The organism is Methylovirgula ligni, from assembly GCF_004135935.1.
GTDB classification, from domain to species: domain Bacteria; phylum Pseudomonadota; class Alphaproteobacteria; order Rhizobiales; family Beijerinckiaceae; genus Methylovirgula; species Methylovirgula ligni.
Genome location: NZ_CP025086.1, coordinates 1,433,051 through 1,663,162, shown reverse-complemented (window position 1 = coordinate 1,663,162; position 230,112 = coordinate 1,433,051). Strand labels below are relative to the sequence as shown.

Annotated in this window: 204 protein-coding genes, 1 tRNA gene and 2 pseudogenes (2 of these 207 only partly in view); 105 read left to right on the top strand and 102 right to left on the bottom strand. The window is 60.7% G+C overall.

Annotation, left to right across the window (positions count from 1 at the left end; translation table 11 throughout):
* From CWB41_RS07965 to CWB41_RS07950, 4 genes are all read right to left on the bottom strand, one after another.
* A protein-coding gene (locus CWB41_RS07965; RefSeq protein ID WP_115834785.1) for a response regulator transcription factor crosses the window boundary here: on the bottom strand, window positions 1–382 show its 5' portion. Its footprint begins 236 nt before the window's first position; the window shows 382 of its 618 coding nt (coding positions 1–382); the start codon lies at window positions 380–382; the stop codon falls past the left edge of the window.
* Window positions 379–1,725, bottom strand: coding sequence for a sensor histidine kinase (locus CWB41_RS07960; RefSeq protein ID WP_115834786.1), 1,347 nt, complete (start codon window positions 1,723–1,725; stop codon window positions 379–381). Before CWB41_RS07960 ends, CWB41_RS07965 begins: the two co-directional genes overlap by 4 nt.
* 335 nt (window positions 1,726–2,060) lie before the next feature.
* On the bottom strand, window positions 2,061–2,402 hold the full coding sequence (hmuQ, locus tag CWB41_RS07955) for a heme-degrading protein HmuQ (RefSeq protein ID WP_115834787.1): 342 nt from the start codon (window positions 2,400–2,402) through the stop codon (window positions 2,061–2,063).
* A gap of 66 nt (window positions 2,403–2,468) precedes the next feature.
* Window positions 2,469–4,709, bottom strand: a complete 2,241-nt coding sequence (locus CWB41_RS07950; RefSeq protein WP_115834788.1) for a TonB-dependent hemoglobin/transferrin/lactoferrin family receptor — start codon at window positions 4,707–4,709, stop codon at window positions 2,469–2,471.
* A 237-nt stretch (window positions 4,710–4,946) separates the two neighbouring features.
* Here CWB41_RS07950 and hemP point away from each other — a divergent pair, with 237 nt between their 5' ends.
* The 4 genes from hemP to CWB41_RS07930 all read left to right on the top strand — a co-directional run bounded on the left by hemP (window position 4,947) and on the right by CWB41_RS07930 (window position 7,972).
* Entirely contained in the window at window positions 4,947–5,117 is a 171-nt protein-coding gene (hemP, locus tag CWB41_RS07945; RefSeq protein WP_115834789.1) for a hemin uptake protein HemP, read from the top strand.
* A gap of 103 nt (window positions 5,118–5,220) precedes the next feature.
* Complete coding sequence (locus tag CWB41_RS07940) at window positions 5,221–6,048, top strand: heme/hemin ABC transporter substrate-binding protein (protein WP_165204162.1); 828 nt, start codon at window positions 5,221–5,223, stop codon at window positions 6,046–6,048.
* Window positions 6,045–7,133, top strand: a complete 1,089-nt coding sequence (locus CWB41_RS07935; RefSeq protein ID WP_115834791.1) for a FecCD family ABC transporter permease — start codon at window positions 6,045–6,047, stop codon at window positions 7,131–7,133. The genes CWB41_RS07940 and CWB41_RS07935 overlap by 4 nt, the downstream gene beginning before the upstream one ends.
* Window positions 7,130–7,972, top strand: a complete 843-nt coding sequence (locus CWB41_RS07930; protein WP_115834792.1) for a heme ABC transporter ATP-binding protein — start codon at window positions 7,130–7,132, stop codon at window positions 7,970–7,972. The genes CWB41_RS07935 and CWB41_RS07930 overlap by 4 nt, the downstream gene beginning before the upstream one ends.
* Before the next feature lie 40 nt (window positions 7,973–8,012).
* On the opposite strand, the gene CWB41_RS07925 is transcribed toward CWB41_RS07930, so the two are convergent.
* The 6 genes from CWB41_RS07925 to CWB41_RS07900 form a co-directional block, all read right to left on the bottom strand.
* A complete protein-coding gene (locus tag CWB41_RS07925; protein ID WP_115834793.1) occupies window positions 8,013–8,573 on the bottom strand; it encodes a DUF4405 domain-containing protein in 561 nt (186 codons plus the stop codon).
* Window positions 8,574–8,623: 50 nt separating this feature from the next.
* Window positions 8,624–9,202, bottom strand: a complete 579-nt coding sequence (locus tag CWB41_RS07920; RefSeq protein WP_115834794.1) for a PadR family transcriptional regulator — start codon at window positions 9,200–9,202, stop codon at window positions 8,624–8,626.
* Window positions 9,203–9,349: 147 nt separating this feature from the next.
* The gene (locus CWB41_RS07915; protein ID WP_129396443.1) at window positions 9,350–10,327 is read right to left on the bottom strand and encodes an alpha/beta fold hydrolase; all 978 of its coding nucleotides are present in this window, start codon (window positions 10,325–10,327) and stop codon (window positions 9,350–9,352) included.
* A 195-nt stretch (window positions 10,328–10,522) separates the two neighbouring features.
* Window positions 10,523–11,431: an NADP-dependent oxidoreductase gene (locus CWB41_RS07910; protein WP_115834796.1), complete on the bottom strand. Its 909-nt coding sequence runs from the start codon at window positions 11,429–11,431 to the stop codon at window positions 10,523–10,525.
* Window positions 11,428–11,571 (bottom strand): hypothetical protein, encoded by a 144-nt coding sequence (locus CWB41_RS16500; RefSeq protein ID WP_115834797.1) that lies wholly within the window; start codon window positions 11,569–11,571, stop codon window positions 11,428–11,430. The genes CWB41_RS07910 and CWB41_RS16500 overlap by 4 nt, the downstream gene beginning before the upstream one ends.
* A gap of 28 nt (window positions 11,572–11,599) precedes the next feature.
* Window positions 11,600–12,748 carry an FAD-dependent monooxygenase gene (locus CWB41_RS07900; protein WP_115834798.1) on the bottom strand — a complete coding sequence of 383 codons (1,149 nt, stop codon included), beginning with the start codon at window positions 12,746–12,748 and terminating at the stop codon, window positions 11,600–11,602.
* Between the two features lie 89 nt (window positions 12,749–12,837).
* Here CWB41_RS07900 and CWB41_RS07895 point away from each other — a divergent pair, with 89 nt between their 5' ends.
* The gene (locus CWB41_RS07895) at window positions 12,838–13,470 is read left to right on the top strand and encodes a TetR/AcrR family transcriptional regulator (protein WP_115834799.1); all 633 of its coding nucleotides are present in this window, start codon (window positions 12,838–12,840) and stop codon (window positions 13,468–13,470) included.
* 30 nt (window positions 13,471–13,500) lie between these two features.
* On the top strand, window positions 13,501–14,703 hold the full coding sequence (locus tag CWB41_RS07890; protein WP_115834800.1) for a TCR/Tet family MFS transporter: 1,203 nt from the start codon (window positions 13,501–13,503) through the stop codon (window positions 14,701–14,703).
* On the opposite strand, the gene CWB41_RS07885 is transcribed toward CWB41_RS07890, so the two are convergent.
* Window positions 14,625–14,819, bottom strand: a complete 195-nt coding sequence (locus CWB41_RS07885) for a hypothetical protein (protein WP_245411159.1) — start codon at window positions 14,817–14,819, stop codon at window positions 14,625–14,627. The two genes, CWB41_RS07890 and CWB41_RS07885, sit on opposite strands and share 79 nt — an antisense overlap.
* A gap of 146 nt (window positions 14,820–14,965) precedes the next feature.
* Between CWB41_RS07885 and CWB41_RS07880 the strand changes: the two genes are divergently transcribed.
* Window positions 14,966–15,205, top strand: a complete 240-nt coding sequence (locus CWB41_RS07880) for a hypothetical protein (RefSeq protein ID WP_115834802.1) — start codon at window positions 14,966–14,968, stop codon at window positions 15,203–15,205.
* 59 nt (window positions 15,206–15,264) lie between these two features.
* Here the strand turns inward: CWB41_RS07880 and fae are convergent, their stop codons facing one another.
* Window positions 15,265–15,756 (bottom strand): formaldehyde-activating enzyme, encoded by a 492-nt coding sequence (gene fae, locus CWB41_RS07875; RefSeq protein WP_115835451.1) that lies wholly within the window; start codon window positions 15,754–15,756, stop codon window positions 15,265–15,267.
* Window positions 15,757–16,090: 334 nt separating this feature from the next.
* Window positions 16,091–16,681 carry an NADPH-dependent FMN reductase gene (locus tag CWB41_RS07870; RefSeq protein WP_115834803.1) on the bottom strand — a complete coding sequence of 197 codons (591 nt, stop codon included), beginning with the start codon at window positions 16,679–16,681 and terminating at the stop codon, window positions 16,091–16,093.
* A 178-nt stretch (window positions 16,682–16,859) separates the two neighbouring features.
* Here CWB41_RS07870 and CWB41_RS07865 point away from each other — a divergent pair, with 178 nt between their 5' ends.
* The 3 genes from CWB41_RS07865 to egtD all read left to right on the top strand — a co-directional run bounded on the left by CWB41_RS07865 (window position 16,860) and on the right by egtD (window position 20,812).
* On the top strand, window positions 16,860–18,098 hold the full coding sequence (locus tag CWB41_RS07865; protein WP_245411099.1) for an MFS transporter: 1,239 nt from the start codon (window positions 16,860–16,862) through the stop codon (window positions 18,096–18,098).
* Between the two features lie 432 nt (window positions 18,099–18,530).
* Window positions 18,531–19,853: an ergothioneine biosynthesis protein EgtB gene (egtB, locus tag CWB41_RS07860; RefSeq protein ID WP_425373909.1), complete on the top strand. Its 1,323-nt coding sequence runs from the start codon at window positions 18,531–18,533 to the stop codon at window positions 19,851–19,853.
* On the top strand, window positions 19,751–20,812 hold the full coding sequence (egtD, locus tag CWB41_RS07855) for an L-histidine N(alpha)-methyltransferase (RefSeq protein ID WP_245411101.1): 1,062 nt from the start codon (window positions 19,751–19,753) through the stop codon (window positions 20,810–20,812). Before egtB ends, egtD begins: the two co-directional genes overlap by 103 nt.
* Window positions 20,813–20,962: 150 nt before the next feature.
* Here the strand turns inward: egtD and CWB41_RS07845 are convergent, their stop codons facing one another.
* Window positions 20,963–21,343: a nuclear transport factor 2 family protein gene (locus CWB41_RS07845; protein ID WP_115834807.1), complete on the bottom strand. Its 381-nt coding sequence runs from the start codon at window positions 21,341–21,343 to the stop codon at window positions 20,963–20,965.
* A 364-nt stretch (window positions 21,344–21,707) separates the two neighbouring features.
* On the bottom strand, window positions 21,708–21,860 hold the full coding sequence (locus tag CWB41_RS16160; protein ID WP_165204159.1) for a hypothetical protein: 153 nt from the start codon (window positions 21,858–21,860) through the stop codon (window positions 21,708–21,710).
* A 934-nt stretch (window positions 21,861–22,794) separates the two neighbouring features.
* Between CWB41_RS16160 and CWB41_RS07840 the strand changes: the two genes are divergently transcribed.
* Window positions 22,795–24,000: a GGDEF domain-containing protein gene (locus CWB41_RS07840; RefSeq protein WP_115834808.1), complete on the top strand. Its 1,206-nt coding sequence runs from the start codon at window positions 22,795–22,797 to the stop codon at window positions 23,998–24,000.
* A 575-nt stretch (window positions 24,001–24,575) separates the two neighbouring features.
* Here the strand turns inward: CWB41_RS07840 and CWB41_RS07835 are convergent.
* The 3 genes from CWB41_RS07835 to CWB41_RS07825 all read right to left on the bottom strand — a co-directional run bounded on the left by CWB41_RS07835 (window position 24,576) and on the right by CWB41_RS07825 (window position 28,879).
* Window positions 24,576–26,702, bottom strand: a complete 2,127-nt coding sequence (locus tag CWB41_RS07835) for a molybdopterin-containing oxidoreductase family protein (protein WP_115834809.1) — start codon at window positions 26,700–26,702, stop codon at window positions 24,576–24,578.
* Between the two features lie 531 nt (window positions 26,703–27,233).
* Complete coding sequence (locus CWB41_RS07830) at window positions 27,234–27,857, bottom strand: nucleotidyltransferase family protein (RefSeq protein WP_115834810.1); 624 nt, start codon at window positions 27,855–27,857, stop codon at window positions 27,234–27,236.
* Window positions 27,854–28,879 (bottom strand): XdhC family protein, encoded by a 1,026-nt coding sequence (locus CWB41_RS07825; protein ID WP_115834811.1) that lies wholly within the window; start codon window positions 28,877–28,879, stop codon window positions 27,854–27,856. Before CWB41_RS07825 ends, CWB41_RS07830 begins: the two co-directional genes overlap by 4 nt.
* Window positions 28,880–29,195: 316 nt before the next feature.
* On the opposite strand from CWB41_RS07825, the gene CWB41_RS07820 reads away from it, so the two are divergent.
* The 4 genes from CWB41_RS07820 (at window position 29,196) to CWB41_RS07805 (ending at window position 33,725) form a co-directional block, all read left to right on the top strand.
* Complete coding sequence (locus CWB41_RS07820; protein WP_342633721.1) at window positions 29,196–29,708, top strand: DUF302 domain-containing protein; 513 nt, start codon at window positions 29,196–29,198, stop codon at window positions 29,706–29,708.
* A gap of 62 nt (window positions 29,709–29,770) precedes the next feature.
* Complete coding sequence (locus tag CWB41_RS07815) at window positions 29,771–30,223, top strand: (2Fe-2S)-binding protein (protein ID WP_115834813.1); 453 nt, start codon at window positions 29,771–29,773, stop codon at window positions 30,221–30,223.
* 10 nt (window positions 30,224–30,233) lie between these two features.
* Window positions 30,234–32,390, top strand: coding sequence for a xanthine dehydrogenase family protein molybdopterin-binding subunit (locus CWB41_RS07810; protein WP_115834814.1), 2,157 nt, complete (start codon window positions 30,234–30,236; stop codon window positions 32,388–32,390).
* A gap of 42 nt (window positions 32,391–32,432) precedes the next feature.
* Entirely contained in the window at window positions 32,433–33,725 is a 1,293-nt protein-coding gene (locus CWB41_RS07805) for a c-type cytochrome (protein WP_115834815.1), read from the top strand.
* Window positions 33,726–33,811: 86 nt separating this feature from the next.
* On the opposite strand, the gene CWB41_RS07800 is transcribed toward CWB41_RS07805, so the two are convergent.
* Both CWB41_RS07800 and CWB41_RS07795 read right to left on the bottom strand, forming a co-directional pair.
* Window positions 33,812–33,888, bottom strand: a tRNA-Arg gene (locus CWB41_RS07800).
* 127 nt (window positions 33,889–34,015) lie between these two features.
* On the bottom strand, window positions 34,016–34,195 hold the full coding sequence (locus tag CWB41_RS07795; RefSeq protein WP_115834816.1) for a YdcH family protein: 180 nt from the start codon (window positions 34,193–34,195) through the stop codon (window positions 34,016–34,018).
* Window positions 34,196–34,531: 336 nt separating this feature from the next.
* Between CWB41_RS07795 and CWB41_RS07790 the strand changes: the two genes are divergently transcribed.
* Both CWB41_RS07790 and CWB41_RS07785 read left to right on the top strand, forming a co-directional pair.
* Window positions 34,532–35,275: a L,D-transpeptidase gene (locus CWB41_RS07790; protein ID WP_115835452.1), complete on the top strand. Its 744-nt coding sequence runs from the start codon at window positions 34,532–34,534 to the stop codon at window positions 35,273–35,275.
* A gap of 179 nt (window positions 35,276–35,454) precedes the next feature.
* Entirely contained in the window at window positions 35,455–36,885 is a 1,431-nt protein-coding gene (locus tag CWB41_RS07785; protein WP_115834817.1) for a homospermidine synthase, read from the top strand.
* A 30-nt stretch (window positions 36,886–36,915) separates the two neighbouring features.
* Here the strand turns inward: CWB41_RS07785 and CWB41_RS07780 are convergent, their stop codons facing one another.
* On the bottom strand, window positions 36,916–40,413 hold the full coding sequence (locus CWB41_RS07780; protein WP_115834818.1) for an indolepyruvate ferredoxin oxidoreductase family protein: 3,498 nt from the start codon (window positions 40,411–40,413) through the stop codon (window positions 36,916–36,918).
* 249 nt (window positions 40,414–40,662) lie between these two features.
* Here CWB41_RS07780 and CWB41_RS07775 point away from each other — a divergent pair, with 249 nt between their 5' ends.
* From CWB41_RS07775 to CWB41_RS07750, 6 genes are all read left to right on the top strand, one after another.
* Window positions 40,663–41,334, top strand: a complete 672-nt coding sequence (locus tag CWB41_RS07775) for a DUF1007 family protein (protein ID WP_245411105.1) — start codon at window positions 40,663–40,665, stop codon at window positions 41,332–41,334.
* A 23-nt stretch (window positions 41,335–41,357) separates the two neighbouring features.
* The gene (locus CWB41_RS07770) at window positions 41,358–42,413 is read left to right on the top strand and encodes a nickel/cobalt transporter (RefSeq protein WP_165204156.1); all 1,056 of its coding nucleotides are present in this window, start codon (window positions 41,358–41,360) and stop codon (window positions 42,411–42,413) included.
* Window positions 42,414–42,490: 77 nt separating this feature from the next.
* Window positions 42,491–43,786, top strand: a complete 1,296-nt coding sequence (locus CWB41_RS07765; protein WP_115834821.1) for an SGNH/GDSL hydrolase family protein — start codon at window positions 42,491–42,493, stop codon at window positions 43,784–43,786.
* A gap of 90 nt (window positions 43,787–43,876) precedes the next feature.
* Window positions 43,877–44,485: a L,D-transpeptidase gene (locus CWB41_RS07760; protein ID WP_115834822.1), complete on the top strand. Its 609-nt coding sequence runs from the start codon at window positions 43,877–43,879 to the stop codon at window positions 44,483–44,485.
* 115 nt (window positions 44,486–44,600) lie between these two features.
* On the top strand, window positions 44,601–44,819 hold the full coding sequence (locus CWB41_RS07755) for a YdcH family protein (RefSeq protein ID WP_115834823.1): 219 nt from the start codon (window positions 44,601–44,603) through the stop codon (window positions 44,817–44,819).
* A 104-nt stretch (window positions 44,820–44,923) separates the two neighbouring features.
* Window positions 44,924–47,953: an O-linked N-acetylglucosamine transferase family protein gene (locus CWB41_RS07750; RefSeq protein WP_115834824.1), complete on the top strand. Its 3,030-nt coding sequence runs from the start codon at window positions 44,924–44,926 to the stop codon at window positions 47,951–47,953.
* 1 nt (window position 47,954) lies between these two features.
* Here CWB41_RS07750 and CWB41_RS07745 read toward each other — a convergent pair whose 3' ends face one another.
* Together CWB41_RS07745 and CWB41_RS07740 are read right to left on the bottom strand one after the other, a co-directional pair.
* A complete protein-coding gene (locus CWB41_RS07745) occupies window positions 47,955–49,634 on the bottom strand; it encodes a Na/Pi cotransporter family protein (RefSeq protein ID WP_115834825.1) in 1,680 nt (559 codons plus the stop codon).
* Window positions 49,635–49,718: 84 nt separating this feature from the next.
* Window positions 49,719–50,591 (bottom strand): aldo/keto reductase, encoded by an 873-nt coding sequence (locus CWB41_RS07740; RefSeq protein ID WP_115834826.1) that lies wholly within the window; start codon window positions 50,589–50,591, stop codon window positions 49,719–49,721.
* Between the two features lie 197 nt (window positions 50,592–50,788).
* Between CWB41_RS07740 and CWB41_RS07735 the strand changes: the two genes are divergently transcribed.
* The 6 genes from CWB41_RS07735 (at window position 50,789) to CWB41_RS07710 (ending at window position 56,716) form a co-directional block, all read left to right on the top strand.
* Complete coding sequence (locus CWB41_RS07735; RefSeq protein WP_115834827.1) at window positions 50,789–51,571, top strand: alpha/beta hydrolase; 783 nt, start codon at window positions 50,789–50,791, stop codon at window positions 51,569–51,571.
* A 94-nt stretch (window positions 51,572–51,665) separates the two neighbouring features.
* Window positions 51,666–52,151, top strand: coding sequence for a 5-(carboxyamino)imidazole ribonucleotide mutase (purE, locus tag CWB41_RS07730; protein WP_115834828.1), 486 nt, complete (start codon window positions 51,666–51,668; stop codon window positions 52,149–52,151).
* A gap of 5 nt (window positions 52,152–52,156) precedes the next feature.
* A complete protein-coding gene (locus CWB41_RS07725) occupies window positions 52,157–53,263 on the top strand; it encodes a 5-(carboxyamino)imidazole ribonucleotide synthase (protein ID WP_115834829.1) in 1,107 nt (368 codons plus the stop codon).
* 149 nt (window positions 53,264–53,412) lie between these two features.
* On the top strand, window positions 53,413–53,652 hold the full coding sequence (gene rpsU / locus CWB41_RS07720) for a 30S ribosomal protein S21 (RefSeq protein ID WP_115834830.1): 240 nt from the start codon (window positions 53,413–53,415) through the stop codon (window positions 53,650–53,652).
* A 306-nt stretch (window positions 53,653–53,958) separates the two neighbouring features.
* Entirely contained in the window at window positions 53,959–54,798 is an 840-nt protein-coding gene (locus CWB41_RS07715; RefSeq protein WP_245441085.1) for a tetratricopeptide repeat protein, read from the top strand.
* Window positions 54,799–55,285: 487 nt separating this feature from the next.
* A complete protein-coding gene (locus CWB41_RS07710) occupies window positions 55,286–56,716 on the top strand; it encodes a multicopper oxidase family protein (RefSeq protein ID WP_115835453.1) in 1,431 nt (476 codons plus the stop codon).
* A 58-nt stretch (window positions 56,717–56,774) separates the two neighbouring features.
* Here CWB41_RS07710 and CWB41_RS07705 read toward each other — a convergent pair whose 3' ends face one another.
* The 4 genes from CWB41_RS07705 to CWB41_RS07690 form a co-directional block, all read right to left on the bottom strand.
* The gene (locus tag CWB41_RS07705) at window positions 56,775–58,172 is read right to left on the bottom strand and encodes an NAD(P)(+) transhydrogenase (Re/Si-specific) subunit beta (protein WP_115835454.1); all 1,398 of its coding nucleotides are present in this window, start codon (window positions 58,170–58,172) and stop codon (window positions 56,775–56,777) included.
* A gap of 5 nt (window positions 58,173–58,177) precedes the next feature.
* Complete coding sequence (locus CWB41_RS07700) at window positions 58,178–58,627, bottom strand: proton-translocating transhydrogenase family protein (protein ID WP_115834833.1); 450 nt, start codon at window positions 58,625–58,627, stop codon at window positions 58,178–58,180.
* Window positions 58,628–58,647: 20 nt separating this feature from the next.
* Window positions 58,648–59,787, bottom strand: a complete 1,140-nt coding sequence (locus CWB41_RS07695) for a Re/Si-specific NAD(P)(+) transhydrogenase subunit alpha (protein ID WP_115834834.1) — start codon at window positions 59,785–59,787, stop codon at window positions 58,648–58,650.
* Window positions 59,788–59,942: 155 nt separating this feature from the next.
* Entirely contained in the window at window positions 59,943–60,089 is a 147-nt protein-coding gene (locus tag CWB41_RS07690; RefSeq protein ID WP_115835455.1) for an aa3-type cytochrome c oxidase subunit IV, read from the bottom strand.
* A gap of 198 nt (window positions 60,090–60,287) precedes the next feature.
* On the opposite strand from CWB41_RS07690, the gene CWB41_RS07685 reads away from it, so the two are divergent.
* From CWB41_RS07685 to CWB41_RS07660, 6 genes are all read left to right on the top strand, one after another.
* Window positions 60,288–60,872, top strand: coding sequence for an HdeD family acid-resistance protein (locus CWB41_RS07685; RefSeq protein WP_115834835.1), 585 nt, complete (start codon window positions 60,288–60,290; stop codon window positions 60,870–60,872).
* Window positions 60,873–60,940: 68 nt separating this feature from the next.
* Window positions 60,941–62,074, top strand: a complete 1,134-nt coding sequence (locus tag CWB41_RS07680; protein WP_165204152.1) for an FUSC family protein — start codon at window positions 60,941–60,943, stop codon at window positions 62,072–62,074.
* 108 nt (window positions 62,075–62,182) lie between these two features.
* The gene (locus tag CWB41_RS07675) at window positions 62,183–62,725 is read left to right on the top strand and encodes a Dps family protein (protein WP_181902929.1); all 543 of its coding nucleotides are present in this window, start codon (window positions 62,183–62,185) and stop codon (window positions 62,723–62,725) included.
* Between the two features lie 584 nt (window positions 62,726–63,309).
* Window positions 63,310–64,458 (top strand): serine hydrolase domain-containing protein, encoded by a 1,149-nt coding sequence (locus CWB41_RS07670; protein WP_165204149.1) that lies wholly within the window; start codon window positions 63,310–63,312, stop codon window positions 64,456–64,458.
* Between the two features lie 120 nt (window positions 64,459–64,578).
* The gene (locus CWB41_RS07665; protein WP_115834839.1) at window positions 64,579–65,937 is read left to right on the top strand and encodes a sensor histidine kinase; all 1,359 of its coding nucleotides are present in this window, start codon (window positions 64,579–64,581) and stop codon (window positions 65,935–65,937) included.
* Window positions 65,934–66,551: a response regulator transcription factor gene (locus CWB41_RS07660; RefSeq protein ID WP_115834840.1), complete on the top strand. Its 618-nt coding sequence runs from the start codon at window positions 65,934–65,936 to the stop codon at window positions 66,549–66,551. Before CWB41_RS07665 ends, CWB41_RS07660 begins: the two co-directional genes overlap by 4 nt.
* A gap of 58 nt (window positions 66,552–66,609) precedes the next feature.
* Here CWB41_RS07660 and CWB41_RS07655 read toward each other — a convergent pair whose 3' ends face one another.
* The gene (locus CWB41_RS07655) at window positions 66,610–66,879 is read right to left on the bottom strand and encodes a hypothetical protein (protein ID WP_115834841.1); all 270 of its coding nucleotides are present in this window, start codon (window positions 66,877–66,879) and stop codon (window positions 66,610–66,612) included.
* 293 nt (window positions 66,880–67,172) lie between these two features.
* Here CWB41_RS07655 and CWB41_RS07650 point away from each other — a divergent pair, with 293 nt between their 5' ends.
* Window positions 67,173–67,604 (top strand): hypothetical protein, encoded by a 432-nt coding sequence (locus tag CWB41_RS07650; RefSeq protein WP_115834842.1) that lies wholly within the window; start codon window positions 67,173–67,175, stop codon window positions 67,602–67,604.
* Here CWB41_RS07650 and CWB41_RS07645 read toward each other — a convergent pair.
* Window positions 67,601–67,816: a hypothetical protein gene (locus CWB41_RS07645; RefSeq protein WP_129396442.1), complete on the bottom strand. Its 216-nt coding sequence runs from the start codon at window positions 67,814–67,816 to the stop codon at window positions 67,601–67,603. The two genes, CWB41_RS07650 and CWB41_RS07645, sit on opposite strands and share 4 nt — an antisense overlap.
* Window positions 67,817–67,839: 23 nt before the next feature.
* Between CWB41_RS07645 and CWB41_RS07640 the strand changes: the two genes are divergently transcribed.
* The 3 genes from CWB41_RS07640 (at window position 67,840) to CWB41_RS07630 (ending at window position 71,427) form a co-directional block, all read left to right on the top strand.
* Window positions 67,840–69,372 carry a carbohydrate porin gene (locus tag CWB41_RS07640; RefSeq protein WP_245441083.1) on the top strand — a complete coding sequence of 511 codons (1,533 nt, stop codon included), beginning with the start codon at window positions 67,840–67,842 and terminating at the stop codon, window positions 69,370–69,372.
* Window positions 69,373–69,559: 187 nt separating this feature from the next.
* A complete protein-coding gene (locus CWB41_RS07635; protein WP_115834843.1) occupies window positions 69,560–70,381 on the top strand; it encodes a UDP-2,3-diacylglucosamine diphosphatase in 822 nt (273 codons plus the stop codon).
* Window positions 70,378–71,427, top strand: a complete 1,050-nt coding sequence (locus CWB41_RS07630) for a glycosyltransferase family 4 protein (RefSeq protein WP_115834844.1) — start codon at window positions 70,378–70,380, stop codon at window positions 71,425–71,427. Before CWB41_RS07635 ends, CWB41_RS07630 begins: the two co-directional genes overlap by 4 nt.
* A 6-nt stretch (window positions 71,428–71,433) precedes the next feature.
* On the opposite strand, the gene CWB41_RS07625 is transcribed toward CWB41_RS07630, so the two are convergent.
* Window positions 71,434–73,245: a chloride channel protein gene (locus tag CWB41_RS07625; RefSeq protein ID WP_115834845.1), complete on the bottom strand. Its 1,812-nt coding sequence runs from the start codon at window positions 73,243–73,245 to the stop codon at window positions 71,434–71,436.
* Window positions 73,246–73,410: 165 nt separating this feature from the next.
* Window positions 73,411–73,875: a chemotaxis protein CheW gene (locus CWB41_RS07620; RefSeq protein WP_115835457.1), complete on the bottom strand. Its 465-nt coding sequence runs from the start codon at window positions 73,873–73,875 to the stop codon at window positions 73,411–73,413.
* 306 nt (window positions 73,876–74,181) lie between these two features.
* Here CWB41_RS07620 and phnN point away from each other — a divergent pair, with 306 nt between their 5' ends.
* From phnN to ppa, 5 genes are all read left to right on the top strand, one after another.
* Window positions 74,182–74,784: a phosphonate metabolism protein/1,5-bisphosphokinase (PRPP-forming) PhnN gene (gene phnN, locus CWB41_RS07615; RefSeq protein ID WP_115834846.1), complete on the top strand. Its 603-nt coding sequence runs from the start codon at window positions 74,182–74,184 to the stop codon at window positions 74,782–74,784.
* Window positions 74,785–74,906: 122 nt separating this feature from the next.
* Window positions 74,907–76,379 carry a putative sulfate exporter family transporter gene (locus CWB41_RS07610; protein ID WP_115835458.1) on the top strand — a complete coding sequence of 491 codons (1,473 nt, stop codon included), beginning with the start codon at window positions 74,907–74,909 and terminating at the stop codon, window positions 76,377–76,379.
* A gap of 26 nt (window positions 76,380–76,405) precedes the next feature.
* Window positions 76,406–76,555 carry a hypothetical protein gene (locus CWB41_RS16155; RefSeq protein WP_165204146.1) on the top strand — a complete coding sequence of 50 codons (150 nt, stop codon included), beginning with the start codon at window positions 76,406–76,408 and terminating at the stop codon, window positions 76,553–76,555.
* A gap of 257 nt (window positions 76,556–76,812) precedes the next feature.
* A complete protein-coding gene (locus CWB41_RS07605; protein WP_115834847.1) occupies window positions 76,813–77,319 on the top strand; it encodes a GNAT family N-acetyltransferase in 507 nt (168 codons plus the stop codon).
* 190 nt (window positions 77,320–77,509) lie between these two features.
* Window positions 77,510–78,046, top strand: a complete 537-nt coding sequence (ppa, locus tag CWB41_RS07600) for an inorganic diphosphatase (RefSeq protein WP_115834848.1) — start codon at window positions 77,510–77,512, stop codon at window positions 78,044–78,046.
* Between the two features lie 83 nt (window positions 78,047–78,129).
* On the opposite strand, the gene metW is transcribed toward ppa, so the two are convergent.
* Both metW and metX read right to left on the bottom strand, forming a co-directional pair.
* Window positions 78,130–78,777 carry a methionine biosynthesis protein MetW gene (gene metW / locus CWB41_RS07595; RefSeq protein ID WP_115834849.1) on the bottom strand — a complete coding sequence of 216 codons (648 nt, stop codon included), beginning with the start codon at window positions 78,775–78,777 and terminating at the stop codon, window positions 78,130–78,132.
* 2 nt (window positions 78,778–78,779) lie between these two features.
* Window positions 78,780–79,877: a homoserine O-acetyltransferase MetX gene (metX, locus tag CWB41_RS07590; RefSeq protein ID WP_245411160.1), complete on the bottom strand. Its 1,098-nt coding sequence runs from the start codon at window positions 79,875–79,877 to the stop codon at window positions 78,780–78,782.
* A 406-nt stretch (window positions 79,878–80,283) separates the two neighbouring features.
* Here metX and CWB41_RS07585 point away from each other — a divergent pair, with 406 nt between their 5' ends.
* The 3 genes from CWB41_RS07585 to CWB41_RS07575 are packed head-to-tail and all read left to right on the top strand — an operon-like array spanning window position 80,284 to window position 83,234.
* Entirely contained in the window at window positions 80,284–81,123 is an 840-nt protein-coding gene (locus CWB41_RS07585; RefSeq protein WP_115835460.1) for a chorismate mutase, read from the top strand.
* A 49-nt stretch (window positions 81,124–81,172) separates the two neighbouring features.
* The gene (locus CWB41_RS07580) at window positions 81,173–82,288 is read left to right on the top strand and encodes a pyridoxal phosphate-dependent aminotransferase (protein ID WP_115834850.1); all 1,116 of its coding nucleotides are present in this window, start codon (window positions 81,173–81,175) and stop codon (window positions 82,286–82,288) included.
* A complete protein-coding gene (locus CWB41_RS07575) occupies window positions 82,281–83,234 on the top strand; it encodes a prephenate/arogenate dehydrogenase family protein (protein WP_115834851.1) in 954 nt (317 codons plus the stop codon). The genes CWB41_RS07580 and CWB41_RS07575 overlap by 8 nt, the downstream gene beginning before the upstream one ends.
* Here CWB41_RS07575 and CWB41_RS07570 read toward each other — a convergent pair.
* Complete coding sequence (locus CWB41_RS07570) at window positions 83,228–84,295, bottom strand: DUF2125 domain-containing protein (RefSeq protein ID WP_165204143.1); 1,068 nt, start codon at window positions 84,293–84,295, stop codon at window positions 83,228–83,230. The two genes, CWB41_RS07575 and CWB41_RS07570, sit on opposite strands and share 7 nt — an antisense overlap.
* Before the next feature lie 242 nt (window positions 84,296–84,537).
* Here CWB41_RS07570 and CWB41_RS07565 point away from each other — a divergent pair, with 242 nt between their 5' ends.
* Window positions 84,538–85,068, top strand: coding sequence for a gamma-glutamylcyclotransferase (locus tag CWB41_RS07565; RefSeq protein WP_115834853.1), 531 nt, complete (start codon window positions 84,538–84,540; stop codon window positions 85,066–85,068).
* Here CWB41_RS07565 and CWB41_RS07560 read toward each other — a convergent pair.
* From CWB41_RS07560 to CWB41_RS07550, 3 genes are all read right to left on the bottom strand, one after another.
* On the bottom strand, window positions 85,065–85,577 hold the full coding sequence (locus CWB41_RS07560; protein ID WP_115834854.1) for a hypothetical protein: 513 nt from the start codon (window positions 85,575–85,577) through the stop codon (window positions 85,065–85,067). The genes CWB41_RS07565 and CWB41_RS07560 overlap by 4 nt on opposite strands.
* A gap of 167 nt (window positions 85,578–85,744) precedes the next feature.
* Complete coding sequence (locus CWB41_RS07555; RefSeq protein WP_115834855.1) at window positions 85,745–86,512, bottom strand: lysophospholipid acyltransferase family protein; 768 nt, start codon at window positions 86,510–86,512, stop codon at window positions 85,745–85,747.
* Window positions 86,513–86,538: 26 nt separating this feature from the next.
* A complete protein-coding gene (locus CWB41_RS07550) occupies window positions 86,539–88,041 on the bottom strand; it encodes a pyridoxal phosphate-dependent decarboxylase family protein (RefSeq protein ID WP_245411107.1) in 1,503 nt (500 codons plus the stop codon).
* Between the two features lie 210 nt (window positions 88,042–88,251).
* Between CWB41_RS07550 and CWB41_RS07545 the strand changes: the two genes are divergently transcribed.
* The 10 genes and pseudogenes from CWB41_RS07545 to CWB41_RS07510 all read left to right on the top strand — a co-directional run bounded on the left by CWB41_RS07545 (window position 88,252) and on the right by CWB41_RS07510 (window position 99,517).
* The gene (locus CWB41_RS07545; RefSeq protein WP_115835462.1) at window positions 88,252–89,130 is read left to right on the top strand and encodes an NAD(P)-dependent oxidoreductase; all 879 of its coding nucleotides are present in this window, start codon (window positions 88,252–88,254) and stop codon (window positions 89,128–89,130) included.
* A 14-nt stretch (window positions 89,131–89,144) separates the two neighbouring features.
* A pseudogene (locus CWB41_RS07540) lies at window positions 89,145–90,137 on the top strand (FAD-dependent oxidoreductase); the annotation flags it as partial.
* 79 nt (window positions 90,138–90,216) lie between these two features.
* Window positions 90,217–90,669: an oxidoreductase C-terminal domain-containing protein gene (locus CWB41_RS16495; protein ID WP_342633299.1), complete on the top strand. Its 453-nt coding sequence runs from the start codon at window positions 90,217–90,219 to the stop codon at window positions 90,667–90,669.
* A 351-nt stretch (window positions 90,670–91,020) separates the two neighbouring features.
* Window positions 91,021–91,896, top strand: a complete 876-nt coding sequence (locus CWB41_RS07535) for a VOC family protein (RefSeq protein WP_245411108.1) — start codon at window positions 91,021–91,023, stop codon at window positions 91,894–91,896.
* Between the two features lie 143 nt (window positions 91,897–92,039).
* Window positions 92,040–93,251 (top strand): glycosyltransferase family 4 protein, encoded by a 1,212-nt coding sequence (locus CWB41_RS07530; RefSeq protein ID WP_115834857.1) that lies wholly within the window; start codon window positions 92,040–92,042, stop codon window positions 93,249–93,251.
* 24 nt (window positions 93,252–93,275) lie between these two features.
* Window positions 93,276–94,385, top strand: a complete 1,110-nt coding sequence (locus CWB41_RS07525; protein WP_129396441.1) for a glycosyltransferase — start codon at window positions 93,276–93,278, stop codon at window positions 94,383–94,385.
* 3 nt (window positions 94,386–94,388) lie between these two features.
* Window positions 94,389–95,510, top strand: a complete 1,122-nt coding sequence (locus CWB41_RS07520; protein ID WP_129396440.1) for a glycosyltransferase — start codon at window positions 94,389–94,391, stop codon at window positions 95,508–95,510.
* Between the two features lie 131 nt (window positions 95,511–95,641).
* Window positions 95,642–97,030 carry a lipopolysaccharide biosynthesis protein gene (locus CWB41_RS16150; protein WP_165204140.1) on the top strand — a complete coding sequence of 463 codons (1,389 nt, stop codon included), beginning with the start codon at window positions 95,642–95,644 and terminating at the stop codon, window positions 97,028–97,030.
* A complete protein-coding gene (locus CWB41_RS07515; protein ID WP_165204137.1) occupies window positions 97,027–98,280 on the top strand; it encodes a glycosyltransferase family 4 protein in 1,254 nt (417 codons plus the stop codon). Before CWB41_RS16150 ends, CWB41_RS07515 begins: the two co-directional genes overlap by 4 nt.
* Window positions 98,281–98,308: 28 nt before the next feature.
* The gene (locus CWB41_RS07510; protein WP_115834862.1) at window positions 98,309–99,517 is read left to right on the top strand and encodes an O-antigen ligase family protein; all 1,209 of its coding nucleotides are present in this window, start codon (window positions 98,309–98,311) and stop codon (window positions 99,515–99,517) included.
* Window positions 99,518–99,535: 18 nt separating this feature from the next.
* Here the strand turns inward: CWB41_RS07510 and CWB41_RS07505 are convergent, their stop codons facing one another.
* Both CWB41_RS07505 and CWB41_RS07500 read right to left on the bottom strand, forming a co-directional pair.
* Window positions 99,536–100,963, bottom strand: a complete 1,428-nt coding sequence (locus CWB41_RS07505; RefSeq protein ID WP_115834863.1) for a glycosyl hydrolase family 28-related protein — start codon at window positions 100,961–100,963, stop codon at window positions 99,536–99,538.
* A 90-nt stretch (window positions 100,964–101,053) separates the two neighbouring features.
* Complete coding sequence (locus CWB41_RS07500; RefSeq protein WP_115834864.1) at window positions 101,054–102,076, bottom strand: hypothetical protein; 1,023 nt, start codon at window positions 102,074–102,076, stop codon at window positions 101,054–101,056.
* An 82-nt stretch (window positions 102,077–102,158) separates the two neighbouring features.
* Between CWB41_RS07500 and CWB41_RS07495 the strand changes: the two genes are divergently transcribed.
* Window positions 102,159–103,316: a glycosyltransferase gene (locus tag CWB41_RS07495; RefSeq protein ID WP_165204134.1), complete on the top strand. Its 1,158-nt coding sequence runs from the start codon at window positions 102,159–102,161 to the stop codon at window positions 103,314–103,316.
* Window positions 103,313–103,873 carry an LbetaH domain-containing protein gene (locus CWB41_RS07490; RefSeq protein ID WP_115834866.1) on the top strand — a complete coding sequence of 187 codons (561 nt, stop codon included), beginning with the start codon at window positions 103,313–103,315 and terminating at the stop codon, window positions 103,871–103,873. The genes CWB41_RS07495 and CWB41_RS07490 overlap by 4 nt, the downstream gene beginning before the upstream one ends.
* Window positions 103,874–103,913: 40 nt before the next feature.
* On the opposite strand, the gene CWB41_RS07485 is transcribed toward CWB41_RS07490, so the two are convergent.
* The 7 genes from CWB41_RS07485 to CWB41_RS07455 form a co-directional block, all read right to left on the bottom strand.
* Complete coding sequence (locus tag CWB41_RS07485; protein WP_165204131.1) at window positions 103,914–105,362, bottom strand: undecaprenyl-phosphate glucose phosphotransferase; 1,449 nt, start codon at window positions 105,360–105,362, stop codon at window positions 103,914–103,916.
* 273 nt (window positions 105,363–105,635) lie between these two features.
* Window positions 105,636–106,511, bottom strand: coding sequence for an aldo/keto reductase (locus tag CWB41_RS07480; RefSeq protein ID WP_115834868.1), 876 nt, complete (start codon window positions 106,509–106,511; stop codon window positions 105,636–105,638).
* A 104-nt stretch (window positions 106,512–106,615) separates the two neighbouring features.
* Window positions 106,616–107,746 carry a YXWGXW repeat-containing protein gene (locus CWB41_RS07475; RefSeq protein WP_115834869.1) on the bottom strand — a complete coding sequence of 377 codons (1,131 nt, stop codon included), beginning with the start codon at window positions 107,744–107,746 and terminating at the stop codon, window positions 106,616–106,618.
* 128 nt (window positions 107,747–107,874) lie between these two features.
* Complete coding sequence (locus CWB41_RS07470) at window positions 107,875–109,032, bottom strand: hypothetical protein (protein WP_115834870.1); 1,158 nt, start codon at window positions 109,030–109,032, stop codon at window positions 107,875–107,877.
* 80 nt (window positions 109,033–109,112) lie between these two features.
* Window positions 109,113–111,818 carry a DUF2610 domain-containing protein gene (locus CWB41_RS07465; RefSeq protein WP_115834871.1) on the bottom strand — a complete coding sequence of 902 codons (2,706 nt, stop codon included), beginning with the start codon at window positions 111,816–111,818 and terminating at the stop codon, window positions 109,113–109,115.
* A 184-nt stretch (window positions 111,819–112,002) separates the two neighbouring features.
* A complete protein-coding gene (locus CWB41_RS07460) occupies window positions 112,003–112,779 on the bottom strand; it encodes a bestrophin-like domain (RefSeq protein WP_115834872.1) in 777 nt (258 codons plus the stop codon).
* Between the two features lie 83 nt (window positions 112,780–112,862).
* Window positions 112,863–114,110, bottom strand: a complete 1,248-nt coding sequence (locus tag CWB41_RS07455) for a flavin monoamine oxidase family protein (protein ID WP_115834873.1) — start codon at window positions 114,108–114,110, stop codon at window positions 112,863–112,865.
* A 367-nt stretch (window positions 114,111–114,477) separates the two neighbouring features.
* On the opposite strand from CWB41_RS07455, the gene CWB41_RS07450 reads away from it, so the two are divergent.
* Both CWB41_RS07450 and CWB41_RS07445 read left to right on the top strand, forming a co-directional pair.
* Window positions 114,478–115,464 (top strand): enoyl-CoA hydratase-related protein, encoded by a 987-nt coding sequence (locus CWB41_RS07450; protein ID WP_115834874.1) that lies wholly within the window; start codon window positions 114,478–114,480, stop codon window positions 115,462–115,464.
* 119 nt (window positions 115,465–115,583) lie between these two features.
* A complete protein-coding gene (locus CWB41_RS07445) occupies window positions 115,584–117,536 on the top strand; it encodes a putative bifunctional diguanylate cyclase/phosphodiesterase (RefSeq protein ID WP_115834875.1) in 1,953 nt (650 codons plus the stop codon).
* A 46-nt stretch (window positions 117,537–117,582) separates the two neighbouring features.
* Here CWB41_RS07445 and CWB41_RS07440 read toward each other — a convergent pair whose 3' ends face one another.
* Window positions 117,583–118,194, bottom strand: a complete 612-nt coding sequence (locus tag CWB41_RS07440; protein ID WP_115834876.1) for a DsbA family protein — start codon at window positions 118,192–118,194, stop codon at window positions 117,583–117,585.
* A 49-nt stretch (window positions 118,195–118,243) separates the two neighbouring features.
* Here CWB41_RS07440 and CWB41_RS07435 point away from each other — a divergent pair, with 49 nt between their 5' ends.
* Window positions 118,244–118,801 carry a flavin reductase family protein gene (locus tag CWB41_RS07435; protein ID WP_115834877.1) on the top strand — a complete coding sequence of 186 codons (558 nt, stop codon included), beginning with the start codon at window positions 118,244–118,246 and terminating at the stop codon, window positions 118,799–118,801.
* Here the strand turns inward: CWB41_RS07435 and CWB41_RS07430 are convergent.
* Entirely contained in the window at window positions 118,764–119,702 is a 939-nt protein-coding gene (locus CWB41_RS07430) for a LysR family transcriptional regulator (RefSeq protein WP_115834878.1), read from the bottom strand. The two genes, CWB41_RS07435 and CWB41_RS07430, sit on opposite strands and share 38 nt — an antisense overlap.
* 155 nt (window positions 119,703–119,857) lie before the next feature.
* Between CWB41_RS07430 and CWB41_RS07425 the strand changes: the two genes are divergently transcribed.
* The 5 genes from CWB41_RS07425 to CWB41_RS07405 are packed head-to-tail and all read left to right on the top strand — an operon-like array spanning window position 119,858 to window position 123,715.
* Window positions 119,858–120,472, top strand: coding sequence for a YceI family protein (locus CWB41_RS07425; protein WP_115835463.1), 615 nt, complete (start codon window positions 119,858–119,860; stop codon window positions 120,470–120,472).
* 2 nt (window positions 120,473–120,474) lie between these two features.
* On the top strand, window positions 120,475–121,077 hold the full coding sequence (locus CWB41_RS07420; RefSeq protein WP_115834879.1) for a cytochrome b: 603 nt from the start codon (window positions 120,475–120,477) through the stop codon (window positions 121,075–121,077).
* On the top strand, window positions 121,074–121,649 hold the full coding sequence (locus CWB41_RS07415) for a YceI family protein (RefSeq protein ID WP_115834880.1): 576 nt from the start codon (window positions 121,074–121,076) through the stop codon (window positions 121,647–121,649). The genes CWB41_RS07420 and CWB41_RS07415 overlap by 4 nt, the downstream gene beginning before the upstream one ends.
* Window positions 121,650–121,677: 28 nt before the next feature.
* On the top strand, window positions 121,678–122,733 hold the full coding sequence (locus CWB41_RS07410; RefSeq protein WP_115834881.1) for an LLM class flavin-dependent oxidoreductase: 1,056 nt from the start codon (window positions 121,678–121,680) through the stop codon (window positions 122,731–122,733).
* Entirely contained in the window at window positions 122,726–123,715 is a 990-nt protein-coding gene (locus CWB41_RS07405) for a glutathione S-transferase family protein (RefSeq protein ID WP_115834882.1), read from the top strand. Before CWB41_RS07410 ends, CWB41_RS07405 begins: the two co-directional genes overlap by 8 nt.
* Here the strand turns inward: CWB41_RS07405 and CWB41_RS07400 are convergent.
* Entirely contained in the window at window positions 123,712–124,140 is a 429-nt protein-coding gene (locus CWB41_RS07400) for a DoxX family protein (RefSeq protein ID WP_115835464.1), read from the bottom strand. The genes CWB41_RS07405 and CWB41_RS07400 overlap by 4 nt on opposite strands.
* Window positions 124,141–124,390: 250 nt before the next feature.
* Here CWB41_RS07400 and CWB41_RS07395 point away from each other — a divergent pair, with 250 nt between their 5' ends.
* Window positions 124,391–126,673: an FdhF/YdeP family oxidoreductase gene (locus CWB41_RS07395; RefSeq protein WP_115834883.1), complete on the top strand. Its 2,283-nt coding sequence runs from the start codon at window positions 124,391–124,393 to the stop codon at window positions 126,671–126,673.
* A gap of 12 nt (window positions 126,674–126,685) precedes the next feature.
* Here CWB41_RS07395 and CWB41_RS16145 read toward each other — a convergent pair whose 3' ends face one another.
* Together CWB41_RS16145 and CWB41_RS07380 are read right to left on the bottom strand one after the other, a co-directional pair.
* Window positions 126,686–127,606 carry a glycosyltransferase family 2 protein gene (locus tag CWB41_RS16145; RefSeq protein ID WP_115834884.1) on the bottom strand — a complete coding sequence of 307 codons (921 nt, stop codon included), beginning with the start codon at window positions 127,604–127,606 and terminating at the stop codon, window positions 126,686–126,688.
* Between the two features lie 167 nt (window positions 127,607–127,773).
* A complete protein-coding gene (locus CWB41_RS07380; protein WP_115834885.1) occupies window positions 127,774–128,958 on the bottom strand; it encodes an MFS transporter in 1,185 nt (394 codons plus the stop codon).
* 239 nt (window positions 128,959–129,197) lie between these two features.
* Between CWB41_RS07380 and CWB41_RS07375 the strand changes: the two genes are divergently transcribed.
* A complete protein-coding gene (locus CWB41_RS07375) occupies window positions 129,198–129,893 on the top strand; it encodes an NADPH-dependent F420 reductase (protein WP_115834886.1) in 696 nt (231 codons plus the stop codon).
* 9 nt (window positions 129,894–129,902) lie between these two features.
* Here the strand turns inward: CWB41_RS07375 and bluB are convergent, their stop codons facing one another.
* The 3 genes from bluB to CWB41_RS07360 form a co-directional block, all read right to left on the bottom strand.
* Window positions 129,903–130,601: a 5,6-dimethylbenzimidazole synthase gene (gene bluB / locus CWB41_RS07370; protein WP_115834887.1), complete on the bottom strand. Its 699-nt coding sequence runs from the start codon at window positions 130,599–130,601 to the stop codon at window positions 129,903–129,905.
* Between the two features lie 62 nt (window positions 130,602–130,663).
* Entirely contained in the window at window positions 130,664–131,452 is a 789-nt protein-coding gene (cobA, locus tag CWB41_RS07365; RefSeq protein ID WP_115834888.1) for a uroporphyrinogen-III C-methyltransferase, read from the bottom strand.
* Between the two features lie 85 nt (window positions 131,453–131,537).
* Window positions 131,538–133,244, bottom strand: coding sequence for an MFS transporter (locus tag CWB41_RS07360; protein WP_115834889.1), 1,707 nt, complete (start codon window positions 133,242–133,244; stop codon window positions 131,538–131,540).
* Between the two features lie 75 nt (window positions 133,245–133,319).
* On the opposite strand from CWB41_RS07360, the gene CWB41_RS07355 reads away from it, so the two are divergent.
* From CWB41_RS07355 to CWB41_RS07345, 3 genes are all read left to right on the top strand, one after another.
* Window positions 133,320–133,946 carry a TetR/AcrR family transcriptional regulator gene (locus tag CWB41_RS07355; protein WP_165204128.1) on the top strand — a complete coding sequence of 209 codons (627 nt, stop codon included), beginning with the start codon at window positions 133,320–133,322 and terminating at the stop codon, window positions 133,944–133,946.
* A 105-nt stretch (window positions 133,947–134,051) separates the two neighbouring features.
* On the top strand, window positions 134,052–134,543 hold the full coding sequence (locus CWB41_RS07350; protein WP_129396438.1) for a hypothetical protein: 492 nt from the start codon (window positions 134,052–134,054) through the stop codon (window positions 134,541–134,543).
* Complete coding sequence (locus tag CWB41_RS07345; RefSeq protein WP_115834892.1) at window positions 134,540–135,070, top strand: flavin reductase family protein; 531 nt, start codon at window positions 134,540–134,542, stop codon at window positions 135,068–135,070. Before CWB41_RS07350 ends, CWB41_RS07345 begins: the two co-directional genes overlap by 4 nt.
* A gap of 4 nt (window positions 135,071–135,074) precedes the next feature.
* On the opposite strand, the gene CWB41_RS07340 is transcribed toward CWB41_RS07345, so the two are convergent.
* Together CWB41_RS07340 and CWB41_RS07335 are read right to left on the bottom strand one after the other, a co-directional pair.
* Window positions 135,075–135,323, bottom strand: a complete 249-nt coding sequence (locus CWB41_RS07340; RefSeq protein WP_129396437.1) for a hypothetical protein — start codon at window positions 135,321–135,323, stop codon at window positions 135,075–135,077.
* Window positions 135,324–135,427: 104 nt separating this feature from the next.
* On the bottom strand, window positions 135,428–136,309 hold the full coding sequence (locus tag CWB41_RS07335) for a glycosyltransferase family 10 domain-containing protein (protein WP_165204125.1): 882 nt from the start codon (window positions 136,307–136,309) through the stop codon (window positions 135,428–135,430).
* Between the two features lie 284 nt (window positions 136,310–136,593).
* Between CWB41_RS07335 and CWB41_RS07330 the strand changes: the two genes are divergently transcribed.
* Window positions 136,594–137,799 carry a glycosyltransferase family 2 protein gene (locus CWB41_RS07330; protein WP_115834895.1) on the top strand — a complete coding sequence of 402 codons (1,206 nt, stop codon included), beginning with the start codon at window positions 136,594–136,596 and terminating at the stop codon, window positions 137,797–137,799.
* 50 nt (window positions 137,800–137,849) lie between these two features.
* Here CWB41_RS07330 and CWB41_RS07325 read toward each other — a convergent pair whose 3' ends face one another.
* On the bottom strand, window positions 137,850–138,452 hold the full coding sequence (locus CWB41_RS07325; protein ID WP_245441081.1) for a TetR/AcrR family transcriptional regulator: 603 nt from the start codon (window positions 138,450–138,452) through the stop codon (window positions 137,850–137,852).
* A 163-nt stretch (window positions 138,453–138,615) separates the two neighbouring features.
* Between CWB41_RS07325 and CWB41_RS07320 the strand changes: the two genes are divergently transcribed.
* The 3 genes from CWB41_RS07320 (at window position 138,616) to CWB41_RS07310 (ending at window position 144,392) form a co-directional block, all read left to right on the top strand.
* The gene (locus CWB41_RS07320) at window positions 138,616–139,947 is read left to right on the top strand and encodes an efflux RND transporter periplasmic adaptor subunit (RefSeq protein ID WP_207206639.1); all 1,332 of its coding nucleotides are present in this window, start codon (window positions 138,616–138,618) and stop codon (window positions 139,945–139,947) included.
* A gap of 5 nt (window positions 139,948–139,952) precedes the next feature.
* The gene (locus CWB41_RS07315; RefSeq protein WP_115834896.1) at window positions 139,953–143,129 is read left to right on the top strand and encodes an efflux RND transporter permease subunit; all 3,177 of its coding nucleotides are present in this window, start codon (window positions 139,953–139,955) and stop codon (window positions 143,127–143,129) included.
* A gap of 243 nt (window positions 143,130–143,372) precedes the next feature.
* Window positions 143,373–144,392 carry an LLM class flavin-dependent oxidoreductase gene (locus CWB41_RS07310; protein ID WP_115834897.1) on the top strand — a complete coding sequence of 340 codons (1,020 nt, stop codon included), beginning with the start codon at window positions 143,373–143,375 and terminating at the stop codon, window positions 144,390–144,392.
* Between the two features lie 320 nt (window positions 144,393–144,712).
* On the opposite strand, the gene CWB41_RS07305 is transcribed toward CWB41_RS07310, so the two are convergent.
* The 11 genes from CWB41_RS07305 to CWB41_RS07255 all read right to left on the bottom strand — a co-directional run bounded on the left by CWB41_RS07305 (window position 144,713) and on the right by CWB41_RS07255 (window position 164,762).
* A complete protein-coding gene (locus tag CWB41_RS07305) occupies window positions 144,713–146,053 on the bottom strand; it encodes a nucleotide sugar dehydrogenase (protein WP_115834898.1) in 1,341 nt (446 codons plus the stop codon).
* A gap of 55 nt (window positions 146,054–146,108) precedes the next feature.
* Entirely contained in the window at window positions 146,109–146,804 is a 696-nt protein-coding gene (locus CWB41_RS07300; RefSeq protein ID WP_115834899.1) for a TylF/MycF/NovP-related O-methyltransferase, read from the bottom strand.
* Between the two features lie 30 nt (window positions 146,805–146,834).
* A complete protein-coding gene (locus CWB41_RS07295) occupies window positions 146,835–148,166 on the bottom strand; it encodes a UDP-glucose dehydrogenase family protein (RefSeq protein WP_115834900.1) in 1,332 nt (443 codons plus the stop codon).
* A 67-nt stretch (window positions 148,167–148,233) separates the two neighbouring features.
* Complete coding sequence (locus tag CWB41_RS07290) at window positions 148,234–149,265, bottom strand: NAD-dependent epimerase/dehydratase family protein (RefSeq protein ID WP_115834901.1); 1,032 nt, start codon at window positions 149,263–149,265, stop codon at window positions 148,234–148,236.
* Between the two features lie 750 nt (window positions 149,266–150,015).
* Window positions 150,016–151,698 carry a tetratricopeptide repeat protein gene (locus tag CWB41_RS16140; protein WP_165204119.1) on the bottom strand — a complete coding sequence of 561 codons (1,683 nt, stop codon included), beginning with the start codon at window positions 151,696–151,698 and terminating at the stop codon, window positions 150,016–150,018.
* Between the two features lie 542 nt (window positions 151,699–152,240).
* Window positions 152,241–155,261, bottom strand: a complete 3,021-nt coding sequence (locus tag CWB41_RS07280) for a glycosyltransferase (RefSeq protein WP_115834903.1) — start codon at window positions 155,259–155,261, stop codon at window positions 152,241–152,243.
* 58 nt (window positions 155,262–155,319) lie between these two features.
* Window positions 155,320–157,644: a tetratricopeptide repeat protein gene (locus tag CWB41_RS07275; protein WP_129396435.1), complete on the bottom strand. Its 2,325-nt coding sequence runs from the start codon at window positions 157,642–157,644 to the stop codon at window positions 155,320–155,322.
* 52 nt (window positions 157,645–157,696) lie between these two features.
* Window positions 157,697–159,424, bottom strand: coding sequence for a GSCFA domain-containing protein (locus CWB41_RS07270; protein ID WP_115834905.1), 1,728 nt, complete (start codon window positions 159,422–159,424; stop codon window positions 157,697–157,699).
* Window positions 159,425–159,457: 33 nt separating this feature from the next.
* The gene (locus tag CWB41_RS07265; RefSeq protein ID WP_165204116.1) at window positions 159,458–161,371 is read right to left on the bottom strand and encodes an HAD-IIIC family phosphatase; all 1,914 of its coding nucleotides are present in this window, start codon (window positions 161,369–161,371) and stop codon (window positions 159,458–159,460) included.
* Window positions 161,372–161,435: 64 nt separating this feature from the next.
* Window positions 161,436–163,460 carry a glycosyltransferase gene (locus CWB41_RS07260; protein WP_115834907.1) on the bottom strand — a complete coding sequence of 675 codons (2,025 nt, stop codon included), beginning with the start codon at window positions 163,458–163,460 and terminating at the stop codon, window positions 161,436–161,438.
* A 96-nt stretch (window positions 163,461–163,556) separates the two neighbouring features.
* Window positions 163,557–164,762 carry a tetratricopeptide repeat protein gene (locus tag CWB41_RS07255; protein WP_129396434.1) on the bottom strand — a complete coding sequence of 402 codons (1,206 nt, stop codon included), beginning with the start codon at window positions 164,760–164,762 and terminating at the stop codon, window positions 163,557–163,559.
* A 575-nt stretch (window positions 164,763–165,337) separates the two neighbouring features.
* On the opposite strand from CWB41_RS07255, the gene CWB41_RS07250 reads away from it, so the two are divergent.
* Window positions 165,338–167,299, top strand: coding sequence for a glycosyltransferase (locus CWB41_RS07250; RefSeq protein ID WP_129396433.1), 1,962 nt, complete (start codon window positions 165,338–165,340; stop codon window positions 167,297–167,299).
* A gap of 40 nt (window positions 167,300–167,339) precedes the next feature.
* Here the strand turns inward: CWB41_RS07250 and CWB41_RS07245 are convergent, their stop codons facing one another.
* The 5 genes from CWB41_RS07245 to CWB41_RS07225 all read right to left on the bottom strand — a co-directional run bounded on the left by CWB41_RS07245 (window position 167,340) and on the right by CWB41_RS07225 (window position 171,902).
* Window positions 167,340–168,536, bottom strand: a complete 1,197-nt coding sequence (locus CWB41_RS07245) for a KpsE/RkpR family capsule polysaccharide export protein (RefSeq protein ID WP_115834910.1) — start codon at window positions 168,534–168,536, stop codon at window positions 167,340–167,342.
* On the bottom strand, window positions 168,526–169,251 hold the full coding sequence (locus CWB41_RS07240; RefSeq protein WP_115834911.1) for a P-loop NTPase family protein: 726 nt from the start codon (window positions 169,249–169,251) through the stop codon (window positions 168,526–168,528). The genes CWB41_RS07245 and CWB41_RS07240 overlap by 11 nt, the downstream gene beginning before the upstream one ends.
* A 6-nt stretch (window positions 169,252–169,257) precedes the next feature.
* Complete coding sequence (locus CWB41_RS07235) at window positions 169,258–170,505, bottom strand: ABC transporter permease (RefSeq protein ID WP_129396432.1); 1,248 nt, start codon at window positions 170,503–170,505, stop codon at window positions 169,258–169,260.
* Window positions 170,506–170,698: 193 nt separating this feature from the next.
* Window positions 170,699–171,415 (bottom strand): hypothetical protein, encoded by a 717-nt coding sequence (locus CWB41_RS07230; protein ID WP_165204113.1) that lies wholly within the window; start codon window positions 171,413–171,415, stop codon window positions 170,699–170,701.
* A 238-nt stretch (window positions 171,416–171,653) separates the two neighbouring features.
* A complete protein-coding gene (locus CWB41_RS07225; protein WP_115834915.1) occupies window positions 171,654–171,902 on the bottom strand; it encodes an acyl carrier protein in 249 nt (82 codons plus the stop codon).
* A 193-nt stretch (window positions 171,903–172,095) separates the two neighbouring features.
* On the opposite strand from CWB41_RS07225, the gene CWB41_RS07220 reads away from it, so the two are divergent.
* The 5 genes from CWB41_RS07220 (at window position 172,096) to CWB41_RS07200 (ending at window position 179,243) form a co-directional block, all read left to right on the top strand.
* Window positions 172,096–173,826 carry a pectate lyase family protein gene (locus CWB41_RS07220; RefSeq protein WP_207206638.1) on the top strand — a complete coding sequence of 577 codons (1,731 nt, stop codon included), beginning with the start codon at window positions 172,096–172,098 and terminating at the stop codon, window positions 173,824–173,826.
* Between the two features lie 270 nt (window positions 173,827–174,096).
* Window positions 174,097–175,692, top strand: a complete 1,596-nt coding sequence (locus CWB41_RS07215) for a hypothetical protein (protein ID WP_115834916.1) — start codon at window positions 174,097–174,099, stop codon at window positions 175,690–175,692.
* 124 nt (window positions 175,693–175,816) lie between these two features.
* The gene (locus CWB41_RS07210) at window positions 175,817–177,586 is read left to right on the top strand and encodes an AMP-binding protein (protein WP_115834917.1); all 1,770 of its coding nucleotides are present in this window, start codon (window positions 175,817–175,819) and stop codon (window positions 177,584–177,586) included.
* On the top strand, window positions 177,583–177,843 hold the full coding sequence (locus tag CWB41_RS07205) for an acyl carrier protein (RefSeq protein ID WP_115834918.1): 261 nt from the start codon (window positions 177,583–177,585) through the stop codon (window positions 177,841–177,843). Before CWB41_RS07210 ends, CWB41_RS07205 begins: the two co-directional genes overlap by 4 nt.
* Before the next feature lie 227 nt (window positions 177,844–178,070).
* Window positions 178,071–179,243: a polysaccharide biosynthesis/export family protein gene (locus CWB41_RS07200; protein ID WP_115834919.1), complete on the top strand. Its 1,173-nt coding sequence runs from the start codon at window positions 178,071–178,073 to the stop codon at window positions 179,241–179,243.
* A 196-nt stretch (window positions 179,244–179,439) separates the two neighbouring features.
* Here the strand turns inward: CWB41_RS07200 and CWB41_RS07195 are convergent, their stop codons facing one another.
* A complete protein-coding gene (locus tag CWB41_RS07195) occupies window positions 179,440–179,943 on the bottom strand; it encodes a YciE/YciF ferroxidase family protein (RefSeq protein ID WP_115834920.1) in 504 nt (167 codons plus the stop codon).
* A gap of 302 nt (window positions 179,944–180,245) precedes the next feature.
* On the opposite strand from CWB41_RS07195, the pseudogene CWB41_RS16550 reads away from it, so the two are divergent.
* The 3 genes and pseudogenes from CWB41_RS16550 to CWB41_RS07180 all read left to right on the top strand — a co-directional run.
* Window positions 180,246–180,536, top strand: a pseudogene (locus CWB41_RS16550) (SDR family oxidoreductase); the annotation flags it as partial.
* 171 nt (window positions 180,537–180,707) lie between these two features.
* Window positions 180,708–181,349: a PRC-barrel domain-containing protein gene (locus CWB41_RS07185; protein ID WP_245441080.1), complete on the top strand. Its 642-nt coding sequence runs from the start codon at window positions 180,708–180,710 to the stop codon at window positions 181,347–181,349.
* A 90-nt stretch (window positions 181,350–181,439) separates the two neighbouring features.
* Complete coding sequence (locus CWB41_RS07180) at window positions 181,440–182,651, top strand: MFS transporter (protein WP_115834922.1); 1,212 nt, start codon at window positions 181,440–181,442, stop codon at window positions 182,649–182,651.
* Here the strand turns inward: CWB41_RS07180 and CWB41_RS07175 are convergent.
* Window positions 182,648–183,709: a glycosyltransferase family 4 protein gene (locus tag CWB41_RS07175; protein WP_115834923.1), complete on the bottom strand. Its 1,062-nt coding sequence runs from the start codon at window positions 183,707–183,709 to the stop codon at window positions 182,648–182,650. The genes CWB41_RS07180 and CWB41_RS07175 overlap by 4 nt on opposite strands.
* A 257-nt stretch (window positions 183,710–183,966) precedes the next feature.
* On the opposite strand from CWB41_RS07175, the gene CWB41_RS07170 reads away from it, so the two are divergent.
* A complete protein-coding gene (locus tag CWB41_RS07170) occupies window positions 183,967–185,736 on the top strand; it encodes an ABC transporter ATP-binding protein (RefSeq protein ID WP_115834924.1) in 1,770 nt (589 codons plus the stop codon).
* A gap of 389 nt (window positions 185,737–186,125) precedes the next feature.
* Here the strand turns inward: CWB41_RS07170 and CWB41_RS07165 are convergent, their stop codons facing one another.
* Both CWB41_RS07165 and CWB41_RS07160 read right to left on the bottom strand, forming a co-directional pair.
* On the bottom strand, window positions 186,126–187,115 hold the full coding sequence (locus CWB41_RS07165) for a glycosyltransferase family protein (protein WP_147301462.1): 990 nt from the start codon (window positions 187,113–187,115) through the stop codon (window positions 186,126–186,128).
* Between the two features lie 117 nt (window positions 187,116–187,232).
* Complete coding sequence (locus CWB41_RS07160) at window positions 187,233–188,624, bottom strand: glycosyltransferase family 4 protein (RefSeq protein ID WP_115834925.1); 1,392 nt, start codon at window positions 188,622–188,624, stop codon at window positions 187,233–187,235.
* 242 nt (window positions 188,625–188,866) lie between these two features.
* On the opposite strand from CWB41_RS07160, the gene CWB41_RS07155 reads away from it, so the two are divergent.
* The 3 genes from CWB41_RS07155 to CWB41_RS07145 all read left to right on the top strand — a co-directional run bounded on the left by CWB41_RS07155 (window position 188,867) and on the right by CWB41_RS07145 (window position 191,257).
* Window positions 188,867–189,742, top strand: a complete 876-nt coding sequence (locus CWB41_RS07155) for a DUF6502 family protein (protein WP_115835468.1) — start codon at window positions 188,867–188,869, stop codon at window positions 189,740–189,742.
* Entirely contained in the window at window positions 189,739–190,911 is a 1,173-nt protein-coding gene (locus CWB41_RS07150) for a DUF5666 domain-containing protein (RefSeq protein WP_245411112.1), read from the top strand. The genes CWB41_RS07155 and CWB41_RS07150 overlap by 4 nt, the downstream gene beginning before the upstream one ends.
* A 91-nt stretch (window positions 190,912–191,002) precedes the next feature.
* Entirely contained in the window at window positions 191,003–191,257 is a 255-nt protein-coding gene (locus tag CWB41_RS07145) for a hypothetical protein (protein WP_115834926.1), read from the top strand.
* A gap of 379 nt (window positions 191,258–191,636) precedes the next feature.
* On the opposite strand, the gene CWB41_RS07140 is transcribed toward CWB41_RS07145, so the two are convergent.
* From CWB41_RS07140 to CWB41_RS07095, 10 genes are all read right to left on the bottom strand, one after another.
* Window positions 191,637–192,830 (bottom strand): HupE/UreJ family protein, encoded by a 1,194-nt coding sequence (locus CWB41_RS07140; RefSeq protein WP_115834927.1) that lies wholly within the window; start codon window positions 192,828–192,830, stop codon window positions 191,637–191,639.
* A complete protein-coding gene (locus CWB41_RS07135; RefSeq protein ID WP_207206637.1) occupies window positions 192,827–193,990 on the bottom strand; it encodes a DUF3500 domain-containing protein in 1,164 nt (387 codons plus the stop codon). Before CWB41_RS07135 ends, CWB41_RS07140 begins: the two co-directional genes overlap by 4 nt.
* 127 nt (window positions 193,991–194,117) lie before the next feature.
* Window positions 194,118–194,618, bottom strand: a complete 501-nt coding sequence (locus tag CWB41_RS07130; RefSeq protein WP_207206636.1) for a DUF4405 domain-containing protein — start codon at window positions 194,616–194,618, stop codon at window positions 194,118–194,120.
* A complete protein-coding gene (locus CWB41_RS07125) occupies window positions 194,582–195,391 on the bottom strand; it encodes a siderophore-interacting protein (RefSeq protein WP_115834930.1) in 810 nt (269 codons plus the stop codon). Before CWB41_RS07125 ends, CWB41_RS07130 begins: the two co-directional genes overlap by 37 nt.
* Before the next feature lie 27 nt (window positions 195,392–195,418).
* Window positions 195,419–196,021, bottom strand: a complete 603-nt coding sequence (locus CWB41_RS07120) for an O-methyltransferase (protein WP_115834931.1) — start codon at window positions 196,019–196,021, stop codon at window positions 195,419–195,421.
* 38 nt (window positions 196,022–196,059) lie between these two features.
* Complete coding sequence (locus tag CWB41_RS07115; RefSeq protein WP_115834932.1) at window positions 196,060–196,629, bottom strand: PadR family transcriptional regulator; 570 nt, start codon at window positions 196,627–196,629, stop codon at window positions 196,060–196,062.
* 447 nt (window positions 196,630–197,076) lie between these two features.
* A complete protein-coding gene (locus tag CWB41_RS07110) occupies window positions 197,077–197,715 on the bottom strand; it encodes a glutathione S-transferase family protein (protein ID WP_115834933.1) in 639 nt (212 codons plus the stop codon).
* A complete protein-coding gene (locus tag CWB41_RS07105; protein WP_115834934.1) occupies window positions 197,712–198,584 on the bottom strand; it encodes an aromatic ring-hydroxylating oxygenase subunit alpha in 873 nt (290 codons plus the stop codon). Before CWB41_RS07105 ends, CWB41_RS07110 begins: the two co-directional genes overlap by 4 nt.
* 15 nt (window positions 198,585–198,599) lie before the next feature.
* Entirely contained in the window at window positions 198,600–199,436 is an 837-nt protein-coding gene (locus CWB41_RS07100) for a Rieske (2Fe-2S) protein (RefSeq protein ID WP_115834935.1), read from the bottom strand.
* Window positions 199,437–199,496: 60 nt separating this feature from the next.
* Window positions 199,497–200,585 carry a hypothetical protein gene (locus CWB41_RS07095; protein ID WP_245411113.1) on the bottom strand — a complete coding sequence of 363 codons (1,089 nt, stop codon included), beginning with the start codon at window positions 200,583–200,585 and terminating at the stop codon, window positions 199,497–199,499.
* Between the two features lie 372 nt (window positions 200,586–200,957).
* Between CWB41_RS07095 and hpxZ the strand changes: the two genes are divergently transcribed.
* Window positions 200,958–201,338 (top strand): oxalurate catabolism protein HpxZ, encoded by a 381-nt coding sequence (gene hpxZ, locus CWB41_RS07090; protein ID WP_115834937.1) that lies wholly within the window; start codon window positions 200,958–200,960, stop codon window positions 201,336–201,338.
* 26 nt (window positions 201,339–201,364) lie between these two features.
* Window positions 201,365–202,276 carry an alpha/beta hydrolase gene (locus CWB41_RS07085; protein ID WP_115834938.1) on the top strand — a complete coding sequence of 304 codons (912 nt, stop codon included), beginning with the start codon at window positions 201,365–201,367 and terminating at the stop codon, window positions 202,274–202,276.
* Window positions 202,277–202,350: 74 nt separating this feature from the next.
* Here the strand turns inward: CWB41_RS07085 and CWB41_RS07080 are convergent, their stop codons facing one another.
* From CWB41_RS07080 to CWB41_RS07040, 9 genes are all read right to left on the bottom strand, one after another.
* The gene (locus tag CWB41_RS07080) at window positions 202,351–203,733 is read right to left on the bottom strand and encodes an AtzE family amidohydrolase (protein ID WP_115834939.1); all 1,383 of its coding nucleotides are present in this window, start codon (window positions 203,731–203,733) and stop codon (window positions 202,351–202,353) included.
* A gap of 3 nt (window positions 203,734–203,736) precedes the next feature.
* Complete coding sequence (locus CWB41_RS07075) at window positions 203,737–203,925, bottom strand: DUF4089 domain-containing protein (protein WP_115834940.1); 189 nt, start codon at window positions 203,923–203,925, stop codon at window positions 203,737–203,739.
* Complete coding sequence (locus tag CWB41_RS07070) at window positions 203,922–205,316, bottom strand: MmgE/PrpD family protein (protein ID WP_165204110.1); 1,395 nt, start codon at window positions 205,314–205,316, stop codon at window positions 203,922–203,924. The genes CWB41_RS07075 and CWB41_RS07070 overlap by 4 nt, the downstream gene beginning before the upstream one ends.
* A gap of 1 nt (window position 205,317) precedes the next feature.
* Complete coding sequence (locus CWB41_RS07065; protein WP_129396430.1) at window positions 205,318–205,851, bottom strand: RidA family protein; 534 nt, start codon at window positions 205,849–205,851, stop codon at window positions 205,318–205,320.
* 111 nt (window positions 205,852–205,962) lie between these two features.
* Window positions 205,963–206,793 carry an MBL fold metallo-hydrolase gene (locus CWB41_RS07060; RefSeq protein ID WP_115834943.1) on the bottom strand — a complete coding sequence of 277 codons (831 nt, stop codon included), beginning with the start codon at window positions 206,791–206,793 and terminating at the stop codon, window positions 205,963–205,965.
* Between the two features lie 24 nt (window positions 206,794–206,817).
* Window positions 206,818–207,087 carry a hypothetical protein gene (locus CWB41_RS07055; protein ID WP_115834944.1) on the bottom strand — a complete coding sequence of 90 codons (270 nt, stop codon included), beginning with the start codon at window positions 207,085–207,087 and terminating at the stop codon, window positions 206,818–206,820.
* Window positions 207,088–207,093: 6 nt separating this feature from the next.
* Window positions 207,094–207,567: an aromatic-ring-hydroxylating dioxygenase subunit beta gene (locus CWB41_RS07050; RefSeq protein ID WP_115834945.1), complete on the bottom strand. Its 474-nt coding sequence runs from the start codon at window positions 207,565–207,567 to the stop codon at window positions 207,094–207,096.
* Complete coding sequence (locus tag CWB41_RS07045) at window positions 207,564–208,733, bottom strand: aromatic ring-hydroxylating oxygenase subunit alpha (protein ID WP_115834946.1); 1,170 nt, start codon at window positions 208,731–208,733, stop codon at window positions 207,564–207,566. The genes CWB41_RS07050 and CWB41_RS07045 overlap by 4 nt, the downstream gene beginning before the upstream one ends.
* A 276-nt stretch (window positions 208,734–209,009) precedes the next feature.
* The gene (locus tag CWB41_RS07040) at window positions 209,010–209,942 is read right to left on the bottom strand and encodes a LysR family transcriptional regulator (protein WP_115834947.1); all 933 of its coding nucleotides are present in this window, start codon (window positions 209,940–209,942) and stop codon (window positions 209,010–209,012) included.
* A 159-nt stretch (window positions 209,943–210,101) separates the two neighbouring features.
* Here CWB41_RS07040 and CWB41_RS07035 point away from each other — a divergent pair, with 159 nt between their 5' ends.
* Entirely contained in the window at window positions 210,102–211,058 is a 957-nt protein-coding gene (locus tag CWB41_RS07035; protein WP_115834948.1) for an acetamidase/formamidase family protein, read from the top strand.
* A 15-nt stretch (window positions 211,059–211,073) separates the two neighbouring features.
* Here the strand turns inward: CWB41_RS07035 and CWB41_RS07030 are convergent, their stop codons facing one another.
* From CWB41_RS07030 to CWB41_RS16135, 5 genes are all read right to left on the bottom strand, one after another.
* Window positions 211,074–211,802, bottom strand: coding sequence for an ABC transporter permease (locus tag CWB41_RS07030; protein ID WP_245441093.1), 729 nt, complete (start codon window positions 211,800–211,802; stop codon window positions 211,074–211,076).
* A 52-nt stretch (window positions 211,803–211,854) separates the two neighbouring features.
* Window positions 211,855–212,676, bottom strand: a complete 822-nt coding sequence (locus tag CWB41_RS07025; protein ID WP_115835470.1) for an ABC transporter ATP-binding protein — start codon at window positions 212,674–212,676, stop codon at window positions 211,855–211,857.
* 89 nt (window positions 212,677–212,765) lie between these two features.
* Complete coding sequence (locus CWB41_RS07020) at window positions 212,766–213,764, bottom strand: ABC transporter substrate-binding protein (RefSeq protein WP_115834950.1); 999 nt, start codon at window positions 213,762–213,764, stop codon at window positions 212,766–212,768.
* Window positions 213,765–214,680: 916 nt separating this feature from the next.
* A complete protein-coding gene (locus CWB41_RS07015) occupies window positions 214,681–214,950 on the bottom strand; it encodes a hypothetical protein (RefSeq protein WP_129396429.1) in 270 nt (89 codons plus the stop codon).
* A gap of 361 nt (window positions 214,951–215,311) precedes the next feature.
* Window positions 215,312–215,497: a hypothetical protein gene (locus tag CWB41_RS16135; protein ID WP_147301463.1), complete on the bottom strand. Its 186-nt coding sequence runs from the start codon at window positions 215,495–215,497 to the stop codon at window positions 215,312–215,314.
* A 486-nt stretch (window positions 215,498–215,983) separates the two neighbouring features.
* On the opposite strand from CWB41_RS16135, the gene CWB41_RS07010 reads away from it, so the two are divergent.
* The 11 genes from CWB41_RS07010 to CWB41_RS06960 all read left to right on the top strand — a co-directional run bounded on the left by CWB41_RS07010 (window position 215,984) and on the right by CWB41_RS06960 (window position 227,010).
* Window positions 215,984–217,177: an MHYT domain-containing protein gene (locus tag CWB41_RS07010; protein ID WP_165204107.1), complete on the top strand. Its 1,194-nt coding sequence runs from the start codon at window positions 215,984–215,986 to the stop codon at window positions 217,175–217,177.
* 215 nt (window positions 217,178–217,392) lie between these two features.
* Window positions 217,393–218,265, top strand: coding sequence for an FAD binding domain-containing protein (locus CWB41_RS07005; RefSeq protein ID WP_115834952.1), 873 nt, complete (start codon window positions 217,393–217,395; stop codon window positions 218,263–218,265).
* A 5-nt stretch (window positions 218,266–218,270) separates the two neighbouring features.
* The gene (locus tag CWB41_RS07000) at window positions 218,271–218,771 is read left to right on the top strand and encodes a (2Fe-2S)-binding protein (protein WP_115834953.1); all 501 of its coding nucleotides are present in this window, start codon (window positions 218,271–218,273) and stop codon (window positions 218,769–218,771) included.
* Window positions 218,768–221,212: an aerobic carbon-monoxide dehydrogenase large subunit gene (locus tag CWB41_RS06995; protein ID WP_115834954.1), complete on the top strand. Its 2,445-nt coding sequence runs from the start codon at window positions 218,768–218,770 to the stop codon at window positions 221,210–221,212. The genes CWB41_RS07000 and CWB41_RS06995 overlap by 4 nt, the downstream gene beginning before the upstream one ends.
* A gap of 19 nt (window positions 221,213–221,231) precedes the next feature.
* Entirely contained in the window at window positions 221,232–222,107 is an 876-nt protein-coding gene (locus tag CWB41_RS06990) for an AAA family ATPase (protein ID WP_115834955.1), read from the top strand.
* A complete protein-coding gene (locus CWB41_RS06985) occupies window positions 222,107–223,291 on the top strand; it encodes a vWA domain-containing protein (protein WP_115834956.1) in 1,185 nt (394 codons plus the stop codon). Before CWB41_RS06990 ends, CWB41_RS06985 begins: the two co-directional genes overlap by 1 nt.
* A 1-nt stretch (window position 223,292) precedes the next feature.
* On the top strand, window positions 223,293–224,123 hold the full coding sequence (locus CWB41_RS06980; RefSeq protein WP_115834957.1) for an XdhC family protein: 831 nt from the start codon (window positions 223,293–223,295) through the stop codon (window positions 224,121–224,123).
* Complete coding sequence (locus CWB41_RS06975) at window positions 224,113–224,754, top strand: SRPBCC family protein (RefSeq protein WP_165204104.1); 642 nt, start codon at window positions 224,113–224,115, stop codon at window positions 224,752–224,754. Before CWB41_RS06980 ends, CWB41_RS06975 begins: the two co-directional genes overlap by 11 nt.
* Window positions 224,751–225,413: a nucleotidyltransferase family protein gene (locus CWB41_RS06970; protein ID WP_165204101.1), complete on the top strand. Its 663-nt coding sequence runs from the start codon at window positions 224,751–224,753 to the stop codon at window positions 225,411–225,413. Before CWB41_RS06975 ends, CWB41_RS06970 begins: the two co-directional genes overlap by 4 nt.
* Window positions 225,410–225,928: a hypothetical protein gene (locus tag CWB41_RS06965; protein WP_115834960.1), complete on the top strand. Its 519-nt coding sequence runs from the start codon at window positions 225,410–225,412 to the stop codon at window positions 225,926–225,928. The genes CWB41_RS06970 and CWB41_RS06965 overlap by 4 nt, the downstream gene beginning before the upstream one ends.
* Window positions 225,929–225,984: 56 nt before the next feature.
* Entirely contained in the window at window positions 225,985–227,010 is a 1,026-nt protein-coding gene (locus CWB41_RS06960; RefSeq protein ID WP_115834961.1) for an XdhC family protein, read from the top strand.
* Between the two features lie 694 nt (window positions 227,011–227,704).
* Here the strand turns inward: CWB41_RS06960 and CWB41_RS06955 are convergent.
* A complete protein-coding gene (locus tag CWB41_RS06955) occupies window positions 227,705–229,180 on the bottom strand; it encodes a carbohydrate porin (RefSeq protein ID WP_115834963.1) in 1,476 nt (491 codons plus the stop codon).
* Between the two features lie 679 nt (window positions 229,181–229,859).
* Between CWB41_RS06955 and CWB41_RS06950 the strand changes: the two genes are divergently transcribed.
* A protein-coding gene (locus CWB41_RS06950) for an MFS transporter (RefSeq protein WP_115834964.1) crosses the window boundary here: on the top strand, window positions 229,860–230,112 show its 5' end (the start). Its footprint extends 1,127 nt past the window's final position; the window shows 253 of its 1,380 coding nt (coding positions 1–253); its start codon is at window positions 229,860–229,862; its stop codon lies off the right edge, out of view.

Sequence of the window (230,112 nt, the reverse complement as noted above, 5' to 3'; positions counted from 1 at the left end):
CGATCTCGCGCTCGACATAACGGCCGCCGGCTGCGACCTCGCGCACGGCGGCGATGAGTTCATCGGCCGAGGCCATCTTGCTGACATAGCCACGCGCGCCGGCGTTCAAGGTCCGCGACACGTAGATCGGCTCGGCGTGCATGCTGAGAACAACAACCTTGACCTGACGGTTTTCAAGAAGAAGCCGCCGCAGAAGCTCGAAGCCGCTCGAATTTGGAAGATTGAGATCGAGCAGCAGAACGTCAGGCGCTTTGGAGCGGTACAATGAAAGCGCCTCACGCGCCGACGAGGCCTCGAACACCTCCGTCTCCGGCAGCGCGGCCAGAAGCCGGCGCACGCCCTCGCGCACCACGACATGATCGTCGATAATCAAAATCCTCATGGCACCGTCTCCGAAGCTGCCAGTTCGAGAGCGTCGATAGGCAATTTTGCAAGGATCTCGGCGCCTTCGCCTTCGGATCGATTGGAAACCGCCAACGACCCACCAAGTGCATCGATACGCTCGCGCATGCCGATGAGGCCATAACCCGCACGACGGTGCCCGGCGGAGAACCCGCTGCCATTATCACTTACCACAACGACAAGCTGATTTTCCTCATCGATATTGGCCCGCAACGCGATCGACGTCGGGTTGCCGTGTCGCAGAGCGTTATTCAATCCCTCCTGGAATATCCGGTAGACCGTCGCATCGAGCCTCTCGCCGAAGCTTTCACAATCGAGATCGACCGTAATATCGACGTCCGGACGCCGCCGGCTCCAGAACTGGACCAGGTTTCCGACGGCTTGATCCAGCCCAAGATCGAGCAGCACCGCGGGACGCAATTTGCCCAGCATCGAGCGCACATGGCGCTGGATTTCGGAGACGGTACTCGCTATCGCTTCGAGCCGTGCGCTCGCCGGCGCCGTGCTTGCGGCGCCCTGGCGCTGCAAGGTCGATACGTCGATGTTGAGCGCAAAGAGCAGCGGACCGATCTCGTCGTGCAGATCGCGCGCGAGATCCGCACGCTCTTCTTCCTGAACATTTGTAAGCTGCTGCTGCAGTTTCGCATTCTGCTGCTCGGTGTCGTCGAGCCGGACGACCATGTCGTTGAAGCAGCGCGAGAGATCGACAATCTCCGGCGCGCCGCGTTCTTCGATGCGCGGGCTATAATCGCCCCGGCCGATCTGACGAAAGGCCGCCGTCATCTTCTGCAAGAGCGCCAGCGGCCGCCCCAGAGTGAAATAAACCAGCAGCAGGACGAGAATGCAAAACAGCGCCAGTATGCCGAGCGTCAGTTGAAAATCGCTCCAGGCCTCGTCGATCTCGTTATGCGAATCGCTCACCAGCAAAATCGTGCCGTACTTGGCGAACGGCGCCGGCAGCGCGAGGCGGACGATATAAGGATCGCGCGCAAGCAGATGATTGAACCAGAACGGCGATGGTTCGGTGGGGATCAGCAATGTCGATTTGGCGATCGGCAAGCCACGCTCGTCCATCAGAAAAGCCTGAAGATGGCGGTTGCCGTCGAAATCCTGAATGAGAAGCTCGAGCTGGCGGAGCGGATTCACCGCCTCCTCGGCGTCGTCCGTCGCATTCTGCACCGTGTGGATGCCGACGCTGACCGCGGCCTGCATTTCGGTGTCGACCTTCTGCACGGCGTCGAAATAGATCAGAAGGCAGCCGACAATCAGCGTGAAAGCGAGGACGCCGGCAATGGAAGCGATCAGGCGCAGCCGAAGCGACAAAACAACCTCATCTCAATTGCCAAGCGCGACCAGCGGTGGCGCGGCGATAACGATATAGGTCGCTTTGGCCTTGCAGACGAAGGAAATGTGCTGATTTCTCCCTTCTTAAACTTCCTCAAAATAGCAAGAATTTTTCTTGGTTCGGCACTACGCAGCGCAGCATGCGATTTCTTGCTGCTGCAAAGCCGACACCCGAACGACGTCGCCTGAGCCGGGGGCTCCTTCAAGTCGCAACCGAAGCTCCCGGCAGACAATCGACCCGCGCCGCATAAGCGGACCGTCTTTAACTCACAGGCCGGATAATCCACGAACGAGACGATCTGGCCGTGTGTGGCTCATTCCGCGGCGTGACGTTTGGGATTATCCAGCGTCTGGATCACGTCGAAGCCTTCGAATTCCGGATGGCCCAGGGTCTTCGGCTTTTCATCGCCGGCGCGGGCATGCGCGACACGAAACTGCTCGGAATTCGTCCAGGCCGTGAAGGTCTCCTTGTTGGCCCAAATGGTATGCGAAGCATAGAGGACGTAGTCCTCATGTTCCGGCCCCTTCAGCAGACGAAACTCGACAAAGCCCGGGACTTCGTCAAGCCGCGAGGTACGTGTGAGCCAGACCTGCTCGAAGGCATGGGCCTGGTCTTTCAGCACCTTGAAGCGGTTCATCGCGATAAAATTCGACATGGGTACATCCCTTTCTGAGCGACAAGCGCGTTAGCACATCACATGGCGGTGCGAACGCTACCCCGCCTATTTCGAAGCGAACCGGACGGTCAGCGAGCCCAGCACCTGGATACCAGGGTTGGCCAGCGTGTCCAGATATTGCGTGTAATCCTTGTTCAGCAGATTCTTGACCGTCAGGTTGGCGCTGATGTCGTCATTATACTTGTACGACGCGAAAAGATCGACCAGGGCATAGGAGGACGTTGGCGCGAATGTAGGGCCGCTGTCGTCGCCCGACGGGAACCATTGGCTGGCATCGACGAGGGTGAGTCGGCCGCCGACGATCAATTTCTGGTCGAGGAAACGGAAGCCCAATGTGCCGCTCACACGATCAGGCGCGATCGTATAGAGCGGCAAGGACGGCGAAGAAAGATCCTTGCCATTGGTATGCGTGCCGGCCAGCGTGAAATAGCCCCCGCCCCAATCGTAGGTGCCTTCGAGTTCGACGCCAGAAATCTGCGCCTCGCCGATGTTGACGTATTGATAGGAGGTGATCGGGAAGCAGAGCCCCTCCTCGATCGCATCCGGTGTGCAGGACGAGGAAGGCACACCGGGAATGACAGATACGTAATAAGGCGCGCCGACCGGCTCGAAATCGATGTAATCGTGGACCTTGTTCAGATAGGCGTCCGCCTTCACGCGAATCTGGTCATCGGGGCGGACAACATTATCGAATTTCAGGTTGACGCCGCCCTCGACGTCATTGGCCACTTCGGGGCGGAGGTTCGGGTTGGGCAGGATGTCGAAGGCGGGATACGGATGCTGGCCGTCGATCAGGGTCTCCGTCACCGACGGCGCGCGATAACCTTCGGCATAGGTTCCGTAGAACTGGACGCCGCGAATCGGCGTGATGCCAACAGTGATCTTCGGAGAGAGATGTGAGCCGCTGGAACCGGTGCCGCCGCCGTTGAGGCTGTAATGATCGAAGCGCAGGGCGCCCAGCACGTCGAGCCAGGTCGAATAGCGTATTTCGTCCTGCACGAAGGCGCCGTTCAATGAGCGTTGGCCACTCGGGGTCGTCGCCGAGATGAAGCCGCCGGCGTTGTCCTGTGTATTGACGAAATCCCAGACCCCATCGCCGCCAAAGGTCACCGCATGATCCAGCATGGCCGTGCTGAAGCGTGCGGTGTCATGCACGTCGAAGCCGTAGGTGTGGATCATGTCATAGAGACCGTCGCCCGGCGCGACGCCAAGCGCCTGGTAGACCGCCGAGTTCTCCGGATCCTGCGCAAAGCTTTCGACCGTTTGATCGTTCCGCGTCATTTGCGCATAGGCCTTGATCGAAAAATCGAGCCACGGAATGTCGGGTCGCTGGACCGTATAACCCAAAGTGAATTGGTTGGTATTGACGTCGTTGTGCCAGAGCGGGCCGGCATCGGCGGTGCTGAGATTGTCGAAGCTATAGTTCTGCACGAGTATCCCGCCGGAAATCTTCTGGCCCTCGGCGGGACGGATGTTCATCTTGAAGAGGCCGCCCAGCAGGCCACTGCCGGTATCGGACACGAGCGCGCCCGAGCCGTCGTGATAAGACGTCGTGTCGCGATAGAGGAACTGACCATAGACATCGGCCGTGGTGCCCATACGGGCCGCGCCGGCAATGCTGTTGACGACGCCAGCACCGTTCGAACCATAGCCGACCGTATCGACTGCTCCGTAGGATTCGTTTGGCAGCAGCACGTCATCGACACCGCGCGTCGAAAACGAGGCGACGCCGCCAATGGCGCCTGAACCATAAATATTCGAGATCGGCCCGCGCACGATGTCGATACCGCTCACGAACATCGGATCGAGATAGAACGTGCCGTTCGCGTTGTGGCCGGAGATTTGATAATCCTGCCGCGCGCCATCGACGAGGATATTGACCCGGCCAAAGTCCTGCATGCCGCGGATATTGATCGACTGACCCGGATCGTTCGGCGAACTCTGCATCGTCACGCCCGGAACATCCTGCAGCACCTCGTTGAAGTTCTGCGCCTGGTAGGTCTTGATCTGATCTTCCGTGACCGAGCTGACACCGCCCATGGCATCGATGACGGCTTCATCCGTCATCGTCGCAGTGACAGAGACCGTATCGAGCGGAATGCTCCCGTCCGCGTTCGTCTGCGCATTTGTATTTGTCTGCGCACTCGCATTCGTCTGCGTGTTTAAGCTCGTCGATTGCGATGTCGAGCCAGAGGATTGCGCCGGTGGCGCGCTCTGCGCGTAGGCCGTGGAAACCGCCAGAAGAGACGCGCTGGCCAGCAGCGCGCGCAAGAATGAATAAGCCATAGAGCCCCCGCCCGTTTGCGATGTGCTGGCTGGCTCTGCGCTTGGCGCGCTCTGGCTGGCTTGCTGATCTTCTCGCCGTTCCCTAACAGCGACTTGACTGCCTGTAATAAATCGGATGGATATCTGTCAAGCAATACGCGGATATATTACATTATTATTGTTATAGAGAACAATAAATGGATTTATTCTTATTCTAAACTAGTAGAGGGCGTCGAAAGGAGAGGCGTGGGGGTAAGTATGGCTGAGGAAAAAAATGCCGCGTCGCCGTCCAGCGGACAAAAGCCGGAGACGCGCGAAGTGGACGTGCGCGAACTGATTGGCGAGACAAAGGAAGTGATCCTGCTTCACGCCGGCGAGCGCTATCGCCTGCGCATCACCGCCAACGACAAGCTCATCCTGACAAAATAATCGGCGGCGAAAGACCATGCACAGCACAGCCAAGGCTCGCATCTCATCCCCTCGCACATCATTCCCTCGCGCGTCATTCGGGCGCTCGACATTTGCATTTTTGATGCTGTCGCTTGCGACAACGCGGCTCGCGGCCACTCCGGCGTCAGCACCCCCACAGCGGATTGTCGCGCTCGGTGGCGCGATCACCGAGACGCTCTATGCGCTTGGGGAGGAGCAGAAGATCGTCGGTGTCGACACGACGAGCCTCTATCCGCCAGATGCGTTGCGCGCCAAGCCGAACGTCGGCTATTTCCGCGCCTTTTCCGCCGAGGGTGTGCTGTCGCTGAAGCCGACGCTGGTCATCGCCGCGTCGGCCGCGGGACCGGAGGATTCCATCAAGCTGCTGGAAGAATCGAAGGTCGCGGTGGCGCGCTTACCGGATAATTTCACCGCCGAAGGCGTGGAGAGCAAGATCACGACGCTCGGCCATCTCACCGGCACGGATGCGAAGGCCGCGACGCTCGCCAAAACCGTCGCTCAGGGTTTCGCGCAATTGGCCACGCTCCGCGCCAAGGTGCATGAACGCGCGCACGTACTCTTCATCATCGCAATGCAAGGCGGCCGTCCACTCGTCGCCGGCACCGGCACGGCGGCCGACGCCGTCATCGCGCTCGCCGGAGGCGTCAATGTTGCGCAGGGCTTTGCCGGCTACAAACAGATGAGCGATGAATCCATCGTCGCCGCGCAGCCCGATGTCGTGGTGATGATGGCCAACGGCAAACCGCCCGCACCCGGCGAGATTTTTTCGCTGCCTGCATTCAAGACGACGCCCGCCGCGGCGCACGGGCGGCTCGTCGCCCTGGATGGCCTTTATCTTCTCGGCTTCGGCCCGCGCACGCCGCAGGCGGCCAAAGATTTGTTCGCCGCTTTCTATCCGGGCCTGAAATGAGCGAGCCCTCCGCCGTGGCGGGCATCACCCCGTCTCTGCGGGGACTCATCGCGCGCCGCCAACGCGCCATTATCCTCCTGCCCGTCTTGGCTCTCTTATTGGTGGGGCTGGCGATCTTCGCGGCCGGCGAGGGACCGCTGGCGATCGCGCCAAGCCATATCATCGATATTATCGGCGCCGCTCTGCGTGGCGTCGATCAATCCTCCTCGCGCGACGCGCTCGTCGTTCTCGACATACGTCTGCCGCGCGTCCTGCTGGCGATCATCATCGGCGCCAATCTCGCCGTCTCCGGCGCACTGATGCAGAGCCTGTTTCGTAATCCCCTCGCCGATCCGGGAATCGTCGGCGTTTCGGCCGGTGCCGCACTGGCGGCGGCGAGCGTCATCGTCCTCGGCGATAGATACATTCCCTCCGGCCTGCCGTTCGGCGGCCTTCCGGTCGCTGCCTTCGCCGGCGCGCTGCTGACGACGATGCTTCTCTATCTCATCGCAACCCGCGATCGGCAAACCTCGGTCGCCACGCTTCTCCTCGCCGGCATTGCACTCGGTGCGCTGGCTGGAGCCGCCACGGGGCTTTTGACCTTCATCGGCGACGATCGCCAATTGCGCGACCTGACGTTCTGGTCGCTCGGCAGCCTGGGCGGCGCGACCTGGGACAAGGTCGCAATATTGGGCCTGCCATTTCTGCTGTTGCTCGCGGCCTTGCCATTTCTGGCGCGCGGATTGAATGCGCTATCAATCGGCGAGGCCGAGGCTTTTTATCTCGGCATTTCCGTCCAAAGATTGAAGATCGCCATTATCGTGCTGGCGGCGCTGGCGACGGGGGTGAGTGTCGCCGCCGCCGGCGTTATCGGCTTTGTCGGAATTGTCGTGCCGCAGTTTCTACGGCTGGTGCAGGGCCCCGACCACCGTCTTTTGCTGCCCGCCTGCGTGCTGCTCGGCGCGGCGCTTCTGCTCGGCGCGGACACCTGCGCGCGCACGCTCGTCGCGCCGGCGGAGCTGCCGATCGGCATTCTCACCGCCGGCATCGGCGCCCCCTTCTTCCTCTGGCTGCTGCTGCGCCGCCGGCAAGGTTTCGAGACATGAGCGCGTCTGTCGTCACCGCGCGAAAGGTCGGCTATGCCACGCGCGGCAAAGTGCTTATCGACGACGTTTCGCTGACGCTGGCGGCAGGGCAACTGACTGCCGTGATCGGACCGAATGGCGCGGGAAAGTCGACGCTCCTGCGCGTCCTCGCTGGCGAACTCGCCTGCAGCGCCGGCACTGTTCACTATGGCGGGGAAGACGCACGAACTTTGCCGCCGTGGCGGCTCGCGGCGCGGCGGGCGGTGATGGCGCAGACGGCGCGTCTCGCCTTTCCGTTCTCCGTGCGTGAGGTTGCCGCGCTTGGGATCGACGGCATCGGCCGCGGCCTGACGCGGGAACGGCGCCGGGCCGTTGTCACGACCGCGCTCGAAAAGGCGGAGGTCGCTCACCTTGCGGACAGAATCTACCAGACGCTTTCCGGCGGCGAGCAGCAGCGGGTTCAATTCGCCCGGGCGCTGGTCCAGCTATCGGCAGGCCGGGAGGCGAGCGCCGATCAGGTCCTCTTCCTAGACGAGCCCACATCGCATCTCGACATGAGCCATCAATTGCAATTGATGGACGAGGTGAGGGGGCTGACCGCAAGCGGGGTCGCGACCTTCGTAACGATCCATGACCTCAACCTTGCGGCGGCTTATGCCGACCGTCTCGTCGTGATGTGCGGCGGCCGGGCGGTCGCGCAAGGTGGACCGCACGAGATTCTGACGACGGCTCTTATTGCCGATGTTTTTGGCCTCGACAGCCGGATCGGCGAACCCGCCCCGCCCGGCTCCGCTTTCATCCTGCCGCACGCGCATGCGGAAAAACGCCGGAGCCTGCGGAATGGCGCCACAGGCGCCTGATCGCATCACCGTGCAGGGCGAGCGGCTCAATTAGGCTCATTCAGCGCCCGGGGATGACAGAGAACAAGACTTCCGGCACTTCTTTGTCGGAATCGATCGCGACCGCTTCGATTGTCTCGTTGGGGGCTCTGACCGTCAAACCGCGTTTCTTCAGCGCGGCTATTAATTCGTCCGGCGTCGTCTTCAGCACGGGCGCAAGATCGGACAGGCGCGCGTGCGTAAGCAGAGGGACAAGCCTGAACGCCGGGTTCCCGCGATTGTGGCCCCCTACGCCGGGAATGACGAAGGGCATCGCCGCGATGAGGCAGACGGCAAGCGGCAAGATGAGCGTGCCGCGCCTGACATAGCCGAGGAGCGGCACCCAGTTCTTGTAAAGATGGAACGCGAAGGCCGCGAGCAGGACGAGGCTGAGCCATTCATGCATTTCGTGGAACGTGCCCGGCGTCCAGTGAAAAAAGAGGGCGGTGCCGGATATTGCGGAAATCAAGAACAGGCCGGCCGTCAGGGGGGTCGCGAATCGGCTGATGAAGCGGCCAAAGGAATTCTCCTGCCCCGGCGCTGGCGGAACTCTCGCCCCGCCCGATATCCCCGACGTCGACATACGATCACCCCTTCGTAAATCCGCGTTAGCTTACTCGAATGAAACGGCCGTCAGCTTCGCTCGACGATCTGTGCCGCGGCATCCAGTGCCGCGGCGATGGCGTCGCCCGCTGCCTGATCGATGGAGCCGCGCCGCAGCCGCAGCCGCAAGGCGACCTTCAGGTTTTCCATCGCGCGCACCACCCCGGCGGGAATGGCGCGTGGGCCTTCGCCGGTGCTGCTGGTCAGGCGTGACAGCAATTCCTCCGCTGCCGCGCGATTGCTCGCAAGAAAAGCCTCGCCCTCGGCGGTGATGCGATAGCGCTTGCGGCCGGAGTCCTCGGCTTCGACGGTGGCATAACCCATATCGTCCAGCCAGGAGAGCGTCGGATAGACCACGCCGGGACTTGGCGAATAGCTGCCGCCGAGGCGCTCCTCGATCGCCTTGATGAGCTCGTAGCCGTGCCGCGGCTGCTCGGCGATCATCGCCAGGATCAGCAGGCGCAGGTCACCGTAATCGAAGAGCCGGCCGCCGCGATGGCGGCCGCCGTGACGCGGGGGCTCGCCGTGATGGTGGGGGTGAATGCGGCCCGAAAAGATGTCGGGCGGTGAATGATGGCGGTCCCAGCCGCCGATATGTCTGTTTCTCATGGAAGCCGATATAACTCTAGATATATCTAGAGTCAAGATATATCTGATCTCTTCTTTCACCCGTTCTGTCCCCCATCACGATTTTTCCAAAATGCGGGAAGCGCGGGAATTCCGCCGCTTTGCGGGCCTGTCACCGGCCGGTCAAACCTACGGCTTTGCAAATGCCCCGACCTTCCGCGCGAGCGCCACAGGATATTGGTACATCATGGCGTGACCGGCCCGCTTGATGATGACCACGCGCGCATTCGGCAGAAGACGTCGCAGCGCCTCGGAATTTTTGGCTGAGACAACGCCATCGTCGGAACCGGAAAGGATCAGAGTTTTAATTCTGATGGCGGGAAGCGATTGCGCGGCGCTTTGGTCGCGGGACCACGCCTTCAATAGCGCCGACTGTCCATTTGTGACCACGTTCGAAATGACTGGAGAGCGATAATCGCCCGGCTCGTACATTTCGTAGCGGAAGCACCGCTCGGCTGCGGAAAGACTCGCACGCGGGAACAGCACACTCATGACATCGTTAAATGTGACCCCCGACGCGCCCGATAGAATTGCCTCGACGCCGGGCGGCACAGCTATGCTTGAATTGCCTGGCGCAAGGGTGCTCATGAGCACCATTCGACCAATGGCCTTCGGATGGCCGATCGCAAGTTGCTGTACGACGACGCCTCCCATCGACCAGCCCACCAAGGTCGGATGCCGCAATTTCAGGGCTTCAATGAGTGCAAAAGTATCGGCTGTCATGTCCCGAAGACTGAAATCGGATGCCTCGGGAATCGATCGGCCTATTCCGCGATTGTCGAAAACAATTACCTCATGGCGCTTCGCCAGCTCAGCCAGGAATTCGGCGTTCCACTCGGATAGAGTCGCACGGAATCCGGTGACGAGCAGTATCGGACTGCCACGGCCAAACCGATAATAGGCGATCGAACCGCGGGATGTCCGCGCGATCCGCTCGTGCGCACCTGCGTATATCGGCGATGCAACGGGTGGCGTGACGCAGCCGGCCGAAATCTGCAGATCCGAAGCGAGCGTCGTTGCGGGATAGCCCGCAAACAGGCCCATGACCCCCAGCACCAGACAGGCGGCCAACAGGGCGATTTTGCGGGGATCAGATGTCGCGTTCACGGAAAATACATGTCGTGCTCGAACCAATAACTGAGTGCCGCGGCGATCGCGATAACCGCAAGCCCGATATACATCGCCATTGCTTTCGCTGCTACGTCCTCTCGCGCGTTGTGGGGCCGCGCCCTCATCTTCGGAATACTGCGATCAGGGCCGCCGACTTGATTTGAAGACGCCTGAGACCGGAACCGGGTGGCTTCAGCCGATAACTAGAACCAGCCTGCCCCGAACATGCCCATGCTCACTGATGCGGTGCGCTTTCGCGATTTCGTCGAGTGGGTAGGTTCGCTCGACCGGAAGCCAAAAGCGCCCGGCTGCGATGAGCGCTCCTATTTCCCCGAGCGCGTGAAAAGCATGGCCCTGAAAGCCGCTGCTGAAGCGCACTCCGTGCTGTTTCGCGCCGTCGAAATCGGCGAGGGTCACCACATTCTCCGGGCCGCCGGCGAGATCGATCAACTCCGCCAGCACGCCGCTTCCGGCGACGTCGAGCGCGGCATCGAGGCCATCGGGCGCGAGAGCGCGGACTCGTTCGGACATGCCTTCGCCGTAGGTCGCGGGCTCCGCGCCGAACAGGCGAAGGTAGCCGTGGTTGGCGACGCTGGCGGTGCCGATGACGCGCGCCCCGCGGGCGATGGCGAGTTGAACAGCGGTGCTGCCGATCCCACCCGCGGCGCCATTGATGAGCAGTCTCGTTCCACGACCGACGCCAAGCTGGTCAAGGCTCCGCGTGGCCGTTTCAAGCGCGACAGGGAGGCCGGCAGCGTCGACGAATCCGAGCGGCGGCGGGATCGGCGCCCGATAGGTCAGCAGCGCCAGTTCGGCCGCTCCGGCGCCATCGTCGGAGACGCCGAATACCCGCTCGCCTATAGCGACATCTGTAACACCCTCCCCGAGTTCATCGACGATGCCCGCCACGTCGCGCCCCGTCGTCTGCGGCAGCCCCGCGCCGAAGCTCAACAGACCGCTGCGCAGCTTGCAATCGGTCGCATTGATGCCGGCCGCGTGCACGACGATGCGGATCTGTCCTGGAGCGGGATGCGGGTCGGGAAGATCCACGATCTCAAGGACCTCGGGACCTCCGAACCGGCTGAATTGCGCTGCTTTCATGAGCTTCTCCTTTCGGTCCTTTGCCGCGCGTGCGCCAGCCGCTCGCACACCAGACCATCTCGTTCGAGGCTGTGTAACGTCAGGGTCAGCATGCAGTGCGAGAGGCCCGCGATGGCTCGCCGCGGCGCGTTGAAGCGCATGGACCCGTCTGACAAATGCCGACGACCCTCATCGAAGCATCCTATCGGGGTTTCGATTTCTTTCGAGAATGCCTTCTTCCGTTTTCGGAATCAGCAGGTCCAAATTATTTACGGCCTTCACTTGCACGTCTTCGATAAATGGACGGAAACTTTCGTTGTAATCCTGGAAGGCCAGTTCGAAGTTGCCGTGGTTTTTTGCAAACGCATCAGCCAACGCGCCGGCGCCAATGATTGCCAGCGACCCGCCCATGCCTGCAGCCGGCGAGGCGCAATAGGCGGCATCGCCCACAAGTGCCACCCTGCTTTTTGTCCATGACGGCATTCTTATCTGATTTATTTTGTCGAAATAGAACGTCTTCGACTTGCTTACTTCTTCCAACAATTCCGGCGTTCTCCAGCCCTGTCCGGTGAACTGCTCGGAAATGATCTTTCGTTGTTGTTCCTCGTCGCGATAGTCGTAGGAAATCTCTTTTTCCGAGGAGAAGCAAAGAATGATGTCCGTCTTGTTATTGTAGGCATTCAGCATCACGGCCTTGCCCGGCAGATTATACATCTGCGTCGTGTTTTCCTTGATCAACAGCTTGTCGACGATCGTTATGGAGAAATATTGACCGAGGAAATGTGTGTATTCGGCTTCTTCGCCAAACTGCAATTTTCGGACAAGCGAATGATTGCCATCGCAGCCGAATACCAAAGCGAATGAGCGCTTCGAGCCATCTTTAAAGGAAACATTGATATTGTTTGGCGTCTCGTCCAAAGCCGCGATGCTATTGTTGAAAACGAACTCGACATCGTCTTTTACGCAACCGAACATAATATCCAGAAGCGTATCGCGTTCGATTTCCCAGTCATCGTCGGCTCGTGCGGCATCCACCTGCTGCCACATTCCCCCCTCCGTGACATCATCGGCGTTCTTGAATTCGATGCCTTCCATCTTCAAGCGGTTTGCCTGAACCTGCTCAAGCAGGCCCATGCGCTTCAGAATGTCCTTGGCTTTCTCACCGATATTAACGGGGGTACCGCCTTTTTTGAGGCCCTTCGCAATCTCAACGACCGTCACTTCATAGCCGAGTCTCTTCAGCCAATAGGCGGTTGTCAGTCCGGCGAAACTTGCCCCGGAAACGAGTGCGCCTTTGTCTGGCGGAGCGAGCGCCGCATCATTGGCTTGCTTTTCCATTTACCCCATCCCATCATGTACGCGCACTGAATATATATCGAATAATATTATATACTCAGTATATTAAATGGGCTTCTGGGAGTTTGTCAATGTCGCCGGATCGCCGATCCCGTAAGCGCCTCGCCACGCGGCAGGCCATCTCCGATGCCGCCACGCTCCTCTTCATCGAGCGGGGCTTCGATCACGTGACGGTGGACGAGATCGCGGAGGCGGCCGACGTCGGGCGAATGACGGTGTTCAATCATTTTCCCCGCAAGGAGGACATGTTCTTCGATCGCGACGAGGAGGGTCGCGAGATCCTGCGCGACGCCTTGCGGCAGCGCGATCCCGGCGTCGCGCCGATCGAAGCCTTGCGCCTGTTCGCGCATCGGCTGGTTGCGGAGCGGAACCCTGCCGTCGAGTTTTCCGCGAGGAGCCAGAGCTTCGTAGAGACGGTCGAGGGCAGCGAAACCCTCAAGGCCCGGGCGCGGGCAATTCGTGACGAACTCGCGCAAGTCATGACGCTGGCCCTCGCCGAATCCGTTGGGCGAGAACCGACCGATTCCGACGCTTATCTCGCGGCCAACCTCCTCCTGGCGACGTGGACCGTCGCTTTCATCCAGGCTCACCGCACCGTTCGGCAGACGCGGAATGCAAAGAAAGCGAAAGCCGCCTTTCTCGCGATTGTCGACAAGGGCTCCATCGGCCTGAAAGCCGCGATGGCGGACACCCCTTATGCCTGAGCAATCCCCTTCCCTTCTTTGAAATCCATTATGAACAGACCCCTTGTCGTTATTTTCGCCACGGTCGGCCTCGACGCCGCAGGCATCGGCCTCATCTTTCCGATTCTCCCGCGGCTTCTTGAGGATGTGACGCACACCCAGAATATCGCCCCCTACATCGGCATAATGACCGCGCTCTATGCGGTCATGCAGTTCATCTTCGCGCCTGTGCTCGGCGCTTTGAGCGACAACCTCGGCAGGCGTCCCGTGCTGCTCCTTTCCCTCGCGGGCGCAGCGATCAATTATCTCGTCATGGCATTCGCGCCGCAGCTTTGGATGCTGATACTCGGCCGCGCAATCGCCGGGCTGACCAGCGCCAATGTCTCCGTGGCGACGGCCTACATCACCGACATTTCGCCCGAGGACACGCGAGCCCGCCGCTTCGGCCTGTTCAACGCCATGTTTGGTGTAGGCTTCATCATCGGCCCGGTTCTCGGTGGACTGCTCGGCGACACCTGGCTGCGGCTTCCGTTCATCGCCGCCGCCGTGCTGAACGCCTGCAATCTTCTGCTGGCTTTGTTCATCCTGCCGGAGTCTCACAAACCGGCCCGCCGCAAGATCGATCTGACTGCGCTCAACCCGCTCCGGCCGCTGCGTTGGGTATTCTCGATGAAAGGGCTTCTGCCCATCGTCCTCGTGTTCTTCCTTCTCAGCGCCACCGGAGAGGCCTACGGCACCTGCTGGGCGTTGTGGGGCTTCGACACGTTCCAGTGGAATGGACTCTGGATCGGCCTTTCGCTTGGCACGTTCGGGGTCTGCCAAACGCTCGTGCAGGCGCTCTTGCCGGGTCCGGCAACCAGACTGCTCGGCGAGCGCGGCGCCGTTCTTGTCGGGATCGCCTTCGCCTGCATCGCCCTCGTCATCCTGGCCTTCGCCAGCCACGGCTGGATCGTGTTCGCTATCATGCCGATCTTCGCTCTTGCCGGCATCGGCACACCGGCGTTTCAGGCCCTGGCCACCCGGCAGGTCGATGTGGGCCGCCAGGGCCAGCTCCAGGGTGTGCTGGCATCGGCTGTCAGCCTGGCGTCGATCTTTGGCCCGCTGGGTTTCTCGATCTTCTACTTTGTCGTCCAGAAGCAATGGCCCGGCGCCATCTGGCTGTCGGTGGCCGTCATCTATGCAATCGCTGTCCCGCTGGTTGTTCTCGGCACTCGGACCGACCGGGCCCGACCGACGGCCTCGCTCAGGCCGTGAACGGCAATGGCGTCCGTACGCGCCAAAACAGTGAAGTCCTGATCCTTGCGGGCGTCGACGCCGGCTTTGATCTTTGCGATGAACTCATCGGCCGGCACCACATGCTTTCCGGACATATGCCCGCAACGTTTCGGCGAAACCTGGTCCTCGAGCATGATAGGGCCTCAAGCTGTAGCTCTTGGGGAATCGCTTTATATCTCGCTATCGATCAGCTTGCGGAGTAACGTTCGTCTATTGGTTTCGATATCACGGAGTATCCTCCATGATGCACGATACTGTGAGCCCGGTCAGAAACGTTGATGGTCTGGTGCGCGTCACCGGCGATGACGGCCAAGTGTTGACCACCTTTGCTGGCCACGATTTGCCATCCTGGCGTCAGTTCCAGCTGGACGTGTTTTCAACATTCAACATTGTGGTCAGCGATGGCTTCATGCCCGTTGAAATATCCAGGTTGATTACAGGGCCGGATAAGCGCGACGATAAGTTTGTCCCGTCCGGTTGATCGCTGATCGCTAACGTCGAAGCTCGTTCGCCGTTCAACGCTGCACCGCTAATGGGAAACTAACTATCCTCTTTGGAAATGATTTCATCGATCGACGGTTCACCCTTTACGGCGCGCTCGATTGCGATTTTGGTCGCTTCGTAGTTCCATTTCTGAATCTTCGCATCGTCTTTTGCGTCCCAGTGAATAAAGACGCCAACGCAGATGAAAATATTAGCGGCCTCATCCCTGGGGATGATTCCCGATTTAACTGAATCTATGACAGCCTTCCCAATCCCCTGCTGAGCCGGCCCGAACATTTTACCGGCCTGGTCGCCATTCTTTATGTCAACCTTATTGAACATCACAGTCGCCGGCTTGGTCATCAGATTTGGCCTGATAAGCGCGAGGAGAGCATTATCTCCCACTTTTTGATTGGTCAGAGTTGTGCAGAAGGCGGTTTCGGCAGCACTTCCCCGCGGCCCCATGATGAGATCGATATGCGCCACTTCGTTGCCATCTCCGACAAGCGCTTCGCCAACGAGAACGCGGTCAATCCTAAGCGTAGCCATGTGATCCTCCCTTTGATCGACTTCAGATGGAGTGTTTGGCCAGGAATGCGAGAATGAGACGAGCAATTTCGTCTTTTTTTCGTTTAAGGCGAAGTGGCCAGCGTCGAGCAAATGGATTTCTGCATCCGGTACATCGCGCTTATAGGCTTCTCCCCCGGGAGCAATGAAGGAAGGGTCGTTTCGTCCCCGAACAACAAAAGTCGGCGGCTTATGCTCACGCAACCAAGCCTGCCACGCGGGATATGAAGCGACGTTCGTTCGATAATCTCGTAGCAGACTTGCCTGAATCTCGTATGCCACGCATTCGGACTATACGCGGCTTAAACGGAGCGTCTCAATAAGGCGGGGCACGTCGCGCGCGTTGTTCGCGCGCGGCCTCCGTCCACCATGCGAGATCATCAGCAAAGCGGCCGAAACTTTGCTCAAGCGCCTTACCGCCGTCTCCGATCGGCAGAGAATTGACGTCAAGCGTCTGTGTGATTGGCCCCACCGCGAGCGTGCTCGAGACAACGATCATTCCCATTTCCGAGAGAATGCCATGCCAGATAGTCCCGGAACGTACGCCCGAAAAGCGTCCTGCCGAATAACTCGCGACAGCGGCCGGCCGCCAGAACCATTCTTCCAGGAAATGATCGGTCAGATTTTTGAGGCCGGGCTGCGGGCCCCAATTGTATTCGCCCGTGACGAAGATGAAGCCATCAGCGCGGCGAATTTTTTCAGCGAGAGTTTCGAGTGCCAGGGGCGCCGTGCCTTTGGGATATTCCTTATACATGCGATCGAGGATTGGCAGACCGATTTCCTTCGCATCAATGAGCTCCGGATTGCGACCGCGTTGGCTCAGACTGCGGACAATGTAATTCGCCAGCCTAATCCCAAGCCGATCACGACGATAGGACCCGTAGAAAACGAGAATATTATCTGTCATGGCTTCTCTCTCGCATCTTCTTTAACGTCATAGGCTCTGTCGGCGATCCTATCATCCATTCTGATTATCGCATTCATAAGATGCTCGGCGGCCATAGATAGGATACTCGACATTGTCCGATTCCCTTCACGCCTCTTTCGTTTACGCGCCGGCGACGCGGCGTCTGCGGACAATTGCAGTGATCTTGCTCGTCGCTGCAGGTTGCGTGAATTACTTGGACCGCGCCGCAGTGGCCGTGGCCGAGCCTCAGATCCATCAGGAATTGAAGCTTTCTTACGATCAACTCGGTCTCCTGCTCTCCGCCTTCGCCTGGAGCTACGGCTTGGCGCAAATTCCTGCCGGAACGTTGATCGATCGGTTCGGGCCCCGCCGGGTTTTGAGTGCCGGATTGATTTTGTGGTCGGTCGCTCAAATGGCCGCAACTTCTGTGCGCTCGCTCGGACAATTCATCGTGGCGCGGATAGCTCTCGGGCTCGGCGAGTCGCCAATGTATATCGGCGGCTCGCGTGTCTGCACGGATTGGTACGCGTTGGACGAGCGTGCGCTGCCAATCGCGATTTTCAATTCCTCCTCCGGGCTGGCGCCGGCGCTTGCACCACCATTGTTGACCTGGCTGATGCTGTCATTCGGTTGGCGGACGATGTTCTTCATCGCCGGCGCGGCGGGGTTTGTGATCGCAATCCTCTGGACTCGGTTTTATCGCGCGCCTCACTCGGCAGGCCTTCCCGCTTCCGACCTTGCTGAAATCCGCCGCAAGGACTCCGCGAACGTTGAACATGTCGGCTTTCAGCAGGCTCTCTGGCTGCTGCGTTTTCCAACGACATGGGGCATGTTTTTCGGGTTCTTTGGCGTCGTCTATATTTCCTGGCTCTATGCCACATGGCTGCCAGCTTATTTGGAAAATGCCCGGCATCAAAGCATCGCGAGCGCTGGATTCTGGGCTGCGATTCCGTTAGGCGCCGGCTTTCTGGGCGCTCTTGGAGGCGGGTTCATCGCGCGCGGGCTCGACAAACGCGGCATGGACGCGGTGACAAGCTGCAGAATGCCAACTATCGTGGGGCTGCTCGCGGCCGGCGCGTTCACGCTCGCCGGGTCCGTCAGCGGCAATGTTTACGTCGCAATTTGCCTGATGGCCTTCGGCCTGTTCGCTGCCAATGTCTCATCGAGCTGCGGATGGGCTTTGGCCGCGGTTATCGCACCGCCAAATACCGTCGCAACTCTCGAAGCAATTCAAAATGTGGGCGGCTCATTGGGCGGCGCGCTTGCACCTTTGGCCACCGGGGTCTTGGTGCAGGCAAGCGGTTCGTTCATGCCCGCCTTCGGCCTTGCTGGAGGAATCTCCGTCGTTTGTGCGCTGATCTATCATTTTGCGACGCATCAGAGGATTTCCGCATCGGTTTCACCGGCTTTAAACTAAGTCCGCGTCCGTCTGTTGCACGATGGTGTCGCCGATGCCGGTGCAGCCGGCCACATGCCGATGCAACCTCATCACCGGGATCAGAAAGTCGAGCAAGAGAGTTTCCGGCCCAACTGCTGCATCACTCGCTTGCGTGCATCGCACATGCCAGGTGCAGAAGCGATTATAATAAGATCGGCCCTCCAGCGAAGGGCGAATAACACCTTGGTATCGCTCAATGAAAAGTGTAGCCTCAGGCGGCCAAGCCTTTTTCGCGATTACTGACGCGGCTCTCTGTCGGCGCCGACACCGGCCGGCAATTTTGGTTGGTGTCCCGGAACCCAACCGCCGACACTTTGGTTTAATAGACCTCCTATTGAATATCGCCCAGGGTCGTGGACGTTGGACGAAATTTGATTAGACTTTTGGTTGATGGAGAGAGACATGAGTGCCGTGCCCCGCTCTGCATCAGCGAAAACGAGACAAAGAGAAACACGCGGATCCACCGCGTCGTTCCACTCCGGTTCGCACCTCTCACAGCTCCTTTCCTTTTATCGCTCGGTGCGCGAGACAAGCGAATATCTCGCTGAAAGCCTCTCCGACGGGGACGCCACCGCGCAATCGATGCCAGACGCCAGCCCCGCGAAATGGCACCTCGCGCACACAACCTGGTTTTTTGAGACGATTGTGTTGAACGCGTTTTCGTCGGCCTATTGCGTCTTCGACGAGAAATTCAACTTCCTTTTCAATTCCTACTACAATTCGATCGGTGCACGTCATCCGCGGCCCAAGCGCGGGCTTTTGACACGACCCAGCCTTGACGAGATTTATGCCTATCGCGCGCATGTGGATGAGGGGATGGCGCGTCTCGTCGAAAGCGGCGTGTCCCCAGCGGCGGTCGAGCTGATTGAACTCGGCTGCCACCACGAGCAACAACATCAGGAATTACTGCTCACCGATATTCTGCACCTTTTTGCGCAAAATCCCCTGCGGCCAGCCTATAAAAGTGCAGCGCCTTTGGTTGTCGAACCGAACGGCGCCAACGAACTCGCCTTTGTGGCTATGCCCGGCGGCTTGATCGACGTCGGGCACGACGGCAAAGGCTTCGCTTTCGATTGCGAAGGCCCGCGTCACAAAACTTTCGTTGAGCCGTTTCGTCTCGCCGACCGATTGGTCACAAATCGAGAATGGATCGAATTCATTGAAGGCGGTGGCTATCAAAACCCGCTGCTCTGGCTTTCGGATGGATGGGCCAAAGTCCTGGCCGAGGCGTGGATGATGCCCCTCTACTGGGACGAGCGCGACAAAGGCAATTATTGGACAATGACGTTGCGCGGAGCGCAGCCCGTCGATCCCGCGGCGCCGGTTTGCCACATTAGCTATTTCGAGGCGGATGCCTATGCGACCTGGGTCGGCCGGCGTCTGCCGACGGAATTCGAGTGGGAATATGCCGCGCGCGACGTCATGCGGGCGGGCAATTTTCTTGATTCGGAGCGCTTGCGGCCAAGGCCCGCGCCAGTGGGCGGCAACGGCGTGCGGCAGATCTACGGCGACGTGTGGGAATGGACGCGCAGCGCCTTCTCGCCTTATCCGCGCTTCAAGCCCGCCGCGGGGGCCGTGGGCGAATACAACGGCAAGTTCATGTGCGGTCAGTTTGTATTACGCGGCGGCTCTTGCGTGACGCCAGCGAGCCACATGCGGCCGACTTATCGCAACTTCTTCCCTCCAGAGGCGCGGTGGCAGTTTTCTGGATTGCGGCTGGCGGAGGACGCGTGATGCTTCAACGCGTCGATGACAAAACACGTCAACATGAAGCGTTCCGGGCCGATGTCATTGCCGGTCTGTCGCAAAGGCAAAAGACTTTGCCGAGCCGTTGGCTTTATGACGACCGCGGTTGCGAACTCTTCGAAGCCATCACGCACCTCGATGAATATTATCCAACGCGAACGGAAACTGCGATCCTGGCCGAAAACGCACGGGAAATTGCCGATTTCTGCGGCGCCCAGGCTGTCGTGCTCGAATACGGTGCCGGAGCCGCGCGCAAAACCGAAATTCTGTTGGAGGCTTTGGCGGCACCACGGCTCTATGTGCCAATCGATATTGCAGCCGACTTTGTCATGGAAACTTCCACGCGGGTTCGCGACCGGTTTCCAGGGTTGAAGGTGCAGCCTATTGCGGCGGATTTCACCTCCGATTTCAACATTCCCGTCACAGTCCCGGCGCGGCAGCGGGTCGCTTTCTTCCCCGGTTCTACGATCGGCAATCTCAATGAGGCGGAGACAAATGGCTTCCTGCGCCGCATGCGCCACCACGTCGGTGCCCTGGGCCGCGCCATCATTGGCGCCGATTTAAAAAAAGATGTAGCGACGCTTATTGCCGCTTATGACGATGGCGCCGGCGTGACAGCTCGATTCAACCTCAACCTGCTTGCGCGGATCAACCGGGAACTGGCTGGCAGCTTCAGACTTGATCAGTTCGTCCATGAAGCGCGATGGAATGACGCCGAATCTGCCATCGAAATGCATTTGGTGAGCCTGAAGCGACAGAGCGCAACGGTCGCAGGCCAGTCGTTCCAATTCCGCGCCGGGGAGACGATTCATACCGAGAGCTCGCGGAAATATACCCTCGACGGCTTCGCAAAGCTCGCGACCAACAACGGTTGGCAGGCGAGCAAAATCTGGGCGGATGCGGAGCGCCGTTTTGCCTTATTCGGGCTCAGTTGCGGCGGCGCGTAGGCGTGGGTCTCGACTACGCGACCACTCGCGATATCTTCGGGCAATTCACGCACCAACAACTCGCCGATGAGGCAGCGGACGAGCGTGCGGTATCGATCGGCAGCACAGAGCGCGCGGGCGGCCCATAGCTCTTCTTGTAGCGGTCAGGCTTCAAGGCATCCGCTCGACCCATTGTGCGCGCGATGGACCCGGCTCGAACGCATCGGCAAAATACTGAGTTTCGTGAGCGACTTTTCCATCGAGGAACTCCATGATGCTCACGGTGTAAGACGGCCGGCCATCGTATGTTAGGATGTATTCAGTGACCCAGAGGTCACCCACGCCGATGATTCGCCGCACCGTGAAGCGTTTGCGGTTCGGCTGCGCGGCGCGAGACAACTGAATATTCTGGCGTCCGCGGATTTGCTCGCCCGATTGCGGATAATCGAGCACCGCGTCCTCTCGGTAGATACGATGCTCTTCCTCAAAGTCGTTTGCGTCGGAAGCAGCCCAGTGGCGATTTAGAGCGGCCCGAATCTCTTCGTCCCCCATAGCAGCTCTCCCGGATCGTCACTGGCTATATCAAGCCGTCCTAGCATGTACCGCCCGATGCCCACACCCCTCTACGCACGGTCTCAAGCGAGATCCGGCCTGATTGGGATCTGAGTGCCCCGGGGCTCCGCGAGGCATGGAAGGCCGGCGATCTATCGGCTTTTCACGGTGGAACAGGCACCCGAAAACCACGCCGAATGAATTAAAGGATCGGGTCTGATCGGGAGCGAGGTCGTCGCTTTGGAAACCCGGACGCCGCAGCGTTGAGAAAGCCGTGGTGAAGACGCGCAGCGCTATCGAGGCGAGCCTGCACAGGGCCTGCAATACAGGACTGGGCGTGAGTTAGAGCGTGATGGCGCCGATGTCACCGAACAAAAAACGACGGCGGCGCAAACATGGCTACTGCGATAATCGCTGTGATCAGCAGAAGGCTGACAACGAAGGCGAGATCATCAGGGGGGACATGCTCGCGCAGGCGTTGCCACGAGACGGTGTGATGGTGCGAAACAACCGACATAGCGGTTCCTCCAGTTCGCCCCCAACCCCACTATATAACAAAAACGTGCATCCGCCAGAAGCAGTTCCAATTTTTCAGTTGGCAGCAAGGAATAGGCAGAACCAGTCCTGTTGCGCTGCAACGCAAATCGCAACGACGTCGTTAGCTTGCGCCGCAAAGAAGGCCGCTGCGGCAAAGGACGGGCAGTATCTGCGCTGATACCCATGTTCACGGCGGCGCGTATAAGGCGTCCGTCAAAAACACGGGCGCTATCGAGGCCAAACTGAACAGGTGGCCGAAAATGGAAGAGGCGTGAACGCGGCGCGGGCTAGGGTCATTGACCTGATGATCCATAACCGCTTCCAGAGCCGCCGCTACCCATCCCATGATGCCGGCGTCCGCTCGATGAACTGGAATTGGATGGTTGATCACCGCTGGTCGTTTGGTTGGTGCATTGCCAACCGGACGGCTCGCGAGATGAGCGCACCGGCCACTTTCCTTCCGGGCACAGTGGCGGCGCCGTTGTCTGTGCCACCGCGCCGAGGGCGGGGCAAATTACCAGAAGAATGACGATCATTGATCGACGCATCTGTTCCTTCCTCCCTTGATTTCCACTCCGTTAGAGATGGCGGCGAATTCAGGCTGCAGCGAGGTAAGAAACCTGCCTCGTCCGTCCTCAAGCGGTTGGTCGGATCAATTTTGTGAGACACAAATCGGATCTGCGCCGCCGCGCTGGTTATGGCGTGGTCCGGGGCCAGCGCCTATAGGGCGGCGGTCGGAAGGCCACCGGTCAGCGGCGGCCGTTGCCCCCAAGCGCGGCGATGGCTGCTGCTGGCATTCTCATACCCTTGGCACCCTTGGCACGGGATCGGCGTCGCGGGCGACGCGCTGTGTGTTCTCGGAAACATCGCCTTGGCCGAAACCGTGATAACCGACCATATCTTCAGGCGATTCTGTGAAATTGGTTTCGCTTTTCGGATCGGACGAAACCTTGATCAATGTACCGACAATCATTGGCTCGAGCGCAACGCTGTTGGGCCTGATTGGAATATTGCTGTTCGTTTTCGGTATCCGCAACGGTCAGTCACGGCGCTATGTCTGGTTCTGCTTGCCGTTCCTCTCAGGCATGTTCGGCGCCGCGGCTCTCATTGATCCAGCAGCCCTGCCGGGCAAATGGGGACTGTGGCTCGGCGGCTGGTTCATACTTCTCGCTTATGGCCTCGGCTGGCAGGCGACGCGCGCACTCTATAACCGTCCATTCCTGCCGCAATATGCGATCCTGGTGCCGACGCTGTGGATCCTGCTTTCGGTCGGGATTTTTCATCCGCTGCACCTTATGGGTCTGAGTGCCGTGACGCGCGCGGTACTGCCCGCGCTTTTCACGGCACTGGCGGCCTTCGAGTTCTGGCGCAGCAAGAACGAAAATCTTCCCGCGCGGGCGGCGCTCTTCTGGATTTTTGCTGTCTATGCAGCGATCGGCACGCTGCGAATTCCGCTCGCGCCCTTCCTGCCGATGCCGCTCGGCGCGACGAAGACGGAGACCTGGGCTGTCGTCGCCTATAATCTGGGGACAGCCACCTTGGCGCTCTTGGCGAGCGCCTTCATCATTGCGCTGCTGTTCGAGCGTGTCTCGGCGAAGAATTATCAATTGGCGATCAGCGATTCGCTGACCGGCGCCTATAACCGACGTGGCTATGAAGAGCAGATGGCCGCCTTCGGCGAGGAGGATGAGACACAATCCCCTTTTGCTCTCCTGCTGTTTGACATCGACCATTTCAAATCGATCAACGACCGCTTCGGCCACGAACTCGGCGACGAGGTGATCATTCTCGCCGCACGAGCCGCCGAAAAAGCGCTGCGGAAAGGCGACCAAGTGTTTCGCATCGGCGGCGATGAATTCGCCTGCCTTTTGCCGCACACCGGCGTGCATCAGGCGCTTGATGCAGGCGAGCGGCTGCGCACGACCTTCGCGACGCTGGCGAAACAGGTCGGCGGCATCAGCGTGAACGCGACGATCAGCGTCGGGGTCGCGGCGACCGAATCGCCCGAACAGACACCGGAACAGATTTTCGAATGGGCTGACAAAGCGCTTTACGAGGCGAAGAGGTCCGGGCGCAACCAGGTCATCGCGGCAGCGAGACAGGCCGCTCAAAAGGAATGAAAGCGACATCAGAGCAAGGCGATGGGTGAATCGGCCGCACAGTCTTCAAAAGCCCCATAAGCTATTTTTGTGAGGACATTTGGCGTCCAGCAACTTCGACTCGTCTGTGTCCTTAAAGGTCATTCCGGACGTGACATTTCCACCGACCACGATGGTTCCGACCTCAACCCATGTACCATCGCTATTGTGCTTCCAGGCATCACATGGAACCTTGTTGAGATCTTGAGGCCAGTTTTGAATGGTGTAAGTGGCGGCGGAAGCCGAGCTAATCGATCCGACAAAAATTAGGGCGGCTACACACGTCCTCATGGCTGCCTCCAAGGTTGTTCGGCCACTTTCAAATCGACTCGATTCTTACCCAAAGGCATAGCATTTTCACCCGAGAACATAGAGTGAACATGTGAGCAGGAAAATGCAAGCGCCACTGGCTGACCAGGCTGCGGCGAACGATGACGGTTTGCTCGCGGCTGGCATCGACGAAATCGTAACCGAGCACGGAGGCGACGCGCGAGCGGCTATTCGGTGCTGCTGGAGCAAATTTCATATTTGGAAATGGCGCGCAACCGGGGCCAACTTTAATTCGCGCGGGTGACCTCCACCAAATTATCGGAAAAGGAGGGTGCGTGACCCATGTCGGTAAATGCGGCCGAGCTGATGCTGTTCACGGTACCATCGTTAAGCTGGCGCCAATAGCCAAGCGTCGCTACGACGACGCCGAATTTAACGTCATCCGTAATGCGCGCGACGGCCTTGAAGGCACCGCGAGAATTCGCGACCTGGACGCGGTCGCCGTTGACGATGCCGCGGACGTCGGCATCACGCTGGTTGATCATAACGAACTGCTCGCCCTGACCCTGCAGCTTCTGCTCCATGTTCGCATAGCAGGAATTCAGAAAGCCGTGGCTCTTCGGAGAGACGATGTTGAGCGGGAACCGCTTGGCGAGCTCAGGATCGTTCGCGTGTGATTCTCTCGGACCGACATAGTTCGGAAGCGGATCGATATCCTCGCCGGGCTGGAAGTCCTCGTACATCTGGCGGAACGGCGGCGCGACGAAGTTCTTCGCGCCCTCGACGAGAAAGTGGCACTTGCCCGTCGGCGTCGGGAAATTGCCTTCCTTATGCGGTGCGCGATCGTCCGGCGTGCCGACCTTCAAACGCGCGTAGCCATGTCGACGAAGGTAGTCGAGATCGATGCCTTCACAGGCCGGCGAGTTCCAGTCGACGTAATGTTCGAGGCATTCCGAGTCGGTCCACTTGAAGTTTTCTTCTTCGAAGCCGAAACGCGCGGCAAGGCGACGGAAAATCTCGTTGTTCGGGATGGCTTCTCCGGGCGAGTCCGCACATTTGGCGTTGTAAGTGAGGTAGAGGTGACCCCAGGAGAGGATCATGTCTTCCATCTCTGCGCCCATCGAAGCCGGTAAGACGATGTCCGCATAGGACGCTGTGTCGGAGATGAAATGCTCGGCCGAGACAAGGAACAAATCCTCGCGCATCAGACCTGCTACGATTTTATCAGTCTCCGGAGCCTGGGTCACCGGGTTCGAATTCCAGCACATCATCGACATGATCGGCGGATCGAGCGGAATTTCGCCCGTAAGCGCGCGACCGATCTGAAGGTTGTTCACGACGCGCGTGCCTTGCGGGATAAGATCCGGGCGGCAGATGACGTCGAATTTATAGGGATGTTCCCAGACCGGGAATTGGGTGACGCCGCCGCCGACGTGGCGCCACGCGCCGGTCAAAGCCGGAATGCAGGTCACGGCACGAATGGTCTGCCCGCCACCATAATGGCGCTCGAGCGCGACGCCCATGCGGATCGCAGCCGGCTGCTCGGTCGCGAGTTCATAGGCGAGCTTGCGGATGTCGGCTGCCGCGACGCCGGTGATCGGTTCCGCCCATTCGGGCGTGCAGGTCCTTGCGCGCTCCCTCAGCTCTTCGAAGCCGACTGTGTATTTCTCGACATAATCCCTGTCGGCCAATCCTTGTTCAATGATCGAATTGATCAACGCCATGGCAAGGGCACCATCGGTGCCGGGCTTGGGGCAAATATGCCAGTCCGCGGCCTTTGCCGTTCGCGATGCATAGGCGTCTATGACCACAACCTTCGCACCATTCTTCTGCGCGTCCCGGACGATCGCCCAATGATGCAGATTGGTGCTGACGCTGTTGCACGCCCAGATCACGATGTACTTCGAATGGATGTAGCTCTCGGGGTCGAGCCCGGCGGTCGGGCCGACCGTGAGCAGCCATGCCGTACATGAGCCCTCGCCGCAGAACGTGCGTTCGCAGACCGTCGCGCCCAGCTTGTTGAAGAAAGCATCGCCCCCATTCAGCCCATGCACGAGGCCCTGGTGGCCGAGATAGCTGTAAGGAATGATCGCCTGAGGACCGTATTCAGCGATGATAGCCTTCCAGCGGGCAACAATTTCGTTGAGGGCCTCGTCCCAGGTGATCCGCTGGAACTGCTTGCTACCTTTCGGCCCGATACGACGCATCGGGTAGAGGATGCGATCGGGATGGTAGTGGCGCTTCTCGTAATCCTTCAGTTTCACGCATAGACCGCCGCGGGTCATAGGGTGGTCGGGGTTGCCGCGCACGCTTTGGAGTACGCCATCCCGCACCTCGAAAAGCATCGAACAGGTGTCGGGACAATCATGAGGACAGCCGCCGAAGAAAACCCCGTCCTGTATTATCTCGTTCATAGCTTCCTCCATGAAAAGTTGGCCTCTGTTGTCGTGCGGGCCTCTTCAATGCATGAGCTACGAACAAGAGCGCATATTTTGATCCGGAGGAAGAGCTAATCTGATCTCCCAAGTCTCAGCTCCGCTGATCGCTTCGACCTGCCTGTCGGCCGAAAGCGGACTGACGGCTCGCGGCCCAGAACTGTCACCCGTCCCCGTTTCAGCAACGGTTGTTGACGGGTTACATTCGAATCGGAATCATTTATCCAGCGCTTGGCGCTGTCAGTGCAGGAAGAAGTGCTTGGTGCGTTTGGCGAAAAGTGTACTCAGCACCTTCTGCGCCAGTACCATCACCCTCGCGAAACGACAGCTTCGCGCCCATCTCGGTCACTTAATATGGAGCCGCCGATTTCTCTAAAGCGGACATGATGCAAGCGAGCCTTTTCGCCGCCAAGCGCTCAATTCCGGTGGGCACGACACGCGTGGAGCCTGGGTTTTCAGAAGCGACACATCATTCTTATCATCTGGACATCGCACATCGCCGTAATTCTGTCAGACGGGACGTGATCGCGGGCCGCTCTCCGCTCGGAGACGCCGTAGGTCTTCCTTCGTATCGACATCGGCGTGAATAGATGCGTTCGCCACGGGATGCTCGATAACGCCTTCGGCGTGCACGAGTAGAGGGCCGGCCCCGCGGTCAGCCTCGAGCCTTGCGACCGCGGGAAAAAGCCGCCGTCCCAGGAGGACCGGGTTGCCGCGACGTCCAGCAAAGGTAGGCACAATTGCAGCGGCGCTGGGTGTTGTTTCGAAAACGTTGATCAAATCATCGATCAACGTCGACGAGATCAGCGGCATATCAGCGAGCAACACGACGACGCCATCAGCGTCACGCGGCAAGGCGGCCACGCCTTTCCGCAGTGAACACGATAGACCTTCGGCATGGTCCTCCGCATGAACGAATTGCAAGTCATAATCTTTGAGCGCAGCCAATATCGAGTCTGCCGCATGTCCTGTGACCACCACGACGGGACGCGCACGCGATTCCAACGCCGCTCCAGCGACGCGGCATACCATTGGCGTCCCCGCAAACGTAGCGACGGCTTTTGTCGTCGCCGCGCCCTGGGCGAAGCGCGTGGACCGGCCTGCCGCCAGAATGAGGGCCGCGATACGGCTCACGCCGCTTCTTCAAAGCGCAAAGGCTTTTGCCGCTTCGATGCGATCACTTCGGCAATGATCGCGATGGCGATTTCGCCCGCGCTGGCGGCACCTATATCGAGCCCTATGGGCGCATGTATACGCGCAAGCGCGGCCTCTGAAATGTTCTGCCCTCGCAGACGATCTAACCGAGCCGCATTGGTTTTGCGTGATCCCAAAGCGCCAATGTAAAAGCAATCCGCAGCCAAGGCTGCGGTGATGCCCGGGTCGTCGATGGCCGGAACGTGCGACAGAACGACCATCGCGGTATAGCGGTCGAGTCTTTGATCGACGAAAACCCGTTCAGGCCATTCGACTATTACATTGACGCCAGCAAATCTTTCCTGCGTAGCGAAAGCGCTGCGCGGATCAATCACCGTGACATCGTAACCCGCAAGCTTTGCAATGGGCGCCAGCGCCTGCGCGATGTGAACGGCACCGAGCACGATCATCCGAAGCCGCGGAACATTCACACGTAGAAAGAGCGACCTGCCGGTTGCTTCGACCAGCCCGCTTTTTCCGCGGCTCAAGTGCGCACGCAATTGTATCCCAAGCGGATCCTGTTCAAGTTCGCTATCGCTCACGATGCGCAGCGCGCCAGTGGCGATATCGGTGACAAGCACAGATGCATGGCGCGCACGCTCAAGGGCGCAGAGTTCAGAGAGCGCGCGTGCGTGTATCAAATCGACCCGCGCAACGAAAATCTTGATCCGGCCACCGCATGACAATCCCGCCCGCCAGGCCGTTTCGTCGCTGACGCCGAACTCGCGCATACACGGCTGGCCGTCAGCAATGACATCCAGCGCGTCAGCAATGACATCTGCCTCCACGCAACCGCCCGAGACGGAACCGACAAAATGGCCATCGGCATCGACTACCAATTGGCTTCCAACGGGGCGCGGTGCCGATCCCCATGTTTCGATGACCGTTGCGATTGCGACTTTGCGGCCGCGCGTATGCCAGTCGAGCGCGGTTTGGAGGATTTCTGCATCGGATACGAGCATGGAAGAGCCTCACGAAAGTAAGCAGCGTTGCAGGCAGGTCTCAGAAGGAGTGCGTGTCACCCTCGCGAACAGATCCGGATTGCATTCGCGTTGCTGCAGTCGGCTTTTGAGCAGACATAAAAGCGGGAATATTCATTTTCTTCAAGCTTTCACTTGAGCGGTGTCGCCCAAGGCGCGTACAAAAATTCGCGCAAATATGGAAAGCTATTCCCTCATCGCTACAGCAATAAATGCTGCGCGTCAGGTTACAAAAAGGAGCGGCATCTGATACCGTTCGTCGGTGTTTAGTAGCTCGCTGAATCTTCTGCCCATCTTGGTGGTCAGCACGACAAACGTCGCGTTGGCAAACCCCAGTCTCACCGTCACGATGGAGCAAGTCGAACACGTTCGGATCGTCTCGACAAAGACATTCGCGCGTGCAAAGGCTACGCTCGAAGCGGAGGTTCCGCAGCTCGACCCGAAGATCGTTGCCGCTCTGACGGCGGGTAATCTGAAGCAGGCCCAAGCGCTGGAACATGGTGCGCCGCTCTTTATCTTCTTGAAGCGCGATCATGGCGCACTCCTGCAGGCGGAGGGCGGTGCACGCAACGCTGTCCAATACGATATTGGCAATCCAATTACCGCATCACTGATGACCCGGCACAGATTGCAGGCTGCGCTCTACGCGCCGCTTCGTTTTGTGCTGTACGAGAATGCTGATGGCGGCGCGACTTTCGAGTACGACAAGCCGTCAACCCTTTTCGGACAATTCGGCGACGCTCAGGTCAACGAGGTGGCCCACAAGCTTGATGACGAACTGAAGCTGGCTTTGGAACATGCCGCCAAATGACACCGCGCTGCAGTCAATGAATCGTATCTGACCCGACACACATAATGCGTGAGGACGGAAGCATGAAAGTTCTATCGATCAACGGTCAATCGCACCAGGTCGACGTGCCAGATGACATGCCTTTGCTCTGGGTTCTGCGCGACGTTCTGGGCATGACAGGCACAAAGTTCGGCTGCGGGATCGCCCAATGCGGCGCCTGCACCGTCCATCTGGCGGGTCAGCCCGTGCGCTCCTGCCTGTTGCCGGTGAGTGCGATCGGTGCGCGGCAGGTGACGACGATCGAAGCGGTGGGGCAGACGCCGAACGGCCACAAAATCCAGCAGGCCTGGCTCGATAAAGAAGTCGTGCAATGCGGCTATTGCCAGTCCGGGCAAATCATGTCGGCCACGGCGCTCTTGAACCAGACTCCGCATCCGACCGACGCCGATATCGATGCCGCAATGTCGGGCAACATCTGCCGTTGCGGGACTTATGTCCGTATTCGCGAGGCCATTCACGCGGCCGCGTCGGTTTAGGGAGGCAGCCATGGGATATGACATGCCCTCACGGCGGTTTGTGCTGAAGGCCGGTGCAGCAGCGGGCGGCGGCCTGTTGCTTGGCCTGCATCTGCCGAGCCTTGCACGCGCTACGGCGGCGCCCGGCGCCATGGATCTCGCACCCAACGCTTTCGTGCGCATCGATACGCATGGAACGATCACCCTCATCCTGCCGCACACCGAGTTCGGGCAGGGAATCTACACGAGTTCTGCCATGCTGATGGGCGAGGAACTCGATGTCGGCTTGGATCAAATTGCGGTCGAGACGGCGCCGCCGGATATCAAACACTACATCGATCCTATTCTCGGCGACGAAGCGACAGGCGGCTCGGTATCAACGCGGGCCGACTGGGTGCGTTTACGCGAGGCTGCGGCGGTCGCGCGCACATTAATGGTGGCCGCGGCGGCCAAGCGCTGGAATGTCGACCCCGCGACATGCCGGGTCGAACGCGGCGTCATTCATGACGCGACCGGCCGATCACTTGCTTACGGCGATGTCGTGAGCGACGCCGCGCAATTGCCGGTGCCGGCGAACGTCAAGCTTAAGGATCCATCGCAATTCAAACTGATCGGCACCAGCGCCAAACGGATTGATACACCGTCCAAGGTCAATGGGACTGCGATCTACGGTATCGACATCATCGTCCCCAACATGCGTTTCGGGACCGTCGCGATCACCCCTGTCAAGGGCGGTAAGCTCGCCAGCATGGACGAGGCGGCGGCGCGTCATGTGCCTGGTGTCCAGGATGTCATCCGCAATGACGAGGGCGATGCGGTCGCCGTGATCGGCGATCACATGTGGGCGGCGAAGCAGGGTCTCGAAGCGCTCAATCTCAAGTGGGACGCCGGAGAGAACGGCGATGTGACGCTCGAAACGATCATATCCACGATGGATCGGGCGTCGCACAACAAAGGCGTCGTGGCCAAGAAGGAAGGCGATGCGGCCGCAGCGATCAGGGGCGCGGCGACGCAGCTTTCGGCAATCTATCAATCGCCGTTTCTGTCGCATTCGCCAATGGAGCCGCTGAATTGCACGCTGCATATCAAGCCGGATAGCGCTGAAATCTGGCTCGGCACCCAAGTTCCGGTGCGGGCGCAAAAGGCGGTCGCCAAGGTCGCCGGCCTGCCGCAAGACAAGGTGACGGTCCACAATCAGCTCATGGGCGGTGCCTTCGGCCGGCGGCTCGACATTGATAGCGTCGAAGTCGCGGCCTCGATCGCCAAACACGTCTCCTATCCGGTCAAGCTCGTGTGGACGCGTGAGGAAGACCTGCGCCACGATTATTATCGGCCCTATTATTACGATCGTGTCGCCGCCGGCCTCGATGCGGACGGGAAACTCGTCGGCCGTACGCATCGCGTCACCGGCCCGTCTATTCTCGCGCGCTGGGCGCCGCCCGCTTTCAAAAACGGCCTCGATGACGATGCCGTCTTATGCGCGGCTGAGACGCCTTACGAAATTCCCAATGAATATGTGGACTATGTCCGCGACGAACCACGGGCGATGAACACAAGCTGGTGGCGTGGCGTTGGCCCGACGCATAATCTCTTCGTCGTTGAAAGCTTCATTGACGAATTGGCCCACGCCGCCAAGCAGGACCCGGTCGAATTTCGGCGCGGCATGCTCAAGACGAATCCGCGGGCCCTCGCGGTCCTCAATCTCGCGGCGGAGAAGTCCGACTGGGGCAGTCCCCTGCCGCGCGGCACCGGACGCGGTGTCGAGTTGCAGTTCGCGTTCGGCAGCTACCTTTGCTGCGTGCTCGAAGTGGAAGTGACGCCGCCCGGCGAGATCAGCGTGCGCCGCGCCGTCGTCGCGATCGATTGCGGCATGACCGTCAATCCCGACACGGTCCAGGCGCAGATTCAGGGCGGTCTCATCCTTGGTCTCGGCACGGCCATGTACAACGAGATCACGCTGACCGGCGGCGCGATCGACCAGAGCAACTTCCACGATTACCGCGCGATGCGCATCAACGAAGCGCCGAAGATCGAAGTCTATCAGATCCGCAACAGCGAAAAGCCCGGCGGCATTGGCGAGACAGGAACGGCGGCCGCGGCGCCAGCCCTGGGCAACGCTATTTTCGCTGCCACGGGTAAAAGATTGCGCCGGCTTCCATTCGGGCGCGGGCAATTGAGCGGAACCTAGCAGACAGCACCATAGTCCCATTGTGAGGATGGACGCTCGCGCATGAAAAAGTGGCTCGCCTTCGCGTTTGGTCTTGTTGCTCTCGCCGTCATCGCCGCGGCGGCGTTCTTCCTCATACCCGCCGGGCTCGAACCCGTGACAGCAAGTGCGGCCGCGCCGACAGGTGCGGCGCTGGTCGCGCGTGGCGAATATCTGACAAGGGCCGCCGATTGCGAAGCCTGCCACACAAATCCCGGCGGCGAGTCTTTCGCAGGCGGCCGTGCGTTCGATCTGCCGTTCGGGACACTTTATGCGCCGAACCTCACGCCGGATCGCGAGCATGGCATCGGCGCATGGAGCAACGCGGAATTCGTGCGCGCCCTGCATCACGGTATCGGACGCAATGGCGAAGACCTTTATCCGGCATTTCCCTATGCGTCTTATGCCTTGCTGACGGACGACGATGCGCTGGCGATCCGGGCCTATCTCGCGACCGTCAAGCCAGTCGCCGCGACGCCACCTGCCAACGACCTGAAATTCCCATTCAACCAGCGCTATCTGATGCGGGCCTGGAAGCTCCTGTTCGTCCCGGGCCATCGCTTCGAGGCGGATGCCTCCAAGGATGCCACCTGGAATCGCGGCGCCTATCTCATCGGGCCTCTGGGCCATTGCGGCGAATGCCACACGCCACGCAATCTGCTGCAAGGTCTGGATGACAGCCGTAAATTTGCCGGTACGAAACAGGTCGGCTGGCTCGCCTATAATCTTACCAGCGATCCCGATCATGGGGTCGGCGGCTGGAGCGACGCGCAATTGGCGCAATATCTCTCGACCGGTCACGCCGAAGGGCGCGGACCGGCGTCGGGGCCGATGGCGGAGGTCATCGGATTTAGTTTGCGCTATCTGAGCGCCGACGACATCCGCGCGATGGTCACCTATTTGCGCAGCATCCCACCGCAGCCCGATGGGCCGCCTGCCGTGGGGCGCGGGGCGCCGGCTGAAGCGGGCAAGAATCCGCTTGGCGCGCACATCTTTGTCGAAGCCTGCGCCGGCTGCCATTTGCCGAGCGGTCACGGGCGCCAGTCGCCCTGGGCGGCGCTAGCCGGCTCGCACACGACCGGCGATCCCGACGCCAACAATCTGCTTCAGGTGCTGGCTCAGGGAACGCAGATCAAGACTTCGCAGGGGCTGATGTTCATGCACGCGTTTACGAGCGCCTATACGGATGAGGAATTGGCGGCGGTCGCCAATTACACCTGCGCGCAATTTGGCCAAACCGCCTGCCATCTCACGGCCGATCAAGTCCATAAGGTGCGCAAGAATGCGCCGACCAAGACTCTCGAGGCCTCGCAGTGAGTGCGATTGTCGTCTCTGTTGCGGCATCAGGCTGCGCCCGCCAGCGCATTCAAAGCCCTGTTTTTGCTGCGAAAGAGCAGTAAAACTGGCGCACCCGACAGGATTCGAACCTGTGACCTCTGCCTTCGGAGGGCAGCGCTCTATCCAGCTGAGCTACGGGTGCCTGGGGCGCACAGCGGCGCGGCAAACTTCTAGCTGATCCGCCGCGCGGCCACAATGCAGCAATTCGCACTCGCCAGACTGGCGGGCGAGCCGAACGTGCGGCCACCTATCGTCGGCAGGTTAGACTTTTAATGCAGCGTCTCGACGCTTCGCAGCTTGGCGATCTCGTCCTTGAGGTGAAGCTTTCGCCGCTTGAGTTGTGCCAGCTTCACCTCGTCAACCGAGGGATGGCACCATTCACGCGCGATGTCGCGATCAAGAGCATCGTGACGGCGTTCAAGCTCTGCGAGATGGCTTTCCAAAGACATGCTTGGCTCCTTGGCAGACGCGTCCACGAAGGTAGTGTGACACAGGATTGGTCGGCGGCAAGGGCCTTGCCCGGGGTGCATCGAAAAAATTCGCGCCTCACCCGCCCCGCGGCGACGCAGCCGCTAAACCTTTGTTAACTCTTGCATCATCAGCTTGAGCACAGCATGATTCAAAGCCGCGTGATCGGGGCAGCGCAAGCCAGAGGCAAGCGCTATTTTGTTGATGATAGCGCGGGTTAGAAACACCATGTGCGGTCCAGCACATTCTGCGTTTCGCCGCTTTTTTACGCTAGCTTCGCTTGAAGGGGCTTGGGGGTCGATTCGATGCATTCGAAGATGAGATTGAGCGTTCTGGCGCTGTCCGCGATCACTGCCGTCGGCTTGCTGTGCGTGCCGGCTCTGGCGCAATGGCATTACAACAACGGCTATCAGGCGAATTCCCCGAATTATGGCTACCCGCCCTATCCGGGCGGCGGCCAGCCGGGCCAGAACTACGGCGAGCCGCAGCCCGAACCGCCGGACGCCTATGTGCCGCCGGACCAGCGCGGCTATGCCAGCCCGCCGCAACGGGTGAGCCCGGACAGCGCGCCCTATAACCCGCCGCCGGACGATGATGCCGCCGCAGTCGGCAAACACACGCGCCAGGAAGTCGACTTCCCCACCAACGAGAAGCCGGGCACGATCATCGTCGACACCAATACGCGCCATCTCTATCTCGTCGAGGGCGACGGCCGGGCCTTGCAATATGGCATCGGTGTCGGCCGCGAAGGCTTCGCCTGGAAGGGCGTCGCCGAGGTCCACAGCAAGCAGGAATGGCCGAAATGGTTCCCGCCCTCTGATATGCTTCAGCGCCGCCCTGACCTGCCGCAAGAGATGGACGGCGGTCTCGGCAATCCGCTCGGCGCCCGCGCGATGTACTTGTGGGAGAACGGCAAGGACACGCTCTATCGCATTCACGGCACCAACGAGCCGGACACGATCGGCCAGGCGGTCTCATCCGGCTGCATCCGCATGATGAATGGTGACGTGATGGACCTTTACAACCGCGTCGCGGTGGGCACCAAAGTCATCGTACTGTAACAAATCTCGTGGCCCTTTACCCATTCCCCGGGTGAAGGGCCTTTTTCTTGCGCTGCGCCGCAGCACATTCTTGACCTTCCCCGTCATCTCGCATTTAAGGCGCGCAACGCGTTTCGCGCCACGCTCTTCCTTTGGAGCAAGCTCTTCCCCTGGAGCAAACTCTTCCCTGGAGATTGACGATGCAGAATTGGCCGATCCACGGCACGATTACCGGCCCTGTTGTCATGATCGGCTTCGGATCGATCGGGCGCGGCACCCTGCCCCTGATCGAGCGTCACTTTCACTTCGACAAGTCGCGCTTCACCGTCATCGACCCCGTCGACACGGACCGGCATCTGCTCGACGAGCGCGGCATCGCCTTCATCCAGAAGGCCGTGACACGCGAGAATTTTGTCGATCTGCTGAAGCCGCTGCTGACCAACGGGTCCGGTCAACCCTTCATCGTCAACCTGTCCGTCGAGGTCTCCTCCGCCGCGATCATGCGTCTCGCGCATGAGGTCGGCGCGCTCTATATCGACACGGTCGCCGAGCCCTGGCCGGGCTTCTACGACGATCCGCGCCTCACCCAGTCGCAGCGTTCGAACTATGCGTTGCGCCAGGAGATACTCGACCAGCGCGACGCGCTCGGCGCCGGGCCGACCGCCATTTCCTGCTGCGGCGCGAATCCGGGCATGGTCTCCTGGTTCGTCAAACAAGCCCTGCTGAATGTCGCCAAGGATCTCGGCATCACGGCGCCGGAGCCCAAGACGCGCGAGGAATGGGCACGACTGGCGAAAGGCGTTGGCGTCAAGGGCATCCACATCGCCGAACGCGACACCCAGCGCGCCAAGACGCCGAAGCCGATGGGTGTCTTCGTCAACACCTGGTCGGTCGAAGGCTTCGTCTCGGAGGGCCTGCAACCCGCCGAGCTCGGCTGGGGCACGCATGAAAAGCATTTGCCGCCAGAGGGCCGCCGTCATGAGTATGGCCCGGACTGCGCGATCTATCTGCTGCGGCCGGGCGCCGGCACGCGGGTGCGCTCCTGGACGCCAACGCCGGGGCCGCAGCACGGCTTTCTCGTCACGCATAATGAATCGATCTCGATCGCCGATTATCTGACGCTGCGCGAGGATGGCGAGGTCGTCTATCGGCCGACGGTGCATTACGCCTATCGCCCCGCCGACGACGCCGTGCTCTCGCTCGACGAAATGGCCGGCGCGCAATGGAAGCAGCAGGACGATTGGCACATTCTCGGCGAGAACGAGATCGTCGATGGTATCGACGAACTCGGCGTGCTGCTCTACGGCCACGCCAAGAACGCCTATTGGTATGGCTCGCAGTTGTCGATCGAGGAGACACGCCGCATCGCGCCCTATCAGAACGCGACTGGCCTGCAAGTCAGCTCCGCCGTGCTCGCCGGCATGGTCTGGGCACTGGAAAATCCGCGCGCCGGAATTGTCGAGGCCGACGAAGTGGATTTCCACCGCTGCCTCGAAGTGCAACTGCCCTATCTCCAGCCGGTGATCGGCACCTATACCGACTGGACGCCGCTCACCGACCGCGCCAGGTACTTCGCCGAAGAGCTCGACAAGGACGATCCCTGGCAGTTCGCCAATGTGATTGTACGTTGAGGACGCGCGAACCGGACAAGCGCAACGGTCCTATTCGGCCGCCAGCTTGACCGGCTGAGGCAGGTTTTCGGCGCGGAACTGCGCAAGCAGAGCTGTCTCTTCCGCTCTCGCGACTTCAACGCTTTGCAATTTCACATGGCCGAAGCCGCGGATTTTTTCCGGCAACGCGGCCAAGGCGACGGCGCTTTCGTAATTCTCCGGCGTCAGTTTCGCGGCGATCTCGTCAAGCAGCTTCTCGTAATCGGCGCGCAGCTCGCGCTCGAGCCGCCGCTCGCTCGACCAGCCGAAGAAATCCAGCGGCGTGCCGCGCAAAACCTTCAGCGGCCTGAGAATCTTGAACAGCCGCATCATCGCGGGGCCGAAAGCCCATTTGCGGACCGTGCCCGGCTTGCGTGCGAAAATCGGCGGCGCGAGATGGAAGGTGATGCGTATATCGCCCTCGAAGGCGGCGGCGATGCTGCGCGTGAACGTGCCGTCGCTGTAGAGCCGCGCGACCTCATATTCGTCCTTCACCGCCATCAGCTTGAAAAGGCTTTTGGCGACCGCGACCGCAAGCCGCATTTCTCCCGGGGCCATGCGCCGCTCGATCTCGGCGATGCGTTCCACCTGCGCCGCGTAATTTTCGGCATAGGCACGGTTCTGATACACGGTCAGGAAAGCCTGCCGCCGCGCGAATTTCTCCGCGAAGGTTTCGGAGATGACGCGCGATGAGGCCGGATCATGCGCCGGCGCCAACAGAGCGGCGACACGATCCGGCGCGAAGGCTTCACGGCGCCCCCAAAGGAACGCGCGCTTGTTCATCTCGACGGATTCGCCGACAATCTCGATTGCCCGCATCAGAGCTTCTTCCGACAGGGGCAGCAGGCCGCGCTGCCAGGCGAAGCCGACGAGGAAGATGTTCGCGGCGACCGATGTGCCGACCAGCGCTGTTGCAAGACTCGTCGCGTCACAGAACGCCGCACGATTGGCCGCCGCCTTCTGGATCGCCTGTTTGATCGCCGCGACCGGCAGCGTAAAATCGGGATCGCGGGTGAAGTCGCCGGGATAGGTCTCGGCGGTGTTGATGACGACGCCGGTTTCGCCGGGCCTTATCGCGGCGAGAGCCTTGGCGGTACCCGAGACAACCAGATCGCAGCCGATGATGAGATCGGCGCCGCCCGCGCCGATACCGATGGCATGGATCTGCTCCGGCCGCGCCGCGATCTTGATATGGCTTTGAACCGCGCCACCCTTCTGCGCCAGCCCCGCCATATCTGTCGAGCCGCAGATTTTGCCTTCAAGATGCGCCGCCATCGCGAGGAAGGCGCCGATGGTCACCACCCCGGTGCCGCCGACGCCGGTGATGAGAATGGCGAAAGGCTTGTCGCCAAGCTGCGGGATCGCCGGTTGCGGCAGCGGCGGAAAATCATCGGCCTCCGGCGATTTCATGCCGGCAACTTTGAGCTTGGCGCCATGCACGGTCACCATCGCCGGGCAGAAGCCTTCGAGGCAGGAGAAATCCTTGTTGCAGCTCGCCTGGTCGATAACGCGCTTGCGGCCGAACTCGGTCTCGAGCGGTTGCAGCGAGACACAGTTCGAGACCTTGCCGCAATCGCCGCAACCCTCGCAGACGAGATCGTTGATGAAGACGCGCTTGTCCGGATCGGGGAATTCGCCGCGCTTGCGGCGGCGGCGCTTCTCCGCGGCACAGGTCTGATCGTAGACGAGGACCGTCGTACCCGCGACCACGGCAAGCTCGCGCTGCACGGCATCGAGTTCGTCGCGCAGCCGGACCTCGACATCCCGCGGCCAGTTCGCGAGATTCTGATATTTCTGCAAATCGTCGGTGACGACGACAATTTGATGGGCGCCTTCGGCCGCCACCTGGCGGACGATTTTGTCGACCGTCAATCCGCCTTCGAGTTGCTGGCCGCCGGTCATCGCGACGGCATCGTTGAAAAGGATCTTGAAGGTGATGTTGGTGCCGGCGGCAATAGCCCAGCGGATCGCCAGAACGCCGGAGTGATTATAGGTGCCGTCACCGAGATTCTGGACGATGTGGCCGCGCGTCGAGAACAGCGCCTCGCCGATCCAGTTGGCGCCCTCGCCGCCCATGTGGGTGTAGCCCTCGGTGGCGCGGTCCATGCCCTGGACCATGTAATGGCAGCCGATGCCGGCGTAGGCGCGCATCCCCTCGGGCACTTTGGTCGAGGTATTGTGCGGGCAGCCCGAGCAGAAATAAGGCGTGCGCACCGCTGCGTCTTTCAGGCTCGTGAGCCCGCGCTGCAAGCTTTCGAGATGGGCGACGCGCGCCTCAAGCTCCGGGCCCGGGTTGAATTCAAGCAGGCGGCGGCCGATGGCGATAGCGATGGGATTGACGTCAAGCGCGCCGGCGACGGGAAAGAGCGTCCGGCCCTTTTCATCCTTCTTGCCAACGCAGACCGGCTGATGCGCGCTGCCGTAAAGCTCGTCGCGCAACTGGTTTTCGATCAGCGACCGCTTTTCCTCGACGACAATGATCTTGTCGAGACCTTGCGCAAATTCGCGCAATCCTTGCGGCTCGAGCGGCCAGGTACAGGCGATCTTGTAGACTCGCAAACCCAGCGCATTGGCGCGCAACTCGTCGATGCCGAGTTCATCGAGTGCCTGGCGTACATCGAGATAGGATTTACCGGCGGCTATGATGCCGAGGCGCGGCTTGGCGCCACCCGATATGACGATGCGATTGAGCTTATTGGCGCGCAGCCAGGCCAGCACGGCGTCGCGCTTGTAATTCTGCAGCCGCTTTTCCTGATCGAGCACCGGATCGCGCGCGCGGATGTTGAGCCCGTCCGGCGGCAGGAAGAAATCCGTCGGCACGACGGGCTGCACTCGATCGGGCGCGGCATCGACCGAGGCCGTCGATTCGACCGTGTCCTTGAGGCATTTAAGGCCGACCCAGCAGCCCGAATAGCGGCTGAGCGCATAGCCATAGAGGCCGTAATCGAGGAGTTCCTGCACCCCGGCGGGGGCGAGGATCGGAATCATCACATCGACGAAGGCAAACTCCGATTGATGTGCGGTGGACGAGGATTCAGCCGTGTGGTCGTCGCCCATCAACGCGAGGACGCCGCCGAAGCGCGAGGTGCCCGCAAGATTGACGTGGCGCAGAACATCGCCGGAGCGATCGACGCCCGGCCCCTTGCCGTACCAGAGGCCGAAGACGCCATCGAAACGCCCTTCGCCGCGCATCTCCGCCTGCTGCGCGCCCCAGATGGCGGTCGCGGCGAGATCTTCATTGAGGCCCGGCTCGAAGCGGATGTCGCGCGCTTCAAGCTGCTTTTTGGCGCGGGCGAGATTGAGGTCGACGCCGCCGAGCGGCGAGCCACGATAGCCGGACACGAAACCGGCGGTTTTGAGCCCGGCGCGGCGGTCGACTTCCGCTTGCATCAGAAGAAGGCGAACGATCGCCTGCGGGCCGGAGACGAAAATGCGGTTTTGCGCGAGATCGAATCTATCCGCGAGTGAAAGCGGTGCCGTCGTCCCTGGCGTTTTGCCCGCGTCCACCATCTGTGCCCTTGTCCCAGGCGAGGAATCCTGGCCGCCCCTACGGGACTTATCGGTATAGAACAGCCGTATTGATCTTCCAAACCCTTTCCCACCTTCGACCCGCATCGCCCACACTTCGCTAAGTAAATGATTGTAACGCAGTTTTGCGGGCCGCGAGCAGCGCGTCCGCATGCCTTTGATGGCCCTGCGCCTCGCTTTGGCCAGAGTTTGGCTGGCAAAGTGCAGTTTCACATCCGCTGTGGCGATTCCGTGGCTAAGCCCTTGACGATTCACATGCACACGGCGCGCGGCCGGATCGGCGGCCTCATCGCCCTCATGCTCGCCTGGGCAACGCCGGCCTGCGCCCATCCGCATGTGTGGGTCACGGCGCACGAAGACGTGATCTTTCAGCCCGATGGCAAGATCACAGCGATCCGCAACTCCTGGATCTTCGATGACATGTATTCGGCCTTCGCGGTTCAGGGCCTTTCCAAGGATGGCCAGCTCGCGACCAAAGAACAGCTCGCGCCTCTCGCCAAGACCAATGTCGAGTCCCTGGCGGAGTTCGGCTATTTCACCTTCGCGAAGAATGCCGGTCAGAAGGTGGATTTCGGGCCGCCGCGCGATTATTCGCTTGAGGAACGGCCGGACAAGCTCGTCGTGCTGACGTTCACCGTGCCGCTGAAGGAGCCGCTCGAGCCCGGCAGGGCCTTCACCTTTTCGATCTACGACCCGACCTTCTTCGTCGACTTCAGCCTGGCGAAGACGGGTCCGGTGGCGCTCGTCAGCGCGCCGAAGGGCTGTTCGATCGGCGTGCTCGGCGCCAATCCGCTCGAAGTGCAGGACGCCAAACAATTGTCCGAAGCCTTCTATCAAAATCTGTCCCCCGGTGCGAACTTCGGCATGAAGCTCGCCGACCGGGTCATCGTCGCCTGTCCGTAGAACAGATGCGCAAAAGGACCGCGATGCGCCCAAACCAAAAGCTCGACATCATCACGCTTGCCGCCCTCATGCTTCTCGCCGGAACATTAGCGGCCGCGGCGCAAGGCTTTCATCATCCCTTTGCCGTCGGCGCCGACGAAGGCGCGGTCGGCAACGCGTCCGGCGTTACCGCCTGGATCATCGAACAGGAGAGCCGATTTTCGCTCGCGCTCGTCGGCGCCATGCGCGCCGTGAAGCAGAGCGACTACGGGTTTCTCGCTCTCGCCGGATTGAGCTTTCTCTACGGCGTCTTCCACGCCGCCGGTCCCGGCCACGGCAAGGCGGTCGTGACCTCCTACATGATCTCCAACGAGAGCGCGCTCAAACGCGGCCTGATCATCTCCTTCCTCGCGGCTGTCCTGCAGGGGATCGTTGCGATCGCGCTCGTCGGCAGCGCGGTGCTGATCTTCAACGCGACGGCGCAGCGGATGAACGCGGCAGCGCGCTGGCTCGAATATGCCGCCTATGCCGGCATCATCCTGCTCGGCATTGTCCTGCTCATCAACAAGACAACGGCGCTGGCGGCGAGCATCCGCCAGGCCACGGCCGCGCGGGCTTTGCCGGTCTTCGCCGGCGCATCGCCGAAGCTCGCTTATGCGCAAACCGGCGGCAACGGCAATTTTCTCGCCGACGACGGAAACGGCCATGTGCATGGGCCCGATTGCGGCCATTTCCATGCGCCGGACCCGCGCCAGCTCGGCGCAGGCTTTTCGTGGAAATCGGCCGCCGTCACCGTCGCGACCGCCGGCGCGCGCCCCTGCTCCGGGGCGATTCTGATTCTGGTCTTCGCGTCGGCACAGGATATTTTCGGCGCCGGAATCTTTTCCGTCTTCGCCATGTCGCTCGGCACCGCGATCACGACCGGCGCGCTGGCGACAATGGCCGTCTATGCCAAGAAACTGGCGGTGCGCTTCTCGGGCAGCGGTTCGCCCCGCGCGGAAATCATCGGGCGGCTGATCGAGGTCGGTGCGGCGCTTGGCGTGCTCGTCTTCGGCTGCCTGCTCCTGCTTGCCAGCGTTTCCGGCCTGACCGTGGCCTAGAGAGTAAGCGCCGGAAAAGTTGCACGGCTTTTCCGATGGGGGCATGCTTTCGAGCCGATAGGAGTTAAGGCGAAGCGATGGCCTTTCGATTGACGCGCGGGCGCAGACTTTGGGACCGAATCCGGCCCTCCGTGCTGGGGCTGGCGGCGCTCGGCCTTTGTCTCGGCGCGTTCGACATGCCCGCCGCGCGCGCGCAGAATTTCAACCCCTTCGGCTGGTTCCAGCAAGTGTTCCGGCCGCAGCGCAATTATGACGAATACCGGCCGCAGCGCCCGCATCCGCATTACACCTACCATCCGCATCCGGTGGCCAAGGTGCAGAAAGCCCCCGCTGTGCCGCCGAGCTTCTTTGTCGCGGTCCTCGGCGACTCGCTCGGCGAGTTGCTCGGCCAGGCGCTGACGACCTCGCTCAGCGACCGGCCCGAAGTCGAGGTTCTGCACGAGGCGAAGGAAGATTCCGGCCTCGTCCGCGACGATTATTACGATTGGCCGAAAACCGCGCATGATCTCGCGACCGGCAGCCAGAAAATCAATGTCGCCGTCATCATGATCGGCAGCAACGACCATCAGACCTTGCACGATTCCACCGGCAGCTACGACCCCGATTCGGAGCAGTACGACCAAATCTATGCCGCGCGGATCGAGGCCGTCGCCAAAGCCTTTCACGATGCGAAAATTCCGCTCATCTGGGTCGGCCTGCCGATCATGAAAAGCGACCGCTATTCGAAAGCCATGACCGCGCTCAACGATATGTATCGCCAATATGCGAGCCAGGACGGCGCGACCTACGTCGACATCTGGGATGACTTCGTCGATGACGGCGGCCAGTTCAGCCCCTACGGGCCGGATGTCGATGGCCAGGTCGTGCGGCTGCGCGCGCTCGACGGCGTCCATTTCACCAAGGCGGGCGCACTCAAGCTCGCGAGCTTCGTCGCCCCGCAGATCCGTCAAATTCTGCAAGGCGAGGCGCCGCAGGACGACGCCGCGCTCGCAAAAATCGAGACGACGGCGCCGTCCGGCACCAATTTGCCCGCGGCAAATGCGGCGGTCCCCCCGATCAAGCCGGCGATCGGCCCGGTGCTTCCCCTGACCGGGCCGGTTATGGCCGCCGGCGGGCAGCTTGCGACGCTGACCCCCGCCAGCGGCGGGGCCAATACGGCAAGCCTCGTCGAGCAGACCTTCGTCGATACCCGGCATCCGCTGCTGCAGGCCGGCCGCGCCGACGATTTCGACTGGCCGCGCCATGAGCTTGCGGCGGCAGAGCCGCCGCCGAAGCCGGCCCCGCTCCCGACGCTGACGGCGCCGGCCGAAGCCCCGCCGCCGGCTTCGCCTGCCAAGAACCCCGCCGCCTCGCCGACCAGCACCGTCCGATGAACAGACGTTCACAACGGAACAAATCGCACATCCGCTGAAACCGACCTGTGGCTTCATCACTGCGCGGCTTTTCTTCGTGGGGGATGTGTCATGCTGACACTTCGCACTGTTGCAGTTTCTGCATTGATTTTATCGTTCGGCGCCACCGGCGCTTTTGCTCAGGATCTGCCTTTTCCGTTCAATCTCTTTTCCGGCCCGCAGGCGACGCAAGCCCCCGCGGCCAATGCCGGCAACGTCGCGATCGCCGTGCAGCCGACGCGGACGCTGGTCGATGACCCGACCGGCGCGCCCAAGGGCGTGGTCACCGTCGATAGCAAGACGAAGTATCTTTATCTCTCGCTCGGCGACGGCAAGGCTCTGCGCTATGGCGTCGGCGTCGGCCGCGAGGGTTTTAGCTGGAGCGGCCATGTCCATATCGCCCGGCGCGCCGAATGGCCGGATTGGACGCCGCCCGAGGTGATGCTGAAGCGCCGGCCCGACCTGCCGCATTATATGGCGGGCGGTATCGGCAACCCGCTCGGCGCCCGCGCGCTGTATCTCTTCAATGGGCAGGGCGACACCGGCTTCCGCATTCACGGGACCAACGAACCCGATACCATCGGCCAGGCGGTTTCCTCCGGCTGCATCCGGATGCTGAATGTCGACGTCGAAGACCTCTACACCCGGGTCAAGGTCGGCACCCAGGTCAACGTCATCTGACGCGGTCCCCGCCTCGACCTTCTGAGGATTTGCAGGCGGACCCGAAAATGCATTATCCCGTGGCGATCGGCAGGGCACCCGCTCTGCCGGTCGCAATGTTTCGGGTGGGCAGCAGATGGCGGACAAATCCAGCGACGAGGAGCGCGCGGCCCTGCACGCGGAACTCGAACGTCTGCGCCAGGAACACCGCGACCTCGATGCGGCGATCACGGCGCTGATCGAGATTTCCGCCGCCGACCAGTTGCAAATCCAGCGGCTGAAGAAGCGCAAGCTGATCCTGCGCGACAAGATCGACCGCATCGAGGATGTGCTGACTCCCGACATCATCGCCTGACCTCTGCGGTTCGCCCGGCAGCCTCGCGCAAGCCCGTCGGTGTAATGAGCGGACGCCACGCTCTGGAATTGCGCCCGGCGTCGCGGGCGCTTTAAGGCCCGCCGATGCACCCGTCCGAAGCCGCCGCGCAACCGTCCGCGGCCGAATTGCTGCAAAGCGCGCTCGAATTCCACGGCGGCAAGCAATACGGCCTCGCACGCCAACTCTATCTGCAAGTTCTCGATCAAAATCCCGATCACGAGGTCGCCTGGCACAATCTCGGCCTTGTCGAACATATGACCGGGCGTCACGCGCAAGCCGCGGAATATATCGGCAAGGCCATCGGCCTTAAGCCCGATTATGCGCGCGCCTATGCCAATCTCGCCGCGGTTCTGCGCGAAACGCGCCAGCTCGAGGCGGCGCGGGAAACCGCTCTGCGCGCCGTGCGCCTCGATCCCGGCTTTGCCCCGGCGCAGGGCAATCTCGGCAACATCCTCGAAGACATCGGCGAACTCGAAGCCGCCGCGATGGCCTATCTCGAGGCTTGCCGGATCGACCCCTTCTTCATCGAGGCCCATACCAACGCCGCCGAAATTCTGCGCCGGCTCGGCCGTCCGGAAGAGGCCCTGAACATCTGCCGCGCGATCGCCGCACGACGCGCCGACGCGGCGGAACCCTATTTCGCGATGGGCAATATTTTGCGCGGGCTTCTGCGGCTCGACGAAGCGGGCGAGGCTTTTCGCCGGGCCATCGCCCTGCGGCCGGACTATGCGGAAGCCTATTGCAATCTTGGCAACATCCTGCAGCACCGCGGCGATGTGCCGGGCGCCATCGCCGCCTACGAAAACGCGCTGGCGCTCAAGCCGGGCATGGCCGAGGCGCATTGCAATCTCGGCGCGGCCTATGAGACACAGCGCCGCCTCGACGACGCGCTGCGCGCCTACCGCCAGGCGATCGCGCTCAACCCGGACCTTGTCGGCGTGCGCATGCAAATGCTGCATCTGCGCCGCGCGATCTGCGACTGGGCGGATATCGAGGCGGAGGAAAAGGCGGCTTTGGCCGCAATAGCCGACCATGACGGTACTATTCCTCCCTTCAGCCTGCTCAGCATGGAGTCGGGCCACGCCCTGCAACTCGAAGCAGCGCGGCGCTGGGCCGGGGCCCTGCACGCCAGGCCCTGTTTCACGCATCAGCCGACCGAGCGCGGCCGGAAATTGCGCATCGGCTATCTCTCGGCGGATTTCTTTCGTCACGCGACTGCGGTGCTCATGGCGGGACTGTTCGAGGCGCACGATCATTCGCGCTTCGAGGTCATCGCCTATTCCTATGGTGCGGACGACCGCAGCGAGTTGCGCCAGAGGCTTGGCAATGCCTTCGACCGCTTCGTCGATCTCAACGGCGTCGGCGACCGCGAAGCGGCGCAACTTATCTTTGACGACAAGATCGATATTCTCGTCGATCTCAAGGGCTATACGATGTTCGCGCGCAGCGAGATCACAGCCTTTCGCCCAGCGCCGATCCAGGTGAATTTCGTCGGCTACCCAGGCACGATGGGCGCCGATTTCATCGACTATGTGATCGCCGATCCGGTCACTTTGCCGATGGATCAGCAGCCTTTCTACGCCGAGAAAATCGTCCAATTGCCGGACTGCTATCAGCCCAACGACGACCGCCGCCGCATCGCCGAACGCACGCCGACGCGGGCCGAATGCGGCTTGCCGGGGACGGGCTTCGTCTTCTGCTGCTTCAACAACAGCTACAAGCTGACGCCGAAATTCTTCGACGTCTGGATGCGGCTGCTCGCGGCTGTACCGGGCAGCGTACTCTGGCTTTACGACTCCAACGCGCGCGTGAAGGACAATCTGCGGCGCGAGGCCGAGGCGCGCGGCATCGATCCCGGCCGTCTCGTCTTCGCGCCGCATATGATGGCGGTGGACCATCTCGCCCGGCAGCGGCTGGCCGATCTCTTCCTCGATACTTTGCCCTACAACGCCCATACGACGACGAGCGACGCGCTCTGGGCCGGCCTGCCCGTGATTACGCTCGCGGGCGATGCCTTCGCCGGCCGGGTGGCGGCGAGCCTGCTTCAGGCGGTCGGTCTGCCGGAACTCGTCACACATTCGCTCGCGGATTATGAGGCACTGGCGCTCGCACTCGCACGCACGCCCGAGCGGCTCGCGGCGATCCGTCAAAGGCTTCTCGCGACACGGCGCACCGCGCCGGCCTTCGACACCGGCCGCTATGCCCGCCATCTCGAAGCCGCCTACACCCGCATGTGGGAAATCCGGGCCGATGGCGCAGCGCCGCAGCCTTTCGCGGTGGCATCCCTATCGACAGCTAGCCAAGCTTCACCTGTCATCGCGCCTGAGCCGCCGCAAATCGCGCGGCACGCCTATGAGGTCTGCCCGCTCTGCGGCAGCGGCGCCCACAAGCCGTTCCTCGCCGCCGATTGCAGCAAGGATCCGGCCTATCGCAGCACGCTCGCGCCGGACGTGCGCTGGCACCTCTGCGAGGACTGCGACCATTTCTTCACCGAAGGCTATTTCGAAGGTGCCGATATTTTCGCGCCACTCGCACGGGAGACGCTCGGACATGCGATGGAGGCCGGACGCCAGGCCGCCGCGCCGCGCGTCGCCGCGATCGCACGGCATGTCGGCCCGTTGAATTGCGATGCGGCCTGGCTCGATGTTGGCTTCGGTAACGCGGCGCTGCTCTTCACCGCCGCCGAATGGGGCTTCGAGGCCGTCGGGCTCGATCCGCGCCCCGGCCATGTCGCGGGACTGCGCCAGCTCGGCCTTGAGGCGCATGAAGGCGCGCTCGAAGACCTCGACGCGCCAGGGCGCTTTGGCATCGTCAGCCTCGACGATCAATTGCCGCGCATGATCGATCCGGTGCGCGCGCTTGCCGCCGCACACCGCCTGTTGCAGCCGGACGGATTGCTGCTGCTCGGCCTGGCGAACATGGACGCGATGGCGTTCAACCTGCTGCACGCGCAGGAGGCCAATCCGCATTGGGGCGAGATCACGCACTATCATATGTTCGGCCGCGCGCGGCTCCATGCGCTGCTGCGCGAGCAGGGCTTTCAGCCGCTCGAATATCAGGTGAATCCGCAAATCCGCATCGGCATGGACGTCATCGCACGCAAGCTCGGCTGATCTACGAGTCGAGATCGCTGTCCTGCTGCGACCGCAGCCGCGAAGAACGCAACTCGCCGCGCTCCTCAAGAACCGGGTAAGCGGCGCCGGCCACAAGGCAATCGTTGACCCCCTTGAGCGCCCGCAGCAGATCGAGATGCAGCGCGTTCGCCTCGATCGCGTCCGGCCGGGATTGGCGCAGACGGCGAAAATAAGCCGCCGTCGCCTTGGACTCGATCTCCCGGAAGAAGGCTTTTTCGTCCGCCAGCGCCCGCGCGGCGCGGAGATCCTGCGTCATGAAGACGGTTGCGGCGAGGCGCAGATTGGCGGAAAGATGCTCCAGCATGAGACGCGCGTCGGCGCGTCCCTCGTCGGCGAGCACGAGGCCGCGTTTCAACTGCCGCGTCAGCGTCGCCAGTGCGCCGCGGTCGATCGTGTCCCCCGCCTGCTCCAGATTGCTGGTGAAGGCGAGGATGGCTGCGGCCCTCTTGTCGTCATCTTCGGTCAGCGACTCGGGATCGAGGCCGACGATATAGGAGCGGATCGCGGTATTCAGGCGATCGAGGATATCGTCGATGCGGCGCGTTTCGACGATCCGCTGCTTGTCGGTCTTCTCATCGAGCGCGCGGCCAAATCCCTGCAGCATCTCGTCGAACACATCGACCATGCGCAGCGCCTCGCGCGTGGCATTGCCGAGCGCCACCGCCGGCGCCTCGGCTGCGGCGGGGTCGAGATAGAGCGGACGCGAGGGATCCTGCGCTTCGACGCGTTGCGGCAGCAGCCGGCGCAGCGCTTTGGCGAAAAGCGGCAACAACGGCAGGAAGACCAGCGCCATGACGACGTTGAAGAACATGTGAAAATTGGCGACGTCGCGGGCGAGGCTCGGATCGAGCCGCACCAGCGCCGGGCCGATCCGCTCGATCAACGGCAGCGCGATCGCCGCGCCGATCAGCCGGTTGAGCAGATTGCCGAGCGCGACCTGCGCGCCGGTGCGGTCGACGCCGCGCGGGGCTTCGAGAAGCGGATTGATCGCCGAGCCGATATTGGCGCCGAGCACGAGCGCGATGCCGGTATCGAGCGACACGGCGCCATTGGCGACGAAGGACATGACAATCAGGACGATGGCGACGCTCGAATGCGCCGCCCAGGTCGCGAGCGCGCCGAGAAGCAGCGCAACGAACGGCTGGGTCGCCACCGCGCCAAGCAACATGCGCAAGCTCGGCACGTCCTCGTAAGGCGTGATGATCTGCACCAATTGGCTGAGCGCCATCAGCAGCAGGCCAAGGCCGATGGCCACGCGGCCAATATCGCGGGTGCGCGACTCGCCGCTGCGGCGGAACATCATCACGCCGATGATGAGGAAGACCGGCGCGGCAAGCGCGATATCGAAGGAGAGAAGCTGGACAATGAGCGTCGTACCGACATTCGCCCCGAGCATCACCGCGAGCGCCGGAACGAGATCGACAAGTCCGGCGGCCGCGAAGCCCGCGACCATGAGGCCCGTCGCTGTACTGCTCTGCAACACCGCCGTGACGCCGATGCCGGCGGCGAAAGCCTTGATGCGGTTGCCGAAGGCGTGCGCGAGCACGCGCCGCAGATCGGCGCCGAAGGCGCGCTGAATCCCGCTCTGGATCATGTGCATGGCCCAGAGCAGCAGCGCCACGGCGCCGGCGAGATCGAGCAGAGAGAGCGTCGCGTCCAACTTTGTTCCTCTTCGACCGCACGATTCGAAACTGCGCGGCGCTTGCTCAAAGTGGTGCAAAACGCGCAGATATCAAGTTTTGATTCAGAGCGCGTTGCGGCCCTGAATGTCGAGCGCGGCGAAGGCCGCATCGCTCAATTCGAGATTAGCGGCGGCGACGTTCTCGACAAGATGTTCGGGATTGGCCGTTCCGGCAACCGGCAGCATGATCTTCGAGCGCTTGAGCAACCAGGCGAGCGCCACCTGACTCGGCGTCGCCTTCAGCTCTGTTGCCGTCTGCAGCAGCGCCGAACCCGGATGCGCCAACGCGCCCGCGGCCAGCGGCGCCCAGGGAATGAAGCCGATGCTGTGCCGCTCGCAATAGGTCAGCACATCTTCGCTGGAGCGGTTGACGAGATTGAACCGGTTCTGCACGGTCGCGACGGGAAAATATTTTCGCGCTGCTTCGATGTCATCGACGCCGACGTCGCAAAGGCCGACATGGCGGATCAGCCCCTCTTTGCGCATCGCCGCGATGACGGAGAATTGCTCGTCGCGCGGCACCGCCGGATCGATACGGTGCAATTGCCACAGATCGATGCGATTGAGCCGCAGCCGCCGCAAGCTCATCATGACGCATTGGCGCAGATATTCCGGCCGCCCGAGCGGACGCCAGATCTCCGGCCCTGGCCGCGTCAGCCCGCCCTTGGTCGCAACGAGGATGTGGTCGTAAGGATGGAGCACCTCACGGATCAGATCCTCGCTTACAAACGGGCCATAGGAATCGGCGGTGTCGATGAAATTGATGCCAAGCTCAGGCAGCCGGGCCAATGTCGCCCGCGCCGCGGCAAGGTCTTGGGGATCGCCCCAGATGCTCTTGCCGGTCAGCCGCATCGCGCCAAAGCCGAAGCGGTTGATGGTGAAATCGCCGCCGACCTTGAATTGGCCCGCTCTCGCGGCGGACAGCGTTGCCGACATTTACAATCCCGGTCTTCGATCGCCGCACCTGCTTATCGCGGCGCTTGCAATGTCTTCATAGTGAATTCTGCGAACTTTAGAAACGGCGCTGCGATGGTGCGGCGCAGGACGGCTTGCCTTCGCGAAGGCATAAGCGCAGCTTCTCTTTGCGGTGATGTGACGGCGCCTTTGGCGCTGCGAACGGAAAGGTCCGGGGAATGGCCGAGAACGCGAGCAAAACCGTCGTCTTCATTCATGGCGCCTGGATGGTTCCCGCGTCATGGGACAATTTTCGCAGATCTTTCGAGGCCGCCGGCTTTACGACCCATGCGCCGGCGTGGCCCTATATCGACAGCGCGCCGCCCGAGGAATTGCGACGCAATCCACCGGCCGGCCTGGGCGCCTTGAGCATCAAGGAGATCGTCGATCATTATCAGAATTTCATCGCGAGCCTGCCGGAAAAGCCGCTCATCGTCGGCCATTCCTTCGGCGGACTGTTCACGCAGCTTTTGCTCGACCGCGGCCTCGGCTGGGCCGGTGTGGCAATCGATCCCGCGCCGATCGCTTTGGTCCCGCCAGGCGCTACCTCTCTCTTCGCGGCTGCGCCAGTGCTGTTACGCTGGCAGGGCTGGGAATTGCCGTTCACGCTATCGCGCGAGGCGTTCGCCAGCTCTTTCGCCAATGCCGCACCGCCGGAAGTTCAAAGCGAGGCCTATGACAAGCTCGTCGTTCCGACCTCTGGCCGCATGTTCTACGAAGGGGCATTCTGGATCGGCACCGGCGTCCATCCGAAGCGGCGGACGCAGCCGCTGCTCATCACCGTCGGCGGGGAAGACAAGACCGTGACGCCCTTCACCGCCATGGGCGCCTTCAACCTGCAAAAGCACGCGCCCGCTGAAACCGATTTCAAATATTTTCCCGGCCATTCGCATTTCCTGATCGCCGAGCCGGGATGGGAAGACGTGGCGAATTACATTCTGCGCTGGGTCGCTCACCTTTGAGAAAAGATTCGGGGAGAAGGCGCGCTACGCTTGCGCGCCCCTGCCCCTTCGTCTAGGACGCTGCCTTCTTTTTCGGCTGCCCCGCAGAGTTTTCATGTCCGCTCCCAAACTCGTCGCCATCGTCATGGGCAGCCAGTCCGATTGGAAGACGATGCATCATGCCGCCGAAACGCTGGAAAAGCTCGGCGTCGGCTATTCCGCCGAAATCGTCTCCGCCCATCGAACGCCCGACCGGCTCGTCAAATTCGCCAAGGGCGCGGAGGCGGCGGGCTTCAAGGTGATCATCGCCGGCGCCGGCGGTGCCGCGCATCTGCCGGGCATGACCGCGGCGATGACGCCGCTACCCGTTCTCGGCGTGCCGGTCGAGACCAAGGCACTCTCGGGCCAGGATTCGCTCTATTCCATCGTCCAGATGCCGGCCGGCGTGCCGGTCGGCTGCCTCGCCATCGGCGAAGCGGGCGCCATCAATGCGGCGCTGCTCGCCGCCGCCATCCTCGCGCTCGACGACAAGGCGCTCGCCACCCGGCTCGCCGACTGGCGTGCGGCGCAGACCGCCGCCGTCGCCAGACATCCCGAGTGAGGCGGATGGCGGAGAGTCTCGCGCCGGGCGATACGATCGGAATTCTGGGCGGCGGCCAATTGGGCCGGATGCTGGCGACGGCGGCCGCACAACTCGGCCTCAAGACGCATATTTTCGCGCCCGAAGCCGATAGCCCCGCTTTCGATGTCTCGGCGGCACGGACGATTGCGGCCTACGAGGATGAGACGGCGCTGAAGGCGTTCGCCGCGGCGGTCGATGTCGTCACCTATGAATTCGAGAACATACCCGCCGCGACGGCGGAACTGCTCGCCGGGCTGCGTCCCGTCCGCCCCGGCCCCGCCGCGCTAGCGGCGAGCCAGGACCGGCTGACGGAAAAGGATTTCCTGACGGGGCTCGGCATCGAGACGGCGCCCTACCTGCCGGTCGAGGACGCGGGCGCGCTGATCCGCGCCGTCGGCAAGCTCGGCCGCCCGGCGATCCTCAAGACCCGGCGTTTCGGCTATGACGGCAAGGGTCAGGTGATGATTCGCGAAGGCTCCGATCTTGGCGCCATCTTCCGCAGCCTCGGCGGCGCGCCGGCCATTCTCGAAGGCGTCGTGCCTTTCATCAAGGAAGTCTCGGTCATCGGCGCGCGCGGCCTCGACGGCAGTTTCGTCGCCTATGACGTGACCGAAAACGTCCATGCCAACCATATTCTGAGCGTCAGCCGCGCCCCGGCGAAGATCGACGCCGAAGCGGCGGAAGTGGCGATCGCCACCGCGCAGAAGATCGCCGATGCGCTGGATTATGTCGGCGTGCTCGGAGTCGAGCTGTTCGTGACCGAGGAGCCCGACGCTGACGGCCGGCCGCGGCAAACGATCCGCGTCAACGAAATCGCCCCCCGCGTCCACAATTCCGGCCATTGGACGCTGGACGGCGCCGTCTGCTCGCAATTCGAGCAGCATATCCGCGCCGTCGCGGGCTGGCCGCTGGGCCTGGCTCGGCGCCACGGGGCCGCCGTCGAGATGCGCAACCTGATCGGCGAGGAAGCGAACGCCTATGCCGAAATCCTGCGCGAGCCGGGCGCTTGCCTGCACCTCTATGGCAAGGCCGAAGCCCGGCCGGGCCGCAAAATGGGCCATGTGACACGAATTCTGGACCGGGACGTCTGATCATCGGGCTTCCGCTGGACAAGAACGGCCGACTCTGCTAACCGAACTCCAAGGGTCGAGGCGCTTCAGCGCCTGCGGGCCTATTCCCGAAAGCTTACGCTTAATCACTGCCGAGGCCAAAGCCGTCGGCGCAAGACAAGGATCGCCGCGTGCAAGTTCTGGTTCGTGACAACAATGTTGACCAGGCCCTGAAGGCGCTGAAAAAGAAGATGCAGCGCGAGGGGATTTTCCGCGAGATGAAGCTTCGCGGCCATTACGAGAAGCCCTCCGAGAAGCGGGCACGCGAAAAGGCCGAGGCCGTGCGCCGGGCGCGCAAGCTGGCGCGGAAGAAGCTGCAGCGTGAAGGGCTCCTGCCCATGAAGCCGAAGCCCGTGGTCGGCGTCCGTTGATCTTGCGCTTGCGCTGATCCTAGCGGCGCCGCTGGCTTCATGCTCCGCGGCTTTCGCTTTTTCTGCACTTTCGCTTTTTCTGCAAAAGACGTTTGTTATGCCAATTGCGGGCAGGATTGCGCTTCGTCGCAATCTTGCCGGATTGCCGGGGCCTAAAGACGTCCCGGGACGGATGCGAGAAGTGGGAACCGGTTTGCAGAAATCCCGCTTAAGGTTCCCGGAATCGATCGTCTGATCGTACCGTTTTTCGAGATTGGCACTCAAACGGACTGATCCAGGACTTGCATTTCGATGACTTGCATTTCGATGATACTGTTTCGACGCCCCGTCCTCCCCGCATTTTTGCTGGCGACTTTGTGCCTCGCCGGGTGCGAAAGCGGCAATTCTCTCGGCCCCACGGGCGCCGGCATTGCCGAGGTGGCGCCGGTTTCGCCGGAAGCGGCGCAGGCGAATATCGCCTCGCTGACCGATGTCATCCAGCGCAATCCGAACAGCGCCGAAGCCTATAATACCCGCGGCGTCGCCTATGCGCGCATCGGCCAATATGACAACGCAATCGCCGATTTCACCCAGGCGGTCCATCTCGATCCCAACGACGCGGCGGCGCTCACCAATCGCGCGCTCGCCTATCGGCAGACCAATCACGACGATCTCGCCCTCGCCGACTTCGATCAGGCGATCACCGCGAATCCGAACCACGCCCCCGCCTATATCGGCCGCGCCAATCTGCTGCGCACCCAGGGCAAGCTCGACCCCGCCCGCGCCGACCTCGACGTCGCGATCCGTCTCAACCCCGAGAGCGCGCAGGCCTATCACGCGCGCGGCCTGATCTTCCAGCGCGAGGGCAACAACCAGGCGGCGATCACCGACTTCGACAATGCCATCGACCGCGACCCCTTCGTTGGCGCGCCCTATGAGGCCCGCGGCGAAAGCCTGATCGCCATCGGCCAGCCGGCCAAGGCGGTCGAGGACTTCAACGCCGCGCTGAACGTCAACAACAAGGACGCCAACGCCTGGGCGGGGCTTGGCCTCGCCTACGAGAAGCTCGGCAATCGCGCCAAAGCCGCCGAATCCTACGACCACGCCCTCGCCTTCGACCCTAACAACAAAGTGGCGCGCGACGGCCAGGCGCGAGTACGCGCTTAACCCCGCCGGCTTAATCGGGCGCAAGGCCGAACGCCGACCATGCTTTAAAGTCCGGCGTCTCGTCGGGAAGCGTCAATGATCGGGTTTTGGCACAGACTGCCGCGCTGGCGCGTTCTGCCTCTCATCCTCATCGCGTGCGGAATCGGCTTTACGCCAGCATCGGCGATGCAAGCGCCACTTTGCACTGCGGGCCCTGCCGCGCAGCTCTCCGCCTCGCCGATAGCCCATTGCCATCACGCCGCACCCCACCACGACGGCCAGCGATCTTGCTGCGGCATCTGCGGGATCGTCCTACTCCGTGCCGAAGAAACGATCGCTTTGCGGCTTCCCGCGGCCGGCCGGCAAAGATATGTCCGGCAGAATTGGGACAGCCACGGCATTGCGCTGCCGCCTGCGCTCGGACCGCCGCGCCACCTCGTCTGATGCTCCGCGCCTTTGGCGCTTCCATCAGTGCGCCGGCCTGCCGGCCCGAAACGAGGACAAAAACATGAATCGTCGTGATTTTCTCAACGGCTTGATGGCCGGCGCTGCGGCGCTCGGCACGTCAGGCTTTGCCCATCCCGCCCGTGCCGACGCACCATCCCGGCGCCTTGCCATCGTCAATCGAACCTTGGAGATCAACGGCAAGGCGGCCCGCGTCTTCGGACTCGCACAGCCGGACGGCATGACCGGCCTGACACTGCAGGCAGGCTCTGCCTTCGACGTGACACTCACCAATGACATCGCCGCGCCGACGCTTGTCCACTGGCACGGCCTGACGCCGCCCTGGAAGATGGACGGTGTGCCCGACAATCCGGCGCCGCCGCTGAAACCGGGTGAACCCCGGCGCTATACCTTCCCCGCCGGCGCCGGCGGCACCCATTGGATGCATGCCCATACGCTGCAGGAGCAGAACCTGCTGGCTGCGCCGCTGATCGTCCGTACCATTGGTGACGTGAAGCAGGACGAGCAGGAGATCGTGATTCTGCTGCACGACTTTTCCTTCACGCCGGCCAAGGAATTGCTCGCCCGGCTGACCGCGGGCAAGGGCGGCGGCAACATGTCCGGCATGGATGTGCAGCAGATGATGAAGGTCAGCCCCAACATGGACATGTCGCACATGGATATGCCGGGCATGGCGATGGACCTCAACGACATCGATTTCGACGCTTATCTCGCCAATGACCGGACCCTTGCCGACCCCGATGTTGTACAGGTCGAGAAAGGTGGCCGGGTGCGCCTGCGCCTCATCAACGGGGCCACCGCGACCAGCTTCATGATCAGCACCGGCGGCCTGCCCGCTGAACTCATCGCCGTCGATGGGCAGGATGTCGCGCCCATTGCCGGCACCGCCTTTCCGATTTCGATGGGACAGCGGCTCGATCTGCGTCTGCACCTGCCGGCGCGAGGCGCCTGGCCAATCCTCGCGCTGCGCGAAGGCGCGCGCGAGCGGGCCGGAATCGTGCTCGCGACGCCGGGCGCAGCCGTCCGCAAGCTTGCCGTGGAAGGCGATCGCGAGACGCCGGCGCTCAACCTCGGCCTTGAACGGCGGCTTCGCGCCCGCGCGCCGCTCACCGCCCGCACAGCAGACCAACGATTCTCGCTCAGCCTGACCGGCGACATGGCCGGCTATCGCTGGGGCCTGTCAGACAGCACTGCGCTGCGCGTGAAACGCGGCCAGCGTGTCGAGATCGCATTGAAGAACAATTCGATGATGGCGCACCCGATGCACCTGCACGGGCACCATTTCCAGGTCGTCGCCATCGACGGAAAGCGGTTCGCCGGCGCCGTGCGCGACACGGTGTTCGTGCCGTCGATGGCGGATGTGACGATTGCCTTCGACGCCGACAATCCTGGCCATTGGCCCCTGCACTGCCATAACCTCTATCACATGGCGGCAGGGATGATGACTTATGTGAGCTATGAAGGGGTCGGCTAGCCGATAGCGCCGGACGCGAAGCAATCCGGATCGTCGCCGGATTGCTTCACCGTCCTGTTTAGCTGAGCGACTTCAAAATGCTCTCGACCATCTTCTTGGCGTCGCCGAAGAGCATCATTGTATTCGGCTTGAAAAACAGTTCGTTCTCGACGCCGGCATAGCCGGAGCCCATGCCGCGTTTGATGAAGAGCACGGTCTTGGCTTTTTCGACATCGAGGATCGGCATGCCATAGATCGGCGAGGTCTTGTCCGTCTTCGCCGCCGGATTGGTCACGTCATTGGCGCCGATGACGAAGGCGACATCGGCCTGGGCGAATTCGGCGTTGATGTCCTCGAGCTCGAAGACTTCGTCGTAGGGCACATTGGCCTCGGCCAGCAGCACGTTCATGTGGCCGGGCATACGGCCGGCGACCGGATGGATCGCATATCTGACGTCAACGCCCTCTTTCTTGAGGCGATCGGCCATCTCGCGCAAAGCGTGCTGCGCCTGTGCCACCGCCATGCCGTAGCCCGGCACGATGATCACCTTGCCGGCATTCTCCAGAATGAAGGCGGCATCCTCCGCCGAGCCCTGCTTCACCGGCCGCGTCTCGACATGGCCCGCGGCGGCCGCTGTCTCGCCGCCGAAACCGCCGAGGATCACCGAGATGAAGGAGCGGTTCATCGCCTTGCACATGATGTAGGAAAGGATCGCGCCCGAGGAGCCGACAAGGGCGCCGGTGATGATGAGCGCCAGATTGCCGAGCGTGAAGCCGATGCCCGCCGCCGCCCAGCCGGAATAGGAATTGAGCATCGAGACGACGACCGGCATGTCGGCGCCGCCGATCGGCACGATGATCAAGAGGCCGATGACGAAGGAGACGATGGCGATCAGCCAGAACAGCAGCGGGTTCTGGCTCGTCACAAACAGTACGATGAGCACGACGAGCAGCACCGCCAGCGCGATATTGATCGCGTGGCGTTGCGGCAGCAGGATCGGCGCGCCGGACATGCGCCCATCGAGCTTGAGGAAGGCGATGACGGAGCCGGTGAAGGTGATGGCGCCGATGGCGAGGCCGATCGACATTTCGATCAGGCTCTGGGTGTGGATGTCACCCGGTGTGCCGATGCCGAAGGCCTGCGGCGCATAGAGCGCGCCCGCCGCGACGAAGACGGCGGCGAGGCCGACCAGCGCGTGAAATGAGGCGACGAGCTGCGGCATGGCCGTCATCGCCACGGTACGCGCCCGCCAGGCGCCGATGCCGCCGCCGATGGCAATGCCGGCGACGACGAAAATCCAGGCCGAGAGCCCCGACGGCAGGCGATAGAGCAGCGTCGTGACGATGGCGATGGCCATGCCGACGATGCCGAAAAGATTGCCGCGCCGCGAGGTCGACGGCGAGGAGAGGCCGCGCAGGGCCAGGATGAAAAGAACGCCCGAGGCGAGATAAAGCAGGGCGGCGAGATTGCCGGACATCTCGATCAACCCTTCTTCTTGTACATCGACAGCATTCGCTCGGTGACGAGGAAGCCGCCAAATATGTTCACCGAGGCGAGGATGAGCGCGATGAAGCCGAAGATGCGCGCAAGAATCGAGCCGTCATCGCCCGGCGTCGAGACGTCGACGCCGACCGAGAGCAGCGCGCCGACGACGATGACCGAGGAGATCGCGTTCGTCACCGACATCAGCGGCGTATGCAGGGCGGGCGTGACCGCCCAGACGACGAAATAGCCGACGAAGACCGCGAGCACGAAGATCGCGAAGCGGAAGACGAAGGGATCGACCGCCCCGCCGGTCGCGGCATGCGCCGTCGCGCCGGCGATATGCGAGAGCTGGTCGGCATAGCCTTGCGCGGCATCTGCTGCGTGCTGCGCGGCCGCCGCCGCGGCCTTCGCGTGGTCGAGAAGCTGCTGCGGAGTTTCATTCGCCATATGTCTACTCCCGAACGCGGTCAGGCGGGCTTTTGGAAATTGGGATGGACGAGCGCGCCGTCCTTGGTCAGCAAGGTCGCCTTGACGATCTCATCGTCCCAATTGACGGCGAGCGTCTTGTTCGTCTTGTCGATGAAGGCGTCGGCAAAGGCGAGCAGATTGCGCGCATAGAGCGAGGAGGCGGTCGCCGCGAGCCGGCCGGCGATATTGAGATAGCCGAGAATGGTAACGCCATTGCCGGTCACGAATTTCTCGCCGGGGCGTGTCAGCGCCGTATTGCCGCCGCGCTCGGCGGCGAGATCGACGATCACCGAGCCCGGCCGCATCGCCGCGATCATGTCCTCGGTGATGAGCTTCGGCGCCGGGCGCCCGGGGATCAGTGCCGTGGTGATGACGATGTCCTGCTTGGCGATATGCGAGGCGGTCAGCGCCTTCTGTTTTTCCTGATAGGCGGCCGACATTTCCTTGGCATAGCCGCCGGCCGTCTCGGCCTGTTTGAATTCCTCGTCCTCGACGGCGATAAATTTGGCGCCGAGCGATTCGACCTGCTCCTTGGTCGCGGGCCGCACGTCGGTCGCGGTGACGATGGCGCCGATCCGCCGCGCGGTCGCGATCGCCTGCAATCCGGCGACGCCGACGCCCATGATGAAGGCCTTGGCCGCCGGCACCGTGCCCGCCGCCGTCATCATCATCGGCACGGCGCGGCCATATTCGGCGGCGGCATCGATGACCGCACGATAGCCGGCGAGATTTGCCTGGCTCGATAGCACGTCCATCACCTGCGCGCGGGTGATGCGCGGCGTCAGCTCCATGGCGAAGGCATCGACACCCGCGTCGGCCAATTGCTGCAGCGCGTCGACATGGCCGTAGGGGTCGAGAATAGCGAGCAGCAGCGCGCCTTTTTTGGCACCGGCGAGTTCCGAACCGGCCGGCCGGCGCACGCGCAGGATGATATCGGCATCCGCGAGGGTCGCCGCCGGGCCTTGCGCGATGGTGGCGCCGGCGGCACTGTAATCGGCGTCGAGAAACGAGGATTTGAGCCCCGCCCCCGATTCGACTGTAACGCTCGCGCCCAGTCCGATGAATTTCTTAACGGTCTCCGGCGTCGCGGCGACCCTGGCTTCGGCGGGGTCGGTTTCGGCAGGCACGGCTATACGCATGGGATGGACTTCCGATCACATGAGTAAAATCAAAAGGACAAAATGCGCGCTTCCGCAGGCCCCGCTATCGCGAATCCGGCGAAGGCATGTTCCTCCCTGCCACAGCCGCGCGGCCACCGGCCGAGATAGGCGGCTGGGCAGAAAATGATGTGATTCTATAGGGTTACGATGGCGAGAACGACCAGGATCAGGGCCACGATAATGGCGCCGTATTTCATTCCGTTGATGAACAGCCGATAGGTATGGAGATGCTCGGCAAAATCGGCGGCATCGGACGGTGCGGCGGTAAGCTGGCTAGCCATGGTTCCTCCCCTTAACGGCTCTTCATACGGGATCATTCATCGCAATCGGTGCGGCGCCGTCAAGGGGCCTTAAAGTCCGGGGCCGCGAAAACGCCCGTAAACCGTCTCCCCGCTTCCCATTTGACCTGCCGCAGAGGCGGGAGGATCGTTATTAGGCTAGAGTGCCAGAGTCGGTCATCGTTAAAGGGGAGATGCATCATGAGCCTTAACTCAACGCTCGATGGCGTGGAGCAACGTGTCGAGTCGACGCTCAAGCGCCATTCGACCTATTTTCTTATTGAAGGGATCGTCTTGATCCTGCTCGGCGTAGCGGCCATCGCCGTCCCGCTGATCGCGACCCTGGCGTTTACGATCTTCTTCGGCTGGCTGCTGCTGATCAGCGGCGTCGTGGGTCTCGTTTCGACCTTTTCCACCCGCCCGGCCCCCGGCTTCTGGTGGTCACTGCTGTCGGCGATCCTGGCCCTTGTGGTCGGCTTCCTGCTGATCGCCAAGCCGGTCAACGGCGCCGTGTCTCTCACGCTGCTGCTGATCGTGTTCTTCGTCATCGAGGGCTTTTCCTCGATCGTCTTCGCCAGCGAAAACCGGCAGAGCCTGCCCGGCCGCTGGGGTTGGCTGGTGACGAGCGGCGTGGTCGATATCATTCTTGCCGCGATGATCTTCCTGCAACTGCCGAGTTCGGCCGTCTGGGCGATCGGTCTGCTCCTCGGCATCAATCTGGTGTTCGGCGGCGCGAGCCTCATCGTCATCGCCCTCGACGCCAAAAAGCTTTTGCCGCCGACCTGACCGGGCAAAGGAAGCGGATGGCATTTTCAACGCGGGCGCACGCTTCTTTGGAGCAGGCGCGCGCTTATTTGGACCGGGCTTGGGCGTCGGCGGGTCTGGCGGGACGGCGGCTGCAAGTGCGCCACAGTCTGCGCATGACCGTCGCCGCCGTCCTCGCCTTCGGCCTTTCGCAATTATTGCATCTGCCCTGGGCGCTCTGGGCCGTGCTGACCTCGGTGATCGTGACGCAGTTGAGCGTCGGCAAATCGCTGATCGCGACGGTCGATTACATGATCGGAACGATCGGCGGCGGCGTTTACAGCGGCATTGTCGGCATGATCATGCCGCATGCCACCAATCTCGAAATCGCCATCACCCTGGCGATCGCGATCGCGCCTCTCTCGTTGCTCGCGAGCGCCAATTCGCGCTTCGCCGCCGCGCCCTTCACCGCCGTGATGGTGCTGCTTCTGCCGACCGTCACGCATGCGAGTTCGGCGCAATCGGCTTTCTTCCGGGTCATCGAAGTGGCGGTCGGCTGCATGGCGGCGCTCGCCGTCTCCTTCTTCGTGCTGCCGCAACGCGCCCATAACCTCCTCTACGAAGCCGTGGCGCGAATTCTCGCCAAAATGTCCGATCTGCTGCCGGTGCTCATCGCGGATATGCACGCCCGCCGTCCCGATACGCCGGCCCGGCGTCTGCAAGGCGAGATCGGCGCCGCGTTCCGGCAATTGGCCGCGGTCAGCACCGAAGCGGCGCGGGAACGATCCGCCTATTTCAATGTAGACCCGGACCCGCAGCCGCTGATCGATCTCGTTCTGCGCCTGCGTCACGATATTGTCATGGTGGGCCGTGCCGCGGCTGAGCCTTTGCCCCCCGACATCCTGCAGCATCTCGACGGGCCGATCGACCAATTCGGCGCCGCCGCGCGGGACTTTCTACAGGGGAGCGCCGCCGCGTTGATGGCACGCCGCGCGCCGCCGCCGCTCGCCGGGATCGAGACGGCTTATGCCGCCTTTTCGGAGACTTTTACCGGCCTTCGCAGCGACGGCCTGTTGCGGAACTTATCAACCGACACGGCCGAGCGCATCTTCGCGCTGGCCTTTTCCTTCGAGCAGATGCGCGCTGATTTTGCCGCGCTCGCCGGCTACATCTGCAAGGCGGCGAACATCCCCCAAACGGATGAGACAAAAAATTCCGACGCGAAAATTGATGAAATCGCTTAGAACCGTCCAGCGGCCGCATTAAATGAGGCTTCGTCAAGCGGCCGCGCCCCCCGTACCACGACGGCCAGTCTTTGTGTGTTGCCGTCTGTGGCGAAAGAGGAGATGGGAATGGCCAATAAATCCGGCTCAAAAAAAAGCGGCGCGAATGCAGTCCCCCCGGCGTTGTCGACGCCCTCCGGCTTCGGCTCCAATGCAGTGCGCGATATAGCCGCCGCGCTCAACCTTGCCCTTGCCGACGTGTTTGCGCTCTATCTCAAGACCAAGAACTTCCATTGGCATATGAGCGGACCGCATTTCCGCGATTATCACCTGCTGCTCGACGAGCAATCCGACCAGATTTTCGCGATGACGGACGTGATCGCCGAACGGGTCCGCAAGGTCGGCGGCCTGACGCTGCATTCGATCGGCGAGATCTCCCGCAACCAGCGCATTCTCGACAATGACGCGCCCTTCGTCGACCCGCAGGATATGCTCGCCGAGTTGCGCGAAGACAATGCCACGCTCGCCAAGAGTCTGCGCGGGGCGCACGAGGTCGCCGAGGAACATGGCGACGTGGCGACGACGAGCCAGCTCGAAATCTATATCGACGAGACCGAGCGGCGGACCTGGTTCCTGGCCGAAGCGAGCCGCATCCCACCGCATTCGGCTTAGTCCCGTAGCCAACTCCAAACAAAGCGGGTGTTTCCCGTCGAACGGGAAACACCCAAAGTAGGGGGCATCCGGATCAGAGATCCGGGCCCTTCAGGACGGCACTGTCGTTGCTGCCCCGAAGTCCTGTAAGCGTGTCGGCTGGCCTCGTCGTCGTGCTCCGGGGGACGTTAACTTTTTCGTGATCGAGGAAAAGTTCTTATTTCGCCAGAGGTTTATGGAATATTTGGCGAAAAAATCCGGGAAGTTTTTACAGCCAAGCTTGGATAATCTTCCAAGTCTCTGAGCCAATCGGGCGAAATGCCCCCAAAGCGTGAGACTCGCGCGGAAATCTTCCTTCGTACTTGATTTACAGCGGAAAAGTCCGGGCTGCACACCGGGTTATGGCTTGCGCAAGCTTGCGCATTCGCTCATCTTTTTGTTTTGCGCGCCGCGGTAGAGGCGTTCCGGCTGGCGTGCATCAAAGGCCTGACGTTTGCTTCTGGAGCGTTATGGACCAGCGGCTGAAATTTCGGGCTCGCTCCCGGGCCCGCGAAATATCGCCCGGCTTCTTGCGCCGGCTTGGCGGCTGCCTCCTGTTTATCTCTGTGACCGCGGCTCCCGTCCACGCCCAATCCTGGTCTGCGGCCAAATCCGCACAGATAGACCAGATCGTCGCCCATTTCCGCGAGCTGAATGGCGCCGACGAGGCGACGCTGCCGAGCCTCAGTCTCTCGATCGGCATCGATGGCCGGCTGGTGGCAGCGAAAGGCTATGGCTCGAGCGACGGCAAGCCCGTCACCGGCAACACGCTCTACGAAATCGGCTCGATCACCAAGCAGTTCACCGCCGCGGCCGCCCTGGAGATGATCCGCAGCGGCGCCGTTGTCGGGCATTCCGGGACGAAGCTTTCGCTCGCGACGCCGCTTTCCGCGGTTTTTGGCGATGGCCAGTATTGGAAGGCGCAACCCTGGCTGACCGTCGGCCGCCTGCTGACGATGCGGTCCAACCTGCCGAATTTCACCCGACGGCCGCCGGATGGCGCAGACCCCTGGCAGCCAATCAGCGACAGCGCGCTGTTTCACGACATCGAAACGCAGCCGCCGTCCGAGCAATCGGACGATTTCGACTACAGCAACACCAATTACTTCCTGCTCGCTGAGTTGATGGAGCAGAGCCTCCAGCCCGGCCAGACACGCCCGCAGACCTATCACGACCTGCTGCGCCGGCGGATCTTCGAGCCTGCAGGCATGGCCAACACACGGTTCATCGACGATCAGCAGGCCACTTTCGACCCCGACGCCTCCACCCTGTCGGCCCCGATCTCGGCGGCGCTGAAGGTGCAGTCGGCGACATTGGCACTGCCGGATTATGGCCGCCGCCTGCGGCCGGCCTTCACTCATCCGGACTGGCTGAAGGGGAGTGCCGATGCCGTCAGCACCGCGCTCGACCTCTTCGCCTGGGACAAGGCGCTGATGGACCCGAAGATCGTGCCGGCCGCCGTCCGCGACGCCATGCTTTCCGGCCAGGCGCGGGTTTCGCCGACCCTCTATTACGGCATGGGCTGGTTTTACGAGGAGAAGGACGACAGCACCGTCTTCAGCCATTCCGGCTCGGTTCCCGGCTATACGTCCTATAACGAGATCGTCCGCCAGAAGGACGGCAGATGGTTCTGCGTCTCGATCCTCAGCAACAGCGACCAGCTCGACGGTCTCGACGACCTCGCCAATAGCATCGGCTACATCATCGGCGAGTAGCGGGTGCCGCCTTCACCTTCCGGTAAAATTGGGGAAGACCCGCGGTGCGCCAACCTGCTATAAGGGGATAATGGAACCATTTGGGTAGACAATTTCCCGACGGTTGCTTGCGAGGGTTCGTTGCCGCTGCGTCTCCTGCTCGTACGCTCTATCGCCGCCATTTTTCTCGCGACTCTGGCGCTGAGCACGCTTCTGGTCTTCTGGCGTACCTACGAGAAGGTCGAGATGGATATGAGTGCCGCGCTCGCCGCCGGGCAGCGAGCCGTCGCCAATGCCGCCGATGAGTCCGACGGCATCACCCAGCCTAGCTGGCGGCTCGAGCATATCGTCGCCAATTTCAACGGCGACCGGAATGTCCGCGCCACCCTGCAGCGCGCCGACGACAGCCAGCTGCATTCGATCCTGACGCCGCCGGCCCATACTGTCCCGCCTTTCCTCTTCAATATTCTCGCCGGGCCGCCGCATGTCGCGACCGTCGATCTGCCGGCAGCCTTGAAAAGCGCCGGCGCGCTGCGGCTCGAGACCGACGCGCACAACGACGTCGCCGGCCTCTGGGACGACGCCAAGAATCTCCTGTTCCTGCTCGCGATCTTTGCCAGCACCTGCCTGCTCGTCCTTTATTTCATGCTCGGCCGCGCGCTGCGCCCGCTCGAGGAACTGACGCATGGCTTCGCGCGGATCGGCAACGGCGATTACCGGGCGCGGGTGCCGATCTTCACGCCGCGCGAATTGGCCAAGCTCAGCGCCGGCTTCAACGATATGGCGGTGCGCCTGACCGAGATGGAGTACCGCAACCACCGCCTGCACGAACAGCTCGAAACCGTGCAAGAGGAGGAGCGCATCGAACTCGCGCGCAATCTGCACGACGACGTGAGTCCGCTTTTGTTTTCCGTCGACGTCGATGCGATGACGATCCGCGAGCTGGCACAGACCAAGGATTATCCCGCCATCGTCGAGCGCGCCCATGCGGTCCGCGGCGCCGTCGCCGAGATGAAACGCAACGTCAAGGCGATCCTCGGCCAGCTTCGCCCCTCCGGCCTGCATGCGCTCGGCCTCGCCAGCGCCATCGACAATCTTGTCTCCTATTGGAAGACGCGGCGTCCGGAGATCGCCTACAAGATCAATACGCCCGACCGGACCTGGGGGCCGCGCGTCGACGGCGCGCTCTACAGCATCGTCCGCGAAAGCCTGAACAATGCGGTGAAACATTCGCGCCCGTCGCGGATCGAGATTTCGATCGAAGAGCTTTATGCGAGCGGCTTTCTCGTCGCGCGCGTAACGGATGACGGGGCCGGTTTCGACGCCAACAATGCTTCGGGGGGATTTGGGTTGATCGGAATGAAGGAGCGCGCCGTTTTGCTCGGCGGCACGTTGACGGTCGAAAACCGCCGCGACGGCCCCGGCGTCGTGGTCACCGCCCGCCTGCCGCTGCCGGGCGAGGAAGAGGCCGAATTCGTGCAAGGGATCGCGGCGCAATGAAGATTCTTGTGATCGACGATCATGGGATCGTGCGCGAAGGCGTGCGCCGGCTGCTCGGCACCATCCCCGGCTCCGAGGTCGTCGAGGCCGGAACCGCCCAGCAGGGCTTGTCGAAACTGCGCAGCGAATCGCCCGACATCATCGTGCTCGATATCAATCTCAACGGCAGCAGCGGGCTTGAGCTTTTGCAGCGGCTGAAGAACGAGAACAAGACGACGCGCATCGTCATGTTCACCATGTACTCGGAAGCGGGATATGTTTCCCGCGCGCTGCGCGGCGGCGCCTCGGGCTATGTCAGCAAGAGCGCGCCGGCCGACGAATTGATCACTGCCGTCAAGCGCGTCGCTGCGGGGCAACGCTACGTCGACCGCGAAGCCGCCAACGAACTTGTCTTCTCCGCCTCGAACGAGGAAGACCCGTTGCAAAAACTCAGCAATCGCGAAATGGAGATTCTACGCCTGCTCGGCGAAGGCAAGAGTCTGCTCGAAATCGCCAATACGTTCGGCATTGCCTACAAGACGGTGGCGAATTCCTGCTCGCGCCTCAAGGAAAAGCTCGGCCTTGAGCGCACCACCGACCTCATCCGCTTTTCGCTGCAGAACCGTCAGGCTTGAGATCGCATCGGACCGAAAGGTGCGCGGCGGTTTTCGGAGAAATCCGATGCAGAGAAATTTAACGCGAGCGGCGCTGCATGCGGACCGGCGCCCGAACGAGCGGCGCGCATACATCGAAAATCAGCGTCCCCGCGAGATAGCCGACCTGCAGGCTTATGGCGAACAAGAGCCCGGCAAGCACGCCGCTCATCGCCGGAAGTGCCGCCACATGGGCGAAGGCCGCGATCGCGACGAGGCCGGCGAAGGTGACCACGCCGAGGATCAGAAACTGGTAGCGCGTTGCGAGCGCGACGCCGAAAGCGAAAGAGATAAGCCCAAGCCCAATCATTGGAGCCTCCACCCCGAGGATGCTCCGCGTCGCGATAACAAAAAGTTAACGCGGGGCCCCTGCCAGGAGAACGGCGCCGCGGCGTTCCCGTTCCCGGCGCCGGCGATTTAAGACCGAAAGGCTGATCCGTACCTTACCGGCCCAAGCTTCACTGGCTGGACTTCCGGGCGAGAAGCGCGATCGGACGGCTTGAAATCCGGCGCCGGATTGGGTGCTCAACTCTTTTTTGGCGCAGTGTTGCAGTTCGGCAGCGCTAAATTAGGTTAAGCAGTCTGACGGCTGGAGTTCTGACCTTGCGCATCCTCACCTTTGCTTCTCTCGTCTTCCTCGGTTTGCTCGCCCCGGCGCTCGCCAGCCGCGCGGCCTATGCGGTCAATCAGGTGCCGGTCCTCGATATCGGGCGAACCTGCCGCGCGGCGCAGGACTACGGCATGAACGATCCCAAGGAGACCTATCGCAACTGTATGCTGGACGAGAAGGAGGCGCGCACGCAGCTCGGCCAGAAATGGTCGAAGTTCAAGGCCACGAGCCGGCGCGGCTGCGTCCCGCCGCATCCCATCCCGAGCTATGTCGAAATGCTGACCTGCCTGGAGATGGATCAGAACACCCTCGTGCCTTACCAGGGCGGCGTTGGCGCGGCCGGCGGAACGAGCAGCTACACACATGATTCGGCGCAGCCGCGCCCCGCGATGTCCCCAGGCCCACGCCCCGCGGGCTCCTTCTAGACGCCCGAAACGGCCGCGTTTTTAAGTTCTTCTTTACGATTTAAGCCTTCCGCGCCCGGCACATAGACGGGATCGTTGATTTTTGCATTGCTGATCCGCCTTTCTGTCGCGGATTTATCACATAGCCCCGCCAAATGCGTTGGATAGACGCAGAGCCTATCGACCGATTTGGGAAAATCTCTAGGATCGGTTTCCGGAATAACGCGACTCAATAATAGTTCTCAGGGGGACATTAATGATAAAAACTCCATCCGAGTCTCGCCGCAGCGGCCGCCTTGCGCGGATGGTCGTGTTTGCAGCGGCGGCGGCGATGGGCATGGCCGCGATCGGCCAGGCTCGCGCGGACGTGACCGATCAATTGCTTGATCAATTGCGCGCCAAAGGCGTGCTGACCCGTGGCGAATACTCCAAGCTGAAGACCCGCCATGCGGCCGAAAAGGCCGAGATGGGCCGGCCGCGCCACTACTCGAAGGACGGCGTCGTCGTCGTTCCGGACGACCGCTATCTCACCCGCCTCGACAAGGGCATCGGCTTCCACATCCCGGGCCTCGTCACCAAGGAAGGTGAAGTCGGCGCGATCGATGTGAAGATCTCCGGCGACCTCGTGTTCGGCGCCGACGAGACCTTCGACGCCTATGCCGGCGGCAATCGAAACGCTACGAGCCACATGACTGGCGGCCTTGTGACGGCCAGCCCGAACCAGCCTTATAACTCCATCCAGGCGGGCCTGCTGCCGAGCGCCATCGTGCTCTCGATCGCGACCAACCAGATGGGCTATGACCTCGGCTTCACGATCGGCGCCTATACCGGCGGCAATAACGTGTATCCGAATTCCGCGAACGCCAACGGCGGCGGCTCGCCGGTCGCCCTCGGCACGCCCGGCATCGATCTCCGCCAGGTCTTCGGCACGGTCGGCACGCCGACCTTCGGCTCGGTCAAGATCGGCCGCGATCTCGGCCTCTTCGGCTCGGACGCGATCCTGAACGACGCGACCCTGCTCGGCCTTGGCTCGCCGCTGACGACTAATGCGCCGAGCAATACGTCGCTCGGCCGTATCGGCGTGGGCTATGTCTATGCGGACTGGATCCCGCAGGTGACCTACACGACGCCGGACTTCAACGGCTTCACGGCGTCGATCGGCGCCTTTACACCGCTGGATTCGACGGGTGGCATTTATACCTCCACCACCTACACCGGCCATGAGCTGCCGCAGGTTCAGGCCCAGATCAAGTGGAAGGGCAATATTGCGCCCGGCGTCGGCCTGACCCTGTCCGGCGACGGTGTGTGGCAGCAACAGAAGAACGACCCAGCTACCGGCTCGGAGATCTTCGGGCCGACGGGTACCAGCGCCAACAGCTGGGGCGTGGACGGCTTCGGCAAGTTGGACGTCGCGGGCTTCAGCTTCGTGGCCTATGGCTATTATGGCGAAGGTCTCGGCACGACCGGTCTCTTCCTGAGCGGCTTCGACAGCTTCGGCGATCCGCGCAAGAGCGAGGGCGGCTACGTCCAGGGTTCGTATACCTGGGATAAGTTCACCTTCGGCGCGAGCTGGGGTGTCAGCCAGCTGAACCCGACAGCCGCCGAATGGAGCATCGGCACGGCAGATGGCTTGGTCAAGGACAACGAGAGCATCATTGGCTTTGCCCGCTATCAGTTGACGCCTTGGATGGCCCTGCAGGCTGAATTCGGCCATACGTGGGCCACCAACTGGGGTGGCTACAAGCTGAGCGAAGACGACATCTGGCTCGGCACGGCCTGGTTCTTCTAAGCCGCTCGCAAGAGCCTGAAATCAGAGCGCCGGAGGGGCAACCCTCCGGCGCTTTTCTTTTGCGTGCACCGTGAGGATCATCCCGCCCCCCGAAAACCACGTAAGTTCATGAGGAGAGAGGGAAAACTGTCATTAAAGTGCAACTCGACTCGGCCAAGGACAAGACGTCTTAACGGGAGTCGGAACCGTGGCGAAAAAGCACCTCGACAGCATCGCGGTCCGGACACTTTTTCTGTCCGATCTACATTTGGGAACAAAAGGTTGCCAGGCGGGTCTCCTGCTCGATTTTCTCAAGCATTGCGAAGTCGATACGATCTATCTCGTCGGTGATGTCATCGACGGCTGGCGCTTGAAATCCGGCTGGTACTGGCCGGAGTCGCACAACAATGTCGTGCGCAAGCTGTTGAAACGCGTCCACAAAGGCGTCAAGATCATCTATATACCCGGCAACCACGACGAGTTCATGCGCGATTACGTCGGGCACAATTTCGGCGGCATCGATGTGATGAATACCGCGATCCACGAAGCGGCCGACGGCAAACGCTATTTTGTCATGCATGGCGACCAGTTCGATCTCGTCGTCCGGCATGCGCCTTGGCTCGCCATGCTCGGCGATGGAGCTTATGATTTGGCGCTGGGGATCAACACTTATCTCAACATGGTCCGCCGCCGGCTCGGCCTCGATTACTGGTCGCTGTCGTCCTGGGCGAAGCTGAAGGTGAAGAGCGCCGTCAACCACATCGGCCGGTTCGAATCCGCGCTTTCGGGCGAGGCGCGCCGGCGCGACGTCTTCGGCATCATCTGCGGCCATATCCACCATGCCGTGATTCACGACGATTTCGGCGTGCGCTACATGAATACCGGCGATTGGGTCGAGAGCTGCACCGCGCTCGTCGAGCATTTCGACGGCCGTTTTGAGATTATCCACTGGGCCGACCGGGTGCGCGAGGCGAAGGAAGCGCTGGCGGCCGCCGCTCAGCAGCCAGAGGTCGAGGCAACCGCGGCGTGACCAAGCTTCTCATTGCCACCGATGCCTGGGGGCCGCAGATCAATGGCGTCGTCCGCTCCCTCGAAAACATCGCTGCGCATGCGTCGGGCTTCGGTGTCGATGTCCGCTTTTTGACTCCGACGGATTTCTGGACCCTGCCGCTGCCGGGCTATCGCGAAATCCGTCTGGCGCTGGCGAACCCGCGCCGGGTCGCGGGCTTCATCGCCGATTTTAATCCCGACTTCATCCATATCGCGACCGAGGGGCCGATCGGCCTCGCCACGCGCCGCGCCTGCCTCGCCGGCAAGCGCACCTTTACCACCAGCTACCACACCCGCTTTCCCGAATATGTGGCCGCGCGGCTGCCGGTGCCGATCCGGATGAGCTATGCCGCCTTGCGCCGCTTCCACAGCGCTGCCGCAGGTACGATGGTGAGCTCGCCGAGCCTCGAAAACGTCCTCGCCGGGCACGGATTCCGCAATCTGATGCGCTGGTCGCGCGGCGTCGACGGCACCCTGTTCCGCCCCCGGCCGGAGAACGCTTTGGCCGACCTGCCCCGCCCCATCTTTCTCTTCGTCGGCCGTCTCGCAATCGAGAAGAACATCGAGGCCTTCCTGAAGCTCGACCTGCCCGGCTCCAAGGTCATCGTCGGCGACGGGCCCTTGCAGACGCGGCTCGCGGCAAACTATCCCAAGGCGCATTTCCTCGGCTCGCGCAGCGGCGAGGCGCTGGCGGAAATCTATTCCTCCGCCGATGTCTTCGTCTTCCCGAGCCGGACGGATACGTTCGGCATCGTCCTGCTGGAGGCTTTGGCCTCGGGCGTGCCGGTCGCCGCCTTCCCTGTCACCGGGCCGCTCGATGTGATCGGCGATTCCGGCGCCGGTGTCCTGAGCCACGATCTGCGCGAGGCGGCGCTGCGCGCGCTCGACATCTCCCGCGAGCATTGCCGCAGATATGCGGCGAAGTTCACCTGGAAGGAAAGCGCGCGGCAGTTCTTCGACAATATAAACGTCGCGCAGAATCGCGGCCTGGCGATCCCGCTCGCTGATCTCGCCGAACCCGCCTAGGCAGGCTCACCCCTCGCCTTGCCACCGCTCGCCGGCGAGATCGCTGCGGGCGCGTTCCAGCTCTTCGGTATAGCGGCGCAGCACATGCGCCTCAGTGAGCAAGCCGATCGGCTTCAGGCTCGCGAGAGCGTCGACGACGACAAGGGCCTCGCTTTCCGTCCGCTCGAAGAGTTCGGCCGCTTCCTTGATGTTCAGTTCCGGCCGCAACACGGTTTTCGACGCGCGGAAGAGCTGCGCGAGCGGCATTGACGCCGAGGCGGTCGCGGCGGTGGCGAGATGTGCGTCGGCGACGGAAATCAGCCCGGCATAACGGCCCTCGGCATCGACGGCGGCAACCCAGCTCGTTGCGCCGAGTGGAAATTCCGCCTTGAAATCGGCAAGGCTGCGGTCGGCGGGCGTCACATGCAGATCGAGGCGCATCAACCGGCCGACCGTCAGCGACCGCATCCAGCCGATATCCTGTGCACTGCGGATCGATTCGCCGCGCAGATGCAGCCGCCAGGTCGCGAAGGAATAGCCGAAGGTCCGGCGCACGATGACGGAGACGAGTGTCGCGGCCATCAGGATGACGAGCGAGAGCGGAAAATCGCCGGTCGTCTCCAACGCCAGAAAGCTCATGGTCAGCGGCGCGCCGATGATCGCGACGGCGAGCGCCGCCATGCCGACGAGAATGTAAAGGGTGACGTCCGGCGCCGCGCCTGCCACCAGCAGCGGCAGAGCCCCGCAGAAGACCTTGCCCATCAGGCCGCCGAGATAGAGCGAAGCGAAAAAAAGACCGCCGCGGAAGCCCGAGCCGATCGAAATCGCCGAGGCGACCGATTTCAGCGCCACGATCGCGACGAAGGCCGCGACGCTGCCGGCCGCTCCGCGAAACAGCAGCGTGAGAGCGCCGTGCCCCGAGGCCAGCACATGCGGCGTCAGCAATGCCAGGCCGCCGACGAGAAGACCGCCGGCGATGGGCTGCAGCGCGACCGGGAGACGGCTGCGTTTGAAGATGGCTTCCACAAAGGTGACGCCGCGCATGATGGCGATGCCGACGGCGGCGCAGGCGAGCGTCAGTAGAAAGAGCGCGGCGAAATCGACCGGCGCGATCCGCCGCGCCAGCGTGAAATGGCCGACGAAACTGGCGTCTATCCCGAGCGCGCGCGAGGTGATGACGGCGCTGATCGCCGCGGCGATGACCGGCGCGAGGCCGAAGGACGTATACGTGCCGATGATGAGTTCGAAAGCATAAAAGGCGCCGGTCAGCGGTGCCTGGAAGGCGGCGGCAATGGCGCCCGCAGCCCCGCAGCCGACGAGCGCGCGCATGTCCGCGCGGCGCATTTTGAAGAGGCTTCCCAGCGTCGAGCCGAAGCCCGCGCCGATCTGCGTATAGCCCGCCTCGAGCCCGACCGAGGCGCCGAAGCCGCAGGAGACGATTGTTTGCAAGGCGATGAGAATGCTGTCGATGAGCGACATGCGGCCGCCCCGCAGCGCATTGGCCTCGATCGCATCCACCGGCCGGCGCGGCCGCCAGCGCTTGATGAAAATCCCGGTGAGGCCGAGGAGCGCGCCGCCGAACGCGGGCACTAAGGCAAAATAGGGCGAACGCAATTCTTCCGCGCCGCTGAGGCGGGAATTGCCGGGAAGGCCGAAACAATACTGATGAATCAGTTGGACGGCATCGGATGTGAGGGCGACGAACACCGCCGCAGCGACGCCGGTCGCGACCGCCAGAAGAATAAGCGCCAGTTCGCTTCGCCGCGCCAGACCGCGCCAGCGCGCGACGGCATTGGCCGGTTCGGCTTTTTCGCCAGAGGCGGTAACGGCAAGGTCCATCGCCTTCCCCGTTAGAGCGAGATGCGAAAAAGTGGATGCCGGTTTTTCAACGCGATCAAGTTTACGCAGGTTGCGCAAACTTATCTGCCAATCCCGCTCTAGCCTATCCGAACCGATCGCGCCATAGGAGGCCGGCGCAGAGGGAAGGCAATTGCTGCTGCGGCTTTACGCGGCTTCGGCTGCCGAGGCCGGCAGGACATGGTCGAGAGCGATCCAGCTGATCATGCGCCCGTCGATGGCCAGAACGCCGCGCGTAAACGATCGCGCCATTTCGGAGGCGACATCCGGCGTCGGCTGGATGTCCGATTCGGCGACCGTCAGAATATCGAGCACGGCATCGACGAGAAGTCCAACGACCTGGCGCTCGACCTGAACGACCATGATGACATGGCGCACGGTCGGGTCCGTAGCCGGAAAGCCAAGCCGCGCCGCGAGATCAACGATCGGCAGAACCGCGCCGCGCAGATTGATGACGCCGCGCACGAAGCTCGGTGCCCGCGGCAGAACGGTCGCCGGCGTAAAGCCGCGGATTTCGCGCACCGACATGATGTCCACGCAGAATTCCTGCGCCCCGATGCGAAAGGCAATCAGTTCGCGCCTTTGGGTCTTGTCTGCCTGCGGCTCGTCCATGGAAATCACCATCGAAATGCGCCCGCCCTCCTGACCGGCACGGGCCTCGGTCTACAAAATTGGCAGAAAGTGATGAACAAGTCGTAGTAGCGGACGGCTTTTGCCGTGCGGCCGCACGGCCGAAGCGGGTGCTGGATTGATCGCGAAAACCGGCGCAAACTCCGGCGGTTTTTCAGCCCAGAGCGGGATGCGAAAAAGTGGATAGCGGTTTTTCGCATAAATCCCACTCTAATATACTGGAATCGATCGCGTTATATCTGTTCAGGCTGAATCAGCCTGAACACATCGCGATCTAGGCGCGCTTTCTTGTCCGCATGGCCCGGCATTTTCGTCTGTCTCGTCGGCCCGAGCGGCGCCGGCAAGGATACGTTGCTGCGGCTCGCCCGCGAAAAGCTGGCGGTGGAACCTGGCTTCAGCTTTCCCCGCCGCGGCGTCACCCGGCCCCCTTCTGCACATGAAGAGCATACCGAACTCGGTGAAGAGACTTTTGCCGAAGGACTCCGCGATGGCCGTTTCGCGCTGGCCTGGCGGGCGCACGGCCTCGGCTATGCGATCGGCCGCGACGTTCTGCCGGCACTCGCCGCCGGCGATGTCGTGATCTGCAATGTCTCACGCGATGTGATCGCGGCGGCCCGGCAGAACTTTCCCCATGTCGCCGCCGTGCTGGTCACGGCATCCGACCATGAACTCGCCCGGCGCCTGATCGCGCGCGGCCGTGAAACGTCCGCCGACATCGACCAGAGGCTGGCGCGCAACCGCGACGTCTTCAAACATTTCGTCGCGGATTTCGTCATCGATAATTCCGGTGCTCTCCCGGAAGCTGCCGAAAAGCTCGCCGCGATTCTCCGCGCGCTGCGCTCTGCGGAAAGGCGCGAGACGGCCGCCGGCAGCATGAATAATCTAATATAAATCAATATTATAGGAGATGTATGCGCGAGCGGCCAGATCCATTTCACAATTAAATCACGTATTTACATATAATTTCTATCGAAATAATGTATTATAATTATCTGGCAGGGGAGCTCGATACAATGACTGATACTACAGCCTCGCATGTTGAAAGCGCGGCGGTACACCTCAACGAAGATTGGGTGTCCGCAATTATTGGCGTCACCATTTTTGTCCTCGCTTTGCTCGGCTTGAGCGGCGTCGACCTGCTTGGGTGGGCCGCGACCACGAAAATCTGGACCGTGCCCAGCGCGGCGCTCGCGCCGATCGGCAAATCCTACGCGGCGCTCGGCGGCTTGCCCGCGCTGGTTTTGACCTATCTGGCCTTTCTCGGCGTCCTGACAGGCGCCGCCGCAGTGCTGGGCGCCAATGTCCGCCGCTTCGCGCTGGCCTTCAGTGCTGTATTCTGGCTCGGCTATATCGCCTGGATCATCGGCAGCTACGCCCATATCGCCGCGGCGACTCCGGCGGATATCGCCAAGACGGGCGTCAGCTGGTCGCTGCACCTGACGCCGGAAGGCGGCCTCATTCTCGCCCTCGTCGCCGGCCTCATCGTCGGCAATTTCTTCCCGAACTTCGCCACCTGGCTGAACGAGGCAATCCGTCCGGAATTCTACGTGAAGACCGCCATTGTCATCCTCGGCGGCGTGATCGCCATCACGGTCGCGGGCAAGCTCAATCTGGCTTCGTCCGTCTTCCTGCGTTCGCTCGCGGCAATCGTCGAGGCCTATCTGATCTATTGGCCTGTCGTCTATTACATCTCGCGCAAATATTTCGGCTTCTCACGCGAGGCGGCGGTGCCGCTCGCCTCGGGCATTTCGATCTGCGGCGTCGCCGCGGCGATCGCCACCGGCAGCGCCATCCGCGCCCGCCCGCAAGTCGCCGTGCTGGTCTCCTCGCTCGTCGTCATCTTCGCGGTGGTCGAGCTTCTGCTGCTGCCGTTCCTCGCCAATACGTTCTTGTCACATGAGCCGCTCGTCGCGGCGAGCTGGCTGGGCCTGGCGGTGAAGACCGACGGCGCGGCGGTGGCCGCAGGCGGCATCGCCGAATCGCTGATCTCGGCGAAAAACGCCGCGGCGGGCATCCACTACGCGCCGGGCTGGATTCTCGGCACGACGACGACGATCAAGGTCTTCATCGATGTCTTCATCGGCATCTGGGCTTTCATTCTCGCCCATATCTGGACGACCTATATCAACCCGACGACACCGGGCGGCAAGGCCAAGCTTTCGGAGATCTGGGAGCGCTTTCCCAAGTTCATCCTCGGGTTCATCCTCACCTTCGCCCTCGGCCTTGTCGTGACGCTCAGCCTCGGCAAGGGGCAGGCGCTGGCGCTGAAAGCCGTCGCTGACGAGGCGAGCGTCTTCCGCGTCCTCTTCTTCGTCCTAACCTTCTTCTCGATCGGTGTGCTGTCCGACTTCCGCCGCCTCTGGGCGGACGGCCTTGGCAAGCTCGCCGCCGTCTATGTCGTCAGCCTGTTCGGCTTCGTCATCTGGGTCGGCCTGCTCATTTCGTGGCTGTTCTTCCACGGTGTGAAGCCGCCGCTGGCCGGCTGATCCCATCAACGTCTCAGGAGAGCACAATGTCCCAACTTGATCTGAAGGCCGAAGTTCAGGGCAGCCAGCCCGAGCCGCTTCTGCCGATCGAAAAAAAGCTCATCGGCATCAGCCTTGGACTCGGAATAGTCCTATTGGCGATTCTGATCGTCGTTAACGCCCTCGGCGTGCTTTAGAAGCGCTGAAAAGAACGGACCCTCAGCGGCCGGAGACGACTCAATCCGTCATCTCCGGCCGTACTGTCATCCGCGCGACACGCAAGCACAAAATCGTCGGCCGCGCGTTTCGGGCAAGTGCGGAAAACCGGCCCGGCGCTCACGTCAAATCCGTGTAAATTCAACTTGACATTTCGCGCTCACGGCACGCGGTGGACGGCGCATACCGACAAGAAGAAGTTCTTGCAGGCGGAGGCGAAGCGGGCCTAACATTGCGTATGGCCGAGACGCTGATCACCATCCGCGACGCGCGCGAAAGAGATGCCGAGGCAATCGCCGAAGTGCATGATGCGGCGTGGCGGCATGCGTATCGCGGCATCATTCCCGGCCGTGAACTTGAGCGGATGATCGCGCGGCGCGGGCCGAGCTGGTGGCGCTCCGCCATCCAGCGGCGTTCGCGCCTTGTCGTGCTCGATTTCGACGATGCGATCGGCGGCTATGCGAGCTATGGCCGCAACCGCGTGCCGGCGATGAATTTCGGCGGCGAGATTTTCGAGCTTTACATTGCGCCGGAGTTTCAGGGCCTCGGCTTCGGCAAACGGCTGTTCGGCGCCGCCCGAAAAGACCTTGCCGAACACGGCTATGCCTCCTTTCTGGTCTGGGCGCTGGCCGATAACGAACCGGCGCTCGATTTCTACACCCGGCTGGGCGGCAAAGTCGTGCGCCGCGCCTATGAGCGCTTTGGCAGCGAGCAACGCGAGCGCGTCGCCTTCGCTTTTCAATAGCGGCGCGATCGGGTACTAGAGCGTCCTCCGGGAAAAGGCGCATGGCTTTTCCCGGAGGACGCGCCCTAACACCATGAGTTGGTGCGGTTTTTTCTCGTCCAGATGGCCATCTGGACGGCAACCCGCCGGCAGCGTCTCATCGCAGACGTACCTTCCAAGATTTTACAGGCAAGACTTACAGGATCGAACAATGAATCTCGATGCCGTTCCTCCCGGCAAGAATCCGCCCGACGATATCAATGTCGTCATCGAAGTCCCGATCGGCGGCGAACCCATCAAATACGAGATGGACAAGGCCTCCGGCGCTCTCTTCGTCGATCGCTTCCTCTATACGGCGATGCGTTATCCCGGCAATTACGGCTTCGTCCCGCATACCTTGTCGGAAGACGGCGATCCCTGCGACGTCGTCGTGGTCAACACCCGCGCCATCGCGCCGGGCGCGGTGATCAATTGCCGGATCGTCGGCGTGTTGCTGATGCAGGACGAGCACGGCGGCGACGAGAAGATCATCGCCGTGCCGTCGCAAAAGCTGACGGCGCGCTATGAGAAGATTCACAATTACACCGATCTGCCGCAGATCACGCTCGATCAGGTCGAGCATTTCTTCCGCCACTACAAGGATCTCGAGCCCGGCAAATGGGTGAAGATCCTGCGCTGGGGCGATGCGGCCGAGGGGCGCTCTCTCGTCCTCGCCGGACTCGAACGGGCAAAGGCGGAAAAGGCGTAACGACCGTCATTGCGAGGAGCGCAAGCGACGAAGCAATCCAGCCATTGCTCTGGATTGCTTCACTTTGTTCGCAATGACGCGCGTTATTTCTTCCGCGACAGTTCGAACACCGCCTGATCGCCGATGAGATTCAGCACCCACCAGGGGGCGCTGAAACTCAGCGGCCGGCCCTGACGATCGAGCGCGATCGAGCGCTCGGTCTTCGCTCCGATCTCATCGACGAGGCCGATGAAGTCGCGGATGGTGCAGAAGTGAATGTTCGGCGTCTCGTACCAGGACGCCGACAGGCTTTTCGTCACTGGCATCCGGCCCTGCACGGCGATCTGCGCGCGGATGCGCCAATGGCCGAAATTGGGAAAGGAGACGATGGCGTGGTGGCCGATGCGCAGCATGTGTTCGAGCACCTGCCGGGGCCGCCGAGTCGCCTGCAAGGTCTGCGACAGAATTACATAATCGAAGGCATCGTCCGGATAATCCGCCAGATCGGCATCGGCGTCGCCCTGGATCACCGACAGGCCCTTGGCGACGCAATCGTTGACGCCGCTCTGCGAAAGCTCGATCCCCCGCGCGTCGACGCCGCGCTCCTCGGCGAGGAGGCGCAGCAATGTCCCGTCGCCGCAGCCGACATCGAGCACGCGCGTTTTCGGCGCGACCATATCCGCAACGACAAGAAGATCGATACGCGCCGTCTGCGACAGCATGACGGCGGTCCGCGCGCCAGTCTCCGCCATGCTCAGCCTCCCTTGCCCGAAGGCATCGGGATGCCGCGGGCCCGCGCGGCCGCCTCGAGGAAGCCGCGCGTGGTGGCGATGAACTCGGGCACGTTCAGCAGAAAAGCGTCGTGGCCGCGATCGGTGTCGATCTCGACGAAAGAAACAGAAGCCGCAGCAGCATTGAGCGCATGGACGATGGCGCGCGAGGCGGACGTCGGATAAAGCCAGTCCGAATCGAACGAGACGACGCAGAAGCGCGTCTTCGAACCCTTGAATGCCGCCGCCAGCGAGCCGCCATAATCCTCGGCGAGATCGAAATAATCGCACGCGCGGGTAACATAAAGATATGAGTTCGCATCGAAGCGATCGACAAAGCTGTTGCCTTGATAGCGCAGATAATTCTCGATCTGGAAGTCCGCGTCGAAGGAGAAGGTCGGCGCGTCGCGGCCCTGAAGCTTGCGGCCGAATTTCCGCTGCAGCGCTTCTTCCGACAGATAGGTGATATGCGCCGCCATGCGCGCGACGGCGAGCCCCTTGGTCGGGCTGACACCGGCATCGAGGTAGCGACCGCCGCGCCATTCCGGGTCTGCCATCACCGATTGGCGGCCGACCTCGTGAAAGGCGATGTTCTGCGAGGAATGTTTGGCGGCGGTGGCGATCGGCATGGCGGTGAAGACGCGCTCGGGATAGCTCGCTGCCCATTGCAACACCTGCATCCCGCCCATCGAGCCGCCGATCACGGCGAAGAGAGTCTCGATGCCGAGGTGGTCGATCAACATGGCCTGGGCGCGAACCATGTCGCGGATCGTGACCAGCGGCAGATCGATGCTCCAGGCGCGGCCCGTCGCCGGATTGGTCGAAGCCGGCCCGGTGGTGCCCATACAGCCGCCGACGACATTCGAGGCGATGACGAAATAGCGGTCGGTATCGATCGGCTTGCCCGGCCCCACCATCACTTCCCACCAACCGGGCTTGCCGGTGATGGGATGGACATTCGCGACATGCTGGTCGCCGGTCAGCGCATGGCAAAGGAGGATGGCATTGGATTTGGCGGCGTTCAGCGTCCCGTAGGTCTGATAGGCGATCTGGAACGGCTTGAGATCGACGCCCGCGTCCATCTTCAGAGGCTGCTCGGCGCCGAAGCGCACGACGAGGCTATGCGGCGCATCCGCCTCAAGCTGGCTGAGAGCTTTCTGGGTGGGAGCAATCGTCACAAGAAAATCCCTGTTCGCTTTGGCGAACGATGCGTCCGGTTTATAGAAGCTTGCGAAAGCAGCTGTCAAGCCGCCCAGTGACGGCGCTTGCCGCCAATCTAGGAAGCACGAGACCTAACCGCCAGCGCATGCCTCGAAAAGCGTTTCGCCTTGGCGAAAGAGTGTTTAAGAGCGTGTTCCGGAAAAGTTGCGCGACTTTCCGGCCAGAACACGCTCCAAGATTTTGAATCGACGCGATTTCTTATCGGCCCGGATGATTTCATCCGGCCGGAAAGCGCGCTAAGAGAAGTCCGCAAGATGCAGTGTCATGATGCTTGAACGACGCCCCAATCCGGAAACTCTGGCTGATCTGCGCGACGAGATCGACCGGATCGACGCTTGCCTGCACGAAATGCTGATGCAGCGCGGTGAGATCATCGACCGGCTCATCGCCGTCAAGGCGCGCGCCGGCGGCAGCAGCGCCTTCCGTCCCGGCCGCGAGGCCGACATGATGCGCCGGCTTGTCGAGCGCCACAAAGGCATTCTGCCGCTCGACACGGTCGAAAGCATCTGGCGCATCATCATCTCGACCTTCACCTTCGTGCAGGCGAATTATAGCGTCCATGCCGATATTTCCGGCGGCGATGCGCAGATGCGCGATTGCTGCCGTTTCCATTTTGGCTTCACGGTTCCCTATGTCACCCACGCGGATGTGGCGGACGTGGTCGCGGCCGTCTCCGCCGCGTCCGGCGACCTCGGTCTCGTCCCCGTCGTGTCCAGCCCTGCATCGGGCGCCTGGTGGCAGCAATTGGCCGCGCCCGCGGCGCCGAAGATCATCGCCCGGCTGCCCTTCGTCGAGCGGCCGGACCATCCGGCGGCGACACCGCTCTTCGTCATCGCCAAGCCGGTCAAGGACGGTGCCGCACGCGACAGCGTGCTTTATGCCGCGACGCTGACGCGATGGCGGGACGGCCTCAATGCGGCGCTCGGCGCCAGCGGCGCGGAACTTGTCGCCAAGGCGCCGGAAGCGCACGCGGCCTTGCTCGCCGTGCCCGGCGCGACGCCGCCGGCCAGCTTGCGCGAGGCGCTCGCTGGACATGGCGTCGAGATTTCGAGCCTCACCGAAGTCGGCAGCCATGCGGCGCGTTTCGATTTCGTCAGGGCAAGCTAGACCGCTATCAAACGCTTTAAAGCGAGCGAAATTTTTGGAGCCTGTACAAATGACCTCTTCCGATTTCGCCGGATCGCCGCAGCCGCGCGCGAGCGTGCTGGCGATCGATCCCTATGTTCCCGGCAAGGCCGCGGCCATCAGCGCCAGCAAAATCTTCAAGCTCTCGTCGAACGAGGCGGCGCTGGGCCCGAGCCCGCAGGCGGTCGAGGCTTTCAAATCCGCTGCCGACAGCCTCCCGATTTATCCCGATGGTTCGGCCGGCGCGCTGCGCGAGGCGCTCGGCGCGCTGCACGGCCTCGACCCGGCGCGGATCGTCTGCGGCGCGGGCTCGGATGAACTGATCTTTCTGCTCGCCTATGCCTTCCTCAACCCGGGCGACGAAGGCATCTACACCCGGCACGGCTTCTCGATCTATCGCATCGCCATTCTTGCGGCGGGCGGCACGCCGGTCATCGCCGACGAGGTCGATCTCACCGCCAGTGTCGATGCGATCCTCGCCAAGGTGACGGCGAAGACGAAGATCGTCTTTCTCGCCAATCCGAACAACCCGACCGGTACCTATCTGCCGGCGACGGAGATCACGCGCCTCGCGGATTCGCTGCCCGGGCATGTCTTGCTGATTCTCGACGCCGCTTATGCCGAATTCGTCACCCACGCCGATTATGAGTCGGGCCTCGAACTTGCCCGCACGCGCAAGAACGTCGTGATGACGCGGACCTTCTCGAAAATCTACGGTCTCGCGGCGCTCCGGCTCGGCTGGTGTACGGGTGCGGCGCCGGTGATCGACGCCATCAACCGGCTGCGCGGCCCGTTCAACATCAATACGCCCGCGCTGCGCGCCGGCATCGCCGCCGTTGGGGATCAGGAGCACATCGAGCTGTCCATCGCGCACAACAGGACGTGGCTGCGCTGGCTGAACGACGAGATCATTGAGCTTGGCATTCCGGTGACGCCAAGCGTCGCCAATTTCGTATTGCTGCATTTCAAAGGTGCGGACGAAGCCCGCGCGGCTGATGCCTTCCTCTCCGGACGCGGCCTCATTCTGCGCGCGGTCGAAACCTATTTCCTGCCGCACTGCCTGCGGCTCACCGTCAGCACGGAGGAAGCCAACCGCCTTGTCGTCGACGTGCTGCGTGATTTCCTGAAGGATCGCCCGCGTGGTTGATGGACTGGGCGCCCCGCTCACGGCGCCGCTCTTTGACCGTGTCGCCCTGATCGGCATCGGCCTGATCGGCTCCTCGCTCGCCCGCGTCGCCAAGCGCAAGAATCTGGCGCGCACGATCGTCGCCAGTGACGCGTCGGCCGAGGTGCGCGCCAGGGTCGCGGAGCTTGGCCTTGCCGACGAAATCGCCGGGAGCGCCGCCAGGGCGGTCGAAGGCGCGGACCTCGTCATTCTCTGCGTGCCGGTCGGCGCGGTGGATGCAGTCGCGCAGGAGATCGCGCCGCATCTGGCGCCGGGCGCCATCGTTTCCGATGTCGGCTCGGTCAAGGGCGCGGTGCTCGCGACGCTGACGAAACATCTGCCGAAGACTGTCGCCATCGTTCCCGCGCATCCGGTCGCCGGCACGGAAGAATCCGGACCCGCCGCAGGTTTCGCGACGCTGTTCGTCAACCGCTGGTGCATTCTGACACCGCCCGAAGGCGCCGACGAAAAGCCGGTGAAGCGTCTGGCAGAGTTCTGGACCGCAGCGGGCGCCAATGTCGAGATCATGACGGCGCAGCATCATGATCTGGTGCTGTCGATCACCAGCCATCTGCCGCATCTCATTGCCTATAACATCGTCGGCACGGCCGCGGACCTCGAAGCCGTCACCCAATCCGAAGTCATCAAATTCTCGGCCGGCGGCTTTCGCGACTTCACCCGCATCGCCGCCTCCGACCCGACGATGTGGCGCGACGTCTTCCTCAACAACAAGGAGGCGGTGCTCGAAACGCTCGGCCGCTTCACCGAGGACTTGACTGCTCTGCAACGCATGATCCGCAATGGCGACGGCGAGGGACTGTTCAAGCTCTTCACCCGCACCCGCGCCATCCGCCGCGGCATTATCGCGGAAGGCCAGGAGACGGCGGCGCCCGACTTCGGCCGCCACCGCGACGACAAGGATCAATAGGCCGGCGGGATGCGGATGCTGGTGCGGATCGGCCCGACCGCAATGGCGCCATCGTCGATGTGGACCGGCAGATGCAGCGCTGTCTCCTGCTGCTGCGGTTGCGACTGGCCTGAGCCGCCACTGAGCAGATTGCCGAGCAGCGCGCCGAAGCTGATGAGGCTGGGATCGATCCCGTAATGCTGCAACACCGGCTCGAAGCCGCTGCTGCGCGTATCGAATTGACCATCGACACGGTGGGCGTCATTGAGCGCGAAGGCACCCTTGGCCGCGAATTTCGTGTCGCCGCGTGTCAGAGTGAACGTGGTGAGATTGACGCGGCCGCCGGCCGCGCGCCAGTGCTCGAGATTCTGCGCAGCGGTCAGCCCCGGATCGAAGGCTGTCTGCGTCGCCGTGCCCTGCGCCGAAATATCGGTCGGGCTGCCGGGGCCGAGAGCCTCATCGATCATCGGCAGGGCCGTGCCGTTAAGGGCGACATCGAAATCGAGCGCATTTCCACCCGTCCCGGCGCGCTGCGCGATTTTGGCCGTGGCATCGCCCACTTTGCCGGCGATGCCGACAGCCCCGGCGGTACCGTGCAACACGAAATTCTTGCCGTCGATCGCAACCTGCCAGAGATCCTGCGGCAAGCCGTTGAGCTGAATGGCGAGAGCATCCCAGGTGATCTGGAAATTGACCTTGCCGTCCTCCGAGGTCGCAACGAAGGGCGAGGCAACTTCGACATCGACATCGCGCGGATGAGCGAGAACGGCTGTGGCGCGAAAGCCTTGCAGGGTGCCACTGTAGTCATGACCGAAGATCAGCCCGTCGAAGCGCGGCGACGCGCAACTGATGGCGATGGCGAAGGGATAGCCTCCGATGTGCCGGTCGGGACAGGACCAAACGCGGCCGAACGTCTTCTCGCGGGCCAGCCAGGCATCGAGCACCTGCCCGGTCTGGCGGGCGCCAAAATACCAGAGGCCCGACCAGCCAACCGCCGCACCGACCAGCGCGAGGAGAAGCCGCGGCTGCCAACTGGGACGCCTTTGCCTGACGCCTGCGGCGCTGACGACCGAACTCTGCAATGCATCCGCTCCAAAAAAGGTTGCGCAAAAGGGTGCCCGAAGATCAAAAGCATAAATCCGGAGGAATTTTGTTGCTCCTTGGGCGACGATGATTTTGAGTCGAATCGATGTAAAATTATGAACCTGATCGATTCTAATGATTTAGAACTGGATTGGCTCGAAAAGCCGGCGTTCGTTTTTTTGCGTCCCCATCCGCCGTACCGCCATTAAAGCGCGCGCATATCGCCTATATTTCACTGACGATGGAAGATCTTTGGGTGTTCGGCTACGGCTCGCTGATGTGGCGGCCGGGCTTTGATTATCGCGAAAGCAGAGTGGCGCGGGTGCGCGGCTATCATCGCGCGCTCTGCGTCTATTCGCATGTCCACCGCGGCACGCCCGAGCGGCCGGGCCTCGTGCTCGGCCTCGATCGTGGCGGCTCCTGCTGCGGCATGGCCTTCCGTGTCGCCGCCAAGGATCGCGACGCGACGATCGCCTATCTGCGCGCCCGCGAGCAAGTCACCTCGGTCTATCGCGAGCTTCATCTTAATGCGCAGCTTGATGACGGCCGGCATGTGACCGCCCTCTCCTATGCGGTCGATCGCGGCCATATCCAATATGCCGGGCGGCTTGCGCGCGAGGATGTTGCGCGCCTTGTGACGCAAGGCCAGGGCATCTCCGGTGCCAATCCGGATTATGTCCGCGCCACGCAAGCCCATCTCACCGAGCTCGGTATTGCCGATGCGATGCTGGATTGGCTCGCGGAACAGTTTTCTCCCGCCGCAGTGGATTAGACCGGCGCGAGCACCGGCACCGCCGGGCGGCAGAGTGCCTCGATATCCTCGATCGCGGCACGCCGCTTCTGCGGATCGGCGGTGAGCAGATGGACATGCCATTGCTGCGCCCCGGCCTTCACCGCCGCCGCGACAAAAGCCTGCCGCGCAAGAGCATTGGCGCCGTACTCGCATTGCAGAAAGGCAACCACACGGCGCTCGCCGCCGATGTCCTGCCCCACGGCGATCACGATCGCCTCGGCAAATTCCGGCAAGCCGGCATCGGCCGCCCGCTGATCGACCGGAAAGACCGAACAGATATAGCGCCGGCCCGAGCGGCCGCGCCAGGCGTGGAAACGTTCCTCGAGATCACCGCCCGCCAGACTCGCCAGAGCGGTGTTGCTGGGCGCATCGGCGGGTTTGAGCCGGGGTGCTGCGACGGTGCGGGCATTGCGCTCGCGCCAGCGCCGCAGCAGGAACAGCAACGACACCGCACGCGCCGAGCCGGCGCAGCCGCCAAAGCCGGTCATGCGCAAGTCTGTCCGTCGCAAGTCTGTCTGTGGCAAGTCTGTCCGCGATTCCTTCGCCATCGTCATAGCCCGAAGCCTTTCACCCCCACAGAGTGATTCGTGAGAACAAAGTTAGAACACGTGTTCCCGAGGGTCAAGCTTTGCGGTCGCAACTGAGGCTGCCGCCGTCAGCTTCGCGATAGCCCGGAGGTCGCGAGCGGCGCAACGAGCGAAGCGTCCTTGCTCAGCGCTTCGGCGATGAGCCGGTCGCTGGCGGCCTCAATCCGCGTCTGCAGCGTCTGCATGAAGACGCTCTTGTCAGCCCCCGCCGTGAGCGGCGGCAGGAATTCCAGCACCATCGTGCCGGGACGGCGGATGAATTGGCGTCGCGGCCAGAACAAGCCAGAATTGAGCGCCGCCGGAACGCAGGTCGCGCCTGTCGCCTCGACGATTCGCGCCACACCCGCCTTATAGAGCGGCGGGGCGCCAACGGGACGGCGCGTGCCTTCCGGGAAGATCACCAGCCGGCGTCCGGCGGCGAAGGCCCGGTCCCCGGCGGCGACGATCTGCGTCAGGACGCCGGCGCGCTTCTTCCGGTCGATGGAAATCTGGCCGCAGGCGCGCAGATAGTTGCCGAAGAGCGGCAGCAAATCGAGCTCATGCTTGTAGACGAAGGAGAAATGCTCGACCACCAGGACCAGAGCCAGCACGTCGAGCGTCGACTGGTGCTTGGCGGCGACAAGGGCGGCGCCGGGGGGCAAATTCTCAAGCCCGCGAAACTCGACTTTGGTGCCGCAGGTGCGCTCCAGCAGCGCGAGCGACAGACGCGCCCAGCGCCGGGCGTGCCATTCTATCGCGTCGCCGCCGCGCGCCAGGGCCGGCAACGCGGCGATCATCAGCACGACGACGAGAAGATAAAAGCCGAGATTGAACAGCGCCGACCGCAGCAATCGCATGGCTCGCCCCGCCTTTCCGTCCCGCGTTAAGGCGCGACAGGCGCGGCGCGCCGGGCGAGGATGCGCACCGCGCAGGCTTCGGCCGCCGCAACGAAAGTCTCCATATCCTTCGTCTGCGTCCGATGATTGACGATGGCGGCGCGGATCACCGGCCGGCCGCCAAGCCGGGTCGTCGAGGGCGCCGCGACACCGGATTCATGCAGGTCCATGACGATCTCGCGGTTGATCTCGCCGGTCGCATCGCCCTTGACGCTGAAGCAGACGATGTTGAGTTTTACTTCCGCGCTGAGTTCGAAAATCGACGAGCGGCGGATCAAGGCTTCGAGATGGCGCGCTACATGGCAGGTCTGCGCCAGCGTCGCGCCGAGCCGCACGGCGCCGAAGGTCTGGAAGGTGAACCAGGTCTTGAGCGCGCGGAAGCCACGCGAGAGGTCGGGGCCCAGATCGCACGGCCAGATGTCGGCCGCCGCGAGCCCGCGCGGCGCGCGCGCCAGATAGGCCGCCGTGCTCATGAAGGTCTGGCGGTGCAGCTCGGGATGCCGGCAGATGAAGAAACCCGCGTCATAGGGCACTTGCAGCCATTTGTGGAAATCGAGCGCGACGGAATCGGCGCGTTCAAGGCCGTTCACCAGCGGCTTCAATTCGGGCGAGAGGACGCAAAGCGCGCCGAAGGCGCCATCGACATGGAACCACAAATCCTCCGCCGCGCAGAGATCGGCCAGCGCGGCCAGATCGTCGATCGCGCCCGTATTCACCGTCCCGGCGGAACCGACGACGAGGAAAGGCTCGAACCCGGCGGCACGATCCTCGGTGATGGCGGCGCGCAGGGCCGCAACATCCATCTGCCGTTTGGCATCGACCGGCAGGCGGCGCAGAAAAGCCGCGCCGACCCCCGCCATTTCGAAGGCGCGCTCGATGCAGGCATGCGCCTCGATCGAGGCATAACCGACGAGCTGGCGTTCCGTCTGGCGCAGGCCGTCCTTGCGCACGCTTTCGCCCAGCGCATCGGTGCGGGCGACGAGCAGCGCGACCATGTTGGCCATCGACGAGCCGGTGACGAAAATGCCGGAGGAATCGCGCGGAAAATCCAGAGCTTCCGCAAGCCAGAGGGTAATCTCGCGCTCGACATCAATAGCGATATGATCGCGGCCGCCGCAATTCGAGTTGAGTCCGGCGGCGAGCATTTCGGCGACCATGCCGACCGGCGTGCCGCCGCCATGCACCCAGCCCATGAACAGCGGATGGGTGTTGCCGTTGGCATAGGGCAGCATCGAATTTGCGAATGTGTCGAGCAATTCGCCGAGCGGCTTGCCTTGCTGCGGCAGAGGCGTGCGAAACTCGGCGCGCACCTCCGCCGGCGCCGGCTGCCAGACCTTGCGCTGGCGCGCGTCGCGCAGATAATCGATCATCATGTCGAGGCCGCGATGCGCCTCGGCGCGAAACGCTTCCCAATCCTTGGGATCGAGGCTTTCCTCGGCCTTCGCCGGGAAGGAATCGAGCGCATCGTCAAAATCAGCGGAGCGGGTCAAATCTTTCCCCTTCCGGCACGCGGCCAAGCGGGCCGGGCCTTCTGAAGCACAAGCAGGCCGTTCAAGCAAATTCAGCCCGGACAAATTCCGCCCCGAGCGGCATCGCGATCTAGCCGAACAGGCGCCCGGAGCGCAAATAAGCATCGGGGCCTCGCAGCGCAATGCGGCGAAAGTCCCGGTGGCTTATAGACTGTTCTGAGGGAGTTGACCGTGGATATTGGTTTTATCGGACTCGGCGGCATGGGCTCGGCCATGGCGTCACGGCTTATCGCGGCGGGCCATCGCGTTCTGGTCTGGAACCGCTCCCAGGCAGCGGTCGAGAGATTGCGCGGCGAAGGGGCGCAGCCGGTCGCCACCCCGGCCGAGGCTTTCCAGGCCGATGCCGTGCTCACCATGCTGGCCTCGGACGAGGTGATCGAGGACGTCATCATCGCGCCCGGCCTGCTGGAGATCGCGCGTCCCGGCCTCATTCATCTCGTCACCGCGACGATCTCGGTCGATTTCGCCAAAAAACTGGAAAAGCTGCATGCCGAAGCCGGGGTCGCCTACATCGGCGCGCCAGTGCTCGGGCGCCCGGATGTCGCCGCCAAGGGCGAACTCAATATTCTCGCCGCCGGCGCGGCGGATGACATCGCCCGCGTCAAGCCGGTGCTCGATGCGATCGGCAAGGCGACCTGGGTCGTCGGCAGCGAGCCGCATCTTGGCAATGTCGCCAAGCTCGCCGCCAATTTCGTCCTCATCTCCGCCATCGAGGCCATGTCCGAGGCCTTTGCCTTCGCCGAGTGCCAGAATGTGCCACAGGAGAAGATCGCCGAAATCCTCACCGGAACTTTGTTCGCCGCTCCGGCTTACAAGACCTACAGCGCCGCCATTGTGGAGCGGAAGTTCGAGGCAGGGTTCAAGCTCGCGCTCGGGCTGAAGGACGTGCGGCTGATGCTTGCCGCGAGCGAAAAGGCCGGCGCGCCGCTGCCCTTCGCCGGGGTCGTGCGCGACAATTTCGTCGATGCGATCGCGCACGGCGATGGCGACAAGGATTGGGCCGCAGTGTCGCGCGTCGCCTTCCGCCGCGCGGCGCTGACCGACGACTGAGAAGGAGGAACGCCATGAGCGACGCGACCGCAGACAAGGGGCCGGACCTTTCGCGCGGCGTGCCGCTCGACGCGCTCGCCGAGGGCAGAATCCTGCTCGGCCATGTCGGCGACGACGCGGTTCTCCTGACCAGGAGCGGCGGCGAGATTTTCGCGCTCGGCGCCACATGCACGCATTACAACGGCCCGCTCGCCGAGGGGCTCATCGTCGGCGATACAGTGCGCTGCCCGTTGCATCACGCCTGTTTCAGCCTGCGCACCGGCGAGGCGCTGCGTGCCCCGGCGCTCGATCCGGTTGCGGCCTGGCAGATCGTGGAACGCGACGGCAACATCCATGTCACCGAAAAGCTGACGCCTCCCCCAAAGCCGGAATTGAAGGGACCTGACGTACCGGCCTCCGTGCTCATCATTGGCGGCGGCGCGGCCGGCAATGCGGCGGCGGAAATGCTGCGCCGGGAGGGGTATGCCGGGCCAGTCACCTTGCTGAGCGCGGATGACTCGGTCCCTGTTGACCGACCGAACCTGTCGAAGGATTACCTCGCCGGCCAAGCGGAGGAATCCTGGATTCCGCTGCGCTCCGCCAAATTCTATGAGAAGCACGGGATCAATCTCGTCCTCAATGCCCGTATCGTCGCCATCGATCCGGCCGCCAAGACGGTTCGGCGCGAAGACGGCACTCTGCATTCCTACGACGGGCTGCTGCTCGCGACCGGCGCGGATCCAGTGCATCTCAATATTCCCGGCGCCGAGCGCGTCCATTATCTGCGCACGCTCGACGACAGCCGGGCGATCATCGCGGCGGCGGAAAAAGCCAAGCGCGCCGTCATCATCGGCGCGAGTTTCATCGGACTTGAGGCGGCCGCCTCTCTGCGCGAGCGCGGCCTCGACGTGCATGTTGTTGGACCCGAGGCACGCCCGCTTGAAAAAATCCTCGGCCCGGAGATCGGCGATTTCGTCCGCGCCCTGCATGAATCGCACGGCGTGACCTTCCATCTGGGCACGAGCGCCACCGCCATCGACGAACGCGGCGTGACGCTCGGCAATGGCGTGACGCTGCCGGCCGATCTTAATCGTCGCCGGGGTCGGCGTGCGGCCCGCGGTCGGGCTCGCGCAGGATGCGGGGCTGAAGATCGATCGCGGCATCGCCGTCAACGAATATCTCGAAACCAGCGCGCCGGGCATTTTCGCGGCCGGCGATCTGGCGCGCTGGCCCGACCCGTTGAGCGGACAGACCATCCGTGTCGAGCATTGGGTCGTGGCGGAGCAGCAGGGCCAGGTCGCGGCGCGCAATATCCTCGGCCAGCGCCGACGCTACGACCTTGTGCCCTTCTTCTGGAGCCAGCACTACGACGTCTCCATCCGCTATGTCGGGCATGCCGAAAAGTGGGATCGGACGACAATAGAGGGCGACCTGGCAGCGAAGAGCTGCCAGGTGAGCTATTTCAGCAATGGGCGGAAGCTGGCGGTCGCGGCGATAGGCCGGGACCATGATGCCCTCGTCGCGGAGGCCGGATTTGAAGCCTTGATCGCCGAGGCCTAGCCTACTTCTTTTTGGCGCCGACGTCCTTGACCGACGGCGCTGCGGCTGTCGTCTTCGGCTTTTCCTTCTTCGGCTTCTTGGCTTCTTTATTGCTGCGCAATTGACCCTTCGCCATAGCCACTCTCCTGTCGTGGGGCGCCCTGCGGGCGCCACCTCTGCGCGGGCCGTGATCGAGAGGCGATCTTCACGACATTGCCACAAGGATCGCACGTCATGATCAGCCGACGCATGACGATCATGCCCAAGGCTGTTGAACCCGGCAAGATTTTTTGTGGTTACAAGCCGCTGAATCTTCGCTAGCCAAATCCCGCGCGGCTCGGCGCGCGAACGGGAACGATGCAAAAGATGCGAATGACTTTGGGTCTTGTTTCGATACTCATGCTTGCTGGCCTTGCGGGCGGAGCGCAGGCCGCACCGGCTCTGGCGGTCGGGCCGCAATATGATACGACCCACGTCTATGTCGCGCCGGAAAAATTCGAGCGCTTCGTCAAAAGTTTCGTCGCGACCTTCGGCGGCATGGCGTCAAAAGAGATCATCGCCAATGTGACGCCGACGCCGAGCACGACCAAATCGCAGCTCGTGCGCACGCCGGTCGGCGTTTTGTCCGTCTTCGGCTTCGTCACGCCGATCCCCGCCCCGTTCGGCGCCGAGCGCAACGGTTTCCTCGTCGCCGATTTCGATGCGGCGGTCGCCGCCGCGCGGGCCGACGGCGCCGGCCTCATCGTCGCGCCGTTCGAGGATGCGATCGGCCGCGACGCGATCATTCAATGGCCGGGCGGCGTCAACATGCAGCTTTATTGGCACACAAAGCCCTCGCACGCCCCCGCGCTCATGCGCGTTCCCGAAAACCGTGTCTATGTCGCGCCGGAACAGGCCGACGCCTTCATCCGCTCCTATCTTGCCTTTTCGCAAGGCAAGGTGGTCGAGGATATTCGCAAGGCGCCGGGTGCCGAGGTTGGTGAACCTTTCAATACCTTTCGGCGCGTGCTGATCGACTCGGCCTTCGGCAAGACGCTGGTCCTGGCGACCGACGGCCAGCTTCCCTTCCCCTGGGGCCGCGAGACGACCGGCTATGAGGTCGCCGATCTGGACGCGACGATCCTCAAGGCCGAAGCGGCTGGCGTTTTCGTCACAGTCGAGCCTTTCGCGGCCGCGGGGCGGCGCACCGCCTTCTTCGAGTTTCCCGGCGGCTATATTGCCGAGGTGCATACCGCCGGAAAGCCCTGACCCGTTTCGCTTACGTTCATTTAGCGCGTGGCACAGCACGGGTTTGCGGCAATGGCGCCGCTGCTTTGAATTGGCCAAATTTTCCATATTGGCTGCGGCGTCTTTAGGCGCCGCGCTGCCTGCGGCGGGAGCACATTGCGCGAATGAGAATTCTGCTCAACGATTATTCGGGCCATGCCTTTACGGTCGAGCTCGCGCGTGAACTCGCCAAACGCGGGCACAATGTGCTGCATCTTTCGCTGGGGGATTTTCAAAGCCCGAAGGGCGACCTCGCGCAGAAGCCGGACGATCCCAAGACATTCGAAGTCGAAGCCATCAGCCTCGGCGTGCCGTTCAAGAAATACGATTTCGTTGCGCGCCGGCAGCAGGAGATCGAATATGGGCGTCGCGTTACGGCGCGCATCGCAAGCTGGCATCCGGATGTCGTCATCGGCTGCAACAACCCGCTCGATCCGCAGCGCGTGATCCAGAATTACTGCCGCGCTTGTAATATTTGTTTCGTATTTTGGCTTCAGGACATTTATTCAAACGCGATAAAAGCCGTATTGAAGAAAAAGATTCCAGTTGTTGGTCACGCCATCGGAGTTTGGTACGAAGAACTGGAAAAGCGTCTTTTGCGACGTGCGGATCTCGTCATTGCCATTACTGAAGATTTCATAACCCCGCTCGTTAATTGGAATGTGTCGCGCGAGCGCATTTTCATTATCGAGAATTGGGCGCCGAAAGACAAAATTCTCATTCTGCCGCGCGACAATGCCTGGAGTCGCGCGCACGATCTTAACCGGAAATTTGTGCTGATGTATTCGGGTACACTCGGGCTGAAGCATAATCCCTCGCTGCTTGTCGCGACGGCCGAGGCTTTCAAGGCCGAGCCAGAGGTCGCCGTCGTTGTCGTGTCGGAAGGCAAATATGCCGATGAAGTGCGCGACACGGCAAAGGCGCGCGGACTTTCAAATCTGACGGTTCTGCCCTTCCAGGATTTTCGTGATTACAGCGGCGTTCTCGCTACCGGCGATGTGATGCTGGCGATGATCGAGCCCGATGCTGCCGTCTACTCTGTTCCTTCGAAAGTTCTGTCCTATCTATGTGCCGGTAAGGCAATCGTGCTCTCAGCCAACGCGGCCAATCTCGCGGCACGAATCTTGATGCGCTCCGGCGCCGGCTACGTTGTGGCGCCCAACGATGAAGCAGGTTTCGTCGCGGCGATCCGGCGGTTCCTGAAGGACCCCGAGGCGCGACACAACGCAGGCGTCAAGGCGCGCGGTTATGCCGACGAGAATTTCGACGTCGGCATGATCGCCGGACGTTTCGAGACGATTTTGGCCGGTCGCGTAAAAAACGCGGCGCCAGCCTGAGATGCAGGCAGATCGAGAAGTACCGTGACTTGCATTATGTTTTTCTGGGAGAATTTCGGGCCGACCCATGTCGACCGCTGCGACGCTGTAGCCCGCGCCATGCCGCGTCAGGAAATCCTCGGGATCGAACTCAATCCGGCAAGTTCCACGTATTCGTGGGAGCCCGAAACCGGCCAGCATTTCGTCAAGCGCACCCTCCTCGACGGCAAGACCCAAAGGGGCGCGCTGCGGACGGCTTTTGAGCTGGTGCGCGTCAGCGTCAGCTCGGGCGCACACCACGTCTTCCTCTGCCACTATAATGAGCCGAGCGTCCAAATCGCGGCCATGCTGATGCGCATGATCGGCAAGCGCGTTTATCTGCTGCTCGATTCCAAGTTCGACGACCGGCCACGCTCGATCTGGCGCGAGGCACTGAAGGCGATCTGGATCTGGCCCTATGTCGGCGCCATCGTCGGCTCGCGGCGCAGCCGCCAATATCTGAGCTTTCTGGGTCTTGGAAACAGCCGGATCGAGAATTATTACGACACGATCTCGGTCGACCGTATCCGCCGCGCCGCAGGCGTTACCCCGGCGCCGGGCGGCGTCGATTTCCAGGACCGCCACTTCACCATAATTTCGCGTCTCGTTGCCAAGAAGAATTTGTTTGTGGCGGTCGACGCCTTCGCGCTGTATGTCTCGCGGACCAACCACCCGCGCCGGTTGCGGATTTTCGGCGATGGCGGACTCGATCAGGAGTTGCGCGAGCATGTGCGCGAGCTGAACCTGAGCGATCTCGTCACCTTCGAGGGCTTCCAGCAGACCGACGCCGTCAGCCAGGCGCTGGGGTCGACTCTCGTGCTGATACAGTCAAGCTCCGAAGAACAGTTCGGCTTCTCGATCATCGAAGCCCTGGCCATGGGCGTGCCCGTCATCGTCTCCGAAAATTGCGGCGCGCGCGACGAATTCGTCCGCTCCGGCGTCAACGGCTTTGCCGTCCAGGCCGACAGTGTCGAAGGGATCGCCTTCTTCCTCGGCAAGCTTGCCTCCGACCAATTGCTTTGGGAGCGTCTTTCCGCCGGCACCTCCGCCTTTGCCGAGGAAGCCGATGCGAAAAGCTTCGCCCAATCCGTTGGGCGGTTGACGGCGAGCGCCTGACACGTGCCAACACGGCTGCGCAGGGTCGTCTTCCTCTGGGAAAATTTCGGGCCGATGCATGTCGACAGGTGCGGCGCGCTGGCCCGTGCGCTCGACGGCCAATGGGAAGTCGTCGGCGTGCAATGGACCGGCAAGAGCACGACCTATGAGTGGGTCTCGCCCGACGCCAAGAATTTCAGCCTCGTCACGCTCTTTCCCGATGCCCGGCCGGGCTCGATCGGCTTTGTGCGCAAGCTGTGGCGGACCCTGTCGTTCTGCCTGCGCTCACACGCCGATGCGTTTTTCTTCAGCCATTACAATGACGCGGCGGTCATCCTCACGTCGATGGTCCTGGCGCTGATGAACAAGCGCGTCTTCGGCATGCTGTTGTCGAAATTCGACGATTACGACCGCAAGATCCGCTGGGAAGTGTTCAAATCGCTGATCCTGCTTCCCTATGCCGGATTTCTGACCAACCGCGGCCGCTCGGAGGAATATATCCGCTTCCTGCGCGGCAGCCGGGTACCGATCGCCTACGGCCATAACACGCTGTCTGTCGGCGAAATCCGCAATCTCGCGGGCGCGGAACCGGCGCCGGGCGGCCTGCCGCACGCCGCGCGGCGCTTTACCGCCGTCACCCGTCTGGTCCCCAAAAAGAACCTCAACGTCCTGATCGACGCCTATGCGCTCTACCGCAAGGCGGTCGCGACACCGCGGCCGCTGCATATCTGCGGCTCGGGCGAACTGGAAACCGAGTTGCGCGCCAAGATCGCCGCCCTCGATCTCGGCGATTTCGTCGTCCTTCGCGGCTTTCTGCAGCGGCCGGAAATCGCCCACGAACTTGCGCAATCGCTCGCGCTCATCCTGCCGAGTATCGAGGAACAGTTCGGCAATGTGATCATCGAGGCGCAGGCGATGGGCGTGCCGACCATCATCTCGCACAATTGCGGTGCGCTCGAAACGCTGGTCCGCAGCGGCGTCAACGGTTTCGTCGTCGAGCCCGACAATCCCGCGGGCCTGGCCTTTTTCATGCAGTGGCTGCACGAGGACGAAGACCTGTGGGAGCGCCTCGCCATCGGCTGCGCCCAATATCTGCCCCGCGCCGATACCCCCGCCTTCGTCGAAGGCGTCATGAAATTGCTATGATTTCACAAGACTTTATGGCATCGCATCGAAACGTGTGGCGGGTTTTCGGACACGTCAGGCACGGTTCATAATACAGTTGATAAAGCTCGCGGAGCCGCCCCGATTTCCGGCGGCGAGGATTTGAGTTACCCATGTTCGCCCGCCTACTCCGCGGCATCGGCGCCAACGCCTTCAGCCAACTGGTCATCATCGGCTTGCAATTGGCGCTCGTCCCGGTGCTTGCGACGCATTGGGGGCTGAAGCTTTACGGCGTCTGGCTGATGCTGTTCACCATCCCGTCCTATCTCGCGCTCGGCGACTTCGGCTTCGCCACCGCCGCAGGCGTCGATATGACGATGAAGGTCGCGCGCGGCGACAAGGCCGGCACGCTCGTGACTTATCACAGCGCGTTCGCCGCCATCACCTTCGTCTCGACCTCCGTCTTTCTCATCGCCGTTCTCGTCTGTGCCCTGCTGCCCAACGATTGGCTGAACTTCGGCATAGGGGTCAGCCCCGGCGCGATCCGCATCACCCTCGTCCTCATCGTCGCCTATGGCCTGATCTGCCTGGCGAGCAGCCTGCTGATGGCGGGCTTCCGCTGCTCCGGCCTCTACGCGACCGGGGTGATGGGCCAATCCGTCACCCAGCTCGCCGAGGGTTTCGCCTGTATCGTCACTGTGCTGCTCGGCGGCTCGCTTCTGGCCGCCGCGACGGCCTATGTCGTGACGCGCACGGTTTGCGTCATCGGCCAAACGCTGATGCTGACCTTCCAGGTGCCGTGGCTTCGCCTCGGCTTTCGCGGCGCCAATCTCGATGAGATCAAGCGGCTGGCTAAGCCTGCGGCGGCGGCGCTGGCGCTGCCCTTCGCCCAGGCCGCCTTTCTGCAAGGCACGCCCGTCGTACTCGGCGTGGCGACCGGCGCCGCCACGGTCCCGGTCTTCACCACGGTGCGCACGCTGATCCGCGCCGGGGTGCAGTTCACGACCTTGCTGAACCATGCGCTGATGCCGGAATTCTCGACGGCCGTGGCGCGCAGCAACGCGCGGCTGCAGCGGTATTTCCTGTTCGCGACACTGGCGACCGATGCGGCGATCCTGCTGCCCGGCGCGTTCGTTCTCCTCGTCTTCGGGCAGAAGATCGTCGTGCTATGGACGCACGGCACCGTGCATCCGTCCTTCGATCTCATCATCGTCATGACCGCGGTGATGCTGGTCAATGGCATGTGGCACCCGGTGTCGAATCTGATCCTCGCTGCCAACCGGCACGCCAGTTATTCCTACACCTATCTCGCCGCGGCGATCGCCAGCGTCGCGCTCACCTATCCGCTGTCGCTATGGCGGCAGGCCACCGGCGCCGGCCTCGCGCTGCTGGCGCTCGATTGCTTCATGTTCATCGTCGTGATGCGCCTCGCCTATGTGCAGATCATCCGGCAAAGCGGCGCCCCCGGCGCACCGCAAGAGTCACTTTTGCAAGACCAAATTCTGCAAGACCAGATTTCGCAAGACCAGATCTCGCAAGACCAAATCTCGGATGTGATATGACTCGCAAGGTTGGGGTCTTTCACCCCGGAACGCAGCATTCCTGGCAGACGGCGCGCGCTCTGCAAGACACCGATCGCCTCGGCTGGTACGCCACCTCGATCTTCTACCGCGGCGACCGCTGGCCCTATCGCGCCCTGCCCTATCTCCCGGCCGAACTGCGCCAAAGGCTCACCGCGGAATTCGGCCGCTTCTATCATCCGTCCCTGTCGCCGGAACTGATCTGGACGTTCGGTTTCCACGAATGGATTGAGCGCGGACTTTCGCGCGCCGGCCTGCGGCGTCTGGCGGCGAAGGTCAACACAGCCGGCAACGAGGCCTTCGCGAAATCGGTCTGCGGGCTCATCGCGCGCGCGCCGGTCGCGGCGGTCTGGGGTTACGATACGTCCTCGGCCGACGTTTTCGCCTACGCCAAGCAGCGCGGCATCGTCCGCATCCTCGACAAGACCATCGGCGATCCGCGCGTCTACAATGCGATGATGCAGGAGATCTACGAGGAGTATAAGCCCTTCTTCTCAAGTCCCCGCTTCGCGGTTCCGCAATCCACCATCGATCTTCAGGACCGCGAATATACGCTCGCCGATGGCATCGTGGTCGGCAGCGACTTCTGCCGCGATACGATCCTCGATCCGCGCGCCCGGCCCGATCTCGCCGGCAAGATCGACGTGCTGCCCTATTGCTACGATGACGTCTTCTTCAAGCCCGGGCCGCCGCCGCTCCGGCCAACCGACCGGCCGGTGCGCTTTCTCTTCCTGGGCCAGGCCGGCCCGCGCAAAGGGATCCACCTGCTGCTCAAGGCTTTCGCCCGCTTGCCGCGCAATGCGGCGACGCTAACCATCGTCGGGCAATTGCAGGTGCCGAGCGCGACCTTCCGCCAATATGCCGATCTTGTGACCTTGATCCCGACCGTGCCGCGCGCCGCCGTCGCCGATTATCTGCGCGAGTCGGACTGCCTCGTCTTCCCGACCTATTTCGAGGGATCGCCGATCACGATCTACGAGGCGCTTGCCTGCGGCTGTGCCGTTATACAATCGAAGAATTCCAACCTCGACGCAATTCCGCACGCCGGCATGGCGCTGGAGCGGCTCGACGAAGATGCCGTTCATGCGGCGCTCATGTACGTGATCGATAATCGCGATGTTTTGCAATCGTGGCAGCAGGCAGCGCCGCCAATTGCCGAAGGTTTTACTATCGCGGCCTATGAGAAAGCGGTATTGACCTATCTCGATAAGATCTTGGGAACGAAGGGATAAATACCCGCCCCTGCGTCCGGAGGATTAGTTGCTCGCGCCGTCGCCAGAATCCGCAGCCGAAGAAAAGACTCAGCGGTACGATGTGCTGGACCCGCCGGTCGCTGTCGCCCTTATTTTCGGTGCGATAGATTCGCTCGTCCCTTTTTCCTACATCTTCAATATCTATCCCTATATCAACTATTGGCACGCGGCGACTCTGGCCGTGAAGCTGCTGATCTGTTGTATCTATTATAAATACATCTCGATAAGCCGCATCGCCGTGCTGTCGGCGCTGGTCCTGACGTCGATTATACTTATCTCGTCGGTGCCCAGCGGTTCACAGTTCGCGGATTACGCCAAAATCTTCGGCTTCGTCACGCATGTGTTCATCACGCTCACGATGATCCGGCGCGACAATCTCCCGAAATATATGCTCGCCAGCGTCGGCGTTATGTTCGCCAGCACGCTCATCTACCTCGTCGCCGCGAAGACGGGGCACATCGATACGACCTTCGGCCGCTATTCCTATTTCCATCACACGCACCCCAACCTCGGCTCCGAGATCATCGCCATGTCGATCGTCCTCGCCGCCTGCGTGCTGGGCTGGGTGCCGTTCCTCATCGTGACGCTGCCGTCGCTCTACGCGATCTATCTGATGGAAGGCCGCGCTGCGCTCGTTGTCGCGCTCATCACCATCGGCGCGAAGCTCGTCTACGACGAATGGCGCAACAAGAAGCGTCTCGCTCTCATCCTCGGCGGTCTGGCCGGCGCGGGCGTGCTGGCGCTGCTCGTCTCCGATAAAGCTGGAACGCTGCTCAATTCGGCTTTTCTCCTGCACGACAAATATCGCGGGATCGGCTCTGGCTTCGTCGGCCGCGATCAGCTCTGGAATGTCGCCTGGCACTGGTTCATGGCGAGCCCGATTATCGGTAATGGCGCCGGCTTCTTCGACCGCTACGGCGTCGAGATCCATAATTTCTTTTTGTTCGGCCTGTCCGAGTTCGGCATCCTGTCGCTGCTCATCTACGGGATGATCTTCTATCTTTTCTACGAGCTTTATCGCACCAACAGGAAGTGGTTCTTCTGCTTCCTCGGCATCCCGGTCTTCTGGATGTTCAACGACCGGTTTTTCAACATCAACCCGTATCCGTTCCTGCTCTATGTCGTCCTCTTCGCCCACGCCAATACGGCGGGCATGGGATTGAAGTCCTTGCTGGTGCCGGTGAAGGCGCGCCCGCCGGCCGGGCCGGCCGAATAGGACCAAGCCCGATCAGTTTCAGTGCGATTCCGTTCCGGTCCGGGTCGCGACGTCCTGGAACGTCAATTCCTTGTTCTTGGCGGTGACGCTGCGCTGCGCGGCAATCTGATGGTTCGAGCTGCGGCAGGCGGCATAGAGCGTGTCGCGTTCGACGTCGCCAATCGGGTTGTGGTCGTCAAATCCATAGAGCTGCAGGGACGGCAGACGATTGCAGGCGGCGATGCAGCTCGCGAGCGTGTTCGACGGGCCGAGGATGAGGAAGCCCGAGGCTTCGGCTTTTGGGTCGTGATTGTTGTCGAGCGCCGTGCAGCTCGAAAACGTCGTCAGCTTGCAATTGATGATGAAGCCTTCGCCGAAATTGCGGTCGCCGCGGGTGCCGGTGAAGCGGTGATAGAGCCCTTCGACGACGAAGCCGACATCTGAAATCTCGCCGACGCAATTGCTGATGAAGTGATTGGCGTCGCGGATGAGGAAGGCGGCGATCGTGCGCTGTGTCGGCGCGCCGCTCAAGGCGTGCAGCGACGTGTTCGCTTCGATGCGGTTGAGATAATGATCGGTGCCGCCGATGGTGATCGCGCCGGCGAGCTTCGGCCGGGCCCGGTTGAGCAGCACGTTGGTCGTCAGAACATCCTCGATGGCGCAGGCCATGCCGCTGGTGATGACAATGGCCTCGTCGGCGAAATTGTCGAATTGCGCGACCTTGATCGCGCACCAGCTCGCCTTCTGCAGCCTGATGCCGCCCGCAGCGAGGTTGGGCCCGCCGCCGCGGAAATTGATGCCCGTCACCGCCGCCGCCGTCACGCCCTTCTCGTCCGTATCGAGGCAGAAGCCGGGATGCGTACAACGCAAGGACGAACCGAGGATCTTGCTCGGCGCATAGCCATAGGCCGCGGCGGTCGAGGAAAGCGTCACGCCGTTCTTCAGCAGCACATTGTTGCTGATGTAGGCGCCGGGCGGAACGCGCACCACGCCGCCGCCGCGCTTCTCGGCCCAATCGATCGCCGCCTGCAACGCAACGCTGTCATCGACTTCGTCATCGCCGCGGGCGCCAAACCAGCACACATTGATGTCGCCCGAGAACACGCGGACGAAACGGCCGGGCTGGCCCTCCGGGACGCTGTCGGGCTTGATGTAAACACCGTTGTCATCGGCAGCCTGCGAATTCGCCGCCCAGCGGAACGTGCCGCCGCCACGATCGTCGTCCGTGTGGTGATTGAGGACGATCACATCGACGTCGGCAAGATCGTGCGGATCTTCGACAGTGCGCAGATCAGAGAGCGTCGCAAAGCGGCTTTGCGAGGCCAGCGGCTGGGAAGCCGGATCGGGATTATCCGCCGCGGCGGCCGTGCGCTGCGTCAACGCCAGGGTGCCCGAACCGACAAACCCACCAAAAATGAATTTGAGGAGGTGGCGCCGCCGCAGGAAACCTGAATCCAAAATACGCATATGAACCCGTTACTCCGAATGTGCCCAGCGTCCGCGCCGCTGCATAAGCCAAAGGCGCGCGCAAGTCACGCCGGACCAGGTCACGCCAAGTCACGTTCGGCGGCGCAACCGCCGCCGCGCCGCCCGCAGGAAATGACCGACGAATTTACGCGGACTTTTGCGCCCGACGCCCATGATCCGCGCGAGCCGTGCCTGCAGCCGCGCGGGATCGGCCGGGATCGCTTTGGGCGCCGCGAGCCGCGCGAAGAGATCGGCGAAGCCATAGGTCTTTTCGGATGGCAGATGCCAGACCGGCAGGCGCAAATCGGCGTCGCGCGTATTGTTCAGCTTCCAGGTCGTCCAGATGCGCCGGGCGATATGGTTGGCGTTCGGCGCTCTCAACCCCAGTTGCCACATCAGGAAGCTGAAGAAATGCGCTTCATCGGAGAAATAGCGATTGCCCGTCGCCGCCAGAGCGTCGTTGCGCAACCGTATCTCGCGCGCGAGCGGCATGAGCCGCGCCAGCAGCGCGCCGCTGATGCCGTAGAATTCACCGCCGAAATATTCGGGCGGCTGCGCCGGGCGCTCGTGACCAATCTCGGCATAGACATCTATCGCCTGCCGGCGGGAAAGGCCGTTGGCATCCTCGTCCTCGCTGACATCGACGGTGATGAGCAGGGCGCCGTCACGGCGCGCGAGATCGAAGGCCGCCGAAAGATCGCCGACGACGAGACAATCATTGTCCATCACGAGCAACGTATCGTCCGCAGCGAGCCGCGCCGCGCCATAGTCGAGAATGTCGAACAGGAAATATTGATTGAACCACGGCCGACGCGAGCCCGCGGGCGCCCAAGTGTAGCGCAGGGTGACAAGCTCGACGCCGAAATCGGCGAGCGCCGTGTTGAGGTCTATGCCGTCGACGACGGGAAGCTGCGCAATATTGGTGAACAGCAGGAATTTCACGCCGTCCTTCTTGAGAAAGGCATGGGCGCTCCAGAAGAAAGTGTAGACGCAGCGCCAATAGATGTTTTGTGTCGCCTGGCTCGTCGTCAGCCCGCCGACTTGCGGATAGAGGCCGCCCTCCTTCGGCGATTCGACATACATCCAGGTTGACACATAATTGGTGGCGCTCATCTTCCGTTCAGCCAATTCGATATTGTTCTAGATTATGCGCTGGCGCGCGCTCTGGGATACACCACGTTGCAGGTATGGTGAAATGACGGGCGACGAAAAGAACCAGCGGGTGCTGCGCCTCGGCCTCCTGACCGCGCGCGCCTCGCGCCTCGGCGGCGGCGTCTTCGAAGCCGTGGTGGCGCAGGCGCAGGCCTTGAAGGCGCATGGCGGCATCACGCCGATCGTCTTCGGCGCCGCGGACGAATTCACCGCCGAGGACAAAAAGCGCCTCGGCACCGTTGAGCTTGTCAGCGTGCCGAGCCGTGGCCCGGCCGCCTTCGATTATGCACCGGGCCTTCTGCCGCTGATCCGCGCCGCGGATCTCGATATCCTGCATCTGCATGGGATTTGGCAATATGTCTCGCTTTGCGGCGCGGGTTGGGCGGAAGCGACCAAGCGGCCCTATCTGATTTCGCCGCACGGCATGCTCGATCCCTGGATCACGGCGCGCGGGCGCTGGAAAAAGGCGCTCGCCCGTGTCGGCTATGAGCGGCGGAGCTGGCGCGACGCCAGCCTCTTCCACGCCCTGACGGAGGCGGAGGCGCGGGATATTGCGCGAGAGACCGGCACGGAGAAGTCGCGCATCGCCGTCGTGCCGAACTATGTCGCCGCCGACACGGCGCCGCCCGCGCCACGCGCGCCGCTCGTGCTCTACATCGGCCGCATTCACCCGAAGAAGAATTTGGAGGCGCTCGTCGAGGCCTGGAGCGCGGCGCAAGCCTCGGAGGCTGGCTACCGGCTTGCCATTGCCGGCTGGGGCGAGCCGGCGCATGTCGCAGCTTTGCAAGCCAGGTTCGCGGCGCTCGCCGATCCCGGCATTGCTTTCCTTGGCCCGGTCTATGGGGAGCAGAAGCAGAAGCTGCTGCGCGAAGCCCGTTTCATGGTTCTGCCCTCCTTGAGCGAGGGGCTGCCTATGGCCGTTCTCGAGGCCTGGGCCGCCGCAACGCCCAGCCTCATGTCGGCGGCCTGTAATCTGCCGGAAGGCTTCGCCCAGGGCGCGGCGTTGGAGACCGGGGTGGATTCCGCGAGCATTGCCGCCACGTTGCGCCGCGCGTTCGCCCTGCCGGCCGCCGATTGGCAGGCGATGTCGGCGGTGGCACACGCGCTGGCGCAGAGCCGGTTTTCGCCGCAAGCCATCGCGGCGCAATGGGCGGCGCTCTATCATCGGCTGGCCGCCGGGGAGTATATGAGCGGGCCATGAGCATTCTCGACGCACGGAAATCCAAGCCACTCGAAGGCGGCGCGAGCTTCAGCCTCGCCAACCGGGCCTCTCGCGCTCTCTGGCAGGTCGCGTGGGCGACGCTCGCGGCCTGGACGCCGCCGCCGCTCTTTGGCTGGCGGACGGCGCTGCTGCGCCTCTTCGGTGCGCAGATCCATCCGACGGCCCGGGTCTATGGCAAGACGCGGGTCTGGTATCCGCCGAACCTCATCATGGACGCGCACGCGCTGCTCGGCCCCGGCGTCAATTGCTACAATCAGGCGCCGATCACGATCGGCGCGAAGGCGGTCGTCTCCCAGGGCGCGCATCTCTGCGCCGGCACGCACGACATCAACGACCCGAATTTCCAATTGATCGCCAAGCCGATCGCGATCGGCGCGCAGGCCTGGGTGGCGGCGGAAGCTTTTGTCGGGCCGGGGGTCAGCATCGGCGAGGGTGCTGTGCTCGGCGCGCGGGGCGTCGCCTTCCGCGATATCGAGCCCTGGGCGGTCTATGCCGGCAACCCTGCAAAAAAGCTGAAGGACCGGCCACGCTTTTAAAGGCGCGCCGGTCCCTCGCGAGATACGAATAGAACGGAACTCAATAAGCCTGCTGGCGAGTGATCTCGAGGCAGGTGCTCAGGATGATCTTGAGGTCCAGAGTCAGCGACCAATTGTTGATGTACCAAAGGTCGAGATCGACGCGCTTGCGCATATCTTCGACCCGCGCCGTCTCGCCGCGCTGGCCATTGACCTGCGCCCAGCCGCTCATGCCCGGCTTGACGTGATGGCGGAAAGCATAGGTGGCGATCAGCCGGCCGTAATGATCGTCATGAGCCAGAGCGTGCGGGCGCGGCCCGATGAGCGACATGTCGCCCTTGATGACGTTGAAGAGCTGCGGCAGCTCGTCGATGCTCGTCCGGCGCAGCAGGGCCCCGACCCGGGTGACGCGGCGGTCGCCGCGCGCCGCCTGAGTGACGACCGGGCCGTCTTCCATCACGTTCATCGTGCGGAACTTGTAGATGTGGAATTTCTCGCCATCGAAGCCGGTCCGCTGCTGGCGGAAGAGCACCGGGCCCTTGCTGTCGAGCTTGATGGCGATGGCGACGATCAGCAGCAGCGGCGCCAGCGCGGCGGCGGCAAGGCTTGCCAACACCGCATCGAAGGCGCGCTTGATGAAGCGCTCGGCCGCGTTGAGCGGGGCACGCTGCAATTCCACCGAGAGCATGGTGTCCGGCGCGAATTCGGGCTGGTCGAGCGTCCCGCGCACGGTCCGGTCCGGCAGCAAGCGCACGGCCAGCGGCGAGGCGCGGAAGCGCTCCTTGATCTTCTCGATCACTTCGGTCCGGCGCCAGTCGACGGCGATGACCAGTTCGTCGGCCCGGTGGCGGCGGGCGACGTCGATGGCGAGATCAAGCGCGGCGGTATCAACCCCGCCGGCTGTCATTTCGCCGGCGCCGGCGATGGTCACCCGCGCCAGTTCCTTGAGGCCGAAGTGATGCAGCAGGTTCTTGGAACTGAGGTGGCCAAGCTCGGCCGGTTCGCCGACGATCACGGCGCGGCGGCCGACGATACCACCCTGGGCGATGACCGAGCGCAGAAGCCGCGCGGAGAAGGGCCGCGAGCCGAGCAGAACGGCGAGTTCCGTCAGAGCGAAGATGATGATCGTGCCGCGGGAGAAGATCGTCCCGACGCGGAGCAGGAAGAGCACCGCGGTCAGTGAGAACAGGACCGTCGCCCAGACGAACACGATCTTGGAGATGTTCTTCTGCGGGTTGAGCGTGACCTGCATGGAGTAGAGGCCGAGCGCCTTGGCGAGGAGGATGTAGCCGAGGCCGCCGCAGAAGCCGATGCCGAGCGCGATATCGACCTGCTCGATATCGTGACGGACGAGGACATTATAGAACCAGTCGGCGAAAATGCTGGATAGGACGATCAAAACGCCATCGATCGCGCCGACAAAAGCGGCAACCGTGTAATAGGAAATGGTCAGACGGCGGGAGACCCAAGAAGTTTTCGCAGGGCTGGCGATGCGTACAATCTGGTCCATGAACTCACACACCACGCATAAATCGTAGGGGAAATTCGGAGAGGAGCGGGAGGTTCCCCTCTGGTGAGAAATGTCTATTCCTTCCTGCATGAACGGCGGCTGTACGGAGCCGTAGCCCAGAGAAATTTCCAAAATTTTGAAAACTAAGAAGCAACGATCAGGCCACGCTCAGGCGCGCCGGAGCGCCCGCCGAAGCGATGGTAAATTCCAACGAAGAAAGCCCGGCTCGCATGGGCAAGCCGGGCGCATCGGCGCAACTGCCAGAGGTAACAGCTAGGCCGCGCTCGCCGCCTTGCCGGCGCGATCGAGCGCCGCGAACTCCGCGTCCGACAGCGTGATGGACGCCGCCGCGACGTTCTCCTCGAGGTGAGCCACCTTCGACGTGCCGGGAATAGGCAGCATGACGGGGCTGCGTTTCAGCAGCCAGGCGAGCGCCACTTGGCTGGGCGCGTGGCCATGCGTCTTGGCGATTTCTTCGAGCACCGAACCGCTTTCGGTGAGTTTGCCGGCCGCGAGGGGAAACCAGGGGATGAAGCCGATCCCCTCGGCCTCGCAATAGTCGAGGACATCCTCGCTGCCGCGCTCGACCAGATTGTAACGGTTCTGAACGGTGGCGACCTTGAAGACTTTCTGCGCCGCCTTGATGTCGGCGACGGAGACTTCACTCAGGCCGGCGTGGGCAATGATGCCTTCGTCGAGCAGCGCCCGGACCAGCGCGAATTGCGCTTCGCGCGGCACTTTCGGGTCGATCCGGTGCAACTGCCAAAGGTCGATCCGCTCGACGCCGAGCTTCTTGAGACTCTTGAGCGCCTGCGCGCGCAGGTAATCGGGCGCGCCATGCGGCGTCCAGCTATTGGGGCCAGAACGTGTGAACCCCGCCTTGGTCGCGATGAACAGGCCCTTGTAGGGATAGAGCGCCTCGTGGATCAGCTCTTCCGAAACATCCGGGCCGTAGGAATCCGCGGTATCGATGAAATTGACGCCGATCTCGGGCAGCCGCCGCAAGGTGCGCAAAGCCTCGGCGCGATCAGCCGGCGGCCCCCAGATCCCCGCGCCGGTGATGCGCATCGCTCCGAATCCGAGCCGGTGAATCTTGACCTCGCCGCCAATGGCGAATGTTCCCGATCTGCCTGCGTCAACGTCTGCCATGTGTGTCTCGCCCTGCTGAAGAATGGTCCGCCCTCTTAGCTAGAGCTGCGGCGCGGGTTTACCAGTCCCGCCGCCAACGCGGCGGGACACGCTTTTGCGAGCCTCTACCGATCGCCGGGGCGTTTGCTGCCCTCATGGCCTTCATGCCCTGGCGGACGGCCGCCGGGCGCTTCATGGCGCGGGGAATCCTCGCGATGTGGCGGCGCTTCAATACGGGTCGGCGCTTCGTGATGCGGCGCCTCGCGATGTACCGGAGCGGCCTCCATGCGCATCGCGCCGGCACCCGGTTCGACGTGCTGGTGCACATGCGGATTGTGGCCGCCAACGGCCGGGGTCTCGAGCCTATGCTCAAGCGGCTTTTCGCGGACGGGTTTGCCGCCTTCGGCGGGCAGATTATGCGCTCCCGGCTCCAGCCTGTCGTGCTTCGGCGGATTGTGCTCGCCCGCGAGCGGCGCGTGCAGTTCATGTGGCGTATGCCCCGGCGTTCCGGCCGGAGCCTCCGGTGCGCCCGGAGCACCCTCATGGCCCGGCTTGCCCTCCAGGCCGATAGGCCGCGCCGTCGCCCCGTGGGCCGGATGGCCGTGATTGGTCGAGGCGAAACCGGTGCTGTCCACGCTGGCGGCGCGGACATGCTGGGTCTGCCACTGCGTCGGCGGGCGATGCGGCTCGCGCGCCGCGGCTTCTTCCTCCGCCGTCGGCCGCAACGTCAGGCCGCCCCGGCCGCCGTTGTAGCTGATCCGATCCCTGTTGCTGATGACGACGTTTTTCTCGTAGACGTTGGTGATGGTCGCGCCGCGGAGGTTCGTCACCGCGCGATTGTAATAGAAGGCGCCATGATCCCAACGGCCGCCCTCGAAGCCGCGGCCGCCATAACCGTAGCCGTAATCGACGCCGCCGTAGAAACCGACGCGCGGGCCCCAATAACCGCGATGGAACACATAAGCGCCGTTGGCGAAGCCCCAGTAGGGCGGCGTCCAGAGAAGCTCCGCCTCCGGCGGCTCCGCCCAGCTACCCGGCACCCAATAATAATCGACGTTGTTCCAGGCCCAATAGCCGGGCGTCCAGATATAGCCGGGGGCGGGAATGGGCGGTTGATCGTATTCGGGCAGCGGCGGCGGCGCCTCTTCGGCACTGATCCCGGTGACGGCGCAATCCGTCGATTGCGCATAGCTCAAATCGAAAGGAGAAACAGTAACCAGAAATGTTGTGGCGAGAGCAAAGGAAACGGCGCGCATCAAAACTCCTCATGCAGGCATTGCCGATCCCGCAGAGATGACAAGTGAGTGCGACGAGAATGCGTCGCCTGCGGCGCGGCCGTGCGGCGCTTGGCAATTGCGTTTTGATGAAAGCTTTGCCTGTCAGCTCAACTCTGATCCGAGGCGTGCCCGTACATGCTCGGGTCTTCCTTCGGGCCATCCGCCGTCCAGATGACGCGGAGCGGCAGCGGCACCTGCGGCCTCACGCCGCCGTCCACGCCGAGCATCTGATTAAGAACCCATTTGGTGCACTGCTTGCGCTCGGTGTCGATGAGCCGCGCCTCGATCGCCGCGATGGAGGAATTGCCGCTCCCCGATCCCGCGATCGATTCCACATTGTCGGACAGGCAATCGAAAATAATGCGCTGCGTGCGATAGATCAGTGTGTAAGGATGATCGGCGCGGCTGAAGACATATTGGAAATGCGCGACGCCTTCCGACGAGGCTTTTTGCAGCAAGTCCTCCGTATCCTCCCGGACATCGCCCTTCACGAGATCGCCGCGCGCCTGATAGAGCCGCTGCATGAACAAGGTCGCGCTGCGGTTGGCGGCGAGCAATTCGGAGGTTTCGAACAGACGCGCGTAGACCTCGCGGGCGGACTTCTTGATCATGGAATTGAGATCGGCCATCGACACCGCGCCGCGATTATTGCCCTCGAACAGGCCGCCGATCTCGTCGGTGACGCGCTTGATGATCATGCCGCGCAGCCGCTCCGCCGACCAATTCTCGCCGATGAACGTTTCGAACCGCTCCAGCTTGGCCTGCAGGATGGCTTCCGTCAGCGCATCGAGCACGGCCGTCTCGGTGACATCGCCCTGGTGGCCGGAATCACTGAGCTTCAACTTGAGCGTCTGCATGAGTTGATCGACCATGGTCGTATAGTCGCGATCGGCCTCGTCAATCGCCGTATTGCCCGAGCCCGCGTCGGACGAGCCGACCGCGCCGAGGGAGTCGCTGGCATTGACATTCTTAAGCAGAGCAAGCTGTTCGCGTGCCGGCGGCGCAAGCTTGGCGAGTTCGCGCGTCTCCTCATCATCCGGAAAATCGGAGAGGGCGCTGTCGTCCTCGTCGCTGTCCGGGCGATGATGATGTGGATGATGCGGCTTGTGGTGGGTGTTGCTATTTCCGAAAAACAATTGATGAAGGAACGTATCCAGCCCGAATTGCGCCCGCGCGGGCGTGACGGCAATGAAGCTGCTCAAGGCAAACGCGCAAACGGTGGCGAGGCGCGAGCTTCGCAACAGATGAGCACGCAGAACGGCCATGCAATTCTCCCCACCCGCGCAAGCGCGCTGATCCATTATCTTGCTCATTATGGCGACAATCGCAACGCCACCCGCCGTCCTCAATCGTGGCGTCCGGCTGCCGTATCGCCATCGACCGTATCGCGCGCTTCCTTGATCTGTTGATAGATGAGATCAGCAAAGGGAACCTTGGTTTTTTTCGCCAGCAGGAAACTGGCGATCAAAGTGCGCCGCAGCGTTGCATTGTCGTAACAGCCCGTCTGCCGCTCGATGCTGCGGAATTGCGGTTCTGTCGGCGAGACGCGGCGGCCCCAGTCCCACACCCAGAGCGTGGCATGACGGCTGTAATAGCCGTTGCAGCCCAGCGGCACCTCCAGCTTGCGGACCTCGACCTTGCCAATATCGGGATTGATCGTGCCGTAGAATTTCTGCAGCCGGTCGACCTCGTCCTCATCCAGCAACGGCCGGCCGTTGATATCGTTCGCCTGCCCGTTGACGGCCATCTCGGCGAGCAGAATGCCGGCGTCGGCCTCGAAGAAGGGATTGCCGTCTTCTGTCGTGGGATCGGCCTCGGCCGAAAGCTTTATCGCCTGATAGGCGTATTGCATCGCCTTCAGCGGGTCTTTCATCACGCCGAATTCGCCGTTGCGGTAAATTTCGGCGAGATACGTGGCGCCGCGGGCCGAACCCTGGCTGAGCGCGCGCCGCAGCAAATCAACGGCTTCGTTCGCGCCGTTTTCCGGACTCGTGAGAATGCGCCCGGAACGCAGCCGTTCGGCGAGGTCGATCTCCGCATCCTCGAAGCCGCCATGTGCGGCAAGACGATAATAGCGCGCCGCGATTTCGGGTTGCGGAATCGGCAAGCCGTCGCCCGCTTCCATCATGATGGCGAGATTGTATTGCGCCCGCGCATTGCTGGCGAGTGCGGCACGGCCGAACCAGAGAAGCGCGCGCGAATCGTCCGAGAGCACGCTCTTGGCATCGTCGATATCGCCGTTGTCGTCGACGATCTTGTAGCCGTAGAAATAAAACAGCCCGAGATCGACCTTCGCATCGACCGAGCCAGCGTCGGCGGCGCGCTCCGCCCATTCGACGGCGCGGCGCGGGTCGGGACTGACGCCCTGCCCGTACCAAAGCGATTCAGCGACATCGACCATCGCCGCAACGGAACCGGCCTCTGCCGCCTTGCCCATCCAATCATAGGCCTCGGCGAAATCGGGCTGGATGCCGAACAGGCCCTTCTTGTAGCGCAGGCCAAGCTCATACATAGCTGCGGGAAAGCCCTGGTCGGCCGCCTTGGTCAGATCCTTGTTCGCCTGATCCTGAGTCTGGTCCGGATTGCGGGCCTCCGCGTAATCGAAGACCGTCGCCAGACTGTAGAGCGACGCGATATAGCCGCGATCGGCAGCGTCCTTGAACGCTGCATATGCTCCCAGCAGCGTCTGCTGGCGCGCCGGATCGTCCGGGCGCATGGAATTGGCCGCCGCCTGTTGCGCGCGCCCGTAATCATAGAGGAAACGCGCGAGCCGTGGATTGCGGGCGATCGACTTCTGGCAGGCCGGAATGGCCGCGTCGAAATCGAGCTTGCCGAGCGACACGCCCGGCACCTCCGGCGGCCGCGCGTTGTCGATATCGGCGGCGGCGAGGCGATCGCAATCATCGATATTGCGGTCGAGCGGCGTCGCGGTGAACGAACTGCCGACCGGCGAACTGATGAGATCGACGAGGGCGCGGCGGGCCAGCTCGGCGGTCGGGCAATCCTGAAACCGGCGCCGATGGCGCTCAAGCGTTTCGCGCGCCGGCTGCTGGCTGATCTGCTCCCAATCCTGCTGCGCGCCTTCGCACTGCTGTTGCGGCAGCGGGAAGCGTTCGGCACCGACAGAGCCGACAAGGGTGAAATCATCCGCCGCCGCGAGATTGTCGAAATATTCCGGATCCTGCTCGAAGCCGCCCTTTGCCGCGTAGGCACGCACGACCAGCCGTGCGCGCTCCGCCAGTTGCGGCAGGGTTTGGCCGGGCCGCTGCATCTCCTGGCGCAAAACCTCGGTGAAGAGCGAGTTTCTGCGCTTGTCGGTCGGGCCGAAGCTCTCGATCGCGGTTTCGCCATATGAGGCGGAATAGAGCGTGAGGAAGCCGGTCGGCAGGTCATCGTTCGGCAAGAGCCGGCTGCCGGAAGTGGCGCTGCGCTTGAGCGTGCGGATATCCGCGGTCGCTGGCGGCAGCGAGCGGCAGGCGTCGAGAACGACGAATGCCGCGGCGGGTTTCCTGCCGGCGATCGCGTGGATGATATCGGCAACGGAAACCCCGTCTTTGGGAATTTCGTCGGCGTCATACTGGCTCTCGAACGCCGGCATCTTCAGCGCGATGATATCGTCGCGGCGGTCGGCATCGAGCAAGCGCGCCCGCGTATAGGTCTTGAGGCTCTTCAAACTTCCCAGCAGTAGATAATTCTTATTGCTTGCCTCGATGCCCGTGCCGTGGCCGGAGAAGAAGAAGAAGACATCGTCGCCTTCGTCGACCGTCTTCAGGAACGCCTGAAACTTCTTGTCGAACTCGTCCCGCGTCCGCACATCGGTCGCGAGCGTGATGTTCTTCTTGTCGAATCCGACCTCCTGAAGATCAGAGGCAATATCGGCGGCGTCATTATCCGCGCGCGTCAGATTCTGGATGTCCGGATCGCCGTAACGTTGAATGCCGAGTACGAAGGCGCGACGCGTTTCCGCCTGCGCGCCCGTTGCCGCAAGCAAAACTAGAGACCCCATAATTGCCAGCGCTGCGAGAACCCCGGCCGTTCGCACTTGCACCATTCAAAACCCCTTACGCCGCGCCGGCAGCAGTTTGCGCGTCGCGCCTCACGGCGCAAGGGTCTGGCGGGCGCTGTGCCAATATATTGCAAGCTATTTTGGCGTAATATCGTCGCCCGGAACTGCAAAGCTTCGCCACGCGCGCGCCGATACGGCAACGCCAGCGCTTTGCTGCCGCGTCGCCCCGTCAGCCGATCGGCGTGATCAGCCGCGTGACTTTACTGACGACGGAGACAAAATCCGTCGCGTGCAAGGCCAAAGCCCCTTCAAACGGATAATCGAGCAGCCGCGCGACGACGAGAATACTTGTCACCGCGGTCGTGAAAATGCCCGCGACCATTGCCGCCGACGCCCGATAGCGCAGGCCGGAAAGGACGACGAAGGCCGCCAGGATCAGTTCAAACCCGATCAGCACCGTCCAAAGCACTCCTGGAATGCCGCTGTCGGCTTGAAAGATCCGCATTTCGCGCTGCGCGTGCGCTTGGGTCAGCAGAGAAAGAATTTCCGTTTTCTTTTCGCGTGCGGTCGAATCGTCTGCGTTGAGGTTGGCGACGGCCTGGATTAACGCCTGCAATTTCCGATCGGTCGCGAGATCCTCGCCGCGCTGCGTCGCCATCACCGGCCATTCGTCTTGCACGACGCTGTCCAGGTAGGCCTTTGTCTTGGTCAGGATGTCTTTCGCCTGCGCCGGTGGCAAAGTCGCCGCGATCATCGCCGCGCCGTGCAGGGCGCCGACCTCGAGATCGATCGCCGCCGAGGCTTCGTTATATTCGGTCCAGGACTCGCTGAAGACGAAGGCCAGAAGAACGGCGAAGATAACCCCGAGCTGCAGGAAGACCGTCGCGCCGACGTCATGGTGCTCGCGCCGCCAGTCGGCCTCGACAAATTTCTGGACGAGCAGCGCCGCCCCGGCGGCCGCGAGGCCGGCTCCGGCAACGATGAGGAATGCGGTGAAGTAATTCATGGTTCAGTCGAGCGCGTTCGTCATGCGAGGTGTTGGGAGAGGCTATCTATCTGAACTTATCCAAGACTGACGCCGGGTATCTGTCAAAGCGCCAGCGAGGGCAGGACGGCCAACGCTTCCTCCGCGGCGCGCAGGCCGGTTTCCCACGCGCCATGCACAGTCGAAAAGAAGGACGGGTGCGTCGCCTCACCGGCGAAGAAAAGCCGCTCCGCCACCGACGCGGCAAGCGCCGCCCGCGCCCCGGCGTGCCCCGGCAGCGCATGCGAATAGGAGCCGAGCACCCAGGGATCGCGCGCCCAGCCGGTCTCGGCGATCGGCGTCGCACGCCGGCGGAAGGCGGAGCCGATGAGCGCGCTCAATTCATCGAGCGCGAAGGCGCCGAGTGCGCCCTCGCCTTCGCGGATTAAATCCTCGGCGTTGCGGCCACCAATAAACGCTTCGACATAGGGACGGCCGAAAGGCCGGGTGTGATAGGAACCCGTCGCGGTCTGATCGATGCGGCCGAAGAGATGACCCTCGACCGGAAATTCCTCCGGCTGCGCCAAGAGGAAGAAGGCTTTCTCCGCCGTCCCAAGCCGCAGGCCCGCCGCGGCCTCGGCCTTGTCCGGCAGAGGCGGCGAGAAGGCTATCCGCTCCTTGGCGAGGAGATTGGTCGGCACGGTGACGATCACCGCGCGCGCCGATACCAGGCCCTGCTGGGTTTCGAGGCGCACCGGCACATGACGATGATCGATCGCCGTCACCGCGCACTCGAAGCGCGGCGCGATGGAGGCAGCCACGGCCGCGATGGCCGCGCCATACCCCTCCCTGACCCGCCAATTCACACCCGTATCGACATAGGCATCATAGTCGAGCACCGAGACCCGATCGAACTCCGCGCCATTATAATAGGAACTGACCGCGTCGATCAGGTTGTTCCAGCGGGTGCCGGGTTCGAAATAATCCGAGGCCGGAGAATCGATTCCCTTCAAGGCGGCGGCGGCAAGCCGCGCATCGAAAGCCTCGAAGGCTTCGGCGAATTCCTTCTGCTCGGTGGCGCTGAACCCCTGGTCGCCGGATTGGCGCCCCCAATTCGCCGAATGCTTTTCGAATACGAAGCCTGCCGCCTCGATGAGCGGCGCCAGCACATTGCGATCTGCGGAATGCACCCAGCCGCAGCCGGCGTCGAGCGGAAAGCCGCCCTGCGCCGCAAAAGTGAAAGCGCGGCCTCCGGGACGTGTGCGAGCTTCCAGCACGACGATGCTCCGGCCGGCGCGTGTCAGTGCAAGCGCTGCCGCCAATCCCGCCGCGCCCGCACCGACGATCGCAACATCAAAACTATCAGGCATCATGAATCCCTCTGCGCCGTCCCGGCTTGGGTTTAGCAGGACGCGCGAATTTGCAAATCAAGCGCCTGATGGCCGAAGCGCGCATGCCGTAGCTCCGCGAAGATCGCATGACAGACCCGCGTCATTTTCCCGCATCGTGGTCGAACCCGACCATGCAAAGTCCGAGCTTTGCGATCTCGCCGCCCTCGCAACTGATCCTTCCGCGGCCTTTACCTCAGCCGAGGCGAGCCCGTTCCTTGGCGTGTTGAAGGAGTCAAAGCTTATCGAAAAACCGATCAAATGATTCCAGTTATGGTTTACAAATCGTTACTTCGAGCCCAACTTATTGGAGTGCCGATGAGTATCGGCGTGGAAGAATCGGATTTGTGCCGTGTTAACGCACTCCGTCCATTCGATTACGCGTCCCAAGGACATCGAGGTTTCCTCAGCTGAGGTGATCGGTGAAATCCGTCACGAGGCGGGGTCCCTTCCGCAGCTCAAGCTCGAGTACGAGCCGCCGATCAAAACCCTCTGGGTGACGATTGCGCCGGAGCCGAAGCCCGTCTTTACCCTCGGCCTCGTCGATAGCGTTTCGCGTCTGCAAAAAGCCATCGTCGCGCTTTGGGGCGGGGAGGATTATGAGCGCTCGCCCATCCGATTCTTCGCCTACCGCGCCAAGGGGCCCATTTTCACCTTTGGCGGCGATCTCGATTTTTACCTCGACTGCATCGGTCGGGGCGACCGCGCCGCCCTGCAGGAACATGCGCGACTCTCGATCGAAGGCGTCCTGGGCAATGCCACCAGCCTCTCGGGAACCGCGATCACGATGGCGACGATCGAGGGCAAGGGCATAGGCGGCGGCATCGACGCGCCGCTGTCTTGCAATCTGGTGATCGCCGAGGAGCAGACCTCGTTCAGCTATCCAGAGGTCAAATTCAACCATTTCCCGGTCGCTTCGGTGGCGGTTCTCTCGCAGCGCATCGGCACAAGGGCCGCGCACAGGCTTCTCTCGACGGGCGCGGAATTTACCGCCGCGGAATTCGAGGCCCTGGGTGCGCTGGATGCCACCGCTGCCTCGGGCCAGGGCGAGGCTTGGCTGCGCAAATATGCGAGCGAGACGATGCCGATGCATGCCGCGCGGCTGGGCCTCTACGAAGCCTTCCATCGCCGCCGGGCCGAAGAGTTTCGCAATGAGCTCGTTGCGCTCGCTGCCGCCTGGACGGACCACATGCTGAGGTTGTCCCCGATGGAGATTTCGCGTCTGCAGCGAATCAGCGTCGGTCAGGACCGGATGCTGCAGCACATCTACGGCATGGCCAAGCAAGGCCGCGTCGAAACAGCCCAGGTCAGAGTTCCCGCCGTTCCTGCCGCTGAGTAGGATTCTCGACCGCTACAACTTGGTCTAAAATTTAAGAATAACGCGCAACATCCGGTCAACGATTCTATGTGCAGGGTGGACTTGAAGGCTTTTACCCTGACTAAGTGCTTGTGGCCGGAATGATTCTCAAGGATATCCGCTGGCGAATTTGGCGACGGGCGCAGATCTGGCGGCACTCGCGGCGCGATGCCGAGCTTTACAACCATCTCGTCGGTTCGCTGTTCACGTCGCAGTCATCGCTCAATTCGGCGAATATCCTCGGCATGGCGGTCGCCGCGGCCGGCTACCTGTTGACCAGAGACAAGCTCTATCTGCTCCTCGCGGCCGCGATGCTCGCCACGGGGATTGGGCGGACGTCGGTCTACCACAGCTTTGTCCGCCATCGGGATAAGCTGGTCACACGCGCCGACGGCGCCTATTACGACCGGCTCTTTTTCATTTATTCCGCGCTCTTCACCACCGCCTTCGGGCTGACCTGCTACGCTCTCATCCGGCACCCCGCTTCGACCGGAACGCATGCCGTCGCCGCCGGCGCGGCGGTCGGCTACGCGATGGGCGTCGTCGCCCGCAATGCCGGCCGCCCGCATATCGTCGTCACGCAAGTCATGTTGACCATCTGCCCGATGATCGTCGGCTATGCACTGATGCGCAGCACCTATGGCAATGTCGCGGTGCTGCTCTTGATCGGGACGATGCTCGCGACCGTCTTCGTGACCTTTTCGCTGCAGCAGAACGTCATCGCCGTCTACAATGCCGACAAGGCGACGCGGCATCTCGCCATGTTCGACAAGCTGACGGGCCTGATGAACCGTCACACGTTCAGCGAGCAGGTTTCGCAAGTTATCGCCACCGACCCGCAGAAGAAATTCGCCATCCTCTATCTCGATCTCGATCGCTTCAAGGAGATCAACGATACGATGGGCCATACCGCGGGCGACGCGGTGATCGTCGAAGTGTCGCGCCGCCTGCGCGCCGTCACCCGCGCCGGCGATCTCATCGCCCGCTTTGGCGGCGACGAATTTCTCATCAAGCTCGGCTGCACGGAGATTGTCGAAATAGAGCACATCGTCCGGCGCATTGCCGCGACCCTGGCGCAGCCGGTGAGCGTCGAGGGCAAGGTTTTCGCGCCGACGGCAAGTATCGGCGCGGCGGTCTTTCCGGACAACGGGCTTCTCGCCGGCGATATCATCAAGAAGGCTGACATCGCGCTCTACGAGGCCAAGCGCGCGGGCGGCAGGACATACCGTATTTTTGCACCGCAGATGGAAAGCGATATCCATGCGCAGCGTACCTTGCGCAACGAGGTTCAGCTCGCGGTCGACCGGCACGAATTCGTTCTCCACTATCAGCCGATCTACGAGCTCGCGTCGAAGAAAGTGGTCGCCGTCGAAGCCTTGCTGCGATGGAATCATCCGACGCGCGGCTTGCTCCCGCCCGGCGCCTTCATCCCCGTCAGCGAAGAGACGATGGCGATTGTCGAGATCGGCGAGCAAATCCTCGAAGCCGCCTGCCAAATTGCTTTGAAGCTGCCGGACGATATCGCCGTGGCGGTCAATCTCTCGCCGGTCCAGTTTAATCAGCCCGAATTGCTGATTGGCGCGGTCCGCTCCGCCTTGCAACGGACCGGGCTGGCGGCGCGGCGGCTGCATCTCGAAATCACCGAGACGCTCCTGCTCGCGAATACGCCTTCGACACACAAGACGCTCGACATTCTGGCGGGCATGGGCACCAAACTGGTGCTCGACGATTTCGGCACCGGCTATTCGTCGCTGTCGTATATCCAGGATTTTCCGTTCTCGACCATCAAGATCGACAAGAAATTCACCGACAGCCTTTACGTCAATACCGCTTCGTCCGCGATCATCAAGGCGATCACCCAGATTGCCAAGGATCTGTCGCTGGAAATCGTTGTCGAGGGGATCGAGACGGCCGAGCAGGAATCCTTCGTCCGCATGCTTGGCCCGACGCAGGGCCAGGGCTATCTCTTCTCTAGGCCGCTCCCCGAGGCCGAACTCCTGCTCAAGCTCTCAAAGCCCGCGAGCGATGCCCGCCGCATGAGTCTCGCAAGCTGAAGTCTTGCAAGCTGCAGTCTTGCGAGTTGATGCCGGCCGCGAAGAGCTATTTTGCGTCACGCAATTTCGTCACGAGCTTCTTCAATCCGGCTTCATCGATCGCGCCGGCGATCAGATAGGGACCGATGAGATAGACCGGCGTGCCCTGCAGATGCAGCGCGTTCGCCTGCTCGATATTCCGTTGCAGCAGGGCGCTGATCTCCGCGTTATGCGCCGCGAGATCCTTGTTCAATTGCGTAAGATCAATCCCCGCCGTCTCCATCGCCTGCTTGATCGAGGCCTGGGTCGCGGGACTGAGCTTGATCGCCATCAACGCATCATGCGCGATCTGATATTTGCCTTGATAATTCGCCGCCAGCGCCACCTTCGCCGCGACGATGGACGATGGCGCGAGGATCGGCCAATCCTTATAGATGAGCTTGACATGCCGGTCGCTGGCGACGAACCGGTCGAGCATCGGCGTCGCGCGGCGGCAATAGGGGCAATTGTAGTCGAGAAAGGCGACGATGGTGACATCGCCATGCGGATCGCCGGCGACCGGCGCGGCCGGATCGCCCAGAATGCTTTCGACGAGGTTCGCCTGCGCGCCGGCGGATGAAGCCGCCGCAACGAGAAATGCGATAACGAGCAGCGTCAGTCTGACTGAATTTCGTGACATGATTTTCCGTAGCAGATTCGCGCGTCAAGACGTCAGTGAAGATTAAGGCATGGATCGAATTGCACCCACCAAGGCCTATCGTCTGCTCGAAGCCGGACCGATCGTTCTGGTGACGACGCGGCATGACTCTATACCGAACATCATGACGATGGGCTTTCATATGATGATCCAGCATGCGCCGCCGCTGATCGGCTGCATCATCGGCCCGTGGGACCACAGCTATAAGGCGCTCCGCGAGACCGGCGAATGCGTCATCGCCGTGCCGACGGTCGATCTCGCCCGCAAGGTGGTCAAGATCGGCAATTGTTCCGGCGCCGAAACCGACAAATTCAAGAAATTCAGGCTGACGCCCCTGCCCGCCGCCGAAGTCGGCGCGCCTCTGGTTGCCGAATGCCTCGCCAATATCGAATGCCGCGTCGCCGACACGTCGCTTGTCGGCAAATACAATCTCTTCGTTCTTGAAGCGGTGGCGATCTGGATCGACCGCACGCGCAAGGAACGCCGCACCCTGCATCACAATGGCGATGGCACGTTTACTGCCGATGGCCGCGTGCTCGATCTCAAGGACCTCATGGTCCAGTGGAAGCAGTTTCAGGTTCCGCTTTGAGGAGCGCACTTGGACAGAGCTTCAGCCGCTCGATCAGCCAGCGCCCGGCGGGGCCCGGCGGCGCGGCGGTAAGATAGACGGCATACATCGGCAACATCAGGCCGCCGGCCGGCATATCCTCGATTTTCAGCACGACGAGCTTGCCGCTGTCGATGTCGGGTTTCACCGTATGCAGCGGCATGCCGCCAAAGCCGAGGCCGTTGAGGAGAAAGGCGTGTTTGGCGAAAAGATCCGAGAGCCGCCAGGTCGCGGGCGAGACGACGCCGTATTCGCGGCCGGCGGAAAGCTCCGAGCGGTCGGTCAGGACAAGCTGGACGTGCCGCGCCAGCTCCGATTTCGGAATCGGCCCCTCAAACGCCGCCAGCGGATGCTCGCGCGCCGCGACCATGACGAGGCCGACGTCCGACAGACGCTCCGGCGTAACCGCGGCCGGTATCTGCGGCAGCGGCCCGGCGATGCCGAGGCTGGCGCGGCCATCGAGCAGCGGCTGGAATACGCCGCCGAGCGCCTCGACATAAAGCCGCAGCGGCGTGCCGGGAAATCGCTCGCGAAACTCCTTCGCCGCCGAGGTCAGTGCCTCCATCGGGAAGAAGACATCGACCACGGCCGAAAGCTCCGGCTCCAGGCCCGCCGACATGCCCTTGGCGCGCGCCTTCATGAAATCGACGCCGGAGACGATGCCGCGCGCATCGGCAAGCAGAACCGCACCGGCGCCGGTGAGCTTGGGATAACGGCCGCCGCGATCGAAGAGCGGGACGCCGATCTGCGCTTCCAGCGCGCTCACCATTTCGCTGACAGCCGATTGCGCCCGGCGCAGCTTGCGCGCCGCGGCGGAGAAACTGCCTTCCTCCACGGCGCAGATAAAGACCCTGAGTTGATCGAGCGATACGGCGTCCAGCATATAACTATCGTAGATTGCGATGGATAAGATCGAAATATAGCGTCTATTCAAATGGACAGCAATTTGTGAGGAGGGGGCTGGCGGCTCCGGCGGATATGCTCCGGCGGCGCGGCATGCCGCCCTTTTATTCCCGCGGGGCCTTCAGGAGTCACTCAATGAATTCGCATTTTCTCACCGCGTCCGCGCTGAGCGCGGCGCTGGTCTTCGCCGGCGCAGCCTCGGCGCAGGCGCCCTCGCGCGACCCGGCGACGGTCAAGGCCGGCACTTATAAGGTCGAGCCCTATCACACCCAGGTCACCTTCACGCTCTCACATTTCGGGCTGAGCGAATTTTCCGGCTTCTTCTCCGGCGCCTCCGGGGCGCTGAAGCTCGATCCCGCCAATCCGGCCGCAGATCAACTCGACGTGACGATCCCGGTCGATTCCGTGCTGACGACCGTGCCGAAGCTTACCGGCGAGCTGAAGGGCGCAAAGTGGTTCGACGCGGCCAAATATCCGACGGCGGAGTTCAAATCGACCAAGATCACGCTCGCCGGCACCGCCAGCGCCCTCATCTCCGGCACCTTGACGCTGCACGGCGTGACGAAGCCGATCACATTGAAGGCGCATCTCGTCGGCGCGGGCATCAACCCGATCGACAAAGCCTATACAGTGGGCTTTGCAGCGAGCGGCACGATCAAGCGCAGCCAGTTCGGCGTCAGCGCCTATGTGCCCTATATCGGCGATGATGTTCATCTGACGATCGCGGGGGCATTCGAGCTTCAGCAATAATCATGGCATCTGCGCAACCCGGCAACCGCTATACGGCGGTTGCCGTCTTCCTTCACTGGATCATGGCGCTGGGCATTCTTGCCCTCGTCGTGATCGGCCTGACCATGGCGCATGTGAAGCTGCAGCCTCTCGCGCTCTTCAAGCTCTACCAGCTCCATAAATCGATCGGCATCACCATCCTGCTCGCGGCTTTTCTGCGGCTGGCCTGGCGGCTCGCGCATCCGCCGCCCGCCTTACCCGCTTCAATGCCGCCAGTCGAGCGCAAGGCGGCGGAAGCAACCCATCTGTTGCTTTACGCCGCGCTGTTCGTTCTGCCTCTCACCGGCTGGGCGCTGGTCTCGGCCGCCGTGCTCAATATCCCGACCGTGCTTTATGGAATCATCCCCTGGCCGCATCTGCCGATCCTTTCGACGCTGCATAACAAGGCGCCGGTCGAGCACGTTCTGACGCGCACCCATGCCTATCTCGCCTGGGCGCTGATCGCGCTCGTCACGCTCCACGCCGCGGCGGCGCTGCGGCATCACTTCCTTCTCCACGACGATATCTTGACGCGCATCCTGCCCGGGCGAAGCCCGCGCGGCGCGAACAGGAAACCTTCGCAATGATAAAGCCGGTATGGGCGGCCACTCTCGCCGCGATACTCCTTGCCACCGCCACCTGCGCTTGCGCCGCTGACGTTCCCAATTGGACGGTCGATTTCACCAAGAGCCGGCTCGGCTTTTCCGGCACGCAAACCGGCCAGCCCTTCCAGGGCGCTTTCGCACGTTACAACGCGGCAATCGCCTTCGATCCCGCGCACCCCGAAGCCTCGCATATCAAGGTGACGGTCGACCTTTCGAGCGCCACGACCGGCGACACCCAGCGCGACACGGCGCTGCCCGGCGACGACTGGTTCGACATCGCCCATTTTCCGCAGGCGAGCTTCGCCTCGGATAGTATCCGCAAGAAGCCCGACGGCAGTTATGAGGCCATCGGCACGCTTACCATGCGCGGCATCAGCCATCCGTTGACGCTTCCCTTCACGCTTGATGTGAATGGTACAAGCGCGCACGCGAAGGGCCACGCGACACTCATCCGCACCGCCTTCGGCATCGGCCAGGGCCAATGGGCCACGGCCGATTATGTCGCGCTGGAGGTCGGCATCGATATCGATATCGTCGCCGCGCGCGCCAAATGACCGGCTTCATCTAAGGCAGGAGACAGGCGTGGACATCGGCATCGACAGTTTTGCGGCCAATCTTCCGGACCCCGCAACGGGCAAGCCCGCGTCGGCTGCCGCCCGCATGGCCGATCTCATTGACGAGATCGAGGTGGCGGACCGCGTCGGCCTCGACGTGTTCGGCATCGGCGAACACCATCGGCCGGAATTTCTCGATTCGGCGCCGGCCGTGATTCTCGCCGCAGCCGCGGCGCGCACGAAAAGCATCCGCCTCGGCAGCGCGGTGACGGTTCTCAGCGCCGCCGATCCCGTGCGCGTCTTCCAGGAATTCGCCACCCTCGATCTGATCTCGCAGGGGCGAGCCGAGATCATCGTCGGGCGCGGCTCATTCGGCGAAGCCTATCCTCTCTTCGGGTATAAGTTCGAGGATTACGACGATCTGTTCGTCGAAAAGCTCGATCTCTTGCTGAAGCTGCGCGAATCCACCGACGTCACATGGTCGGGCCGCTTCCGGCCATCGCTTAATGGTCAGGGAATTTATCCGCGCCCCGTGCAGGAAAAGCTGCCGATCTGGGTCGGCGTCGGCGGCACGCCGGAATCCTTCGCCCGCGCCGGGACTCTTGGCCTGCCCTTGATGGTCGCGATCATCGGCGGCGAGTTCCGCCGCTTCCGTCCGCTGGTCGATCTCTATCGCGAGGCGGGGCGCCGCGCTGGCCATGCGCCAGAGACGCTGCAAGTCGGCCTTCACGCGATCGGCTTCGTCGCCGAGACAGCACAGCAGGCCAAAGACGTGTTCTTTCCCGGCTGGCTGACCATGTTCGGCACTATCGGCCGCGAGCGCGGCTGGTCGCCCCCCTCCCGCGCGCAATTCGAGGCGATGACCGGCCCGCACGGAGCTTATCTGATCGGCGATCCGGCCTCTGTCGCGGAGAAAATATTGAAAGCGAGCGCGGTGCTCGGCGGCATCGCGCGCGTCACGTTCCAGATGAGCGTCGCGGCGCTCGATCATAAAGTGATGACGCGCTCGATCGAATTGCTCGGCACCGAGGTCGCGCCGCGCGTGCGGGCCGCCGCTGCGCAGAGCGAGGACGCGCATGGGTGAATTGATCGACGGCATCTGGGTGACGAACGCAATGGAGAGCGTTCTCAAGGATGGCGTCCTGCACCGGCCGCCCTCCATTTTTCGCGATTGGGTGACGGCTGATGGCACGGCCCCGCCGGGCAAACGCGGCTTCAAGGCCGAGGCCGGACGCTATCATCTTTACGTCTCGCTCGCCTGCCCCTGGGCGCACCGCACGCTCATCCTGCGCAATCTGAAGGCGCTCGCGGGCATGATCTCCGTCTCTGTCGTCAACTGGCTGATGGCCGACGACGGCTGGACCTTCGTGCCGGGCGAAAGCGTCATCCCCGACAGCGTCAACGGCTGCGACAGGCTGCGTGACATCTATCTCCTCGCCGATCCGCATTGCACGAGCCGCGTGACCGTGCCGGTGCTCTGGGACAGAGCAACGAAGACGATCGTCTCGAACGAATCCGCCGAGATCATCCGGATGTTCAATTCGGCCTTCGATCATCTGGGCGCGCGACCCGGCGACTATTATCCCGAACCGCTCCGTGCCGAGATCGACGCAGTCAACGCGCGCGTTTATCCCGGCCTCAACAACGGCGTCTATATGGCGGGCTTCGCCCAGCGGCAGGAGGCCTACGAAGACGCCGCGGAGCGGGTGTTCGCGACGCTCGACTGGCTCGAACGGCGCCTTGCGCGTCACGATTATCTCGTCGGCGATCAATTGACCGAGGCCGACATCCGCACCTTCACGACGCTCGTGCGTTTCGACGCGGTCTATTTCGGCCATTTCAAATGCAACCGCCGCGCCTTGATCGACTATCCGGCGCTCTGGGCTTTTACGCGGCGGCTTTACCAGCACCCCGACATAAAGCCGACGGTCGATTTTCTGCACATCAAGCGGCACTATTACATGAGCCATCGCTGGATCAACCCGAGCGGCATCGTGCCGATCGGTCCCGACCGCGACTTCGACGCGCCGGTCACGTTTCGCGATGCGCGTCGTGAGGCGGGTTAGAAGACGTTGATCTTGTCGTCGACGGAATATCGGCCGGCGCCGGTGAGATAGAGAAGCAAAAACCCGCCGATGAGTCCGATGTTTTTGAGGAAGTTGATCTCGTTCTCCATCCGCGCCGCGCCGGACATATTCCAGAAATGATGGCCGAGGATCGCCGTGCCGAGCGTGTAAAGGGCGAGCAAAAGCGCGACCGGCCTCGTGAATAGACCAATGGCGATGGCGAGGCCGCCGAAAAATTCCGCCACGACCGCGATGACGGCGGCAAGAAACGGCAGCGGAACGCCGCCGTGCGAGAAATAAGCGACCGTTCCGGCGAAGCCGGTTAGCTTTTCCCAGCCGAACACCACGAACAGCAGCGCCAGGAAAATCCGCGCGACAAGCAAAACCCCGTCTCTCACAGTCTCGGCGCCGAACGTCCCGCGCATGATCTCGCCTTCCCTGTTGACCGCCCCCAAAGCAGGGCCATCCTCTTAATCTTGCCCGGATAGCACGGTTCTGGCATTCCGGGCCGAGGCGAGTTCATAAATATTATCTATAACTACTTTGGAGACTTTCATTGGATTTCGGGGTTTTACGGCCCTAAATGTGCATTGCAACGTAAGGGTGATTAGCATCGCGACCCGTGCGACGCGCCAAATTTCCCCGCGAAAAACATCCATAGACGGAGACTATGCAATGACCCGCCAACGCCCTGTGCCTGGGATCAAACGCTACAATGCCCCGGCGGGTGGTTGGGGGGCGCTCAAGGCCACGGCCAAGGCGGTCCGCGAGCAGATGGACGCCAGCGAAGCCGCCGTCACGCTCTTCCGCACCAATAAGCCCGACGGGTTCGATTGCCCCGGCTGCGCCTGGCCGGACAAGGAGCACACGTCGACTTTCCAGTTCTGCGAGAACGGCGCCAAGGCGGTGACCTGGGAAGCGACCAAGAAGCGCGTCACGCCCGAGTTTTTCGCTGAGCATGCTGTCTCTGAACTCTGGAACTGGACGGATTACGAGCTGGAGAGCGCCGGCCGGCTCACCCATCCCGTGGCCTATGACCGTGCCAGCGACCGCTACAAGGCGATCTCATGGGAGGATGCGTTCCAGCGTATCGGCGCGGTGCTGCGGGCCCAGCAAGATCCCAATCACGTCGAATTCTATACGTCAGGCCGCGCCTCGAATGAGGCCGCTTTCCTCTACCAGCTTTTCGCCCGCGAATACGGCACCAACAATTTCCCCGATTGCTCCAACATGTGCCACGAGGCGACAAGCGTCGGCCTGCCGCAATCCATCGGCCTCGGCAAGGGCACTGTCTCGCTCGAGGATTTCGATCATTGCGATCTGATCCTCTCGTTCGGCCACAATCCCGGCACCAACCATCCGCGCATGATGGGTACCTTGCACGAATGCGCCAAGCGCGGCGTGCCGATCATCGTCTTCAATCCCTTGCGGGAGCGCGCGCTCGAGCGCTTCGCCGATCCGCAAAATGCCATCGAAATGTCGACCTTCGGCTATGCGAACATCGCCTCGTCCTATTACCAGGTGAAGGTCGGCGGTGACGCTGCGGCGCTGAAGGGCATCATGAAAGCGCTTCTCGCGCTCGACCGCACACCGGGACGCAACGCGCCCGTTATCGACCATGCCTTCATCGCCGAACATACCCGTGGCTTCGAAGCTCTCGTCGCCGATCTCGACGCGACGGCATGGGCGGACATCGAAGCCGCCAGCGGACTTGAGCGCGGCGCGCTCGAGGCTGTCGCCAGCGCCTATGCCCAGGCCAATGCGACGATCATTCCCTATGGCATGGGAATCACCCAGCACACGAAAGGCACCGACAACGTCCAGCAGCTCGCCAATCTGCTGCTGATGCGCGGTCAGATCGGCAAGCCCGGCGCCGGCATTTGCCCGCTGCGTGGCCATTCCAATGTGCAAGGCGACCGCACGGTCGGCATCACTGAAAAGCCGGGCGCCGATATGCTCGCCCGCATCGAGGCGACCTTTGGCTTCACGCCACCGGCGGAGCACGGCCACGATGCCGTCGCCGGCATGCAGGCGATCATCGCCGGTCAATCGAAAGTGTTGGTCTGCCTCGGCGGCAATCTCGCCGTCGCGCTGCCGGACCCGGAGCAATGTTTTCCGGCGATGGCGGAGCTTGATCTCGCCGTGCATATCGCGACCAAGCTCAATCGCTCGCATCTGCTCGTCAGCAAGGAAGCGATCATCCTGCCCTGCCTCGGCCGCACCGAGCACGACATCCAGCCGAGCGGGCCGCAGATCGTCACCGTCGAGGATTCGATGTCGATGGTCCATTCCTCGCGCGGCAAGCTGCCGCCGGTTTCCGAATATCTGCGCTCAGAGCCCGCGATCATCGCCGGCATGGCCGCCGCCACGCTGCCGCATAGCAAGGTGCCGTGGCTGGAACTCGTCGAGGATTACGACCGCATCCGCGACATGATCGAGGCCGTCTTCCCCGACTTCCAAGATTTCAACACGCGCGTGCGCGTGCCCGGCGGTTTCCGCCTGCCGCTGCCTGCGACCCAGAGAATATGGAAGACGCCCTCGGGCAAGGCCGAATTCATCATCTTCAAGGGGCTGAACGAAGACCCGATCGTCGCCGACGGCGCGGTTCTGCGCCTGACGACGATCCGCAGCCACGACCAGTACAATACAACGATCTATGGACTCGACGATCGCTATCGGGGCGTCTTCGGCCGTCGCGACGTCGTCTTCATCCATATGGATGACCTTGCCGCGCTCAACATCCAGCACGGCGATGCGATCGACATCGAAACCGCGCTGCCCGCGCAGACTCCCCTGCGCCTCAGCGGTTTCACCGCCATCGCGCATAATATCGCGCGCGGTTCGATCGCCGCCTATTATCCCGAGGCCAATGGGCTTGTCCCGCTCACCTATCATGATCCGCAAAGCGGCACGCCGTCCTACAAATCCGTCCCCGTCAGGATCATGCGTCACGCCTGAGCCGGTATGGCGTCAACTGCCGCGGCACAGGAGGATGAGGATCGCGTGATAGATACGATCGAGATCGATCGACGTGATATTCTCGCGGCGGCGGAGCAGGTTGGCGAAGAAAATAGCGCGACCAAGCCGCGAATATCTGCGGAAGCGATAGGAAGCGATCTCCGCCCGCCGCAGAGATTCCTGCGGCCGCGAGAGGACATCTGAAACCGCTTGCCACGCCATGCGGCGTTTGAGCCAATCGGCGCTCGTCCGGCTCGGGTCGATGTAATGTTTCACGCTGGCGGCCGGCACATAGACGACTTTTCCGCCTCTTGCGCGGACGGATTCGCTCACCAACGTTTCTTCGTTCGAGAGAAGCGAAAGCGCGCCCTTGCGGCCAAGCTCCGTGGAAAAGCCGCCGGCGGCAAAAAGCCAGTCCCGCCGGATCGAATAATTGCAGCCGGCAAGCCATTCGTGCGGCAAGAGCTCGCGGATCTCGCCGCCATGATCGACGATGGAGAAGAAGCCCTCCAGGTCGCTCGTGAGCCAGTTTGGCCGCGGCGTTACCCAGACCGGCTCCACGGGACCGCCGACGATCGCGGCCCTGTCGCCGAATTTCTGGTAGCCGAGGCTAAGCTCCCGCAACCATTGTGGCGGCGCGACCGCATCATCGTCGAGATAGGCGACGATTGGCGCCAAAGCCAAATGCGCCCCGACATTGCGGGCATTGGAAAGCCCCGGGACCGGTTCGTGGACGTAGCGGAAATTCTCGATCCCGTCGTATTGCCCGCCGAATTGCCGCGCCTGCCCGGCATCTGTCGAATTATCGACGACGATGATCTCGAAATCCTGACGATCGATGTCCTGTGCCAGCACCGAGTTGATCGTGGCGGAAACCGATTTATGGCGATTGTGCGTGCAAATGACCGCCGAAAGCGCAGGATTGTTTGCCAAGAGCCCCTCGTCAGCGAAAATCGATTCTGCGGAAAGGTGTTATAAAAACCGCCGCCACCACGCTAGGTTCTGCAGGGCGTTACGTGCGCGCAATGTAAATCTTCGCACTCTGCGGAAGCTCAAGTTCTATTTAACAACAATTTGAACGGGCGGGAAACCTGCCCGCCTCATCTGCGCGATCGTTCGAGAACATTGAGCGCGAGCGCTAACGCACCAATCGCGCCACCGGTCGCGGCTGTCGCGGTCCAGCCGCCGGCATGATAGGTCAAGGTTCCGAGGACCGATCCGAGTGCTCCGCCGGCAAAGACGAGAGTCATGTAGATCGCGTTGACCCGGCCGCGAATCTCGCCCGGAACGTTGAAGATGACGTGCTGGCCGACGACTTGATTGATTTGCACCGCCGCATCGATGAAAACCGCCAGGAGCGTCAGCCAGACGAGTCCGATTGGTCCGTGCACGCCGATCGCGGCGAAGAACGCAAGGCCAAGCACAGCAATCGCGCCGGTCGTCGCAATGGCAATATGGCCGCGGTCGGCGATATGCCCGGCAACCGGTGCGGCCAGCGCGCCGCCGCTGCCGGCAAGGGCGAAAAGCCCGATCGCGTGCTGGCTTAAGCCGAATTTTTGCGCGAGCAGGATCGGCACGACGGTCCAGAAAAGATTGAACGCGCAGAACATCAGGCCCTGATATGCCGCGCGCCAGCGGACCTGCGGACGCTCCCGCAAAATGCCGAGCATCGACGCTAGAACCTGCCCGTAATGCAGGCCCGGACGCGGCTGATAGGACGGCATTATCCGCGCCAACGCCAAACCGACCGCAAGCATCAGCACAGCCGCGCTGAAGAAGACCGCACGCCAGCCGAAGCTTCCGGCGATGAAGAGCGCGGCCGGCCGCGCCAGCATGATGCCCGTCAGCAAGCCGCCCATGACGATGCCGACAACGCGTCCGCGCCGCGCCAAAGGCGCGAGATGTGCGACGAACGGCACAAGAATTTGGGCGCAGGACGAAAAGAAGCCGACGACGAGAGAGGCAAGCAGAAACGGCGTTGCGCTGCGCGCGAACGCAAGCGATGCCAAAGCGGCGGCGGCCGCCAATATCGCCATCAGGACAAGCCGGCGGTTCTCGACAAGATCGCCCAGCGACACGAGCAGAAACAGCCCGACTCCGTAGCCGATCTGCACCATGCTGACCAGGGAGCCGGAAAGCGCCGGGCCGACACCCACCGCGCCGCCAATCGCGACAATGAGCGGCTGCGCATAATAGATGTTCGCGACCAGCGCGCCGACCGCGACCGCGGCCACGGCGATGAGCGTCTGTGGCAGAGTGTCCGCCTGTTTCAACGATTGTTCCATCGGGTCCGCAAATGTTCGGCCCGGCCTTGCGCGTCCCTGCCAGCTCATTATCTTTGTGGTCGTCACATATGCACGCGGCGGCCTGCTGTCGAGGTTGCGGTCGCGTAAGCCGATTTCACATTTGTGCTAGCCGTTGTTTGGCGCAACGTGAGAGACTGCCTGCCAAGGTGGTCGCAATTATGAGAGCAGGCGAACCTGCCGGACAATCACTGATGGACAATCAGCGAGGGGAGCGAATCATGAGGGTGGGCATCATTGGCGCGGGCCAGATCGGCGGTACTTTGGCACGCCGCCTCACCGAACTCGGTCATAAGATCGTTATCGCAAATTCACGCGGCCCCGCGACCCTCGGCGATGTCGCGGCTGCCACCGGTGCCACACCTGTCGAGGTTCAGGACGCTGTCCGCGGCGTCGATCTCATCGTCCTGACGATTCCGATGAAGAATGTACCCAAGCTTGCCGCAGGGCTTTTCGCGAATGTGCCGGCATCGGTGCCGGTCATCGACACGTGCAATTACTACCCGCGCCAGCGCGACGGGCGAATTGCCGGGATCGAGTCCGGCGTGCCGGAAAGCCGCTGGGTCGAACAGCAGATCGGCCATCGCGTCGTGAAAGTCTTCAACAGCATATATGCGCGCCATCTCGGCGAGTTCGGCCGCGAGGCCGGCGCGCCCGATCGCATCGCCCTGCCCGTCGCCGGCGACGATCCCGCAATAAAGGCGATTGTTCTGGCTCTCGTCGAGAATCTGGGCTTCGATGCACTCGACGCAGGCACCATCGCAGACTCTTGGCGGCAGCAGCCGGGAACGCCGGCTTATTGTACGGACCTTGGCGCCGCGGCGCTGCGCCGTGCGCTCGCCGATGCGCCGCACGAGCGCACAGCGGCCTGGCGCGGCACCGACAAAAGCCCGGGCACCTTCGCCGCGCCAGCATAGCTTTCGATCTCAGCGGCGATCGCCCCAGCGTTCTTCGTAGATCAGCGGCTCCAGCGGCAGGCGTTCGGCCCATTGGCGTGCCTCGAGTTCCGGCCGGGTGAAGAGCTGATCGACAAAGCCGACGCAGAGATAGGCGACGATGACGATCTCCGGCGGAATGCCGAGGAGCGGGCGCAAATCCTCCTGCTCGAAAATGCTCACCCAGCCGACGCCGATCCCCTCGGCGCGCGCCGCGAGCCAGAGGTTCTGAATCGCGCAGACCGTACTGTAGAGATCGGTGTCGCGCTGATGCGTGCGGCCGAGAACCACGGGGCCGCCGCGGGCGCGGTCGCAGGTCACGCAAATGTTCAGCGGCGCCTTGAGGATTCCCTCGAGCTTCAATCCTCTGTAGCTGGCGCTGCGCTCGTCGGCGAACATCTGCGCCGCCTCGCCGTTGCAGCGCGTGAAGACATCATGCACCGCCGCCTTCATGGCGGGATCGCGGATCAGGATGAAATTCCACGGCTGACTGAGGCCGACGGAGGGCGCGTGATGCGCCGCCTGCAAGATGCGTTCGAGCGTCGAGTCCGGGAGGGGCTCCGGCAGGAATTCATCGCGGACGTCGCGCCGGGCGTAGATCGTACGATAGACCGCCTCGCGCTCTTGCGGCGAGAAGGCGCCTGCGGGCGCGAACTCCGCTTCCGGCACGCCCTTGTCGGCAAGCGCCATTCCGAACTCCTCCCACGCTCCGCTTATCGTCGGCGAGCCTTAGCACAACTCGCGCGCCGGCGTCAGGGCGCGATCAGATGCGCCAGAAGAGCGTGGCGCAGATCGATGACCGCGCCAATGACGATCAAGGTCGGCGCCGTCGCCGGGCTTTCCGGGTGGTCGGCAATCGCCTCGCCAAGCGTCGTCTCGACGATGCTCTGGCTCGCCAGGGTTGCCTGCGTCAGGATGGCGAGCTTGGTCGCGGGCGAAAGACCGCCGGCGATCAGCCGGCCGCCGATCTCGGGCAGGCGCGACAGGCCCATATAGATGACCAGCGGCTCGCCCAGGGCGCCAAGCGCCTCCCAATCGATCCGGTCTTCGCCATCTCCCGCCGGATGTCCGGCGACGAGGACAAGCGCCTGATTGGTCTCGCGCGAAGTGGCCGGAATGCCCGCATAAGCGAGGCCGCCGATGCCCGCCGTAATGCCCGGCACGACGCGGAAGCACACCCCCGCCTCCGCCAGAGCCTTGGCCTCCTCGCCGCCGCGTCCGAAGATGAAGGGATCACCGCCCTTGAGCCGCAGCACGCGCAGATTCTGCCTGGCCAAGGCGACAAGACGCTCGGAAATATCATGCTGGCTATGCGACGGCCGCCCACCCCGCTTGCCGGCATATTCACGCCGCGCAGTGGTGGACGCCAAGGCCATGACGCGATCCGACACGAGAGCATCGTGGACGATGACATCGGCCCGCCGCAGCGCGCTCAACGCATGCAGGGTGAGCAACCCCGGATCGCCGGGACCGGCGCCAACAAGCCAGACGGTGCCCGGCTCGAACGGCAATTCCTCGAAAGCTGCGGGTTCCACGTCCATGTCCGTTCTTCGCGCCTGCTTTAAGCAATACCGGCGTGCGGCAAGTCAAGCGCACCGGCGGAAGCAGGATCGGACGGGCAGTCCGTCAGTTGCGGGATTCTGCGGGCTCCGCCCCGCCCAGAGCCTCAGCCGAGGCCGGGCCGCCGCGCCAGGTCGCCAGAGCCGCGGCGAGGTAGAGCAAGGCGGAGAAGCTGAAGGCGAAGACGAGGCCCTGCTTGAATGGGCCGGCCATGAGTCCGGGGAAGAAGGTGTGGCCCGTGAGTGTTGCGGCGTTCGCCGGTGGCAGCGCCGCCAGCACATTGGCGGGGATCAGTTCGACCATCGGGTTGTAGCCGAGGAAAGCCGCAAACAGGCTCGAAACCGGCGGCAGGCTCGCGACATGATGCGCCACCGCCGCCGGGACATGCTGAGCCAGCAGCCCTGCCTCCATCGCCTGCGGCAGATTGGCCGCAAGGCCGACAAGCATCAGGCCGAAGAACAAGCCGATCGACAGAACCTGACCGGCGTTGGTCGTCGTCGCCCGCACGCCGGAGGCCTGACCGCGCTCGCGCGCCGGCACTGCATTCATGATCTGCGTCGAATTCGGCGCGACGAAAATGCCGGAGGCAAGACCGTTGAGAAACAGCAGCGCCGCGAAAACGGGATAGGAGAAATCCGCCGGCAACAGCATGAGCGCGATGAAGCTTGCCGCGCCGATGACCATGCCGCCGACGGCGAAGGGCACGCCGCCGAACTTGTCCGACAGATGGCCCGAGATGGGCGGCGCGAGCAGAAAGCCCGCCGTCAGCGGCAGCATGAAGATGGCCGACCACAGCGGCGTCGCCTCGAAGGCATAGCCATGCAACGGCAGCCAGATGCCCTGCAGCCAGATGATGAGCATGAATTGCAGGCCGCCGCGGGCAATGCCGGAGAGGAGATTGGCGAGGTTGCCATAGGCGAAGGGCGCGAGCTTGAACAGCCGCAGATCGAGCATCGGACGCGCCACGCGCTGCTCGATCAGGACGAAAGCGGCAAGACTCAGCACGCCGACGGCAAACAGCGTCAGCACTTTCGGGCTGCTCCAGGCCATCACCTGATCGCCATAGGGCTGCAAACCATAAGTGATGCCGGCGAGAATCGCGACGAGGCCGAGGCCGAACGTGAGATTGCCGCCCCAATCGATCTTGTGGCTCGCGCGATTTGGTGCGTCGTGGAGCTGCCAATAGGACCAGGCCGTGCCGACGAAGCCGACCGGCACGTTGATCCAGAAGACGAGACGCCAATTGCCGTCGGCCAACAGGCCGCCGACAATGAGGCCGAGGAACTGGCCGGCGATGATGGCGACGACATTGATGCCGAGCGCGAAGCCGCGCTCATGTTCGGGAAAGGCATCGGTAAGAAGCGCGGTGGCGTTGGCCATCATCAGCGCGCCGCCGACGCCCTGCACGATGCGCACGCCGATCAGATAAAGGGCGGCCGCATCGCCGTGCCCCGGCAGAAGGCCGAGCGCGACCGAAGCCACGGTGAACAATGCGAAGCCGAGATTATACATCCGGGCACGGCCGAACTGATCGCCGAGCCGCCCGAAGGAAACGACAAGAACGGCGGTCGCGACCATGTAGCCGATGATCGTCCACAGCAGATAATTGATATTGCCGGGATCGAGCGCCTTGAGACCAATGCCGCGAAAGACCGCCGGCAGGCTGATGAGCAGGATCGAGGAATTGATCGCCGCAGCGAGCATGCCGAGCGTCGTATTGCTCAGCACCATCCATTTGTGGGGTACGGCCGCAGCGGACTTGCGCGACATCATGTTTCTCAGCCTCGTGCCTGCCGCGCGGCAGGAAAAATGCTATATGAGGATCACCTCGCATTTCGATATATGAGGATGGCCTCAGGAAACGCAAGAGCCCAGGCGTCAGGTCAGGCGTCACGTCCGCGCGCGCCCCAGCGTGAGCGCGGCCGCGTCCGCGTCTCGGCCTTGCTCGCGGCCGCCGCGGCTCTTTTCGCCGAAAAGGGCTATGAGGCGACGACGATGACCGAGATCGCTGCCCGCGCCGGCGCCTCCATCGGCACGCTCTATCTGTTCTTCCCCAGCAAGGACGTGCTGGCGCAGACGATTCTCTCGGAGACGGCGGAGGATCTTTCAGCACAGCTCGACGCCCTGCACGCGCGCACAGCGGGTCTGAGCGCCGTCGCGATCGCGGACGCGCTTTTCGCCGAGATCGGCAGCTTCCTGGCGAAGAACCCCGTCTATTCGATATTGCTCGACTTACCGGGCCACGAGCGCTGGCGGCGGCCGGTGCGGGCACGGCGGCGCCAGCAGATCGCCGCGCTGTTCGCCGAGGCCCGGCCGGCGCTGGCAGCGGAAAAGGCCGAGCGGCTCGCGGTGATCGTGCCGCAACTCATGCGCATCGCGCTCACGCTCGACGCCAGGGACAAATTACGCGACGGCATTCTGGAAGAACTCCGCCTCATGCTGCGACACCATCTCACCGCGGCAAGTGCGGAGTGACGCCGCTCACGGTGGCGTGAAGCGCCAAGCCTTTCCGATCTCTCTTGATCAAAGTCAAAGCGCCGTAGTCTTCTCACTCTACCTTTGCGCTACAGGAGTTGAGACATGCCCCGGATTTTCGCGCCTCTTCTTATGCTTGGTGTTCTTATGCTTTGCGTCACGCTGCCGGCGCGCGGCGACGATGTCCCATTCGCCCAGACCGCGCCTTCGGCCAACCCGCATGGCGAATCGGACACCCTCGCGTTAAGCGATGTGATGCAATTGACGCAATTGCGCCATATGAAACTCTGGTATGCAGGCAAGGCGAAAAACTGGCCTCTGACGAATTATGAACTCGCCCAACTCAGGGACACATTCAGCAAAGCCGCGATGCTCTATCTGAACATTCCGGTGCAATATATCGCCGCCGTGTCCGACCCTCTCACCGCGCTGGGCGATGCCGTCACGGCAAAGGACCCGCACAAATTCGAGAAGGGCTATAAGGCGCTGGAGACTGCCTGCAACGGCTGTCATCAGGCCGCCGGTGTCGACTTTATCGTCATCCAGACGCCCGCCGCGTCCGTCTTTCCCGATCAGAAATTCGTTCCGTCCAAATGAGGGAGCTTGCCCTCGCAGAAGTCTACAAGCTTCTGGAGCCGGGGCCGGTCGTTCTCCTTACGACGGCGCAGCGCGGCCGGGTCAATGTCATGACGATGTCGTGGCATATGATGGTCGACTTCAACCCGCCGCTGGTCGCCTGCGTTGTCAGCAACGGCGATTATAGTTTCACGGCGCTGCGGGCGCGCAAGGAATGCGTCATTGCCATCCCCGACGTTACCCTGGCGGAAACTATCGTCGGGATCGGCAATTGCTCGGGACGCGACACCGACAAATTCACGAAATTCGCGCTGACTGCGCTGCCCGCCGCCAGTGTCGGCGCGCCCTTGATCGGCGAGTGTTTCGCCAATCTTGAATGCAAAGTGCGCGATACGCGGTTCGTCAACAAATATTGTATCTTCATCCTTGAGGTCATGAAGGCGTGGGAGACGCCGGCCAAAGCCCGGCCGAAGACGCTGCACCATCGCGGCTACGGCACTTTCGCCGTCGACGGCGACATCATCCATCTGGCGTCGGACAAGCCCTAGCGTTTCAAAAATTCTCGTCGCTGGCGCCGCCGCATTGCCGCCGCAGGAGACAGACGCAGCGGCCCGTGCTCTGCTCGCAAACCGGCTTCCGGTTCGCCTCGCAGGTATATTGCCGGCGGTCATAGCCGGTCATCACCCCGCCGCACGGGCCTTCCGAGAACTGATCGTTGGAGGGATATTGCGCCTCGGCGGGCGACAGCGGCAAAAGGCTCAGGATCGCAAAGGCCGCAAAGGCGAGCAGCTTGAGACTCATCGCGCTTTTCCCTTCAAGACGCATCGACCGGGACAATGGACCATGCGGCGATCATAAAAATACATCCACGGCGTTGGCCAGCAACATTTTTGCGAATTTCCCGATCAGCCGCCGATATCGCGGCCGGTAATGGCTTTCGCCGCACCGCGAAGGAAGGCAGTCACCGAGTCGAGATTCGGCCGGCTCGTCAGCAACGGCTCGCGGTGGAACTGGGCCATCAGATCCGGCGAATCATTGACCCTTCGTACCGCCTCCACAAATTCCGCGAGCTCGCGGAAGTCGATTCGATTGATTATCGCCTTCGGATTGAAATCGGCGCTGAAATAAGGATCGGAAAAATAGAGCGGGATGCAGCCTGCGGCCCAGGCCTGGAGCGCCTTCTCTGTATAATAGCCGGGAAAGATGGAATTCTCGAAGCACAAGTTGAAACGATAGTCGCGGAGCGCTTCATATTTGGACTGAAGCAGCGGCGCGCCGGCGACATTGCCGAAGATATCGACCGGGCCAATTTGCGACAACGCCTCCACGGCCAAAGCGCGATACGGCTCGCGATAGCTTGTCACGAGGCAGCAGAATTTTGACCGCACGACCGGTTCGGCCTCTCCCGGCGCCAACAGACGCTCGATTTCGACGCGCTCCTCGTGACCATGTCCGTGCATTGCCCCCGCGAAAGCCGCCTTCGGCCCGCGGAAGCTCTCGTTCCACACCAGTTCCTCATACCAGTTGGGCACGCGGCAGTTGCGGCCCTGATAGGCATCGAAGTCCGAGGAAATCGAGAACCGGTAGAATTCGTAATTGGGGCGGATATTCTCCCAGATGATGGCGATCGTCTTTTCTGGAAACTGCGCCTTTTCGTGCGGAAAGACGCTCGCCAGTACGATGTCGGCGTCGGCAGCCTCGTCCACTACGCGAAACTGGCCGAAGCTTTCCGTAAGCACGAAATTCCAGAAGCCCCCGGAAAGGCTGAAGGCCGGCCAGAAGTCCACCGCGCAGATTGCAAGTGCCTCGCTCGCAATCTGGCGGTCTGTCGCCGGCGTCCGCGCGCCTGGGCTTCGCCGCGTGAAAAACTCTAACGCCTTAAAAATCATTTGCCTGCCTGTCCTGGGCGATCTTAGCCGAGCCTCGCGCAAAGGTGATCGCGCGGCGCGATTTTGGCTCATCCGCCGCTGGAAAGGCTTAAAATTTGAATGGCGCGATAAGTCCGGAAATGCTCTTTTTCACAGATCGACTGCCGATGACATGAACACGATTGCGAAACACGGATTTAAAAATGTCGTTTGGAAAAATCCAGGCTCCGCTCGTCAGCATCATTGTCATCAATCATAATTACGGGCGGTTTCTTGACGAATGCCTGATGTCGATCGCGCATCAAACCTACCCATACATCGAGTGCATCGTTTTCGACAACGCCTCGAGCGACAACAGCCGCAGCGTGCTCGCGGCGGCCGAACGCAAATATGCTGAGGAAGACGGGCGATCCTTGTTCGTCATCTTCTCCGAGACAAATCTCGATCAAACGCCGGGCGCGGTCGAGGCCTTCAAATATGCCAATGGCAGCTACATCATTTTTTTCGACGCGGACGATTACATGCTGCCGACCTGCGTGGAAGCGCATATCCGCACCATGCTCTCCCTGCGCATCCCTGTCGGCGCCACCTGTGTTGATTATTTCATGAGCCGCGACGACGAGCTCGTGACCTCGACGTCCACCGCGGGGTTTTCTCAGGCCGCCACCGACCCGGGCGGAGGCGAACCCCTCATCCGCAGCACTATTGCGTTGCCGCAAACGAGCAAAACAGGCGCGGAGTTGAACCTTCAACCCTCGGAACTGCACGCTATCGCGCGCACGAGGCGCGACTGGCCATGGTCGGGCACCTGCGGTCTCTGCTTCCGGCGCGAGACGATCGAGATTCTTTTCCGGCGCACGCCACAGATCAAACAGCAATTGGACGCTTATCTGATCGGCGGCGTCAATTGTCTGACCGGCAGCGTGCTGATTGATCGTCCGCTCGTCGTCTACCGGCACCATGGCGCGAATGCCTTTGCCCAACATCCTTATCTCGCCAATTTCCGCATGTACGACCCCAAAGCGCAGCGTGTGGCCGCCTCGATTACCGCCGACGAGATCGTCAAGACATTCGTTGCCGTCTCGGATGAACTCGCCAAAAGGCTCGAATGGGCCGGATTGTTCGTCGAGGCCATCGAAACACTCTCAGCGGTCTGGTCACCTGCGCCGCGCAGGTCCGCCACAGTCGCCTACATGCGCGAATTTCTCAAAACAAACGAGGCGGCGCTGGTTGCGGCCTTTGGGCCGCGCGAATATGCAAATTGGGTGGCGCGATATTCCTCGCACCGGATCGCGTGGTCTGTCGTCGCGGACTTTTCCCGGTCGCTCATTCACGCCGCCACGGCACTGATCCCTGGAGAGGGACACAGCGTGGAAAAGCAGACGGATCGGCCGGTCGGCACCGCATAGTGCCGGCCTTGTCGTCGTAAGGTTTCGGCAAAGCCGATGTTGCGCGCGTTCTAGTCCGAAGCGTCGGTCGGCCAAGCCGCCATGGCCACCTCGACTATGCCTTTCAAGTCTACCGGGGTCGCGCCGTCACGAGCCTGGACGGCCATCCCCTGAAAAATGCCGATAAAAAACCGGCTCAGCTGATCAATATCTGTCGACGCGGGCAATTCGCCTTCGATCACGGCGACTTCCAGCCGCGACCGAAACCTCCGCAGACTTTCGAGCCGGGAGTTTCTGACATCCTCGGCGATCGCGACCGGCCATTCGTCGCAAAGCGCGCCGAGCACCGCCATACAGCCCGCCGGCGTCGCTTCGGATTCAGGAAAGATTTCAGCCGCCGCCAACAGAAAGCTTCGCACCCCGGCGCGAGCGGTGGCGGCCTGGGTGAGCTTGTTCCAGAGCGGCGGCCCACGGGTGCAGAGATATCGCGCAACGGCTTCCCGATACAGCGTCTCCTTGCAACCGAAGGCCGCGTAGAGACTCGGCGAAGCAATGCCCATTGCGTCACACAAGTCCTTTATGGATGTCGTCGCAAATCCCTTGCGCCAAAACAGGCGCATGGCCGCGTCCAGCGCCGCCTCGCGATCAAACTCCCGCGGCCGACCGATAATCACGATCGCCTCCTTTTCTGTAACGCAGAACACATAATTCGATTGACGGCCTTGTTCAAACAACGAGACAGTTATATATCGATCGATACAAAAATGGAATTAAAATGACGTTCACGGGGAAAACAAGCTCCGGTGGGCGCGCCAAGGGGATAGCGGGGGGATTTGCTTGAATTGCAAAAACACCGGCGCTCCGAAGCGTCCGGCCGTGTTCCTGCGGCGGATACGCCGCGATGAAGATGAGAGAAATGCCGTGGACGAAATGAGCAGCCAAGCAGAGATTCGAAAGTCGGCCAATCCAGCGTCACGGCGGAGAAGAAAGAGAATATGGATTGCTGCAGGCGTGGCGCTTCTGCTCATTTTGGCTGTCGGATCCAGCCGTTTCTTCCTGCTCGACGATCGGGCTGGCGCGCAGGCTGCTACAGGTCCATCACTCCCGCAAGTCATCGTCAGCGACCCCCTCGAACGGCAAGTCGATAAAAAGCTGACCTTCCTCGGACAATTCTCGGCCGTCGATCGTGTCGAACTTCGCGCGCAGGTCGGCGGTATATTGACCGGAATTTATTTCAAGGATGGCGCCATAGTTCGTAAAGGCGATCTGCTCTTCACCATAGATACGGAGCCTTACGCGATTAAGCTCGCGCAGGCGCAGGCGCAGCTGAAAAGCGCAAATGCACAATTGGTACTGGCGGATCAAGAGCTGGCGCGCGCACAAGCGCTCGCCACCCGATCATTTGGTACCGTCGAGAGCGTCGATCAACGCACCTCGGACCGGCAAGGCGCAGTGGCGGCGATCGATGCCGCTAAAGCTGCCGTCCGCGACGCCCAATTTGATTTTGATCATTGCCGCATTACGGCGCCGTTCACGGGGCGCATCGGCACACATCTCGTTTCGATTGGAAATCTTGTCGCCGGCAGCCGCGCCGCGACGAGCCCGACTACACTCCTTGCCACGCTCGTCTCTCTCGATCCGATCCACCTGGACTTCGATATGAGTGAATCGGATTACGAGACATTTTCTCGTTATCGCGCGCAGGCCGGCGGCGCCCTGGGAAACCGGATAGAGCTCGCCCTCAATGACGACGACCATTTCAGCCGAGAAGGCGTTCTCGATTTCGTGGATAATGAGCTTGACCACTCAAGCGGAACAATTCACGCGCGAGCGACCATCCAGGACCCCAAATTCGACTTGACGCCCGGCGCGTTCGCTCGGGTGCGGGTCGCCGCATCGCCCCCGGGGCCGGTTTTGATGCTGCCGGATGCGGCGGTCCTGCCTGATCAATCGAGTTACGTTGTCCTGACGGTCAGCGCAGACGGCACAGTCGTTCCGAAAGCGGTACAGGTGGGCGATTTACGCGGCGGTCTTCGTGTCATTTCCTCGGGTCTATCGCCAGACACAAAGGTGATCATCGACGGCCTTCTCTACGCGGCGCCAGGAAGCAAGGTCAGCCCAAAGAACGGCACGATTCGATATTCATCAACCAGCCAAGACGCGGACTGACGCCAATGCGATTGAGCCATTTCTTCATCGATCGTCCGCGATTTGCAATTGTTCTCAGCATTTTCATAACGCTTCTCGGCCTTGGCGCTCTCGCTGTTTTGCCGGTGGCGCAATATCCTGAGGTCGTGCCGCCGACGGTGCAGGTCACCGCCTCGTTGCCGGGTGCGTCCGCGGATACGGTGGCGCGCACGGTCGCGACGCCTCTCGAACAAGAGATAAACGGCGTCGAAAACATGCTCTATATGAGCAGCCAGTCCACCGGAGATGGCAATCTCACCATCACCGTGACTTTCCGGATCGGAACAGACCTCAACGTCGCGCAAATGCTCACGCAAAACCGTGTGCAGGACGCGTTGCCGCGCCTCCCGGCCGATGTGCAGAGCCTTGGCGTGCAAGTCCGAAAATCTACGCCCAGTATTCTTCTCGCGGTTCACCTGTTTTCGCCGGACAGGTCGCGAGACACGCTCTACCTTTCGAATTACCTGACCCTTCACGTGAAGGACGAACTGGCACGTCTTCAGGGCGTGGGTGACGTCCAGTTTCAAGGCGGGCGTGAATATGCAATGCGGATCTGGCTGGATCCCGACAAGGTCGCCGCGCACGACTTGAGCGCCGCCCAGGTTCTGGACGCACTCCGGGCGCAAAATCTGCAAGTTGCAGCCGGCGTCCTAAATCGGCCGCCGGTTCCCAGCGCCGCAGCCTACCAGGTCGGCGTGGAAGCGCGCGGAAGGCTGGCGACGCCGGAGGAGTTCGGCGACATCGTTATAAAGTCAGATGGTGCGGGCCGTGTGACTCGCGTGCGCGACGTCGGGCGCGTCGAGGTAGGTGCCGCGGACTACGGGAGCAGCGCGTTCGTCGATCATTACTACGGACTTCCCTTGCTCATTTTTGCGGAGCCAGGCGCAAACTCACTCGCGGTCGACAAAGAAGTCGTTTCGACGATGCGCGAGTTGAGTAAAGCGTTTCCCCCGGGCGTCGCCTACACCATTGTCTACGATCCGACTATTTTCATCTCGAAGTCCATACACGAAGTCATCGTTACGATCTTTGTCGCGATCCTGCTGGTCGTCGGCGTCGTCTTTGTTTTCCTTCAAACCTGGCGGGCGACGATCATTCCAGTGATCGCCATTCCGGTCTCCTTGTTGGGGGCGTTCGGCGTATTGTTGCTGTTCGGAATATCGATCAACAACCTATCCTTATTTGGCCTCGTGCTTGCCGTTGGTATTGTTGTCGACGATGCGATCGTCGTCGTGGAGAATGTCGAGCGGAACCTCGAATTGGGCATGGCGCCGTCGGCGGCGGCGCACCGCACAATGGACGAAGTCGGCGGCGCGCTTATTGCCATTGCGCTCACTTTATGCGCCGTCTTTGTGCCGGCTGCCTTTCTATCGGGAATTACCGGTCTTTTCTTTCGCCAATTCGCCGTGACGATCGCCGCCTCGACGGTGATTTCCTGCTTTGTCTCCCTCACCTTGAGCCCGGCGCTTTGCGCAATTCTGCTTAAAGCACATAGCGCTGACACTTCCCGCGGAGCACTGGGAAACGTTATTTCCAAGGGCTTCGGATTGTTTAACCGTGGATTCGAGACACTTTCAGCATCTTACGGCCGCCTCACAGCCCGACTTGTTCGAACTCTGGGTGTGGTTCTGATTGTGTATGTCGGTCTGATTGGCCTTGCCGCTCTTGAGTTCGCACGAACACCGACGGGATTCATTCCGGAACAGGACCAGGGCTATCTGATCACGATCATACAACTTCCGCCTGGCGCAGCCCTGTCTCGAACCGAGGCAGTCGTCCGGCAGGCCAACGACATCATCCTGTCGACGAAAGGCGTCGAGCACGACGCGCCGTTTGTGGGACTCGACGCCACGACATCAACGGACGCGCCAAATACCGCAACGATTTTTTCGGGGCTGCCCTCGCTTTATAATCACGAACTGGAAGGTGTTACCGCCGAATCCGTGCTGGCGGATCTTCGCAGACGACTTTCCGTCATCAAAGATGCGTATGTGCTGACCATATCGCCGCCGCCGGTTCAGGGTCTCGGGAGCTCTGGCGGCTTCAAGCTTATGTTGGAGGACAGGGCGGGCCTTGGCCCTCAAGCCTTGGTGGGCGCGGCAAAAGCTCTCGTCGCAGCGGCCAACAAAGACCCTGATTTTGCCGGCGTCTTCACGCTGTTTAACGCCGCGTCTCCGTCCACGTTCGCCGATATCGATCGGGAAAAGGCTGAGAAACTCAGCCTGACTCCGACCGATATTTTCTCCACGCTTCAGGTTTATCTCGGCTCCCAATACGTCAACGACTTCAATTATCTCGGTCGTACTTACGAGGTCATTGCCCAGGCCGATGGACGCTATCGGCGGACGTCGGAAGATCTTGCGAATCTCAAGGCCCGCAATTCTCTTGGGCAGATGGTGCCGATCGGCAGCGTTGCGCAGCTGAAACACACGACGATCCCCTACCGGGTTCCGCGCTACAATCTATATCCCGCAGCCGAGGTCCAAGGCGTCGGCGCCCCGGGCGTCGCCTCCGGCACGGCTTTGCTGCGCATGGAAGAATTGGCGCGCAAAGTTCTTCCCAACGGCATCGACTTTGAGTGGACTGAGCTGGCGTTTCAACAGGAAGAGCGGGGAACGCCGACCTTGTTGGTGTTTGGCGCTGCCGCGCTGTTCGTTTTTCTGGTCCTTGTTGCACAATACGAAAGCTGGAAGCTGCCTATGGCTGTCGTCCTCATCGTGCCGATGTGCCTCCTCGCGTCGGTCACGGGGCTTCTCGCGCGTGGATTGCCGATCGATATCCTAGCGCAGATCGGATTTGTGGTTTTGGTGGGCCTGGCGGCTAAAAACGCAATCCTGATCGTCGAGTTCGCCCGCCAAAAGGAACACGAGGGTGCGAGCGCCGGCAATGCCGCCGTGCATGCGGCGCGCACGCGGTTGCGACCCATCCTGATGACGTCATTCGCGTTCATACTTGGTGTCGCGCCGCTCGCTGTCGCCACCGGGGCTGGCGCGGAGATGCGTCGCTCGCTCGGAACGGCAGTTCTCTTCGGCATGTTAGGCGTGACCGGATTCGGCCTGCTGTTCACGCCCGCGTTTTACACTTTCATTCGTAACCTCGGTCGAGGCCGGTCGACAATCTCGAGCGCCGCCGTCATGGGACGTGAGCAGCCAGAGACATTATGATCGCAGACGGAGCACCCGTTCGCGGCAGGAATTGAGGATCGTCCAACCTCTTGGTCTCGTCAGCTTGATGACCGGTCAGCTCGACTATCGTCGCAACGCCGCGGTCCTTCCCCCTTGCGCCGGTTCACATGGCTAACGAAATAGTCATGAGCAGGAATTTCGCGCAGCAGCGCACGAAGGACCGCAGCATCGTGCGGTGAGCATACAGCGGCTCGCTACCACGCGGTCTTCCAGGAGCAGTCCATGACGGCCTTGTCCATCCTCGACTTTGTCCGCGTCACCGAGGACACCGACGCACGCGGCGCGCTCGACAATGCCCGCGATCTCGCGGCCCATGCGGAAAAATGGGGCTATCGCCGCATCTGGGTGGCGGAGCACCACAACATGCCGGGCGTTGCCAGCGCCGCGACGTCAATCGTGATTGCCCATATCGCTGCGGGGACGAAGACGATCCGGGTCGGCGCCGGGGGAATCATGCTGCCAAACCATGCTCCTTACGTCATCGCGGAACAGTTCGGGACATTGGCGCGCTTGTTCCCGGGCCGCATCGACCTTGGCCTCGGCCGTGCGCCGGGCACCGACCAGATCACCCTGCGGGCGTTGCGCCGATCGCCTGAGGCGGCCGACCATTTCCCGCAGGACGTGCTTGAATTACAGGCCTTCTTTGCGCCCGCCAGTCCGAACCAGCGGATCGTCGCGGTACCGGCGGCGGGGACGGAGGTGCCGCTATGGATTCTCGGATCGAGCCATTTCGGCGCAATGCTGGCGGCGGAACTCGGTCTGCCCTACGCCTTTGCCTCGCATTTTGCGCCCGAACTACTGATCTCTGCGCTGGAAATCTACCGCAGCTGCTTCAAACCCTCTGAACAACTTGCCCGGCCCTATGTGATGGTCGGCGTCAACATTATCGCCGCGGAGAGTGACACGGCGGCGCGCCGGTTGGCCACAACGCAGCAGATGTCTTTCACGAATATCTTCCGCGGCGCGCGCGGCCTGAGCCAGCCACCAATCGACGACATCGAGACTTATTGGTCACCCTTGGAAAAGGCGCAGGCGATGAAGATGCTGGCCCGTTCGATCATCGGGTCGCCTGATACGGTGCGTTCGGGCATCGCCGCGCTCGTTGCGGAGACCGGCGCCGACGAACTCATGATCGTCTCCGATGTCTACGATCATGCCACGCGGTTGCGTTCCTTCGAACTCATCGCGGATGCCGGCCGCCTTGCTGCCGAACAGCCGGCCTTCTCTAGCGAGACCATCTGAGCAAGCACCTCGGCAAGCAGCCATTTTGCCCGAAGACCTCACCGTCAGCGCTCTCGCAAAAGCGCTACCGCCTTTGTGAGCGGAGCAAGAGATGGCATTCCGAGCGTCATCCGATGGTTTAAGATCCGCGCTGCGCCAATAATCGGGCATCTTCCGCGGACGCATGTCGGCTAGCATTATCCGCAAATGAACTTCGCCAGGCGCCACGTTGGTTACGATGGGGACATTTGCGCTCGCGCGGGCCCGAGGCAATCGTCATCCCAATTAGGGCCCGTAAAGCGTCGGCCGATCAGCTCTAGGGCGGATTCGCCGCTCCCATGTCACGCGATGACTATCTTCTCTTCCTCGAATCCGAGCCGCTTCAGGACGTTCCTCGTATCGACGATTGCCGGTGCAGATTTCACAAGCATATGCCAATCGACATTGTCATGGTCTGCGATGATTACCGCAATATCATAGGCCGCGATTATCGAAGGCGTCAGATGAATTGACCTTAGCCCGGCAAGGCGGCTGTGGTCCCGCGTTGGAGGGATCGCAAGCACATGCGGGTCATGAAATTCGACTTCCGCACCGCGCTCCTTTAACAGCTGCATGATGGTGAGCGCAGGACTCTCGCGCACATCGCCAATGTTCTTTTTATACGCCACACCCACAATCAATATGCGCGCGCATGACAGGGATTTTCGAGTGCGGCCATTGAGAACGTTGGCAATGCGGTCGATCACCCACCGCGGCATATCGGCATTGATCTCTCCAGCCAATTCGATGAACTTCGTATTGACGCCATAAGCGCGGGCTTTCCAAGAGAGATAAAATGGGTCGATTGGAATGCAATGGCCGCCAAGGCCCGGGCCAGGATAGAAGGGCATGAAACCGAACGGCTTTGTCTTCGCCGCTTCTATGACTTCAAAAATATCAACGCCCATCCGGAAGTAGACCATCTTCAACTCGTTGACGAGCGCGATATTGACGGCACGAAATACATTTTCGGAGATCTTCACGGCTTCAGCCGTCTCGAGCGACGAGACGGGAACGACGCGATCGGCAATTGAACCGTAAAGGGCGAGCGCGAGCCGAAGTGCTTCCGGCCCATCGGCGCCAACAACCTTCGGAATGGAATGGGTCGTGAAATCGAGATTGCCTGGGTCTTCGCGTTCCGGCGAATATGCGAGATAAAAGTCCCGTACCGATCGCAGGCCGCTTTTCTCGAGAATTGGGCGGCAGATCTTCGACGTGGTTCCCGGATAGGTCGTCGATTCGAGCGAGATCAATTGCCCCGGGCGAAGCGCTTTGGCGATCGCTTCCATTGTGCCTTCGACAAAAGTGAGGTCGGGCTCGCGATGTTGGCCGAGCGGCGTCGGGACACAGACGATGATCGCATCGGGCTCCGAAAGCCGCGAAAATTCATCCGTCGCTTCAAATAATCTGGCACGGATCGCCGCTTTGATTTCATCCGCCGGTATGTGTTTTAACGGCGTCTTCCCAGCGTTCAGTTCAACCACACACCCGGAATTGATATCAAAGCCTACGACGCGAAATCCCTTCTTCGCTGCCGCCAGGGCCAGCGGCAGACCGACATAACCCAATCCGACAATCCCGATCACAGCGTCCCGGGAGCGGATCTTCTCCAATAAGCCTGCCAGATTCGGTCCTTCGGCCAACAAGTCTGCCCTCCTTCTGGCCCGTCACGATCATCGACCAAGCCACGTCACCGCGTCACTGAAGAATCCTGATGCAGACTTGTGCGCCATTGGTCCGCCAGAGATATTCGAACCTCCGATCATATCGGCGCGTCCAGTCAATCAATGCGCGATGTTCCTCATCCGACTCCTGCATCACATATTCGTCGAACATTATGATCGTCTCGGGCACGATGAGCGCATTGATATTGTCGAACACATCCATGGTCGATGTGTAGAGATCGGCATCCATGTGAATGAAGGCGAGCGGCTTCGGATAGTCAGCTACGAACGGCGGCGCTGTATCCTTGAACCAGCCGCGATGCACGACGCAGGTTTCGGGGTCGAACCGCGGTATATCGGCCTCACGGAGTCTAAACGCGCCCGCTGGCAGGACACCTGTCCACTCGGTCGGTAGACCTTCGAAACTGTCGAAGAGATGAAGCTTCCGTCCGCTCGTCAAAAACGATTCCAGGAAACGCGCGGAGCGGCCGCGGTAGACGCCAAATTGCGCAAAATCGCCGGGCAACCTGATTTCCGCAACCGCATAATAGAGGCCGATGATACATCGAGCGTAGGATCGATCATTCGCGTCCCATAGGGCGGGTAAGTGAACGCGCCTGAGACCTTGCCAGATGGCATGGCCCGACTGCGCGTCTTTTCCGGCAACCTCCGCGCGCGCACTGCAAACGGCCGGGATGCCATTTAAATCACGAGTGATATCGGTATCCATTCGGATGTCCTCCGCAAGCGAGCCAAGCCTTTACACTTGCGCCACAACGACGCCGTTCGCCTCATATCGTCCTATGGACAGATATTTGAATCCCTGCCGGCGGACTTCGTCCGGGGCGTAGATGTTGCGCAGATCGACGAGGACCGGCTCGCTCAGCAGCGATTTGACGCGGCCGAGATCGAGCGCGCGGAACTCGTCCCATTCGGTGACGATGACCAGCGCCGCGGCATCCTTGCAGCAGGCATAGGGGTCGCTGCAGTAATTGAGATTATCGAGATAATGGCGCGCCTGCTCCATGCCCTCGGGATCGAAGGCGTTGACCTTGGCGCCGGCGTCCTGCAGCGCGGTGATGACCGAGATGGCCGGCGAATCGCGCATGTCGTCGGTGTTCGGCTTGAAGGTCAGCCCCAGCACCGCGATCGCCTTGTTGCGCACCGAGCCGCCGCAGGCGGAGAGCACCTTGCGGGCCATGGCGCGCTTGCGCTGATCGTTGACCGCGGCGACCGTCTCGACGATGCGGACCGGCGTGCCGTAATCCTGCGCCGTCTTGATCAGCGCCTGGGTGTCCTTGGGGAAGCACGAACCGCCGTAGCCGGGCCCCGCATGCAGGAATTTCGCGCCGATGCGGTTGTCGAGGCCGATGCCGCGAGCGATATCCTGGACATTGGCGCCGACCTCTTCGCACAGGCTCGCGATCTCGTTGATGAAGGTGATCTTGGTGGCGAGAAAGGCATTGGCCGCGTATTTGGTGAGTTCCGAGGTGCGCCGGTTGGTGATGAGAATCGGCGCCTGATTGAGATAGAGCGGCCGGTAGACTTCGCGCATCACCGCCTCGGCGCGCTGATCCTCCAGGCCGAGGACGATGCGGTCCGGCCGCTTGAAATCGGAGATTGCCGCGCCCTCGCGCAGGAATTCGGGGTTGGAGACGACGGCGAAATCGGCGTCCGGCCGCGCCTCGCGGATGATCCGCTCGACTTCGTCGCCGGTGCCGACCGGCACGGTGGATTTGGTCACGATCACCGTGAAACCCTCGATCGCCGCGGCGATCTCGCGCGCCGCCTGATAGACATAGGTGAGGTCGGCATGGCCATCGCCGCGCCGCGACGGCGTGCCGACGGCGATGAAGACCGCCTGCGCGCCGCGCACCGCCGAGAGATCGTCGGCAAAGGTCAGCCGGTTCTGCCGCACATTGGTCATCACCAGTTCGGCAAGGCCCGGCTCGTAGATCGGCATCTTGCCGGCCTTCAGCGCCTCGATCTTCCCGGCATCCTTGTCGATGCAGCAGACCTTGTGCCCGAAGTCCGCAAAACAGGCGCCCGAAACGAGGCCCACATAACCAGAGCCAACCATCGCGATCTGCATTTTCCGCTCCTAAAGCGTCAAACTGACAAAAGTTGACATCGCCGGCTTGCTTTCGACTGCGATGCCCTCATTCGCCTGCGGCACGCATTTCCTCGGGCTCGCGATAATAGTCTCGATACCATTCGACGAATGTCGCGACGCCGTCGCGCAGCTTGACAGACGGCGTAAAGCCGGTGAGCTCCTGCAACAATGCCGGCGATGCCCAAGTCGCGGGAACGTCGCCAGGCTGCATGTCGAGCATTTTTCTTTCGACCGGAATCCCGACACTCGACTCGACCGCGTCGATGAGGTCAGTCAGCTCGACCGACGTTCCACCACCGATATTGACGACCCTGTAAGGCGCAACCGGCGACAGAGAATCCTGCGCGTCGATGGGCTCGCCCTCCACAGGAATGCACGGCAAGAGACGCACGATGGATTCGACGATGTCCCCAACATAGGTGAAGTCGCGCTTCATGAAGCCATGATTGAAAACCTCGATTGGCTTTCGTTCGATCGTATTCTTGACGAATTTAAACAAGGCCATGTCTGGACGGCCCCATGGACCATAGACCGTAAAAAAGCGCATCGCGGTGATCGGAACGCGCCAGATATGCGCCGAAGAATGCGCCATATCCTCAGTCGCTTTTTTCGTGGCAGCATAAAGAGTAAGTGGATGATCCGTACGATCGGTCTCGGAAAAGGGCATCTTAAAGTTGGCCCCATAGACCGAACTCGTCGAGGCCAGAAGTACGTGCTTTGGCTGAAGCTTGCGCGCCAACTCCAATATGTTGAAGGTGCCGACGAGATTTGCGTCAACATAGGCGCGGGGGTTCTCAAGACTGTAACGTACGCCTGCCTGCGCAGCGAGGTGAATGATCACATCGAACTTGTCGTCTCCAATGGCTCTTTCGAGCGCATTCGCATCTTCGAGCATCACAATATGAGCGGTAAAGCGTGAGCTTTCCGACAACAGGATATTATGACGCTTGCGCTTCAGCGATACGTCGTAATAAGGCGTGAGGCCATCGATCCCAACGACGACATGCTTCTCTGAAAGCAGACGGCGCGCCAGGTGAAAACCGATGAAACCTGCCGTTCCGGTGATCAATATGCGCACAGGCCACCTCGCCGCGTAACGATGGCGCGCAAGCACATCAGACGAACGCACTGGACGGCGTGGTATTTGGCTCTAGGATATGCGAAGGCAAGCGAGTTTCGTTGCCGCATTCCAATATAGGTGGCGGAATGTCGCGCGCGGAGGCCAAAGCTCACCAATAAGGATGATACAATGCCCGGGAAATTATCGACCCTGATTGGAGCACTGCTTCTTGGCATCGTTACTCCAGCGGTCGCGCTGGCCCAAGAAGTCAACTCGCCAGCGGCACGACACAACCAGAACACCGGAATTACCCCCCTCTCCGGAGCCACCGCGCCGCTTGCGGCTTTTCCTGGCGGCGCGCCGCCCCAGCAAGGGCCCGTCTCCAACATGGGATCGACGATTGGATCGACGATCGGGCAGCCGATAGGAAACGCGCCTAGCACGAACGACTCCAATAGCAATTGATTGAGTTGCAGACTGCGCGTCCATTGATTGGAAGCCTGCGCAACACACCGGGGCACGCTCTTTCGTGACGCGACCTCTTTCCTCGATCGGCGCGCTTCGCTGTCGAGAGGAGAGCGAAATATAGATTTCGCTGACGAAAAACTGTTTGTTTGCCGCACTATTCTGCCCCGCTGTAAACAATCTTTGCAGAGGCCGCGCGCATGGTGGTCACACCAAGTAACGCGCGTCTGCCTTCGCCGAACACGTCGCAACAACAGCCGCGACATGTCGGGCGTTAAATTCTATCAACCTCCCTGGTCGTGTTTATTTCTGGATGCCGAAGTGATGCAGAGTTTCGCGCGCCTGGTCACGAAAGCGCATGGCAATGACGTGATCTGGAATCCGTGCGAGAACCTCATCCGCAACTTTGACGACTTGCTCCCGACCGTCGGCGTTGTGGCCCGCATAGCGCGCCAGACGCTTCCATGTCGCTTCGCTGTCCGGCTGCAACGCAGCTAACCTTCCGTAATACTCCGCCGCGGTCGAAAAGTTCCGCTTGTCGGCTTGGTATCGTCCGAGAAGTTTCAGAGCACGTTTGTTGGCCGGCTCGAGATCATGGAGGATCTTCGCGAATGCCGCTGAACGCTCATCGACATGAAGGCCTGCATCGTCGCGAATTTTCTCCCGTAAACTGCGACGTATCCGCGCTTCGATCGCGTGAAGTGCGTCTGGATCGAAGTTCCACTTTCGCAGTCCTTGCGCGATAGGGGCTGCTTGTTCGATCTGACCGGCATCGACGAGTTCGCGCGCCTGTCTGACCAGTTTACGGCTGATCGATTTTCCGGCGCTCTTGAGAACCTCGTCCTCACCGACATATTCGATAGCATCATGGAGTGTCCCAAGTTGGGACGTCTGCGGCGGCATTTTCTTCACGAGACGCACAACGCGGAACCACGCGTCGGGGTCGCGCGTCAATCGACCGATCAGCACCCAGCAACTCGCGGCCTTGTCAATGTCATCGCTCTTCTCGTAGGCGATCGCCAATTTGCGCAGCAGCCCCGGATGCACCGGATCGATATTGCGGGCTGTTTCCAGAAGCGCTATTCCCGCAGCGGCGTCGCCGGCGACCATTATGTTTCCACCTTGCTTGATCAGGGCAGATGTCACCTTTTGAAGCTTTGCCTTGGCGCGCTCGTTATCTTTTTCCAGCGATATCAGCGCGGCCCATGCACGGCCTTCGCGCTCCAATTCATTTTGCTCATGGGCTGTCTTGATATTACGGTTAAGGCCGTGGACAATCGTGGAAACGAGTTCCGGCTCGAGGTCGCCCTCGCTTCTACTGACGACGCGCGCGGCAGTTTCCCATTTTTTGCTCGAGACAAGAAAAGGGACAAACCGCGACGCGGCGGATGGATCGATATCGCTTAAACGGCCGATCGCCGCCTCCGCCTCATCGGTAATCTTCAGCTTGGAAAGCGCTTCGGCACGGATGAATAATGCCTGCGCATTCGTTCCGTCGTGCCCGATCGCCTTAGCGGCGCAATTCGACGCATCGGCATAGAGCCTTAACTTTAAAGAGATCGCTGCAGCGCCAAGGAGCGCGTCAAGGTCGTTCGGCCGAAGGACGAGCGCTTTGCGCCAGGCGGCGAGCGCATCGTCAAGCTGCTTGAAACGGCGAAAAGTGTCTGCGGCCCAGGCGACGTTTTCGTAAGACTCGGGTTCAGTCAGCAGATGACGCGCGAGAGCAAGTCGATCGGCTTCGTCGAGTCGCGAGCCGAGCTTGAGCCGAAGCTGATGCGCCTCGGTCAGCGCCGGATTGGATGCGATGGCAAGCGCGACTTCGTCGAGTGCGACGCGGAGATCGCCCTTACCGAACGCGGACCTTGCATTTGCCAAGCTTTGCAATGCCTCGGACCGCGGATCTATCTGGCTCGCGCCAACAGGCCGCGTTTCCTTGGCCTTGGCGCTACGTTCTTTGAGAGGGGTGCTCAATCTTTTCCGTGCCACCAATAAACTCCTGACGACGACACATCAACGGATGTCGTGGGCTAAGGGATCGCAGAGTGAAGTTGTCGACGAAGCAGCTCCGTGAGCGCTCGTCGATATAAGAAGAGCGATGTTTCGGGCATTTTCCGGTCGCCTTGACCTAAACGAGACGCATCTTTCGAACGACTCAAAACACGCACATGAATCATTTTGCTTCATCAATACAAACTTCCGATGTCGCTCGTTGCGATTTTAATTTTCGCAGATGCAAGTTCCAGACTAGACAGGTGTGGATTCGCGTTCATCGCGGCGCTGCGCGCTTGATTCTATTTTTCACGCATTTTCCTGCAGCACATCAAACATCCGATTCGCAATTTTACCGATCCGTCTCGTCACGCTGTCAAAGCCAATACGTTGCATTGCTCAGCTAAAGATCGCGATGCGTTAGCAAGCAGTACGAATCAAATTCTATGCGTCATGCCGGTGGCACGAAAATGAACGCCAGCCGATCTATTCACATGCACGCTGCTCAATTGCACAGCGAACGAAACAGCGCGGACACATCACACGTCGGCGTTTACTGTTTGGTGTTCCACCAAAGGGGATAAGCGATAAAGGCTTAGAGTCCGCTTGATCATCGAATCAACACTGAACGATCCTCTGACGAGTTCGCTGCCAGCGTGCCGCGCATGATGTAGCCATTCCGGATGGTCGAGACACCAGTTCACGCGCTCTGCAAGCGACAAGGCATCGGCATCAGGAATTGCCCATCCGGTTACGCCCTGCTCCAGGACTTCACGAACGCCGCCGACATCCGCGGAAACGACGGGAATCCCAAGGCATTGAGCTTCAAGCAGCACATTGGGCATGCCCTCCTTACGTGAGGCCAGGAGGAAAAGATCCATCGCCCGATACCAGGGCGCAATAGGCGATTGCACGCCGGCAAGGTGAACGCGCCCCTCAATGCCGAGATCCGTGGCCCGTTCGATAACTTCCCTGCGCATTGTGCCATCGCCGCAGATCACAAAATGCGCGTTGGAGAATCGCTTCGCGATCAGGGCGGCCGCCTCCACCCAAAGAATGGGGCGTTTTTCTCCCGACAGACGGAATACCCCGCCGATGATGATTGCATTGGACGGAATTTTAAGGCGTTTGCGGATTTCTTCGGGAGCCAGGAGATCCCTGTCATGATCGAGACGCGCAACGTCGAGTCCGTTGCGAACAACCTCTATGTTTCCGGGCGCAAGGCCAAGCCACTGCTCGTAATCCGTCGCTCCCGTTTGGCTGTTGTTCGAAAGAACAATTCCTTCCGTGTTGAGGAAGCAGCTATAAGCCCGGTGCATGTACCGCTTGAGCCGGCGATAGGGATTGTCTGGTCGCGTATTGCGCGTGGAAATGACGATTCGCGGGACCCCCGCGAGTATTGCGGCAAGAGTTCCCCCCATGGATGCAAAATCCTGCCACGTATGCACAACCTCGGGACGGCGTTCTTCGAAATCGATCAGCCAAGTTGCCGTAGCGACCGCTAAATCCTCCGGGAGGAGACGCAATAGCCTGATATGAGGCTCTATGCGTGGATGCGAGGCGAAATAACCCAGCTCTGCCGCGGGGCTCCGTGTGACAACGATCCCCGAATCCCGCAGCGTGCTGAGATAAAAATCATTACGGGCACCGCGCCTCAGAGATAAAGTATGAAAGGAGACGCTTTCCACCTCCGCATCGAGCCGCGAAAGACAACTCGCCGTTAATGTCGCCTGACGCTCGGCGCCGCCGGCCGCGAGATTGGTCGAAACAATCGCGACCCGGCCGGGAACGCAGGGCGTCTGCCGGTAAAACCGACGCCGCTGCGTGATATGCGAGATTCCATCCTCCGGAATTTTTATTTCGCATGTCTCGCCAGCATCCCCGATCTCGAGGACTTCGCGGATTTGATCAATCTGCCGGAATTCCTCATCGAGCGAGTTTTGGCACGACGCCTTGCCAGCAAGAGCGCGAAGAACACTATCGGCATCGCTTACGCGTCCCTGCCGCAGATAGAAACGGCCGAGCTCGCGCCGTGCCTCAAGCCGCCCGTCGGTATCAAGGCGCGTGTCGCTCAACATGGATTCGGCTTCGTCGTCAAGCAATGCGCGCTCCGCAGCGCGAGCAAGGACAGAAAGCGACTTCGGTTCGCTGCCGTAGCGATCGCGCGCGGCGGCCAGGGTCTCGCGCGCGTCCCCGATCTGCTCCAGGCGGGCGAGGCAATAGATCAGCTCCCCCCAAGCCGCGAGACTATGCGGCGAGACGCGAATCGCCTCCCGCAGCGTCGCTACAGCTTCGTCGCCGCGGCCGCTTTGCCGAAGTGCGACCGAAAGCCCACGGTAAAGCTTCTCATTTGTCGCATCTTCCCGGAGCGCGCCTCGATATTCGAAGATCGCTCGCTCGTAATTCCCGGCCTTGCGATAGCAGCCGGCAATTTCCTGAAACGCTTGCCGTCGATCATTATTGGCGTAAACCACTTCCCGCCAGATGTTTATCGCCTCATCCCACTTTCGTTCATTGGCCAAAAGGCGCGCCAAGCGCGATAGCAATCGCGGCTCTTCCGGCAGATTTTTTAAGCCGGCACGCAAAGCGCCCTCCGCGGCCTTGATTTTCCGCACGCCCACGAAAAAATCCGCCAGCAGCACATAAATCCAATATTGGGCGGGGTAAGCGTTTTGTATCTCTCTGAGGAAACGAAGCGCTTCGATCGGGCGCCCTTGCTCCGACAGGAAGGATACTAGGCGGCGGCAAAAATCCCTGTTCCTCGTCAAAAGGAACAATGCGCGATATAAAACCGCTGCTTCCGCGATTTTTCCTTTTTCCGCCAAGTGGTCCGCGAACCCGAGATGCTGCTCGGTATCAAGCTCGCCGAGTGACGCGCGTGCTTCGGCCGCAGACGCAAGCACCGCATCCAGCAGCTCGTGCGCATAAATCCCAAGCGCATTGATCGACGGCTTTTTCTTGCGCGCCGACGCGGCGAAGCGAGCCAGATCGCCAACCGCTCTTCTTTTCTTCGGTTCGCCCGGCCTTTTCTTCTCTTCCTGAACCTTGGCAGAAACGCCAATCTGGCGCTTGGGGAGTCGCTGCCTCGCTTTTTTCGGAGGAGCTTCTTTGATCTCGGGCGACGCTATCTCTGATAGATCCCGCGCGATCTTATAACGTGCGGTCATATCCAATTCCGCGACATCCGTAAGCGTGCTTTGTGCAAGCGTGCGGATTTCGGCGGGGATCGCGTCGACCGAAGGCGAGAGACCTGCATGCGCCGCACGCATTTCGGCGCGCGCGAGCCAGTTTGATGCGTTTGGATTGTCCGGCGAGAAGATCGCCGCCTTCCGAAATGCAAAAATTGCGGTTCCTATATCGCGCTGCTCGAAATGGATGCGGCCAAGATAGTACCAGGCGCCGCCGTTATGCGGCGCTGTTCGCAGAAGTTCTCGAAATTCGCGCCCAGCCTGGGAGTAAAGTCCTTTTTGATAGGCGTCCTTTCCGCGTCGATAAAGCAACGACACATCCGCGCCGGATCTCTCGTGTTTCGGGGCGTCGCGAACACGTGGATTGCCCATATTTCCCTCAAAAAATCCGCAGGATATCTTCTCATTGATGCGCGCTCCGTCAGATCGTTCAGTTCACGTAGCGCCACACACCTTCCGCAAGCCTGAGATTCTCCGCGCCGTATTTGAAATAGGCGCTCAGTTCCGCGAAATAGGCATCGCGCCACCGCGCAAGGAAGCTTTCCTGCGTCTCGTCCTCTCCTGGCGAAGGCAGATGCGAGTGGCCGAAATGGATGGTTCCGTCCTTCCAATAGGAACAGGCGAAAATCGAAGGAACACGTTTGCGATAGACAAGCGCGGGAGCAAAATCCGAATAGCCCACCGAGACACCTTCCCAGGAGACGCGGGGAGACGCGGGGCTCATGGCCGCATCGACCGTCATCAGCACCGCCATGCCCTTGTTGAGCGCCGAGACGATCTCCTTGGCGACATCGAGTTCCGTCTTGTCGCAGGTGGAAATAAGCCGCGATGAATAGGCTGCTGCGGAGATCCGCGGCATCTGCGCAACAACCTTGAACGGCACGCCACCGGCGTACATCATGATCGGACCCGCATACATCGGGCCGATATGCGCGCCCGCGACCAGCGCGCCTTTTTTCGCATCGAGCAATTGCAGAAGCGGCTTAACTTCCTCGCGCGTGTTGGGGAGGAAGTCGAGTATTTCTCCGACCCGCTCCGGCCGGCACTCCAGCCAATCGAGGATCGCGCGATCGGCCCGGAAGCCCCAGCGCGCCTTCTCTTCCCACGCAGCCTGGCCCTCCGCGGGTGGCGCACCGGCCAGACGACAGGTCGTATTCCAAGCCCAATCGATGCGGGCTTCCGGGATCTTGTCCTCCTCCTGAAGTTCAGGAAGATTCTGGAGATGCGAACGGAAATCCGTCGCGAGTCGCGCGCTGCGCAATTCGATCAGGTCGGAATAAAGCGATGCGGCTTCGTCTTCGCGCCCTGCGTGCAGCAAAGCTGCGGTCGCCTGCCGACGCCAGTTCTTCGTGACGCCAAGATCATCGTTCCGACTTAACAGGACGTCTGCCGCTTCCTGATAGCGGCGCGAAAACCTAAGCGCACGCGCCAGAAGAAAAATGTTGCGGCCTCCGGGCGCGAGATCGACCACCTCCTTCAATATTTCGGCCGCATCCTCGAAGCGCCCCAAGCCGAGCTTGAGCCTTCCGAGGATTTTCAACACCGCCGGATCGTCAGGCTCCAAATCGCGCGCGGCTTCAAGCTGCTCAACGGCGCGCTCAAACGATTCGCCTGACAAGATAAGCGCTTGCGCCAAAGCCAAATGTAACCGGGCGGAGACGTGACCGGCGTCAATCGTCTGACGACAAATCGTGATCGCATCCTGAAATCGCTTCAGCCGGATAAAATAGCGCGCCGCGAGCAGAGCGCGTGATGCGGTCAGCGTACCCGAGCCGGCCATATGAAAAATGATCTCTGCCGCCGCCGCATCGCCGGCCCGCGCCAGCGCCAGCATGCTCAACTCCAACAGCCGCGGATTCTCATAACAGCGTTTTACATAACGCCGCGCCAAGGCCGCCGCTTCGTCGGCCATGCCCGCCCGCAAGCACAGGCTGATGCATTCCGCAGCGAGCTTCAAATCCTCTGGCTTGAGGCGCACCACAGCTTCGATCTGGTCACGCGCCGATAGGGCCTCGTGCAGTGAAAGATGCGCCTGCGCTTTGATCAGATGGAGATCTGACGAAAGCTCGCCAAGTCCCGTTGCCTTTTCCGCGAAAATGATCGCCAGTCGCGGAAGCGAAAACTCCATCGCAGATTTTGCTGCCGTAACGGCCAGGTCTGACGGAAGCGTCGCCCATTGCTCCATTTCACTCAAAAGATCGCTGACGAGAGGATCTTTCTCGCGAGTCAGTGCTAGCAAGCATTGTTTTGCAAGCTGCGGCATACGCGGTGCGTGACTGACATATTGGCGCGCAAGTTGAGCCGCCTGTGCGAAGGCAGCGATCCCGATCTGAGCGCGGATGCGCCGGCAGGCAATATCCACGTCGTCCGGACGTAACCGGCCGGCGGTTTCAAGCTCGAGCGCTCCTTCCTGCGGGCGACCGCTACGAATAAGAAAATTCCCGAACAGGGCGATATCCTCCGCCGACTTCGGTTCCGCTCCGGCGAGAAACCCAGCGAGGCGGACAGCGTCGCCGAGACGCCCGCCACGTGCCGCGGCTTGGACAGCAAGCTGGCGAAAGAGCTTGCGCTGCGCGGGATCTACCAAAACATCGTGCGATAAATCCTCCAAGGCTTCGTCGACCCGCCCCAGATTGGCCAAAGCGATCGCCCGGTGCAGCCGTTTGAGCGCAGTGCTTTCGGACCCGCGACCGCGACCGACATGAGTCAACAGCTCGGTCCACATGCCGGCCCGCAAAAGCTCGGCTTGTGTCAACGGTTGCTCCGCCTGCTTCCGGTATGGTCCCACCGCCAGTTGTTCCACGTCATCACCGCACTAAAATTTCGGAAGGCTGACGCTCCAGTACCTTATTGCCATCCGCGAGGGCGCCCGCGGCACCGTTTCCGGCCACGCCAAACCGGCGCTGCAAACGCTCAAACAAGATGATTTCATTCGGTGTTGTCGGCCGCACGAGCGCAAAATTTGCCTCGGCATCTCCGACTCGACCCAAAGCATCAAGCGTTTGAATATAAAAAATACGCGCAGTCGCATCTTCGGGCGTCAGCTTCACCGCCTGCTGAAGATAGACAAGCGCGGTCGCGAAATCCCTGTGCATATGAAACCAGCGGCCAGTCAGCGTGCGCGTGCGGCCTGCCTTTTTAGGCACCGCGGCGCACCAGCGTTCGGTCACATCCTTCAGCAATTCGCCGTCTCCGGCCGCTTTCGCGGCGCCTACGAGATTGTCCCAAACGCCGTGCAAACGTTGCTCTGGCGTAGCGAAAGAATCGAGTCGTTCATAGGCTCCGCGCGCTTTGCCGAGCTTCAGCATAAGCTTCGCCCCCGCAATAACCACTTGCAGATCCTCATCCGCATTCGGCGCGCGATCGAGCACGGCGAGCGCGCCGGCATAATCGTCCTTGGACGTCAGATAATCCGCATATTCAAACGCGAACTCGACGGACTCCTCCGCGAGCTTTCCATATCGTCTGAAAAAAGCTTCGGCCTCACCGGAGTCCGATTCGCGAATTTTGCGAGCCCATTCGACGGCCATCAGGACGCCGCCCTCGCTGATCTCGCGCTGATAACGCGCCCCGATGGCGTCATCGTCGACAAAAGCCTCAAACAGGCGGCTCACATTGAGGGCAACGATCGCATCCGTGACATGAACCATGTCGTCGCGCCACGCGACGGCTCGAGCGGACAACGTCACCGATTCATAACTTGGGAAATAAGTGACGAAATCGCTTCGCGCGGCAGCAGCTTCGGCGGCAGCGCGAAGCACCGATTTGGAATAGGTATTCGCCACCATCACATCCTGCTCGCGGTGCGTCGCGGTGAGCGGGACCGGCGAGATCGTCAGAAGAACCGCGACGTCCTTGTGACCATGCGCCTTGATGAGCCGCAGCGCTCCTTCGAGATAATGATAAACTTCCTCGTAGGATAGAACATGCAGACGGAACCGCTCAGGCTCGCGCTTCACGACGCTGGGCCTCGGCGGGGCATTCAAATAATAAGATGACTTGGTATCGAACCAGACTTCGATCAGGCCGAGAGTCATGATGACGACCCGACAACCGCGAACGGTGCGATAAGCTTCCGTAATCGCCCGGCGCCGCGCAAGCACCCAATCCCAATTTTCCGCGCGAATCGACGGGACGATATGCATGTCGGCGAATTTGCCTGGCAGCACTTCGACGAAATGCTCCTCCGGCACGAAAGGCCTTTCGCCCAGCGCCCACGCAAACTCATTATAGATAGAGGGGGTCCCGAAATTGTTGACGATCCCCGATTCCATGTTGCGGAACTCGGGCTTCTTCAACAAGTGCCGCATCGGCACTTCGAAGCCGCACTTCATCAATTCGACTTCGACATTCCGGGCGAAGCAGGATCCGACGGTGAAGATCGCTTCGCCGCGCCGCAGACGGAAGGGCGCCTTGAAAAACGGCTTCGCAACGGGCTCGACGCGGTTGGCCCTGGATCGCTCCGGCCAAGTCGCGAAGGGGTTTGCCTTCCTCGTCTCGACAGCTTCCGCAGCTGAAATGTCAAATAGCGGCATTGCCCTTCCCCGCTTATCCGGCCCTGCTTCCAATCATTCCGCCGCCTCGGCTTGCCGCGGTCGATTTATCTCGAACGGCAGAGCCTGGATCTGATAACTTTCGATATCCAGCGCGAACGCTTGCACGCCGCCGTCTCTCTCGCCGGCCGCGGCAAAGCCAAGTCGCGGATATAGATCGGCAACCATTCCATTTTTGGGCGAACGGCGATAAAGACCGATCAAGGTCTTTGCCCCACGATCGCGGACCGCGCGGACGATCTCCGCTACAATCGCCTCCTCGACCTTACGTCCGAGGACTCGGCAGCTCATCGCCCAAAGATCGATTTGCCAGGTCGCCGCTTCGATTTCGCGGCAGATCAGCACCGCGATCATGCCGAAATCCCCGAACTTGTCGGCGATCCGAACCTGCAAGCCGTAAACCTTCGGATCGGACTCCAAGGCCGCGACCTCATCCGAGGTATAACGCAAGCCTGTCAGGTTGAATTGATTGGTCTTGTTGATCAGCTGGGTTGTCCGCTCGCGACCTTGCCTGTCAATCTGAGCAAACGAAATCACCATTTCCAACGCGGTGAGATATTCCCCGATATTGCGCGATTTCGCCATGACTTCCTCGCGCTTGGCGTTCGATTCCATCGACGCAACGCGCAGGCGATCCTCGGCGGAGAAACTCGTGGTCTCAAAATAGCCGGCGGCCAGCAGGTAACGAGGAAACCAGCCGGGATCATCGGGCAACTCGGGTACGGCAACATCCGGCAGAGCGGCACGCATCCCTGCCCGTTCGGCAGGATTATCATCCAGGAGCACCAGCGCATCGATGCCGATATTCAGCGCCTTGGCGATTGCTTCGAGATTGCTTGCCTTATCGATCCAATTCGCCTGAAAGACCGAAATATCGGATTCCTTCAGCAGCATATCCTTATGTTCGTTGAACGGACGCCGAGCGACGATGTCATCGTTCTTCGATGCTATTGCCAGGAAAACCCCGCGCGCACGCAAGTCGAGCGCCATCTGCTGCACAGCGAGGAATGCTTCGCCCTTTGCGCTTCCCTGGCCGAGGTGAATGCCATCCAGCCCGTCGTCACCGATGACGCCGCCCCATAGCGTGTTATCGAGATCGAGAACCAGACATTTGCGCGAACGTCCGCGGATTGCGCCCAGCAGGCGCCCGAGCATGTCAGAATAGATCGGGTGAACATCAGCGTGGAAGGGCAGCTTGTAAGCACCCCATTGCACCGGATCGAACCAATAATCCGTGCCTACACGCTCTGCCAAAGCGCTGGTATCGAGCAGGTAGATGCTCGAGTCCGAGGCAATATCGATAAGCCCGTCGTTATAGGCATTTATCATGCTTCTAATCGTGCCCGACTGGCGCCGGTCGAAATTGCCAAAGAGCGGGTCGGGCGGAATGGGAATCGTCTCAATGATCGCCGCCGCATGGCCGTTCTCGCGGATTGCGAGAACGATGTTGCGTATCTGGGCAAGAGCGAGATCGACACGCTCCTTTGGTGATTCGGAGAAAAGCGGCTTGTCGAGATTAAGCCAGCGGTGATCGACGCGTACGAGGACAGCGTCCAGACGTTGCTTATTAAGTGCGGAGGACGGATCCAACGCGTCCTGGACAACCTGCCCATAAGCACCATGCGAAATTGCCAAGGATATGCCATGGCGCACGGCGGCGGCCGGCAGACAATCGCAGAGGATGTCGATCGTGGCGCTGCTGAGAATGCCGAGATGAAACGGCATCAATGGCGTGAGATCATCACCGGCGTCCCGCCGGCTTCCAAGCACGCGCGTGAAGTTGGCGGATTGCGCAGTGTCCAAGGCATGTGCCGCAAGAAATTTTATCTCCGCAGGCGCAGCGCCTTCCTTACGCATGGACTTACACCGCGCGGCGAAATCCGTGGGCGCTGTCGGCAGCCAAGGCATACGCACCAAAAATGGCGTCATCGTCATCTCCGAGGCACACTTGCTCATCAAGAGCGCAGAGTCATTTGCCCGCGATGCGGCGCTTTCACGCAGCCGACGCTTCCTCAGTTAGGCCGAGATAAGCAGCGAGCGTCAGACGAATCATCTCGTCGTAAGAAAATTTTTGACGCGCCCAAGCGGCGCATTTGCGCGAGCGCTCCTGCCGCGCAACGCCCTCTCCGAGCCACGCAAGGACCGCATCAGCCGCAGCCTTGACGTCGACCGGATCGCTGGAGCCAAGCAAAGTGCCCGTGACCCCTTCGTCGATCGCTTCGGCCACGCCGCCTGCGGGCGTCGCGACCACGGGAACGCCTGCAAGCTGCGCTTCGATCAATGCATTCGGTAAACCCTCATGGCGTGATAACAGCAGGAATACATCCATGTGCGAAAGCCAGAAACCGACATCTCCCGAGCTTCCGGTAAAGATCACACGATCGGCTAAACCCAGCGCGCGCGCGTGACGAACTGCCGCGTCCAGTAAGGGTCCATCGCCGACGAGCACAAATCGAACGGCATCGTTCCGCGCAGCAATCTCGCGCGCGACATCCAGCCACAGCAATGGCCGCTTGTTCTCATCGAACCGAAACACGGAGCCGATGAGCGATGCCCGCTCTCCGTCGCCACCCAAAGACCGCGACAATGCGGAAGTCGTCGGCTCTGTCGCGGCAACGCTCAGGTCACGCACTCCGTTCTTGACAATATGAACGGAACCTCGCTCAAGCCCGAGCCATTCCTCATATCGTGATGCGACTACATGAGAATTTGAGAGAAGTGACGTATTTGGCTGCTGAAGCAGCGCGCGATAGACTTCTGCGTATTCCGGCTTCGCGCGATGCGGCCGGTCGCAGGGGGGAACGCTCCGCACACTGACGACTATGCGCGGAACACCGGCGGCCACGGCCGCCAGGCTTGTTGCTAAGGCAGAACCATCCTGCCAGATGTGAACGACATCCGGTTTTGTCCGCGCGAGGACATCTGTAAGGCGCACCACCCCCTCCTGCATTCGTGAGGGCAAATGCGTAAGGAGCGGAAGAAGTTCCCGCACATGCGAATTAGCGAGACCGTGACTTTCGTCAAATTTGAAATATTCGTCGACAGCGACTCCAGAGCCGATCAAATCCCGAAGAAAAAAATCTGCACCGGCACGACTAGAAATCGACCGGCAGATGACCGACACAGGGCCAACAATTTTCCGGCCGCCGAACATCACACCTAGAGATGCGGCTTCGTGCAACCCGATCGCGGTATAGACAAGCTGTCGCTCAGAACCGCCAGCGCCGAGACTTCCGTTGACGAGGACAATGCCGCCTAATGTGCGATTGCCGTCCCGCAGATCCGGCGCACGCATTACGGCGGCACTGGCAAAGGCTAATTCTATCAGCTCTGCGCGACTCAAGACCACGACGGCTGTGTCACCCGACAAGAGCCTCGCGGCGCTCTGACTTTCATCGATTCTATCGAGAAGACTACCGATTTTCCGGCTCATGCCGAAACGATCGCGTGCCGACTGCAACACAACGGCGGCGCGAGATAATTGTGCTTTGGATATGTAAAGCCGTCCGAGTTCGACCAATACTTCTTCCGTCGCGTTCGGGTGCTCAGCTACCATTCTGAACGCATTTTCCGCGCCATCATGATCCTTCAATTCCAGCAGGCAGCGTCCAAAATGCAGCAGCGCTGAGGGTTGCGGCGGCGGATATGGAAACTTTAATTCAAAAAACTCTCTGCCTGCTTCCAATCCTTCCAGCCGAATCTTCCACCGTAGAACCCGCACGAATGCTATCTCGGATTGCGGGAATCGCGCGGCGATGCCCTTCCAGATCACATAGGCATCCGGATTCTGGACGCGGTCGAACACCCGTGCAACGTAATGCTGAAAAGGCTCGTCCTCCGGATTTGCTGCGACCATAGGAAGCAGCTTTTCGAGCGCCCCGGCGACATCTTTCGTGCCTTGGACTGCATTGGCGATAGCGCGGGCTTCGCCAATTTCTTGAGCATGTGATTTGCGCGAGATACTTATAATCGTTCCCACGCCATTTATTGTACGCGTAACGATGTCATCGCTCTCCATTGCAGCGCTCGCGCCAGGCAATTGCGTGACTGGATGGGACAGGCGCCGTCTTCTGACGGCGCCGTTCGAGACAGCAAAGATGCGCGAAGGCGCGGCTCACGCGGCCGACCTGCTGGAGGCCGATACGACCTTGGCGATATGCGCCAACTGGATGTGCGCCTTCGCGCGCTCAAGTAACTGCGCGGCTTTTGGAAAATCAGGCTTTTTGGCGAGAAGCCGCTCATAGAGCTTTGCCGCATCCTCGAACCTCCGGCTTTGCAGAGACAGACGCGCGGCGGTCGAAAGGGCGAGAGCGTTGCTCTCATCGATCTGCAGCAGCAAATTGGCGAGATATGAAGCTGTAGTGTCATCGCCAGCTTTGCGGGCATCTCGCAACTTTCGCGTCAGACGCACGACTATGGAGGCAGGAAGGCGCCCGATATCTTCTTCACTTGTCTGAGCTTTTGCGAGCGCGTTAAACTTCTCGGCCGCGGCTGCGGGATCGTCATCTATGAGATCTTGCTTGATCTTCGCGATAACGCGACGTCGCAGCACTTTCACGGCATTATCGTCAGACCCGTCAAGGCCTGCGACGTGCAGGCGGACGAGCGCTTTAGCTTCATCGCCGGCTTGAACCGCAGCTTTGGTGAGTCTCAACGGGATCGCTTTGTTTGCCGGCTCCATATTCAAAAGGCGCGCCCAGAGTGCGAACGCCCGGCTCGCATTGCTCTTTTGCTCGGCCACTACGACAAGCCGTTTTGCTGCGGCGATATTCTCTGGGTCGATCGATAGCACTGTCTCCCAGGCATCGACATAGGCATCGAGGCCGCGCACAGTGGTCAAGGACTTTGCACGTTGCACAGCGGCGGCAAGCGCTTCCGAAAGCTTCCTTTTGAGCGCGACGTTTTCCGGCGAAAGCTTCGCCCCAAGGCACCAGAGTTCGGCAGCCTTCCTTGCATCGCCCTTTTGGCTTGCCAACGCACCCGACTTCAACAGAACAGTTGCCGTTTGTTCCGCAACTTCATGGCGTTCGGGCGTGTGTTCTTTCAACTGGAGGAGCAGAAGTGCAGCGTCGGATGCTTTATCCTTGCGCAGCAGAGTCTTCGCTGCTGTCAAGACGAGTCCAGGCTCTTCGGATACGAGATGCAGAGCGGCATCGGAGACAACTGCCCAGTCTTCGGTCTTCAGAGCTGCCTTCAGGCGAAGCTTTTGTACGCCGGAGAGATCGGTTGGCAGGCTGTCGGCAAGTTTTAGCACGGCTTTCAAATCGCCTTCGCGCCACGCGCTCTTGAGCTTGCGCAATGATTCAACAAGGTTTGTCATCGTCACTCCTGAGCGTAGAGGTCATAGCACGACGCCCGAAAGGTGATGAAAACGACTCGCGCATATCACCTCGCTCGTGCTGATCATCAATGATCATACGCCACAAAATAATTATTTGAAGCGCGTTCAATGATCGATGTCGTTTCTCGCGCGAACATCGGGTCTAACAAATTTCATATTCCTTCCTTAACTCAATATTCCTAACTTCGATTCATCGTTCAGACATCGCTGCATGCAACATCGGTATTCGATCGCGCGCTATTGCCGCGCTTATGACGACCTGCATGCTTCGTGAACGCCGATCGCGCTAGCACATTTTTTGCTCCCTCGATTTGTGACTCGCAATTTGCGAATCGAAAGCGAAGGACGATCATCGTGAGGGTGAGCATTTGAACGAAACTCAAGCGTGGCCAAGCGAGGCGTCCCTTCTTTCAGCTAAGCCAAACCTTGAGATCTCATGGCGAGAAGAATGTTCGTATCTTCTTGCGCAAGCGCGCACAGCTTCCGACGCCCGCGCTCTGCTACGACGGGCGCACAACATTTCTCAGACTTATCCGGACGAGTTGGAAGCACAGGTGTTCTACGGGACCTTGCTCAACATTTCCGGTCTTCGCGCCGAAGTTTTTGAAACCTGGGTCCGAATTCACGAACGTTTTCCTGATTCGTCCGTAGCTCTCGAGAATAGAATTCTCTGGCTCGCCAGACGCCAAGGCTTCGATGAAGCGCGCGGCTTGATAGAGACGCATCGGCCGCTCGGAGCCCTGTCGCTTGACCATCTTCTGGAACGCGCGAACCTCCTATTCAGAATTCGCGACTTTGCGCAGGCCAACGCAACTTTTGAGGAAGCGGCCCGACGATTTCCCGACGAAGCGCGCGTGAGGCTTCTCTTCGCGACGAGATTGAAACAGCAAGGCCGGGCGGTGCAGGCCCGCGAATGCCTTGAGCCAATGCTCGCGCTGCCGTCGCCGCACAAGACCGCGGCGGCTGTAGCCGAGCAATTGGACATCGCCCTTTCCACCATGAAGAGCCTTGCGCCACGCCGGCTGGAGAACGGGGAAAATTCGCTCGCGGTTGCCGTTGCGTGCCTGCTGTCGAAGTTCCAGCACCGAAAGCCGCGCGCGCTCCCGGGTAATCGTGTCGGCGCAACCGCCCTCATCACCGGAAGCCTTGCGCCCGGCGGCGCGGAACGCCAGCTCGTGAAAACCGCAAAATTGCTTTCAGAGGCGATGACCACGGGAACTGAGGTCCGCGGTATAACGATCAGCGGCCCCATACATGTTGTCGTCAGGTCTCTGGCGCGGGAGGAGGATCGCGATTTCTTCCTCCATGAATTCGGAGACCAGCCGGTTCGTGTTTGGGAAGCGGATGAAATGACAGCCGCCCGGCTCACGCTGGACGATGTGCCAGATCCTGACGTGCTCAGTCTCCTGCCGCTTGTCAGCGCTCCCATCGGGTACGGGATCGCCCGTCTCGTCGCCTGGTTTCGCCGCGAGAAGATCGACGTCGCCTACATTTGGCAGGACGGGGCCATACTCTTGGCCGCGGTCGCGGCTCTACTCGCCGGCGTGCCGCGCATCGTCCTCGGCCTGCGGGGGATGCCGCCGAATTTGCGCGTCCATCGTCTGCGTCCGGAATATCAGGATCTTTATAAGGGGCTTATCTCTATTCCCGGCGTGACCCTGGTCAGCAATACCGAGGCGGCGGCGACAGCCTATTGCGACTGGCTGGGATACTCGCCAGCTCGCTTCCAGGTCGTTCACAACGGCTTGTCTCTGTTAGACAGCGAGCCCGGCCCTGGTGAGTTCGAACAATGGGAGGCTTTTGACCGCCGCACCGCCGGCGCTGCCCAAACAATCGGCGGCGTATTCCGAATGGACAGCGACAAGCGCCCGCTTATGTGGATCGATTTCGCGCGCGAATATCTCAAATCTCACCCAACCGCGCGATTTATAGTCATCGGTAAAGGCTTGCTCTGGGCGCAGGTCAAGCAACGCGCGTCGGAATATGGCCTCGCCGACCGCATCCTTTTCGTCGGGCGCTCCGGCGCGATCGGCTTTTGGCTCAGCCACATGGATTCGTTTCTTTTGTTGTCTCGCTTCGAGGGTGTCCCAAATGTGCTCATAGAAGCACAGCTCGCCGGTCTCGGCGTCGTGTCGACGCCGGCAGGCGGATCAAGCGAGACCTTCGTGGAAGGCGTAACGGGTTTGTCGACCGGCACGGTCGAGCATCTCGATATGCAGGCCGTCGGTGCCAAGGTCGACAATGTCATCGCGATGTCCCGCGCGCGGCCGGATTTCTCCGCTATGACCCGCCGCATAGCGGAAAGAAATTTTTCTCCGGCAGCTATGCTGGAACGGACGGCCGTGATTCTCGCCGGAGCCGATCCTGCGGTTCTGCAAGCGCCAATCCGAAATATATCTTTCCGGTCCGCATGGAACGACAGCGTCCCGCTTGCGAAAAAATTCGTTCGTTTCGTGCAATCCGGCGCGCGTTCGCGCTTTGAACGTCAAAGATCGGCGCAAGGCAGCCAGAACTGAGGTCGCATAGACGCCGTAGCAGCAGGCGTTCGCTTTGCCGTTAAAATTGCATAAAGCCGCGCGCCAGACCAAATGCGATTGAGCCAAGGAAGACGAGCGCGATGCTGGCAGCCAGGGATTCCGCAATTAGAATGGCGACGTTCGGATAGGTGACGGTTTCATCAATCGTCGGCTGCGCGATAATGGCCAGATAACGCTGCTGAGACAGGGCCGCCAACCGTGCTTGTTCATAGGTCTGGCGGGCGAGCGTCACATTGGAATCGGCAAAACTCTCCGTGGTCTTCAGAGCATCGTAAGTTGCAAGATGGGTGGCCTCGCTCGGACCGGCCCCGCCAAGGCGCGAACGCGCATCGTCGATGGAATGCTTGAGACTGGCGACGAGCAATTCAGCGGGCTCGAGCTGAGGATGGTGCGGGTTATGAAAGGCTTTGATCTGGGCGAGATTGGCTTGCGCCGACGCGAGCTGACTCTCGAGCTGACCGATCAAGGTGATGAGCATCGTCGTGTCGGCGGTCGGGTCGACATTACGGGTGGAGTTTCGCCATTTTGCGAGAGCCGTGTGGGCCGTAAGCGACTCGCGCTCAGCCTGATCGAGCCCCATCCGGGCGGTCTTCACCGCTTCGTCGACTCCGCGTTGATTCAAGTTGTTGACAAATTGATCGGTGATTTTGAGCACACCGTCTGAGATCGCCACGGCTCCAGCTGCGCTGAAAGCCTGTACATCGACGACAACGATCTGCTCGATCATATCGAACCGCACTTTGACGTCGGCGGTATAGGCGTTGAAAAGCTGATCGTCGCTCGCGTCTTTGGGCAGCCGCTCGAACGGGTCCAGCCCAGGCTGCGTCAGATATTTCCTGAGATTTATCGCAGCGTCCAGGCGATGCATCGCATCGCGCGACGAAAGAAAGTCATGCACCGCGAATCCATCTACGAATCCGCCAATCAGGCCGCCGCTCATTCCCGATGAAAGGATGCTTGTCGGAGGAGAGCTCGAAGCTGTCGACGTCATGCCGCCGCGCACGGCGAAACGAGCCTCGGCCGTATACATCGGCTTGGCGATGAAAAAGGCATATAAAATTGTTGCCAGTACAGGCGCAAAAAGAATGAACAATATCAGCAGGCGCTTGCGGCGGGAACGCGAGCGTATCGAACGCTCAAGTTCCGCATAACGCGAAACAGGCGCCGGGCTGAAGCTTTGCGGAGCGAGCTGCGCGATCGCCTCCTCAGAGGCCAAGGCCGTCGTCGAGCCCTCCGTCGAGAGAAGACTGGAACTCTCCGACGTCCGAAGCGAACTCGTCTCCAACTCGGGTCGTGGGATATTTCCTAATGGCTTGTTCAAGGTCGTTCTCAATCCAGAGCGCGCCGTTATCCAGGATCAACGCCGAGAGGCAGTAATCGCTTATCTGCCCTTCGCGAATGCCCGAAAATATGAGCGTCTTCCCTGCGGTTCTTTCTTCGAATAGCGCCTGCCAAAGGCGCGAGAACCGTGTCGCATTACGCGGCATGAAGCCATCTATCAGATAAATATCAAAGCTCGGCAAGATTGCCAAGGCGTAAGAAAACTCCTGCGTTGCTATAACCGGCCAATGGTCGAGTCGTTCCCGCAGCAATGATGGATCATCCAAAATATCGATGATGAATTCCTCAGCCAGCCCAACGTCGAGATGATACAGCGAAGCTATCAGGCGGATCATCTGATACCCCGTGACCCGCGCGCGCAGGAATCCCTTCCGTCCAAGCGGCCAGGATGATCTTCCAACCGTCGTGACCGTGCCCCGGAGCGGAGGCCGCGTCCCGCCAAGAAGATCGATGACGGGTTTACGAAATTGCGGCGTCGACGACAGAAGCGCGTAGCGCCCGGTCGGCACGAAAAGGTTAACGTCGGAAAGCAACTTGCGCCGCTGTCCCGAAACAAAGGGGCAATCCGTGAGATGCTCGATTCGGATCATGCCAGCCTATATCGCCTGTATCCGGCTTCGGACCAATCGCTCCGCACAAAGCCCGACCGCGGCAAGAACCATTGTCCAGACCGCGAAATACATCGGATTTGCATCTGTAGACGGATAGACCGGGAAATAAGCCGCGCGCAAAAGCTGAAACCCATGCGCCAGCGGGCACCAGAGCACGAGCGGCTTGTATTGGCTCGGCAGTTGCTCCGAAATAAAATAAACGGACGAGAACAACTGCAAAGCTCGCTCAATCGAACTCGCGAAGCGAAGAAAGAATGGCCATATTACGCCGACGCTTCCCAGAATGAGTCCGATGCTGAACGCGCAGAAAGACACCGACAGAATCATAAAGATGACCGGAATCCAGTGCGTGGTCAGCGTGATCATACCTAAGGCATGGCCGCCAAAGATCAGGACCGAAAAAACGACGCCGTAAATCAATACATAGAGAATTCCGAGCGTCATCGCGGCCGCGAGCGGCGTCACGCCGTCGAGATTGAACATAGGCCCGAATATGATGAAGCTCGTGCTTACCCGGAAGATGATCTGCCTGCACATGATCCAGGCCGTGCATCCAAGCAGCGCGAACGTCGGCACATCCATATTGTAGACGAATTGCGCACCCGTCAGGAAATAAGTCAGGGATATGATCGTGATGAGAACCGCGGGTGCGATCGATGTCCAGATGAGTGCGATTCGGCTCTCGGCCTGTATGATCTGCATTTGATAAATCAACAGAGAGCGGACGACCGCAACGGTACTGAGCTTTCGTGTGGGCCGTTTGACTTCGGCATGGAGCGCGTCCATGCGTAGAAGCCGCTCGCGCAAATGTCCGAACGCCGCCCGCTCAACCGGCGCGAGCACACCGTGGAACGCGACCTCATCCTGCCTGGCGGCGCGGCGTGCTTCCGATATTTCGGCCGCCTTCACCCGCGCCGCTCTTCGCGCGGCGGCGCTCCGGTATTTATCGAGCGCGGCGTCTATTTCTGCAGGGCGATAGGCGGCATCGAAAATGTCGACCTGGGCGCGTATGTCGCGCTCCAATATCCTGACGGCTAGACGTAAAAGACGACGATGCGCCTCACGATCATCTCCATGAACATTTTGGGATTCGACGCTCTCAATGATTCCTTCAAACCCCTCGACGACGCGGTCGTAGATCGCGCGCCGGCGTTTCGGGTCGGTGAGATCAATACGCGACAGGCTCTCGCGTAAAATTCCGATATAGTCGACCGCCCGAAAAGTGCCGTCCATGCCCGAGCCGCGCAAATATGTGCTCCACGAATTTCTTATCTAGGCTGTGACCCAGTCGAACGCTGCTCATTGACCGTCTGCCGCCCGCTGCCGATCGAAGGCCACGCTCGAGCCCTTCACATTCGAGAAGGTCTTATCTCGTGCATTTGCTCCGCGCTGCCGCAACGCGGTGCTTCTGCGCACCGCGCTTTATCTATGCCGGAACGGAGGTCGCAACACCCCGTTCTGCCGCGGAGACGGGCCAAGCCGCACCACCACGATCGCTCACGGTGCGTACAAAATTGCAAATTTCGCGTGCGATGACGGGAAGAAACTCTTCCTGGTAATGCCGCAGGTCTGGCTTCATGGCTTTGGATACGCCATGCGCCTGCACCACACGCCAAGGCTCGAAGACCGGAAGATTGAGCGCCTGGGCTGCCGCGACAACTTCCTCATGGAAACCGGCTGGCCAACTCACCGGGCGGCCATCGGGCATAAATTGAAACATGTATGTCAGGACGCCGACAGGCCGGCCAATTTTGTTCACCAATTCACGCAATTCGGATTCGATGGGCTTTCTCTCGGGATAGGCCTCGCGCAGCACGGCGCGGAATGTCTCGACCATCGGCGCGTCGTCATCCAGCTGGTCCGCGATCTCGGCGCCGACACGCTTGCGATATTCGTCGTCCAGAAGCATGAAACCCTTGTTCAGCCAGCGATCCGCAGCCTTCGTGAGTTTCTCATCCCCTTTCAGGGTGCTGGATATGGCATTCTTGATAGCGGCACGATGCAGCGAATATTCGCGAAACCGAATGTCGATCGGACTTTGCGGTTCAAGTATGGCAACGTCCACGCCGAAGAGCTCGCCAGCGCGCGGGAGCGGCGCGAACTCGGCTTTGACGCCGCACAGGACGCGGATATCCGGCGTCATCTCAATTTCGTTCCGATACAGTGCGAGCGTCTGAAGCATTTCGCCTATTGTATAGGTCGGCGGCGTCCCACCGCCGCGACTTAGCTTGGCGATTGCAACATCGCTCGCGCCGGCGCTGACGACCTTGCTGATCGGGCCATGGAGAAGACAGCCCCCAAAACTTAGGACACGAACCGGTGTTGTCATTTCGCTGCCACCCCGAAGGACGAATGTCGGTTTGAGTTTTGACGCAGGCGCGTCACGCCAGCTTTTTATGAATCAAGTCCACGAGCTGCCCTACCGTTTCCGGAGAGGTAATCTCTTGCGTTTGAAATTGAATCCCAAGTCGGGATTCTAATGCGATGATCAGCCGCACATGATTGGTGCTGTCCCAATCTTCGACATCGTCAGCCGTCGTATCATCGCCCAACGAAATCTCGTCATCGCCGAGAATTTCGCCTAGCGTCTCGCCGACGATATTTTTGATTTCCGTTCGTGTCAAAGTCATTCGCCGTCCTTATCCAACTGCCAAGTTTACACTCGGCTTCTCAACGAGCATTCGCGCCTTGCGAGGTCATCGTCGATTGCACTTTGTATAACGCGCCGTCTATAAATTTCGTAACGCCATCGCGGCGAATTTTTGTCGTCTTGCTCTGGCAGACATAGTCGCGTCGTCCACCGAAGTGCTTCAGGTACGCCTCATGAAGATCGATGTTATGATCGTTTTCATCAACGCGTGGCTGATACTTTGCTGTGTCGGAAGCGATGGCGTTGCCGGAAATATCTGCGACACTCCCGCCGACGTCTGCCCCCTTACCCAATCCTTGCTCAGCCAGCGCGAAGGCTACGGTCGCTTCGCGAATGGCGGCCTTAACGGAAAATTCGTAACGGTGACTTCGTCTGCAGATTCCGGGCCAGGAACATTGCGTGATGCGCTCTCTGGCGCGGGTTCACGATGGGTGCGCTTCGCAAAGGACATGACGATTGACTTGAAATCGAAAATCAGAGTGCCGTCGAATACGACGATTGACGGACGCGACCGTACTATCGTTATCCATGATTATGGTCTCGGCATATACGACCAAACCCGCGACGTGATCGTCACGCACTTGACGATCGACGGTCGGTTCAAGACGCTCTCTCAAGCGATCAATATCGCCAATTTCTCGCATGATGTCTGGATCGATCACCTCGATCTGTCACGCTTCAACGACCGTCTTATCAATGTCAAAAACGGCTCTACGGACGTGACAATCTCATGGGTAAAGTTCCACGACCACAACAAGGTTATGCTGATCAATAACATTACCGACAAGGATCTGTTTGCAAATTACGCCCGCGATTCGCAGACGCGCGTAACGCTGCATCATTGTTATTTCCTGAACACGGTTCAACGAAACCCGCGAGCGCAGATCGGCATCCTGCATGCCTACAACAACCTGCTGGAAAACTGGGACTTTTATGGCATGAGCTTCAGCTTGGAAGCGCGCGTTACCTTGGAAGGAAACATTTTCATCAACAGTGCTTCGCGCCATTGTACCGAGCCGCCTTTCTTCATCACGAAAGAGGGACAGGATAAAAATTATTGTCGCGATATCGCAGAGGCTCCCTCAAAAGCTGAGCTTGGCAATGGCGAAGCCGACGACGAAAACTATCTTCGCACCTCGGATCAGTTCAATTATCAGCACGACGTCAAAGCGTTCCTCCGCGTTCGGGACAATTTGTATCTCGGCGACGCCCGCGCCGGAGTTGAGGACTATCATCCCGAGAAGGTTCCCGTGCCCTCTTATTGCTCGTCCTATGAGAAGCCGAGCCTGGATCTTGCGACCCAGATAAGACGCGAGGCGGGGAACACGCGTGACGATACGCCGGACGTCATTGATAAATGCCCGACGACGGTAGAAACGCGCGCCAGCCGGCCAGCGCCGCGCGACGATTGGCGTCTTGAATCGGCATCTGCCGCAACAATGACCGCAGATGCTCAAGCAGGAGATCGGACAATCACCATTAGGGAGATCGCCGACTCGGCCAAGCCGCATGGCATCCTGAAGTTCTTCAATGGGCCCAGCAATGCGCGATGGTTCGTCAACGTCACATTCAAACCGATCGGCAATCGAAGCTTGGCTATTTCAATTATGAGTCCATCAGATCCGCGGGCTCGGATCCTAGCTCTTTGCAGTATGGCGGCGGCGCGCACGCCGCGGCGCAATCCGCTTGCAGAGGCCAAAGCAAGTCTGGACGCTCTCGATGGCGGGTTCTATCGCTGCGAAGCTTCCGGTATCCCGAGCCAGGCGAACGATGGGCAGATCAGAATAGATCTCTTTACTGCCGAAGATCAGGCACTCCGTCCAATCGGAGACGCAAGCAAAGGTATGATAATCAGCAACATCGAAGCTAAATGGACATCACTGCGATCGGCCCCCGCCCCCTAGGAGATTTGTCGGTGCCGCTTGAGCTAGCAGCGCATCGGCGAGAGGGCTCCTCGGTTTTCCGGTCTGCCGTGTGCAACCTTCCAAGGCTCGTGGAGTCTATATGTTTGAACAACCTTCGCAGGATGCATTGATGCCCGCAAAGCCAAATGAGGCGTCGACGCCTGACGAGCTTGGTTTCATAATTTGCAAGACGCGGAACGCCGCCTGGACGAATCGGGCGAACGTCGGCAAACACATGGGCCGATGTGACGCGCGGAGGGACGAGAGCAGATGATTGTTTTCGATTTACCGCATTCGAATAAAACGCATCGCGTTGCAATCATCGGTAGCTGCCGCGTCCGGACACCGATCCTTACACTCAAATCCTTCGGCGAGCTTGAGCTTTCCATTAATCAGCCCGCCTTGACTCATAGCTTCCTCGAAGGCCGGCAGAATATGCGCCACGCTTGGGGTGAAGCGCGCGTGCCGGATATCTTCGCGCCCTACATATTCGAGACCGACACTTCCCCTACCCCGGAAAGATATCCGCGAAAGATTTTGGACGGGATCGATACCGTTTTGGTCGAGATGTGCGACTCGCGCCAGATCCGGAAAGACGAATGGGTTTTCCAGAGCAATTATTTTTCACGGCAATTCGTTCAGAAGCATGCCGCCGAGCTTCTTGAGTGGTACCGGGCGTTTTCCAAGGGCAAGGAGATTTCGAACGAACTCATCGAAACCACCCTGGAGAAGCTGCGTTCATCAGGAGTCGCGACCGGTGCCGCGGAGGACATTCTCTGCAATGCGCGCCTTGAAATGCCGGACCGCAACAAAGTGATTGAAGATGCGAAGAGCCTGGCCGCAGACCGTTCGAAACGCTGGATCTTCCTGTCGCATTTCATCGTCGACGACAATCACGGCGCGATCATGGAAGATCGTCGCCGGCTGGCGACCTACGTTCAAGATGCCGCCGACGCAGTCGGCGCAGAATTCTTCAACCCTTCGCGCCTCCTGGCGCATTATGGACGCGAAAAGGTGCTTCGGGGTGGCGGCACCGATATCTATGAATATGACTGGGATTTTATTCCAATTGTCGGCGAAATCATATTGAACATCGTCCGGCAGGGTGTGGGCGCCGACCTGACGCTCCCCCCCCTGCCGGGCGATTCGCAAACACCAAGGCTGACGTCCCCGCGTGCGCAGCCCGATCCCAAGTCAGGCGGAATCGAACAAGCGGCGGAACGCATCAACAAGCTCCTCGTAAGGCTCCACAATGATCGGCTCAAAAATCTCGGTCTGAAAAACAGCGGCCTGCACGATCATTTCAAGACATTGCTGGAGGCCGGGCAGGTTGTTCGCCCGCGTGATATCGAGGTGGGCCGTCTCCTCGCCGACGAACTGCCTCTTTATGCAAATTATACTGTGCTCAAGGCGGGACTTGGCGTCGTCCCGTTGTTGCTCGCGCTCGAGGGCCTGAAGAGTACCGCGCTTGAAGTGAGCGGACCGCGCGTCGAGGCGATCAACGCGGGCATAAGCGCGATAGCTGTGACACGCAAGAACGTCGTCGGAAAGGTACGCGTCGAGATCGGCCTTCTGCCTGAAACAGCGGGGGATGGACCGACCTTATGCGTCGCCGTCGGCTATGTATCGCGGGGCGCCGAGCTTGAGCGCGAGCGCGTGCTTGATCAACTCGCGCAATTCGATGCGTTGCTGATCGAGCCGCGCACGTTCCTCTGGCATCGAAACGCCGTTGATCAAGCTGACCTGCGTGATGAATTACGGGGCATCGGCTTTGCTCATTTATCGGAAGTCGGCGACGGCCTGTTGTTTGCTTCGAAGAATGCAGTCGCGCTCTCGCGACAAAAAGCTCAGCTTGCGGGCGTCTAGCCTGATCTTGATGTTTGAGTTGTTGCCTATGTCTGCGTTAAGCGAATGTACTCTTTTTTATACGAAATATTTCGTCACCGGCTTCGCAAGACACGGGCGCTTCGCGGCCTGACGAAGCCCCTCGATGACTCTTGCTACGCTTGTTCAGAGCGAAGTCTGCTGGCATCGTCCAATTTCCGTGATGCTTTGTGCTGCGGTGCTATTCGAGATGGTACTGGAGAGTTATGTGGCGATATTTCGTAAGAACCGCTATCTCGCAAATCTTTATCGTAATCTTACGGAATCAGACGACCAAACCTATTGCCGCCTGATCGGAGCCGGGGGCGAAATCCATCTCACCCGCAGAGACGTCGCGCAGGCCGCCGGCGGTTATGGCAAAGCCTATCGCGAGGCGGATTTAAGACAGAACGACCTCGTGCTCATTTTCTTGAAGCATGTGCCGGACCTCTACGGCTCCTTTTTCGGTGCCATGCTGAGCGGCGTCATTCCCTCGTTTATGCCCTGCGTCTCGGCGCGGCAGGATCCAAAACTTTACTGGAGCTCGCACGCCGAACTTCTACGCAGGATTCGTCCTGCTGCGATCGTCGCCGCACGGGACACTTTTGCGGATATGCAGGCGAGCGGTCTGTTATTCGATGACACGGCCCTGATCGAGACGGAGAGCGTTGCTCCCGCCGATCTTGCACTGGTCGTGCGGGACGAAGACAACATTGCCTTGCTCCAGCACAGTTCCGGGACAACCGGGCTCAAGAAGGGCGTCGCCCTTTCATTCCGTGCCGTGGCGGATCAAATCGAGAGATATGCCGCCGCGTTGGAGATCAGCGAAACCGACCGCATCGTGCATTGGCTGCCGCTCTACCATGATATGGGCCTAATCGCCTGCGCGGTTCTTCCCGCCTATCTGGGTGTACCGACCGTCCATATCGATCCGCTGCATTGGGTCAGCCAGCCGGGACTGCTTCTCGAAGCAATTGCGAAGCACCGGGGCACATTGACCTGGATGCCAAATTTCGCATTCGAACATCTCGTCAACATCTGCGGCAGCGCTGCCGCTTCATACGACCTTTCTTCCATGCGCGCTTTCATCAACTGCTCCGAAACATGCAAGCCTCGTGCGTTCCATCGCTTCGAAGACACTTTCGCGCCATCCGGTGTCGCGCCAAGACAGCTTCACTGCTGCTACGCGATGGCCGAGACGGTTTTCGCAGTTTCGCAAACGCCCTTGGTTAGACCTCCCGAGCGCATTCGCGTGGAATCTTCTTCTCTTGAACGAGGCGAAACGATCAGACGCATCGACAACGGCGGCATCGAACTTCTGGAAACCGGCACGCCAATCAGGGACATGGAAGTCTCGATCCTCGATGAGAAAGCGATGCCTTTGCCCGAAGATACGGTCGGTGAGGTCGCATTATCCGCCCCATTTGTCTTTTCGGGCTATTACAAGGATCCCGAGCGAACCGCAAAGCGTCTCCGTGACGGTGTCTATCGAACCGGCGATCTCGGCTTTGTCCATAACGAAAAGCTTTATGTGCTGGGGCGCACGGATGATCTGATCATCGTCAACGGTCGCAATATCTATGCGCATCAGGTTGAGGCCGCGATTTCCGAGGTAGAGGGATTGAAGCCCGGCCGAAGCGTTGCCGTTCCCGTCTTCGACGAGCGGGTCGGCAGCGAAGTTCTGATCGTTATGGCGGAACGCAGGCGCGAGTCAGAGCGTCTGGATTCGGCGATCCAGGCCGACGTCCTGCGTATCGTCCAGTCGGTCTTTAATGTCCTGCCCAGAAAAGTCCGCATCGTCGATGAAGGATGGCTGATCAAGACGACGAGCGGGAAGATCAGCAGGACCGAGAATTTGAAGAAATTCAGGTCTGAAACGAAGGGCGTGCCGGCATGACAAGAGACGAAATCATAGCGGTGATCGCGGATGCGGTGCGTGAGGAAACGGACGAGCCTGGGCTGGACATTGGGCCGAGGACCACAGCGCTGGAAGTGCCCGGCTGGGATTCGCTTGCCCATGTCCGCATCATCTTGAACGTTGGCGTACGCCTTCATGCCAATATCGATATTTCGAAGACCTATCTCGCGGCAAACGTCGGCGACCTCGCGGACATCGTGCAAAGGGAGATCGCCGATCAGGTACACCCTTCCTGAAGATTGCACACCGTACCTGGTCTCAAGATATTCGACCTTCATCCGCCGACGCGAGAGAGATGCGTAACGCTTGACTGGAGACTGCATCAGACAAGACCGCGAATTTTTTTCTGTTGCGGCGTGACAACAACCCGAAAATTTCAATGCGAATACACAACTTCGCCCCAATAACTTTGATGCTCTATGCGATGATGTGTGTGTTAGCCCCTTCGTGATGATTCCATCTCATGCGTTTTGCGTTTTTTCCTTCTGCGTTCGTTCTGCTCCCCCTGCTTACCGGCTGCGCGATGCTGCCCGCTGCGGCACCGACCGACGAGCTCGTAGAGGGCTCTGCGCAGATGTCGTCAGACTTCACCCTCGTTAAGGTCAGCGACGGGGTGATGCCATATCTGGTGCATCCTGCCTATAACGGCTTCCCCGATGTAATGCGGGAAAGTGCATATCGCCCAAATCTCGGGCTTGAGCCAGGCGATGTGATTGTCGTCAGTATCTTTGAAGCGGGTTCGGGCATTTCCTCCTCTGCGCCGGGCTCGCCGCCGGCTCCCGCGAGTCAAATTCCTTCAGCGCTCACGCTTCCGCCTGAAACGATCGAGAGCGACGGTGGAATGATGGTCCCGTTCGTCGGCAAGCTCTATGTACGCGGCCGATCGCCCGTTCAGCTTTCGAAGCTCATTGCGGACAAGCTTGCCGGTCAGATGAACCAGCCGCAAGTTATCGTCTCGGTCCAGACCAAGGCTGCGAGCATGGCGAGCGTAAACGGCGAAGTAAATCATTCTCAGCCGGTTAATCTCACGCTGCGGGGCGAAAGGCTTCTCGACGCCATATCTCTCGCCGGCGGACCCCGCTTTCCGATTTTTGACACAGATGTCCGGATTGTACGCGGCCGCAACAGTTCGACCGTATCGATGCAAAGCATCGTTGATGACCCGAGCCAGAACATTTACGTCCGGCCCGACGATCAGATCATTCTTATTCACGATCCAAAGAGCTTCACGGTTCTGGGTGCGACGACCCGCGTCGCGCAATATGGTTTCGACACGCCGCATGTCACCCTTGCGGAAGCCGTCGCGCGCGCCGGCGGCTCCGTCGATCAGAACGGCGACCCGACCGGCACTTATCTTATTCGTGTGGAGCCCGCGCAAACTGCTCGGGCCGTCGTTGCGGCGTCCAATCCGGCGAATCTGTCGAAGCTCGATCCTTCGGCGCCCTATGAGCGTATTCTATACAAAATCGATCTCGGCGAGCCGGGCGGTTACTTTTACGCGCAGAACATACAGATACGCGACAAGGACATTGTCCTCGTCACCAATGCGACGGGCGCACAGCTCAGCAAATTCTTCCAGATCGCGCGCGGTGCCACGGGTGTTGTTTACGATCTGTCGGCTGCGCGAGGCCAATGAGCCATCTCGCGCCGATAACACCAGCGCCGGCCTACCAGATGTTTTCATCTCACGATTTCGCACGCGATTTCTGACCAGCCAAAGAGGTATGTCTTACCAGGCGGAAGGCGTTTTCTTATTCGCGAGCATGGTCGGCATCTCCGCAAAGCAAGAGCCCGGGCGAGGCCCGGGCTCTTGCGACACTCTTCGGTTCAGCTTACGCCGCCGCGCTATTGATCTCGCTTTCAGCCAATGCTGTCAGCTTGCGATCTGTCTCGCACTCTTCCTCAAGAGTTTTTTGAAGGATCGTTGCACATTCGTCGGCGCCGAGTTCCTTCGCCCAAGCGATGAGAGTGCCGTAGCGCGTGATCTCATAGTGCTCGACGGCTTGAGCGGCGGCGATCAAGGCCGCGTCGAGCACGCTCTTATCATTGATTTCGCCGGCGACCTCGTCCGCTTCCTTGATGATCCCATCGATTGCAGGACATTTGACCGACTCCGGCTCGAGACCGTGAAGCTCGAACACTTTATCGAGTCGCTGAATTTGTACCTTCGTCTCTCCGAGATGCTTCTCAAATCCTTGCTTCAGCTCAGGTGTCGAAGCCTTTTGGATCATCTTCGGCAGCGTCGCCGCGATGCGATTCTCAGCGTAATAGATGTCCTTAAGCTGATGAACGAACAGATCGTTCATATCCTTGATATCTTTCGTGAAGAGACCCATGTCGTTTCTCCTTCATTATGGCTGAGTGATAAACTCCCGGCAGGCTTGCCGCACAACGGATTGTCTCGCGAACCGTTCCCGGCGAAGGAGTAATTAAAGCCGGAACGCGGCGGCGCCTGAGCAATGCGTTAAGCGCTGATGATAGGGGAAGCGGACTCTGCAGCAGTTTTCGCAGGCGGAGGCAGCCTTCCGCCCTTACGTCGATGACGACCTTTGTTGTCGCATGAAAATGGAACAAAGACATTGAGGACGGGTTCGTGCCGGATGCGTCACTCGGATGTTGCGGCCTGGAGGAAGCGTCGATGAACGAGCATACAAATTTGCGAGCGCGGCAAAGCTCGCCCTTGCACGATCCTGATGGCAAATACCCGAGGCCACCCTACAAGAGGCAATCGCAACCTTGGCTCGGCTTGGCGGCCAGGATGGAGCCGCGTCCCGATCATGGTGAGATGAGTTACGTCGGCTCCGGACGACTTTCAGGCCGGAAGACGCTCATTACCGGTGGAGATTCCGGTATGGGCCGCGCCGCAGCGATTGCCTACGCGCGGGGGGGCTGCGATGTGGCGATCAACTATTTTCCGGACGCCGCTCCAAGTTTCCGGTGGCGCAACGATGGATCATCTTGAACAATTTGGCCGCCACACAGCGCTTGGCAGAGCGGGCCAGCCAGCAGAGCTTGCGTCCATTTATGTCCAGCTTGCGGCAGAAGACGCCAGTTACGCAACTGGTCAAGTCTACGGTTCCGCCGGCGGCAATGGACAGCCGTGAATTTCTGGTTCTTGCATTTCGCGCCGGCAACTCGATTATCCTCTTGGCTGAATCAAGGGGCGAGGACCTCCATGGGCTGTTGCGCGCGCGAAATACGGCAGAACGTCGTCGGACTTACCTCACACCTCGTGGCCGTGTTCGGCCTGAGTATTGTTGCAGCTTGCGGATTTGGCGCCCCCGGCTCGGCGGAAGCCGACCAGTCAAAAGCGTCAATTGCCACGCCGGCCAATCCGCCGACGACACAGGCACATCCTGTAGCCAAAGATGCCGTGGCGGCAGTTGTCATCGATGACAAGGATTTGGAAAGCGTTCTGGGCCAGGAGATCTATGGTGGTAACGGCGAGGACATGGGCCGGATCGTTGATATTCTCGTTGATCATAAAGCGAACGTCCGCGCAGCGATCATAGACTTCGGGGGTTTCCTCGGCGTTGGTACTCGCAAAATTGCCGTCGATTGGCACGCGCTTCGATTCGATCAAGACCGCGCGACCACGTCCCTGATCCGTGACCAAGTCCGCGTCGCGCCGGAATACAAGGAGGGAGAACCGATTGTCATTCTGGGTCCGGGATCGTTCGCACCGCCTCACGCAAAGGCGCCTCCGCAGCTAAAGCCTGAAGCATCTCCGCCGGTCAAATAATTCGTCGACTGCATTTTCAACGGGGGACTTCTCACAACGAACGTTGTCGTTGTGTTTCGAGCAGGCAGAGCAGTGAGACCACACCCCCAAATGCAAGCCGACGCGTCCCGCCCTCATCCTTCGCGTCGGAGTTTGGCGGGGCTTGACTGGTTCACCTTCTTCCTCGCTGACGTACAGACGGGTTTTGGTCCCTTTGTCGCGGTCTATCTGACTGCGGCCCATTGGACGCAGGAAGACGTAGGCCTCATTCTCTCCGTTGCCGGCATAATCAATCTGGTAGGACGCGTTCCGGGCGGCGCCATCGTTGATGCCGCGCGCTCGGAGCGCGACGCGGCGATGGCGGCCGTGGTCTGCGTAGGTTTGAGTGCCCTACTTCTGGCGGCTTGGCCCATGTTTGCGGCGGTTCTGCTCGCGACCATTCTCAATGCGGCCGCCGGCTGCGTGCTGACGCCTGCGATCGCGGCCATTAGCCTCGGGCTGGTTGGGCATGCCGCGGTTGGTCCGCGTCTCGGTCGCAACGCCCGCTTCGCGTCACTCGGAACAGGGGTGGCCGCCGCAAGCATGGGTGTTGTCGGCTATTTCTTTTCAAGCCGCGGCGTGTTCGTCATTACGGCCTTACTTCTTTTCCCGACATTGATAGCGCTCGCGCAGATACGTGCGGCGGAAGTAGATCCGGTCCGCGCACACGCGGGCGTCGTGCCCGCTGAGGGGTCGGATCGAAGCATTTTGCAGCTCCTCCTGTACCGCCCCTTGCTGGCCTTCGCAGCCGCCAACGCACTCTTTCAGCTCGCCAATGCCGCCATGCTTCCGTTGATGGGGAGCATCCTGACGATGCGTTCGGCCAACTGGGCGACAGTACTTATCGCCGCGTGCATTATCGTGCCGCAGCTCGTCGTTGCGCTGATCTCGCCGTGGGTTGGCCGCCGCGCGGACTCTTGGGGGCGCCGCCCGCTTCTGCTGCTCGGCTTCGGTGCGCTGCCGCTGCGTTGTCTTTTATTTGCTTATGCTTCAGATCCCGTCCTTGTCGTCTTCGAGCAAATTCTGGACGGACTTTCTGCAGCCGTGCTCGGAGTACTGGTCCCGCTCATTATCTCCGATATTGCGCAGGAAACCGGCCGTTTTAACTTCGCGCAGGGCGTGGTTGGAACGGCCGTTGGAATTGGCGCGGCGCTCAGCACATCCTTCGCCGGATATATCAGCGATCAATATAGTAATCGCGTTGCCTTTCTTGACCTCGCTGCCATCGCGACGTGCGGCGTTTTCTTTGTCCTTATTATTATGCCGGAAACCCGGTCGCGCTAGTCGCGATTGGCAGCCAGCCGTGGCATCGGCGTTACCGCCTTTGTCAGCTCTCGGTAGACATCGAGATAGTCATTGGCCATGCGGCGCGCCACAAACCGCTCCTCGAAATATTTGCGAATTCGCGGGCGTGACAATTGGGAAAGGCGGCGTACGGCGCCGACCGCACCCGTCTCGTCCTCGACGACGAAGCCAGTGACGCCGTCTTCAATCACTTCAGGCACGGAGCCGCGATTGAAGGCGACGACAGGCGTGCCACAGGCCATAGCCTCGATCATGACGATACCAAACGGCTCCGGCCAATCGATTGGGACGATCAGAGCCAGAGCGCCGCTGAGGAACGCTGATTTCTGCGCATCGCCAATCTCACCGATGAATTCGACATATTCGCTCTTGAGAAGAGGCCGGATCTGCTCCTCAAAATAATCGCGATCTGCGGGATCGACTTTGGCAGCGATTTTCAGTGGGATGCCACAGCGCGCCGCGATGGCGATGGCTCGATCGACACGCTTTTCAGGAGAAATTCGTCCAAGAAACGCCAGATAGCTCGGTTCGATCGGTTTGGGCGTCAGAAGGTTCTCCGGCATCCCGTGATGAATCGTTCGAACCCATCTGGCGTTCGGAATGGGTCGGCGCTGTGAATCTGAGATCGATACGAGCGGCAGCGATGCAAACGCCTTGAAGACCGGCTGAAGCTCCGGGAGATCGAGGCGGCCGTGAAGAGTGGTGACGAAGGGCGTCGCCTGTCGAGAGAATAGTGAAAAGGGGAAATAGTCGAGGTGAAAGTGAATGAGATCAAATTCGTGTGAGCGTTTGCAGATTTCTTCCAGCATTGCGATATGAAGAGCGCTGGGTTCGCGGACCGATCCATCGAGGCGCACGGCGCAAGGCCACATCGGGACAAGCTTGGCCGTCGTTCGAGAATCGCCGCTCGCAAACAGCGTGACGTCATGGCCGAGCGCAACCAGCTCCTCCGTCAGCCAGGAAACAATTCGTTCGGTTCCGCCATAAAGGCGCGGCGGAACAGCCTCATACAGCGGTGCGACCTGCGCAATACGCATTGAACAATGTCCTTTTGCCGGTTTCTCCCGACCCGTCTGGGCCGAACTCATTTGCAAATCTGTCGCGGTAAAACGCAAAGGCAAGGCGTCGTTGTTATTGTTGCCAACCTCAAAGGTGCGAGGCCGCGGCAGGCCGCCGCGTCGGAACTCACCGTCTATTTCATCGTTAGGAGTTGTTGACGGCGTGTTTGCGTCAATGAGCTCACGCACGCCGATATCTATCTCGACGAGCATTTCGACTGCGGGGGAAGGTCCGTATGGATGATCTTTGCCGGTGCGCGGAAAGGCCCATTGCCTTTATCGCACGTTACGTCAAGCTTCAGCCTGTCGCGCACTTCGTTATTCTGACGTCCGTACTTGCTGCGGTTGGGTGTTCCGTTGGCACACAATATGGCGTCAAGGTCTTGGTTGACTGTCTTTCGCGCGGCGCGGCCCACGCGAGCCCTTGGGTTGCGTTCGCGCTTTTATGCAGTTTGATCGCGGCAGACAATTTGCTCTGGCGTGTCGCCGGATGGATTGCGGCGCGAGCCTTTGTCACTGTGACGGGCGACATGCGGCGGGAGCTGTTTCGCCAGTTGATGGGGCATTCTCCGAGCTATTTCACCAATCGATTGCCGGGCACGCTCACGAGCCGGGTGACAGCAACATCCAATGCTGCCTTCACGATTGAGAATATGTTCATCTGGAACGTGTTGCCGCCATGCGTTGCAACCCTTGTTTCGATCTGCCTCGTCGCGACGGTCAATCTTGGGATGGCTGCAGTTCTCAGCCTTGTTGCGGCATTCGTCGCGACGATCATCTTCCGTATCGCAGCGAATGGCAGGGCCGTCCACCGGGATTTTGCCGAAAGGGCTGCGGCGGTCGATGGCGAGATGACTGACGTTGTCAGCAATGTTTTACTTGTAAAGGCGTTCGGCGGTTTTGCGCTCGAACGCCGCCGGTTTGCCAGCCAGGTCAAGCAAGAAATGACAGCGCGACAGCGCAGCCTGCGCTATCTCGAAAAGGTGCGGTTGTTTCACGCGGCCACGACAGCGTTGCTTGTAAGCGGCCTTTTAGCCTGGGCGATCTTACTTTGGCAGCACGGCACGGCGAGTACGGGCTCAGTTGTGCTGGTCTGCACGCTCGGCATCTCAGTACTCGCTGCAACGCGCGATCTTGCCGTGGCACTTGTTGATATCACGCAACACATGGCACGCCTGGCCGAGGCGCTGTCCACGCTGCTTGTGCCGAACGAGCTTGCCGATCATCCCAAGGCCGTTCCACTTCACCGGGCGGGAGCCGGCATCGTCTTTCAAAATATCTCTTTTCACTATCCGGGCGGTCAGCAAGTGATCAAGCGTCTCAGCTTACACATCAAACCAGGCGAGCGAGTTGGTCTTGTCGGCCCTTCCGGCGGTGGAAAGTCAACTCTGCTAGCGCTTCTGCAACGAATGTATGACGTCCAGGACGGTCACATATATATAGACTCCCAGGACATATCTCTGATCACGCAGGAGAGCCTGCAAGCCGCCATTGCGATCGTCCCGCAGGACATCAACTTGTTTCATCGTTCGCTGATCGAAAATATTCGCTATGGGCGCCCGGAGGCTTCTGACGAAGAGGTGATGAAAGCTGCGGCGACGGCACATTGCGATTTCATCAAGACGCTGCCGGATGGCTTCGAAACGATTGTCGGAAATCGCGGGCTGAAATTGTCGGGTGGCCAGCGACAACGCATTGCGCTCGCGCGTGCTTTTTTGAAGGACGCACCGATTCTTCTTCTCGACGAGGCAACGTCAGCGCTTGATCATGAATCAGAGGAAGCGATCCGGGAGGCATCTATGCGGTTGATGCGCGGGCGTACCGTTGTAGCAATCGCGCATCGCTTGACAACGCTACGGAGTTTCGACCGCATCCTGGTTCTGAGGGATGGCCGGCTTGCGGAGGAGGGCTCGCCGAGCGAGCTCATTGATGCCAACGGCCGCTATCGGGATCCTCTTCAACGAAAGAGAGACGAGGCACGCTATCCTTATGCCTTGGATGCCTAACCGATTGTCATCGACGAGATGTCTCCTAGGCTCTCGATGACGGATACGCCGCGAGCGAACCGATACAAGCGCGTCTACTATGGTCAGCCGCCGCAGCGTGAAATGCCCCTTGCCTTATGAGGAACGAGCGGCAACCATATATCGAAAATCTACCGAACGCGGCTAATGCCGCACCCTTGGGAGCGCTCGCTGCGCAAGAACGTGCGTCCGGAGTGCCTGAAAGCTCCCATAGTTAGAACGGCGCTTACAAGATCATGAGGTAGTTCGAGCCTACGATAGGAGTACTATTGAGAAGCGTAACTAACCGAGGCGATATCGCGCAGCGCGGCGTAGCCCTCTCACCAAAAGAAGGATAAGAGCGGAAACTCAAAAACTGACGTCAACGTAGATCACGTCTCCAATGGTGCGGGCGGAGGTCGTTTACACCACCCGAGAACCGAGTAACGATTTCGACGTCTCCTGGCCCTCACATCATTATGCCGCAACTCATAAGAATGGCTGTAGCCGCTAATCAGTTGCCTTTTAAATTCATCGCACCATGCCTCCAGTTGCGCCACGGTTGGCATGGTGAGTTTGGGTCGTTTCGGATACCACACCGACTCCGAAAATCGATATTCCTTATATCTTTGTTTCGCTTCATGCTCACCGACCTCACCAATGTATCGCGCGTGGCACGTTCGCGTTGTAAGACGTAACAAATTCTTGTCTGCACAGGCGATCCATCGAGATGCATCTTGGCTGGAATGATGGATGTCGTAACCTAATTCGCGAAAAAGCTCTCGGATCTTATCGTGATCACGGTGCCTATAATCTTGAGATTTGATGAGGAGCCAGTACATCTCTCTAACGGGCCTCTGCTTCAGCCAAGAAGCCCTGGTCAAAGCCGATCCCCAATTTTCATGCATGAGCTGAAGTAGACCTTCTTTCGAAACCTGCTCCTGCAAGGAGGCCCAGAGATCTCCATATGCTGAAACATAACCAATGCACGGCTGCGCGGCGGCGATTTCCAGAAGGTCTGAAGTAACTTCCAGATAATGTGGCGAAAGAACCAGGTCGTCTTCCAAAAACAAAGCTTCTTGCGCCTTGAGTGCCTCAAATACAAACTCTTCTGCGCGTCGATAATTTGCGGCGATCCCGAGATTTACGCTTGAGACAAACGCTCTTCCGTCGGGGATCAATCGCGAGAAAGTGTCCGTGCATTCTAATATCACGCTTTCGGATGCTTTTTGAATTCTGCTGATCGGATTCCAACCGCCGTCTTGGAATAGGTAGCAGGTGTCGGCAGGCAACAATTGGGGCGCGAGTGAATCCAGAACCTGCTTCAAGTAATGAGGACGGTTGAAACTCAGAATTGCAATGACCAATCCCCGCCGATTCATTTCCCCTCTCAACTATCCCACGAAAATGTCCGATAAAGTTTTCTACTCTGCGACGATAATTTCTTAACGCCACCCGAACTCTACGATCCGGGCATGCAGCAATAATTAAGGTTGCGATCAGCGATTCATCGTGGCGGACGGTCCCCGGAATTGTAAAGGACCCCGGTTACAACGTGCGCTGCCGTCGGATACTTGACGACTTTCAGATCTTTGCTGGACGATGACACTTCCAATCTCTGTCACGACATCGGCCCAGGTTCGCAACGGGGCGTGCGCAATTCTCTCGCGATAGATGTCTCGGATGTTTGGTTCCAGCAATGAGCGAATAGCGTCCTTCATGGTAGTGGCGTGAAATGGGGAAAAGTAGGCGCAGAGATCACCGCCAACGTAAGGAATGGAACTCGTATCGGACGCAGCGCAGGGCTTGCCGAACCAGAGGCTTTCGCCAACCGGCAAACCCCATCCTTCGAATTGGCTTGGAAAAACCGTGAATGAACAAGCGGCATAAAGCCAGCGTAGCTCTTCGTCGTTCGGTGCCTCGATGAAGACGATTCGGCCGGACTCGAAAAGTTCGTCGAGCCTATTCAGAGCCGCATCAGCCTTCCATCCCCGACTGCCTGCAACAACGAGCAGCGGCAGATTATCCCCATACTCGGCGACGAGTTCGTCCCATACGGAAAACAGCATCATATGGTTCTTGCGAATCTCAACGGTCCCGACACACAGGGCGAAATCCAAAGCCCCCAAAGGTCGGACACGCTCCGTCGGCGGCTGGGCGGCCGGGGCATTCCGCTCCGTTCCGGAAAATTCGTGAGCCAAGTGCACGACCGACACTTGGGTCTCCCCGCGAACGCCAAGCTCCGCCCTCACCTGTCTGAGTGATTCGGCGTTGTATTCGGTCGTAGCGATGAAGTGTGCCGGCAGACCCAAAATCTGTCGAAATTCGTTTGCGAAGTCGTGTCCTGTGAACTCGGGATGCGTAATCGGAATGAGATCATGAACGAGCACGACAATATTCGCACCGGCTTCAACCGCTCGCGCGCAGAGGTCCATGGCCTGCGAGCTTGTCCAAAAGGCCCCACCGACAAAGAGCGTGCTTTGCGCCGTCATCTTGGGTGTTCGTGAGAAAATCCGTTCGACCAAGATCGCCAGTCGCGCCTTTGCAAGCAGCAGGGTCTGAATCGGTCTACGCCATGATGGATATACGCCGACATAAGGGAACTTGGACCGAAGCCTGTGGAATATTAAATCCCAATTATCATCTGCTTCTTCTATCAGCGGGCGCAGATTGCGCCATATGCCGCCATAGAGACTGAACGGCAGAACATCGATGCTGCTACGTGTAAGCATCGCGGCGACTTCAAGCTGCACACGTGGAATTCCGGCGCAGGACGTGTGCCAAAGGGAATGCGCGACAATATCGGACAAATCGATATAGATTTTGGACGATGCGGACCCCAAGGAAGCGGCTGGACGAAGCTTCAGATCGGTGGAAGACATCTCGAACATCCCTCATGATGCGCTCGATCGAGGCCCCCCAGATCCCCCGCGCCAGCCCCGCGCAGAAGCCCTCTTGGGTGATTAAGGCGCCGACCCATTTCAAATCCGGCCGGTCCCAAACGCCGGGAGACACCTAGTAACTATCTAATTTTTATTATGTGGGTATTTTTCCCACGTCATTTTGTTAGGCCAATCAGGCCTTGCAGTCAAGTGGGATTGTTTCCCACGATAGTTTGGATATGGTGCTGAAAATGCCGAGCCCGCGCGAGCCCACGCCGCCAAATCCCGAACGTCTGCAAGCGCCGGTCGCACGGCTTTTGCGTCCGCTCGTGCGGCTTCTGATCCGAAGCGGAATCACCTTTCCCGCGGTCACGAACATATTGCGCGAGCTTTATGTGAACGTCGCAGAATATGATTTCGCGCTTTCTGGCAAAGAGCAGACGGATAGTCGCGTCAGCCTCCTCACCGGCATCCACCGCAAGGAGGTCCGGCGTTTGCGTGGCGCCGGCGCGCCGGTCAGCACCGTGCCGGCCTCTCTTTCACGCACCAGCCGCATCTTGTCGCGATGGCTGGCGGCGCCGGAATTCACGGATGCAAACGGCCGGCCGCTTCCTTTGCCACGCACGGCAGATCAACCGTCGCTGCCGTCTTTTGAATCGCTTGTAGTCTCGGTGACCCGCGATGTTCGCCCGCGCGCAGTTCTGGACGAATGGCTGGATCGCCGGATTGTGACGATCGACGCCGATGATCGTATCGTGCTGGCGGAAACAGCTGTCATTCCCTCTGGGGGAAGCGAGCAGCAGCTTTATTATTTTGGCCGCAACCTTCACGATCACGCCGCAGCGGCCGTTGCGAACATTCTGAGCGCTGAACCACAATTTATGGAGCGTGCCGTCCACTATGACGGGCTTTCCGAGGAATTAGCGCGGAAACTTGAGCAACGCTCGCGTGAACTCGGCACAGAAGTTCTTCGCGAAGCCAATCGCGAAGCGCATGCTGCATCCGAGACCGATGGCGGTGGTGGCTGGCGCTGGACTTTGGGCATTTACATCTACCGCGAAGCGGCAGCAGACGAAACCGCGCGGCCTTTCTCGGCCGACGATGACGCGCCGGAGGCCGGCTCGTGAGTGATCCGCTACTTCTGGTTCGCCGGACGTTCCTGCGATTGCTCGCCACGAGCGTGAGTGCTTTCGCCTTGTCCGGTCGCGATGCGTTCGGACAGGCCACCGATCGCGGCATTGGCGGGACCGGCACACCCGGCGCCGCCGAACAAGAAAATCCTGATCGCGGAATCGGCGGCACGGGAGTCATCGGCACCGTCCGCAAATTCGGAAGCATCGTGGTCAACGGATTACGGATCACCTATGCGAAGAATATTCCGGTCCGGATCGACGGCCGCGAAGCCTCTACCTCACAATTGCGGATCGGTCAGGTGGTCCGGGTGATCGCGAATCAACGTGGCGGCATTTACTCAACGCATGCCATAGATGTCGTCAGCGAAGTCGTTGGCGACGTGGATGGCGTCTCAGGCAATCATCTGGTCGTGCTCGGCCAGACCGTCTCGACTGCGAATCTCTCGAGAAGTCATCATTGGGCGGCGGGAGACCATATTGCCGTCAGCGGCCTGCGCCGCCCGGATGGCGTAATCGTCGCGAGTCTCATCGAGCCCCGGTCCGACACCCCGGATCAGGTCGCGGGACCGATCGTCCAGGCGTCCGATGGCAGCCTGAGAATCGGTGATCTAAAACTCATGGGCGTTGATGCCGCAATGATCGGACAACGCGCGCTGTTGACTGGCAAGCTCGTCGATGGCGCCTTTGCGGTCGCCGAGAGTCATTCCGAACTTGGCGTCCTGCGTTCGCAAGTGAGCAGGCTCCTCGTCGAGTCCTACATCGAATATAATGAGGGCGGCCTCTACGCGGGTTCTGGATTTGCAATTGCGGGTCTCAGCAGCACGCAGCGGTCGCCGCGCAAAGCCGTGCGCGCGGTGATTTCAGCGACGTTCAAAGATGACGGGACGTTGCATCTCAACTCGCTGCGTATCGAGCCGTCCGGCAACGATCGCGATGACGATATACCCGAACATCCTGCAAATCCCCATGACCGCGGAGATCAGTCCGAGCCGGGCGGAGCCGGCTCTAGGGATGGCATGCCGAGAGCTCCGGATCGTGCCGGTGGAATGGGTGGCCCCGGCGTCCCCAATCTTCCGCCAGAATTTCCCGGGCCGCCGGGTGGGCCCGGCTCGTTCGGCCCCGGTGGGCCCGGTGGAGGTGGTGGAGGTGGTGGCAGGCGGTAACGGGGCTTTGTTGGTACATCCCGCCCTACGACCGATCGATTAAGCAATAAGGATACAGCATCTTTGCGGTCAATTCTGCGACGCAGCCTTGATGACTTTTTCGCTGATGACCACGCCCCTGTCGTCTTCGGTGAGTTGGACTACCGAACCATTCGCCTCGGTCACCGTCACCGTCTTTGTGGATGAACCCGATGAAGAACCACCGCCTCCTGTAGCCGGTGCGCGGGCTGCGTCGCCCGACGTCTTTTCCAAACTTATGCTGTCCGTGCCCGTAGACGTGGATGATGCGGAGGTTGTTGCCCTGGTGGACGTGGGTGCGGCAGATGCTGACGACACTTCCTCCTGATTCAGAAGATAGGTCGTAACGGCTTGGCTCACTCCCGCATATCCCGAAGTGTTCGTGGCAACAGCCCCCGATAAAACATCGGTGCCAGCCGATGAGGTCCCCGAGTTTTGGCTTGCAGTCGGACCTGTATTTTCAGCCATCTGGCGCTGCAATGAGAGAAAGGCCTGCGTAGATACCGAGCCAGTGCCAGGGACAGAGGGCATGAGCAGATTTCCTAAGCCGGAGATTTTAAATCGCTTATACACGGGCGAGAATTGCCCTGAGCTTGCCTTCACGCCTAGAGAACTTCGGAACGCACGACGAAACTTACAAATTCCTCTGGAAATTAATCTTCATAACATTTTCGCACCCGGCTTGTGGTCTGCGGATGCTTGTTCGCTCAGGAATTGGCTGCGAGTGCGATGCAAAGATAGTACATTCCGGCCATCGAGACGCTGGCGGACCCTATCCGCTGGATCGCCAACGAAAGGCGCGTTCGCCCAGCGGCATCCGGTCGTGAGCGGCGAACCGCCGCCAGTAATCCGACCAACGGCAGCAGCACCATCTGATTTCCCGCCTCGATGCCGAAGCTGAAGCCGAGGATCGCCAGAAGGATCGTCTCCCTCGGCATCTGGTGCAGGATGTCCAGCAGGCCGCCGGCGAAGCCTAGCCCGTGGAACAGACCGAAGAAAAACGCCACGGCAAGCCGGCTCCATCCCCGGGAATGGTCCGGCGCCACGATATTCTGCACCGCCACGAAGACGATGCTGGCGGAAATAAGCGGCTCGACGACACCTTCGGGAGCATGGACAAGGTTCAGGGCCGCAAGCGTCAGAGTAATCGAGTGTGCCAGCGTGAAAGCCGTGACGACCTTGACCAGATCCCAGAGCGTGGCCGCCCCAAGCACCAGGGCTGCGATGAACAGCAGGTGGTCGTAGCCGGTAACGATGTGGCGGACGCCGTGCCAGAAAAAGGTGACGATGAGAGGTAGGGCCTCCGGCCGTTCCAGCCCCTGTTGCGCGGCGGATGCTCCGACAGGTGCCTGCGAGGTCGGAGGTGCGCCCAACGCGAAATCCAGTTGATAGGACGATTGATCGTAATTCCGATCCTGGCCGACGATATGAATGGCCGGATCGCGCGGCTGCAGGCAGTTCACCAGATAGACGGCGATGTCGCTGCGGTGATGGTTCTCAAATGTCAGCCTGTGAGTTGTGCTGCCGGGCGGCATGACCGCCTCGAATGCGAGCGCGATATCGCCCATCCCCTGCTTCATCTCCTCGACCGTTGGGAAGAACGAGGATACCAGCCGGAGCCGCGCGGCGTGGCCGTCGATCGCCAGCGATACGTCATCGATGACCTGCTCCGCATAGGCCCGTTGCTCGGCTTTCGAGATGGTCCCGTCGCCGTTGGCATCGATATCGGCGAGTACCTTTTGGGCGACGTCGACGCCGGGGGTCAGACGAAGCCGCAGCTCGACATGGTCCTTTTCGAAAGCAATCGTCGTCGCCTGAAGATATTCGTTCAGCCTATGGGCGGAGACGGGCGGCGCCTGCAACAGAAAAGCGATGATGAGGATGGCCCGTCGCACGCTCATTGGCTGGTGAACGCCCGGCCGTAGTCATTCGTCGGATCGCGGTAGATCGTATGCACGTGCATGGTCGGATCACCGCCCACGCCTTGCGGCGAGAATTCGATGATCAGTTTTGGCCCCTGGATGCGGTAGTAGGACGAGCCGTTCCTGCCCGGCTTATGGGTGGTCGGGCCGCTCCAGGCGAAATAGGTATCGTCCAGCCCGGCCTCGATCTCTTCCATCCGCGGCTTGGCGTAGGCATCGTTGATGATGCCGGCCCATTCCGAAATCAGATCGAGCAGCAGCACCCGCTGCTGTGCGGTCATTGCTGAGGCTTTCAGCCCCTCCGGCACGATCGTCTCCCCGTCGTGGCCGGGCCCGAGGACCAGATCATTCACGCGGTAATTCAGAATGGCCTGCTTGCGCTGGGTATCGTCGAGCGCGTCCAACAAGGCAAAAGCCTTGTCGTTCTCACCCGCGAGCACGCGCACCGTGCTGCCATTCGACGTGTAGACGGAGGGCTGGGCGCCGGTCAGTGTGGGCGCGAGTACGTCGTGATTGCTTGCGATCACGACGTTGAGCCCGAGATGATGGCCGCCGAATTGTACCATCCAGGGGGTGCTGATGCTCGGCGTTCCGAAGATGCCGATGGTATAGACGGCTCTGCCGGAGGCGAAGGGCGTGCCGCGATCCGAAAGAGCCTGATCGGAGCCCATGATGTCGAGCACCTTTTGATAGCCTTCCGGGCTCAGCATCACCCGGAGCACATGCATGGCGGCAGCGCGCTGCACGGCGTTCAGGCCGCCGAGTTGTAGACCGGGGCGCGGCACGTCGCTGACCGGGAAGTTCGACCAGACCGCCGAGCCATATTTCTCGCCGACAAACCCGCCGGGGGGCCCCATGCCAGGACCGCCGCCGGGGCCTTGACGATGATCGCCCGGACCGCCGCTGCCGCTTCTGCGGAACCTGGCCGCCGTGGCCGTCTTCTGAGGTGTGAAGGCGAACAGAACCTTCCCGCGCTGATCGGCATTGAGCGCGTTCAGGAAGTCCGTCGCGGCCGCGACGATCGCCTGCGTCTGGGAATCCGTGGCGGCGTCGGTCCCGATTCCCGGTCGCGTACCCGCCCCGCCGACGCCGCCGCACAACGCCGCGATGGTCAGGGCGGAGCCCAAGGCGAGAAGCATGGGCAGCGTCCTCATTGCTCGGCGTGACAGCATGGCCGCCCACCGCGTCCGGCGCGGCGTTCCATTTATTTCACACATCTCTCTTCCCCGTACGATTGGCAGACCACCGATCTGCGCTTGGCGCCACTCAATGCGCCGGTATCACGGCGAGCAACACTTCGGACGCCGGTTTGCCGGAAGCCGCGGCGATCGCGTCGAGCGTCTCGTCGGCGGATCGGGCCTGGTAGCCGCGTTGCTTGAGGGCGGCGAGCAAAGCATCCGGCGTGGTCTTTAGCACCGGCGCGACTTCAGAGATGCGCGCCTGCGTCATCAGCGCGACGGTCCTGAAGGCGGGATTGCCGCCGCGCCCGCCGCCGCTCAGGCCGGACACGGCGAACGGCACCGCCACCGCCAGGCACGCGAGGAGCGGCACGACGAGAGTTCCCCGCTTGGCGTAGGCCAGCAGTGGTCGCCAGTTCTTCCAGATGTGCAGAAGGAACGGCAGTAGAAGGACCATGCTGAGCCAGACGTGCATCGCGTGGAAAGCGCCCGGAACCCAATGGAAGAACAGGGCGACACCGGAAACCGCGGAGACGACGAAGAACCCGGTTATCAGCGGTGTTGCGAAACGGTTGATGAACTGGCCCAAAAGATTGCCTCCGCCTGAGTTGAACATTCAATCTTCCAGCTTGTCGTGGCGTCGGCGACACCCTTCCGCCAGTAGCCGGCGGCCTTTGTCCAGGCCAACGGATGCCCGCAAGATTTGACGACGTAGTCGCGCAGGGCACGGGCGACGCGCGCCTCGGCCGCGATCCAGACAAAGCCGTCGCCATCCGGAAGCGAGATCGTTTGGAGGGTCGAAAGCAGAGAGGCCGGGTCATCGGCGTGATCCAGCGGCCGATGGACCCAGAGAGCTTCGTGGCGTGCACCGGTAGCGAAGGTCTGCTCCTCCACCTTGGCCCTCACGGAGACGATGCTGACGACGCGCGTCCCGTCCGGCATCTCCTCGATGCGGCGGCCGATCGCGGGAAGCGCCGTTTCGTCGCCGATCATCAGCCACCAGTCGAAGGTCGGTGACACGACGGCCGAGCCGCGCGGACCACCAATGTCGAGCCGATCACCTAGTGCAGCTCCAATCGCCCAACGTGTGGCCGGACCTGCGTCGTGCACTGCGAAATCGATCGCCAGCGTGCGCGCGGCCCGATCGAAACGTCGCGGCGTATAGTCTCGACGTTCGACCTCACCAGTTTGAGTCGGAATGAACAGTTTCACATGGTCGTCGGGCGCCAAACTGACGAAGTCTTCGAGATCGCTTCCCGCGAACAGAATGCGGATCATGCCGGGCGTGATGCGGGTCTTCTCCTTGACCGTCAGGCTTCGATGCCTCGGCTCCAGCCGATGCCGGATGATTTGATGCTCCATGACAAACTCCGAAGAAAATTCTCGATGTCAGACCGGCTCGAAGCGGCTGACCTCGATCCCCGAGCCGACAGGCAGCAGCACACTGGCGATTCCGGGTTTGGCGCGCACGGCCTTCCCGTAGACCTTTACGTTCGGGTCCAGTCCCAGCATGTTGTCGGCGACAAGGATCGCGCCCGGATTGAGCTTGGGATAAAAAGCGTCAAGGCACGGAACGTAGAGATCTTTCCAGAGATCGACGAGCACGAAGTCCACGCCGATCTGCAGCTCGCCAATCATCTGCACGGCGTCGCCAACCCTGAAGTCGATGTAATCGGCAAGCCCGGCCTTGACTGCCATATCGCGCGCGAAGACCGATTTGTAATCGTGCAGCTCCATCGTGATCAGCCGGCCGCCGCTTGTCCGCGCCGCTTCCGCGAGCCAAATACCCGAATAGCCGAAGGAGGTGCCGAGTTCGAGGATGGTCGGCGCCTTAAGACTCTTCGCTAGGATGTTGATGAGCTGCCCCGTGTCCGGCCCGACGGCGCGCAGGCGGCGATCTTGACCGCCCGGCAGTATCTCCCGCGGCTGGCCGCGTTCCTCGCGGATCAATTCGTGATAGGCGTCGAGTACCGCTGTGATCTTCTCGTCCATGCGATGGTTCCTGTCGGATGAAGCGCTGTGGCGGCGCGTCAACTGCGCTCCACGGTATGTGCCGCGGCGTCGAGCGCGGCGGCGATGCTTTCCGCGGCGGCTTGATCGATAGATCCCCGCTTCAGGCGAAGACGCATGGCGAGCTTGAAGTTCTCCATAGCCCGAATGACCGGCGCCGGTACGGACGCCGGACCACCAGCCTCCTGCGGACCGAGGCGCGACAACAGTTCGTCCGCAGCCGCGCGATTGGCGACGAGAAAGGCCTCACCTTCGGCCGTGAGGCGATAACGCTTGCGGCCAGATTCCTCTACGTCGATCGCCGCATAGCCCATGTCGTCGAGCCAGGCGAGCGTCGGATAAATCACGCCAGGGCTTGGGGTGTAGCTGCCGCCAAAACGCTCCTCGATTGCCTTGATGAGTTCGTAGCCATGACGCGGGCGCTCGGCGATCATCGCCAGGAAAAGAAGGCGAAGTTCCCCATAATCGAAAAGCCGGCCACGACGCCCGTGATGGTGCCGGTGATGTCCGCCGCGATGATGATTGTGGTCCGGCGGATCATCCGCGGACGCGAAATGACGGCCCGGATCGTCCCTGTCTCTGTACTTCATGATCTAGATATACGTCCAGATATATCGTAAATCAAGATATAACGGGATGGGCCTCGGCGATCCCGCTGAGCTGGCCCGCAGACCCGCCCCGACCTTCGACAACCGCCCCGCCCCGCGCCCCGCACGCCTTAGTGCGACAGGCCGACCTTGGGCGTTCACGGCTTTGGCCTATGTCAGATCAAATGATGATGTTCTCGGCGGCCGTCGGCCGCCGATGCGGCTCGAATGGGTGGAAGCCATCAGTCTGCTTCTGAGCGCCGAACCTGACTAACCGGACGTTGCTGTCAGCAGGCATTTCGGTAACTGCCGACCCGTCGGGGACCTTCGATGGTTGCCGGAGTGAGGCTCGAACTGGTGGACAGGCGGTTCCTTCTGCACACCGGAACCCCGCTTCGGGCCAGCGCCCGAAGCGGTCCGGTTTGCGCCCAAAAGCGCCATCGGGCTGTTTTAGACAACGCCTACGAGGCTCGGCATAACCCCGGGCATTACAATGAAGCCAGGGAGCGTTTTCACCCGACCTATCCAGCGCCAAATAGCGGGATATGTATCAAGTGGGATTTCGGCGTCGGGGGCGAGCGCTACAGGCGCAAAGACCGCGAGATCCGCAAGCGTGGGCGCATTCCCTACAAGCCAGTCTGCGCCCGTAATTTCGAGAGCTGCTAAGTGATCCTCCAGTACAGCTAGCGCGGCATGAGTTTTCTCGACATCGCCAGCCGGGGCCGGTCCCACGCCAGTGATAGCGTCAAATCGCAGCCGCGACACCGGCTCCAGCTCGCGAGACGCAAACTCGAGCCACAGCACCACTTCGGCATGCCGAGCCGGGTCGTCAGGTAGCCATGTGTTGGGCGGCCCATGACGCAACGATAGGTAGGTCAGGATGGCTCCTGGCTCCCGCAAGACAAGCTCATCATCTTCGAGTACCGGAATACGACCGAGCGGGTTTAGCAGCCGAAATGCGAGCGAGTCCAATTCGTGACCGGGAAACACATTGATCTTCCGAAGCTCGACTTTGAGGCCGAGCATAGCGATCAACAGCCGCACCTTGTAGCAATCAGACGACAGGATGTAATCGTGCAAAATCATCATTCTGCGGTCCTATCGAGACCAAATTCCAGGCCGGACCGATCCAGCCAGCGACGATAGGCGACCGAGCTCGCATCCGAGATCGTCGGAATCTCGCGCCGTGCGTGGACTGGCAGCTTCTTTGGCATCTGTTGAATAAGTATGGCTCGGTCCTGCATGAATATCTCATGATAAAAATGCAGCAGATGCGTGATGCTGTTGCCTGTATCGAAAAGCAAGGCGAAGGATTGAACAGTGCAATGCTCTTCGTCGTGGGGTTGGACGAACAGGCCGATCAAATCCTTTTGGCCAGGCTTTATAAGGCTATCCTTATAAAGAATCGTGATAAATGGGGAGGGGATCCGGTAGTCCGTATAAATCGTAGCGCTGGTGCTCGCGGCTACGGACGGCTTCGGTTGGTAGAAACTACATCCGACAGCCCAGAGTTCGCGACCCTCTTCACGTAGTTGAACGGAGTAACGCTGTACTTCCGCGGATTCGTAGCCGCCGAGTGTGCCGGTATGCACGAACGAGAAGTGAGCGAGGTCGAAGAAATTCTCGATCACTCGCTGCCCTGAACTCGGGACGCCGATACGGCCGCGGTGGAAAAACGTTCTGCCCTCCTCTTTGAATTGCGGAATGTCGATGATGTCGTGAGTTGGGGCACCAAGCGTGATCCAGACGAAACCGTAGCGCCGCTTCAGTTGCGGAACCGGCGTTTTCGAACCGTCTTCCTCGACGAGAAAGCAATGGAACTCTCTCTCTAAGTCTCGGACTACGAGAATATCCTGGCCCAGTAAGCGCGTCGTCTGAGTTGCACCGGGCGCAATCTCGTCTTCAAATGTGACAACATACCAGTCATTCAAGGCTACGGGGTCGGATGTGACAGTCATAAAGGCTCCCGGTATTTAATTGCTAACTTGATCGGGCAGACGTTCGGCCAAGGCGGCACGAACAGCGGACAGCTTTTTGGCGTCGATTTGGTGAAGAAGCGTGTGACGAAACGCTACGAGTGCCCGGTTCATGGCCACCGGATCATTCGCGGAGGCTAAATGCACCACGCACGCGTCATGCGCGGCCGGCTGAAACCGGATTTCATAACGCGCCGTCCCGCGTGGTCCCTGGCAGAATGCGCTCAACGCGCCTGCCTTTGTTAAGGAAGCACTGAAGATTCGTTCATTAGGCAGTATCACCGACATCGCGCCGGCGCCCGACCAGTTGATTGCACTTATATCGATCGGAGCAAAGTCGGCGTCATTTGCGTCGAGGGGAACCATGAAAAGAGCGGCTGTCGCTTCCGGAACGTCAACCGGCAGATGCATGCTTCGAACCGTCGGCCAAGAACTTCCTGCCTCGGGGGTCTCCGACGAAGGCTCTCCTATGCAGACCCATACATAACCGCTCGTTTCGATCGATGGATAAAGCCGCGTCCGAGCAGCACGTGACGGTTCGAAACCGGGGTGTGCTGGGATTCGGATGCAGTGCCCGTCGGTTCCGAACGTCCAACCATGATAGGGGCAGATCAACTCTTCTTTCTGGGTGGCGCCGAAGGAAAGACGCATGCCCCGATGGGGACACCGGTCGCTCCAAGCATTAGCCCGGCCGCTCTCCGAGCGCCAAACAACAAAGTGACCACCATTAAGCACCACCGGTATGACCTTGCCAGCCTTGAGGTCTTTCGACGCAACCACCGGGTACCAGGACCAGGGGTTGCGCGCGCTCAGCCTTGCGATCGGCTCATTCATCTCAAGCTCCTTAGCCAGGACCTCATCTCAAGCCTTGAATTCTTGAGATGCTGGGATTGGTCAGAATTTAACAGTCACGCCAGTGGCGAGCGAGCTTGCAGTACAGCTGTTTGTGCTGACCTTCACGCCGTTGGTGGTCACCGTGCAGTTATACGGAGCGGAGTCCGCGTCCTCGCCGTATTGATTCTGCCAGTAACGATAGGCAGCCCATAAATCGACCTCGTGCGCGCTCGCCTTTCCGAGCAAAGCCTTACCGGCGTCGAACGTTATACGGACCGGTTCGGTATTTATTTCCGTTTTAGTCGACTCTTGCCCACCGATACCTTGGAAAGGACCTTTTGGCCCGTAAATCCCCGCACGCCCGCTGATCGAAAAATATTGTATGGACTGCGGCAGGAAGCCTAGATCCATATAATAATTGATTTCGAGTGCCCACGTATCTTGGTAGTGGGCATTGCCATCGATGTTACAGGCAGGAGCTGGGTGAGCGAAGATACTGCCACACTGCGTGTAGGCATTATGTCCCAACTCGTTCTTCCATAACGGCGCGATATCGAGGTAGCCCCTGTAAGGAAGATCAAACGCGAATTGCAAGCCGGCAACAAATTGACGTTTGGCAGAATCAAAGTAGGTATTGCCTGAATCGGCATCGCCACCTACTTCGAGTGACACGTCATGTAGCGGGCCCCATGTGAACTTGTGCGTATTAAAAATTTCGTTGAAACCGATGGTGCTGCGGATCAAGCCATAGATGTCAGTTGCGCCAGCACAGTCGGCGCTTACCGATCCTTCCCTATCCTGAATTACGCCGGCGTTGGTGCACGGCCCCGCCGGATCGTTAAGACCAGATTTAGAGAGGCCGACCAGCAAGAAGTTAGTTCCGTAAGTCCATGCGTCAAAATGGCTATAGGCAAGCACGTCCATGTCGGTCTTGCCGTTGTAACCACCGCCGGGTTTGGGGCTAAAGAAACCGGCGTCGATGGCGCCGAAAACATGCGCATACGTTAGCCGATTATCAGAATAAGTGAAAGAAGGCAGGACGAGCGTCCCGAAGGAAGGCTGGACGAACGTGGGTTTGGGCTTGTCTTTATCCGTGTCCAGATCAGCTGCCTTCGATACCGTCGATAGCGTCAGCAGCGCTGCGTACATCAGTGCCACCACCCCAAGCAGTCGCTTTAAATTTATCATTGCCGGCACCCCCAAGATTACAGATCTTCCGCACGTGCATCGCAGCAGTTGCAAACACGCGGCTCTGCACACTCCCGGAAATTCGGCATATTGATCAAGGGCTTAGGATGATTAAAAACTTGGCACGTGGTGCCTAATATTATTCATTCACAAGCAAAATCAGCTAGTTGCGAAAGGCTTCTGTTAGCCCCTGCTCAACAGAGCGCAACACAAAAGGCAACACTCCGTCTTTTTCTGCTTGCCATGCATCTGATTCATCTCCGATGTCGAAGTTCGATGATCCACATTTGCGCGTGCAAATGTGCCCATCAGTTATGACGGAGTACTGAAGCGATGGAAATCAATCGTCCCGACGTTGTGGCCGAAGTGACAAAGAAGTTTTTGGAGTACGAGCAAGCCATCAATGACAATGACATCGAGATTCTCGACGCCGCATTCCTCGAAAGCACATATACGGTGCGTTTCGGCATGACCGAAGAATTATGGTCGCATGAAGAGATCAAGGCGTTTCGGCGCAGCAGGAACACCGCAGGCCTTCAGCGTAATCTCGAGCGATACGAGATCACAACCTATGGCGACAATATCGCCGTGGCCAACGCCATTTTCAGTCGCGAGAATGTCAACAAGATCGGTCGCCAGTCACAGACCTGGATTAAATTCGGCGACGGCTGGCGTGTCGTTTCCGCACACGTCAGCCTCGTCGACAAGCGATAGCCTTGTTGAACAGAATATAAGGTAAGATGATGATCTCCCAGTTACCGGAAATTCCACCTGACCTTCGTGCTTTCATGGCCGAGATCGGGCCCCAATGGGTTCCCTCCGTTCATATAAAACAAATGATCGAGCGCTTTAGCGCCGTACTCAAGTATTCGCCCAAAGACGGTGTGACGGTCCGCCGCGATTGTCCCTACGGCGATCACTCCCGGCAGATGGTCGATGTCTATCTTCCCAATGATGGTCAAACGCAACGCGCGGCGGTGCTGTATGTCCATGGCGGCGCCTTCACAGACGGCAATCGCAATCGCAGCGACGAGATGTTCGGGAACGTGCTGACGTACTTCGCACGTCATGGCATTGTTGGCATTAATGTCGGATACCGACTAGCTGGTGATGCGCCCTACCCTGGCGGAACCGAGGACATCGCAGCTGCCGTGAAATGGGCGCGTGATCACGCCGGTGAGATCGGGGTCGATCCGACGCGCATATTTCTGATGGGACATTCGGCGGGCGCCACTCATGCTGGGAGCTATGCCTACGATAAGCGGCTGCAGCCTGCCGGCGGCCCAGGTATCGCGGGACTAATTGTTATCAGTGGTCGTATGCGTGCAGAAACGAGTCCAGAAAATCCGCGCGCCGAAAAGGTCGTCGCTTATTACGGGACGTCAGACGCGGCAAAACTCAACGACCTTTCTCCGGTCAGCCATGTGGATTCCTCCAGCGTTCCGACATTTGTTGCATGGGCCGAGTACGAGAACCCGCTGATAGATGTTCACTGCGCCGAATTGGTGTTCAAACTGTCTGCCGCGAAAAAGAGAACACCGCCCGTCGTCTGGTTGCGCGGCCACAATCATTCATCAATTGTGGCCCATATCAACACGGCCGAAGATACGCTCGGCCACGCTATTCGGCAATTCATTGAGAACCCTCGGTAGAGTTTGGGTCGACCCTCGTTCTCATGATCTGGCAGAGTCGACGATTTAGAGCACGCTTTGCTGAAAGTTATGCTTTACGCCACCGGCGCCCGCGCGACGCCTTTTCTTTCCAGCTCATATGCCACGCGCAGCACAAGGTCCTCGCGCCACGGCGGTCCGATGATCTGAACGCCAATCGGCAACGTCTCGCCCTCAGTCCAGAGCGGCACCGTCACGGCCGGCAGACCGATGAAGGAAATCGGCTGCGTATAAATTCCGAGATTGGCGCGCACCGTAACCTCCGTGCCTTCGATCTCGATCGTCTTCTGCCCCGAAAGCGGCGCCCGGCACGGCGTTGCCGGGGTGAGAATGATATCGACCTCCTCGAACAGCGCGGCGACACGGCGATGAAACCATGCGCGCAATTTCTGCGCCCGTAGCAGGCTTTCAGCCGGGATCATCGCGCCGGCAAAAAGGCGGTCGCGCACCGCCGCGTCGAAATCCTGCGGTCTCTCGCGCAATCGTGGAAGGTGGAAGGCGGCGCCTTCTGCCGCGGTGATAACGAAAGCCGCCGCCCGCGCCGCGGCCGCCGCGGGCAATACAACCTCGCGCGTTGCGCCGAGCGCCGCGGCGACCGCATCGACGGCGGCGAAACATTCAGGCCGCCCGCCGCGGCGAAAATAATCGCCGGCCACGGCGATGCGCAGGCCGGAGGCGCCTTGGCCAAGCAAAGGTAAGACCCGCTCGGCGGCGCGCGGCGCTTGCGCCGGATCGGCCACGTCCCTGCCCTGCATCGCATCGTAGACCGAGGCGAGATCGGCGGCGGCGCGCGCCAACACGCCGACATGATCGAAACTCGCAACGAAAGGGAAAACGCCGCTTCGGGAAAGCCGCCCATAAGTCGGCTTCAGGCCGAAGAGACCGCAGAGCGAGGCCGGCACGCGAATCGAGCCATTGGTATCCGAGCCGAGCGCGAAAGCGACCATGCCCGACGCCACCGCGGCAGCCGAGCCGCCGGACGAACCGCCGGTCATGCGGCTTGGATCGTGCGGGTTCAGCGAATTGCCGTCATGCACATTCTCACCGGTGAAGCCGTAAGCGTATTCGTCCATGTCGAGCGCACCGAGAAGGACAGCGCCCGCGGCATCGAGCTTTTCGACAACCAGGGCATCGTCGCCGGCGGCGGCATTGTCGCGATTGATCTTGGAGCCTGCGCGGGTGACGAGACCGGCGATGTCATAGAGATTTTTCACCGCGAAGGGCACGCCTGCGAGCGGGCCTTTCGCCGCGCCGGCATCGAGCACGGCGGCTTTGGCCAAGGCGCGGTCGCGCGTGACATCGGTGAAGGCGTTGAGCTGCGGATTGCGTGTGGCGATCCGTGCAAGCGCCGCGTCGGTGACGGCACGCGCGGAAACTTGCCCGCTTGAAACAGCGATGGCGATTTCGCCGGCTAAAGCGCGCAAGACGTCAAGCGTCATGGCTCAGGCCCGAAAGACCGGCGCGGGCTCGGCGAGATCGTCGAGCGCGACCTCGAAGACGAGCTCGATCTGCCGCGCGATGAGACGCAGATTGGCGACGATTTCAGCACGGTCGCCGCGCTCGATCGGCAATTCGAGCAACGCCGCCAGTGCATCGCACCAAGCCGCGAGATGGCCATCCAATACAGTCATCGGGTTTCCCAAACGCTCCCAGCTAAAACACGGTTCAATTGCCGGAAGTCTGCTAGCTCGTCCAGACTCTCGATTAGATCGGCGATCTCGTTCGCGCGCTCAATTAAACTTTTATCATGCGCGCGATCGAGACACTGTTTGAACTTGATTCTAGCGCCTTCAGCGTTCAGCCACGGCAACTTCGAATGCGAGGACGCCTCAATATCGCGCTCGATGACAACGCCCTGCGTCGTCGTGACGATTAATTTTGACGATTCGTTCAAGTCACCGTGAAATCGGACTTCAATCCTGCTGGCAATCTGCAGAACTGATGGCTGCATTAAGCCGTCTTGAGTCAAATCGCTAAGCGTAAAATCACCATTGGCCAGAATCGTTGCGATAGTAAAAGGCGCGCTGTTGCCGGCGGCGGCTGCGTTCTGTGGCGCACGGCGTAAGCTGGATGGTTCAAACCAAACGCGCATCGCGGGACTGGTGACAATTTCGATCCGCGCGATATCGTCGGGCCTGAGGCGCGTCATCCTTTTGATGTCGTAGGCGACGGTCATGAGCTCGGAGAATGCGGCGCTACACGGCCATCGCTTGAAGCGCACGCGCCGTAAGAGGTACCGATCAGCGAGTCCCGAGAGAAGTGCGTCATCTGCCATCTGAGTATCGTAAAAGAGCGGGAACAAACCCGCCTTGCCGGAGAACGCATTACATGCCGCTTGCAATTCTCCACGCGCCAGCAAGGCGGACTGCAGGCCGGCCTGATTTGGAAACCCGCCGTAGTACGCCTTAGCTTCAGGATCTCCATCGAGCGTGACTTGCATGGAACCTGCGGCCTGCATGAGCGCCAGCCCGAGCGCATTGTCGATCAAATCGGCCGGTAATCGCATTACCTTGGCCGCGGCAACGGCGCAGCTAAAATAGGTCTGTAACTGCCCATCAATGATTCGGTCGTAGGTCTTAGCAATATGCGACACCGCATCCTGTATGCGGGCGCCGAGTTCAATGCCTACTGCCAAGGCGGTCACCACATCACGTCCTGACGTGGGTTCGTTTGCGCAATCGGCTGCCGCGAGAACGGCCGATGGAATAAGCCCGGCATAGCCGGCGCCAAGAACATCGTAGTTGAGCGCATGCGCCAGCGCGCCATTTGCAAAGGCGGCGGCCATCGGACTAACCAAATCTGAATATCCCCATAGGGCACTTTCGCCAGCGCCAAGCGCATGGCCCGCATAGGACACGATCTTGTTGCTTCGACTAATTACGCCGCTAGCGGCAGCAGCCGTGCCGATGCTGTCTAATAGAATTAATTTGCAGAACTCGACCACGTCCGATGGAAGATCGGAAAACTGCAGCCCTGCCGCATATTCAGCATAGGCTCGCGATGGGAATAATGCCGTACCCATGCTAGCCGTTCGGCACATAGCCGATTGCTTCGATCTCGACGTCGCAATCCATTGGCAGTCGGCCCGCCTGCAAACGCGTACGCGTCGGCAGCGCTTCGCGACCGGAGAAAAAGTCGCGGTAAATCCGGTCGAACAGCTCCTGCCGGCTTTGGTCCTTCAGCCAGACCTTAATGCTCAATAGGCAATCGACATTGGAGTCAGCTGCTTCCACAAGCGCTTTTAGATTGGCCAACACGATCTCGACCTGACGCTCAAAGGATAAGTTCGGAAATGGCGGCGTGGGCGTGCCGTTGGCGCGCGCTTCGCGGAGCTTGGTACTAAATTCCTCATCGAACGGCGGCAGGCCGGAGATGAAGAGAAGATTTCCGAAGCGCACACAAAGATTATAGGGCGCGCCGGTCTCGAGCGCAGCCACCGAGATAATTTTTTTTTTTGTATGTGACGGCTGGCCTGTGATTTCCAAAGACATTGTTGATCGGACCCATAACTCGGAAGGCGATTGAGCGAACAGCATCAGTTCGACAGTGGCCGTCAAAGCCTTTTCTGCGGCGCGCGGCAGCGCCAGAACCGGGGCCGCGCAGGTCGTAAGCCACTTAGAAACGACGCACCCCGCGCCGCGGCGAACGATGTCGGCAGCACGCGTGTTTCACTGCAATTCATAACTGCCATCGCCGAGAATGATGTTGAGATAACGTTCCGTGGAGCGTTTGACCGCGTCCTGCGCACCTGACCAGATGGTGCGGTCCGTGAAGGCACCATGAATTCGGTCGAACTTATAAGGTTTGATGGCATTGACTACTCCTTCGACACGCGGCGCGGACAGGGGGATGAAGTTCGGGAAGCTCCACATGAAGCTCACGGATTTGCGATCATGGACAACATGGACGATATCGCCTGATAAAAGCGTCCCCCTGCCTTCGGCGCCATCCGCCCAATGCAGTACCGAACCTCCGGGATAGTGGCCACCAGCGCAGATAAGCGTCACACCCGGCAGCAATTCCTTGCTGGACCCACTCCAGAATACGATCGCTGGGCCGTCACGTTGAACCCAGTTACGGTCGGCCTCGTGCAAATAAATGGGCACGCCGTCAAACGCATTGCTCCACTCGAGCATGGTCGTGTAGTAATGTGGATGCGAAATGGCGATGGCCTTGATGCCGCCCATCGCCTTAATCATTTCCACCGTTGCGTTATCGACGAGGGCAATACAATCCCACAGGATGTTGCCGTGCGGGGTCCGCAAAAGATGCGTCCGCTGGTTGATTCCGAAAGCGGGAAATGTCGTGATTGAAATCAAATTTGGCTCAAGCTCGCGAATAGCGTTCATGTGACGATGACGCAAGTTTTCAAGCGTCGTCCAGCCTTGGCCCGCCGCCGTGACGTATTGGCGTTCATCGGAGCAGATGATGCATTCTGTCGGCGGTTTGTCGCTCGGAGGATATTGCGTGCCGCAAGTGGTGCAGACGAATGAGGGCATGGTGCAGTGACTTTCAATCCAAAACTAGTCGGAATCGGCGATATGCGTGGTGAAACCTTTCTGCAGCGCGTCAAAAGGCAGGCGAGGGTCTGAATGTGCGGCGAGCATCTCATCGGAGGCCCAGACAAGGCTCGCAAGCGTCATGGCATCGAGACAGATCGAGAAGCCGCTTTGTAGGTCTTCGATGCACACGCGGGGACTGTTGCCTTTGCGGTCGATTGCGAGGCGAACTTGCGCGAACTCGTTGGCCAGTATCCACTCGCTCGAACCATTCTCGTTACCGGCCGTCGTCATTGGGACCTACAGAAGATACGGTATGTGGTCGAGGGCTTCGTCGTTTCGCAACAATCCGATCTTTTTGCGCGCGATCTTGAAATCGTCGTTATCGCCAGGCTTCAAGACGAATTCGCAGCGCGCCGAATGGATTGTGTATTTGTGTTTCGACAACGCAAACAGCATTAGGACGCTTGAAACAACAATGTCGGGCTCGGTGACATCAATCTCAACGTTCGAGACAGCGCGATGGGTTCGAGCGGGCGGATCTTCGGCATAGGCGAATCCGGACTTCAGGCGCGCAACACGGCGCTCCATCTCCACACGCGTATCGTAAATGATGGAGACATGCTCTTCCGGATCTATGTCGAAATGGCCCGCCGGAATCCAGTAGATCGCATCGGACGAGTACAGATCAAGCCATTCATCAAACCGATGCTCGTCAAGAAAGCGCGCCTCACGATATAGAAGCCTCTCGATCGCGTTGTATTGCTTCATCATGCGGCACTTTCACTCGGCGCCGGCGCGCGCGAGGTCATCATCTCTTTCCAACGGCGATACATCGCGCGGTGCTGTGTTTCGTCCATCATTTCCCCAGAAAGATAGCCATTTTGCATCCGATCGCGATCAATACCGCGCGAAACAAGTAACCATTCGACAGCCGAGCTTTGCAAGCCCGCCTGAGCACGCTCAAAGATTTCGAGGTCGTCGGCGAACACCACGCCTGACGGACCAAACTCGAACTCCTGTGTGCGCAAACGGAATTTGTTGGTGGCCTCATCGAGGCCCGGTAGCTTTACAACATTGGTATAGATTTCCGTCCGGTTGACGGAGATCGGGCGTACGATGCGTATTTGCGTCCGCAGCAGGATGAGATTCGGGAAGATCACAACGTTGAACCCCCCGTTTGGTAAGCCGTCGCGCCGCATCGGTCCGATGTCTCGATGGTCTGTAACGCCGTGTCCATCCATATCGATAACGGTGCCGCTCGATTCGTTGTAGATCTTCAGCGTCTCGCGACTGAAGGTGCTGCGATGTAGGAACTCGACGTGATAAGGGTCCACACCGTTCTCGAGCTGGAATTTCCAGTTGCCGGAATAGGCACATTTCTGAAGGCCTCGAAACACCTCGATCTCGCCGGTGGGTGAAATGTCGCAGAATTCGTCGATGAGCTGCTTGGTACCCCCAAGATGCTCGTCCAGACTCGGCCCATCCGCTGCCATGCTGCCAAAGATAAACCCTCGATGCATCGCGATGCGTGGCAATTTGACAAGACCGAGTTGCTCGCGCGAAAAATCTTTGCCGTAACCTTCTGGGTGAGGCACACCTATGAGTTTGCCCGTGTTGCCGTAGGTCCAGGCGTGATAAGCGCAGCGGAAAACGCGACTATTGCCAAATTCATGCTGACACACCGTCGCGCCGCGATGCCGGCAACGGTTAATCACTGCGGCGATCGTGCCGTCGCTCAAATGCGAGACGATCACCGGATGACGTCCGATGAGCGTCGTCTTATAGTCGTTTCGCTCTTTGATTTCGCTAAAATGGCCGAGATACACCCAAGTTCGATCGAAGATGCGCTCCATCTCCAGATCGAATACCTTCGGGTCGGTATAGACCGACCGATGCACGGCGTCCTTGCGGATTAGATCGCCGATATCTGCATCCATAACAATCGCCCCATTTAATCAAAAAGCCGACGCGGAATCCTGCGATCTCGTTTGCACTGAAATCGCTGTCTCGATGCTCGTCGGTGTTGCACAGAGTTTCTCAGAAAGTTGCTTGGACAAGATCGCGTCCCGGCAGCGAGGTAAGATCAGCCTGCAGCATCCTCCGGCATTCATGTCCTTCCACTCCGATATGACCTCTCTACTCAGCCACTAGCAAATAATGGGCGCTGCGTCTGCTATCTAGATGAAAACGTTTGGTTGCCGTAAAGGCAACACCTAGGCCAGCGTATTAAGCTCGTTTTTGATCAACGACAAAAACTCCGCTGACGACGACGACTGACGCTTTGCACTATGAACGCAAAGATCGAGATGCGCGGCGTTTAATATTGTGCTGTCGGTTCGTACCGCGACGAGCGAACCGCGTTGCACCTCGGTACGCACGGCATAATTAGGCAGCAGCGTGACGATAGGTCCCTGCATCGCCAGTGACTTCAGCATCAGCAGCGAGTTAGTCACCAGAAAGGGTTGCGGAGGCAGACGCGCCTGGCCAAACGCATCATCGACAAGACGGCGAATGCCAAAGCTAGCATCCGGCAATGCCAGTGAATGGCCGGCCATGGAATTCAAAGAAATCTTACGATATCTCGCCAACGGGTGAGATGGCCCACATATCACAAGGATCGGCTGCGCATGTCGCGCGACAATCGAAAGGTTCTTTCGCGGCGGCACGTTGAAACTGACACCGATGTCGGCCCGGTCGCCAGCAACGGCCTCGATCACCCCGAGCGCGCTTTCAATGCGCACGCGGAGAGATATACCAGGATAACGTTCGCGGAACTTTACAATTACGTTGGGCAAAAACTCATCGATCATACCCTCAACGGTATTAATCGATACCTCGCCGGTCTTTAAACCCCGCAAGTCGTCTATGGCCGACAAGGTGCGATCCAGCTCGCGATCATTGCGACTTAGATAATCGGCGAGAAGCGTGCCGGCGTCGGTCAGGTACATGCCATCGGCGCGGCGCTCAAAAAGTGGTGTGCCTATGAACCGCTCGAGCTTGGCAAGTTGACGACTCACGGCGGAGGCAGCGACGTAAAGACGGTCTGCAGCCAGACGAACCGAACCGCAACGGGCAACTTCCCCAAAATAATTCAGAGTGCCGCGTGGAATTTGGCGGTTGGACTTTCCAAGAAATAAATCGCTCATGTGTGAAAGTTATAGTAATGAAGCGTCGCAATCAAATCTCGGACGCACGACAAGCGCATTGGCGAACTCGGTTGCGGCTTTCATTCGCGTCCCCGAATGGATTTCTGTATTTCCAAACGAACTTTCGCTCCGCAAGGTTTGAACCCGTCAAGGAAAAGTATGACGACGTATCTTTTGGATGCCGCACCAGAAACTGTGCATTGGGGCTATTTCGACGCCAATTTGCAGCCGCATGTGACAATCGACTCCGGGGACACCATCATTATTTCCACCGTCTCCGGCGCGCCGGGACATCTGCCGACGGCCGAGACCGGTTTAACTGTGTTGCCAGCGTTGCAGGCGATACACCAAACCCTGCAGCCGAAGCTCGGAGGTCCACATATCCTCACGGGTCCGGTGGCAGTGCGCGGCGCTAAGCCGGGAGATGTTCTCGAGGTCCGTATCAAGTCGATCGAACTCAACCAGGACTGGGGTTATAACACCATCCGGCCGCAGGCTGGTGGGCTGCCCGACGACTTCGATATAGGGCGTCGCATTCATATTCCCATCGACAAGCAGCGCATGGTTAGCAGATTGCCGTGGGGTCTCGAACTCGAACTCAACCCGTTTTTCGGCATCATGGGCGTCGCACCGCCCGTCGCGTGGGGAATGGTCAGTTCAATACCTCCGCGAAAGAATGGCGGGAATATTGACAATAAAGAACTTGTCGCCGGCTCCACGCTATATCTGCCAATCCACACCGAAGGTGCTTTGTTCTCCTGCGGCGATGGTCATGGGGCGCAGGGCGATGGCGAAGTTTGCCTCACTGCGATCGAGACCGGGCTGATCGGAACCTTCCAGCTCATCCTGCGCAAAGACATGAACCTCGAATGGCCCACGGCCGAGACGCCAACTCATGTAATCACGATGGCCTTTGATCCCGATCTTGATGATTGCGCGGTGATCGCGCTACGTGACATGATCAAACTGATTTGTGAGCGCACCGGCATTTCCCGCGAGGACGCCTACATGCTGTGTAGCCTTGCCGCCGATCTGCGGGTGACCCAGGTGGTCAACGGCAACAAGGGCATTCACATAATGCTCGAAAAGAAGCTGCTACAAAAGGCGAGTTCCTGAACAAGCCGCCCGCTGCTATTTTTTCTTTGTCGTCTCCAAGCTCCAACTGAAGAAGATCACTTGCACGATCGAGACGATCTTGAACAATATAAGCGACAGCACCACAAGCACCGCTAAATTGGCAAAAGCCGCTGGCACATTAAACGACGACGTCGAGAACAGAATCGCGTAGCCGAGACCTGTCTCGGAGGCGACGAACTCGGCTACGACAGCGCCAATTACCGCCAGCGTAACCGACACTTTCAACGCGCTGAAGATATATGGGATGGCCGATGGAAGTCTAATCTGCACGATCTCCCGGATACGTGGCGCTCGCAGCGACCGCGACATTTCCAGAAGCTCCTCGGGTGTCTCAAGAATGCCGGTAACGGTCGAAATGATGATCGGGAAGAACGAGATCAAAAACGTGATGAACACACGCGGTAATGCGCCTGTTCCCATCGTCACGACGATGATTGGCGCTATAGCAACAACCGGCGTCGAATGGATGACGACGAGAATAGGGAAGATCGTCCTAGACAGAAGCGGCGACAGCCCTAAAGCCACGGCAAGCGGAATACTGACAACGATGGCGACGAGATAGCCGGCCACCGCGACAGTCAACGTATTCGTAATATTGTCGGCCCATTGGCTCGCCGATTGGTTCAGCCCGGCGGTGACGACTTCGCTCGGCGACGGCAGGATGAATTCCGGAATCACAAAGACACGGCAGATGATTTCCCACAAAACAATGATGGTGACCATCGCGAGCACAGGCGCGAGCCATTCAAGATACTGACGCAAGTCCACGGCCAGTCTATCTCGCATTTGCGCCCCCGAAGATGAGGCTGCGGATGCACGCCGAGATCTCGCTGAATAGCGGATTTTCCTGAGAGTGAGCACCGCGCGGTCGTGGCAACGGCACGTCCAGAATGGCCGCGATCGACCCGGGGCGCGGAGTCATTACGACAATACGGTCGGCAAGAAGAACGGCCTCCGAAATCGAATGGGTGATAAACAACACTGTTTTGGGCCGCTCGCTCCAGATTCGTTGCAACTCGTAACTCATCTCTTCCCGACTTAAGGCGTCGAGCGCTGAGAATGGTTCGTCCATAAGCAGGAACTGTGGGTCCATCAGCAGAGCGCGCGCGATGGCCACGCGCTGCTGCATACCGCCCGACAGTTCGCTTGGCCGGCTTCGGGCGAAGTCGCTCAAGCCGACGAGCGCCAGCAACTCCCGCGCGGCCCGACGGTCCTGTTCGGTAACGCGTCCGTATTTATGCCTCATCAAAAAGACGACATTCGACTCGATATCGAGCCAGGGCAGCAAAGTGGGCTTCTGAAAGACGATGCCTACCTTGTCGAGCGGCTTAACCACAGGCGCGCCGTTAGCGGAAATCATGCCCGTGCTCGGCGGGATCAGGCCGGCGAACAGCCGCAAGATCGTTGATTTGCCGCAACCGGATGGGCCGACGAAAGCAACGAACTCGTTTCGATCAATCACGAAGGAAATGTCGCGCAGAGCCGTGACCTGGCCACGCGACCGGGTTCCGAAAATGCGCGACACGTTGTCGAACTCAATTGCGGGATGGATCACGGGCAAAACCGGGGATGCATTCGCCAGTACATGGGTATTCATCGCCGGTCGCTCGTCAAGACAGTACGCCATCTACAGTTCAAGGCTAAGCTTCGATGGAACAAGGCCGCTAAATTCTCCTCGATTGGCGATCAACCGTGATTTGCGATAAAGAACGAGCGATTAATGACCGTGTTCGGATCGAGCTTATCCAGCGGGTAGCCCCGCGTTTTGGCGATCCATTCCCAAGTCGTTTTGACGAGCGCCGGATCAAAGGTACCAACGCCGTATTCCGCGCTTACCTCGTTCTTGATGAGCGGTATCGTGGAACGGACGTCGCCCGCAGCCGATGCAACATCGATACCGGCGACTATCGAACCAAGGTCCTTGGCCGCTTGATCCGGATTTTTCAGGTTGAAGAGAACGGCCTTGTAGAAGGCACGGACGAAGCGCCTGACGACGTCGGGACGTTCTTTGATGATCTCGTCCGATGCCATCAATGAAAAGCCATACCCTTTGAGGCCGAATTCTGACCAAGGCAACACGACCAGTTCCTTGCCGGCCTTCTTCAGCACCGCGCCAGAACCCGCGGCTGCAGAGATCCAGTTGATCGAGGCATCGAACTTGCCGGCTGCCAGTAGTGGCGCGATCGTGTTGGGGTCGACCTTGACCAAGCTCACCTTTGCTGGATCTACGCCATTCATCTTGGCTAGGATGGGCCACAACTGGTTCGACGATGTGAACGTGCCTGTCACCAGCGATCGTCCGATAAGATCCTTAATTGATTTAATGCCGCTGCCCTTCACCGTGAAAATTGCATCCGGCGGCTTGCTGTAGATCGACATTAGCGCCTTCACCGGCACATTGCTTTGGGCCGCCACTGCCATCAAGGTGCCGAGCGAGGCGCCCGTGAAGTCGGCCGTGCCGCTCGCGACGCGCGTGATCGCATCGACTGAACCGCGCGCCACGGACAGTTTTACGTCGAGACCTTCCTCAGCAAAGAACCCTTCCTTCAAGGCGACGTAAGCGTAGGTTTCTTCTCCCGAAGGAAACCAATCAAGCACATAGCGGACGGTATCCGCCGCGGAGGCTCTACCGCTCAACATCATAAGGGCGACGAACAATACCGCCCCAACATTACGCGCACGCATGCTCAGTCTCCTTCGATGTCATGTTCAATTCCGAATTGAACGCGCGAAAGCTGGCAGCATTTCAAATCGGATTCAATCGATAAATGCCCGTGTTGCAACAGCAGAAAGATCGCTATGCATGGAATTTTGCATACTTTTTGGTCTTTACTGACAGTATGTTGAAACAAGCGTTGCCGAATTAGCAACAGTCAATCATGGCGCAACTGAGCGGTTTGTCGGCGGCTCATACGGCGACAAAGCGATCGCGCGATGTAGGTACACGCACGCGCGTCGCCGTTCTCCGATTGGGGAGTTCTATATTTGCATCGCGGGCTTGGGCTCGCGGTCAGGATGAAAGGCGACAAAGAGTTGTCGGCGGAGAAGAATGAATTCGAACGGCGGGTGCCAAGCTTCACAAGCGGTTCCAGACATCACATTCGAAAAGCCGACGCTGGAGACATCCCCTCCAAGAAACGGGGACCGCCGCACAAGGCGGACAGGATTGAAAGCCGGGTTAACCGATCTTCAGCCTGTTCGCCCGTGCTGTTGCTGCGCGCGCAGTCTGCATCGCCTGGCGCTCCAGCCGTCGAATTCGTATGGGCGTTGCACTCAGCGCCGGTCATGATGCCCGGCGCCCCGCGTCGTCAACTTCAAGCGCGTCTAAGCCGATTCTGCTGATAGAAAGCCGAGGTTCTCGGGACCAAACAAATGCAGATGATTTTTTATGCGTTGATGCTAAAAATTTGAGCGGCAGGATAATCTTTTGACTGTCAAAAACACAATGGAAGCATACGGCGTTGCCGCGATATCCACCATCCGGCTGCTTTCTTGTCAGCCAGAGATCAATGCAATTGAATGGAGGCAGTTTCCCGAATCCTTGCCGGGATGTGGGCGCTCACGAACGCCAAACGCGATGTCGCTGCGCCTCGATACCCTGTCAGTTCGGCGATGGTGGGTTAGGTGAGTTCGGCTCTACATCTGTAGAACCAAATGAAAGACCGAAGAGGCCCTGCCTTTGTGTCGAAGGCGCCTCAGTTTGGCTGGGCGGCACCGCCACCGATGCCTGGCCAGGCAGTTTTTTACATTTGAGCGAATAGATAAGCTTGCCGTCTGCCGTTTGTCCTATCGGCGTGCATTCGCCCGCTCTGGCTTGGGCAAAAGTGGATGTTTGGCACAGCAGGAGAACGATCAATAGAGCTTTCTTCACGTAAATCTCCTGAAAGGGGCCGGTTCATCGTTACACTGTCAGCCTTTCCTCGAAAGGCGTGAGTCACGAAGGGCGGCTAACGGTCAAGCAATGTGCCTTCGTGCGCAAGGATGATCTAGCGGACCTTCTTTTGTCAATCTGATTGTCTATCTCCAATCGACTCATGCTGTCGCCACAGAGAGAGAAGTACGCCTACGCCAGGACATCACCGATGAAAAGCGGGATCACGATGGCCGATTGGGTCGACCAATAAGTACGCAGCAGATAGAACGTGTTTGGCGAGCGGCGCCGGTGCCTTCGCGGTTCCTAGGCGATCATCCGGAACAACCTCGCTGGTGAATGTGATTTGCGGGCACACCGATCAATCTTTTTCAGCTTTACCCAAGCGTAACTCGCTGAGAACCGCCTTCGATCGGCGCAGCCGTTCGACGATGAGATCGAGGAGCGCGCGCAGCGGATCGGCAGCCGCCTGAGGCGGCCGATCATTTTCCGTAGAACGTGATCGAATTGCAGGCTTTCTTTGCACCCGCCGACCCGACGAACTCATGATCGTCTACGATGTCTCCGATCATGCCACGCGGCTGCGCTCCTCCGAACTCATCGCGGCTGCCGGCCGCCTCGCGGTCGAACGGCCGGCCTTCTCCAGCGAGATCATCTGAGCAAACACCTCGGATGACCAGAGCGGGCCGAAAGCGGAACGCCTGTTTTGAATCATCAAAATGCAAAAGCTGACGTTAATTTGCCTCAACGGTCTACTCGAGCAGAAATGAAAGGAAGACGGAACAGTATCAATGCCCACGTGATCACGGCCGGCCCGTCGGTTGGCTGACAAATCGCCAGAGCTGTATCGACTAAGATATTGCTTAGTGATTTCAAAGCTCTGCCGATCAAAATTCGATTTCCGGCTTACCGCGCGTGTGCAGCTGGTCTATGGTTATCGCAAAGAGCGTGCATACGACTCGAAAGCCAGGGTGGAGTCGACGTTAAGGGCGGAGCCGCTCTTCGTCTCCGCTCCGGCGGCGGAGGAAAGCCGGTGCATATTTCGCACGATCCCTTGATCGTGGTGCTGTCGGTTATCGTGGCGATTCAAGGCGCTTATGTCGGCCTGGGGCTCGCGCTGCAAAGCCGCCTTGCCGCGGGCACGCGGCAGCGCACGCTGCTTGCGGCCTCGTCGATCACACTCGGCGTCGCGATCTGGTCGATGCATTTCATTGGTATGCTGGCCGCGCGGCTTTCGTTCCCAGTCGATTATCTGGTCTTCCCGACCTTGCTCTCGTTCCTGGTAAGCGTGCTGGTGACCGGAATCGGCGTCTTCGCCGCGACGGCCGGCCCGCTGACGGGACGGCGGCTCGCAGCTTCGGCCATGTTCATGGGCCTTGGCATCGCCTCCATGCACTATATCGGCATGACGGCCCTGCACGCGAGCGCCCATATGGTGCACGATCCTCTGCTTGTCATAGCAAGCATCTTGATCGCCATCGCCGCGTCCGGCCTCGCACTTCATCTCGCCGCCGGAACGCAACCGCGCCAGCCGCTGTTCCTTTCGGCGATCGTCTTCGGCATCGCCGTTTCAGGCATGCATTATTCTGCCATGGCCGGGATGCGCATATTTCCGCACGCGCTTCCGACCGCGCTCGCGCCGGCGCTGTCGCCCGATCTTCTCGCCATCGTCGTTGCGGTGGTGGCTTTCATCGTCTCAGGCCTCTTTCTCCTGGTTTTGGTGCCAGACCGGCGCATGCTGCAAAAGGAATCGCGTGCCGGGATAGAGCCGCCCGCGGTAGCGCCTGAGCCTTCGCCGATCCCCGAGTGCGCGGCTGAAGCCGCGCCGGATGTCACGCCTCTGGCCGCCCCGCTTGCCGCTCCGGAGACCGCACAAAGCCCCTTCCTTCCGGTGGAGCGCGATCGTGGAACCTATTTTCTGCCGATCGGCGACATTGCCGCAGTGCGCGCTAATGCGCATTACACTTACGTCTTCGACGGCCAGACGAATTATTTCTGCGCTTTGTCGATCGGCGAAGTCGAAGCGCGGCTGCGCTCCCACCATTTCGTTCGGGTTCACCGCAGCCATATCGTCAATATGGATAGGGTCGTTGCATTGAAGAGCGTCGGCGATGCCTGCCAGATCGAGCTGGCCGGCGTAGACCCCTATTTCGTGCCTGTGAGCCGCAGCCGCGCGGCTTGGCTCAAGTCAAAGCTCGGCCTCAAAAGCCGTCAGGCCGCAGGCTGATTGCTGCTTTGCAGCGTCGAGCCAGTATCGACATAAATACCTGATTTAAAAAGCCTACCGCAGCTCATGAAGAGCGCCGCAGCCGGTGCTTCCCGCCCGGGCTTCGTGCAATCTCGCTTGCGACAGAACCATAATTATTGGAATCAAAAATGTAGCTATTTGCGACAGCGATAATTAGGAGCGCGGGCGATGCAAACTGCGCCGGGAGGACACAGATGATCCCAGGTTCCTTCACCTATCATCGTCCGAAATCACTGCCTGAGGCGTTGGCTTTGCTAGCGGACTTAGGCGACGACGCCCGCCCCCTCGCTGGCGGCCAAAGCCTCATCCCGCTGATGAAGTTCCGGATGGCAACGCCTGCCAACCTGATCGATCTCAGCGCGATCAGCGACCTAAAAGGCATCCGCGTTGTAGGCAGCGACATCGTCCTCGGTGCGATGACGACGCAATATGAGATGATCGGTTCGGATCTAATGGCCGACAAAGTGCCGCTGATGCGCGAAGCCGCTGGTCTCGTTGCCGATCCGCAGGTCCGCTATATGGGCACAGTCGGCGGCAATGCCGCCAACGGCGACCCCGGCAACGATATGCCGGCGATCATGATGGCGCTCGGTGCCATCTATACGTTGGCGAGCAAGACGGGTACGCGGCAAGTCCCGGCGCGCGACTTCTACAAGGGACTCTATTACACGGCGCTCGAACCGGGCGAGATGATCACCGCGATCAATATCCCCGTGCCGGCCAAAGGCCACGGCTATGCCTACAACAAGCTGAAGCGCAAGATCGGCGATTACGCCACCGCAGCGGCCGCGGTGATGTTGACTCTTTCGGGTGGCAAGGTCGCGAGTTGCGCAATCACGCTGACCAATGTGGCGGATCACGCGCTTTATGCCGAAGAGGCCTCACGGCTCGTTCTCGGCACAGAGATCGACGCTAGCGCGATCAAACGCGCCGCGGCTGCGGCCGAAGACATCGCGACTCCCGCCGCGGACAATCACGGCCCCGTCGAATATCGCAAGAAAATGGCCGGCGTCATGGTCGCGCGCGCACTCGCGCGGGCCAAAGTCCGTGCCGCAGACCGAGGATAACGCGCATGGGCAAATCGCACGTTACGTTCAAGATCAACGGCGCGGACATCGAGGCACTGGTCGAGCCGCGTACGCTTCTGATCCATTTCCTGCGCGAGCAGCAGAACCTGACCGGCCCGCACATCGGCTGCGACACGACCCATTGTGGCGCCTGCACCGTCGATCTCAACGGCAGGTCGGTAAAATCCTGCACCGTCTTCGCGGTCCAGGCCGACGGCGCCGAGATCGTCACCATTGAAGGGATCGCTGCGCCCGACGGAACGCTGCACGCGCTACAGGAAGGTTTTCGCGAATTGCACGGCCTGCAATGCGGCTTCTGCACGCCCGGCATGATCACCCGCGCCTGGCGCCTGCTGCAGGAAAATCCCGATCCGACGGAGGACGAGATCCGTTACGGCATTGCCGGCAATCTCTGCCGGTGCACGGGCTATCAGAACATCGTCAGCGCGATCCAATACGCCGCCGCGAAGCTCGCTGGCCGCACCTTCAAGGAGGCCGCGGAATGAACGACATGGCGATTCCCTCAGCCAACGAGCGCGCGGAAAAGCTTCAAGGAATGGGCTGCAAGCGCAAGCGCGTCGAAGACATCCGCTTCACCCAGGGCAGGGGCAATTACGTCGACGACGTGAAACTGCCCGGCATGCTGTTCGGCGATTTCGTGCGCTCGCCTTTCGCGCACGCGCGGATCAAATCGATCGACACGTCGCGGGCCAAGGCGTTGCCCGGCGTCGTTGCGGTGTTGACCGCTGCCGATCTGAAACCGCTCAACCTGCATTACATGCCGACACTTGCCGGCGACGTCCAGGCGGTTCTCGCCGATGAGAAAGTTCTCTTCCAGAATCAAGAGGTCGCCTTCGTCATCGCGACCGATCGCTATATCGCCGCCGATGCTATCGAACTCGTGCAGGTCGAATACGACCAGCTTCCCGTGCTCGTCGATCCCTTCAAGTCGATGGACCCGGATGCGCCGCTGCTGCGTGAAGACATCAAGGACAAGATGGATGGCGCGCACGGGCCGCGCAAACATTACAATCACATCTTCACCTGGGAGGTTGGGGACCAGACCGCGACCGATGTTGCCTTTGAGAACGCCGAGGTGACGATCAAGGAACTGATCACCTATCACCGTGTCCATCCTTCGCCGCTCGAAACCTGCCAATGCCTTGCCTCCTTCGACAAGATCAAGGGCGAGCTGACCGTTTGGGGAACGTTCCAGGCGCCGCATGTCGTGCGAACCGTGGTGTCGCTTCTCTCGAAAATTCCCGAACACAAAATTCATGTCATTGCGCCGGACATCGGGGGTGGGTTCGGCAACAAGGTCGGCGTCTATCCGGGCTATGTCTGTTCGATCGTCGCCTCAATCGTCACCGGCCTGCCGGTGAAATGGGTCGAGGACCGGGTCGAGAATCTTTCGAGCACATCTTTCGCACGCGATTATCATATGACCACCGAGATCGCCGCAACCAAGGATGGCCGCGTCACCGGGCTGCGCGTGCATGTGCTCGCCGACCACGGCGCCTTCGATGCCTGCGCGGACCCGATGAAATGGCCGGCCGGATTCTTCAACATCGTCACCGGCTCATATGACTTCCCGGTCGCGCATTGCGCGGTCGATGGCGTCTATACCAACAAGGCGTCGGGCGGCGTCGCCTACCGCTGCTCGTTCCGCGTGACGGAAGCCGCCTATTGCATCGAGCGCGCCATGGATATCATGGCGCAGAAGCTCGGCATGGATCCTGCCGAATTCAGGATGAGGAATTTCATCAAGCGCGAGCAGTTCCCTTATCATTCCGCGCTCGGTTGGGAATACGATTCCGGCGATTACCATACCGCCATGCAGAAGGTGCTCGACGCCGTCGGCTATAAGCAATTGCGCGAGGAGCAGAAAGCGAAACAGGAAGCTTTCAGGCGCGGCGAAACGCGCGAATTGATGGGAATCGGCGTCATCCATTTCACCGAGATCGTCGGCGCCGGCCCGTCGCGCAATTGCGACATTCTGGGCATCGCCATGTTCGACTCGGCCGAAATCCGCATTCATCCGACGGGCTCGATCATCGCCCGGCTCGGCACCAAATCGCAGGGTCAGGGCCACGAGACGACCTATGGCCAGATCATCGCAACGGAACTCGGCATTCCGTCCGAACTCATCACCATCGAGGAGGGCAATACCGACACCGCGCCCTATGGCCTTGGCACATACGGCTCGCGCTCGACGCCGGTCTCCGGCGCCGCGACCGCTGTGGCGGCGCGGAAGATCAAGGCCAAGGCGCAGATGATCGCCGCGCATCTTCTCGAAGTCCACGACGACGATCTTGAATGGGACATCGACCGCTTTCGCGTCAAAGGCAATCCGGAGCGATCTAAGACCATGACGGAGATCGCCTGGGCAGCTTACAACAGCCCCCCGCCTGGCATGGAGCCGGGGCTTGAGGCGGTGAGCTATTACGACCCGCCGAACATGACCTATCCGTTCGGCGCTTATATCTGCGTCTGCGACGTCGATGTCGATACGGGCGAGGTGAAAATCCGCCGCTTCTATGCGCTCGACGATTGCGGCACGCGAATCAATCCGATGATCATCGAAGGTCAGATTCACGGCGGCCTAACGGAGGCCTTCGGCATCGCAATGGGCCAGGAGATCGCCTACGACGAAGACGGCAATGTGCTGACCGCTTCGTTTCAGGACTATTTCATTCCGACCTCAGTCGAGACGCCGCATTGGGAGACGGACTGGACGACGACGCCCTCGCCACACCATCCAATCGGCGCTAAGGGCGTCGGCGAAAGCCCGAATGTCGGCGGCGTGCCGTGTTTTTCCAATGCGGTGAACGACGCGTTCAAGTTTCTCGGCTCGACTCATATCCAGATGCCGCACGACGCTTGGCGCATTTGGACGGTGGCCGAGAAACTTGGCCTTCACGCGGAGGCTACCGTCGCCGCCGAATAGCGGCGACACAGATTCTGTCATGCAGATTGATCGCGATACAATCGCCATGCGGCTTGCAGAGACCGGCTACATCGCCGCCCGCGAGCTCGCGACCGCGCTTTGGCTGATGGATTTCTTGCAGCGGCCCCTGCTGCTCGAGGGGGAAGCGGGCGTCGGCAAGACGGAGATCGGCAAGGCGCTCGCGGCGCTGCATGGCGCTGAACTTATCCGCCTGCAATGCTACGAGGGCCTGGATCAGAGCGCGGCACTTTACGAATGGAACTACCAGCGGCAATTGCTCGCGATCAAGGCACACGAAGGGTCAAATGCCGAGGAGGTTGAGGAGCATATTTTCTCCGAAAAATATCTTCTCGAACGGCCACTGCTCGCTGCGATAAGGCGCGAGAAACCACCGGTTCTGCTCATCGACGAGATTGATCGCGCCGATGAGGAATTCGAGGCTTTTCTTCTTGAATTGCTTTCCGATTTCCAAGTCAGCATCCCGGAGCTCGGCACGATCAAGGCGACCTCGATTCCGCGCGTCGTACTGACATCGAACGGTACGCGCGAACTCTCCGACGCTCTGCGACGGCGCTGCCTCTATCATTATCTTGATTTCCCCGATGTCGATCGCGAGGCGCGCATCATCCTCGCCCGCATTCCCGGCATCGACACGGCGTTTGCGCTTCAAATCGCGCGGATGATCGCGGCCATCCGCAAAGAGGATTTGCGCAAGATCCCCGGCGTCGCCGAAACGCTTGACTGGGCCACGACGCTCGCCGGCCTCGGCGTGCATGACCTGCGTCAGGAGCCGGAAGCCGTCTATGACACGATGATCTGTTTGCTCAAGACGAATGAGGACCGCGCCGGACTCACGCGCGACGTGAGCGACCGCCTGCTCGGCAAGGTGGCTTGATGAGCGCAGCAGAAAAAATCTCACCTCTCGGCGACGGCATCCGGTTGCGGCTGGCGGGCTTCGCGCGGACATTACGAGAGAACGGCTTCGCCGTCGGCCATGCGGAGGCGCGCGACGCGCTCGCCATAATGGCCTCGCCGGCGGCCACTCGCCGTTCGACATTGCAGCCGGCGCTTCGCGCGCTCTTCTGCGCCAATCACGGCGACTGGGAAAAGTTCGACGCGATCTTCGCCGCTTATTGGATGGGCCAGCGCGTGCGCAGCGTGCAGCGTGCGGGCGGCAGCGTAACTTCACCGAAGGCTCTTCCGGAGCGCCAGCTCGCGCCGCGAACCAGTAACGGCGCGCATGGTATGGCCGATCACGTCGAGCGGCGCGAGGGCGCGGACGTTGCTTTGGCCGGATCGGGACGTCGTGAAGGCGCGTCCCGCGCGGAGAACATCGCCGCGACCGACATCCGACATGTCATCGATCCGGTCGAGACTGAGAAGATTCATGCGCTCGCCGCACGGCTAGCCCGCAGCATGCACGTGCGGCTTGTACGTCGCGCCCGCGCCCGTGCGAGTGGGTCGCGGATCGATCTGCGGCGGACGCTGCGTCGCAGCGTCGAGCATGGCGGCACGCCGATCGAGCTTGTCTGGCGGCGCCGTAAGCTGAAGCCCCTACGGCTTGTCGTATTGCTCGACGCCTCCGGCTCGATGAGCCTCTACACAGCCTTCTTCGTTCGTTTTCTGCATGGCGTTGTCGGCAACTTCCGCGAATCGGACGTGTTTCTGTTTCACACGCGGCTCGTCCATATCTCGCCGTCGCTGAAAGATCGCGATATTGCCCGCGCCGTTGAGCGGCTTGCGCTGATGACGCAGGGTGTCGGCGGCGGCACCGAGATCGGCCAGAGCCTCGCCGACTTCAACCGTTGGCATGCCCGCCGGATGATCCATTCGCGCACCGCCGTCATCATCGTCTCGGACGGCTATGATGCCGGCACGCCGGAGGTGCTGGCCACGGAGATGCGGCAATTGCGACGCCGCTGCCGCCGCATCGTCTGGCTCAATCCATTGCTCGGCTGGCGGGATTACACACCGCAGGCGCGCGGCATGAAAGCGGCGCTGCCTCACATCGATCTCTTTGCACCCGCGCATAATCTCGAAAGTCTCGCGGCGCTCGAACCCTATCTGGCGAGGATCTGACATGAGCTACGCGGAAGATATTCTCTCGCTGGCGCAGAACATGCGCGAGAAGGGCTCGCCCTTCGTACTAGCGACGGTCGTACGGGCTTTGGCCTCGACCTGCGCCAAGCCGGGCGCCAAGGCGATCATCCTTCCTAACGGCACATTCAGCGAGGGCTGGATCGGCAGCGGCTGCACCCGCGGCGCCGTCTTGAAGGCCGCGAAGGACGCATTGGAAGACGGCCAATCGCGGCTGATCTCCGTCGAGCCCGGCGATCTCCTTGCCAAGCGCGGCGTTGCGCCAGGCGAAGAGCGCGACGGCGTGCATTATGCCAAAAACTCCTGCCCCAGTCGTGGATGCATGGACATTTTCGTCGAGCCGATGCTGCCGCGTCCCGAAATGTTCGTTTGCGGCTCGAGCCCCGTCGCGGTGGCGACAGCCGAACTTGCAGCCAAGCTCGGCTTTGCCGTGACCGCCTGCGTCCCCGCCAGCGATCAAGAAGCCTTTCCCGAAGTCGAAAAGCGCATCGAGGGCTATGAACTGCCGCCAACATCGCCGGGCGAACGTTTCATCGTCGTCTCGACGCAGGGCCGCGGCGACGACGCGGCATTGCAAGGCGCGCTTGCGGTCGACGCCGATTATGTCGCTTTCATCGCCAGCAGCCGCAAGGCCGAGGCCTTGAAGGCGAAATTGCAGGAACGTGGCCTGCCGGCAGATAAGCTTGGGCGGCTCAGAGCGCCTGCCGGCATCGATATTCATGCGGTCACGCCGGAAGAAATCGCGCTCTCCGTCCTCGCCGAAATCGTCGCCTTCCGCCGCTCCCAACTCAAAGGCCACGCGCATGAAGCTTGATATTGATCGCAGCCTTGAGCTGCCTGTTTCCGCCGATCAGACATGGAATTTTCTCGATCAGATCGACAAAGTGGCATCGTGCCTCCCCGGCGCAAAGATCACCCAAGAGATCGATCCGACCCATTACCGAGGCACGGTTTCGGTAAGGCTCGGGCCGGTCAATCTCACCTTTCTGGGCGCGATCGAGATTCTCGCGCGCGATCCTGCGGCGCGAACCATCAGTCTCGCTGGCAAGGGCGCGGACAAAGGCGGCACCTCCGTCGCCGAAATGGAATTGACCGCAGCCGTGACTGAGACGGGTCCGGCGTCCTCGCGCGTCAGTGGCAAGGCTAATGTCACCGTCAATGGCAAGGCCGCGTCGATGGGCGCGCGACTCCTGACCAGTGCCTCCGATCAGATCATCAAAGAGTTCTACACCAACCTGCAGACCAAGGTTCAGGCGGAACCGACGCCGGCCGTGGCATCTGTCGCGACGGTGGCGCCAAGCGCCCCGGCCGCTCCGGTTCCCGCATCAATATCCGAAGCGCCAGCGCCCGCGCCGCAAACCAGCATTAACGGCTTTGCGTTTTTATGGGCGGTCATCAAATCGTTCTTTGCCGGCCTGTTTACCGGCAAGCAGGTCTCACCGTGAACGCGCAGCGGGCGAGCTTTGGCTCCGCGATCGCGGGCCTGGCGCCGCCCTGCCTGAGAATTTCCGCTGTTGTCCTCGCAGCGGGGCTTTCGGCCCGGATGGGCGGAAGCGCCAAGATGCTGCTCGATGTCGGCGGCGTTCCCATGATCCGCCGGACCGCGCAAAACGTCCTGGCCTTCGCACCGACCGAGACGGTCATTGTCACCGGCCATCGCGCCGAGGATGTCGCGAATGTGCTGGCCGATTTGCCAGCGTCCTGCATCTTTAACCGCGATTTTGCGCAGGGCCAGCCGACCTCGGTCGCGGCCGGCGTTCGTGCGCTGACCCAGGTTTGCGACGCGGTGATGATCATGCTCGGCGATCAGCCGCTCGTGACCGCGAGCGACATCGAGCGGCTCGCCTCGCTCTATGCGCGCCTCGAACTTGAATCGATCCTCGTGCCTTTTTACGAAAGCAAGCGTGGCAATCCGATCCTATTTGCATCGCGGCATATACCAGCGGTCATCGGTGGCGGCCTGAACATCGGCTGTCGCAAACTCATCGAGACCCGTACAAGCGACGTCTACCGCGCCGAGATGGAGAGCGACGTCTATGCACTCGATTGCGACACGCCGGAAGATTACGCGCGCCTCCTCCACCGTCTGGAGAAGATGCAATGACGGATATGTCCACACCACTCGCCCCACGGCTGGAGGACAAATGGCTCGGGCCGGCCGTCATGTTTGTTCTCTGCTTTAGCGGCATGATGATCGGGCTGGCGATCGACCTGCAATCAGTATTGCCGCAGACGATCGTTGCACTTTGTACACGGCCGCATTCGCTCGGCGACAGTATCGCTTTGCATGCCGTGCTATTACCGACGACAAACATTTTGATGTTCGTAAGCGGCCTCGTCGCTGCTTTTTATTCAGCTTGGCCGAGTTGCGGTCATCGCGAAACTTGGAGCCAACGCGCCTTGTTTCTGTTGCCCTACGTCGGCTGCAGTGTCGCGATGCTAATTGGCATGTTCCTGAGCGAATGGTTCGCTCCGCAAGTTGCGCGTCATCTTGGGATGACATGGAGCGTTCCGACGATGATCGGCGCGATGGCCGTCGGCATGGCGGGCGGCATGGCTTCGTGGGCAGCGCTCGACGCACTCGCGGCGAACGCAATCCGGATCCGTTCGCCGGGGTGACACGCACTCCTTCTGAGACCTGCCCACAACGCTGCTTACTTTCGTGAGGCTCTTCCATGCTCGTATCCGATGCAGAAATCCTCCAAACCGCGCTTGACTGGCATACGCGCGGCAGCAAAGTCGCGATCGCGACGGTCATCGAAACATGGGGATCGGCACCGCGCCCCGTTGGAAGCCAATTGGTAATCGATGCCGATGGCCGTTTTGTCGGTTCCGTCTCGGGCGGCTGCGTGGAGGCAGATGTTATTGCTGACGCGCTGGATGTCCTTGCCGACGGCCGGCCGTGTATGCGCGAGTTCGGCGTCAGCGACGAAACGGCGTGGCGGGCCGGATTGTCATGCGGTGGCCGGATCAAGATTTTCGTTGAGCGGGTCGATTTGATGCAGGCACGCGCGCTCTCTGAACTCTCCGCCCTTGAGCGTGCGCGCCACGCATCTGTGCTTGTGATCGATATCGCGACTGGCGCGCTGCGCATCGTGAGCGATGGCGAACTTGAACAGGATCCGCTTGGGATACAATTGCGTGCGCACTTGGGTCTCGGAAAAAGCGGGCTGATCGAAGCAACCGGAAGGTCGCTCTTTCTACGTGTGAATGTTCCGCGGCTTCGGATGATCGTGCTCGGTGCCGTTCACATTGCGCAGGCGCTGGCGCCCATTGCAAAGCTTGCGGGTTACGACGTCACGGTGATCGATCCGCGCAGCGCTTTCGCTACGCAGGAAAGATTTGCCGGCGTCAATGTAATAGCCGAATGGCCTGAGCGGGTTTTCATCGATCAAGGACTCGATCACTATACCGCGATGGTCGTTCTGTCGCACGTTCCGGCCATCGACGACCCGGGCATCACCGCAGCGTTGGCTGCGGATTGCTTTTACATTGGCGCTTTGGGATCGCGCAAAACCAATGCAGCTCGGTTGGATCGTCTGCGAGGGCAGAACATTCCAGAGGCCGCGCTTGCGCGTATACATGCGCCCATAGGGCTCGACATAGGCGCCGCCAGTGCGGGCGAAATCGCCATCGCGATCATTGCCGAAGTGATCGCATCGAAGCGGCAAAAGCCTTTGCGCTTTGAAGAAGCGGCGTGAGCCGAATCGCGGCTCTCATTCTGGCGGCAGGCCGATCCACGCGCTTCGCCCAGGGCGCGGCGGGCATTGATACCCGCAAACGAGCTCACCCCTCCCGGTGTCGACCGCGCGGTGAAGGGTGAGGCGCCCGGCGTCCTGCAACTTTTCTTGTCGTTTGGGCTTGATGAGGTATTGCCTCATTTCCTCAGGTTCTTAGCCATGGGCATCTTCGCGGATTCAATCGTTATCGCCTAGGATGGAACAAGAGACGGCATTCCGAGCGTCGTCCCATGGTTTAACGACCGCGCCACGAGTAAAGAACATTGGGAAATCCGTCAGATGACCGGATTTGGAGGTAAGCAGAATGGCTGCTTTCGGGAGTTCCCCATGGGAACGCAGACGGTCGCTGTAACCGGCGTCTCCATGACTTCTGTATCAATTTAGCTGCGCGAGAATACGGAAGCACTTCGATGGTCGTAACGCTTGACGCGCGATTGGAAGCCGATGCGGTCTGCTGCTTATATTCATTGTTGCGGGAAAAACTCTTGGGGCCATGAATTCATCGATGCGGCCTTTTGGCACTCTAGCGGCGAGGAGGTTTAAGGAATTTTTTCTCAGGAAGTCCGTCGCCAGAAAATCTTTGAATGGCTTGTTCCGCCAGTCGTCTAGTCTGAAAAGGAAATCGGCGCGCAAGCGGAGCGCCGATTTCCCCATCTCAATAAAAGACGTTTAAGCTTGCCAGGAAGTTGAGTGAACTGCCGGTCGTCGGGGTATAGGCGATGGTCGACGGGTGATCGGTGTAGGAAACTCCGAGTCCCGCATAGACGCCGTGCATCACGTGGATGTTGTACGCCAGCGTAGCGGATTTGCTGTCGTTATGGACCAGGTTGCCGGCCAACGCCAGATTGTCGACGAGATAGGTGCTCCAAAACGTGTCAGAGAGCGTGAGGCTGATCAAATCGGTCGGCCTCGCGTCGAAAACCCCCAACGCGTAAAGCCGCAGTTCGTAATATTGAGTGAACAGATTGAGGTCCGGCGGCGCATACATGGCTGAGAATCCGGCATAGACACCTCTGTAGGCGCCGGCTGACGGGTTTGACTGCCATAGCTGACGGTCGCCCAAGACATAGTAAAACGAGTTACCGCTTCGCCTTTCGCTGGGATCGACATTGCTGATGAAGGAGCTTGTGTTGTACGCGGCGCCAGCGCGAACCCAAGTCTCCATCACGTTCGGATCTGAGGCATTCTTGTAGCCGGTTTCGTCGACGAAAAGGACGCCGGAATGATCCGTCCGCCACGCAATCCCGTGCGGATTCTGCGAAAATTCCTCGGCAAGACCGTCCGGATTGAGCGAACTCTGCACCGTTCCGAGCGTGTAGATATTCGGCGTGATGTTGACTTTAACCGTGGTCGCCGGCTTCGGAAACGCGGCGAACGACATACCTCCTTGGATCTGGATCGCGGAACCCAGACCGAAGACGCTGGAAGTGATCGCGCCTCCCACGTAGGGGTTGATGTATTCCTGAAAATTGCTCATGTAGCCGATCGTCAGCTCGACCTTGCGGTTGAACAACGTCTGATACCAGCTTGCCTGCGAAAGGCCCCAGAGAGTAGGCCCCGCCTCTTTCCAGGAGAAGAAATTTCCGACCGCGGAGAGAAGAATTTGCCCGTCGGGAATGCCCCAACGGCTTGTATCATAGGTCGTGTTCAGCACATCGACTGTCGAGAACGTCGGCCGCTGACCGGAATATTCCTGATGCCCATCGGTCGTTCTGGCGACATTGAGCATGTTGAGATAGAAGCTGTTCGAGCTGTAGCCTAGATAGCCAATGCCGACCGATGCCAGCGCGGACCTAACTCCCCCGACATCTGGATCTATAAGGTCATTATGATCCGGCAATTGCTCGTCGATGCCCCGCAGCTCCGTATACCAATCCAGGTTTAGAGGCGGCGCTTGCGTTTGAAGCACCGGCGGCGTGGCGCTGAGGTCGGCTGCATGCGAGCAGTTTATTCCACCGATCGCCCCGCTCGCTAGGAAACAAGCTGCCACAGACCCTAGCAAAGCTGCCTTTCGCCCGCAGGGTTTGACGTACGCAAGGTGTTGTAATGGACGCGCGCAAGCATCTTTTTTTGAAGACCCCGCAACATCATGCACGCCTCTAGCGGAATTATTCGACCAGGCTACAAACATATCATCCCCCGCCTATTATTCGACAGACATTTCTTCCCACCGACGCGCAATTATCACGCGTTATATTATAACTACCGAGCATATTACGTTTAATACTCGATGTTTCAGACTAGTTACATATCAAGCCCAAGTACGGAGCCGCCATATTCATAGGATGGCCCTGCAGCCGGAATGCGTGAAGAATTGCATCCAATATGCGCGATGTCAACGATTGCATGCATAATGGACATCTGCCGCATGCCGTATGCGATGTAATGTGGCAAATTTGCATGCACTACGAGTGATCCGCGAAGCCTCGAGCGCACCACCCTTCACACCACCGGATCATCAATGCTTCCTCTAGGCCAAGGTGGCCAAGCCGCTATCTGGATAGAAGTTGCGCAATCCCTTCGGGGGCGCACACCCCTCGGCACGATGCGGCCCAACCCGCGTTGCCAAAGTGCATGCAAATGGCGCCAGTTGCCGGTCAGTCGCAAAACGCGGAACGGCGTGAATGCATGCAAAATGTGTATTATAACTGATATGTCGCGTTGCAATCGACATTATTGTATGCAACATTCGCGCAATAAGAAACTTGAACAAGCTCGGGAGGAATAGTGCGTATCAATAGGGCATCTGTGCGTCCCGCCGCCGAACGGCCGGCCAAGCGTACAATTCGCATCTCCGCGGAGTACGGCCGATGAACGAGACGGCGACTCCAATCATCAAGCGAGGGACAGCCTGGCTCCTCGTCGGAATCCTGCTGATCTTCTACGTCGTCTCTTTCGTCGATCGGACCGTCATCACGATCATGATCGGCCCAATAGAAAAAGATCTGCACATCACCGATTTCCAGATGAGTCTGCTGATCGGGCCAGCATTCGGAATTCTGTATGTTCTTGCCGGCCTATTCACGGGCACACTCGTTGACCGTTTCCCACGGCGGCTCATTA

What these genes read in the sequence shown, in the direction of transcription:
- hmuQ (WP_115834787.1), bottom strand. Translation starts at nt 2,402, where the DNA reads ATGTCGAATTTTATCGCGATGAACCGCTTCAAGGTGCTGAAAGACCAG.
- CWB41_RS07950 (WP_115834788.1), bottom strand. Translation starts at nt 4,709, where the DNA reads ATGGCTTATTCATTCTTGCGCGCGCTGCTGGCCAGCGCGTCTCTTCTG.
- hemP (WP_115834789.1), top strand. Translation starts at nt 4,947, where the DNA reads ATGGCTGAGGAAAAAAATGCCGCGTCGCCGTCCAGCGGACAAAAGCCG.
- CWB41_RS07940 (WP_165204162.1), top strand. Translation starts at nt 5,221, where the DNA reads ATGCTGTCGCTTGCGACAACGCGGCTCGCGGCCACTCCGGCGTCAGCA.
- CWB41_RS07935 (WP_115834791.1), top strand. Translation starts at nt 6,045, where the DNA reads ATGAGCGAGCCCTCCGCCGTGGCGGGCATCACCCCGTCTCTGCGGGGA.
- CWB41_RS07930 (WP_115834792.1), top strand. Translation starts at nt 7,130, where the DNA reads ATGAGCGCGTCTGTCGTCACCGCGCGAAAGGTCGGCTATGCCACGCGC.
- CWB41_RS07925 (WP_115834793.1), bottom strand. Translation starts at nt 8,573, where the DNA reads ATGTCGACGTCGGGGATATCGGGCGGGGCGAGAGTTCCGCCAGCGCCG.
- CWB41_RS07920 (WP_115834794.1), bottom strand. Translation starts at nt 9,202, where the DNA reads ATGAGAAACAGACATATCGGCGGCTGGGACCGCCATCATTCACCGCCC.
- CWB41_RS07910 (WP_115834796.1), bottom strand. Translation starts at nt 11,431, where the DNA reads ATGAAAGCAGCGCAATTCAGCCGGTTCGGAGGTCCCGAGGTCCTTGAG.
- CWB41_RS16500 (WP_115834797.1), bottom strand. Translation starts at nt 11,571, where the DNA reads ATGCGCTTCAACGCGCCGCGGCGAGCCATCGCGGGCCTCTCGCACTGC.
- CWB41_RS07900 (WP_115834798.1), bottom strand. Translation starts at nt 12,748, where the DNA reads ATGGAAAAGCAAGCCAATGATGCGGCGCTCGCTCCGCCAGACAAAGGC.
- CWB41_RS07895 (WP_115834799.1), top strand. Translation starts at nt 12,838, where the DNA reads ATGTCGCCGGATCGCCGATCCCGTAAGCGCCTCGCCACGCGGCAGGCC.
- CWB41_RS07890 (WP_115834800.1), top strand. Translation starts at nt 13,501, where the DNA reads ATGAACAGACCCCTTGTCGTTATTTTCGCCACGGTCGGCCTCGACGCC.
- CWB41_RS07885 (WP_245411159.1), bottom strand. Translation starts at nt 14,819, where the DNA reads ATGTCCGGAAAGCATGTGGTGCCGGCCGATGAGTTCATCGCAAAGATC.
- CWB41_RS07880 (WP_115834802.1), top strand. Translation starts at nt 14,966, where the DNA reads ATGATGCACGATACTGTGAGCCCGGTCAGAAACGTTGATGGTCTGGTG.
- fae (WP_115835451.1), bottom strand. Translation starts at nt 15,756, where the DNA reads ATGGCTACGCTTAGGATTGACCGCGTTCTCGTTGGCGAAGCGCTTGTC.
- CWB41_RS07870 (WP_115834803.1), bottom strand. Translation starts at nt 16,681, where the DNA reads ATGACAGATAATATTCTCGTTTTCTACGGGTCCTATCGTCGTGATCGG.
- CWB41_RS07845 (WP_115834807.1), bottom strand. Translation starts at nt 21,343, where the DNA reads ATGGGGGACGAAGAGATTCGGGCCGCTCTAAATCGCCACTGGGCTGCT.
- CWB41_RS16160 (WP_165204159.1), bottom strand. Translation starts at nt 21,860, where the DNA reads ATGTCGGTTGTTTCGCACCATCACACCGTCTCGTGGCAACGCCTGCGC.
- CWB41_RS07835 (WP_115834809.1), bottom strand. Translation starts at nt 26,702, where the DNA reads ATGAACGAGATAATACAGGACGGGGTTTTCTTCGGCGGCTGTCCTCAT.
- CWB41_RS07825 (WP_115834811.1), bottom strand. Translation starts at nt 28,879, where the DNA reads ATGCTCGTATCCGATGCAGAAATCCTCCAAACCGCGCTCGACTGGCAT.
- CWB41_RS07815 (WP_115834813.1), top strand. Translation starts at nt 29,771, where the DNA reads ATGAAAGTTCTATCGATCAACGGTCAATCGCACCAGGTCGACGTGCCA.
- CWB41_RS07810 (WP_115834814.1), top strand. Translation starts at nt 30,234, where the DNA reads ATGGGATATGACATGCCCTCACGGCGGTTTGTGCTGAAGGCCGGTGCA.
- CWB41_RS07805 (WP_115834815.1), top strand. Translation starts at nt 32,433, where the DNA reads ATGAAAAAGTGGCTCGCCTTCGCGTTTGGTCTTGTTGCTCTCGCCGTC.
- CWB41_RS07795 (WP_115834816.1), bottom strand. Translation starts at nt 34,195, where the DNA reads ATGTCTTTGGAAAGCCATCTCGCAGAGCTTGAACGCCGTCACGATGCT.
- CWB41_RS07790 (WP_115835452.1), top strand. Translation starts at nt 34,532, where the DNA reads ATGAGATTGAGCGTTCTGGCGCTGTCCGCGATCACTGCCGTCGGCTTG.
- CWB41_RS07785 (WP_115834817.1), top strand. Translation starts at nt 35,455, where the DNA reads ATGCAGAATTGGCCGATCCACGGCACGATTACCGGCCCTGTTGTCATG.
- CWB41_RS07780 (WP_115834818.1), bottom strand. Translation starts at nt 40,413, where the DNA reads ATGGTGGACGCGGGCAAAACGCCAGGGACGACGGCACCGCTTTCACTC.
- CWB41_RS07770 (WP_165204156.1), top strand. Translation starts at nt 41,358, where the DNA reads ATGCGCCCAAACCAAAAGCTCGACATCATCACGCTTGCCGCCCTCATG.
- CWB41_RS07765 (WP_115834821.1), top strand. Translation starts at nt 42,491, where the DNA reads ATGGCCTTTCGATTGACGCGCGGGCGCAGACTTTGGGACCGAATCCGG.
- CWB41_RS07760 (WP_115834822.1), top strand. Translation starts at nt 43,877, where the DNA reads ATGCTGACACTTCGCACTGTTGCAGTTTCTGCATTGATTTTATCGTTC.
- CWB41_RS07755 (WP_115834823.1), top strand. Translation starts at nt 44,601, where the DNA reads ATGGCGGACAAATCCAGCGACGAGGAGCGCGCGGCCCTGCACGCGGAA.
- CWB41_RS07750 (WP_115834824.1), top strand. Translation starts at nt 44,924, where the DNA reads ATGCACCCGTCCGAAGCCGCCGCGCAACCGTCCGCGGCCGAATTGCTG.
- CWB41_RS07740 (WP_115834826.1), bottom strand. Translation starts at nt 50,591, where the DNA reads ATGTCGGCAACGCTGTCCGCCGCGAGAGCGGGCCAATTCAAGGTCGGC.
- CWB41_RS07735 (WP_115834827.1), top strand. Translation starts at nt 50,789, where the DNA reads ATGGCCGAGAACGCGAGCAAAACCGTCGTCTTCATTCATGGCGCCTGG.
- purE (WP_115834828.1), top strand. Translation starts at nt 51,666, where the DNA reads ATGTCCGCTCCCAAACTCGTCGCCATCGTCATGGGCAGCCAGTCCGAT.
- CWB41_RS07725 (WP_115834829.1), top strand. Translation starts at nt 52,157, where the DNA reads ATGGCGGAGAGTCTCGCGCCGGGCGATACGATCGGAATTCTGGGCGGC.
- CWB41_RS07715 (WP_245441085.1), top strand. Translation starts at nt 53,959, where the DNA reads ATGATACTGTTTCGACGCCCCGTCCTCCCCGCATTTTTGCTGGCGACT.
- CWB41_RS07710 (WP_115835453.1), top strand. Translation starts at nt 55,286, where the DNA reads ATGAATCGTCGTGATTTTCTCAACGGCTTGATGGCCGGCGCTGCGGCG.
- CWB41_RS07705 (WP_115835454.1), bottom strand. Translation starts at nt 58,172, where the DNA reads ATGTCCGGCAATCTCGCCGCCCTGCTTTATCTCGCCTCGGGCGTTCTT.
- CWB41_RS07700 (WP_115834833.1), bottom strand. Translation starts at nt 58,627, where the DNA reads ATGGCGAATGAAACTCCGCAGCAGCTTCTCGACCACGCGAAGGCCGCG.
- CWB41_RS07695 (WP_115834834.1), bottom strand. Translation starts at nt 59,787, where the DNA reads ATGCGTATAGCCGTGCCTGCCGAAACCGACCCCGCCGAAGCCAGGGTC.
- CWB41_RS07690 (WP_115835455.1), bottom strand. Translation starts at nt 60,089, where the DNA reads ATGGCTAGCCAGCTTACCGCCGCACCGTCCGATGCCGCCGATTTTGCC.
- CWB41_RS07685 (WP_115834835.1), top strand. Translation starts at nt 60,288, where the DNA reads ATGAGCCTTAACTCAACGCTCGATGGCGTGGAGCAACGTGTCGAGTCG.
- CWB41_RS07675 (WP_181902929.1), top strand. Translation starts at nt 62,183, where the DNA reads ATGGCCAATAAATCCGGCTCAAAAAAAAGCGGCGCGAATGCAGTCCCC.
- CWB41_RS07660 (WP_115834840.1), top strand. Translation starts at nt 65,934, where the DNA reads ATGAAGATTCTTGTGATCGACGATCATGGGATCGTGCGCGAAGGCGTG.
- CWB41_RS07655 (WP_115834841.1), bottom strand. Translation starts at nt 66,879, where the DNA reads ATGATTGGGCTTGGGCTTATCTCTTTCGCTTTCGGCGTCGCGCTCGCA.
- CWB41_RS07640 (WP_245441083.1), top strand. Translation starts at nt 67,840, where the DNA reads ATGATAAAAACTCCATCCGAGTCTCGCCGCAGCGGCCGCCTTGCGCGG.
- CWB41_RS07625 (WP_115834845.1), bottom strand. Translation starts at nt 73,245, where the DNA reads ATGGACCTTGCCGTTACCGCCTCTGGCGAAAAAGCCGAACCGGCCAAT.
- CWB41_RS07620 (WP_115835457.1), bottom strand. Translation starts at nt 73,875, where the DNA reads ATGGACGAGCCGCAGGCAGACAAGACCCAAAGGCGCGAACTGATTGCC.
- CWB41_RS07610 (WP_115835458.1), top strand. Translation starts at nt 74,907, where the DNA reads ATGACTGATACTACAGCCTCGCATGTTGAAAGCGCGGCGGTACACCTC.
- CWB41_RS16155 (WP_165204146.1), top strand. Translation starts at nt 76,406, where the DNA reads ATGTCCCAACTTGATCTGAAGGCCGAAGTTCAGGGCAGCCAGCCCGAG.
- CWB41_RS07605 (WP_115834847.1), top strand. Translation starts at nt 76,813, where the DNA reads ATGGCCGAGACGCTGATCACCATCCGCGACGCGCGCGAAAGAGATGCC.
- ppa (WP_115834848.1), top strand. Translation starts at nt 77,510, where the DNA reads ATGAATCTCGATGCCGTTCCTCCCGGCAAGAATCCGCCCGACGATATC.
- metW (WP_115834849.1), bottom strand. Translation starts at nt 78,777, where the DNA reads ATGGCGGAGACTGGCGCGCGGACCGCCGTCATGCTGTCGCAGACGGCG.
- metX (WP_245411160.1), bottom strand. Translation starts at nt 79,877, where the DNA reads ATGGACGCGGGCGTCGATCTCAAGCCGTTCCAGATCGCCTATCAGACC.
- CWB41_RS07585 (WP_115835460.1), top strand. Translation starts at nt 80,284, where the DNA reads ATGCTTGAACGACGCCCCAATCCGGAAACTCTGGCTGATCTGCGCGAC.
- CWB41_RS07580 (WP_115834850.1), top strand. Translation starts at nt 81,173, where the DNA reads ATGACCTCTTCCGATTTCGCCGGATCGCCGCAGCCGCGCGCGAGCGTG.
- CWB41_RS07565 (WP_115834853.1), top strand. Translation starts at nt 84,538, where the DNA reads ATGGAAGATCTTTGGGTGTTCGGCTACGGCTCGCTGATGTGGCGGCCG.
- CWB41_RS07560 (WP_115834854.1), bottom strand. Translation starts at nt 85,577, where the DNA reads ATGACCGGCTTTGGCGGCTGCGCCGGCTCGGCGCGTGCGGTGTCGTTG.
- CWB41_RS07555 (WP_115834855.1), bottom strand. Translation starts at nt 86,512, where the DNA reads ATGCGATTGCTGCGGTCGGCGCTGTTCAATCTCGGCTTTTATCTTCTC.
- CWB41_RS07535 (WP_245411108.1), top strand. Translation starts at nt 91,021, where the DNA reads ATGACTTTGGGTCTTGTTTCGATACTCATGCTTGCTGGCCTTGCGGGC.
- CWB41_RS07530 (WP_115834857.1), top strand. Translation starts at nt 92,040, where the DNA reads ATGAGAATTCTGCTCAACGATTATTCGGGCCATGCCTTTACGGTCGAG.
- CWB41_RS16150 (WP_165204140.1), top strand. Translation starts at nt 95,642, where the DNA reads ATGTTCGCCCGCCTACTCCGCGGCATCGGCGCCAACGCCTTCAGCCAA.
- CWB41_RS07515 (WP_165204137.1), top strand. Translation starts at nt 97,027, where the DNA reads ATGACTCGCAAGGTTGGGGTCTTTCACCCCGGAACGCAGCATTCCTGG.
- CWB41_RS07505 (WP_115834863.1), bottom strand. Translation starts at nt 100,963, where the DNA reads ATGCGTATTTTGGATTCAGGTTTCCTGCGGCGGCGCCACCTCCTCAAA.
- CWB41_RS07500 (WP_115834864.1), bottom strand. Translation starts at nt 102,076, where the DNA reads ATGAGCGCCACCAATTATGTGTCAACCTGGATGTATGTCGAATCGCCG.
- CWB41_RS07495 (WP_165204134.1), top strand. Translation starts at nt 102,159, where the DNA reads ATGACGGGCGACGAAAAGAACCAGCGGGTGCTGCGCCTCGGCCTCCTG.
- CWB41_RS07490 (WP_115834866.1), top strand. Translation starts at nt 103,313, where the DNA reads ATGAGCATTCTCGACGCACGGAAATCCAAGCCACTCGAAGGCGGCGCG.
- CWB41_RS07485 (WP_165204131.1), bottom strand. Translation starts at nt 105,362, where the DNA reads ATGGACCAGATTGTACGCATCGCCAGCCCTGCGAAAACTTCTTGGGTC.
- CWB41_RS07480 (WP_115834868.1), bottom strand. Translation starts at nt 106,511, where the DNA reads ATGGCAGACGTTGACGCAGGCAGATCGGGAACATTCGCCATTGGCGGC.
- CWB41_RS07475 (WP_115834869.1), bottom strand. Translation starts at nt 107,746, where the DNA reads ATGCGCGCCGTTTCCTTTGCTCTCGCCACAACATTTCTGGTTACTGTT.
- CWB41_RS07470 (WP_115834870.1), bottom strand. Translation starts at nt 109,032, where the DNA reads ATGGCCGTTCTGCGTGCTCATCTGTTGCGAAGCTCGCGCCTCGCCACC.
- CWB41_RS07465 (WP_115834871.1), bottom strand. Translation starts at nt 111,818, where the DNA reads ATGGTGCAAGTGCGAACGGCCGGGGTTCTCGCAGCGCTGGCAATTATG.
- CWB41_RS07460 (WP_115834872.1), bottom strand. Translation starts at nt 112,779, where the DNA reads ATGAATTACTTCACCGCATTCCTCATCGTTGCCGGAGCCGGCCTCGCG.
- CWB41_RS07455 (WP_115834873.1), bottom strand. Translation starts at nt 114,110, where the DNA reads ATGATGCCTGATAGTTTTGATGTTGCGATCGTCGGTGCGGGCGCGGCG.
- CWB41_RS07445 (WP_115834875.1), top strand. Translation starts at nt 115,584, where the DNA reads ATGATTCTCAAGGATATCCGCTGGCGAATTTGGCGACGGGCGCAGATC.
- CWB41_RS07440 (WP_115834876.1), bottom strand. Translation starts at nt 118,194, where the DNA reads ATGTCACGAAATTCAGTCAGACTGACGCTGCTCGTTATCGCATTTCTC.
- CWB41_RS07435 (WP_115834877.1), top strand. Translation starts at nt 118,244, where the DNA reads ATGGATCGAATTGCACCCACCAAGGCCTATCGTCTGCTCGAAGCCGGA.
- CWB41_RS07430 (WP_115834878.1), bottom strand. Translation starts at nt 119,702, where the DNA reads ATGCTGGACGCCGTATCGCTCGATCAACTCAGGGTCTTTATCTGCGCC.
- CWB41_RS07425 (WP_115835463.1), top strand. Translation starts at nt 119,858, where the DNA reads ATGAATTCGCATTTTCTCACCGCGTCCGCGCTGAGCGCGGCGCTGGTC.
- CWB41_RS07420 (WP_115834879.1), top strand. Translation starts at nt 120,475, where the DNA reads ATGGCATCTGCGCAACCCGGCAACCGCTATACGGCGGTTGCCGTCTTC.
- CWB41_RS07415 (WP_115834880.1), top strand. Translation starts at nt 121,074, where the DNA reads ATGATAAAGCCGGTATGGGCGGCCACTCTCGCCGCGATACTCCTTGCC.
- CWB41_RS07405 (WP_115834882.1), top strand. Translation starts at nt 122,726, where the DNA reads ATGGGTGAATTGATCGACGGCATCTGGGTGACGAACGCAATGGAGAGC.
- CWB41_RS07400 (WP_115835464.1), bottom strand. Translation starts at nt 124,140, where the DNA reads ATGCGCGGGACGTTCGGCGCCGAGACTGTGAGAGACGGGGTTTTGCTT.
- CWB41_RS07395 (WP_115834883.1), top strand. Translation starts at nt 124,391, where the DNA reads ATGACCCGCCAACGCCCTGTGCCTGGGATCAAACGCTACAATGCCCCG.
- CWB41_RS07380 (WP_115834885.1), bottom strand. Translation starts at nt 128,958, where the DNA reads ATGGAACAATCGTTGAAACAGGCGGACACTCTGCCACAGACGCTCATC.
- CWB41_RS07375 (WP_115834886.1), top strand. Translation starts at nt 129,198, where the DNA reads ATGAGGGTGGGCATCATTGGCGCGGGCCAGATCGGCGGTACTTTGGCA.
- bluB (WP_115834887.1), bottom strand. Translation starts at nt 130,601, where the DNA reads ATGGCGCTTGCCGACAAGGGCGTGCCGGAAGCGGAGTTCGCGCCCGCA.
- cobA (WP_115834888.1), bottom strand. Translation starts at nt 131,452, where the DNA reads ATGGACGTGGAACCCGCAGCTTTCGAGGAATTGCCGTTCGAGCCGGGC.
- CWB41_RS07360 (WP_115834889.1), bottom strand. Translation starts at nt 133,244, where the DNA reads ATGATGTCGCGCAAGTCCGCTGCGGCCGTACCCCACAAATGGATGGTG.
- CWB41_RS07355 (WP_165204128.1), top strand. Translation starts at nt 133,320, where the DNA reads ATGGCCTCAGGAAACGCAAGAGCCCAGGCGTCAGGTCAGGCGTCACGT.
- CWB41_RS07350 (WP_129396438.1), top strand. Translation starts at nt 134,052, where the DNA reads ATGCCCCGGATTTTCGCGCCTCTTCTTATGCTTGGTGTTCTTATGCTT.
- CWB41_RS07345 (WP_115834892.1), top strand. Translation starts at nt 134,540, where the DNA reads ATGAGGGAGCTTGCCCTCGCAGAAGTCTACAAGCTTCTGGAGCCGGGG.
- CWB41_RS07340 (WP_129396437.1), bottom strand. Translation starts at nt 135,323, where the DNA reads ATGAGTCTCAAGCTGCTCGCCTTTGCGGCCTTTGCGATCCTGAGCCTT.
- CWB41_RS07330 (WP_115834895.1), top strand. Translation starts at nt 136,594, where the DNA reads ATGTCGTTTGGAAAAATCCAGGCTCCGCTCGTCAGCATCATTGTCATC.
- CWB41_RS07315 (WP_115834896.1), top strand. Translation starts at nt 139,953, where the DNA reads ATGCGATTGAGCCATTTCTTCATCGATCGTCCGCGATTTGCAATTGTT.
- CWB41_RS07310 (WP_115834897.1), top strand. Translation starts at nt 143,373, where the DNA reads ATGACGGCCTTGTCCATCCTCGACTTTGTCCGCGTCACCGAGGACACC.
- CWB41_RS07300 (WP_115834899.1), bottom strand. Translation starts at nt 146,804, where the DNA reads ATGGATACCGATATCACTCGTGATTTAAATGGCATCCCGGCCGTTTGC.
- CWB41_RS07295 (WP_115834900.1), bottom strand. Translation starts at nt 148,166, where the DNA reads ATGCAGATCGCGATGGTTGGCTCTGGTTATGTGGGCCTCGTTTCGGGC.
- CWB41_RS07280 (WP_115834903.1), bottom strand. Translation starts at nt 155,261, where the DNA reads ATGGGCAATCCACGTGTTCGCGACGCCCCGAAACACGAGAGATCCGGC.
- CWB41_RS07270 (WP_115834905.1), bottom strand. Translation starts at nt 159,424, where the DNA reads ATGCCGCTATTTGACATTTCAGCTGCGGAAGCTGTCGAGACGAGGAAG.
- CWB41_RS07265 (WP_165204116.1), bottom strand. Translation starts at nt 161,371, where the DNA reads ATGACGCCATTTTTGGTGCGTATGCCTTGGCTGCCGACAGCGCCCACG.
- CWB41_RS07260 (WP_115834907.1), bottom strand. Translation starts at nt 163,460, where the DNA reads ATGGAGAGCGATGACATCGTTACGCGTACAATAAATGGCGTGGGAACG.
- CWB41_RS07255 (WP_129396434.1), bottom strand. Translation starts at nt 164,762, where the DNA reads ATGACAAACCTTGTTGAATCATTGCGCAAGCTCAAGAGCGCGTGGCGC.
- CWB41_RS07240 (WP_115834911.1), bottom strand. Translation starts at nt 169,251, where the DNA reads ATGATCCGAATCGAGCATCTCACGGATTGCCCCTTTGTTTCGGGACAG.
- CWB41_RS07235 (WP_129396432.1), bottom strand. Translation starts at nt 170,505, where the DNA reads ATGGACGGCACTTTTCGGGCGGTCGACTATATCGGAATTTTACGCGAG.
- CWB41_RS07230 (WP_165204113.1), bottom strand. Translation starts at nt 171,415, where the DNA reads ATGACGCCGGATATCCGCGTCCTGTGCGGCGTCAAAGCCGAGTTCGCG.
- CWB41_RS07225 (WP_115834915.1), bottom strand. Translation starts at nt 171,902, where the DNA reads ATGACTTTGACACGAACGGAAATCAAAAATATCGTCGGCGAGACGCTA.
- CWB41_RS07220 (WP_207206638.1), top strand. Translation starts at nt 172,096, where the DNA reads ATGAAGATCGATGTTATGATCGTTTTCATCAACGCGTGGCTGATACTT.
- CWB41_RS07215 (WP_115834916.1), top strand. Translation starts at nt 174,097, where the DNA reads ATGATTGTTTTCGATTTACCGCATTCGAATAAAACGCATCGCGTTGCA.
- CWB41_RS07210 (WP_115834917.1), top strand. Translation starts at nt 175,817, where the DNA reads ATGACTCTTGCTACGCTTGTTCAGAGCGAAGTCTGCTGGCATCGTCCA.
- CWB41_RS07205 (WP_115834918.1), top strand. Translation starts at nt 177,583, where the DNA reads ATGACAAGAGACGAAATCATAGCGGTGATCGCGGATGCGGTGCGTGAG.
- CWB41_RS07200 (WP_115834919.1), top strand. Translation starts at nt 178,071, where the DNA reads ATGCGTTTTGCGTTTTTTCCTTCTGCGTTCGTTCTGCTCCCCCTGCTT.
- CWB41_RS07195 (WP_115834920.1), bottom strand. Translation starts at nt 179,943, where the DNA reads ATGGGTCTCTTCACGAAAGATATCAAGGATATGAACGATCTGTTCGTT.
- CWB41_RS07180 (WP_115834922.1), top strand. Translation starts at nt 181,440, where the DNA reads ATGCAAGCCGACGCGTCCCGCCCTCATCCTTCGCGTCGGAGTTTGGCG.
- CWB41_RS07175 (WP_115834923.1), bottom strand. Translation starts at nt 183,709, where the DNA reads ATGCGTATTGCGCAGGTCGCACCGCTGTATGAGGCTGTTCCGCCGCGC.
- CWB41_RS07170 (WP_115834924.1), top strand. Translation starts at nt 183,967, where the DNA reads ATGGATGATCTTTGCCGGTGCGCGGAAAGGCCCATTGCCTTTATCGCA.
- CWB41_RS07165 (WP_147301462.1), bottom strand. Translation starts at nt 187,115, where the DNA reads ATGAATCGGCGGGGATTGGTCATTGCAATTCTGAGTTTCAACCGTCCT.
- CWB41_RS07160 (WP_115834925.1), bottom strand. Translation starts at nt 188,624, where the DNA reads ATGTTCGAGATGTCTTCCACCGATCTGAAGCTTCGTCCAGCCGCTTCC.
- CWB41_RS07155 (WP_115835468.1), top strand. Translation starts at nt 188,867, where the DNA reads ATGCCGAGCCCGCGCGAGCCCACGCCGCCAAATCCCGAACGTCTGCAA.
- CWB41_RS07145 (WP_115834926.1), top strand. Translation starts at nt 191,003, where the DNA reads ATGACTTTTTCGCTGATGACCACGCCCCTGTCGTCTTCGGTGAGTTGG.
- CWB41_RS07140 (WP_115834927.1), bottom strand. Translation starts at nt 192,830, where the DNA reads ATGAGCGTGCGACGGGCCATCCTCATCATCGCTTTTCTGTTGCAGGCG.
- CWB41_RS07135 (WP_207206637.1), bottom strand. Translation starts at nt 193,990, where the DNA reads ATGCTTCTCGCCTTGGGCTCCGCCCTGACCATCGCGGCGTTGTGCGGC.
- CWB41_RS07125 (WP_115834930.1), bottom strand. Translation starts at nt 195,391, where the DNA reads ATGGAGCATCAAATCATCCGGCATCGGCTGGAGCCGAGGCATCGAAGC.
- CWB41_RS07120 (WP_115834931.1), bottom strand. Translation starts at nt 196,021, where the DNA reads ATGGACGAGAAGATCACAGCGGTACTCGACGCCTATCACGAATTGATC.
- CWB41_RS07115 (WP_115834932.1), bottom strand. Translation starts at nt 196,629, where the DNA reads ATGAAGTACAGAGACAGGGACGATCCGGGCCGTCATTTCGCGTCCGCG.
- CWB41_RS07110 (WP_115834933.1), bottom strand. Translation starts at nt 197,715, where the DNA reads ATGATGATTTTGCACGATTACATCCTGTCGTCTGATTGCTACAAGGTG.
- CWB41_RS07105 (WP_115834934.1), bottom strand. Translation starts at nt 198,584, where the DNA reads ATGACTGTCACATCCGACCCCGTAGCCTTGAATGACTGGTATGTTGTC.
- CWB41_RS07100 (WP_115834935.1), bottom strand. Translation starts at nt 199,436, where the DNA reads ATGAATGAGCCGATCGCAAGGCTGAGCGCGCGCAACCCCTGGTCCTGG.
- CWB41_RS07095 (WP_245411113.1), bottom strand. Translation starts at nt 200,585, where the DNA reads ATGTACGCAGCGCTGCTGACGCTATCGACGGTATCGAAGGCAGCTGAT.
- hpxZ (WP_115834937.1), top strand. Translation starts at nt 200,958, where the DNA reads ATGGAAATCAATCGTCCCGACGTTGTGGCCGAAGTGACAAAGAAGTTT.
- CWB41_RS07085 (WP_115834938.1), top strand. Translation starts at nt 201,365, where the DNA reads ATGATGATCTCCCAGTTACCGGAAATTCCACCTGACCTTCGTGCTTTC.
- CWB41_RS07080 (WP_115834939.1), bottom strand. Translation starts at nt 203,733, where the DNA reads ATGACGCTTGACGTCTTGCGCGCTTTAGCCGGCGAAATCGCCATCGCT.
- CWB41_RS07075 (WP_115834940.1), bottom strand. Translation starts at nt 203,925, where the DNA reads ATGACTGTATTGGATGGCCATCTCGCGGCTTGGTGCGATGCACTGGCG.
- CWB41_RS07070 (WP_165204110.1), bottom strand. Translation starts at nt 205,316, where the DNA reads ATGGGTACGGCATTATTCCCATCGCGAGCCTATGCTGAATATGCGGCA.
- CWB41_RS07060 (WP_115834943.1), bottom strand. Translation starts at nt 206,793, where the DNA reads ATGCCCTCATTCGTCTGCACCACTTGCGGCACGCAATATCCTCCGAGC.
- CWB41_RS07055 (WP_115834944.1), bottom strand. Translation starts at nt 207,087, where the DNA reads ATGACGACGGCCGGTAACGAGAATGGTTCGAGCGAGTGGATACTGGCC.
- CWB41_RS07050 (WP_115834945.1), bottom strand. Translation starts at nt 207,567, where the DNA reads ATGATGAAGCAATACAACGCGATCGAGAGGCTTCTATATCGTGAGGCG.
- CWB41_RS07045 (WP_115834946.1), bottom strand. Translation starts at nt 208,733, where the DNA reads ATGGATGCAGATATCGGCGATCTAATCCGCAAGGACGCCGTGCATCGG.
- CWB41_RS07040 (WP_115834947.1), bottom strand. Translation starts at nt 209,942, where the DNA reads ATGAGCGATTTATTTCTTGGAAAGTCCAACCGCCAAATTCCACGCGGC.
- CWB41_RS07035 (WP_115834948.1), top strand. Translation starts at nt 210,102, where the DNA reads ATGACGACGTATCTTTTGGATGCCGCACCAGAAACTGTGCATTGGGGC.
- CWB41_RS07030 (WP_245441093.1), bottom strand. Translation starts at nt 211,802, where the DNA reads ATGGTCACCATCATTGTTTTGTGGGAAATCATCTGCCGTGTCTTTGTG.
- CWB41_RS07025 (WP_115835470.1), bottom strand. Translation starts at nt 212,676, where the DNA reads ATGAATACCCATGTACTGGCGAATGCATCCCCGGTTTTGCCCGTGATC.
- CWB41_RS07020 (WP_115834950.1), bottom strand. Translation starts at nt 213,764, where the DNA reads ATGCGTGCGCGTAATGTTGGGGCGGTATTGTTCGTCGCCCTTATGATG.
- CWB41_RS16135 (WP_147301463.1), bottom strand. Translation starts at nt 215,497, where the DNA reads ATGAGTTCGTCGGGTCGGCGGGTGCAAAGAAAGCCTGCAATTCGATCA.
- CWB41_RS07005 (WP_115834952.1), top strand. Translation starts at nt 217,393, where the DNA reads ATGATCCCAGGTTCCTTCACCTATCATCGTCCGAAATCACTGCCTGAG.
- CWB41_RS07000 (WP_115834953.1), top strand. Translation starts at nt 218,271, where the DNA reads ATGGGCAAATCGCACGTTACGTTCAAGATCAACGGCGCGGACATCGAG.
- CWB41_RS06995 (WP_115834954.1), top strand. Translation starts at nt 218,768, where the DNA reads ATGAACGACATGGCGATTCCCTCAGCCAACGAGCGCGCGGAAAAGCTT.
- CWB41_RS06990 (WP_115834955.1), top strand. Translation starts at nt 221,232, where the DNA reads ATGCAGATTGATCGCGATACAATCGCCATGCGGCTTGCAGAGACCGGC.
- CWB41_RS06985 (WP_115834956.1), top strand. Translation starts at nt 222,107, where the DNA reads ATGAGCGCAGCAGAAAAAATCTCACCTCTCGGCGACGGCATCCGGTTG.
- CWB41_RS06980 (WP_115834957.1), top strand. Translation starts at nt 223,293, where the DNA reads ATGAGCTACGCGGAAGATATTCTCTCGCTGGCGCAGAACATGCGCGAG.
- CWB41_RS06975 (WP_165204104.1), top strand. Translation starts at nt 224,113, where the DNA reads ATGAAGCTTGATATTGATCGCAGCCTTGAGCTGCCTGTTTCCGCCGAT.
- CWB41_RS06965 (WP_115834960.1), top strand. Translation starts at nt 225,410, where the DNA reads ATGACGGATATGTCCACACCACTCGCCCCACGGCTGGAGGACAAATGG.
- CWB41_RS06960 (WP_115834961.1), top strand. Translation starts at nt 225,985, where the DNA reads ATGCTCGTATCCGATGCAGAAATCCTCCAAACCGCGCTTGACTGGCAT.
- CWB41_RS06955 (WP_115834963.1), bottom strand. Translation starts at nt 229,180, where the DNA reads ATGTTTGTAGCCTGGTCGAATAATTCCGCTAGAGGCGTGCATGATGTT.